Source organism: Streptomyces sp. NPDC029138 (genome assembly GCF_055564375.1).
Window position 1 is genome coordinate 1 of sequence record NZ_JBVHWM010000005.1, and the last position, 228,635, is coordinate 228,635.

The 228,635-nt window shown below is 72.0% G+C and carries 197 protein-coding genes, 3 tRNA genes, 3 pseudogenes and 1 riboswitch (1 of these 204 running past the window's edge); of the genes and pseudogenes, 87 read left to right on the forward strand and 116 right to left on the reverse strand.

What is annotated here, in order from left to right:
* Positions 1-553: 553 nt before the first annotated feature.
* On the reverse strand, positions 554-1,561 hold the full coding sequence (locus ACZ4WH_RS07035) for a stage II sporulation protein M (RefSeq protein WP_468177428.1): 1,008 nt from the start codon (positions 1,559-1,561) through the stop codon (positions 554-556).
* Positions 1,562-1,703: 142 nt separating this feature from the next.
* Here ACZ4WH_RS07035 and ACZ4WH_RS07040 point away from each other — a divergent pair, with 142 nt between their 5' ends.
* Complete coding sequence (locus ACZ4WH_RS07040; protein ID WP_468177430.1) at positions 1,704-2,681, forward strand: RDD family protein; 978 nt, start codon at positions 1,704-1,706, stop codon at positions 2,679-2,681.
* A 56-nt stretch (positions 2,682-2,737) separates the two neighbouring features.
* Here ACZ4WH_RS07040 and ACZ4WH_RS07045 read toward each other — a convergent pair whose 3' ends face one another.
* Complete coding sequence (locus tag ACZ4WH_RS07045) at positions 2,738-3,352, reverse strand: hypothetical protein (RefSeq protein ID WP_468177432.1); 615 nt, start codon at positions 3,350-3,352, stop codon at positions 2,738-2,740.
* A 172-nt stretch (positions 3,353-3,524) separates the two neighbouring features.
* Positions 3,525-4,982: an adenosylhomocysteinase gene (gene ahcY, locus ACZ4WH_RS07050; protein WP_468177435.1), complete on the reverse strand. Its 1,458-nt coding sequence runs from the start codon at positions 4,980-4,982 to the stop codon at positions 3,525-3,527.
* 539 nt (positions 4,983-5,521) lie between these two features.
* On the opposite strand from ahcY, the gene lepB reads away from it, so the two are divergent.
* Positions 5,522-6,079, forward strand: a complete 558-nt coding sequence (lepB, locus tag ACZ4WH_RS07055) for a signal peptidase I (RefSeq protein WP_468177856.1) — start codon at positions 5,522-5,524, stop codon at positions 6,077-6,079.
* 22 nt (positions 6,080-6,101) lie between these two features.
* Here lepB and ACZ4WH_RS07060 read toward each other — a convergent pair whose 3' ends face one another.
* From ACZ4WH_RS07060 to ACZ4WH_RS07085, 6 genes are all read right to left on the reverse strand, one after another.
* Positions 6,102-7,082, reverse strand: coding sequence for a cation diffusion facilitator family transporter (locus ACZ4WH_RS07060; protein WP_468177437.1), 981 nt, complete (start codon positions 7,080-7,082; stop codon positions 6,102-6,104).
* Between the two features lie 168 nt (positions 7,083-7,250).
* Entirely contained in the window at positions 7,251-8,402 is a 1,152-nt protein-coding gene (gene manA, locus ACZ4WH_RS07065; protein WP_468177439.1) for a mannose-6-phosphate isomerase, class I, read from the reverse strand.
* A gap of 101 nt (positions 8,403-8,503) precedes the next feature.
* Positions 8,504-9,631: an SIS domain-containing protein gene (locus ACZ4WH_RS07070; protein ID WP_468177441.1), complete on the reverse strand. Its 1,128-nt coding sequence runs from the start codon at positions 9,629-9,631 to the stop codon at positions 8,504-8,506.
* 54 nt (positions 9,632-9,685) lie between these two features.
* On the reverse strand, positions 9,686-9,856 hold the full coding sequence (locus ACZ4WH_RS07075; RefSeq protein ID WP_007382472.1) for a Trm112 family protein: 171 nt from the start codon (positions 9,854-9,856) through the stop codon (positions 9,686-9,688).
* A 73-nt stretch (positions 9,857-9,929) separates the two neighbouring features.
* Complete coding sequence (locus ACZ4WH_RS07080) at positions 9,930-11,294, reverse strand: phosphomannomutase/phosphoglucomutase (protein WP_468177444.1); 1,365 nt, start codon at positions 11,292-11,294, stop codon at positions 9,930-9,932.
* A 357-nt stretch (positions 11,295-11,651) separates the two neighbouring features.
* Complete coding sequence (locus ACZ4WH_RS07085; protein ID WP_468177446.1) at positions 11,652-12,074, reverse strand: DUF3499 domain-containing protein; 423 nt, start codon at positions 12,072-12,074, stop codon at positions 11,652-11,654.
* Positions 12,075-12,426: 352 nt separating this feature from the next.
* Between ACZ4WH_RS07085 and ACZ4WH_RS07090 the strand changes: the two genes are divergently transcribed.
* On the forward strand, positions 12,427-12,813 hold the full coding sequence (locus ACZ4WH_RS07090; protein WP_468177448.1) for a metallopeptidase family protein: 387 nt from the start codon (positions 12,427-12,429) through the stop codon (positions 12,811-12,813).
* A gap of 81 nt (positions 12,814-12,894) precedes the next feature.
* On the opposite strand, the gene ACZ4WH_RS07095 is transcribed toward ACZ4WH_RS07090, so the two are convergent.
* The 3 genes from ACZ4WH_RS07095 to ACZ4WH_RS07105 all read right to left on the reverse strand — a co-directional run bounded on the left by ACZ4WH_RS07095 (position 12,895) and on the right by ACZ4WH_RS07105 (position 18,636).
* Complete coding sequence (locus tag ACZ4WH_RS07095) at positions 12,895-14,430, reverse strand: DUF5719 family protein (RefSeq protein WP_468177450.1); 1,536 nt, start codon at positions 14,428-14,430, stop codon at positions 12,895-12,897.
* Positions 14,427-18,173, reverse strand: a complete 3,747-nt coding sequence (locus ACZ4WH_RS07100; RefSeq protein ID WP_468177452.1) for a glycosyltransferase family 2 protein — start codon at positions 18,171-18,173, stop codon at positions 14,427-14,429. Before ACZ4WH_RS07100 ends, ACZ4WH_RS07095 begins: the two co-directional genes overlap by 4 nt.
* A 199-nt stretch (positions 18,174-18,372) precedes the next feature.
* Entirely contained in the window at positions 18,373-18,636 is a 264-nt protein-coding gene (locus ACZ4WH_RS07105) for a WhiB family transcriptional regulator (protein WP_003975777.1), read from the reverse strand.
* Between the two features lie 688 nt (positions 18,637-19,324).
* On the opposite strand from ACZ4WH_RS07105, the gene ACZ4WH_RS07110 reads away from it, so the two are divergent.
* The 4 genes from ACZ4WH_RS07110 to ACZ4WH_RS07125 all read left to right on the forward strand — a co-directional run bounded on the left by ACZ4WH_RS07110 (position 19,325) and on the right by ACZ4WH_RS07125 (position 23,287).
* The gene (locus ACZ4WH_RS07110; protein WP_468177454.1) at positions 19,325-19,831 is read left to right on the forward strand and encodes a cysteine dioxygenase; all 507 of its coding nucleotides are present in this window, start codon (positions 19,325-19,327) and stop codon (positions 19,829-19,831) included.
* 34 nt (positions 19,832-19,865) lie between these two features.
* On the forward strand, positions 19,866-20,825 hold the full coding sequence (gene cofD, locus ACZ4WH_RS07115; RefSeq protein ID WP_468177456.1) for a 2-phospho-L-lactate transferase: 960 nt from the start codon (positions 19,866-19,868) through the stop codon (positions 20,823-20,825).
* Complete coding sequence (locus ACZ4WH_RS07120; protein WP_468177458.1) at positions 20,822-22,147, forward strand: coenzyme F420-0:L-glutamate ligase; 1,326 nt, start codon at positions 20,822-20,824, stop codon at positions 22,145-22,147. The genes cofD and ACZ4WH_RS07120 overlap by 4 nt, the downstream gene beginning before the upstream one ends.
* 108 nt (positions 22,148-22,255) lie before the next feature.
* A complete protein-coding gene (locus ACZ4WH_RS07125) occupies positions 22,256-23,287 on the forward strand; it encodes a DNA-3-methyladenine glycosylase family protein (protein ID WP_468177460.1) in 1,032 nt (343 codons plus the stop codon).
* A 538-nt stretch (positions 23,288-23,825) separates the two neighbouring features.
* Here ACZ4WH_RS07125 and manB read toward each other — a convergent pair.
* Together manB and ACZ4WH_RS07135 are read right to left on the reverse strand one after the other, a co-directional pair.
* A complete protein-coding gene (gene manB / locus ACZ4WH_RS07130; protein ID WP_468177462.1) occupies positions 23,826-24,908 on the reverse strand; it encodes a mannose-1-phosphate guanylyltransferase in 1,083 nt (360 codons plus the stop codon).
* A 251-nt stretch (positions 24,909-25,159) separates the two neighbouring features.
* Positions 25,160-26,545, reverse strand: a complete 1,386-nt coding sequence (locus ACZ4WH_RS07135) for a peptidoglycan recognition protein family protein (protein WP_468177858.1) — start codon at positions 26,543-26,545, stop codon at positions 25,160-25,162.
* Positions 26,546-26,655: 110 nt separating this feature from the next.
* Between ACZ4WH_RS07135 and ACZ4WH_RS07140 the strand changes: the two genes are divergently transcribed.
* From ACZ4WH_RS07140 to ACZ4WH_RS07155, 4 genes are all read left to right on the forward strand, one after another.
* Positions 26,656-27,411, forward strand: coding sequence for a TIGR03089 family protein (locus tag ACZ4WH_RS07140; protein ID WP_468177464.1), 756 nt, complete (start codon positions 26,656-26,658; stop codon positions 27,409-27,411).
* A 123-nt stretch (positions 27,412-27,534) separates the two neighbouring features.
* Positions 27,535-28,722 (forward strand): LCP family protein, encoded by a 1,188-nt coding sequence (locus tag ACZ4WH_RS07145; protein WP_468177466.1) that lies wholly within the window; start codon positions 27,535-27,537, stop codon positions 28,720-28,722.
* Between the two features lie 244 nt (positions 28,723-28,966).
* Positions 28,967-30,724, forward strand: a complete 1,758-nt coding sequence (locus ACZ4WH_RS07150; protein WP_468177468.1) for an LCP family protein — start codon at positions 28,967-28,969, stop codon at positions 30,722-30,724.
* Positions 30,725-30,854: 130 nt separating this feature from the next.
* Positions 30,855-32,483 carry an LCP family protein gene (locus tag ACZ4WH_RS07155; RefSeq protein ID WP_468177860.1) on the forward strand — a complete coding sequence of 543 codons (1,629 nt, stop codon included), beginning with the start codon at positions 30,855-30,857 and terminating at the stop codon, positions 32,481-32,483.
* A 78-nt stretch (positions 32,484-32,561) separates the two neighbouring features.
* Here the strand turns inward: ACZ4WH_RS07155 and ACZ4WH_RS07160 are convergent, their stop codons facing one another.
* Positions 32,562-33,593 carry a glycosyltransferase family 2 protein gene (locus ACZ4WH_RS07160; protein WP_468177470.1) on the reverse strand — a complete coding sequence of 344 codons (1,032 nt, stop codon included), beginning with the start codon at positions 33,591-33,593 and terminating at the stop codon, positions 32,562-32,564.
* A 128-nt stretch (positions 33,594-33,721) separates the two neighbouring features.
* Here ACZ4WH_RS07160 and ACZ4WH_RS07165 point away from each other — a divergent pair, with 128 nt between their 5' ends.
* The gene (locus ACZ4WH_RS07165; protein WP_468177472.1) at positions 33,722-35,212 is read left to right on the forward strand and encodes an LCP family protein; all 1,491 of its coding nucleotides are present in this window, start codon (positions 33,722-33,724) and stop codon (positions 35,210-35,212) included.
* Positions 35,213-35,230: 18 nt separating this feature from the next.
* Here ACZ4WH_RS07165 and ACZ4WH_RS07170 read toward each other — a convergent pair whose 3' ends face one another.
* A complete protein-coding gene (locus tag ACZ4WH_RS07170) occupies positions 35,231-35,791 on the reverse strand; it encodes an acyl-CoA thioesterase (protein ID WP_468177474.1) in 561 nt (186 codons plus the stop codon).
* Positions 35,792-35,910: 119 nt separating this feature from the next.
* Here ACZ4WH_RS07170 and ACZ4WH_RS07175 point away from each other — a divergent pair, with 119 nt between their 5' ends.
* Entirely contained in the window at positions 35,911-37,236 is a 1,326-nt protein-coding gene (locus tag ACZ4WH_RS07175; RefSeq protein WP_468177476.1) for an LCP family protein, read from the forward strand.
* Positions 37,237-37,297: 61 nt separating this feature from the next.
* Here the strand turns inward: ACZ4WH_RS07175 and ACZ4WH_RS07180 are convergent, their stop codons facing one another.
* Together ACZ4WH_RS07180 and ACZ4WH_RS07185 are read right to left on the reverse strand one after the other, a co-directional pair.
* On the reverse strand, positions 37,298-37,672 hold the full coding sequence (locus ACZ4WH_RS07180) for a four-helix bundle copper-binding protein (RefSeq protein ID WP_468177478.1): 375 nt from the start codon (positions 37,670-37,672) through the stop codon (positions 37,298-37,300).
* A gap of 86 nt (positions 37,673-37,758) precedes the next feature.
* Entirely contained in the window at positions 37,759-38,916 is a 1,158-nt protein-coding gene (locus tag ACZ4WH_RS07185) for an acyl-CoA dehydrogenase family protein (RefSeq protein WP_468177480.1), read from the reverse strand.
* Between the two features lie 191 nt (positions 38,917-39,107).
* Here ACZ4WH_RS07185 and ACZ4WH_RS07190 point away from each other — a divergent pair, with 191 nt between their 5' ends.
* Entirely contained in the window at positions 39,108-40,451 is a 1,344-nt protein-coding gene (locus ACZ4WH_RS07190; RefSeq protein WP_468177482.1) for a UDP-glucose dehydrogenase family protein, read from the forward strand.
* A gap of 120 nt (positions 40,452-40,571) precedes the next feature.
* On the opposite strand, the gene ACZ4WH_RS07195 is transcribed toward ACZ4WH_RS07190, so the two are convergent.
* A complete protein-coding gene (locus ACZ4WH_RS07195) occupies positions 40,572-41,078 on the reverse strand; it encodes a CGNR zinc finger domain-containing protein (protein ID WP_468177484.1) in 507 nt (168 codons plus the stop codon).
* 86 nt (positions 41,079-41,164) lie between these two features.
* On the opposite strand from ACZ4WH_RS07195, the gene ACZ4WH_RS07200 reads away from it, so the two are divergent.
* Positions 41,165-41,524, forward strand: a complete 360-nt coding sequence (locus ACZ4WH_RS07200) for a VOC family protein (RefSeq protein WP_468177486.1) — start codon at positions 41,165-41,167, stop codon at positions 41,522-41,524.
* A gap of 21 nt (positions 41,525-41,545) precedes the next feature.
* Positions 41,546-41,938 (forward strand): VOC family protein, encoded by a 393-nt coding sequence (locus tag ACZ4WH_RS07205; RefSeq protein WP_468177488.1) that lies wholly within the window; start codon positions 41,546-41,548, stop codon positions 41,936-41,938.
* Positions 41,939-41,942: 4 nt separating this feature from the next.
* Here the strand turns inward: ACZ4WH_RS07205 and ACZ4WH_RS07210 are convergent, their stop codons facing one another.
* The 4 genes from ACZ4WH_RS07210 to ACZ4WH_RS07225 all read right to left on the reverse strand — a co-directional run bounded on the left by ACZ4WH_RS07210 (position 41,943) and on the right by ACZ4WH_RS07225 (position 46,028).
* Positions 41,943-43,037, reverse strand: a complete 1,095-nt coding sequence (locus tag ACZ4WH_RS07210; protein ID WP_468177490.1) for a dipeptidase — start codon at positions 43,035-43,037, stop codon at positions 41,943-41,945.
* A gap of 131 nt (positions 43,038-43,168) precedes the next feature.
* Entirely contained in the window at positions 43,169-44,362 is a 1,194-nt protein-coding gene (locus tag ACZ4WH_RS07215) for a dipeptidase (protein ID WP_468177862.1), read from the reverse strand.
* A 5-nt stretch (positions 44,363-44,367) separates the two neighbouring features.
* On the reverse strand, positions 44,368-44,892 hold the full coding sequence (gene purE / locus ACZ4WH_RS07220) for a 5-(carboxyamino)imidazole ribonucleotide mutase (RefSeq protein ID WP_468177492.1): 525 nt from the start codon (positions 44,890-44,892) through the stop codon (positions 44,368-44,370).
* Positions 44,889-46,028, reverse strand: a complete 1,140-nt coding sequence (locus tag ACZ4WH_RS07225) for a 5-(carboxyamino)imidazole ribonucleotide synthase (protein ID WP_468177494.1) — start codon at positions 46,026-46,028, stop codon at positions 44,889-44,891. Before ACZ4WH_RS07225 ends, purE begins: the two co-directional genes overlap by 4 nt.
* Positions 46,029-46,210: 182 nt before the next feature.
* Between ACZ4WH_RS07225 and ACZ4WH_RS07230 the strand changes: the two genes are divergently transcribed.
* The gene (locus ACZ4WH_RS07230) at positions 46,211-46,714 is read left to right on the forward strand and encodes a GtrA family protein (RefSeq protein ID WP_468177496.1); all 504 of its coding nucleotides are present in this window, start codon (positions 46,211-46,213) and stop codon (positions 46,712-46,714) included.
* A gap of 11 nt (positions 46,715-46,725) precedes the next feature.
* Here the strand turns inward: ACZ4WH_RS07230 and ACZ4WH_RS07235 are convergent, their stop codons facing one another.
* Positions 46,726-47,997 (reverse strand): ATP-binding protein, encoded by a 1,272-nt coding sequence (locus tag ACZ4WH_RS07235; protein WP_468177498.1) that lies wholly within the window; start codon positions 47,995-47,997, stop codon positions 46,726-46,728.
* 35 nt (positions 47,998-48,032) lie between these two features.
* Positions 48,033-48,710, reverse strand: a complete 678-nt coding sequence (locus ACZ4WH_RS07240) for a response regulator transcription factor (RefSeq protein ID WP_100571005.1) — start codon at positions 48,708-48,710, stop codon at positions 48,033-48,035.
* A 493-nt stretch (positions 48,711-49,203) separates the two neighbouring features.
* Here ACZ4WH_RS07240 and ACZ4WH_RS07245 point away from each other — a divergent pair, with 493 nt between their 5' ends.
* Positions 49,204-50,709 (forward strand): peptide MFS transporter, encoded by a 1,506-nt coding sequence (locus ACZ4WH_RS07245; protein WP_468177500.1) that lies wholly within the window; start codon positions 49,204-49,206, stop codon positions 50,707-50,709.
* Between the two features lie 147 nt (positions 50,710-50,856).
* Here ACZ4WH_RS07245 and ACZ4WH_RS07250 read toward each other — a convergent pair whose 3' ends face one another.
* The 6 genes from ACZ4WH_RS07250 to ACZ4WH_RS07275 all read right to left on the reverse strand — a co-directional run bounded on the left by ACZ4WH_RS07250 (position 50,857) and on the right by ACZ4WH_RS07275 (position 57,041).
* Positions 50,857-52,134 carry a hypothetical protein gene (locus tag ACZ4WH_RS07250; protein WP_468177502.1) on the reverse strand — a complete coding sequence of 426 codons (1,278 nt, stop codon included), beginning with the start codon at positions 52,132-52,134 and terminating at the stop codon, positions 50,857-50,859.
* Entirely contained in the window at positions 52,131-53,231 is a 1,101-nt protein-coding gene (locus ACZ4WH_RS07255; RefSeq protein ID WP_468177505.1) for a hypothetical protein, read from the reverse strand. Before ACZ4WH_RS07255 ends, ACZ4WH_RS07250 begins: the two co-directional genes overlap by 4 nt.
* A 230-nt stretch (positions 53,232-53,461) precedes the next feature.
* Complete coding sequence (locus ACZ4WH_RS07260; protein ID WP_468177507.1) at positions 53,462-54,331, reverse strand: COG1470 family protein; 870 nt, start codon at positions 54,329-54,331, stop codon at positions 53,462-53,464.
* A gap of 310 nt (positions 54,332-54,641) precedes the next feature.
* Complete coding sequence (locus ACZ4WH_RS07265) at positions 54,642-55,361, reverse strand: LPXTG cell wall anchor domain-containing protein (RefSeq protein WP_468177509.1); 720 nt, start codon at positions 55,359-55,361, stop codon at positions 54,642-54,644.
* A 166-nt stretch (positions 55,362-55,527) separates the two neighbouring features.
* Entirely contained in the window at positions 55,528-56,106 is a 579-nt protein-coding gene (locus ACZ4WH_RS07270; RefSeq protein ID WP_468177511.1) for an ATP-binding protein, read from the reverse strand.
* A 557-nt stretch (positions 56,107-56,663) separates the two neighbouring features.
* On the reverse strand, positions 56,664-57,041 hold the full coding sequence (locus tag ACZ4WH_RS07275) for an STAS domain-containing protein (protein ID WP_356940728.1): 378 nt from the start codon (positions 57,039-57,041) through the stop codon (positions 56,664-56,666).
* Between the two features lie 246 nt (positions 57,042-57,287).
* Here ACZ4WH_RS07275 and ACZ4WH_RS07280 point away from each other — a divergent pair, with 246 nt between their 5' ends.
* Positions 57,288-58,184 carry an RNA polymerase sigma factor SigF gene (locus ACZ4WH_RS07280; RefSeq protein WP_468177513.1) on the forward strand — a complete coding sequence of 299 codons (897 nt, stop codon included), beginning with the start codon at positions 57,288-57,290 and terminating at the stop codon, positions 58,182-58,184.
* 233 nt (positions 58,185-58,417) lie between these two features.
* Positions 58,418-59,947, forward strand: coding sequence for a ricin-type beta-trefoil lectin domain protein (locus ACZ4WH_RS07285; protein WP_468177515.1), 1,530 nt, complete (start codon positions 58,418-58,420; stop codon positions 59,945-59,947).
* A gap of 12 nt (positions 59,948-59,959) precedes the next feature.
* Here ACZ4WH_RS07285 and hutI read toward each other — a convergent pair whose 3' ends face one another.
* The 4 genes from hutI to hutU all read right to left on the reverse strand — a co-directional run bounded on the left by hutI (position 59,960) and on the right by hutU (position 65,557).
* Positions 59,960-61,135 carry an imidazolonepropionase gene (gene hutI, locus ACZ4WH_RS07290; protein ID WP_468177517.1) on the reverse strand — a complete coding sequence of 392 codons (1,176 nt, stop codon included), beginning with the start codon at positions 61,133-61,135 and terminating at the stop codon, positions 59,960-59,962.
* Positions 61,136-61,164: 29 nt separating this feature from the next.
* Entirely contained in the window at positions 61,165-62,502 is a 1,338-nt protein-coding gene (locus ACZ4WH_RS07295; protein ID WP_468177519.1) for a formimidoylglutamate deiminase, read from the reverse strand.
* Positions 62,499-63,701 (reverse strand): allantoate amidohydrolase, encoded by a 1,203-nt coding sequence (locus ACZ4WH_RS07300; RefSeq protein ID WP_468177521.1) that lies wholly within the window; start codon positions 63,699-63,701, stop codon positions 62,499-62,501. The genes ACZ4WH_RS07295 and ACZ4WH_RS07300 overlap by 4 nt, the downstream gene beginning before the upstream one ends.
* A gap of 191 nt (positions 63,702-63,892) precedes the next feature.
* Positions 63,893-65,557 carry a urocanate hydratase gene (hutU, locus tag ACZ4WH_RS07305; RefSeq protein WP_468177523.1) on the reverse strand — a complete coding sequence of 555 codons (1,665 nt, stop codon included), beginning with the start codon at positions 65,555-65,557 and terminating at the stop codon, positions 63,893-63,895.
* Between the two features lie 190 nt (positions 65,558-65,747).
* Here hutU and ACZ4WH_RS07310 point away from each other — a divergent pair, with 190 nt between their 5' ends.
* The 5 genes from ACZ4WH_RS07310 to ACZ4WH_RS07330 all read left to right on the forward strand — a co-directional run bounded on the left by ACZ4WH_RS07310 (position 65,748) and on the right by ACZ4WH_RS07330 (position 69,461).
* On the forward strand, positions 65,748-67,097 hold the full coding sequence (locus tag ACZ4WH_RS07310) for a type III PLP-dependent enzyme domain-containing protein (protein WP_468177864.1): 1,350 nt from the start codon (positions 65,748-65,750) through the stop codon (positions 67,095-67,097).
* 152 nt (positions 67,098-67,249) lie between these two features.
* Complete coding sequence (locus ACZ4WH_RS07315; RefSeq protein WP_014673138.1) at positions 67,250-67,633, forward strand: hypothetical protein; 384 nt, start codon at positions 67,250-67,252, stop codon at positions 67,631-67,633.
* Positions 67,630-68,565 (forward strand): transcriptional regulator, encoded by a 936-nt coding sequence (locus tag ACZ4WH_RS07320; protein ID WP_468177525.1) that lies wholly within the window; start codon positions 67,630-67,632, stop codon positions 68,563-68,565. The genes ACZ4WH_RS07315 and ACZ4WH_RS07320 overlap by 4 nt, the downstream gene beginning before the upstream one ends.
* Positions 68,566-68,596: 31 nt before the next feature.
* Positions 68,597-69,076 (forward strand): roadblock/LC7 domain-containing protein, encoded by a 480-nt coding sequence (locus ACZ4WH_RS07325; RefSeq protein ID WP_468177527.1) that lies wholly within the window; start codon positions 68,597-68,599, stop codon positions 69,074-69,076.
* 10 nt (positions 69,077-69,086) lie between these two features.
* The gene (locus tag ACZ4WH_RS07330) at positions 69,087-69,461 is read left to right on the forward strand and encodes a roadblock/LC7 domain-containing protein (protein WP_468177529.1); all 375 of its coding nucleotides are present in this window, start codon (positions 69,087-69,089) and stop codon (positions 69,459-69,461) included.
* A gap of 7 nt (positions 69,462-69,468) precedes the next feature.
* Here the strand turns inward: ACZ4WH_RS07330 and ACZ4WH_RS07335 are convergent, their stop codons facing one another.
* Positions 69,469-70,053 (reverse strand): hypothetical protein, encoded by a 585-nt coding sequence (locus ACZ4WH_RS07335; protein ID WP_468177531.1) that lies wholly within the window; start codon positions 70,051-70,053, stop codon positions 69,469-69,471.
* Positions 70,054-70,147: 94 nt separating this feature from the next.
* Positions 70,148-70,996 carry a MurR/RpiR family transcriptional regulator gene (locus ACZ4WH_RS07340; protein ID WP_468177533.1) on the reverse strand — a complete coding sequence of 283 codons (849 nt, stop codon included), beginning with the start codon at positions 70,994-70,996 and terminating at the stop codon, positions 70,148-70,150.
* A gap of 129 nt (positions 70,997-71,125) precedes the next feature.
* Here ACZ4WH_RS07340 and ACZ4WH_RS07345 point away from each other — a divergent pair, with 129 nt between their 5' ends.
* Both ACZ4WH_RS07345 and ACZ4WH_RS07350 read left to right on the forward strand, forming a co-directional pair.
* Positions 71,126-72,538 (forward strand): purine-cytosine permease family protein, encoded by a 1,413-nt coding sequence (locus ACZ4WH_RS07345; RefSeq protein ID WP_468177535.1) that lies wholly within the window; start codon positions 71,126-71,128, stop codon positions 72,536-72,538.
* A gap of 10 nt (positions 72,539-72,548) precedes the next feature.
* Positions 72,549-72,998, forward strand: a complete 450-nt coding sequence (locus tag ACZ4WH_RS07350; protein WP_468177538.1) for a hypothetical protein — start codon at positions 72,549-72,551, stop codon at positions 72,996-72,998.
* A gap of 53 nt (positions 72,999-73,051) precedes the next feature.
* Here ACZ4WH_RS07350 and ACZ4WH_RS07355 read toward each other — a convergent pair whose 3' ends face one another.
* Complete coding sequence (locus ACZ4WH_RS07355) at positions 73,052-73,813, reverse strand: SDR family oxidoreductase (RefSeq protein ID WP_468177540.1); 762 nt, start codon at positions 73,811-73,813, stop codon at positions 73,052-73,054.
* Positions 73,814-73,991: 178 nt separating this feature from the next.
* Here ACZ4WH_RS07355 and ACZ4WH_RS07360 point away from each other — a divergent pair, with 178 nt between their 5' ends.
* On the forward strand, positions 73,992-74,846 hold the full coding sequence (locus tag ACZ4WH_RS07360; RefSeq protein ID WP_468177542.1) for a helix-turn-helix transcriptional regulator: 855 nt from the start codon (positions 73,992-73,994) through the stop codon (positions 74,844-74,846).
* Between the two features lie 341 nt (positions 74,847-75,187).
* On the opposite strand, the gene ACZ4WH_RS07365 is transcribed toward ACZ4WH_RS07360, so the two are convergent.
* Positions 75,188-76,579: a cystathionine beta-synthase gene (locus ACZ4WH_RS07365; protein WP_468177544.1), complete on the reverse strand. Its 1,392-nt coding sequence runs from the start codon at positions 76,577-76,579 to the stop codon at positions 75,188-75,190.
* 157 nt (positions 76,580-76,736) lie between these two features.
* On the opposite strand from ACZ4WH_RS07365, the gene ACZ4WH_RS07370 reads away from it, so the two are divergent.
* From ACZ4WH_RS07370 to ACZ4WH_RS07380, 3 genes are all read left to right on the forward strand, one after another.
* Positions 76,737-77,756, forward strand: a complete 1,020-nt coding sequence (locus tag ACZ4WH_RS07370; protein WP_468177546.1) for an SGNH/GDSL hydrolase family protein — start codon at positions 76,737-76,739, stop codon at positions 77,754-77,756.
* 134 nt (positions 77,757-77,890) lie between these two features.
* Entirely contained in the window at positions 77,891-79,111 is a 1,221-nt protein-coding gene (locus ACZ4WH_RS07375; protein WP_468177548.1) for an acetyl-CoA C-acetyltransferase, read from the forward strand.
* A gap of 291 nt (positions 79,112-79,402) precedes the next feature.
* Positions 79,403-80,185 (forward strand): hypothetical protein, encoded by a 783-nt coding sequence (locus ACZ4WH_RS07380; protein WP_468177866.1) that lies wholly within the window; start codon positions 79,403-79,405, stop codon positions 80,183-80,185.
* Between the two features lie 98 nt (positions 80,186-80,283).
* Here ACZ4WH_RS07380 and ACZ4WH_RS07385 read toward each other — a convergent pair whose 3' ends face one another.
* A complete protein-coding gene (locus tag ACZ4WH_RS07385; protein ID WP_468177550.1) occupies positions 80,284-80,595 on the reverse strand; it encodes a hypothetical protein in 312 nt (103 codons plus the stop codon).
* 99 nt (positions 80,596-80,694) lie between these two features.
* Between ACZ4WH_RS07385 and ACZ4WH_RS07390 the strand changes: the two genes are divergently transcribed.
* The gene (locus ACZ4WH_RS07390) at positions 80,695-80,925 is read left to right on the forward strand and encodes a DUF4287 domain-containing protein (protein WP_361471129.1); all 231 of its coding nucleotides are present in this window, start codon (positions 80,695-80,697) and stop codon (positions 80,923-80,925) included.
* Between the two features lie 64 nt (positions 80,926-80,989).
* Here ACZ4WH_RS07390 and ACZ4WH_RS07395 read toward each other — a convergent pair whose 3' ends face one another.
* The 4 genes from ACZ4WH_RS07395 to ACZ4WH_RS07410 all read right to left on the reverse strand — a co-directional run bounded on the left by ACZ4WH_RS07395 (position 80,990) and on the right by ACZ4WH_RS07410 (position 83,722).
* A complete protein-coding gene (locus ACZ4WH_RS07395) occupies positions 80,990-81,844 on the reverse strand; it encodes a Bax inhibitor-1/YccA family protein (protein WP_468177553.1) in 855 nt (284 codons plus the stop codon).
* A 178-nt stretch (positions 81,845-82,022) separates the two neighbouring features.
* Positions 82,023-83,198 (reverse strand): 4-hydroxybenzoate 3-monooxygenase, encoded by a 1,176-nt coding sequence (locus tag ACZ4WH_RS07400; RefSeq protein WP_468177555.1) that lies wholly within the window; start codon positions 83,196-83,198, stop codon positions 82,023-82,025.
* Positions 83,199-83,346: 148 nt separating this feature from the next.
* A complete protein-coding gene (locus ACZ4WH_RS07405; RefSeq protein WP_468177557.1) occupies positions 83,347-83,499 on the reverse strand; it encodes a hypothetical protein in 153 nt (50 codons plus the stop codon).
* 139 nt (positions 83,500-83,638) lie between these two features.
* A tRNA-Leu gene (locus ACZ4WH_RS07410) sits at positions 83,639-83,722 on the reverse strand.
* A gap of 416 nt (positions 83,723-84,138) precedes the next feature.
* Here ACZ4WH_RS07410 and ACZ4WH_RS07415 point away from each other — a divergent pair.
* Together ACZ4WH_RS07415 and ACZ4WH_RS07420 are read left to right on the forward strand one after the other, a co-directional pair.
* Positions 84,139-84,909, forward strand: coding sequence for an ABC transporter ATP-binding protein (locus ACZ4WH_RS07415; protein WP_468177559.1), 771 nt, complete (start codon positions 84,139-84,141; stop codon positions 84,907-84,909).
* Positions 84,909-87,437, forward strand: a complete 2,529-nt coding sequence (locus ACZ4WH_RS07420; protein WP_468177561.1) for an ABC transporter permease — start codon at positions 84,909-84,911, stop codon at positions 87,435-87,437. The genes ACZ4WH_RS07415 and ACZ4WH_RS07420 overlap by 1 nt, the downstream gene beginning before the upstream one ends.
* Positions 87,438-87,497: 60 nt before the next feature.
* Here ACZ4WH_RS07420 and ACZ4WH_RS07425 read toward each other — a convergent pair whose 3' ends face one another.
* The 14 genes from ACZ4WH_RS07425 to ACZ4WH_RS07490 all read right to left on the reverse strand — a co-directional run bounded on the left by ACZ4WH_RS07425 (position 87,498) and on the right by ACZ4WH_RS07490 (position 105,344).
* Positions 87,498-88,790, reverse strand: coding sequence for a class I SAM-dependent methyltransferase (locus ACZ4WH_RS07425; RefSeq protein WP_468177563.1), 1,293 nt, complete (start codon positions 88,788-88,790; stop codon positions 87,498-87,500).
* 223 nt (positions 88,791-89,013) lie between these two features.
* Positions 89,014-90,396 (reverse strand): NAD(P)/FAD-dependent oxidoreductase, encoded by a 1,383-nt coding sequence (locus ACZ4WH_RS07430; RefSeq protein WP_468177565.1) that lies wholly within the window; start codon positions 90,394-90,396, stop codon positions 89,014-89,016.
* Positions 90,397-90,853: 457 nt separating this feature from the next.
* Complete coding sequence (locus ACZ4WH_RS07435; RefSeq protein ID WP_468177567.1) at positions 90,854-91,795, reverse strand: Ppx/GppA phosphatase family protein; 942 nt, start codon at positions 91,793-91,795, stop codon at positions 90,854-90,856.
* The gene (locus ACZ4WH_RS07440) at positions 91,792-92,352 is read right to left on the reverse strand and encodes a DUF501 domain-containing protein (RefSeq protein ID WP_468177569.1); all 561 of its coding nucleotides are present in this window, start codon (positions 92,350-92,352) and stop codon (positions 91,792-91,794) included. Before ACZ4WH_RS07440 ends, ACZ4WH_RS07435 begins: the two co-directional genes overlap by 4 nt.
* Before the next feature lie 49 nt (positions 92,353-92,401).
* Positions 92,402-92,878, reverse strand: a complete 477-nt coding sequence (locus tag ACZ4WH_RS07445; RefSeq protein WP_468177571.1) for an FtsB family cell division protein — start codon at positions 92,876-92,878, stop codon at positions 92,402-92,404.
* A 110-nt stretch (positions 92,879-92,988) separates the two neighbouring features.
* A complete protein-coding gene (eno, locus tag ACZ4WH_RS07450; protein WP_468177573.1) occupies positions 92,989-94,275 on the reverse strand; it encodes a phosphopyruvate hydratase in 1,287 nt (428 codons plus the stop codon).
* A 299-nt stretch (positions 94,276-94,574) separates the two neighbouring features.
* The gene (locus ACZ4WH_RS07455) at positions 94,575-95,270 is read right to left on the reverse strand and encodes a transglycosylase family protein (RefSeq protein ID WP_468177575.1); all 696 of its coding nucleotides are present in this window, start codon (positions 95,268-95,270) and stop codon (positions 94,575-94,577) included.
* 4 nt (positions 95,271-95,274) lie between these two features.
* A riboswitch (cyclic di-AMP (ydaO/yuaA leader) is annotated at positions 95,275-95,447 on the reverse strand.
* A 183-nt stretch (positions 95,448-95,630) separates the two neighbouring features.
* On the reverse strand, positions 95,631-96,704 hold the full coding sequence (locus ACZ4WH_RS07460) for a transglycosylase family protein (protein ID WP_468177577.1): 1,074 nt from the start codon (positions 96,702-96,704) through the stop codon (positions 95,631-95,633).
* 215 nt (positions 96,705-96,919) lie between these two features.
* Positions 96,920-98,203 (reverse strand): cytochrome P450 family protein, encoded by a 1,284-nt coding sequence (locus ACZ4WH_RS07465; protein WP_468177579.1) that lies wholly within the window; start codon positions 98,201-98,203, stop codon positions 96,920-96,922.
* Between the two features lie 303 nt (positions 98,204-98,506).
* Positions 98,507-99,496 carry a nucleoside triphosphate pyrophosphohydrolase gene (locus ACZ4WH_RS07470; protein ID WP_468177581.1) on the reverse strand — a complete coding sequence of 330 codons (990 nt, stop codon included), beginning with the start codon at positions 99,494-99,496 and terminating at the stop codon, positions 98,507-98,509.
* 129 nt (positions 99,497-99,625) lie between these two features.
* Positions 99,626-100,276, reverse strand: coding sequence for a SurA N-terminal domain-containing protein (locus ACZ4WH_RS07475; RefSeq protein ID WP_468177583.1), 651 nt, complete (start codon positions 100,274-100,276; stop codon positions 99,626-99,628).
* Positions 100,277-100,500: 224 nt separating this feature from the next.
* On the reverse strand, positions 100,501-102,015 hold the full coding sequence (locus tag ACZ4WH_RS07480) for a protein kinase domain-containing protein (RefSeq protein ID WP_468177585.1): 1,515 nt from the start codon (positions 102,013-102,015) through the stop codon (positions 100,501-100,503).
* A 17-nt stretch (positions 102,016-102,032) separates the two neighbouring features.
* On the reverse strand, positions 102,033-102,695 hold the full coding sequence (locus tag ACZ4WH_RS07485; RefSeq protein WP_468177587.1) for a hypothetical protein: 663 nt from the start codon (positions 102,693-102,695) through the stop codon (positions 102,033-102,035).
* A gap of 216 nt (positions 102,696-102,911) precedes the next feature.
* Positions 102,912-105,344, reverse strand: a complete 2,433-nt coding sequence (locus ACZ4WH_RS07490; RefSeq protein ID WP_468177589.1) for an N-6 DNA methylase — start codon at positions 105,342-105,344, stop codon at positions 102,912-102,914.
* A gap of 187 nt (positions 105,345-105,531) precedes the next feature.
* Here ACZ4WH_RS07490 and ACZ4WH_RS07495 point away from each other — a divergent pair, with 187 nt between their 5' ends.
* Together ACZ4WH_RS07495 and ACZ4WH_RS07500 are read left to right on the forward strand one after the other, a co-directional pair.
* Complete coding sequence (locus ACZ4WH_RS07495; RefSeq protein WP_468177591.1) at positions 105,532-106,233, forward strand: hypothetical protein; 702 nt, start codon at positions 105,532-105,534, stop codon at positions 106,231-106,233.
* A gap of 117 nt (positions 106,234-106,350) precedes the next feature.
* The gene (locus ACZ4WH_RS07500) at positions 106,351-107,103 is read left to right on the forward strand and encodes a hypothetical protein (RefSeq protein WP_468177593.1); all 753 of its coding nucleotides are present in this window, start codon (positions 106,351-106,353) and stop codon (positions 107,101-107,103) included.
* A gap of 82 nt (positions 107,104-107,185) precedes the next feature.
* On the opposite strand, the gene ACZ4WH_RS07505 is transcribed toward ACZ4WH_RS07500, so the two are convergent.
* The 6 genes and pseudogenes from ACZ4WH_RS07505 to ACZ4WH_RS07530 all read right to left on the reverse strand — a co-directional run bounded on the left by ACZ4WH_RS07505 (position 107,186) and on the right by ACZ4WH_RS07530 (position 116,558).
* Positions 107,186-107,929, reverse strand: coding sequence for a GNAT family N-acetyltransferase (locus ACZ4WH_RS07505; RefSeq protein ID WP_468177595.1), 744 nt, complete (start codon positions 107,927-107,929; stop codon positions 107,186-107,188).
* 62 nt (positions 107,930-107,991) lie between these two features.
* Positions 107,992-108,714: an HNH endonuclease family protein gene (locus ACZ4WH_RS07510; protein WP_468177597.1), complete on the reverse strand. Its 723-nt coding sequence runs from the start codon at positions 108,712-108,714 to the stop codon at positions 107,992-107,994.
* 415 nt (positions 108,715-109,129) lie between these two features.
* A pseudogene (locus tag ACZ4WH_RS07515) lies at positions 109,130-109,324 on the reverse strand (MerR family transcriptional regulator); the annotation flags it as partial.
* Between the two features lie 98 nt (positions 109,325-109,422).
* Positions 109,423-112,953, reverse strand: a complete 3,531-nt coding sequence (mfd, locus tag ACZ4WH_RS07520; protein WP_468177599.1) for a transcription-repair coupling factor — start codon at positions 112,951-112,953, stop codon at positions 109,423-109,425.
* Between the two features lie 240 nt (positions 112,954-113,193).
* On the reverse strand, positions 113,194-115,773 hold the full coding sequence (locus tag ACZ4WH_RS07525; RefSeq protein WP_468177601.1) for an ABC transporter permease: 2,580 nt from the start codon (positions 115,771-115,773) through the stop codon (positions 113,194-113,196).
* Complete coding sequence (locus tag ACZ4WH_RS07530) at positions 115,770-116,558, reverse strand: ABC transporter ATP-binding protein (RefSeq protein WP_468177603.1); 789 nt, start codon at positions 116,556-116,558, stop codon at positions 115,770-115,772. Before ACZ4WH_RS07530 ends, ACZ4WH_RS07525 begins: the two co-directional genes overlap by 4 nt.
* 446 nt (positions 116,559-117,004) lie before the next feature.
* Between ACZ4WH_RS07530 and ACZ4WH_RS07535 the strand changes: the two genes are divergently transcribed.
* From ACZ4WH_RS07535 to ACZ4WH_RS07545, 3 genes are all read left to right on the forward strand, one after another.
* Positions 117,005-118,501, forward strand: a complete 1,497-nt coding sequence (locus ACZ4WH_RS07535; protein WP_468177605.1) for an MFS transporter — start codon at positions 117,005-117,007, stop codon at positions 118,499-118,501.
* 185 nt (positions 118,502-118,686) lie between these two features.
* Complete coding sequence (locus ACZ4WH_RS07540; RefSeq protein WP_468177607.1) at positions 118,687-119,247, forward strand: DUF485 domain-containing protein; 561 nt, start codon at positions 118,687-118,689, stop codon at positions 119,245-119,247.
* The gene (locus ACZ4WH_RS07545) at positions 119,244-120,878 is read left to right on the forward strand and encodes a sodium/solute symporter (RefSeq protein WP_468177609.1); all 1,635 of its coding nucleotides are present in this window, start codon (positions 119,244-119,246) and stop codon (positions 120,876-120,878) included. Before ACZ4WH_RS07540 ends, ACZ4WH_RS07545 begins: the two co-directional genes overlap by 4 nt.
* Positions 120,879-120,914: 36 nt before the next feature.
* Here the strand turns inward: ACZ4WH_RS07545 and ACZ4WH_RS07550 are convergent, their stop codons facing one another.
* The 3 genes from ACZ4WH_RS07550 to ACZ4WH_RS07560 form a co-directional block, all read right to left on the reverse strand.
* Positions 120,915-121,787 (reverse strand): cellulose-binding protein, encoded by an 873-nt coding sequence (locus ACZ4WH_RS07550; RefSeq protein WP_468177868.1) that lies wholly within the window; start codon positions 121,785-121,787, stop codon positions 120,915-120,917.
* Between the two features lie 221 nt (positions 121,788-122,008).
* Complete coding sequence (locus ACZ4WH_RS07555; RefSeq protein ID WP_468177611.1) at positions 122,009-125,476, reverse strand: SUKH-4 family immunity protein; 3,468 nt, start codon at positions 125,474-125,476, stop codon at positions 122,009-122,011.
* A 7-nt stretch (positions 125,477-125,483) separates the two neighbouring features.
* Entirely contained in the window at positions 125,484-126,524 is a 1,041-nt protein-coding gene (locus ACZ4WH_RS07560) for an SMI1/KNR4 family protein (protein ID WP_468177613.1), read from the reverse strand.
* A gap of 285 nt (positions 126,525-126,809) precedes the next feature.
* Between ACZ4WH_RS07560 and ACZ4WH_RS07565 the strand changes: the two genes are divergently transcribed.
* Both ACZ4WH_RS07565 and ACZ4WH_RS07570 read left to right on the forward strand, forming a co-directional pair.
* Positions 126,810-127,325: a YwqJ-related putative deaminase gene (locus ACZ4WH_RS07565; protein ID WP_468177615.1), complete on the forward strand. Its 516-nt coding sequence runs from the start codon at positions 126,810-126,812 to the stop codon at positions 127,323-127,325.
* 58 nt (positions 127,326-127,383) lie between these two features.
* Positions 127,384-127,878 carry an SUKH-3 domain-containing protein gene (locus tag ACZ4WH_RS07570; RefSeq protein ID WP_468177617.1) on the forward strand — a complete coding sequence of 165 codons (495 nt, stop codon included), beginning with the start codon at positions 127,384-127,386 and terminating at the stop codon, positions 127,876-127,878.
* Between the two features lie 394 nt (positions 127,879-128,272).
* Here ACZ4WH_RS07570 and ACZ4WH_RS07575 read toward each other — a convergent pair whose 3' ends face one another.
* Complete coding sequence (locus ACZ4WH_RS07575; RefSeq protein ID WP_468177619.1) at positions 128,273-129,106, reverse strand: TIGR04222 domain-containing membrane protein; 834 nt, start codon at positions 129,104-129,106, stop codon at positions 128,273-128,275.
* Between the two features lie 79 nt (positions 129,107-129,185).
* Positions 129,186-130,499: a sensor histidine kinase gene (locus ACZ4WH_RS07580; RefSeq protein ID WP_468177620.1), complete on the reverse strand. Its 1,314-nt coding sequence runs from the start codon at positions 130,497-130,499 to the stop codon at positions 129,186-129,188.
* Between the two features lie 167 nt (positions 130,500-130,666).
* On the opposite strand from ACZ4WH_RS07580, the gene ACZ4WH_RS07585 reads away from it, so the two are divergent.
* The 7 genes from ACZ4WH_RS07585 to ACZ4WH_RS07615 all read left to right on the forward strand — a co-directional run bounded on the left by ACZ4WH_RS07585 (position 130,667) and on the right by ACZ4WH_RS07615 (position 136,374).
* Positions 130,667-131,524, forward strand: a complete 858-nt coding sequence (locus ACZ4WH_RS07585; RefSeq protein WP_468177622.1) for a terminase gpP N-terminus-related DNA-binding protein — start codon at positions 130,667-130,669, stop codon at positions 131,522-131,524.
* A 29-nt stretch (positions 131,525-131,553) separates the two neighbouring features.
* Positions 131,554-131,625 (forward strand) — tRNA-Gln (locus tag ACZ4WH_RS07590).
* 115 nt (positions 131,626-131,740) lie between these two features.
* On the forward strand, positions 131,741-133,189 hold the full coding sequence (glmU, locus tag ACZ4WH_RS07595) for a bifunctional UDP-N-acetylglucosamine diphosphorylase/glucosamine-1-phosphate N-acetyltransferase GlmU (RefSeq protein WP_468177624.1): 1,449 nt from the start codon (positions 131,741-131,743) through the stop codon (positions 133,187-133,189).
* Between the two features lie 155 nt (positions 133,190-133,344).
* A complete protein-coding gene (locus ACZ4WH_RS07600) occupies positions 133,345-134,325 on the forward strand; it encodes a ribose-phosphate diphosphokinase (RefSeq protein WP_468177626.1) in 981 nt (326 codons plus the stop codon).
* Between the two features lie 218 nt (positions 134,326-134,543).
* Positions 134,544-135,137, forward strand: a complete 594-nt coding sequence (locus ACZ4WH_RS07605; protein WP_468177628.1) for a 50S ribosomal protein L25/general stress protein Ctc — start codon at positions 134,544-134,546, stop codon at positions 135,135-135,137.
* A 75-nt stretch (positions 135,138-135,212) separates the two neighbouring features.
* Complete coding sequence (gene pth, locus ACZ4WH_RS07610; RefSeq protein ID WP_468177630.1) at positions 135,213-135,815, forward strand: aminoacyl-tRNA hydrolase; 603 nt, start codon at positions 135,213-135,215, stop codon at positions 135,813-135,815.
* 52 nt (positions 135,816-135,867) lie between these two features.
* Positions 135,868-136,374 (forward strand): hypothetical protein, encoded by a 507-nt coding sequence (locus ACZ4WH_RS07615; RefSeq protein WP_468177632.1) that lies wholly within the window; start codon positions 135,868-135,870, stop codon positions 136,372-136,374.
* Positions 136,375-136,437: 63 nt separating this feature from the next.
* On the opposite strand, the gene ppc is transcribed toward ACZ4WH_RS07615, so the two are convergent.
* The gene (ppc, locus tag ACZ4WH_RS07620) at positions 136,438-139,170 is read right to left on the reverse strand and encodes a phosphoenolpyruvate carboxylase (protein ID WP_468177634.1); all 2,733 of its coding nucleotides are present in this window, start codon (positions 139,168-139,170) and stop codon (positions 136,438-136,440) included.
* A gap of 304 nt (positions 139,171-139,474) precedes the next feature.
* Between ppc and ACZ4WH_RS07625 the strand changes: the two genes are divergently transcribed.
* The 4 genes and pseudogenes from ACZ4WH_RS07625 to ACZ4WH_RS07640 all read left to right on the forward strand — a co-directional run bounded on the left by ACZ4WH_RS07625 (position 139,475) and on the right by ACZ4WH_RS07640 (position 141,716).
* Complete coding sequence (locus tag ACZ4WH_RS07625) at positions 139,475-140,482, forward strand: acyl-CoA desaturase (RefSeq protein WP_468177636.1); 1,008 nt, start codon at positions 139,475-139,477, stop codon at positions 140,480-140,482.
* Positions 140,479-141,156 carry a TetR family transcriptional regulator gene (locus tag ACZ4WH_RS07630; protein ID WP_468177638.1) on the forward strand — a complete coding sequence of 226 codons (678 nt, stop codon included), beginning with the start codon at positions 140,479-140,481 and terminating at the stop codon, positions 141,154-141,156. The genes ACZ4WH_RS07625 and ACZ4WH_RS07630 overlap by 4 nt, the downstream gene beginning before the upstream one ends.
* A 61-nt stretch (positions 141,157-141,217) precedes the next feature.
* Positions 141,218-141,471, forward strand: a pseudogene (locus ACZ4WH_RS07635) (type II toxin-antitoxin system Phd/YefM family antitoxin).
* The gene (locus tag ACZ4WH_RS07640; RefSeq protein WP_468177640.1) at positions 141,468-141,716 is read left to right on the forward strand and encodes a type II toxin-antitoxin system RelE family toxin; all 249 of its coding nucleotides are present in this window, start codon (positions 141,468-141,470) and stop codon (positions 141,714-141,716) included. The pseudogene ACZ4WH_RS07635 and the gene ACZ4WH_RS07640 overlap by 4 nt, the downstream one beginning before the upstream one ends.
* A 1-nt stretch (position 141,717) precedes the next feature.
* Here the strand turns inward: ACZ4WH_RS07640 and ACZ4WH_RS07645 are convergent, their stop codons facing one another.
* Positions 141,718-142,530, reverse strand: a complete 813-nt coding sequence (locus ACZ4WH_RS07645; RefSeq protein ID WP_468177642.1) for a trans-aconitate 2-methyltransferase — start codon at positions 142,528-142,530, stop codon at positions 141,718-141,720.
* A gap of 88 nt (positions 142,531-142,618) precedes the next feature.
* On the opposite strand from ACZ4WH_RS07645, the gene tamR reads away from it, so the two are divergent.
* The gene (gene tamR, locus ACZ4WH_RS07650; RefSeq protein WP_014673201.1) at positions 142,619-143,116 is read left to right on the forward strand and encodes a MarR family transcriptional regulator TamR; all 498 of its coding nucleotides are present in this window, start codon (positions 142,619-142,621) and stop codon (positions 143,114-143,116) included.
* On the opposite strand, the gene ACZ4WH_RS07655 is transcribed toward tamR, so the two are convergent.
* The gene (locus ACZ4WH_RS07655) at positions 143,075-143,842 is read right to left on the reverse strand and encodes a LuxR C-terminal-related transcriptional regulator (protein WP_468177644.1); all 768 of its coding nucleotides are present in this window, start codon (positions 143,840-143,842) and stop codon (positions 143,075-143,077) included. The genes tamR and ACZ4WH_RS07655 overlap by 42 nt on opposite strands.
* Positions 143,843-144,149: 307 nt before the next feature.
* Between ACZ4WH_RS07655 and ACZ4WH_RS07660 the strand changes: the two genes are divergently transcribed.
* Positions 144,150-144,605, forward strand: coding sequence for a GNAT family N-acetyltransferase (locus tag ACZ4WH_RS07660; protein ID WP_468177870.1), 456 nt, complete (start codon positions 144,150-144,152; stop codon positions 144,603-144,605).
* Positions 144,606-144,612: 7 nt separating this feature from the next.
* On the opposite strand, the gene galK is transcribed toward ACZ4WH_RS07660, so the two are convergent.
* Genes galK through galT form a run of 3 tightly spaced genes read right to left on the reverse strand, consistent with a single transcriptional unit; the run spans position 144,613 to position 147,787 of the window.
* Positions 144,613-145,767 (reverse strand): galactokinase, encoded by a 1,155-nt coding sequence (gene galK, locus ACZ4WH_RS07665; protein WP_468177646.1) that lies wholly within the window; start codon positions 145,765-145,767, stop codon positions 144,613-144,615.
* Entirely contained in the window at positions 145,767-146,729 is a 963-nt protein-coding gene (gene galE, locus ACZ4WH_RS07670) for a UDP-glucose 4-epimerase GalE (RefSeq protein ID WP_468177648.1), read from the reverse strand. Before galE ends, galK begins: the two co-directional genes overlap by 1 nt.
* Complete coding sequence (galT, locus tag ACZ4WH_RS07675; protein ID WP_468177650.1) at positions 146,726-147,787, reverse strand: galactose-1-phosphate uridylyltransferase; 1,062 nt, start codon at positions 147,785-147,787, stop codon at positions 146,726-146,728. Before galT ends, galE begins: the two co-directional genes overlap by 4 nt.
* Positions 147,788-147,981: 194 nt before the next feature.
* Between galT and ACZ4WH_RS07680 the strand changes: the two genes are divergently transcribed.
* Both ACZ4WH_RS07680 and ACZ4WH_RS07685 read left to right on the forward strand, forming a co-directional pair.
* Complete coding sequence (locus ACZ4WH_RS07680; RefSeq protein WP_468177652.1) at positions 147,982-149,673, forward strand: sodium:solute symporter family protein; 1,692 nt, start codon at positions 147,982-147,984, stop codon at positions 149,671-149,673.
* Between the two features lie 21 nt (positions 149,674-149,694).
* Complete coding sequence (locus tag ACZ4WH_RS07685; protein ID WP_468177654.1) at positions 149,695-150,042, forward strand: hypothetical protein; 348 nt, start codon at positions 149,695-149,697, stop codon at positions 150,040-150,042.
* 185 nt (positions 150,043-150,227) lie between these two features.
* Here ACZ4WH_RS07685 and ACZ4WH_RS07690 read toward each other — a convergent pair whose 3' ends face one another.
* The 4 genes from ACZ4WH_RS07690 to ACZ4WH_RS07705 all read right to left on the reverse strand — a co-directional run bounded on the left by ACZ4WH_RS07690 (position 150,228) and on the right by ACZ4WH_RS07705 (position 156,854).
* The gene (locus ACZ4WH_RS07690; RefSeq protein ID WP_468177656.1) at positions 150,228-150,914 is read right to left on the reverse strand and encodes a helix-turn-helix transcriptional regulator; all 687 of its coding nucleotides are present in this window, start codon (positions 150,912-150,914) and stop codon (positions 150,228-150,230) included.
* A 159-nt stretch (positions 150,915-151,073) separates the two neighbouring features.
* Entirely contained in the window at positions 151,074-152,879 is a 1,806-nt protein-coding gene (locus tag ACZ4WH_RS07695) for an outer membrane protein assembly factor BamB family protein (protein WP_468177658.1), read from the reverse strand.
* Between the two features lie 103 nt (positions 152,880-152,982).
* Positions 152,983-154,806, reverse strand: coding sequence for an outer membrane protein assembly factor BamB family protein (locus ACZ4WH_RS07700; RefSeq protein ID WP_468177660.1), 1,824 nt, complete (start codon positions 154,804-154,806; stop codon positions 152,983-152,985).
* Between the two features lie 239 nt (positions 154,807-155,045).
* On the reverse strand, positions 155,046-156,854 hold the full coding sequence (locus tag ACZ4WH_RS07705) for an ABC-F family ATP-binding cassette domain-containing protein (RefSeq protein WP_468177662.1): 1,809 nt from the start codon (positions 156,852-156,854) through the stop codon (positions 155,046-155,048).
* A gap of 181 nt (positions 156,855-157,035) precedes the next feature.
* On the opposite strand from ACZ4WH_RS07705, the gene ACZ4WH_RS07710 reads away from it, so the two are divergent.
* Positions 157,036-157,629, forward strand: coding sequence for a Uma2 family endonuclease (locus ACZ4WH_RS07710; protein ID WP_468177871.1), 594 nt, complete (start codon positions 157,036-157,038; stop codon positions 157,627-157,629).
* Between the two features lie 6 nt (positions 157,630-157,635).
* On the opposite strand, the gene ACZ4WH_RS07715 is transcribed toward ACZ4WH_RS07710, so the two are convergent.
* From ACZ4WH_RS07715 to rsmI, 6 genes are all read right to left on the reverse strand, one after another.
* Positions 157,636-158,529, reverse strand: a complete 894-nt coding sequence (locus ACZ4WH_RS07715; protein WP_468177664.1) for a 4-(cytidine 5'-diphospho)-2-C-methyl-D-erythritol kinase — start codon at positions 158,527-158,529, stop codon at positions 157,636-157,638.
* Positions 158,526-159,431, reverse strand: coding sequence for a 16S rRNA (adenine(1518)-N(6)/adenine(1519)-N(6))-dimethyltransferase RsmA (gene rsmA / locus ACZ4WH_RS07720; RefSeq protein ID WP_468177666.1), 906 nt, complete (start codon positions 159,429-159,431; stop codon positions 158,526-158,528). Before rsmA ends, ACZ4WH_RS07715 begins: the two co-directional genes overlap by 4 nt.
* A 165-nt stretch (positions 159,432-159,596) precedes the next feature.
* Complete coding sequence (locus ACZ4WH_RS07725) at positions 159,597-160,988, reverse strand: ubiquitin-like domain-containing protein (protein ID WP_468177668.1); 1,392 nt, start codon at positions 160,986-160,988, stop codon at positions 159,597-159,599.
* Between the two features lie 152 nt (positions 160,989-161,140).
* Positions 161,141-162,040, reverse strand: a complete 900-nt coding sequence (locus tag ACZ4WH_RS07730; protein ID WP_468177670.1) for a TatD family hydrolase — start codon at positions 162,038-162,040, stop codon at positions 161,141-161,143.
* Positions 162,041-162,087: 47 nt separating this feature from the next.
* Positions 162,088-162,510: a hypothetical protein gene (locus ACZ4WH_RS07735; RefSeq protein ID WP_468177672.1), complete on the reverse strand. Its 423-nt coding sequence runs from the start codon at positions 162,508-162,510 to the stop codon at positions 162,088-162,090.
* A gap of 238 nt (positions 162,511-162,748) precedes the next feature.
* A complete protein-coding gene (rsmI, locus tag ACZ4WH_RS07740; RefSeq protein ID WP_468177674.1) occupies positions 162,749-163,597 on the reverse strand; it encodes a 16S rRNA (cytidine(1402)-2'-O)-methyltransferase in 849 nt (282 codons plus the stop codon).
* 136 nt (positions 163,598-163,733) lie between these two features.
* On the opposite strand from rsmI, the gene ACZ4WH_RS07745 reads away from it, so the two are divergent.
* The 3 genes from ACZ4WH_RS07745 to ACZ4WH_RS07755 all read left to right on the forward strand — a co-directional run bounded on the left by ACZ4WH_RS07745 (position 163,734) and on the right by ACZ4WH_RS07755 (position 168,991).
* Positions 163,734-165,491, forward strand: coding sequence for a dolichyl-phosphate-mannose--protein mannosyltransferase (locus ACZ4WH_RS07745; RefSeq protein WP_468177676.1), 1,758 nt, complete (start codon positions 163,734-163,736; stop codon positions 165,489-165,491).
* 107 nt (positions 165,492-165,598) lie between these two features.
* Positions 165,599-167,233, forward strand: coding sequence for a penicillin-binding transpeptidase domain-containing protein (locus ACZ4WH_RS07750; RefSeq protein ID WP_468177678.1), 1,635 nt, complete (start codon positions 165,599-165,601; stop codon positions 167,231-167,233).
* 96 nt (positions 167,234-167,329) lie between these two features.
* Positions 167,330-168,991, forward strand: a complete 1,662-nt coding sequence (locus ACZ4WH_RS07755) for a penicillin-binding transpeptidase domain-containing protein (RefSeq protein WP_468177680.1) — start codon at positions 167,330-167,332, stop codon at positions 168,989-168,991.
* Between the two features lie 30 nt (positions 168,992-169,021).
* Here the strand turns inward: ACZ4WH_RS07755 and ACZ4WH_RS07760 are convergent, their stop codons facing one another.
* A complete protein-coding gene (locus ACZ4WH_RS07760) occupies positions 169,022-169,360 on the reverse strand; it encodes an SsgA family sporulation/cell division regulator (protein WP_468177682.1) in 339 nt (112 codons plus the stop codon).
* 149 nt (positions 169,361-169,509) lie between these two features.
* Between ACZ4WH_RS07760 and ACZ4WH_RS07765 the strand changes: the two genes are divergently transcribed.
* The 6 genes from ACZ4WH_RS07765 to ACZ4WH_RS07790 all read left to right on the forward strand — a co-directional run bounded on the left by ACZ4WH_RS07765 (position 169,510) and on the right by ACZ4WH_RS07790 (position 174,348).
* A complete protein-coding gene (locus tag ACZ4WH_RS07765) occupies positions 169,510-170,553 on the forward strand; it encodes an energy-coupling factor ABC transporter permease (protein WP_468177684.1) in 1,044 nt (347 codons plus the stop codon).
* A complete protein-coding gene (gene cbiQ / locus ACZ4WH_RS07770; protein WP_468177686.1) occupies positions 170,553-171,314 on the forward strand; it encodes a cobalt ECF transporter T component CbiQ in 762 nt (253 codons plus the stop codon). The genes ACZ4WH_RS07765 and cbiQ overlap by 1 nt, the downstream gene beginning before the upstream one ends.
* Positions 171,302-172,060 (forward strand): energy-coupling factor ABC transporter ATP-binding protein, encoded by a 759-nt coding sequence (locus ACZ4WH_RS07775; protein ID WP_468177688.1) that lies wholly within the window; start codon positions 171,302-171,304, stop codon positions 172,058-172,060. Before cbiQ ends, ACZ4WH_RS07775 begins: the two co-directional genes overlap by 13 nt.
* The gene (locus ACZ4WH_RS07780; protein ID WP_468177690.1) at positions 172,057-172,521 is read left to right on the forward strand and encodes a MarR family winged helix-turn-helix transcriptional regulator; all 465 of its coding nucleotides are present in this window, start codon (positions 172,057-172,059) and stop codon (positions 172,519-172,521) included. Before ACZ4WH_RS07775 ends, ACZ4WH_RS07780 begins: the two co-directional genes overlap by 4 nt.
* Before the next feature lie 139 nt (positions 172,522-172,660).
* A complete protein-coding gene (locus tag ACZ4WH_RS07785; RefSeq protein ID WP_468177692.1) occupies positions 172,661-173,107 on the forward strand; it encodes an organic hydroperoxide resistance protein in 447 nt (148 codons plus the stop codon).
* Positions 173,108-173,187: 80 nt separating this feature from the next.
* The gene (locus ACZ4WH_RS07790; protein WP_468177694.1) at positions 173,188-174,348 is read left to right on the forward strand and encodes a serine hydrolase domain-containing protein; all 1,161 of its coding nucleotides are present in this window, start codon (positions 173,188-173,190) and stop codon (positions 174,346-174,348) included.
* Positions 174,349-174,382: 34 nt separating this feature from the next.
* Here the strand turns inward: ACZ4WH_RS07790 and ACZ4WH_RS07795 are convergent, their stop codons facing one another.
* The 5 genes from ACZ4WH_RS07795 to ACZ4WH_RS07815 form a co-directional block, all read right to left on the reverse strand.
* Positions 174,383-174,658: a DUF1876 domain-containing protein gene (locus ACZ4WH_RS07795; protein ID WP_468177696.1), complete on the reverse strand. Its 276-nt coding sequence runs from the start codon at positions 174,656-174,658 to the stop codon at positions 174,383-174,385.
* Between the two features lie 78 nt (positions 174,659-174,736).
* Positions 174,737-175,582 (reverse strand): EamA family transporter, encoded by an 846-nt coding sequence (locus tag ACZ4WH_RS07800; protein WP_468177698.1) that lies wholly within the window; start codon positions 175,580-175,582, stop codon positions 174,737-174,739.
* The gene (locus ACZ4WH_RS07805; RefSeq protein ID WP_468177700.1) at positions 175,579-176,067 is read right to left on the reverse strand and encodes a YbaK/EbsC family protein; all 489 of its coding nucleotides are present in this window, start codon (positions 176,065-176,067) and stop codon (positions 175,579-175,581) included. Before ACZ4WH_RS07805 ends, ACZ4WH_RS07800 begins: the two co-directional genes overlap by 4 nt.
* 134 nt (positions 176,068-176,201) lie before the next feature.
* Entirely contained in the window at positions 176,202-178,406 is a 2,205-nt protein-coding gene (locus ACZ4WH_RS07810) for an MMPL family transporter (RefSeq protein WP_468177702.1), read from the reverse strand.
* A gap of 104 nt (positions 178,407-178,510) precedes the next feature.
* Positions 178,511-179,113, reverse strand: coding sequence for a TetR/AcrR family transcriptional regulator (locus tag ACZ4WH_RS07815; RefSeq protein ID WP_468177704.1), 603 nt, complete (start codon positions 179,111-179,113; stop codon positions 178,511-178,513).
* Between the two features lie 181 nt (positions 179,114-179,294).
* Between ACZ4WH_RS07815 and ACZ4WH_RS07820 the strand changes: the two genes are divergently transcribed.
* Positions 179,295-182,621: a S41 family peptidase gene (locus ACZ4WH_RS07820; protein WP_468177706.1), complete on the forward strand. Its 3,327-nt coding sequence runs from the start codon at positions 179,295-179,297 to the stop codon at positions 182,619-182,621.
* 182 nt (positions 182,622-182,803) lie between these two features.
* Here the strand turns inward: ACZ4WH_RS07820 and ACZ4WH_RS07825 are convergent, their stop codons facing one another.
* The 4 genes from ACZ4WH_RS07825 to ACZ4WH_RS07840 form a co-directional block, all read right to left on the reverse strand.
* Entirely contained in the window at positions 182,804-183,028 is a 225-nt protein-coding gene (locus tag ACZ4WH_RS07825) for a hypothetical protein (RefSeq protein ID WP_468177708.1), read from the reverse strand.
* Between the two features lie 88 nt (positions 183,029-183,116).
* On the reverse strand, positions 183,117-184,001 hold the full coding sequence (locus ACZ4WH_RS07830; RefSeq protein ID WP_468177710.1) for an SDR family oxidoreductase: 885 nt from the start codon (positions 183,999-184,001) through the stop codon (positions 183,117-183,119).
* A complete protein-coding gene (locus ACZ4WH_RS07835; RefSeq protein ID WP_468177712.1) occupies positions 183,998-184,951 on the reverse strand; it encodes an alpha/beta fold hydrolase in 954 nt (317 codons plus the stop codon). Before ACZ4WH_RS07835 ends, ACZ4WH_RS07830 begins: the two co-directional genes overlap by 4 nt.
* Entirely contained in the window at positions 184,948-186,477 is a 1,530-nt protein-coding gene (locus tag ACZ4WH_RS07840; protein WP_468177714.1) for a flavin-containing monooxygenase, read from the reverse strand. The genes ACZ4WH_RS07835 and ACZ4WH_RS07840 overlap by 4 nt, the downstream gene beginning before the upstream one ends.
* A 177-nt stretch (positions 186,478-186,654) precedes the next feature.
* Here ACZ4WH_RS07840 and ACZ4WH_RS07845 point away from each other — a divergent pair, with 177 nt between their 5' ends.
* Together ACZ4WH_RS07845 and ACZ4WH_RS07850 are read left to right on the forward strand one after the other, a co-directional pair.
* Positions 186,655-187,272, forward strand: coding sequence for a MerR family transcriptional regulator (locus ACZ4WH_RS07845; protein WP_468177873.1), 618 nt, complete (start codon positions 186,655-186,657; stop codon positions 187,270-187,272).
* Between the two features lie 143 nt (positions 187,273-187,415).
* Entirely contained in the window at positions 187,416-188,756 is a 1,341-nt protein-coding gene (locus ACZ4WH_RS07850) for a recombinase family protein (protein WP_468177716.1), read from the forward strand.
* Between the two features lie 62 nt (positions 188,757-188,818).
* On the opposite strand, the gene ACZ4WH_RS07855 is transcribed toward ACZ4WH_RS07850, so the two are convergent.
* The gene (locus tag ACZ4WH_RS07855; RefSeq protein WP_468177875.1) at positions 188,819-189,613 is read right to left on the reverse strand and encodes an exodeoxyribonuclease III; all 795 of its coding nucleotides are present in this window, start codon (positions 189,611-189,613) and stop codon (positions 188,819-188,821) included.
* Positions 189,614-189,702: 89 nt separating this feature from the next.
* On the opposite strand from ACZ4WH_RS07855, the gene ACZ4WH_RS07860 reads away from it, so the two are divergent.
* On the forward strand, positions 189,703-190,179 hold the full coding sequence (locus ACZ4WH_RS07860) for a GNAT family N-acetyltransferase (RefSeq protein WP_468177718.1): 477 nt from the start codon (positions 189,703-189,705) through the stop codon (positions 190,177-190,179).
* A 229-nt stretch (positions 190,180-190,408) separates the two neighbouring features.
* Positions 190,409-191,152 (forward strand): annotated as a pseudogene (locus tag ACZ4WH_RS07865) (DMT family transporter); the annotation flags it as partial.
* 421 nt (positions 191,153-191,573) lie between these two features.
* Here ACZ4WH_RS07865 and ACZ4WH_RS07870 read toward each other — a convergent pair.
* The 8 genes from ACZ4WH_RS07870 to galU all read right to left on the reverse strand — a co-directional run bounded on the left by ACZ4WH_RS07870 (position 191,574) and on the right by galU (position 198,109).
* Entirely contained in the window at positions 191,574-192,479 is a 906-nt protein-coding gene (locus tag ACZ4WH_RS07870; protein WP_468177720.1) for a LysR family transcriptional regulator, read from the reverse strand.
* 69 nt (positions 192,480-192,548) lie between these two features.
* Positions 192,549-192,622: transfer RNA gene (locus ACZ4WH_RS07875), tRNA-Ala, on the reverse strand.
* A 90-nt stretch (positions 192,623-192,712) separates the two neighbouring features.
* Positions 192,713-193,972, reverse strand: coding sequence for a divisome protein SepX/GlpR (sepX, locus tag ACZ4WH_RS07880; protein ID WP_468177721.1), 1,260 nt, complete (start codon positions 193,970-193,972; stop codon positions 192,713-192,715).
* Positions 193,973-194,149: 177 nt separating this feature from the next.
* A complete protein-coding gene (locus tag ACZ4WH_RS07885) occupies positions 194,150-194,788 on the reverse strand; it encodes a GNAT family N-acetyltransferase (RefSeq protein ID WP_468177877.1) in 639 nt (212 codons plus the stop codon).
* A complete protein-coding gene (locus ACZ4WH_RS07890) occupies positions 194,785-195,288 on the reverse strand; it encodes a MogA/MoaB family molybdenum cofactor biosynthesis protein (RefSeq protein WP_468177723.1) in 504 nt (167 codons plus the stop codon). The genes ACZ4WH_RS07885 and ACZ4WH_RS07890 overlap by 4 nt, the downstream gene beginning before the upstream one ends.
* The gene (moaC, locus tag ACZ4WH_RS07895) at positions 195,285-195,794 is read right to left on the reverse strand and encodes a cyclic pyranopterin monophosphate synthase MoaC (protein WP_468177725.1); all 510 of its coding nucleotides are present in this window, start codon (positions 195,792-195,794) and stop codon (positions 195,285-195,287) included. Before moaC ends, ACZ4WH_RS07890 begins: the two co-directional genes overlap by 4 nt.
* 84 nt (positions 195,795-195,878) lie before the next feature.
* The gene (gene glp / locus ACZ4WH_RS07900; RefSeq protein ID WP_468177727.1) at positions 195,879-197,201 is read right to left on the reverse strand and encodes a molybdotransferase-like divisome protein Glp; all 1,323 of its coding nucleotides are present in this window, start codon (positions 197,199-197,201) and stop codon (positions 195,879-195,881) included.
* On the reverse strand, positions 197,198-198,109 hold the full coding sequence (gene galU, locus ACZ4WH_RS07905; RefSeq protein WP_468177729.1) for a UTP--glucose-1-phosphate uridylyltransferase GalU: 912 nt from the start codon (positions 198,107-198,109) through the stop codon (positions 197,198-197,200). Before galU ends, glp begins: the two co-directional genes overlap by 4 nt.
* Positions 198,110-198,204: 95 nt before the next feature.
* Here galU and ACZ4WH_RS07910 point away from each other — a divergent pair, with 95 nt between their 5' ends.
* Entirely contained in the window at positions 198,205-198,825 is a 621-nt protein-coding gene (locus ACZ4WH_RS07910) for a 5-formyltetrahydrofolate cyclo-ligase (RefSeq protein ID WP_468177731.1), read from the forward strand.
* 85 nt (positions 198,826-198,910) lie between these two features.
* Here ACZ4WH_RS07910 and ACZ4WH_RS07915 read toward each other — a convergent pair whose 3' ends face one another.
* Positions 198,911-201,688, reverse strand: coding sequence for a penicillin acylase family protein (locus ACZ4WH_RS07915; RefSeq protein ID WP_468177733.1), 2,778 nt, complete (start codon positions 201,686-201,688; stop codon positions 198,911-198,913).
* A gap of 205 nt (positions 201,689-201,893) precedes the next feature.
* On the opposite strand from ACZ4WH_RS07915, the gene ACZ4WH_RS07920 reads away from it, so the two are divergent.
* The 7 genes from ACZ4WH_RS07920 (at position 201,894) to mscL (ending at position 208,045) form a co-directional block, all read left to right on the forward strand.
* Complete coding sequence (locus ACZ4WH_RS07920; protein ID WP_468177879.1) at positions 201,894-203,414, forward strand: potassium/proton antiporter; 1,521 nt, start codon at positions 201,894-201,896, stop codon at positions 203,412-203,414.
* Between the two features lie 242 nt (positions 203,415-203,656).
* A complete protein-coding gene (locus ACZ4WH_RS07925) occupies positions 203,657-204,949 on the forward strand; it encodes an MFS transporter (protein ID WP_468177735.1) in 1,293 nt (430 codons plus the stop codon).
* Positions 204,950-205,016: 67 nt separating this feature from the next.
* A complete protein-coding gene (locus ACZ4WH_RS07930) occupies positions 205,017-205,313 on the forward strand; it encodes an FmdB family zinc ribbon protein (protein WP_468177737.1) in 297 nt (98 codons plus the stop codon).
* A 99-nt stretch (positions 205,314-205,412) separates the two neighbouring features.
* Positions 205,413-206,246, forward strand: a complete 834-nt coding sequence (locus tag ACZ4WH_RS07935; RefSeq protein WP_468177739.1) for an S-methyl-5'-thioadenosine phosphorylase — start codon at positions 205,413-205,415, stop codon at positions 206,244-206,246.
* A gap of 484 nt (positions 206,247-206,730) precedes the next feature.
* Entirely contained in the window at positions 206,731-206,937 is a 207-nt protein-coding gene (locus ACZ4WH_RS07940) for a hypothetical protein (protein WP_468177896.1), read from the forward strand.
* Positions 206,909-207,421 (forward strand): hypothetical protein, encoded by a 513-nt coding sequence (locus tag ACZ4WH_RS07945; protein WP_468177881.1) that lies wholly within the window; start codon positions 206,909-206,911, stop codon positions 207,419-207,421. Before ACZ4WH_RS07940 ends, ACZ4WH_RS07945 begins: the two co-directional genes overlap by 29 nt.
* Positions 207,422-207,568: 147 nt before the next feature.
* A complete protein-coding gene (gene mscL, locus ACZ4WH_RS07950; protein WP_468177741.1) occupies positions 207,569-208,045 on the forward strand; it encodes a large conductance mechanosensitive channel protein MscL in 477 nt (158 codons plus the stop codon).
* Positions 208,046-208,065: 20 nt separating this feature from the next.
* Here the strand turns inward: mscL and ACZ4WH_RS07955 are convergent, their stop codons facing one another.
* Complete coding sequence (locus ACZ4WH_RS07955; protein WP_468177743.1) at positions 208,066-208,239, reverse strand: hypothetical protein; 174 nt, start codon at positions 208,237-208,239, stop codon at positions 208,066-208,068.
* A gap of 123 nt (positions 208,240-208,362) precedes the next feature.
* On the opposite strand from ACZ4WH_RS07955, the gene ACZ4WH_RS07960 reads away from it, so the two are divergent.
* The 4 genes from ACZ4WH_RS07960 (at position 208,363) to ACZ4WH_RS07975 (ending at position 212,942) form a co-directional block, all read left to right on the forward strand.
* The gene (locus ACZ4WH_RS07960) at positions 208,363-209,601 is read left to right on the forward strand and encodes a low temperature requirement protein A (protein WP_468177745.1); all 1,239 of its coding nucleotides are present in this window, start codon (positions 208,363-208,365) and stop codon (positions 209,599-209,601) included.
* A 41-nt stretch (positions 209,602-209,642) separates the two neighbouring features.
* Positions 209,643-210,668 carry a P1 family peptidase gene (locus ACZ4WH_RS07965; RefSeq protein WP_468177747.1) on the forward strand — a complete coding sequence of 342 codons (1,026 nt, stop codon included), beginning with the start codon at positions 209,643-209,645 and terminating at the stop codon, positions 210,666-210,668.
* A 149-nt stretch (positions 210,669-210,817) separates the two neighbouring features.
* A complete protein-coding gene (locus tag ACZ4WH_RS07970; RefSeq protein WP_468177749.1) occupies positions 210,818-212,038 on the forward strand; it encodes a L,D-transpeptidase in 1,221 nt (406 codons plus the stop codon).
* A 157-nt stretch (positions 212,039-212,195) separates the two neighbouring features.
* Positions 212,196-212,942 carry a DUF6227 family protein gene (locus ACZ4WH_RS07975; RefSeq protein ID WP_468177751.1) on the forward strand — a complete coding sequence of 249 codons (747 nt, stop codon included), beginning with the start codon at positions 212,196-212,198 and terminating at the stop codon, positions 212,940-212,942.
* A gap of 3 nt (positions 212,943-212,945) precedes the next feature.
* Here the strand turns inward: ACZ4WH_RS07975 and ACZ4WH_RS07980 are convergent, their stop codons facing one another.
* The 5 genes from ACZ4WH_RS07980 to ACZ4WH_RS08000 form a co-directional block, all read right to left on the reverse strand.
* On the reverse strand, positions 212,946-213,197 hold the full coding sequence (locus ACZ4WH_RS07980; protein WP_468177753.1) for a hypothetical protein: 252 nt from the start codon (positions 213,195-213,197) through the stop codon (positions 212,946-212,948).
* A 143-nt stretch (positions 213,198-213,340) separates the two neighbouring features.
* Positions 213,341-215,560: a PTS fructose transporter subunit IIABC gene (locus ACZ4WH_RS07985; protein WP_468177755.1), complete on the reverse strand. Its 2,220-nt coding sequence runs from the start codon at positions 215,558-215,560 to the stop codon at positions 213,341-213,343.
* 337 nt (positions 215,561-215,897) lie between these two features.
* Positions 215,898-216,845: a 1-phosphofructokinase gene (gene pfkB, locus ACZ4WH_RS07990; protein ID WP_468177756.1), complete on the reverse strand. Its 948-nt coding sequence runs from the start codon at positions 216,843-216,845 to the stop codon at positions 215,898-215,900.
* The gene (locus ACZ4WH_RS07995; RefSeq protein ID WP_014673267.1) at positions 216,842-217,603 is read right to left on the reverse strand and encodes a DeoR/GlpR family DNA-binding transcription regulator; all 762 of its coding nucleotides are present in this window, start codon (positions 217,601-217,603) and stop codon (positions 216,842-216,844) included. The genes pfkB and ACZ4WH_RS07995 overlap by 4 nt, the downstream gene beginning before the upstream one ends.
* A 298-nt stretch (positions 217,604-217,901) precedes the next feature.
* Entirely contained in the window at positions 217,902-219,431 is a 1,530-nt protein-coding gene (locus tag ACZ4WH_RS08000; protein ID WP_468177758.1) for an MFS transporter, read from the reverse strand.
* A 62-nt stretch (positions 219,432-219,493) separates the two neighbouring features.
* On the opposite strand from ACZ4WH_RS08000, the gene ACZ4WH_RS08005 reads away from it, so the two are divergent.
* Positions 219,494-220,471 carry a helix-turn-helix transcriptional regulator gene (locus ACZ4WH_RS08005; RefSeq protein WP_468177760.1) on the forward strand — a complete coding sequence of 326 codons (978 nt, stop codon included), beginning with the start codon at positions 219,494-219,496 and terminating at the stop codon, positions 220,469-220,471.
* A 231-nt stretch (positions 220,472-220,702) separates the two neighbouring features.
* Here the strand turns inward: ACZ4WH_RS08005 and ACZ4WH_RS08010 are convergent, their stop codons facing one another.
* Both ACZ4WH_RS08010 and ACZ4WH_RS08015 read right to left on the reverse strand, forming a co-directional pair.
* Positions 220,703-221,311, reverse strand: a complete 609-nt coding sequence (locus ACZ4WH_RS08010) for a TetR/AcrR family transcriptional regulator (protein ID WP_468177883.1) — start codon at positions 221,309-221,311, stop codon at positions 220,703-220,705.
* A 496-nt stretch (positions 221,312-221,807) separates the two neighbouring features.
* Complete coding sequence (locus tag ACZ4WH_RS08015) at positions 221,808-222,806, reverse strand: sigma-70 family RNA polymerase sigma factor (protein WP_468177762.1); 999 nt, start codon at positions 222,804-222,806, stop codon at positions 221,808-221,810.
* Between the two features lie 221 nt (positions 222,807-223,027).
* Here ACZ4WH_RS08015 and ACZ4WH_RS08020 point away from each other — a divergent pair, with 221 nt between their 5' ends.
* A complete protein-coding gene (locus ACZ4WH_RS08020; protein WP_468177764.1) occupies positions 223,028-223,588 on the forward strand; it encodes a GNAT family N-acetyltransferase in 561 nt (186 codons plus the stop codon).
* Positions 223,589-223,642: 54 nt separating this feature from the next.
* On the opposite strand, the gene ACZ4WH_RS08025 is transcribed toward ACZ4WH_RS08020, so the two are convergent.
* Entirely contained in the window at positions 223,643-224,434 is a 792-nt protein-coding gene (locus ACZ4WH_RS08025; protein WP_468177766.1) for a dioxygenase family protein, read from the reverse strand.
* Between the two features lie 105 nt (positions 224,435-224,539).
* On the opposite strand from ACZ4WH_RS08025, the gene ACZ4WH_RS08030 reads away from it, so the two are divergent.
* A complete protein-coding gene (locus tag ACZ4WH_RS08030) occupies positions 224,540-225,052 on the forward strand; it encodes a MarR family winged helix-turn-helix transcriptional regulator (RefSeq protein ID WP_468177768.1) in 513 nt (170 codons plus the stop codon).
* Between the two features lie 75 nt (positions 225,053-225,127).
* Here the strand turns inward: ACZ4WH_RS08030 and ACZ4WH_RS08035 are convergent, their stop codons facing one another.
* Together ACZ4WH_RS08035 and ACZ4WH_RS08040 are read right to left on the reverse strand one after the other, a co-directional pair.
* Complete coding sequence (locus ACZ4WH_RS08035) at positions 225,128-226,666, reverse strand: MFS transporter (protein ID WP_468177770.1); 1,539 nt, start codon at positions 226,664-226,666, stop codon at positions 225,128-225,130.
* Between the two features lie 236 nt (positions 226,667-226,902).
* A complete protein-coding gene (locus ACZ4WH_RS08040) occupies positions 226,903-227,550 on the reverse strand; it encodes a TetR/AcrR family transcriptional regulator (protein ID WP_468177772.1) in 648 nt (215 codons plus the stop codon).
* 448 nt (positions 227,551-227,998) lie between these two features.
* On the opposite strand from ACZ4WH_RS08040, the gene ACZ4WH_RS08045 reads away from it, so the two are divergent.
* On the forward strand, positions 227,999-228,635 hold the beginning of the coding sequence (locus tag ACZ4WH_RS08045) for a M6 family metalloprotease domain-containing protein (protein ID WP_468177774.1). Its footprint extends 674 nt past the window's final position; 637 of the gene's 1,311 nt are visible here — the first part of the coding sequence; its start codon is at positions 227,999-228,001; the stop codon falls past the right edge of the window.

A 228,635-nucleotide genomic window follows, 5' to 3' on the forward strand; every position in this document is an offset into this window, starting at 1 on the left:
TTCAACACCACGAGAGCGGAACAGTCAGGCGGAATAAGCCCGACCGTTCACAGCGTCCTCGCTGTGTTTTTTCAAAGGAACCTCGCCCTCTCGTATGAGAGAGACGGGGTATCAACATATCTGGCGTTGACTTTTGGCACGCTGTTGAGTTCTCAAGGAACGGTCGCTTCCTTCGTACTCACCCTCTCGGGCTTTCCTCCGGGCGCTTCCCTTCGGTCTTGCGTTTCCGACTCTATCAGATCTTTCTCGATCCGATTTCCTCGGTGCTTTCCAGGTTCCCGCTCTCGCGTTTCCCTTTCCGGCTTTTCCGACTTTATCAGAAGTTCTTGGCCGGTCTGACCGGCCGCTCATTTCTGAGTATTCGGAAGGTGCTTCCTGGAGTGCCGCTCACGGCTCTCGGTGAAGCAATTAGATTCTAACGCCTGCCCGCTGGATCTGTCCAGTTCCAGGCAACTGTTTGAATCTACCTCCCCACTCCCTCCGTGTCAACGGCTCTCGCGGGGCGAAGAGGAGATTAGCAGCTCACAGGGGTCGAGCGCACATCCGCCGGCTGTCAGGCGGCCGTGGGGACGGAGGCGCTGCGGTCCATCGCTTCGAGATCGCCCGTCTCGTCCGCGCGTGCCGCACGCCCTCCCAGCACGTAGACGTACGTCAGGAATGCCAGCTCGGCTGCGACTCCGATGCCGATGCGGGCCCAGGTGGGCAGGCCGGAGGGGGTGACGAAGCCTTCGATGGCGCCGGAGACGAACAGGACCAGGGCGAGGCCGATCGCCATGCCGACGGCGGCTCGTCCCTCCTCCGCGAGCGCCGCGCGCCGGGTGCGCGGGCCGGGGTCGATGAGGGTCCAGCCGAGGCGCAGGCCCGTACCGGCGGCGACGAAGACGGCGGTCAGTTCGAGCAGGCCGTGCGGGAGGATCAGGCCGAGGAAGGTGTCGAGGCGGCCGGCCGAGGACATGAGGCCGAGGCCGACGCCCAGGTTGAGCATGTTCTGGAAGAGGATCCAGAGCACGGGCAGTCCCAGGAAGATGCCCAGGACCAGGCACATCGCCGCCGCTTGGGCGTTGTTCGTCCACACCTGGGCCGCGAAGGCGGCTGCCGGATGGCTGGAGTAGTAGGTCTCGTACTCACCACCGGGCCGGGTCAGCTCGCGCAGCTGGCTGGGCGCCGCGATGGACGACTGCACCTCGGGGTGGGTGCCGATCCACCAGCCCAGAAGGACGGCGACGGCGGTGGAGACGAGCGCTGTGGGCACCCACCAGTGGCGGGCGCGGTAGACGGCGGCCGGGAAGCCCTGGCCCAGGAAGCGTGTGACGTCACGCCATGAGGCGCGGCGGGTGCCGGCGACGGCGCTACGCGCGCGTGCCACGAGTTGGCTGAGCCGCCCTGTCAGCTGCGGGTCCGGAGCACTGGACTGGATGAGGGAGAGGTGGGTGGCGGTGCGCTGGTAGAGGGCGACGAGTTCGTCTGCTTCGGCGCCGGTGAGCCGGCGCCGGCGGCGGAGCAGTGCATCGAGCCGGTCCCATTCGGCTCGGTGTACGGAGACGAAGACGTCCAGGTCCATCGGGTCTGCCTGCTCCTCGGCTGGTCGTCCACGGCTCGTCGTGGATGCTCGTACTTGCTGTCAGCTTGTCGTACCGCGGCGCGATGCGCCCACAGCTTGGCAGACTTGCGTTTCAGGGGCAGACCAGGGAAGGGCGGCGGGCGTGAGTGAGCTGGTGACCGGTGAGGCGGTGGCGCTCGAACTGCGGCCCGCGAAGCTGCCGAGCAGAGCGCTGGCCGTGTTGCTGGACCTGGTGGTGGCGATCGTCGCGTACATCGTCGTGATGATGGTGCTGGCCCTGTCGACGGCTTCGCTGGACGAGGCCGCGCAGCTGGCGCTGTCGATCGCGACGTTTCTGCTGGTGCTGGTCGGCGGGCCGATAGCCGTCGAGACGCTCAGTCACGGGCGTTCGCTGGGGAAGCTGGCGTTCGGGCTCCGGGTGGTGCGGGACGACGGTGGGCCCATCCGCTTCCGGCACGCGCTGGTGCGGGGCGCGATCGGGGTGGTCGAGATCCTGATGACGTTCGGGGTGGTGGCCTGTATCGCCTCGCTGGTGTCGGCGCGGGGGCGGAGGCTCGGGGACGTGTTCGCGGGCACCCTGGTCGTGCGGGAACGGATACCCACTGGGCGGACCGGCTTCGTTCCGCCTCCGCCGCCGTGGCTCGCGGGCCGGTTCGCCGAGCTGGACCTGTCGGCGGTCCCGGACGGGCTGTGGCTCGCCGTCCGGCAGTACCTGACCCGGATGCAGCAGCTCGATCCGCAGGTCTCGGCGGGTATGGCGCAGCGGCTGGCGGCCGACCTCGCGGAGCGTACCGGGGCGCCGGTGCCACGGGATCTGCCTCCGGCCGCTTTCCTGGCGGCCGTGGTGCATGAGCGGCAGTCCCGTGAGGCCCGGCAGGCGTTCGGGCGGGGCGGCGGCGTGACGTCCGGCGGCTTCGCGCCGCCGGTGGCACGGCCCGCAGCACCGCAGATGGCACAAGCCTCCCGGCCTCCGATGGCACAGCCCTCCGCTCCTCCGATGGCACAGCCACAGCAGGCCGCACCGCAGCCGCCGCAGGCCCCTCTTACTCCTTCGTCGGCTCCGCCGCGGGACGAGTCGCGGGCCGATCGGCCGGCCACCGGGTTCGCGCCCCCGGGGTAGTGCGGAGCGCGGTCAGGCCGCGCTGACGATGCCCGGGGCCGCCGGAGGTGCCGGGGTCAGTCGAATCTCGACGGCGGTGACTGAAGGTCTTCCAGCTCGATCCCGGGCGCTGCGAGGACGACGTCGCCGGCGATGTGGACGGTGTGCTGTTCGCCGGTGTCCAGGGCTGTGACCTGGTATTCGTCCACGGTCAGGGGGCCGTTGTCAGAGGCGTGTGCTTCGCTGTCCACCAGAGCCCAGGACTGGTCCACGGTGCGGGGGGCGAGCACGGGATCGGTGAAGGCCACGAGGCGTACGCGGGTCGCGGCGGACGAGGGGGTGAGGCGCAAGAGCCGGGCGGTGGCGACGAGGAACGCGGGGGACGTGCCGGTGAAGGCGTGGGCGCGCACATTGCCTTCGGTGGCATGGATGCCGGTGGGGTCGGTGCGGACCCAGGTGACGCCGTCGAGGGCGGCGCCGCGCACCTGCCAGCCACCCGCGTGGAGTTCGAGGCGGATGGGACGGCCGAGGTCGTCCAGGGCGAGGTCGACCGAGCCGCGGTGGTCCCCGGCGGGGCCGGTCAGCCGGGAGACATAGCGCCAGCCGGACGGGCCGGGGGCGCACTGGAAGTGTTCTTCTGCGAGGGGGGTGTGATCGTGCGGATCGTGGAGCGAATAACGGCCGCGGGGCATGGGGGTCCTGGGTCTTGACGGGCTGATCCGGCCGGAGGCCGCGGGTCGGGGGCCAAAGGGGCAGGCCCCCGGCACGGGGGTGCGGGGGCCTGCCTCGAAGGATCTCCTGCCGGGGAGGGTGCGTCGGTGCACCGGCGCACTCCCCCGGCTGGCGGACTACGGGATCACCGGATCAGTAGCGGTAGTGGTCCGGCTTGAAGGGGCCGTCGACGTCCACGCCGATGTACGCGGCCTGCTCCGGGCGGAGCTTGGTGAGCTTGACGCCGAGCGCGTCCAGGTGGAGGCGGGCGACCTTCTCGTCGAGGTGCTTGGGCAGCGTGTAGACGCCGATCGGGTACGCGTCGGGCTTGGTGAACAGCTCGATCTGGGCCAGGGTCTGGTCCGCGAAGGAGTTGGACATCACGAACGACGGGTGGCCGGTGGCGTTGCCCAGGTTCAGCAGGCGGCCCTCGGACAGCACGATGATCTTCTTGCCGTCCGGGAAGGTCCAGGTGTGGACCTGCGGCTTGACCTCGTCCTTGACGATGCCGGGCACCTTGGCGAGACCGGCCATGTCGATCTCGTTGTCGAAGTGACCGATGTTGCCCACGATCGCCTGGTGCTTCATCTTGGCCATGTCCGAGGCCATGATGATGTCCTTGTTGCCGGTCGTGGTGATGAAGATGTCGGCCTTGTCGATGACCTCGTCCAGGGTCGTGACCTGGTAGCCGTCCATCGCCGCCTGTAGGGCGCAGATCGGGTCGATCTCTGTGACGATCACGCGGGCGCCCTGGCCGCGCAGGGACTCGGCGCAGCCCTTGCCCACGTCGCCGTAGCCGCAGACGACGGCGGTCTTGCCGCCGATCAGGACGTCGGTGGCGCGGTTGATGCCGTCGATCAGGGAGTGGCGGCAGCCGTACTTGTTGTCGAACTTCGACTTGGTGACGGCGTCGTTGACGTTGATCGCCGGGAAGAGGAGGACGCCGTCGCGCTGCATCTCGTACAGGCGGTGGACACCGGTGGTCGTCTCCTCGGTGACGCCGCGGATCTCCGAGGCCAGCTGCGTCCACTTCTGGGGGTTCTCGCCCAGGGTGCGGTGCAGCAGCTGGAGGATGACGCGGTGCTCGTCGGACTCGGCAGTGTCCAGGGCGGGGACTTCACCGGCCTTCTCGTACTCGACGCCCTTGTGGACGAGGAGGGTGGCGTCGCCACCGTCGTCCAGGATCATGTTGGGGCCGCCGGTGGGGCTGTCCGGCCAGGTCAGCGCCTGCTCGGTGCACCACCAGTACTCCTCCAGGGTCTCGCCCTTCCAGGCGAAGACCGGGACGCCCTGCGGGTTGTCGGGCGTGCCGTTCGGGCCGACGGCGATGGCGGCGGCGGCGTGGTCCTGGGTGGAGAAGATGTTGCAGGAGGCCCAGCGGACCCGGGCGCCGAGGGCGACCAGGGTCTCGATGAGCACGGCGGTCTGCACAGTCATGTGCAGTGAGCCGGTGACGCGGGCGCCGGCGAGCGGCTGGGCCTCGGCGTACTCCTTGCGGATCGCCATCAGGCCGGGCATCTCGTGCTCGGCGAGGGTGATCTCCTTGCGACCGAACTCGGCCAGCGAGAGGTCGGCGACCTTGAAGTCCTGTCGGTTCTCGACAGTCGTCATTACGAGCTGCTCCTCGGGGTTGGGTCGAGGTGGGTACGGCTGGTCTGCGCGGCGGCGGACACAGGGGTGCCCGAGAAGAGGACACAGGCATGCCCACGTACGCGCAGCGCAGTCCGTCGGAGGCCCTCTCTCCCTCGGCCGGCCCGCACAGGACCGCCCGACCGCCATCAGCAGCGACGTCTGGCTCCGTCCCAAGCTACACCGGACGCCCCGGTCGGCCCCAGTCCGCCTGAGCATTCGTCGGGTCGTATTCGAGGCGTTTCGGCTGTGGTGCCGGTGCCGCCGGGGCGGGGACGGAGGCGGTGCGGGGTGCGGTGGGCCGGGCGTTCACGGCGGGCGAGGTGCACGGAGCGTTCACGGGGAGCCGCTACTCTCCGCGTCGCGGATGGGCCGCGCGGGGAGGACGGGACATGGCGGGCAGAGGGCGGGGACTGGGGATCGCGGCGGTCGTGGCGGGGCTGCTGGGGGTGGTGCTGACCGGGGGTGCCTTCGTGTACGGGCGCGACGCGTACGGCACCGGAACCCTGCCGAGTCAGAGCATGGACCCGACGTACCAGCGGGGTGACCGGATCGTCTGGGAGCGGGTGGACGGGAGCGAGGTGCGGCGCGGTGACGTCGTGGTGTTCTCGATGCCGGAGCGCTACCGGTCCGAGGGTGTCTTGATGCAGCGGGTGATCGGCGTGGGCGGTGACCGTGTGGCGTGCTGCACGACCGCGGGCTCCGAGGAGCGGGTCACCGTGAACGGCAAGCCGGTCAAGGAGCCGTATGTCTACGAGGGTGACGCGGACGGTGTGCACCGGCCGTACGACGTGAAGGTGCCGCAGGGGCGGCTGTTCCTGATGGGCGACCACCGGTCCGACTCGATGGACTCCCGTTTCTTCGCCGTGGATCACGGCGGGACCGTTCCGGTGGACGCCGTGCGGGGGCGGGTGACGGACGAGCGTACGGGCCCGGCTCTGCTGGGTGCGGCCCTGCTCGTCGGCGGTCTGCTGGTCCTCACCGGCATCGGGCTGGGGATCGCCGCCTTGGTGGTGCGGCGGCGGAAGGCGCCGACGGTGCCGCCGGCGCCCTGGCCCATGCAGCCGGCTCGGGGCTGAGGGTCGTACCGCGAAGCTTCCCTCAGTGACCCGCGGGGTGCGGGGTCGGGCCGCCCGGGGTCGCCTCCGGGTCCGGGCCCTTGGCGGCCTCGGCCTCGCTGTAGATGTCCGGTTCCAGGTAGATGACGCGGGCGATGGGGACGGCGGCGCGGATGCGGGACTCGGCGGCGTTGATGGCGCTCGCGACCTCGGTGGCCGTTTCGTCGTGCCGGACGGCGATCTTGGCGGCGATCAGCAGCTCCTCGGGGCCGAGGTGCAGGGTGCGCATGTGGATGATGCGGGGGACCGTGTCGCCGTCGACGATCGCGGCCTCGATCTTCTTGACGTCCTCCAGGCCGGCGGCCTCGCCGAGCAGCAGTGACTTGGTCTCGGCGGCCAGGACCAGGGCGATCAGGACGAGCAGGACACCGATGCAGAGGGTGCCGATGCCGTCCCAGACGCCGTCGCCGGTGAGCAGGGAGAGGCCGACGCCGCCGAGGGCGAGGAGCAGACCGATGAGCGCGCCGAAGTCCTCCAGGAGGACGACGGGCAGCTCGGGTGCCTTGGCGCGGCGGATGAACTCCTTCCAGGAGAGCGTGCCGCGCAGGTGGTTGGACTCCTTGATGGCCGTGCGGAAGGAGAAGCCCTCGGCGATGATCGCGAAGACGAGGACGCCGACCGGCCAGTACCAGTGCTCCAGGTCGTGCGGGTGGCGGACCTTCTCGTAGCCCTCGTAGATGGCGAACATGCCGCCGATGGAGAAGAGGACGATCGAGACGAGGAAGGCGTAGATGAACCGCTCGCGGCCGTAGCCGAAGGGGTGCTGCGGGCTCGCCTGGCGCTGTGCCTTCTTGCCGCCGACGAGCAGCAGGAACTGGTTGCCGGAGTCGGCGAGCGAGTGGACGCCCTCGGCGAGCATCGAGGAGGAGCCGCTGAACGCGAACGCCACGAACTTCGATGCCGCGATCGCGAGGTTGGCGCCGAGTGCCGCCACGATCGCCTTCGTACCGCCTGACGCGCTCATGTGTTCGCGTTGTCCCTTCGCCTCTGTCGCCCTCGTGCGTCCGTCCGGACGGGTGCCCGGCTTTGCCCGGCCTTTGCCGGTGGGCCATTCTTGCAGCCCGGCCGGGCAGCGGTGCGTCAGGTATCCACAACCCCGGTCATATGATCCACAGCCCGTCCACAGCCTCGGTCACACGATCACGGTGGCGCGGAAGACCGTGCCCGCGCCCGAGATCTCCGCCCGCTCGCCGGCCGGGACGAAGACCGACTGACCGGGACGCAGTTCGTGCTCGCCGGCCCGGACGGTGCCGGCCGTGCAGAGCAGGATCTGCGGGGTGTCCCGGGTGAGGTCGTGGGCGGCGCCGCCCTCGGGGAGGACGTACCGGGAGAGCCGGAACTCGTCGATCGGGGTCTCGTAGACCTCCTCGCCCTCCGGGGAGGCCTCCGGGCGCAGCACGCCCGGGTCGCTCGGCTCGAAGCGGACGATCCGCAGGAGTTCGGGGACGTCGACGTGCTTCGGGGTCAGGCCGCAGCGCAGGACGTTGTCGGAGTTGGCCATGATCTCGACGCCGAGGCCGCTGAGATAGGCGTGCGGGATGCCGGCGCCGAGGAACAGGGCCTCGCCGGGCTGGAGCCGGACGTGGTTGAGCAGCATGGCCGCGATGACGCCGGGGTCGCCCGGGTAGTGGTGGGCGATGTCGGCGTAAGGGGCGTAGGCGCCGCCGAGGCGGGTGCAGGCGGCGGTGGCCTCGGCGACCGTGTGGGCCATCTCCTCCGGGTCGGCGCTGAGGATCGCGGTGAGGACCTCGCGCAGGGCCGCGTCCTCGGGGTGGGCGTGCAGCAGGTCGACGTACGGCTTGAGGGAGTCGACGCCGAGCCCGTCGAGCAGGTCGGCGGCCTGGACCGGGTCCCGGAAGCCGCACAGGCCGTCGAACTCGGTGAGGGCGCAGATCAGTTCGGGCTTGTGGTTGGCGTCCTTGTAGTTGCGGTGCGGGGCGTCGACCGGGATGCCGCGCCGCTCCTCGTCGGCGTATCCCTCCTTGGCCTGCTCCAGGTCGGGGTGCACCTGGAGGGACAGGGGCGCGCCGGCGGCGAGGATCTTGAGCAGGAACGGCAGGTGCGGGCCGAACCTGGCGACCGCGCGGGCGCCTAGTTCCCGCTCCGGGTCGGCATCGATGACCTCGACGAGGGTCCCGCGCGCGGTGCGCGACGGGGCGCCCGGGTGCGCGCCCATCCACATCTCCGCCTGGGGTTCGCCGGTCGGCTCCACGCCGAGGAGGTGCGGGATGGCGGTGGCAGAACCCCAGGCGTAGGGGCGGATGGTGTTGTCGAGGCGGTCCATGTGTCTTCTCTGTCTCCGTACGTGCGCTGCTCGGTCGGCGCCGGCGGCTGTGCCGGTCGCGGCGCCGGGGGCGGGCTCGGGTCGTCCGGCCCGGAGCAAGATCAGGCCCTGGAAGCGAGCGCCAGGTAAACAGCGGCGAAATCCGTGACGGCGATCAGTTCCGCGAGGGTCTCCAGTTCGCCGCCCTCCTCCGGTTCGAGTTCGCTGATCGGCGTGTCGTGGCTGAGGGCGACGTCGCGGGCGGTGGGGGCGGCGGTGAGGCCGCTGATCGGGCGGTCGCGGAGTAGCACCACGCGCGCGTGCAGCGCGGGGGGCTCCTCGACGCGGTCGCGGAAGAAGTCGTCCGGGTCGGCGCTGGCGGCGAGCGGGCCGGCCAGCAGGGCGCTGTGCGCGGCGAGTGCCTCGGGCAGTTCGGCGACGAGGGCGGGGCGGCCGGCGAGTTCGGCGAGGGCGGCGGCGAAGCGGCGGCCCGCAGGGCCGGCCGAGGTGCCTTCCGTCCACACCATGGGGAGCGCGTCGGCGAGTTCGGCGGCGAGGGTCTTCGCCGGGTTGCTGTAGGTCGCGATGGCGGGGCCGCAGCGCTCCGCGATGTGGTCGAGGCGGTCGGCGACCTTCTCCAGGGCGTCCGGCGGGGCGGCGATCAGGCCGATCCGGCCCAGGAGCGCGAGCAGCGGCGTCAGCAGCGCCCAGAAGACGCCCGGGGAGGACGCGGCGAGCGGTTCCTCCTGGTCGTACGGCGCCGTGGCCATCGGTACGAACAGGCCGTGCGCGCCGGCGACGGCCTCGGCGAGCGGGGTCTGGGGCGGGGCCACGGCGACGACCGAGCAGCCACGGCGATAGGCCTGGTCGGCGAGGAGGGACAGGCTCGGTTCGGTGCCGTCCGGGGTGGCGATCAGCAGCAGGTCCACGGACCCGGCCCAGCCGGGGAGTTCCCAGCGCAGCGCGCCCGCGGCGGGGGCGACGCCGGCGGGGGCGAGCCGGACGACGGGGCTGCCGGGGCCGGCCAGCGTCCCCAGCAGATCTGCGGTGTGGGTGGCGGCGGCGCCGGGGCCCGCGATGAGGACCGCGCGGGGGCGGCCGTCGGGCTTCAGCTCGCCGATGCCGGCCTCGGCGGCGTGCCGGGCGGCGGTGCGGACGCGGGCGCCGGCCTCCGCCGCGCCGCGCAGCAGACCCCGGTGGTCGGCCTCGGCGAGGCCCTCCGGGGTGTCGAGCAGCGATTCGTCCAGCATGAGCGGCAGCCTCCGGTCGCGGGATCCTGGGGTGCTACGAGGTGACGGGCCTCGTCACGCGGGGCGGCGGGCCTCGTCGACCAGCAGGACCGGGATGCCGTCGCGGACCGGGTAGGCGAGGCCACAGTCCTGGCCCGTGCAGATCAGCTCGGTGTCCTGCTCCTTGAGGGGGGCATGGCAGGCCGGGCAGGCGAGGATCTCCAGAAGACCGGCTTCGAGCGGCATGGGCTGTCCCTTCAGAGGGCGTATGGGTGTCTGTGCATATGCCTGGTCAGCGTACCGCTCATGGACGGGCCGCTCAGCCCCTGATGATCGCCAGTGCCTCGTCGCGGATCTTCGTCATGGTGGCCTCGTCCTTGGCCTCGGCGTTCAGGCGCAGGAGCGGCTCCGTGTTGGACGGGCGGACGTTGAACCACCAGTCGGCCGCGGCGACCGTGAGGCCGTCGAGGTCGTCCAGGGTGACGTCGGCCCGGCCCTCGTACGCGGTGCGGATCGCGGCGAGGCGGGCGGACTGGTCGGCGACGGTGGAGTTGATCTCACCGGAGCCGGCGTACCGGTCGTACTGGGCGACCAGGGCGGACAGCGGGCCCTCCTGGCCGCCGAGGGCCGCGAGGACGTGCAGGGCGGCCAGCATGCCCGTGTCGGCGTTCCAGAAGTCCTTGAAGTAGTAGTGGGCGGAGTGCTCGCCGCCGAAGATCGCGCCGGTACGGGCCATCTCCGCCTTGATGAAGGAGTGGCCGACGCGGGTGCGGACAGGGGTGCCGCCGTTCTCCTTCACCACCTCCGGGACCGTGCGGGACGTGATCAGGTTGTGGATGACCGTGCCCTTGCCGCCCTTGCGGGACAGTTCGCGGGCGGCGACCAGCGCGGTGATCGCGGATGGGGACACCGGGTCGCCGTGCTCGTCCACGACGAAGCAGCGGTCGGCGTCGCCGTCGAAGGCGATGCCGAGGTCGGCGCCCTCCACCGGGACCCGCTTCTGGAGGTCCACGAGGTTGGCCGGGTCGAGCGGGTTGGCCTCGTGGTTCGGGAAGGTGCCGTCCAGTTCGAAGTACATCGGGACGAGGGTCAGGGGCAGGCCGGCGAAGACCGAGGGGACCGTGTGGCCGCCCATGCCGTTGCCGGCGTCGACCACGACCTTCAGGGGGCGGACGGAGGTGAGGTCGACCAGGGAACGCAGGTACGCCGCGTAATCCTCCAACGTCTCGCGCGCCGAGAGGGTTCCCGGCCGGGCCACGGGTTCCGGGGCGCCCTCCGCCAGCCAGCGCTCGACCAGTTCACGGATCTGCGCCAGGCCCGTGTCCTGGCCGACGGGGGCGGCGCCCGCGCGGCACAGTTTGATGCCGTTGTACTGGGCCGGGTTGTGGGAGGCCGTGAACATCGCGCCCGGCAGGTTCAGCGCGCCGGAGGCGTAGTACAGCTGGTCCGTGGAGCACAGGCCGATCTCGGTGACGTCCACACCGCGGTCCGCCGCGCCGCGCGCGAAGGCGCGGGAGAGGCCGGGGGACGAGGGCCGCATGTCGTGGCCGACGACGATGGCCGCCGCTTCCGTCACCTCCGCGAAGGCGGCGCCGAAGAGTCCGGCCAGTGCCTCGTCCCACTGGTCCGGGACCACTCCGCGTACGTCGTACGCCTTCACGATCTGCGACAGATCAGCAGTCACGGCCAACCCTCCTGAAGTCCTATGGGTGCCCACAAACTACCCGCCGGGAGTAAGGGCGCCGCGCGCGGACACCAGGTGCACGCTCGGTGGACCCCCTTCCGTAACGCCCGGCCGGGCCGGACCGTCACGCGTAACGGGGGTGGCGTGGGGTGGCGTTCAGCCATGGCGCACGGTTGGGCGCTCGGATGTGACGCTGAGGCGTGGTGTCGCCGTTGGCGGGCTCGGGGGTGGTGTCGCGGTTGGCGGGCTCGGGGGTGGTGTCGCGGTTGGCGGGCTCGGGGGTGGTGTCGCGGTTGGCGGGCTCGGGGGTGGTGTCGCGGTTGGCGGGCTCAGGCGCGATGCTCGCGGGTGGCGCGCTCAGTTGTCCGGGGAGCGCAGGACCCTCAGGTGGCCGCGACGGGCGACCTCCATGGGGTCGGCGGCACGGGAGCCGCCGCCCGCCCCGGCCGCGCGCTCCTGCGGGCGGGCCGCCTCGCGCACGGCGTTGGCAAGCGCTTCCAGATCGTCTCCGCTGGGCCGCGCGGGAGCGGAGCCGTCGAGGAGTCGTACGACCTCCCAGCCGCGCGGGGCGGTGAGGCGCTCGGAGTGCTCGGCGCACAGGTCGTAGCAGTGGGGTTCGGCGTAGGTGGCGAGCGGGCCGAGGACCGCGGTCGAGTCGGCGTAGACGTACGTCAGCGTCGCGACGGCGGGTCGGCCGCAGGCGGTGCGCGAACAGCGACGTACAGGGCTCACGACGTTGGACGGTACCGCACTCTTGAGCGGGCCGCGACGACTCTCCACCAGGTCACTCCCCCGTGTCGTGCTGTGAAACGCCCCACACACTCCTTCGAGCGGACCTCGTTGACCTGCATGGACGTATGCCCAGTGGGTGACCGGCGAGACCGCGTCCGGTCAGGAGTCCGTACAAACACCGTCAATTGCCTTGAGTTCGGTGGTCTAGGAGAGTTACGGAAACGAGCCAGACCTTGGCTGGAATGGTCATCCTGCGACACGCGGGGGCGGGGGGCCGGTTGCCACGTGGAACCGGACGTGCGGAGGGTGCGGGGACTACCCTTCACCAGTGATGGACAACCGTGTACCGCCCCGTGCCGCCGGCCCCGGGCCCCGTCGCCGTGATCGCCACGGGCGGGGCATGCGAGGGCCGATCGCGCCGCCGCAGGTGCCGCTGGCGGCCAGCCGTGCCGAGGTGTTCGCGGACCTGGTGCAGGACTCCGTGGAACGCCTTGAGCGGCGGTGGCCGCAGCTGGCCGACATCGACTTCCTGGTGCTGGAGGTGCCCCGGCTGGAGGGGCGGGGGGATCAGGTGACGTGGGGGGACGACGCCGTGCCGCTCGGCGGGATCGTCCCGTCGCGGGATGGGCGGCGGGCCCGGGTGGTCGTGTACCGGCGGCCGGTGGAGATCCGGACCAAGGGGCGGGACGAGCGGGCCGCGCTGGTGCATGAGGTGGTCGTGGAGCAGGTGGCCGAGCTGCTGGGACTGACGCCGGAGACTGTGGACCCCCGGTACGGGGAGGATTAGGGCACCTTTGCCGCCCCCGGCACCGGGGGCCGGGCGGGGGCGGGTCCGCTCACCGGCGACGGCGGGGTGCCGCCGCGTCCCCTATTTCTGTAGTACCGACAAGTCCTCCTTCGTGCTCGGTACCGCCACCATTCCGTGGTCGTTGGGGAGGGTCTGGATGGTGAAGGCGGGGATGCCTCCCTCGGTGGCCGCGAGCGTGCGGGAGGCGTAGACGGGGGCGCCGGAGACGGGTTCGACCGTGAGGGCGTACGTGCCCTTCAGGCCCGCCGGGGTGGGGACGTCGACGTCCTGGGTCGTGCCGGACTTGATCGTGTACGTCTTCGTCACCGGGGTCCCGCCCTCGCTGCCCGCCGACGCCGTGACCTTGACCGTGGCCGTGCCGGTAGGGGCCGTCAGGGCGAGCGTCGTGCCCTTCGCGCTGTTGTCGGCCGATGTCGCGCGCGTGCCGACGGCGGCGGTCGCCGGAATGTACGCCGTCTCCTTCCTGTCGCCCTTGCCTCGGACCACCTGGAGCGCCGCCACGACCGGGACCGCCTGGTCGCTGGGGGTGAGGACCAGCGAGCCGGCCTCGCCACGGGTGACGTCGCCGAGGTCGACCGCCGAGGTCATGCCGGACTTGACGTGCAGGGTCTCGTTCCCGGCCGGGGTGATCAGGCCGGCGGGCGAGGCCAGGCGGATCTTCAGGTCGGCGTCGTCGTCACCGGGGGTGAAGGCGATCAGGCGGACGTCGGTGGCGTCCTTCGGGATGCCGGGCAGGACCTGGCTGCCGGCCGGGTCGGCGGCAGCGGCCAGCCAGTCGCCGCCCGCCTTGTCGTCCAGGGCCTGCACGGCCGCGCCGACCCGGCCGCTGCGCACGCTGACGTGCACGGTCAGGTCGGCCTGCCGCTCGTCGGAGAGCGTGGAGAGCAGGATGGGCTCGCTCGCGTGCGGCTTGACCGTCAGGTTCTCGCCCAGCGGGGACTTGATCGCGCCGTCCTTGCCGTACAGCTCGATGTCGACCACGGCGGCCGAGTCGTCGGGGTTGGTCAGGTGGACGTAGTCGGTGCGGCCGGTGGTCGTGCTGGCGCCCGGGAACCAGAACTCGGTGTCCGCGCCGGTGCAGTTGACGCCCAGCAGGCCCCGGCCGGTGCCGGCCGCGACCTCGGTGGTCTCCTGCACGGTCCAGCCGGACGCGAACCTGCCGTCCGCGGTGCCGATGAGCGCGGGCGCCTCACCGCCGGAGGTCTCTCCGGTGGCCGGCGTGCCCGGTGCCTTGGGGGTGAGCACCGGCTGCTCGGCCTTCTTCCCGGCGCCCTTGCCGTCCTTGCCGTCCTTGCCGTCCTTGCTCTTCCGGCCGCCGTCCGTGTCGTCGGCCGACTGCCCGGTGGCCGCCTGGAGTTGGGCCTTGCCGCTGCTCGTGGTGCCCTTGGTGACCGGCGTGAACGACGTGTACGCCGTGTCGGCGATGTCCGACATGCTCGGCGCCGGGCACAGCAGGCTGGTGCGCTCCACGGGCAGTCGGGCCGCCGCCTGGGGGGCGGCGGCGCCGGACGCGGACGGGGAGTCGAGCGCGGCGAACGCGGTGACGGCGGCCAGCGCGGCCGTGCCGGCGATCAGGGACAGGGTGGTGCGGTTCACTGCTGGCTCCCGTCGGGGCGCTGGCTGCCGGTGCCGTGGGGATGCTCGGCCGGGTCATAGCCCTGCTCGGCCGGGTCATAGCCCTGCTGGGCCGGGTCGTAACCCTGCTGGGCGGCGTCGTACGCCGGGTCGTAGCCCTGCTGGTAGGCCGCCGGGTCGTACGGCATCTGGTCGGGGGTGCCGTTGTAGGCGTACGGGTCGTACGGGGCCGTCTGGTAGGGGTCGGGCTGCTGGTACGACTGCTGGTCGTAGCCGGTCGTGGTCTGGTACGGGTCCGTGCCGTACCCGGAGTATCCGGCGTTCCCGTAGTCGGCCGGGTCCCTGTCCCAGTCCCCGCTCGGCTCGACCGGGGGCACCCCCACGTCGTACGACTGCTGGTGCGGTACGGCGGCCGGGGGCTGCTCGGGCTGGGGAGGCGTGCCGGGCTGTTCCTCGGCGGCGGTTTCCTCCGCCTGGGCGCGCAGGCGGCGGGCGCGGCGGCCCTCGCCGGCGGTGGCCTGGGCGGGCAGGGGCTGCTCCTCGGGCAGGTCGTCGTCGACGTCGCGGCGGCGGCCGGGCAGGGCGAGGACGACCAGCACGACGGCGAGGGCGCCCTGCGCCCAGAGCCAGGCGGTGTGGGCGATCGGGGCGTCGTAGGTGACGTCCAGCCTGCCTCCGGTGGAGGGCAGTTGGAAGCCCTGGGCCCAGCCGTCGACCGTGGTCCGGGTGAGCGGCTTGCCGTCGAGGGTCGCCGTCCAGCCGTCGGCGGCGCTGTCGGCGAGGCGCAGGACACGGCCTCCGGAGCCGGAGGGGATCGTCGTGTGGATCTCCACCGGTCCCGCGGTGACCGGCCGGGCCTTGCCGGAGCCGGAGGCGGGCACGATGGCCGCGCGGGCGACCTGCTGGTCGACGCGCCAGAGCGCGCCGCCGTTCTGCTGGCTGAGCCGGCTCAGGCCGGGGGTGGCGTCGAGGACGCGGGTGATGTCGCGCGGCGCGCCCTTGTGGACGAGGACGTAGCGCACGGCGAAGCCGCCGAGTTCGTCGGCCTGGTCGGCGCCGGAGCCGGCGACGAGGTTGGCGACGGTCTTGTCCAGGCGGGCGTTGTCGCCGTCGGCGGCGGTGAGTTCGGCGTCGCCCATGCGGGCGCCGGAGCCACGGACCAGGGTGTAGCGCACGCGCGCGGTGGAGTCGCTGTCGAGGACCAGGGTGCGGGCCTGGTCGCCGCCGCTGGAGTCCTCGGCGACGAACGCGGGCACCTGGGCCGGGTCGCGGCGCTCCAGCGGGCCGTCGGCGCCGCGGATGATCCAGCCGGCGGCGACGAGCAGCGGGCCGGCGGCCGAGGCGAAGGCGATCAGGGCGGCGACGGGCTGGCGCCAGCCGAAGCTCTGCTCGGCCACGCGCGCGCGTGCGCCGTCGGCGCCGAGGGCGGCGGCGGCCAGCAGGGCGATGCCGTAGACGAGGGTGGCCGGCCCGGCCCAGGCGGACTTGTTGGACAGGACCGCGAAGACGAGGCCGACCAGGGCGACGGCCCAGGCGGTGCGGATGCCGAGCTGCCGCTCGGAGCGGAGCAGGGCGGCGAGCGCGGCGAGCACGATGCCGATGAGCATCAGGCCGTGCACGGTGCCGGGGCCGCCGGGGGCGGCGCCGAGCAGGTCGAGCGCGGAGGCGGCCGAGGGGCCGTACTCCAGGCCGGCCTCCTGGAAGAAGCCGGTCGGCAGGAGGGTCAGCGACCAGGGGGCGAGGAGCAGCAGCGGCGTGCCGAGCTGGGCCAGGAAGCGCAGGCCGTGGGCGAGGAGGTCGCCGCGGCGGAGCACCAGTACGCCGAGGCCGAGCAGCAGGGCGATGGGCCAGACGATCGGGGTGAAGGCGGTGGTGACCGTCAGCAGCAGCGCGTACGCCCAGGTGGCGCGCCAGCTGCCGCGCGCGCCGGTGCGGCTGGCCAGGCCGCTCGCGGCGATGCCCGCGCGCGCGATGAGCGGCAGGAGCACGGCGAGGACGGCGGTGCCGATGCGGCCGCCGGCCAGGGCGCCGGTGGTGGCGGGCAGGAAGGCGTAGCCGATGGCCGCCCAGGCGCGCAGCAGCCGGGAGGTGACGAGCGGCCGGGAGGCGAAGTAGGCGGTGAATCCGGCGAGCGGCACCGAGCAGACGAGCAGGACGGTGACGGTGAGTCCGGTGGAACCGAACAGGATCGAGGCGAGGGTCGCGACGATCGCCAGATAAGGGGGCGCGGACGGGGTGCCGCCGACGCCGAGCGGGTGCCAGGCGTCCAGGTAGCGGGACCACAGGTCGCCGGCGCCGGCCGGGGCGGGCAGCAGGGCGCCGCCGGCGAGGGCGCCGCCACCGAGCAGGGCGCGGCAGGCGGCGAGGGAGATGAGCAGCAGCGCGAGGAAGAGCACCGGGCCGGGTCTGCGGGCGATCCGCTTGAGCCGGGCGAACTGCTCGACCTCCAGGAACTCGGCGTCGTCGCCGCCGGGTCCGGACTCCACGGCGCCGCCGTGCCGGCCGGCCGAGGCGGTGTCGCTGTCGGTGCCGCTGGTGAAGTTGCCCGCGATCTGCTCCACGGTGGCCCGGATGGTGGCGCCGGGCGGCGGGAGCAGCTGGCGCAGCTCGCCCTTGTCGATCTGGGCGGGGCCGCGGCGGCGCCGGGCGGCGATGATCCGCTCGGGCCGCAGCAGGGTGCTCAGCAGGCCGCGGATCTCGTCGACGGCCTGGCCGGGGACCTTGCCGACGAGGTAGGCGAGGGTGCGCAGGACGGTGCCGAGGACGAGCCGCAGCAGGACCCAGGGCAGCGCGGCCGTACGGGTGTTGACGAGCAGGGTGTAGACGGCGCCCGCCTTGTCGACCTTGTGCGGGGAGGCGGTGGTGCGGCCCGCGCAGTCGACCGCGCGGCGTTCGCGGGAGGCGGCCTCGGCGTGCCGGACGACGGCGTCGGGGGCGACCAGGACGCGGTGGCCGGCGGTGTGGGCGCGCCAGCACAGGTCGACGTCGTCGCGCATGAGGGGCAGTCGGCGGTCGAAGCCGCCGAGCTGTTCGAAGACGTCGCGGCGGATGAGCATGCCGGCGGTGGAGACGGACAGCACGGTGCGGACGTGGTCGTGCTGGCCCTGGTCCTGTTCGCGGCGGTCGAGGCCGGTCCAGCGGCGGCCGGAGTTGGCGATGGAGACGCCGACCTCCAGCAGCTGGCGGCGGTCGTACCAGCCGCGCAGCTTGGGGCCGACGACCGCGACGTCGTCGCGGCCGAGTTCGAGTTCGTTGTCGACGACCCGCAGCAGCTGGGCGAGGGCGTCGGGTTCGGGGGCGCAGTCGTCGTGCAGCAGCCACAGCCACTGGATTGGCTCGCCGTGCGGCAGGTCGGGCAGGTCGTAGGCGTCGTCGCGCCAGGTGCGCGTGACGGGGTCCCAGCCGCTGGGGCGCTTGAGGTACGGCAGGTCCTCCGGGGTGAGGACGGGCGCGGTGCGGCTCGCCTCCTCCACGGCCTGGCCGAAGCCGGTACGGCGGGCCAGGTGCAGCACATTGGCGTCGCCGAGGGCGTCGGTGAGCAGCTGGGCGGAGTCGTCCGCGCTGCCGGTGTCGGCGGCCACCGCGTACTGGACGGGGCGCTCCTGGCCGAGCAGCCCGGCGAGCGCGTCGGGCAGCCAGCGGGCGCCGTCGTGGGAGACGAGGACCGCGGTCACCACATGACGCGGGAACTCAGGCGGGCGGGCTGGGTCGAACGCTGCTGTGGCGGTGCCGCTTCGGGCCGCCGTATGGCTGTGCACGGACATCGAGGTACGGGCCCCGGTTCGATGGACTGCGGTGGACGCCTGTGTCTCCCCGTGCGTCGAGCGGATCGAGTGCGTCGAGGGGACAGCGGGGCGTCTCGGACGAGCGACCACACTATCGGCTGGCCATGACGACGGCCCGCCGCCTGTGGATAACCCACTGGCGGCGGGCCGTTCGCGACGTTGGCGGCCCTCCCTACGGTCACACGGCGGCCTTCTTCAGCCGGCGGCGTTCCCGCTCGGACAGGCCGCCCCAGATGCCGAAGCGCTCGTCGTTGGCGAGGGCGTATTCGAGGCACTCGGAGCGGACCTCGCAGGCGAGGCAGACCTTCTTGGCCTCTCTGGTGGAGCCGCCCTTCTCGGGGAAGAAGGACTCGGGGTCGGTCTGGGCGCACAGCGCGCGCTCCTGCCAGCCGAGTTCCTCGTCCGCGTCGTCGACCAGCAGTTGCTGCACCAGCTCGGTCATGTGCGCCCCTCGTCTGTCTTTCGCGTCCCCGTGCGTAGCCGTTACCGATTTCGGCTGAACGACACGAGTGAAATTACAAGTGTGCTGCTCCGGGCGAGTCAAGCCGAGATCTGCTATTGGGTCCGTTATTCACTCTGCGGAACCAAGGCCGTGCGGAAAGTGTTCAAATCGCCATAAACCTTGGCACGCAGCCGGACCCACGGGGTGGCCGCAACCCCGTACAGATCTCTGTACGGAGAAAGACGCCTCCGTGTTCGATCCCGTTCCGCGAGACTCAAGCGCTCGGATGTGCCCCATGTGTCCCGACCTCCTCGTGAGCAAACCTTTCACCTTTCAGATGAACCGGATGAGGTGAAACATGTCCCACATACCGGGCGTCGAGTTGACAGTGCGGGTGTGAACCGATGTCCTAGTGGGCATGTTCGCGAACTTGGCACCCACCTCGACCCGCACCGCCGGGTCCTTCGGTGCCGCCCGCGCGCGCTGTAGCTGTTGTTGCTGTTCCAGCTGTTGAGCCAAGCCGCTCCGGCTGTTCCCGAGTCCATCCCGGCTCGGCCGCGTCCGCACGCACCGTGATCCCTCATCCAGGGCACCCCGCCCGCCCGTGACCCGGGCGGACCGTACGCGTCACCCAGCTCCACACCCCGGCTCAAGCCCCCGACTCTTCACCGAGGACCACCGAACCCCGATGAACAGCGACAACGACCTCCAGATCGCCGGCGACATCCTCGAAGTCCCGCACCTGCTCCAGCCGCCGCGCGAGCACCCGGCCACCGTCGCCGAGTTCGTGGGGCTCGCCCGCTCGATCGCCGCCGACCGCGCCCAGTGGGCGCCCCTCGTCCGCTACGACGCCACCACCCGCTGGTACCACCGGCTGCGCACCGGCCCCGGCTACGAGGTGTGGCTGCTGTCCTGGGTGCCCGGGCAGGGCAGCGGGCGGCACGACCACGGGCGCTCGTCCGGTGTCCTCACCGTCCTGGAGGGCACCCTCACCGAGCGCACCGGGCGCGGCACGCGCGCGCTGGCGGCGGGCGCGCAGCGGGTGTTCGCTCCGGGGTACGTCCACGAGGTCGTCAACGACGCGCTGGAGCCGGCGGTCAGCCTGCACGTGTACTACCCGGGCCTGACCGCGATGCCGATGCACACGTCCCCGCACTGCGAGGCACGCGGCGAGGCCCGCCCGGTGACTGCCTGACGCGTTGTCGGACCCACCTGCAAGACTTGGCCGCATGCGCATTGTGGTTCTGGCAGGCGGCATCGGCGGTGCCCGTTTCCTGCGCGGTCTGAAGCGGGCCGTGCCGGACGCGGACGTCACGGTCATCGGCAACACCGGCGACGACATCCACCTCTTCGGGCTGAAGGTCTGCCCGGACCTGGACACGGTGATGTACACGCTGGGCGGCGGCATCAACGAGGAGCAGGGCTGGGGGCGGACGGACGAGACCTTCCACCTCAAGGAGGAGCTGGCGGCCTACGGCGTCGGCCCGGACTGGTTCGGGCTCGGCGACCGGGACTTCGCCACGCACATAGTGCGGACGCAGATGCTGAGCGCCGGCTATCCGCTGAGCGCGGTCACCGAGGCGCTGTGCGACCGCTGGAAGCCGGGCGTGCGGCTGATCCCGATGACCGACGACCGCGTCGAGACGCATGTGGCCGTCGAGCTGGACGGTGAGCGCAAGGCGATCCACTTCCAGGAGTACTGGGTGCGGCTGCGGGCCTCCGTCCCGGCCGAGGCGGTCGTCCCGGTCGGCGCCGAGCAGGCCAAGCCGGCCCCGGGCGTGCTGGAGGCCATCGCCGAGGCGGACGTGATCCTCTTCCCGCCGTCCAACCCGGTCGTGTCCATCGGCACGATCCTCGCCGTGCCCGGCATCCGCGAGGCCATCGCCGAGGCCGGCGTGCCCGTGGTCGGCCTGTCCCCGATCGTCGGGGACGCGCCCGTGCGCGGCATGGCCGACAAGGTGCTGGCCGCGGTCGGCGTGGAGTCCACGGCCGCCGCGGTCGCCGAGCACTACGGCTCCGGGCTGCTGGACGGCTGGCTCGTCGACACCGTGGACGCGGGCGCGGTCGAGCGGGTCGAGGCGGACGGCATCCGCTGCCGGGCCGTACCGCTGATGATGACTGACGTGGACGCGGCGGCGCAGATGGCGCGGGAGGCGCTGGCACTGGCCGAGGAGGTGCGGGGGGCGTGAGCGACACGGCGTCCGCCGGGACCGAGCGGCCCGGGTACCGGGTCTGGGCCCTGTCCGGCATCCCCGAGGTGCAGCCGGGCGACGACCTCGCCAAGCTGATCGCCGCGGCCGAGCCGGGACTGGCCGACGGGGATGTGCTGATCGTCACGTCCAAGATCGTCTCCAAGGCCGAGGGCCGGGTCGTGCGGGCGGCCGACCGGGAGGCCGCGATCGACGCCGAGACGGTCCGGGTCGTGGCCCGGCGCGGCCCGCTGCGCATCGTGGAGAACCGGCAGGGCCTGGTCATGGCCGCCGCCGGGGTCGACGCCTCCAACACCCCCGCCGGGACCGTGCTCCTGCTGCCCGAGGACCCGGACACGTCCGCGCGCGCGATCCGCGACGGCCTGCGCGCCGCCCTCGGCGTCGACGTCGGCGTCGTCGTCAGTGACACGTTCGGGCGACCCTGGCGCACGGGGCTCACCGATGTCGCGATCGGCGCCGCCGGAGTACGCGTGCTGGACGACCTGCGCGGGGGCGCGGACGCGCACGGCAACCCGCTCAGCGCGACCGTCGTCGCCACGGCGGACGAGCTGGCCGCCGCCGGTGACCTGGTCAAGGGCAAGGCGGCGGGCCTGCCGGTGGCCGTGGTGCGCGGGCTGCCCCACGCCGTGGCCGACGAACACAGTGAGGGGGCCCGGGCCCTGGTGCGTACCGCGCGGGACGACATGTTCCGGCTCGGCACCTCCGAGGCCGTGCGGGAGGCCGTGACCCAGCGCCGCACCGTGCGGGCCTTCACCGACGAGCCCGTGGACCCCGGCGCGGTCCGGCGCGCGGTGGCCGCCGCCGTCACCGCGCCCGCCCCGCACCACACCACGCCGTGGCGGTTCGTGCTGCTGGAGTCGGAGGAGTCGCGGGTACGGCTGCTGGACGCGATGCGGGACGCCTGGATCGAGGACCTGCGCCGGGACGGCAAGAGCGAGGAGTCCATCGCGAAGCGGGTCCGGCGCGGTGACGTGCTGCGCAACGCGCCCTACCTGGTCGTGCCGTGCCTCGTCATGGACGGCTCGCACACCTACGGCGACGCCCGGCGGGACGGCGCCGAACGGGAGATGTTCGTCGTCGCGATGGGCGCGGGCGTGCAGAACCTGCTGGTCGCGCTGGCCGGGGAGCGGCTGGGCTCGGCGTGGGTGTCGTCCACGATGTTCTGCCGGGACGTCGTGCGCGAGGTCCTTCGGCTGCCGGCGGACTGGGATCCGATGGGCGCGGTGGCGGTCGGTCACCCGGCGGAGGAGCCGAGACCGCGGCCGGAGCGGGACGCGGGGGCGTTCGTGGAGGTGCGGTGAGTCCCGCGCGGGGTCCGGTCCGCTCCGGGTCGGTCCCGTAGGCGCGGCGAACGCCTAGTCTCATAGACGGCACGGCACCGGCACCCCCAGGACTCACAGGACTCATTCGTGGCAGGACGTTTCCCCCAGCGGCCCACGCGGCCCACGCGTACGACCGTGCGCGGCGGGCATGTCGCCGTGCCCCCGGGGGCCGCCGCCGGGATACCGCGGCAGGCGGCGGCGCCCGCGCGGGTACGGCGGTGGGTGCCGGACGGGCCGCTGGACCTCGGGCTGACCCTCGGGCCGCTCCGGCGCGGGCCCGCCGACCCGACGTTCCGGGCCACGGCGGACGGGTCCGTGTGGCGGACCTGCCGTACGCCCGCCGGGCCGGGGACGCTGCGGGTGCGGGCGTACGGCGGTGAGGTACGGGGCGAGGCGTGGGGGCCCGGTGCCCAGTGGCTGCTGGAGCAGTTGCCGGAACTGCTCGGTGCCGGTGACGATCCCGAGGCGTTCGTGCCACGGCACCGGGTGGTGGCGCTGGCGCGGCACCGGCGGCCGGGGCTGCGGCTGACCCGGACCGGGCTGGTGCTGGAGTCGTTGATCCCGTCCGTGCTGGAGCAGAAGGTCACCACCGACGAGGCGTACCGGGCGTGGCGGCTGCTCGTCCGGAGGTTCGGGGAGGCGGCGCCGGGCCCCGCGGGGGTGGGCGAGCGGCCGATGTGGGTGATGCCGACGCCGCGGACCTGGGCGCTGATCCCGTCCTGGGAATGGCATCGGGCCGGGGTCGACGACAAGCGGGCGTCCACGATTCTGCGGGCCGTGCGGGTCGCCGCGCGGCTGGAGCAGGCGGTGGGGATGCCGGCGGGTGAGGCCCGGGCGCGGCTGGAGGTCGTGCCGGGGGTGGGGCCGTGGACGTCGGCGGAAGTGGTGCAGCGCAGTCATGGGGCGGCGGACGCGGTGACGGTCGGGGACCTGCATCTGCCGGGGATCGTGGGGTGGGCGCTCGCGGGGGATCGGGACGCCGACGACGCGGAGATGCTGCGCCTGCTTGAGCCGTATGCCGGGCAGCGGCATCGGGCGGCACGGTTGATCCTGCTGAGCGGGCGTGTGCCGGCGCGGCGGACGCCGAAGATGCGGCGGGTGGACATCGGGTTGCTGTGAGCTGCGGGGCGCTGCGCTGGGCGTGGGGCCGCGTTACCGGCGCGGGCTGCTATCGCTGGCGACGGGTGGGTCCACTCACCGGCGCTGGCCGGGTGCACGGCGCTACCGCTGAACTACGGGTGGGACGCTCACCGGCGCTGGCCGGGTGCCGCTGCGCCCACCCGTGCCGCCCCAGCGGCACGACTGCCCGCAGCTACGCGCGTGTGACCGCCGCTGCCGGGTGGGCGCCGCGCCGGCACTACGACTGCCCGCAGCTAAGCAGGTACGACGGCCCCTGCCGGGTGGGCGCCGCCCCAGCGGCACGACTGCCCGCAGCTAAGCAGGTACGACGGCCCCTGCCGGGTGGGCGCCGCCCCAGCGGCACGACTGCCCGCAGCTACGTCGGCCCGGCTGGTCCCGGCGCCGGTGGCGCTGTGTAGCCGGCGGTGGGGCAGTTCCTCAGGGGCGCGGGGAACTGCGCGGGTGACCCACCGCGGGCCGCGGACGGCATCCGACCGTGGGACCCCTGACCGCCGGGGCCCTGGGGCGGCGCGCCCTGCTACTGGTCTGACGAGAAGCGCAGTGCCCCCGCTGGGATGCGGGCGTCGCACCACACCCGTACGCCCTCGCGGAGTTCGTTGTCGGCGCCCACGATCGCGCCGTCGCCGATGACCGTGCCGGTGAGGACGGAGCGTTCGCCGACGCGGGCGCGGGTGCCGATGAGGGAGTCGGTGATGACGGCGCCCGGCTCGATGACGGCGCCCGGCAAGATCGTGGAGCCGAAGATCCGCGCGCCCTTCGCCACGAACGCGCCCTCGCCCACCACCGTGCCGCCCGTCAGCTTGGCGTCGGGCGCCACCGTGGCCGTCGGCAGCACGAGCCGGTCGCCGCAGCGGCCGGGGACCGCCGGGGACGGGGCCCGGCCCAGGACCAGGTCGGCCGAGCCGCGCACGAAGGCGGCCGGGGTGCCGAGGTCCAGCCAGTAGGTGGAGTCGACCATGCCCTGAAGATGGGCGCCGGCCGCCAGGAGGCCGGGGAAGGTTTCGCGTTCCACGGACACCGGGCGGCCCGCCGGGATCGTGTCGATGACCGAGCGGCGGAAGACGTACGCCCCCGCGTTGATCTGGTCGGTGACGATCTCCTCCGGCGTCTGCGGCTTCTCCAGGAAGGCCAGGACGCGGCCGGTCTCGTCCGTGGGCACGAGACCGTAGGCACGCGGGTCCGTCACCTGCGTGAGGTGGAGCGAGACATCGGCGCCCGTCGACTCGTGGGTGCCCACCAGGGCCCTGATGTCCAGCCCGGTCAGGATGTCGCCGTTGAAGATCAGCACCGGGTCGTCGGGGCCGGAGTGCAGACGGGCGGCGACGTTGCGGATGGCTCCGCCCGTGCCGAGCGGCTCCTCCTCCGTGACGTACTCGATGTGCAGGCCCAGCGCGGAGCCGTCCCCGAAGTACGGCTCGAAGACCTCGGCCAGATAGCTGGTGGCGAGGACGATGTGCTCGACACCCGCCGCCCGCGCCCGCGCCAGCTGGTGGGTGAGGAACGGCACCCCGGCGGCCGGGACCATCGGCTTGGGTGTGTGCACCGTGAGCGGTCGCAGCCGGGTGCCTTTGCCGCCGACCAGGAGGATCGCTTCTGTCACCTGTCGTCTCTGCTTCCTGCCGGGACCGGCCGAACTACTCATCACACTCGTTTCGGCCGGTCAGTGTATGCAGACCGTGCGACGACGCCTTCGATGGCCGCGCGGTGTCCCGCGAGATCGGCGTGCGGTTTCCCCCGACCGCCCCCGCCCCCGGCCCCCCGAGCCCCCTCACCCGTCCCCCGACGGCGACGTACGCGCGCCCCGTCCTCAGCACCCCCGTCCTCAGCGCCCCCGTCTCAGCGCCCCCGGCCTCAGCGCCCCTGGTAGCTCGCCGCGCTGGAGCGGGTCGTGCCGAGCTTGGCGTAGAGCCGCTTGCCGGGGCACTCGGTGGCGAACCCGTCCCGGTGGCCGGAGATCACGTTCAGTCGTACGTTCTTCCCCTTGGGGTAGAGATTGCCACCGCCCGACGTGAGGTATGTCTTTCCGCTCGGATCGACCGCGTAGAGCCCGAGCTTCCACGCGGTGAGCCGGGCGATGGCCTTCACCGCGGCGCTCGACGGCTGGGTCGCGCTGTACGTGCCGATCGCGGCGACGCCCATGCTGTCGGTGTTGAACCCGAGGGTGTGCGCGCCGAGCACCGCCTTGGCAACACCCCCGGCCCGGCCCTCGTAGAGGGTTCCGCACTTGTCGACGAGGAAGTTGTAGCCGATGTCCCGCCAGCCCATGCTCTTCACGTGGTAGCGGTAGATACTGCGGATGACGGACGGGGCCTGGGCGCAGGTGTATGCGTTGCCCGAGGCCGTGTGGTGGACGAAGGCCGCCTTGATCTTCTTCGTGTAGACGAACCCGCGCTCGCGCAGTGACTCGTCCGCGCCCCAGCCCCGGCGCGTGACGATCCGCGGGCGCGCCCCGATGTACGGCTTCCCCCGCCCCGGGCCCTGGAGGCGGGTCAGCTCCTGCTCGGTGGCCCACTGGCCCAGTTCCGGGATCGCGGTGGCGCCGAAGTCGGTGATGTCCGCGTTGGCGGCCGAGGCGGCCAACGCGGCCTCCGTGTCGAGGGCGGTACGGGGTGGGTCGCCGGCCGGCGGGTTCCCGTCCCCGGGATCGACCAGCTCCAGCCGCAGCCCCGACGGCAGCCGCGCCCCCGGCCGGCCGGCCCGCTTCCCGGAAGCGGGCCCCGTGCCGCCCCCGCTCCGCGCGCCCTCCGCCCGCACCCGCAGGTCGACACCGTCCGAGTCCCCCACCCACAGCGGCGCCGTCGCCCCGCGCACCCGCCGGGAGGAGCCTTCTGCCGTGCCCGGGTCGGCGCCGTGGTCGGCGTTGTGCGTCTCCACGTCCTGCCAGCCCGACCACTCCCCCGTCGCGGCGGACCGGGTGCGCACCTGTACCCGGCCGCGCAGCTCGGTGTCCGGGTGGTCCCAGACCACGCCGACCAGCGAGAACCGGTCGAGGCCGGTGCGGTACAGCCCCTGTTCCGGGGCCCCGCCGAGGACGCGCTGCCCGGAGAGCGGGACGAGCGGCAGCGAGCGGGTGCTGCCCGGGACCGCGGCCTGGACCGGAACGGTCGCGGCGGTCGCGGCCGGGGCCGGGGCGAGTGCGAAGGCGGTGGCGAGGGTGAGGCCGATCGAAAAGGCGGCGAGCGGGGAGACGCCAGGACAAGAAGTGAGGAGTCCGCGCATGTGCATGATCTTGGACATAGTCATACACATCTGTCCATCATGAACTGACGGCCTGTCGGGAAACGTTCCGCCGAACCGGTGGCCCCACCGCCCGCCGCGCGGGCCCGCCCGCGCGTACCCTGTCCCGGGTGAACGCCACCGATCGCACCCCTGCCGACCTGCTGACTTCCGCGCTCGCCGCGGACCCCGGCCGCCCGCTGGTGACCTTCTACGACGACGCCACGGGCGAACGCGTCGAACTGTCCGTGGCCACCTTCGCCAACTGGGTGGCCAAGACCGCCAACCTCCTCCAGGGCGACCTCTCCGCCGGGCCCGGCGACCGGGTCGCGCTGCTGCTGCCCGCGCACTGGCAGACGGCGGTGTGGCTACTGGCCTGTTCCTCGGTGGGTGCGCTCGCGGACGTCGCCGGGAATCCGGCGGCGGCCGACGTCGTCGTGAGCGGGCCGGACACGCTCGACGCCGCGCGGGCCTGCGCCGGTGAGCGAGTGGCGCTGGCGCTGCGGCCGTTGGGCGGACGCTTCCCGCAGACCCCGGCCGGGTTCATCGACTACGCCGTGGAAGTCCCGGGGCAGGGCGACCGGTTCGTCCCGTTCGCGCCGGTGGACCCGGAGGACCCGGCGCTCATCGTCGCCGGGCGGGAGTTCAGCGGGGCCGAAGTCGTCGAGCGGGCCGCTTCCGAAGCGGGGGCGCTGGGGCTCACGGGGCCTGGGTCCCGGTTGCTGTCGGGGCTGGCGTACGACACCTGGGAGGGGCTGAGTGCGGGACTGTTCTCCCCGTTGGCCGTCGGGGGGTCCGTGGTGCTGTGCCGGAATCTGGAGCGGTTGGACGAGGAGGCGCTCGCCAAGCGGGTGGAGAGCGAGAGGGTGACCGCGGTGCGGCGATAGGCCGGCTTCCGGGCGGCCGCCGTCACCCGGACGGAGCAGCAAAGGGCGCTGCCCCGCCCCCTCCCCGCCATCGTCGTAAGTGCAGGACACGACGCTCGTACGCCATGAGGGGATGGCCCCACCGTGACCGACACCGCAGGCAAGCCCGTCGGTCCCGGTCCCGGAGCGGGAGCCTCCGCGACCGGGGACGGGCTGATACGGCGCCGGCGGCGGCGGTGGGGGCGGAACTCCGCGCTGGGGGCGGCCGTACTCCTCGTCGCGGCCGCCGGTGGCGGGTGGGCCGTCTACGCCCGGCTCACTGCCAACATCACCGCCGACGAGGCCGCCGCCGCCGAGCTGGCGCGGTTCGAGCGGGAGCGGCCCACCGCGCTGGTGCGGGACGCGCAGAACATCCTGCTGATCGGCTCGGACACACGCGCCGGGGACGGCAACGGCAAGTACGGGAAGGACGTCGGCACCGAGCGGTCGGACACGACGATCCTGCTGCACCTGGCCGCCGACCGGCACAGCGCCACCGCCGTCTCGCTGCCCCGGGACCTGATGGTGGACATCCCGAGCTGCGGCCAGAAGGACGGCAGACGCGGCGACCCGGTGTTCGCGATGTTCAACCACGCCTTCCAGGTGGGCGGTTCGGCGTGCACGATCCGGACCGTCGAGAAGCTGACCGGTATCCGCATCGACCACCACATGGTCCTGGACTTCAGCGGGTTCAAGGAGATGGTGGACGCCGTCGACGGCGTGGAGGTGTGCCTGAAGGAGCCCGTGGACGACAAGGCGGCGAAGCTGAAGCTGCCCGCGGGGAAGGTCACGCTCGACGGGGAGCAGGCGCTCGGGTTCGTGCGGGCCCGCAAGTCGCTCGGGAACGGCAGCGACACCGAACGGATGGAGCGGCAGCAGCGGTTCCTCGGCGCGCTCGTCAACAAGGTGCAGAGCAATGACGTCCTGCTGAACCCGGTGAAGCTGTATCCGGTGCTGGACGCGGCGACCTCCTCGCTGACCACCGACCCGGAACTGGCGAGTCTGCATGGTTTGTACCAGTTGGTGCGCGGGCTGCGCGAGATCCCCATCGACCACGTGCAGTTCCTGACGGTGCCGAGGGAGTCGTATGTCTACGACGCCAACCGTGATCAACTCGTGGAGCCGGAGGCCGAGAAGCTGTTCGCGCGGCTGCGGGCCGATCAGCCGGTGGTGGTGACCCAGGAGAATTCACAGAAGGTTCCGGGGGAGGACACAGGGCCCAGCGGGGCGGACGACCCCTCGCCCGCCCCGACGTTCCGGGGGAACACCGCCGCCGAACAGACCTGTGAGTGAGCCGCGCACCGGGCCGGAGAACTGCCGTTCAGAAAATCCTTTCAGAAAATGAGGGGGATTGCCCGGTTGTAGGCACGTCGAATTTGTCACCGGCGTCGCTCGACGCTGAACTGGGCGGATAGTGTGAGCGATCCGGTGCACCTGGCCGCGAGGTCCGTCCTGGGGTCGTGCACTGTTTCACCGAGACCCGAGCGCCTTGGAGGGGGAAGGCGCCGCGTGGCCCCGACGGAGGATTCGGACAACCGTGGACGCGCAAGGCCGTGGGCGGGCGGACAACATCGACCCCGCAGACCAGTGGGTACTCAATCCGAACACCGGCGAATACGAACTGCGACTGAGCCCTTCCGCAGCGCAGTCGCCGGTTCCCGGACCGCGCAGACCGTCCCCCCGGGACGGCGGTGGCGCGGCGGGCGACCGTACGCGGCAGGCCGGCGGTCAGACCCGGCAGACGCCCCGGGCGCGCGGCACCGATGTGCCGGCGCCCCGCTCGGCCCGGCGCCGGGGCGGTGAGCCGGAGGCGCCCCAGGGCAGGCGCGCGTCCCGGCGGCCGGTGAAGAAGAAGTCGACGGCGAAGAAGGCGCTGCTGTGGACCGGCGGTTCCATGGCCTTCGTGCTGGTCGCCGTGTCGGCCGCCGGCTACCTCTACATCAAGCACCTGAACGACAACATCACGTCCGTGTCCGACGACGGCGCCAGCACCGGCGGCTTCCGCAAGGACGAGGCGATCAACATCCTGCTGATCGGCACGGACAAGCGCACCGGCAAGGGCAACGACGGCTACGGCGACTCGGGCAGCGTCGGGCACGCGGACACCACGATCCTGCTGCACGTCTCCAAGGACCGCTCCAACGCCACCGCGCTGAGCATCCCGCGCGACCTGATCGTGGACGTCCCGGACTGCCCGACCCAGCAGGAGGACGGCACCAAGAAGGTCATCCCGGGCTCGGACGGCGTCCGCTTCAACACGAGCCTCGGGCAGGACGACCGTACGCCGAGCTGCACCATGCGCACGGTGACCGAGCTGACCGGGATCAAGCCGGACGACTTCATGGTCGCCGACTTCAACGCGGTCAAGACGCTGACCGAGGCCGTCGGCGGGGTCGAGGTCTGTCTGGCCAAGGACATCGACGACCCGAAGTCGCATCTGAAGCTGTCCGAGGGCACCCACAACATCTCCGGTGAGCAGGCGCTGGCGTTCGTGCGCACCCGGCACTCCGTCGGCTTCGGCGGCGACCTGAGCCGGATCGGGCTCCAGCAGCAGTTCCTCAGCGCGCTGATGCGCAAACTGAAGGGGAACGACACGCTCACCAGCCCGACGAAGATGGTGAAGCTGGCGGAGGCGGGCACCAAGGCGCTGACCGTCGACGACAAGCTGGACAACATCGGCAAGCTGAAGGACCTGGGCCTTGAGCTGGGCAAGCTCAACCCGAAGAACCTGACCTTCACCACGGTGCCGGTCGTGGACAACCCGGCGGAGAAGGTCCACGCCACCGTGGTGCTCAATGGGGCGAAGGCGCCGGCGGTCTTCGACGCCATCAGGAACGACGTCTCCTTCACCGAGGTGAAGAAGAAGCAGAAGGCGGCGAAGGACGCCCAGGCCGCCCGGCTCAAGGGCACCAAGGCGCCCGCCTCCGAGGTGCGGGTGCGCATCCTCAACGGCGGGGCCCAGGCCGGCAGCGCCCAGGCGGTGCTCAACTGGCTCCAGAACGACGAGGGCGTGACCAAGTCGGAGAACGCCGGCAACGCGCCCGCCGGACTGAGCAGGACCACGCTGGAGTACGCGCCGGACCAGGCGGCCCAGGCCCGCCGGCTGGCCGAGATCATGGGCCTGTCCGGGGCCGCGCTGAAACCGGGCGAGAGCGTGACCAACTCCCAGGGGCTGCCGGCGATGACGCTGACCCTGGGCAAGGACTTCAAGGGAGCGGGGGTCTCCCTCACGACGCCGACGAAGGCGCCGGACGTCGACAAGTCCACGGCGGACAAGGTGAAGTGCGCCTCGTAGGTAACCCAATGGGCCCGTCGTGCGTCTAACCGGTCGCGGGACGGGCCCGTTGCTTGGCGCAAGGGTGGGGAGGGCAGGGAGTTTGGCGCAGAGCGAGGTGCGCGGGGAGGCTCCGGCGGTCGAGGACACGATGTCGCTCGCGTCGAAGACCTCGGACGCGCCGGCGCGTTCCGGCCGGCGCGGTGGCGGGCACGGCGGCCGGCGTGGCGGCGGACGGCGGACGGGTGGTCCGACGACCGACCGGAGGCGGCGCAGACGGCGCGCGCTGCGCTGGTCGGCGACCGTGCTGGCGGTGGTGATACTCGGCACCGCTGGTGCCGGATATCTCTACTACCAGCATCTCAACAGCAACATCCAGAAGGGCAAGCGGGCCAACGGCGACGACTCCAAGGCGCACAGGACCCGGCCGAACGCGGCCGGCCAGACCCCGCTGAACATCCTGCTGATCGGCTCCGACAGCCGGAACTCCAAGGAGAACCTGAAGCTCGGCGGCAGCAGGGACCACGTCGGCGACCCGCCGCTCGGGGACGTGCAGATGCTCATCCACCTCTCGGCGGACCGCAAGAGCGCCGCCATGGTCAGCATCCCGCGGGACACCCGGGTACACATCCCCGAGTGCAAGGACCCCGAGACCGGCAAGGTCTATCCGCCGACGGACGACATCATCAACGTCACCCTGGCCCGGGGAGGGGCCGGCTGCACCCTGCTCACCTGGGAGGACCTCACCGGGGTCTACATCGACCACTGGATGACGATCGACTTCGCGGGCGTGGTGCGGATGGCGGACGCGATCGGGGGTGTCGAGGTGTGTGTGAAGCAGAACGTCTGGGACCACTCGACACCCAGTCAGCGCGGCGGCTCCGGCCTGAAGCTGACGGAGGGACCGCACAAGGTGAAGGGCGAGCAGGCCTTGCAGTGGCTGCGCACCCGGCACGCCTGGGGCAGCGACCTGATGCGGGCCCGCGCCCAGCACATGTACCTGAACTCGATGGTCCGCACGCTGAAGCAGCAGAACGTGTTCACCGACACGGGCCGCCTGATGGACCTGGCCGAGGCCGCCACCAAGTCCCTGAAGGTCTCCGAGGAGATCGGCACGGTCAAGAAGCTGTACGACCTGGGCATGGAGATGAAGTCGGTGCCGACCGACCGCCTCACCAGCGTGACGATGCCCAACGTCCCGGACCCGAACAACCCCGACAACCACGTCGTACCGAACAAGGACCAGGCCGCCAAGCTGTGGCGGATGCTCCAGGACGACGTGCCGTTCGACAAGAACGGCGGGAAGTCCGGGTCGAAGAAGGACGCGGGCAAGGACAAGCCGACCAAGACGCCCTCGCTCGACGCGAGCCGGCTCGGGGTGCTGGTGCAGAACGCCACCCGGACCGACACCGAGGCCGCGGTGCAGCAGCGGGCGTCGGCGATCGGCCAGGTACTCGTGGGGAAGGGCTACGCGCGGGCGCAGGCCGACGCCTCGGGGAGCCTGGCCGAGGACAAGACGGTCGTGCGGTATCCGAGCGCGGACCTGGAGGGTGACGCCCAGGCGGTGGCCAAGGCGCTGGGCATCCCGATGAGTTCGGTGCAGAAGTCGACCGACGTGTCGGGGGTCACCGTCGTCGTCGGCGCGGACTGGCGCTCGGGCAGCAGCTATCCCCGGCAGTCCGAGCCGAAGGCGGGCGACCTGCCCGAGGGCGCCGACGCCGTCAACGCCTCGGACAAGGGCGACTGCATGGACGTGTACAAGCCCTACCAGTGGCACTGACGGACCGGACACACGAAGCGGACCGGACACACGAAGGGGCCCCTCCTCGGACAGGAGGGGCCCCTTCGTGTGTGTCCGTCAGGCGGCGGCGTCCAGGACCGCCGGCCGCCGGGAGGCGATGACCTTCTTCGCCAGGGACTTCGGGCTGGTCAGGAAGCCCCAGCCCCACGACATGTGCATGGTGGCGAGGGCCACCGGGATCTGGAGCCGGGCCTTCAGCGACAGCCCCTTGCCGGCCGGGAGGGAGCCCGCGACGATCGCGGCCAGGTAGCCGCCGGGGATCACGAGGCCCCACGGGGTCAGCGCCGCGCCGACGACCAGGCCCGCGGCTATCGCGCACACCGCCGTCGGCGGGGCCAGGTAGCGCAGGTTGATCGAGCCGGAGTGGTAGCGGGCGACGACGTGCCGCCAGCGGCCGTAGTCCTTGTACTGCTTGGCCAGCGCCCGCACCGACGGCCGCGGCCGGTACGACACCTTCAGCTCGGGCGAGAACCAGATGAGCCCGCCCGCCTCACGGATGCGGAAGTTCAGCTCCCAGTCCTGGGCGCGGATGAACTCCTCGTTGTAGCCGCCCTGCTGCTCCAGCGCCTCGCGGCGGAAGACGCCGAGGTAGACCGTCTCGGCGGGGCCGGCCTGGCCGCCGGTGTGGAAGGCCGCGTTGCCGACACCGATCTTCGAGGTCATCGCGGCGGCCACCGCGTGCTCCCAGTCGTTCTCGCCCTCGGCGTGCATGATGCCGCCGACGTTCTGCGCGCCGGTCTCCTCCAGGAGCCGCACGGCGGTCGCGATGTAGTTCGGCGAGAGCATGCCGTGGCCGTCGACGCGGACCACGATCGGATGCCGGGACGCCTTGATCGCCGCGTTCAGCGCGGCCGGGGTGCGGCCCGTGGGGTTGGGGACGGTGTGCACGCGCGGGTCTTCGGCGACCAGCTCGGCGGCGATCTCGTCCGTGCGGTCCGTGGACGGACCGAGGGCGATCACGACCTCCATCTCGCCGGCGTACTCCTGCGCGAGGATCGCTTGGACGGCCCCGCGCAGATGCCGCTCCTCGTTGAGGACGGGCATGATCACGGACACTGCGGGGAGCCGCACGTCGGGCTTGGCGTTCATAGGGGCCTCACGTTACCGCGAACGGGGGATACGGATGCGCGCCGCCGGGCCTGCGGCGCGGGCTGGAGATCGTATCGGCCTACTGTGCTCACGGATCCCACGTACGGCCTCGTCCGGAGGTGTCCCCCTTGCCCAGCCCGCCCCGGTCCCCGGCGCGTCCGCAGCGCCGCCCGCAGCCGCCCCGCCGTGTGCCGCGCCCGCCCGAGCGGCATGTGCGGCCCGTCCGGCCGCCCCGGCGGCCCCGCTGGGCCATGCGGGCGGTCACCACGCTGTCGGTCGTGGTGCTCGCCTCGGCCGGGATCGGGCACGCGGTGGTCGCCAGCCTGGACGCGGGCATCGCCCGGATCGACGCCTTCAAGGACATGAAGAACCGGCCCCGGGCCGGGCACGGCATGAACGTCCTGCTGGTCGGCACCGACGGCCGCGACAAGCTCAGCGAGCAGGACCGGCGCGCCTACCGGCTGGGCGGGGAGCCCTGTCACTGCACCGACACCATGATGATCGTGCACATCGCGGAGGACCGGGAGCGGGCCACCGTGGTGAGCCTGCCGCGCGACTCCTACGCCGAGATGCCCGCGCACGTCGACCAGAACACCGGGCAGCGGCACGGCCCGCACCCGGTCAAGCTCAACGCGGCCTACGCCGAGGGCGGGCCCCAGCTGACCATCCGCACGGTCGAGAACATGACCCATGTGAAGATCGACCACTATCTGGAGGTCGACTTCACCAGCTTCATGAAGACCGTGGACGTGCTCGGCGGGGTCAGGGTGTGCACGCCGACGCCGCTGAAGGACGGGTACACCGGGCTCGACCTCGCGCCCGGCACGTACACCCTCCGGGGCGGGCAGGCGCTCCAGTACGTACGGGCCCGGCACGTCGACGGGGCCAGCGACCTGGGCCGGATGAAGCGGCAGCAGCGGTTCCTGGCCGCGCTGCTGGAGAAGGCGACCTCCTCCGGGGTGCTGCTGAACCCGATGCGGTTCCGGGACGTGACCCGGGCGGTGCTGGGCTCGGTCCGCGCCGACGCGGGCTTCGGCACCGACGAGCTGCTCGACCTCGGCCGCGCGATGCGGAACTTCTCGCCGTCCTCGTCGGAGTTCACCACCGTCCCCGTCGGACAGATGGACTACCAGCTCAAGGGCATCGGCTCGACCCTGAAGTGGGACCCGGCCAGGGCGGACCGGCTGTTCCGGGCGCTGCGGGACGACAAGCCGCTCGCCGTGGACCAGCCGCGCCGTGACCCGGCGCAGGCCCCGGTGCCGGTGGAGGTGGCCCCGGACACGATCCGGGTGCAGGTGGCGAACGGCAGCGGCACGGTCGGGCTGGCCAAGCGGGTCGACGCGGCGCTCGCGGCGACCGGCTTCGCCACCACCCGCCGGCCGGTGACCGCCCCCGCCCACGTGGCACGCACGGTCATCTCCTACGACCCCCGCTGGGACCGCTCCGCCCGCTCCCTGGCCGCGGCCCTGCCGGGCAGCGAGCTGCGGGCCGTGCCGGGCCAGGGACCGCTGCTGAAGGTGACGGCCGGCGCGGAATTCAAGAACGTGCGGAAGGTACGGTTCGACGACCCGGCTCAGCCGGAGCAGAGCGTCGTACGGGGCAACGAGGTGACGTGCTGAGGCCGGACGGCCGTCTTCTCAGTCCTCGAAACCTTCCGCCGCCCGCTGCTCCCGCAGTTCCCGGATGGCCCGGCGGCGGGCCAGGCGGTGGGTGCGGCGGATCTGCGCCTCCTGATAGCGGCGGCGGTCGCGGTCGGTCTCCGGCATCACCGGCGGCACCCGGCGCGGCTTGCCGTCGGCGTCCACGGCCGCGAAGACCAGGTAGGCCGAGCCCACCTGGGTGGCCGGGTTCGACTCGTTCCAGCGCTCGGCGAGGACCCGGACACCGATCTCCATGGAGGTCCGGCCGGTCCAGTTCACCTGCGCCTTGACATGAACCAGGTCACCGACGCGGACCGGCTCAAGGAACACCATCTCGTCCATGGAGGCGGTGACGGCGGGACCGCCGGAGTGCCGGCCGGCCACGGCGCCCGCCGCGTCGTCGACGAGCTTCATGATCACGCCACCGTGCACGGTCCCCAGCAGGTTGGTGTCGTTGTGGGTCATGATGTGGCTGAGGGTGGTGCGCGAGGCGGACGTGGGCTTGCCCGGGATGTCCGGTTCCATCGCCGGATCCGTGTCCGTGACCTGGTCTGTCATGCACCCCACCTTATGCCGAAGCCTCATTCGCGGAATTTGTGTCGGGTTCGCAACAGCACCGCCCTGATTTTCCGACATCCCTTGTCGAGCACGTAGCGGTGCCCTGCACACTGGGGCGCATGAATGACTGGCCCGAGGGATGGTCCGACGACAACCGCGGCCCGCGCTACGGACGCGGCAGTGCCGGCGCGCAGCCGGAGGGTGCCCGTGTGATGCGTCAGGTGCAGCGCGGCCCGGCGGTACCGCCCGGACCGCGCTCGGCGTACGGCGACCCCGGCCCGGCGGCGCCGCCGTACGGTGCCGGTGTGCCGCGGCAGCCGTCGTACGTCGACGGCCAGGGGCACGAGGAAGGCGCCGGCTACGACGACTACGACAGCGGCTACAACACCGGCCAGGTCTACGGCGGCTCCGGCGGCCGGGGCCCGGGCGGTACGGCGGGTGCGCCCACCCGGGCGCCGCGTCCCGCGCCGAACTGGCGGCGCCGGATCAAGTGGACGGCGATCACGCTGGCGACCGTGCTGGTCGTCACCTCGATCGCGACCTACTTCTGGGCCGACTCCAAGCTGCGCCGCGAGGTGGACCTGTCGAAGGTCATCGACCGGCCGGAGGGCGGCGACGGCACGAACTACCTGATCGTCGGCTCGGACAGCCGCGAGGGCCTGTCCAAGGAGGACGAGAAGAAGCTGCACACCGGCGGCGCCGAGGGCAAGCGCACGGACTCGATGATGATCCTGCACGTCGGCGACAACGGCGACACGCTGATCTCGCTGCCGCGTGACTCGGACGTGGTGGTCCCGTCGTACCAGGGCTCGACGTCCGGGAAGACCTACCCGGCGCGGGGCCGGCACGCGAAGCTGAACGCGACCTACGCCGAGGACGGGCCGACGCTGCTGGTCCGCACGATCGAGGCGAACACCGGTCTGCGCATCGACCACTACGTGGAGATCGGCTTCCAGGGCTTCGCGAGCATCGTGGACGCGGTGGGCGGCGTCGAGATCAATATCGACAAGGGCTTCAAGGACAAGTGGTCGGGCGCCGACTTCAAGGCCGGCAAGCAGACCCTGAACGGCCAGCAGGCGCTCGCCTTCGTCCGTACCCGGCACGCGTTCGCCGCGTCCGACCTCCAGCGCACCAAGAACCAGCAGAAGTTCCTGGCGGCCCTGGCCCACCAGGTGGCCACCCCGTCGACGATCCTCAACCCGTTCAAGTTCTACCCGACCATGGGCGCGGGCCTGGACTCCCTGATCGTCGACAAGGACATGTCGCTGTGGGACCTGGCCTCGATGTTCTGGGCGATGAAGGGCGTCAGCGGCGGTGACGGCACCTCGATGAACATGCCGATCTCCGGCTCCGTGGGCGGCAACCTCGTCTGGGACAAGGCCAAGGTGAAGACCCTGGTGGACGAGCTGAACAACGACGAGAAGGTCACCGTCTCCGGCAACTGACGTCGTCACGCACCGGTCCGAGGGCACCCCGCGGGGTGCCCTCGGCCGTGCCGGGGTGGGCTCACATGCTGGCGCCCGCCATCGCCCGACAGGTCTCCGCGCAGCGGCGACACGCCTCGGCGCAGCGCATCATCTGCTGGTCGTCGGGCATGGACATACACGCCTCGGCGCACATGTCACAGGCCTGCGCGCAGACGGCGCACATCTCGCCGGCCATGGGCGAGCGCCGCATCATCATGTCGGCGCACAGGCGGGTCGTCTCGGAGCAGTCCATGAGCGCGCGCATGATCTGCATCTGCGCCTGGCCGCCCTGCTGCATGCAGGAGCTCATGGTCTCCTCGCACATGTTGTGGCAGTTCATGCAGGCGTCGATGCAGTCCTGCATCTGCTGTGTGAGGGCGGGCATCATTCCGGGCCGGGACTGGGACTGGGTCATGGCTCCTCCTGGGAAGGCCGGCGGGACCCGGGGCGGGTCCCGTGTGCTTCCGTCCTACGCCGAGGAGCGATGTCCCGCATGTCGGGTTACGGCAGGTTGCGGGCCATGACGATCCGCTGGACCTGATTCGTACCCTCATAAATCTGGGTGATCTTGGCGTCGCGCATCATGCGCTCCACCGGGTAGTCGCGGGTGTAGCCGTAGCCGCCGAGGAGCTGGACGGCGTCGGTGGTGACCTCCATGGCGACGTCCGAGGCGAAGCACTTGGCGGCGGCGCCCAGGTAGGTGAGGTCGGCGTCGCCGCGCTCGGAGGCGGCGGCGGCCTGGTAGGTGAGGGCACGGGCCGCCGAGATCTTCATCGACATGTCGGCGAGCATGAACTGGATGCCCTGGAAGTCCGCGATCGGCTTGCCGAACTGCTTGCGCTCCTGGACATAGCCCTTGGCGTAGTCGAAGGCGCCCTGCGCGACACCGAGGGCCTGGGCGGCGATGGTGATGCGGGTGTGGTCCAGGGTCTTCATGGCCGTCATGAAGCCGGTGCCCTCCTCGCCGATCATGCGGTCGGCGGGGATGCGGACGTTGTCGAAGTAGACCTCGCGGGTCGGGGAGCCCTTGATGCCGAGCTTCTTCTCCGGGGCGCCGAAGGAGACGCCCTCGTCCGACTTCTCCACGACGAAGGCGGAGATGCCCTTCGAGCGCTTCGAGGGGTCCGTGACCGCCATGACCGTGTAGTACTCGGAGACGCCCGCGTTGGTGATCCAGCGCTTCACGCCGTTGAGGACCCAGTGGTCGCCGTCGCGGACCGCCTTGGTCTTCATGCCGGCCGCGTCGGAGCCCGCCTCCGGCTCGGAGAGGCAGTACGAGAACATCGCGTCGCCCTTGGCGAGCGGGGTCAGGTACTTCTTCTTCAGCTCCGCACCGCCGGAGAGGATCACCGGGAGGGAGCCGAGCTTGTTCACCGCGGGGATGAGGGAGGAGGAGACGCAGGCGCGGGCCACCTCCTCGATCACGATGACCGTGGCGAGCGCGTCGGCGCCGGCGCCGCCGTACTCCTCGGGGACGTGCACGGCGTGCAGGTCGCCTGCGACGAGGGCGTCGAGGGCCTCCTGCGGGAAGCGGGCCTCCTCGTCCACCGCCGCGGCGTACGGCGCGATCTTCGCCTCGACCAGGGAACGAACGGCGTCCCGGAGCATGTCGTGCTCCTCGGACGGGCGGTACAGGTCGAAGTCAGCCGATCCGGCCACGGTCTCTCACGCTCCAAAGACGCAGTGATACTGACGCTAATTACCGTTAAGTAACTGAATTTTAGAGGTCCCGCGTGAACACGCCTACGTGAGCTTGGTGACAGCGGGAAACCTGCCCGCTGAGCGGCCCGACTATGCTCAGGCACCGCATGACCGAGCAGGACCGACGGACCGGAGCTGGAGCGCACCTCATGAGCCTGAAGATCACCGTGATCGGCACCGGCTACCTCGGCGCCACACACGCCGCGGCCATGGCCGAGCTGGGCTTCGAGGTGCTGGGGCTGGACGTCGTACCGGAGAAGATCGCCATGCTGGAGCGCGGCGAGACCCCGATGTACGAGCCGGGACTCGAAGAGCTGCTGCGCCGGCATGTGGCCGGGATCGAGGGATCCACCGGGCGGCTGCGGTTCACCACGGACTGGGCGGAGGTCGGCGCGTTCGGCGATGTCCACTTCGTGTGCGTGAACACTCCGCAGAAGCACGGCGAGTACGCCTGCGACATGTCGTACGTCGACTCCGCCATCGCCTCGCTCGCCCCGCATCTGCACGGCCCGGCCCTGGTCGTCGGCAAGTCGACCGTGCCGGTGGGTTCCGCCGACCGGCTGGCCGCCTACCTCGCCGAGCACGCCCCGGCGGGCGGCGACGCCGAGCTGGCCTGGAACCCGGAGTTCCTGCGCGAGGGCTTCGCCGTGCAGGACACCCTGCACCCGGACCGGATCGTCGTCGGTGTGCGCAGCGAGCGCGCCGAGAAGCTGCTGCGCGACGTGTACGCCGGCCCGGTCGGCGAGGGCACCCCGTTCGTCGTCACCGACTTCCCGACCGCGGAGCTGGTGAAGACGGCCGCGAACTCCTTCCTCGCGACCAAGATCTCCTTCATCAACGCGATGGCGGAGGTGTGCGAGGCCGCCGGCGGTGACGTGGCCCAGCTCGCGGAGGCCATCGGCCACGACGACCGGATCGGCCGCAAGTTCCTGCGCGCCGGCATCGGCTTCGGCGGCGGCTGCCTGCCCAAGGACATCCGGGCGTTCATGGCCCGCGCGGGCGAGCTGGGCGCCGACCAGGCGCTGACCTTCCTGCGCGAGATCGACTCCATCAACATGCGCCGGCGCGGGCAGATGGTCGAGATGACCCGGGAGGCACTCGGCGGCGGCTCCTTCCTCGGCAAGCGGGTCGCGGTGCTCGGTGCCACCTTCAAGCCGGACTCGGACGACGTGCGTGACTCGCCCGCGCTGAACGTGGCCGGCCAGATCCACCTCCAGGGCGGCCAGGTGACGGTGTACGACCCGAAGGGCATGGACAACGCCCGCAAGGTCTTCCCGACCCTTGGCTACGCCGACTCCGCGCTGGGGGCCGCCCGGGGGGCCGACATCGTGCTGCACCTGACCGAGTGGCGGGAGTTCCGCGAGCTGGACCCGGCCGCGCTCGGCGAGGCGGCGGCGGCCCGGGTGATCCTCGACGGCCGCAACACCCTCGACCCGGAGCTGTGGCGCCGGGCGGGCTGGACCTACCGCGCGATGGGCCGCCCCAAGGCGTAGACGCGCTCCAAGGCGTAGGCGCGCTCCAGGGCGTAGCGCCCCGTATGGCGACGCCGGTTCGGCCGAGGCTCAGTCGGCCGAACCGGCGTCTGTCCGCATTGTGCACCAAGCCGTCGTGGCTCACGCACCCTTCGCCCGGTACCGGCGCATCTTCGCGCGGGCCCCGCACACCTGCATCGAGCACCAGCGCCCGCGCCCGGCGGGGCTGCGGTCGTAGTACGCCCAGTGGCAGGTGTCGGCCTCGCACGCCTTGAGCCGGGTCCAGGTGCCCGCGACGAGCGCCTCGGCGACGGCGGCGGCGACCCGGGACAGCAGCGGGTCCGCGTCGGCCGGGGCGAGTCGGGCCGAGCCGTCGCGGTCGTCGACGGCGACGTGCAGCGGGGCCCGCGCCAGCAGGGTGCCCAGCGGGGTCACCGCGCGGTGCGGCGGATGCCCGGCGTGCGCGAGCAGCGCGGCCCGCAGCGACTCGCGCAGCTCCCGGGCGTCGGCCAGCCCCTCGTCCGTGACGCCGAGGCGAGCGCGGCCCTCCGGCGTGTCCAGCCGGTCCGTGCCCGACTCGATGTCCAGGGTGTTGACCAGGGACTCGATCAGGGCCAGGCCGCCGGGAGCAGCCGATCTCTCGCTCATGCTTGCGACGTTACCCCCAATGCGGGAGCATGCAGTAACCGTTACCGGTTACCCGTCTCCACAGGTAACGCTACGAGGAGGTAGTCATGGCTCTCGCCAAGCTCGGTGTCGTGGTCCTGGACTGTCCCGACCCCCGCGCGCTGGCCGGTTTCTACGCCGATGTGGTGGGCGGCACGGTGGAAGGCGACGACGAGTGGGTGGACCTGAAGGTGCCCGGCGGGACGGCGCTGGCCTTCCAGCGGGCGCCGGGGTTCGTGCCGCCGGAGTGGCCCGCGGCGGACCGTTCGCAGCAGTTCCATCTGGACCTGGTGGTGGAGGACCTGGACGCGGCGGAGAAGGGCGTGCTGGAGCTGGGCGCCAAGCCGCTGGACGCGCAGGACCGCGAGCGGACCTTCCGTGTCTACGCCGACCCGGCGGGGCACCCGTTCTGCCTCTGCGCCTGCTGACCCGTCCCGGAGGAGGACACCATGGCGTCCGTGGCCCGTTTCCGTAACGTCGTGCTCGACTGCCCCGATCCGCACGCGCTGGCCGCCTTCTACGCGGCGGTGGCCGGCGGGACTCCGCAGCCGGAGGACGACGACTGGGTCGTCCTCCAGGTGCCGGACGGGCCACGGCTCGCCTTCCAGCGGGCCGAGGGACACACCCCGCCGGAGTGGCCGCGCGCCGACCACAACGGCCAGCAGCTCCACCTCGACTTCGACGCGGGCTCGACCTGGGCGGACATCGACGCGGCGCACGAGCGGGTGCTGGCGCTCGGCGCCCGCCCGCTGGACCTGGAGGACCGCGACACGAAGGACTTCCAGGTGTACGCCGACCCGGCCGGGCATCCGTTCTGCCTGTGCCGGATCGAGCGCTCGTGACGCTCTAGGGGCGTGGCGCTCCAGGGGCGTCCAGCTCGGTGATCCTCGCGTGCGACGCCTTCGGCCGGTGCTGCGCGGCCCGGGCCGTGGAGTCCGCGCTGCGCAGCACCCGCTGCGCGTTGCCCCAGGTCAGCAGGGCCAGCTCGGTCTCGGACCAGCCGCGCCGGAGCAGCTCGGCGATCAGACGGGGGTAGCGGGAGGCGTCGGCGAGGTCACGTGGGTGCGCGGCCCCGGAGTCGTAGGTGCCGGACAGGCCGACGCACTCGGGGCCGGCCACGTCGCGGACGTGGTCGAGGTGGTCGGCGACGTCCGCGACGGTGGGGCCGGTCTGCTCGGCGGTCAGCGGCACCATGCACAGCCCTTTCGCCTCGCCCAGGGCGGCGAGCAGGTCGTCGGGCAGGTTGGCCGCGTGCGGGCGCAGGGCGCCGGCGGCCGAGCGGCTGCACAGCACCGGTGTCCTGGACAGGGCGACGGCCTGCCCGACGGTGGCCGGGGAGGCGCCGGAGACGTCGGCGAGCACCCCGAGCCGGTTCATCTCGCGCACGACCTCCTCGCCGAACCGGGTCAGCCCCGACTCGCCCGCCCAGGCGGTGCCCGCGAGGGTGAGCACGCGCAGCCCGAGGGCGCGCAGCATGCGCAGGACGGCCAGGGAGTCGTCCAGCGCGGCGCCGTGCGCGGGGCCCGGCACGACGGCGATCCGGCCGCAGTTGCGGGCGTCGATGATCTCCCCGGCGGTGCGCACCAGCCGCAGCCCCTCCGGGTGGGCCTCGACGGCCGTGCGCACCAGGTCCAGCTGCTCCAGGGTCGCCGTCAGCGCACGCCCGCCGCTCGGCGCCTCGGGCAGGTGCAGCGACCAGAACAGCGCGCCGACGTGCCCCTCGCGCAGCCGGGGCACGTCCGTGCCGACGCCGGCCTCGCCCACCTCGCGCAGGACCCACGGCAGACCGCTGTGGCCGTCGGCGACCGGGTGGCCGGCGAGCAGGCCGTGCGCCCGCTCCAGCAGCTCGCCGGACGGCTCCCGCACGAAGGGCTCGTCCGGCAGGACGTCGTCCTGGCCGACCTCGGTCATGGTGGGCATGTCGTCCTGGAGGTCGGCCATGGCGGGCTCCGTGCGTCGTCGTGGGCTACGTCGGTCGTGAGCTACGGCGGGGGCTGTGGCCGGCGTACCGACACGGTCGCACGGAGCGGAGGCAACCTTCCTGGCGAGTGGGGCGTTCGGGGGTACTCCGGTCAGTTGCCGCCGTGCGCGCCGTCCAGCGACTCGATCGTGGCGAGGGACGGGGCGCGGGTGGCCTGGAGGTCCCGGGCGACGTCCTCCGCCGCGCCCAGCACGCGTACCGCGTTCTGCCAGGTCAGCTTGGCCAGGTCGGCCTTGGACCAGCCGCGGTCCAGCAGCTCGGCGACCAGGTTCGGGTAGCCGGAGACGTCGTTCAGGCCGTCCGGGGTGAACGCGGTGCCGTCGTAGTCGCCGCCGATGCCCAGGTGGTCGATGCCGGCGACCTCGCGCATGTGGTCCAGGTGGTCGGCGACGGTGGACACCGTGGCGACCGGGCGCGGGTTGCGCTCCTCGAAGGCCCGGTGGATCTTCATCGCCTCGGGGCTGGTGTCCAGGGAGTTCAGACCGTGGGCGCGCAGGTTCTCGCCGGCCGCGGCCGTCCAGTCGACGGCCGCCTGGAGCACGAACTTGGGCACGAACGTCACCATCGCCACGCCGCCGTTGGCGGGCAGGCGTTCCAGGACGTCGTCGGGGATGTTGCGGGGGTGGTCGCAGACCGCGCGGGAGGAGGAGTGCGAGAAGATCACCGGCGCCGAGGTGGCGTCCAGCGCGTCCCGCATCGTCGTCGCCGCCACATGGGAGAGGTCGACGAGCATGCCCAGGCGGTTCATCTCCGCCACGACCTCGCGGCCGAAGGCGGACAGGCCGCCCACGCGCGGCTCGTCGGTCGCGGAGTCCGCCCAGTCCACGTTGTCGTTGTGGGTGAGCGTCATGTACCGCACGCCGAGCGCGTGCAGGCCGCGCAGCGTGCCCAGCGAGTTGGCGATCGAGTGGCCGCCCTCGGCGCCCATGAGCGAGGCGATACGGCCCTCCCGGCGCGCCTCCTCCATGTCGGCGGCGGTCATCGCGGGCGCCAGCTCCGCCGGGTAGCGGGCGAGCAGCTGCCGGACGCAGTCGATCTGCTCCAGCGTCGCCGCGACCGCATCCGGCTGCTCGCAGGGCACGTACACCGACCAGTACTGGGCGCCGACCCCGCCCGCGCGCAGCCGCGGCAGGTCGGTGTGCAGCTGCTCGTGCCGGTCACCGGCGATGTCCAGGGCGTCCAGGTCGTACCCGGCCTGCTCGCGCAGCGCCCAGGGCAGGTCGTTGTGCCCGTCGACCACGGGGAACTCGCGCAGCAGCGCGCGTGCTTCGTCCAGGGCGGCCACGGCGGTCACTTCCCGAAGCCGAAGCCGCTGCCCGCGCCCTCGACCTTGGCGCGCAGCCGTTTGCCCTTCTCGGTGGCCTGGTCGTTCAGGTCCTGCTGGAAGTCGCGCATCCGGTGCAGCAGGTCCTCGTCGTGCGCGGCGAGGATGCGGGCCGCGAGGAGACCGGCGTTGCGGGCACCGGCGACGGAGACCGTGGCGACCGGGACACCGGCCGGCATCTGCACGATGGACAGCAGGGAGTCCATGCCGTCCAGGTGCTTCAGCGGCACGGGCACGCCGATGACCGGCAGCGGGGTGACGGAGGCGAGCATGCCGGGCAGGTGGGCGGCGCCGCCCGCACCCGCGATGATCACCTTCAGGCCGCGGTCGGCGGCCTGCTCGCCGTACGTGACCATCTCGCGGGGCATGCGGTGCGCGGAGACGACGTCGACCTCGTAGGCGATCTCGAACTCGTCCAGGGCCTTGGCGGCGGCTTCCATGACGGGCCAGTCGGAGTCCGACCCCATGACGATGCCAACAACGGGGCTCATTCGGTGATGGTGCCTCTCAGGTAGCCGGCTGCGTGACGGGCGCGCTCCAGCACGTCGTCCAGGTCGTCGCCGTAGGTGTTGACGTGTCCGACCTTGCGGCCGGGCTTCACGTCCTTGCCATACATGTGGATCTTGAGCTTGGGGTCGCGGGCCATGCAGTGCAAGTAGGCGGAGTACATGTCCGGGTAGTCACCACCCAGGACGTTGACCATCACGGTCCACTTGGCGCGCGGGCGCGGGTCGCCCAGCGGCAGGTCCAGGACCGCGCGGACGTGGTTGGCGAACTGCGAGGTGATCGCGCCGTCCATGCTCCAGTGGCCGGAGTTGTGCGGGCGCATCGCCAGCTCGTTGACGAGAACGCGGCCGTCGCGGGTCTGGAACAGCTCGACGGCGAGGTGCCCGACGACGCCCAGCTCCTTGGCGATGGTCAGCGCCATCTGCTCGGCGTGCAGCGCCAGGTCCTCGTCGAGGTCGGGCGCGGGGGCTATGACCGTGTCGCAGACGCCGTTGACCTGCTGCGACTCCACCACCGGGTAGGCGACGGCCTGGCCGTGCGGGGAGCGTACGACGTTGGCGGCCAGCTCGCGGACGTAGTCGACCTTCTCCTCGGCGAGGACGGGGACGCCGGCGCGGAACGGCTCGGCCGCCTCCTCGGCGTTCTCGACGACCCACACGCCCTTGCCGTCGTAGCCGCCGCGGACCGTCTTGAGGACGACGGGGAAGCCGTCGCCCTCCTCCGCGAACCTGACCACGTCGTCCGGGTCGCTCACGATCCGGTGCCGCGGGCACGGGATGCCGATCGCGTCGAGCTTCGCACGCATCACCCCCTTGTCCTGGGCGTGCACCAACGCCTCCGGCCCGGGGCGCACGGGGATGCCGTCCGCCTCCAGGGCACGCAGGTGCTCGGTGGGCACGTGCTCGTGGTCGAAGGTGATCACGTCACAGCCGCGCGCGAAGGCGCGGAGCGTGTCGAGGTCGCGATAGTCGCCGATGACGACATCGCTCACGACCTGCGCCGCGGAATCCTGAGGAGTGTCACTGAGAAGCTTGAACCTGATGCCCAACGGGATGCCCGCCTCGTGCGTCATACGCGCGAGCTGCCCCCCGCCGACCATGCCGACTACCGGGAACGTCACACCCCTAGCGTATCGGCCACGGCGGGGCGGCCGGATCGCGTCCCTCTCACGGACTCTTACCCGGTGCTTCCCCGGTTCTTTCCGACCTGTTTCCACAGCGTGGCCTTGTCCACGGGCACCGGCGGGCCCGCCCGGCTAGCATGGCGGAGTTGAGGAAACCTACCGACGGGAGCTGCACAGCCATGGAACCTCGTTCCTCGGGGCTGCAACGGCTCGTACGCGAGGTGGCCAAGTTCGGGGCCGTCGGCGGTGCCGGTGTCCTCGTCAATCTCGGCGTGTTCAACCTGGTCCGGCACGTCTCGGACCTGCCGGTGGTGCGGGCCAGCATCATCGCGACCGTGGTGGCCATCGTCTTCAACTACGTCGGCTTCCGTTACTGGACGTACCGGGACCGCGACAAGAGCGGTCGCACCAAGGAACTCACGCTGTTCCTGCTGTTCAGCGCGATCGGTCTGGTGATCGAAAACGGCGTACTGTACCTGGCGACCTACGGCTTCGGCTGGGACAGCCCGCTACAGAGCAACGTCTTCAAGTTCGTGGGCATCGGCGTCGCGACCCTGTTCCGGTTCTGGTCGTACCGCACCTGGGTGTTCCGGGCGCTGCCCGCGCGGGATGCCGTGGCGAGCGCGGAATCGATTCTGGAGCAGGAGTCGAACGAGCGGGCGCCCAAGCAGCGCGTGCCGTAGGCGCGGACCGGCTAGCGGACCGTCGGGCGCTCTTCGTCCGGTGTGCGCGCCGGGGGCGTGCGCGAGAGGAACAGGCCGAAGACCGGGGGCTGCGCCTGGAGCAGCTCCAGCCGTCCGCCGTCGGCCTCCGCGAGGTCCCGGGCGACGGCCAGGCCGATCCCCGTCGAGTTCCGCCCGCTGATCGTGCGCTCGAAGATCCGCGCGCCGAGATCGGCCGGCACGCCCGGCCCCTCGTCGGTGACCTCGATCACGGCCTGGTTGCCGGTGACCCGGGTGCGCAGCGCGACGGTGCCGCCGCCGTGCATGAGCGAGTTCTCGATCAGCGCGGCCAGCACCTGGGCGACCGCGCCCGGCGTGCCCACGGCCTGGAGGTGCCGCTTGCCGGAGCTGACGATGGCCCGGCCGGCGCTGCGGTAGGCGGGCCGCCACTCGGCGAGCTGCTGCTGGATGACCTCGTCCAGGTCGAAGGTGACGGCGGAGCCGGTCCGCGGGTCCCGGGAGTTCGTCAGCAGCCGCTGCACGACGTCCGTCAGCCGCTCGACCTGCGCGAGCGCGATGGTCGCCTCCTCCTTCACCGTGTCCGGGTCGTCGGTGAGGGTGATCTCCTCCAGGCGCATCGACAGCGCGGTCAGCGGCGTACGGAGCTGGTGGGAGGCGTCGGCCGCGAGGCGCCGCTCGGCCGTCAGCATGCGCCCGATCCGCTCGGCGGAGGCGTCCAGCACATCGGCGACCCGGTCCAGCTCGGGAACGCCGTACCGCTTGTGCCGAGGGCGCGGGTCGCCGGAGCCGAGGCGTTCGGCGGTCTCGGCGAGGTCGGTCAGCGGGGAGGCGAGCCGGTTGGCCTGCCGTACGGCGAGCAGCACCGCCGCCACCACCGCGAGCAGCGCGACCAGCCCGATGATCAGCAGGGTCCGGCCGACCTCGCGGGTCACCGCGGAGCGGGGCTCCTGCACGGTGACCGACTCGCCCTCCTCGCCGCGCTGCGTGAAGTGGATGGTGTCGCCCTCGGGCTTGGTGCCGATCTCGATGGGCGCCTTGCCGGGCATGCGGATGACCGCGTACTGGTCCTTGCTCACCGGGTTGCGCAGCACGTCCGCGTTGACGTTCTCCGCGGCGAGGATCCGGCTGTCCACGATGCTGGCCAGCCGCACCGCCTCGGACTCCACCCGCTCCTGGGCGCTGTTGCTGATCGTCCGCGTCTCGACGATCACCAGGGAGACGCCGAAGACCGCGATCACCACGAGGACGACGGCGAGGGTGGACTGGATGAGACGTCGACGCATGGTCCGTTACCTAGGGTGATCGCTGGGGCCCAGACTCAACTCTTCTCGAACCGGAAGCCCACGCCACGCACCGTCGCGATGTACCGGGGGTTCGCCGCGTCGTCGCCCAGCTTCTTGCGCAGCCAGGAGATGTGCATGTCCAGAGTCTTCGTGGACGACCACCACGTGGTGTCCCAGACCTCGCGCATCAGCTGGTCCCGGGTCACCACCCGGCCCGCGTCCCGCACCAGCACCCGCAGCAGGTCGAACTCCTTGGCGGTGAGCTGGAGTTCCTCGTCGCCCATCCAGGCGCGGTGCGACTCGACGTCGATCCGTACCCCGTGCGTGGCCGGCGGCTGCTGCGGTTCGGCGGCGCCGCGCCGGAGCAGGGCCCGTACCCGGGCGAGCAGTTCGGCGAGCCGGAACGGCTTGGTGACGTAGTCGTCGGCGCCCGCGTCCAGGCCGACGACGGTGTCCACCTCGTCGGCCCGGGCGGTCAGGATGAGGATCGGCACGGTGTGACCGTCGGAGCGCAGCCGGCGGGCGACCTCCAGGCCGTCCATGCCGGGCAGGCCAAGGTCCAGCACGACCAGATCGACGCCGCCCTGCATTCCGGCGTCGAGCGCGGCGGGTCCGTCCTCGCGCACCTCGACCTCGTAACCTTCCCGGCGCAGGGCGCGGGCCAGCGGCTCCGAGATGGACGCGTCGTCCTCGGCGAGCAGTACACGGGTCATGAGGTGATGGTAGACCGCCCGCGTGTGGTGCCGGGGTGTGATCGGCGCCCGGGCTTCTTACCTTCGTATGCTGCTGGTACGAACCATTGACCTGGGGATGCGATCGTAGGAGAGACCTTCGAATCCGGTCCTGCGGTTCCCGCGACACCTGTGATCCGTGTCTCAAGTCCTTCCATATCCGGCAGTGTCCTGCCGTATGGTGACCTGAACGCCTGTAGTACACCGGTGACCTTTGGCGGGCATGTGACGCTGAGGGTCTTCTTTGTGTGCGGGCTGGCCCAGACCAGCCTTGAAAGGAACGACCTCTGGCCGGGCTCCGGACGCGGTGACGCGTCACGGGGCGTGGATCCCGGTGGTCGCCGTCCGCCGCTCCGCGATCCGGGGCGGACTCCCCCTGGGCGTGGGGGTGGACGACCGACCCCGCCGGTGCCGGCCGACACCCCCACCGGGCGCGCAACGCTCCACCGCGCGTCCCGACCAGCAAGGAACGACCATGGCGTCCAGCCTGACGAAGGACTCGGTCCGACCGGGCACCCCCGGTTCCGAGAAGACCTTCTTCGGCCACCCCCGCGGACTGGCCACTCTCTTCATGACGGAGATGTGGGAGCGTTTCTCCTACTACGGCATGAGGGCCCTTCTCCCGCTGTACCTGGTGGCCCCGGGTGGCCTGCACCTGAACGCGGGCACGGCGACGGCGATCTACGCCGTGTACCTGTCGCTCGTGTACCTGCTCGCCCTGCCCGGCGGCTGGTTCGCCGACCGTGTCCTCGGCCCCCGCAAGACGGTCGCCGTCGCGGGTCTGGTCATCATGCTCGGCCACCTGTGCCTCGCGCTGCCCGCCGCCGCGAGCTTCTTCGTCGGCCTGGGTCTCGTCGCCATCGGCTCCGGTCTGCTGAAGGCCAACATCTCCACGATGGTCGGCCACCTCTACGACGGCCCGGAGGACCCGCGCCGGGACGGCGGCTTCACGCTCTTCTACATCGGCATCAACCTCGGTGCCTTCGTCGCCCCGCTGGTCATCGGCACCGTCGGTGAGAACGTCAACTGGCACCTGGGCTTCGCGCTGGCCGCGCTCGGCATGGCGCTGGGTCTCGCCCAGTACCTGCTCGGCGGCCGTCACCTGAGCGCCAGGAGCAGCGAGGTCCCGACCCCGCTGACGCCCGTCGAGAAGGCGGCCACCCTGCGCAAGGGCCTGATCTGGCTGGCCGTCGCCGTGGTCTTCTACGGCATCGTCGGCGGCACCGGCCACTTCACCCTGAACTGGGCGCTGATCCCGCTCACGCTCATCGGCCTGATCGTGCCGATCCTGGTCATCTCCCGCATACTGCGCGACAAGGACCTGGAGCCGGCCGAGCGCTCCAAGGTGTCGGCGTACATCTGGTTCTTCGTGGCCGCCGCCGTCTTCTGGATGATCTACGACCAGGGCGGCTCGACCCTGTCGCTGTTCGCCGAGAAGAGCGCCGACAACACCATCTTCGGCTGGGAGTTCCCGGTCTCCTGGTACCAGTCGGTCAACCCCGTCATGATCATGGCCCTCGCGCCCGTCTTCGCCTGGCTGTGGCTGTGGCTGAACAAGCGCGGCAAGGAGCCGAGCACGATCGTGAAGTTCGCCTCCGGTCTGGTGCTGGTCGGTGCGTCCTTCTTCGTCTTCCTCGCCCCGCTGTCGATCGCCGAGGGCGGTCACAAGGCCGCGGCGCTGTGGCTGGTCGCGATCTACTTCGCGCAGACCATCGGTGAGCTGACGCTGTCGCCGGTGGGTCTGTCGGTGACGACGAAGATGGCGCCGAAGAAGTACGCCTCGCAGATGATGGGCGTCTGGTTCCTCGCGGTGACCGCGGGCGACTCCGTCACCGCCCTGCTGTCCAACCCGGCCATCGCCGGCGTCAACCTCGACAGGATGGGCTTCGTCGCCCTGGAGGCCGTGCTCGCCGTGGTCGCGGGTGTCGCGGTGTGGATGTACCGCGGCAAGGTGAAGAAGCTGATGGGCAACGTCAACTAGTCGTTGGGGCCTGGCCGACGGAGGGTCACCGCATCCCTGGGGTGTGGTGGCCCTCCGCTCGTGCGGGGCGCCGTCGGGGTTGTCGCGCGTTGGCGGCCGACGCGTATTGGTGGCCGAGCGCGCAGTTCCCCGCGCCCCTGAGGTCGGCTATCGCGTCCCGCGCCTTGGTAGCACCGTGAACACCGCCACCCCCAGCAGGATCGCCGTGCCTGCCACCAGGCCCAGGGCCTTCAGGGCGCCGTGGTCGCTCGCGCCGGTCTCGGCGAGGCCGCCGTCGCCGCCCTCGGTCGTGGCGGAACCAGAGGAACCGCCCGACGTCGACGTGCCGCCCGACGCGCCGCCCGGCTGCTCCGTCGTGTCCAGGCTGAGCGAGACCTCCGTCTTCATCGGCGTGCACGTCGTGGTCGTACCGAGCGCCTTGACCGTCAGCACGCCCGGGGACAGCGTCGAGGTGCCGCTCCCGCCGGGCTTGTAGGTGCCGGTGAGGTCGGGGATCGCGATCGGGTCGCCGGACTTGATGGGATGCGCGTTCGTCGGCCCCTCCACATGCACCGTGCCCTTGTCGGCGCCGCCGAGCACCACCTCCATGGACGGCTTCACGGAGTCCTTCGGGATGTCGGCGGGGCTGTCCATCACCGACTTCTTGAACTGCACGGTGAGGGCGTAACTCCCGCCGCTCTTCTTCGCGTCGATCCGCACCGGCGAGGTCGCGTTCTTGTCGCCGATCGGGGTCTTGCAGGCGTACGGGATCCGTACTTCCTTGCCGGTGAAGTCGGTCTGCCCGGTGCCGCCGGTCGCCGTGGGGGTGGCGGACCCGGTGGGGGTCGCCGACTTGGTCGGCGTCGCGGACCCGGTGGGTGTCGAACTGGACGTGCCGCCGCCCGCCGTCACCTGGATCGTCGCCGCCTTCTGCACGGCCTCCTTCGGCGCGCACTTGGTGTCGGTCGACATCGCGTTGACGGTGTAGGCGTCCGGCGTCAGCGTCACCTCGCCGGCCGTCGTCAGCTTCAGGCTGCCCTTCATGTCGGACAGCACCATGTCCCCGCCCTTGGGGATCGCCGGGTTCTCCCGCGGCCCCCGCATCGCGACGTCGGCGGTCTGCGCGCCGGCCGCCTTCAGGACGCCGGACGGCTGGACCGAGTTCGCGGGCAGGTCGATGATGTCCGGGTTCTTCGAGGCGGCCTGGACGAACTTCCACACGATGTCCACCGTGTCGCCCACCTTGGCCGTGGCCGGCGCGGTGATCTCGACCTCGGTGGTGCCGTCGACGGGGTCGATGCCCGCGGGCGGCACGCAGTGGGTGGCGTACGACACCTCGGCCGCGTGCGCGGGGACCACCGCGGCGCCCAGCAGGACGCCCGCCGCACCGAGCACCAGCAGGACGCCCGTGCGCCCGGCCGCTGTGCCTCTCCTTCGCTTGCTCACGTGGGTCCCTTCGTGGTGGGGGTGGTGTGAGTCGTAGGACTCGTCGGGCTGTCGTCGTGCGGTGCGGAGGTCTGGCCGACCGGGCCGCCCGGGGCGAACCACGGCAGGGTCGGAGTGGGGGTGGCCGGGTCGGCCGGGGGCTCGGCGGGACGGGAGCGCGGGAGGGGCAGGCGCAGGAGGGAGCGGGGGCTCCGGGCGGATCGGTGCGGGTGACGCCGGCGGCGGGCGGCACCAGGGCGGCGGGGCCTGACCCGGTCCACCACGGCCATGCCGGCGCGGAACAGGGCGGCCGGGACGACCAGGCAGAGCAGGATCCAGAACAGCGTCACGCCCCAAGGCCGGCCCACGCCCCACGGCTGCTCGGCGAGCACCCGGCCGCCGTACTTCAGCGTGACGGTGTAGTCGCCGTGCGCCCCCGCCGACAGCTCGACCGGCAGCTTGATCCGCGCCTTCTTCCCGGGCGCCAGGGTGCCGTGCCACTGCCGCTCGTCCCACTCGGGGGCGAAGACGCCGTGCGCGGTGCCGACCTGGAACACCGGGTTCTCGATCGGGCTGGTGCCGGTGTTGCCGACGGTGAGGACGAGGGTGCGGCTGGGCGGTGCCCCGAACCAGGTCAGCACTCCGCCGGAGCCGGTCAGCCGGGTGTCGGACAGCACCGCCAGCCGGCCGGCGGAGCGCTCGGCGGGGAGCGGGGCCACGGGGTGTCCGGCGACCTCCAGGACGGCGTCCGCCTCGGCCTCGGCCCCGGTCACGGTGGCCACGTGCACCACGCAGGGGCAGGGTACGGGGGGTTCGGCGACCGGCAGTTTCCGGCTGAAGGTGCCGTCGGCGTCGGTGGTCACGGCCCGGCCGTCGCCGTTCGCGCAGGAGTTGGTGCCGCCGACGACCCCGCGCGCCGGGGTGGCCCGCCCGCACACCAGCACCATGAGCAAGGTACGGGGCCGCCAGCCCGTACCCCTGACGGTGACCGAGCCACCGGCACCGCCCTGACCCGCCGACAACTCCACACCGGGCCCGGCATCGGCCCGCCCCGGCCCGACGGGCCCGCCGAGAACCAGCAACAGCGCACCGACCACCGGGAGGACGACCCGTCTCACGACGCCCTGCCGGGTCGGGGCCGGGGCCGGCGCGGCCCGCCTCGCGGCGCCACTCCCGGCCGCCCGCCGACCGCAGGCCGCCGCCCAGGCCGATACGACCCACCTGACGACAGCACCCCGGCCGGCTCGCCGACCGGAGACCGACGTCCGAGCCGATCCCACACGCCGTACAACAGCACCCACGCCGACCGCAGGGCGCCGGTGCGGTGTCCGCGCCGACACCACCCGCCTCACGACACCGCTCCCGTCGGCTCCACCGCGCCGGGTCGGGGTTCGGGGGGTGCGTGGCGGCGTCGGTGTCGGGTCCTCAGGAGTGCGGCCGTACCCGCCGCCGCGGCCGCTCCCGCCCCGCCGGCCATCGCACCCCACGGCACGTACGCCGCCGTGGTGCCCGCCGTGTCGTACGCGCCGCCCGCCGCCGTCACCGTCAGCCGTACGCGCACCTCGTCCAGCACCGGCCGGCCGGGCCACGGCTCGCTGAGCGTGCGCCGGGCGCCCGGGGCCAGTCGGACCGGCAGGGTGCGCGGGGCGCGGTCCAGGACCCGGCCGAAGAGTCCGTCGGCGCGCACCGCGAGCTTCGGCACGAGGACCGTCGTACCGCGATTGACCAGCTCGTACGTGATCCGGTCGGCGTGCACGGCGAGGTGCTCGACGGTTAGCGCGGCAAGCGAGGGGCCGCCGACGCGCAGCCGTACCGGCACGGTCGCGGTACGGCCGTGCGCGTCCCGCACGACGATCGCGCCGGTGCGGTCGCCGGGCGCGGCACCCTGCGGCACGGTCACCGTGAAGGGCACCTCGGCACGGGTACGCGCCGGAACCCGCAGGCCGCTCCGGGCGAACACCGTCGGCACACCGGTGCCGCGCAGCCGGACCGTGACCGGCGCCCGGCCCCGGTTGGTCACCGACACGGTGTCCCGCAGGACCGTCCCGGGGGCGCCCTCGGCGTAGAACGCGGGGCGCCCACCGCCCAGGGGCGCGACCGACCAGTCCCCGGCCCGCGCGACGGCGGGCGGTGCCGCGGTCAGCAGCGTGAGCGGCAGGAGCAGGGTGACGAGCGCGAGCGGGGTGACGAGCGGGAGCCGGGTGCGCGGCTCGGGCAAGGTGCGCGGCTTGGGCAAGATGCGCGGCGAGTGGGGCGGGCCTGGCTCGCGGGCGGCGGGCGGCATGGGCGGCTCCAGCAGGGTGGCCGGACGGTTCGGCGGTGGCCGGACGGTCAGGCGGTTGCCTGACGGTTCGGCGGCGGCAGCCGGACGGTTCAGCGGGGGCGGCCGGACGGTTGAGCGGGGGCGGCCGGACGGTTGAGCGGGGGCGGCCGGACGGTTGAGCGGGGGCGGCCGGACGGTTGAGCGGGCCGGGGTGGCGGTGTGCGGTCTGGCCGGCCAGACGGCGTCTGCGGTCTGGGCCGGTCCCTCAGCGCCGAGCGGTCTGCCCCCGTCGGGTCAGCCACAGCGCGCCCGCCGCGCCCGCGAGCAGGACCGTGCCGCCGAGTGTGCCGAGGGCGACCGCGGAGTCCTCGGGGCCGGTCTGCGGAAGCTGCCCGGCGGAGGAGGTGCCACCCGAGGAGGAGCCACCGGATGACGAGGACGAGGACGAGGAGGACGAGGAGGACGACGAGCCACCGGCCGCTGTCACGTCCAGGGTCAGCGACGGCCCGGGACCGTTCGTCGGCGTGCAGGTCGTCGTCGTACCCAGCGCCTTGATCGTGAGCGTGCCCGCCGTGAAGGTGACCTTCCCGCTCTTCCTCGGCGTGTAGGTGCCGCTCAAGTCGCTGATCTTGATCGGCGTGTCGGCCGGGACGGCCGCGTCGTTGGCGGGCCCGCTGACCGCGAGGGTGCCGCTCTCGGCGCCGCCCAGCTTGATCGTGGCGCTCGGGCTCATCGCCCCCTTGCCCAGCTCGACCGGGCTGGAGGAGACGCCCTTCTGCCAGGACATGGTGATCTTGTAGCCGCTGCCGCTCCTGACGCCCTTGATGTCGATCGGCGAGACGGCGGTCTTGACCCCGATCGGCGTCTGGCAGCGGTAGTTGACATCGACGACCTCGGCGTGGGCCGCCGGCGCGGCCAGCAGCACCGCGGAGCCCGCCAGGGCCGTGGCGGACGCGAGCGCGGCGGTTCGTTTCGGGTACGACACGGTCGGTCCACCCCATTCATTCCTGACGGCACATCAGATTCGGCCGTCAAGGTACGCCCGGGGTCGTGAGGAAGGAAGACACGTCACACGCCGGAGTTGTGCTGATCCGGCGTGCGCGACGCGGTGTCGGAGTGGAGGCGGGGACTCGGGTGGCCTCCGCCGGCACTCAGGCGGGGGCGCCCAGCTCCGCCCAGACCGTCTTGCCCGGCGTACCGGGGGCACGGACCACGCCCCAGTCCAGGCACAGCCGCTGCACGATGAACATGCCGTGCCCGCCGGGCCGGCCGGCGCGGTGCGGGGTGCGCGGGGCCGGCTGGCCGGTGCCCCGGTCGGAGACCTCCAGCCGGATCACCTTGTTGTCGCAGGCGAGGAGCAGTTCGTCGGGGCCCTCGGCGTGCAGGCAGGCGTTGGTGACCAGTTCGGAGACGACGAGCAGCACATCCTCGGCGGCGGCCCGCTGGTCGGCGGTGGCGGCGGGCAGCCAGCCCCACGCGTACAGCGCCTGGCGGGTGAAGTCGCGGGCGAGCGGGACCACCCCGCTCTCGCCTTCCAGGCGCAGCCTGCGGATCTGCCGGCCGCGGGTCCGCGGGGTGCCGTCGGCCGGGCCCGGCGGCCCGGACGACACGGACGGCGCGGCTGCCCCCGTGGCTGCGCCGACGGCCGACGCATCCCCCTCGGACGCCCCGGAAGCGCCGCTGGGCTCCGGGCCGCGGTCGCCCGGCGAGTAAGGCCGGGTGGTGCTCATCAGCGCTTCACCTCACCGATTCACCAGTTCACGATTCAAAAGTCCGGTCAATGGTCCGGCCGGCGGTCTCCGCCCGGACCGTACTGTCGAAGGCAAGCGCCGTCGGCACCATAGGCGCCGTCCGGTCGGCACGTCGTCCACGCGTCGTCCGTTGGCCGCCGGCACGCCGTTCGTACGTCGTCCGCGCACCGTCCGGACGCCGTCCGAACACCGCCCGGCGATCGTCCGTCCGCCGCCCGGCCAGGAACCCATACCCGCCCGTCCGCCGAACGCACGCCCTGTCCCGGTCGTCCGCCGCCCCCTGGAGATCCGGAGATCCGGAAACCTGGAGACCGACGACCTGAGACCGACGACCGACGGCCGGAGACCGACGATCGACGACCGGAGATCGACGACCGAGGAACGAGGACCGACAGCCGGCAGCCCGCGGGACGCCTCCCGCCTTCTTCTGCCCTCTCCTGCCCGACCGATCCGACGGAACACCCCCGTTCTGGGCGTGATGCATGTAACGCCCACGGGAAGCCGTGCCGGGCCGGGTCGGACACCGGGGCGGCGGATCAGTCGGCACCGTCGGCCAGGGCCGCCTCCACGGAGTCGTGGACGGTGAAGACCGCCTCGGCCCCGGTGATTTCGAATACGCGGGCGACCACTGGCAGCATCCCGGCCAGATGGACCCCGCCACCGGCCGCCTCCGCCTTCAGGCGGGCGCCGAGCAGGACGTTCAGCCCCGTGGAGTCACAGAACTCCAGGCGTGAGCAGTCCACAACGAGCCGCGAGAAGCCCTTGTCCAAGAGGTCGTCGAGGGGCTCACGCAAAAGATCGGCGGTGTGGTGATCGAGCTCACCCGCCGGTGTCACAACGGCGCTGGAGCCCTCTTCCCGCACCTCCACCAGAAGCCGGCCCGACTGTGCGCTGCCGACCGTCCCGTGGTCCATGCCGTCTCTCTCCCGAGGTCGTGGCTGCTGATGCCCTCGAACATTACGCCTTCCAAGCACACTCCGACACCCGAACATCCGCACAGAAACGGACATATAGCGACAGAACGCACTTGCGACTCGCTCGGTGCAGCGGGTAGGGCTAGTAAGGACACACACCCCTACACGCCGGCTTCGGAGGCGCCGCACACCGCAGTGCACGTACTGGCTTCGGCAGCCTTATGCCGAGAACGATGGAGGACACCCATGTCACCCCGGCTCGACGCATCGCATACCCCCCTGGCGACGTCGACACCCCCACCGGAACAACTGGATCATCCCATCGACCCCCTCGACCTCGTCGAGGGACTCCCGGAGATCCCCCCGTACGACGAGATCGGCCCGGTCGACGCGCGGGCCCTGTCCAAGACCCTCTTCGAGCGCCTGGAGGCGCTGGAGGAAGGGACGCACGAGTACGCGTACGTCCGCAACACCCTCGTCGAGCTCAACCTCGCGCTCGTCAAGTTCGCCGCCTCCCGGTTCCGCTCCCGCAGCGAGCCGATGGAGGACATCATCCAGGTCGGCACCATCGGCCTGATCAAGGCGATCGACCGCTTCGAACTCTCCCGTGGCGTCGAGTTCCCCACCTTCGCGATGCCGACCATCATCGGCGAGATCAAGCGGTTCTTCCGTGACACCTCGTGGTCCGTGCGCGTCCCGCGCCGGCTCCAGGAGCTGCGGCTCGACCTCGCCAAGGCGGGCGACGAGCTGGCGCAGCAGCTGGACCGCGCCCCCACGGTCGCGGAACTGGCCGAGCGTCTCGGCATCTCCAACGACGAGGTCGTCGAGGGCATGGCCGCCTCGAACGCCTACACCGCCGCCTCGCTGGACGCCCAGCCGGAGGAGGACGAGTCCGAGGGCGCGCTCGCGGACCGCATCGGATACGAGGACCACGGGCTCGAAGGCATCGAGTACATCGAGTCGCTCAAGCCTCTGATCGCCGAACTACCGCCCCGGGACCGGAAGATCCTCTCCCTGCGTTTCGTGGCGAACATGACGCAGTCGGAGATCGGCGAGGAACTCGGCATCTCCCAGATGCACGTGTCCCGGCTGCTGTCGCGCACGCTGGTACGGCTGCGCAAGGGGCTGACGCTGGAGGAGTGACCGTCCGCGCGGTACTGACGCGCGTGCTCCGCGCACTGCGGTGAGCGGCCCGGCACGGATGCCGGGCCGCTCCGCCGTCCCCGGGACCCAGCCCACCGGCTCACGGGTGCCCGACGCCCCAACTGTTATGCGGTTCCTCACAGAAACCTCTTTCCGCGACCGGCGCCGTCCACCACTATGGGTGCCCAAACTGGCTGGTATGTCAGCGGCCTTCTCGGGACGGAGGGTGTTGCATGGCTGAGGGGGACCACGCCACGGCGGGGGACCACGCGGACGCGCCGGACACACGGCTGACCGAACTGCTGCGCTCCCCCACGCCCACGGCCTACCCGGCGTTGCAGGAGCTGCGCCGCCGGCACCACCCGGCGGTCCTCACCTACGCCCGGCTGTGCGCGACGAGCGAGTCCGCGGCCCGTCGGCTGGCGGCGGAGACGTTCACCACGGCGGCCCGCGAGACGGCCCGGGGAGTCGAACCGCCCGTCCCCCTGCGCCACCGGCTCCTGCTGCTCACCGCGCGGCTGGCGGCGGACTGGGCGCGCGACGAACGCTCCGCGGGCGTCGACCCGGGCCTGCTGCTGGTGCTGACCACGGCCGGCCGCCCCGAGGGCCCGACCCCGCCCCTGCTCCCGGCCTACACGTCACTGCCGTCCCGCGCCCAGGGACTGCTCTGGTACGGCGTCCTCGACGCGGAACCCGAGGAACGCACCGCCGCCTTCCTCGGCCTCAGCCGCGCGGACGTCTCCTACGACACCCCGCGTGCCCTCGCGGCCCTGGCCCAGGCGTGTCTGCGGCACCGGCTGGCCGCCTCCGACGACCCGCGCTGCGCGGACTTCCGGCGGCTGATCGAGGAGGCGGTACGGCCGGACGCCCCGCGCCGCAGCGCCGACCTGGACACCCACATGGCGCGCTGCCCGCACTGCACGGCCGCCTTCGAGGAGTTGCGGGCGCTGCGGGACGCGCCCCGGCAGACCCTGGCCGAGGGACTGCTGCCGTGGCGGGGAACGGCGTACCTGCGCCGGGACGAGCACCCCGGACCCGACGCCGTAACCACGACGGTGGGCGCACCGGGCCGGCCGCCCCGAAGCCGCGTCCTGCTCGGCTCGGCGGCCCTGGGCGTGGCCCTGACCCCGCTCCTGGTCTTCCTCTTCAGCCCCGCGCACTCCACCGACCGCCGGCCGGCGGCGGCGACCCCGGCGCCCTCCTCCGTGACGGTCACGGCAACGGTCTCGGTCCCCCCGTCCCACTCCCCCTCCCCGTCCCCCACGTCCAAGTCCCCGTCCCCCACCCCGACCTCACACCGTCCGACGCCCACCCCGCCCCGCCGGGAGACGCCCAGCCCGACGCCCCCGCCCGCGCCGCCGGGCGCCGCCTACGCCCAGGTGGTCAACCTCGCCACGGGCCGCTGCCTGGACATCCGCGACGGCGACCTGTCCCAGGGCAACGACGTCGTCACGGCCCCCTGCGACTCCTCCGCGACCCAGCGCTGGCGCGTCGACACCTACCTGGGCGTGCTCCGCTCGGCGGCCGACGACGACTTCTGCCTGGACAGCCGGGGCGCGGTCGACCGAGGGGTGGGCATCTGGGAGTGCGACTCGGTCCACGGCCGCAACGGCGAGAACCTCCGCTTCACCGTCGACCCCGACGGCACGATCCGCCCGGCCATCGCCATCGAGACGGCGGTGACCCCGGACGACGGCAACGGCCTGTCCCTGCGTCCCCTGTCCGACAGCAGCGGCCAACGGTGGCGGGCCGGGGCGAGATGAGCGTCCCCCGGCTCACACCACCCGGACCCCGCGGCGCCACACGCCGCTGACCAGGGGGACGCCCGGGCGGTAGGCCAGGTGGACGTGGCTGGGGGCGTCCAGGAGGGTCAGGTCGGCGTAGCTGCCGGGGGTGAGGCGGCCGATGTCCGTGCGGCGCAGGGCCGCCGCGCCGCCCGCCGTGGCCGACCAGACCGCCTCGTCGGGGGTCATCCGCATGTCGCGGACGGCCAGGGCGATGCAGAAGGGGAGGGAGGAGGTGAAGGACGAGCCGGGGTTGCAGTCGGTGGAGAGGGCGACCGTCGCGCCCGCGTCCAGCAGGCGGCGGGCGTCCGGCCACTCGGCGCGGGTGGAGAACTCGGCGCCGGGGAGCAGGGTGGCGACGGTCGCGCTGTTGGCCAGGGCGTCCACGTCCGCGTCCGTGAGGTGGGTGCAGTGGTCGGCGCTGGCCGCGTCCAGTTCGACGGCCAGCTGGACGCCGGGGCCGTAGGAGAGCTGGTTGGCGTGGATGCGCGGGTGCAGGCCTTTCGCCTTGCCGGCCGTGAGGATCGCGCGGGCCTGGTCGCCGTCGAAGGCGCCCTTCTCGCAGAAGACGTCGATCCAGCGGGCGTGCGGCGCGCAGGCGTCCAGCATCTCGCCGGTGACCAGGGCGACGTAGGCCGCCGGGTCGTCGGCGTAGTCCGGGGAGACGATGTGCGCCCCCAGGTACGTCACCTCGTCGGTGTGCTTCGCCGCGAGGCGCAGGGCGCGGGACTCGTCCTCGACGGTGAGGCCGTAGCCCGACTTGGTCTCGAAGGTGGTCGTGCCCTGGCGGAGGGCCTCGTCGAGGTAACGGGTGAGGTTCGCCTCCAGTTCCGCGTCGCTCGCCGCCCGGGTGGCGGCGACCGTGGTGCGGATGCCGCCCGCCGTGTAGGAGCGGCCGGACATCCGGGCGTTGAACTCCTGCGTCCGGTCGCCCGCGAAGACCAGGTGGGAGTGGGAGTCCACGAAGCCCGGCAGCACCGCCCGGCCGCCCGCGTCGACCCGGTTGTCAGTGGCGGGTGCTTTGCTTGACTCACCGGTCCACACGACACGGTCGCCGTCGATGACGACGGCCGCGTCCTGGACCAGACCGAGGGGGGAGTTGTCACCGAGGGAGGGGTCGTTGGTGACCAGCGTGGCGATGTTGGTGATGACGGTGCTGCTGCTCATGGTGTCGTCCTCGTGGGGGTCGGCGTTGCTCAGCCGCGCAGGGCTTCGACGGCGGCGGCCAGCGCCCGCGGCACATCCGGTACGAGCGTGTGCGCGCCGTCGCGTACGACGTGCCGGCCGCCCACGACCGTATGCCGTACGTCCGCCGCGCCCGCCGCGAATACGGCCGTCTCGGCGCCCAGCCGGGGCAGTGTCCCGGCCGTCCTGACCGAGTCCAGGGCGATCGTCGTCAGGTCGGCGAGCGCGCCGGGCTCGATGGCGCCGGCGTCGTCCCAGCCGAGGGCGGCGTGGCCGTCGGCGGTGGCGGCCCGCAGCAGGGCGGCGGCCGTCCAGTGGCCCCGGGTGCGGGTGCGCAGCCGCTCGTTCAGCTCCATGGCGCGCGCCTCTTCGAGCAGGTCGATGACGGCGTGGCTGTCGGAGCCGAGGGAGAGCGGGGAGCCGGCCCGCTGGAGGGCGACGGCCGGGCCGATGCCGTCGGCCAGGTCCCGCTCGGTCGTCGGGCACATGCAGGTGCCGGTGCCCGAGCCGCCGAGCAGGGCGATGTCCTCGTCGGTGAGGTGGGTGTTGTGCACCCCGGTGGTGCGCGGCCCGAGGACGCCGTGGTCGGCGAGCAGCCGGGTGGGCGTGCGGCCGTGCGCGGCGAGGCAGGCGTCGTTCTCGGCGGTCTGCTCCGACAGGTGCACATGCAGCGGGGCCCGCCGCTCCTCGGCCCAGCGTGCCACGGTCGCCAACTGCCCCGCGGGCACGGCCCGTACGGAGTGAATCGCCGCCCCGATCCGCGCGTGATCCCGCTCCTTGAGAACTGCACAGCGTTCGGCCCAGGCCTCCGCGCTGCCGTCGGAGAACCGCAGCTGGTGCGCGTTGGGCGGCTCCCCGAAGCCCGAGGAGAGATAGCAGGTGTCCAGGAGGGTGATCCGGATGCCGGCCTCGGCGGCGGCGGCGATCAGCGCCTCCCCCATGGCGTTGGGGTCGGCGTAGGGGGTGCCGCCGTGGGCGTGGTGCACGTAGTGGAACTCGCCGACACAGGTGATGCCGGCGAGGGCCATCTCGGCGTACACCGCGCGGGCCAGGGTGTGGTAGGTCTCCGGGGTCAGATGGTCGGCGACGGAGTACATCACCTCGCGCCAGGTCCAGAAGGTGCCGGAGCCGACCTGGACGGTGCCGCGCAGCGCCCGGTGGAAGGCGTGGCTGTGGGCGTTGGCGAGCCCAGGCAGGGTGAGCCCGCGCAGCACCTCGGCGCCGGGCGGCGGCGTGGGCGTCCCGGTGCGGACGGCGCCGATCCGCCCGTCCGCCACCTCCACCGTGACCCCCGGCTCGACATAGGTGCCGAGCCAGGCGTGCTCCAACCAGTAGGTCCCCTTGGTCACCTGCGGGCCAGCCCTTCCAGTACGTCGGCGAGTGCGCGCACCCCGGCCACACAGTCGTCCTCGGCGGCGAACTCGGCCGGGGAGTGCGAGACACCGGTGGGGTTGCGCACGAACAGCATGGCGGTCGGGACGCTCCCGGAGAGGATTCCGGCGTCGTGTCCGGCGCCGGTCCCGAGCACGGGCACCTTCAGTTCGGTGTCCTTGCCCAGGATGCGGCCGAGTTCGTCCCGCAGGGCGTGGTCGAACTCCACGACCGGGGTGAAGGACTCCCGGACGACGCCGAGGTCGATGCCGTGCGCGGCGGCGTACTCGCGCGCGGCCTTCTCCACGCCCCCGACGACCGTGTCCAGGGTCTCCTGGTCGGCGGCACGGGAGTCGAGCCACCCGCGCACGAGGGACGGAATCGCGTTCACCCCGTTGGGCTCGACGATGATCTTCCCGAAGGTGGCGACGGCACCGGCGAGTTCGGCCTCGCGGCGGGCGGCGAGCACGGTCTCGGCGTACGACAGCATCGGGTCCCGGCGGTCCACCAGCCGGGTGGTGCCGGCGTGGTTGGCCTCGCCCCGGAAGTCGAACCGCCACCGGCCGTGCGGCCAGATGGCACTGGCGACGCCGACCCGGTCGCCGGACAGGTCCAGCGCGCGGCCCTGTTCGACGTGCAGCTCCACGAAGGCGCCGATCCGGGCCAGCCGCTCGGGGTCGGGCCCGATGGCGTCGGGGTCGTACCCGGCCGCCTCCATGGCCCGGGGCAGACTGATCCCGTCCCCGTCGGTGAGCCGGTGGGCCTGCTCGACGGTCAGTTGCCCGGCGGTGAGCCGGGAGCCGACACAGGCGAGCCCGAACCGGGCCCCCTCCTCGTCCCCGAAGTTGACGATGGCGAGGGGCCTGGCGAACTCCACGCCCCGGCCGCGCAGTTCGTCCAGCGCGGCGAAGGAGGACACGACCCCGAGGGGCCCGTCGAAGGCCCCGCCGTCCGGCACGGAATCCAGATGCGACCCGGTGACGACGGCGTCCCCGGCGGCCGGATCCCCCAGCCAGGCCCACTGATTCCCGTTCCGGTCGACCTCGTACGAGAGCCCACGGCCCTCGGCCTGCTGCCGGAACCAGTCCCGGCACTCGGCGTCCGCCCCGGTCCAGGCGTAGCGCCGGTACCCACCGGATTCGGAGTGCCGCCCGATGGGAAGCAGCTCGCGCCACATCTCATGGAAGGAGACACCGCGTACAGCCTGTGACCCACCCGAACCCGCAGACCGCACAGGCCGTACAGGCTGTGGCGCATCCGAACCCGCAGGCCGTACAGGCCGTACAGGCTGTGGCACAGCCGAACCCGAGGACGGCGACGAGACCTCAGCCCCCACCGGAGAGTCGCCGTGCCCGCCCTTGCCGACGGTCACGCCTCGCCACCCTCACGCATAGGCACCCGAACCCCCCGCTCGCCCGCGACGGACTCCGCGATGTCGTACCCGGCGTCCACGTGCCGAATGACACCCATCCCGGGGTCATTGGTCAGCACCCGGCGAATCTTCTCGGCAGAGAGCTTCGTACCGTCGGCCACCGTCACCTGCCCCGCGTGGATGGACCGCCCCATCCCCACGCCGCCACCGTGGTGGATGGACACCCAGGAGGCGCCCGAGGCCACGTTGACCATCGCGTTCAGCAGCGGCCAGTCGGCGATCGCGTCGGACCCGTCGAGCATGGCCTCGGTCTCCCGGTACGGCGAGGCGACGGACCCGCAGTCGAGGTGGTCGCGGCCGATGGCCAGCGGCGCGGCCAGCTCACCGCTCGCCACCATGTCGTTGAAGCGCTCACCGGCCTTGTCCCTCTCGCCGTAGCCGAGCCAGCAGATGCGCGCGGGCAGGCCCTGGAAGTGGACCCTCTCACCGGCCAACTTGATCCACCGGGCGAGGGACTCGTTCTCGGGGAACAGCTCCAGGATCGCCTTGTCGGTCTTGGCGATGTCGGCCGGGTCGCCGGACAGGGCCGCCCAGCGGAAGGGGCCCTTTCCCTCGCAGAACAGCGGGCGGATGTAGGCGGGGACGAAGCCGGGGAAGGCGAACGCCCGGTCGTAGCCGGCGAGCTGGGCCTCGCCCCGGATGGAGTTGCCGTAGTCGAAGACCTCGGCGCCGGCGTCCATGAAGCCGACCATGGCCTCCACGTGCTTGGCCATGGACTCGCGCGCGCGGGTGGTGAAGCCGGCCGGGTCCTTCGCCGCCTCGGAGGCCATGTCCTCGAAGGGCACACCCACCGGGAGGTAGGACAGCGGGTCGTGGGCGGAGGTCTGGTCGGTGACGATGTCGATGGGGGCGTTCATGGCGAGGAGCTGCGGAACCAGCTCGGCCGCGTTGCCGAGGACGCCGATGGACAGCGGACGGCGCGCGTCACGGGCCTCCACGGCCAGCTGGAGCGCGTGGTCCAGGGAGTCGGCCCTGACGTCGAGGTACCGGTGCTCGATGCGGCGCTCGATGGCGCGCGGGTCGCAGTCGACGCAGATCGCGACACCGTCGTTCATGGTCACGGCGAGCGGCTGGGCGCCGCCCATGCCGCCGAGGCCGGCGGTCAGGGTGATGGTGCCGGCCAGGGTGCCGCCGAACTTCTTCGCGGCGACGGCGGCGAAGGTCTCGTAGGTGCCCTGGAGGATGCCCTGGGTGCCGATGTAGATCCAGGAGCCGGCGGTCATCTGGCCGTACATGGTCAGGCCGAGGGCCTCCAGGCGGCGGAACTCCTCCCAGTTGGCCCAGTCGCCGACCAGGTTGGAGTTGGCGATGAGGACACGCGGGGCCCACTCGTGGGTCTGCATCACGCCGACCGGGCGGCCGGACTGGACCAGCATGGTCTCGTCCTGCTTGAGGGTCTTCAGGGTGCGGACCATGGCGTCGAAGGAGCGCCAGTCCCGGGCGGCCTTGCCGGTGCCGCCGTAGACGACGAGCTTGTCGGGGTGCTCGGCGACCTCGGGGTCGAGGTTGTTCTGCAACATGCGCAGAGCGGCTTCCTGCTGCCATCCCAGGGCGCTCAGTTCCGTGCCGCGCGGTGCTCGTACGGGGCGGGGTCCCGACATCGTCTGCCTCCTCCTGTGCCTACGTCTATTCACATCCTGTAGGTCTGAATAGAGCTAGTCAATACACCGGGACGGCCCCGTCCGCGCGCGGCGGGTGTTTGGCTGGAAGCACTGGTGGCCGAGACAGGACGGAGAAGCCGTGGCGGAGATCGAGACGGTCGAGGACATCGGGAGCGAGGCGCGGGGACGGATGGCCCGCCGCGACCGGGCCGTGCGGGCGGCCGTAGAGCGGAGGCTGCTGGGCCCGGACGCGGCCGTGGTGGGGCTGCTGGACGTCATCGGCATCCGGGAGTCGGCGGCGGCGCTGCGGGCGGCGTTCGACGCGGTCACGGCGCCCGGCACACCCGTGCTGCACGCCTTCGCGGTGAAGGCGACCCCGCTGGTGCCGGTGGTGCGGCTGCTGCACGAGGCGGGCATCGGCGCGGAGGTCGCGAGCCCCGGCGAGCTGGCGCTGGCCCGGGCGGCCGGGGTGCCGCCCGCCCGCACGGTGCTGGACTCGCCGGCGAAGACCCCGGCGGAGCTGCGGGAGGCGCTGGCCCTGGGCGTCGCGGTGAACGCGGACAACCCGCAGGAGCTGGACCGGCTCGACACCCTCGTGCGCGCCACGCCCACCCGGTCCCCGCTCGGGCTCCGGGTCAACCCGCAGATCGGCGGCGGCACCATCGGGGCGACCTCCACGGCCACGCGGACCTCGAAGTTCGGGGTGGCGCTGCGGGACGAGGGGGCGCGCGACTGGGTCGTACGGGCGTACGCGGACCGGCCGTGGCTGACCCGGCTGCACGCGCACACCGGCTCGCAGGGCATCCCGCTGCCGCTGCTGGCGCGGGGCGCGGCGGAGGTGTACGCGCTCGCGGAGGAGATCAACGCGGTCGCCGGGCGACGGCAGGTCGACACGATCGACATCGGCGGCGGGCTGCCGGTGAACCTCGCGTCGGAGGAGACGACGCCGTCGTACGCCGCCTACGCGCGGCTGCTGGCCGAGCAGGTGCCGGGGCTGTTCGACGGGCGGTACGGGCTGGTGACCGAGTTCGGGCGGTCGCTGCTGGCCAGGTACGGGACGGTGGTGGCCCGGGTGGAGTACACCAAGAGCGCGGGCGGGCGGCGGATCGCGGTGACGCACGCGGGCGTGCAGGTGGCGACGCGGACGGTGTACGTGCCGGGGGCGTGGCCGCTGCGGATCGCCGCGTACGACGCCGGGGGGCGGCCGAAGGCGGGAGCGGAGGTGGTGCAGGACGTGGCCGGGCCGGCCTGCTTCTCGGGTGACCTGCTCGCCGAGGGGCGCGCGCTGCCGCTGCTGGAGCAGGGCGACTACGCGGCGGCGCTGGACACGGGCGCGTACTACTTCGCCCACCACTACGCCTACAACTCCCTCGCCCGGCCGGGCATCTACGGCTACGCGCCGGACGGCGAGGGGGGCGTCGCCTTCGCGACCGTACGGGAGCCGCAGACCGTCGCCGAGGTGGTGGCGGAGTCCGGCGGGGCGCACACGTCCGCGCTGACCGGCCTCCCGGGCGCGACCGACGCGCACCCCTCGCCGTGATGATCAACTCTCGTGTCACACAGGTCAGTTGACCCACACTAGTACGCCCGGCGCATGTTCCAACGGAAAATGCCAAAGGCCTCACCTCCCGCACACACGTTGCGTAGTGTCGGCGTCACTCAGCCGGATTCCCAGGCGGGAGGGGAGCCACGGTGCCCGGAATCGACGAGTGCTTGCTGGAAGCGATGCGGTTACCCGGTGCCCGGGGAGCCGCGCTGGTGGACTGGACGAGCGGACTGGCCCTCGGCGCGGTCGGGGAGGCGCCCGGCGGTGACCACGAGACGACCGCCGCCGAGGCCGCCGAACTGGCCCGGATGGCAGCCGAGCACGGCACCTTCGCGGCGGGCGGCGACGACCTGCCCCCCGTGGAGGACGTGATCATCAGCAACGGGGACAGCTACCACCTGCTGCGCTTCGTGGACACGTCCTTCGACAGCAGCGTGTTCCTGCACCTGTGGCTCGGCCGCGAGGAGGGCAACCTCGCGCTCGCCCGCATCCGGCTCGGCGAGATGGCCGCCCGGCTGGTGCTGGGATGACCGTGGTCAGCACCCCGCCGCCGGCCCTCCCGGTCCGGGACAAGGGGGCCGGACGCGCCCTGTCCCCGATGCTGACCCGGCTCGCCGAGGAGCGGGCCACCGGCATCCTGGTCCGCGAACACGGCGTCCTGCACCTCGCCGAGGGCCGGGTGGTGCACGCCGAGAGTCCCCTCGCCCCCGGCCTCGACGTGCTCCTCACGGCCCACGGCACCCTCGCGAGCGCCGCCTGGCAGCAGGCGGCGGCACGGACCACCGGCCCCCTGCACGCGGCCGAACTCCTGCTGCGGTCCGGGGTGTTGCCCACGGGCGCGCTGGAGCTGTGCCATCTGGACGCGCTGTACGACGCCGGGTACTTCGCGCTGGCGCCGAGCAGCACGCCGGGACGGTTCCGGTACGACTCCACGCCCCGGCTCGGCCCCTTGCCCTCGGTCCCGGTCGTCGCGCTGGAACGCGAGACGCTGCGCCGCCGGCTGCTGCTGCACCGGCTGTGGCCCGACCCGGCCGCCGACACCGCCCCACTGATCCGCGCCGACCCGGCCACCGGCCGCGCCCCGGCGAACCCTGCGGACCCGGCCACCGGCCGCGCCGCGGCCAACCCTGCGGACCCGGCGAACCCGGCCGCGGCCACCACGCCGGCCACCCGGGCCGGGGCAGCCACCTCTGCGGCCCACGCGCCCCCGGTCACGCCCCGGCAGCGGGCCGTCCTGGACCGCGTGGACGGCGTCCGCACGGCCGCCGACATCGCCCGGAACCTGGGCCGGCAGGCGTTCCACACGCTGGTCGACGTGCGCCGGCTCACGGCGGCCGGGCAGATCGCACCCCTGCCCACGGCACCACCCGCCCCGCCGCCCCCACCCCCGCTCGCCCAGGTCACCACCGACCCCGACATCGCGCTGCTGAAGAGGCTCAGGGATGCGCTGGAGGCGCTTTGAACGGCACCGCCCCGCCGAGAGGAGACACCTGATGGTGGCCGAAGAGGACCTGCGGACCGTCCTGGAGGAGCTGCTCCGGCTGCGCACCCGGGTACCGCAGCTCACCGGCGCCCTCGCGGCCGGCGTCGACGGCCTCGTCGTCGCCCACGACACCCCCGGGGTCGACCCGGAAGGCCTGGCCGCGCTCACCGCCGCCGCGCTCGGCGTCGCCGTGCGGGTCACCGACGCCACCGGGCACGGCGGCTTCCGGGAGCTGCTGGTGCGCGGCGAACGCGGCTACATCGCCACCTACGCGGCCGGCCGCACCGCCGTCCTGACCCTGCTCGCCCAGGACCGGGTCAACGTGGGCCGGCTGCACCTGGAGGGCCGCCGGGCCGGCGCCCGCATCGGGGAGCTGCTGGACGCCGCCGAGGCCGCACGCCCGCTCCCCCGGACCACCCCCGCACGAACCCGTACGCCCCGCGCGCCCCGCACCACGGCCGCCGAGGCACGCACCGCAACCGACAGTTGAAAGGACCACCATGGCCAACACCGAGACCGCGCTGAAGGAAGCCCTCACCTCCATAGAGGGCGCCACCGGTGTCGCGCTCGTCGACTACACCAGCGGAATGGCGCTGGGCACGATGGGCGGCGGCAAGAGCTTCGACCTGAACGTGGCCGCCGCCGGCAACACCGACGTGATCCGCGCCAAGATGCGCACGATGGAACACCTGGGCCTCAAGGCCGAGATCGAGGACATCCTGATCACCCTCACGGACCAGTACCACCTGATCCGTCTCCTCAAGGGCCGGGGCGGCAACGGCCTGTTCCTCTACCTGGTGCTCGACTCGGGCCGGGCCAACCTGGCGATGGCCCGGCACCAGCTGAAGCGGATCGAGGAGGACCTGGAGGTCTGACGGCGGCTCAGACCAGCGCGGCGGTACGGCGGCGGGCCCCGCCCGGGGCCGCGTCGCCGGCCGCGACGCCCGTACCGCGCAGGCCCTTCACGGCCTTGCCCACCGGGCGCCCGCCACGCCGGTCGAGCCAGTCGACGCGCACCCACAGCAGCGTCTCCCGCGCCCGCTCCAGCCGCCCGAGCCAGGCCGCCTTCAGCCGCAGCCCGGTGCCGAGCCCGGCCAGCAGCATGCCGCCGGCCGCCGGCACGGCGAAGGCGGAGCCGAGCGCGACCGCCCAGCCCAGCAGCAGCCACCAGCGGTGGCCCCGGCGCCAGGCGCGCACGGTCACCGCCCGGTCCTGAAGGACGTCGTACTTGCCCGCGCGGGCCGCCCCGCGGGCGAGGGCGGTGTACCGGCCCCGCCGGACGAGTGCCACGACGGCCGCGCCGACCAGGAACAGCGCCGCCCCGGCCGACACGCCGATCCGGCGCCCGGTCACTCCCTCCGGCACGGCCCCGATCCCCGCCGCGACCACCCCGAGCCACCACAGCGGTGCGGCCCCCGCCCGTACGACGACGGCCACCCGAGCCAGCCCCTGTCCTCCGCGCGCCACGTCAGCCTCCCGTGTCACGTGTCCCCAAGCGTGTATGTCTCGTAGGGAAGCTAATAGCAGAACGTGAGACGAATCTGAGAGCGGCGGGTCCCCGTCATTCGACGAACAGGCCGCGGGCCGCCGCCTTCGCGTCGAACTCCTCCAGGCGGGCCTGGGCGTCCGGCAGGTCGTCGCAGAGCGCCTCCAGCAGCACCCGGCCGAGCAGCATCGGCGCGCACGCGGTGTCGAAGGCGAGCCCGGTGCCGACGGCGGCGGGAAGCAGCAGGTCGGAGTACTTGGCGACGGGCGCGAACGCGGAGTCGGCGACGGTGACCACGGTCAGGCCGGCGTCCTTGGCGTAGGCGAGGGTGTCCACGACCTCGCGCGGGTGCCGGGGCAGCGCGAAGCACAGTAGGGCGGTGGCGCCCGCGCGGACGGCGGCGTCGATGCGGTCGTGGATCATCGTGCCGCCCTCGTTGAGGAGCCGGACGTCCGGGTGCACCTTGGCGGCGAAGTAGGCGAAGCCGTACGCCTGGGAGGCGGCGGCGCGCAGGCCGAGCACCGGCAGCGGGCGGGAGGCGGCGAGGATCCGGCCGGCCCGCTGCACCGGGCGCGGGTCGGCGAGCAGTTCGGCGAGGTGCCTCAGGTTCTCGATCTCGGCCTCGACGGCCTGCTGGTACTCGTTGTAGGCGGCGGCCCCGCCCCCGGCGGCCGGTTCGGCCGGGACGACCTCGCGCAGGTGCTTGCGCAGGGCGGGGTAGCCGTCGAAGCCGAGGGCGACCGCGAACCGGGTCACCGACGGCTGGCTGACCCCGGCCAGTTCGGCCAGCTCCACGCTGGACAGGAAGGGCACGTCGGCGGCCCGGCGCACCATGCTGTGCGCGATGCGGCGCTGGGTCGGCGTGAGCCGGTGGCCCTCGAAGAGCGCCTGCAATCGGTTGGCAGGGCTGTCGGTCCCGCTCATCACGTACTCCCCCTCCGGATTCCTCGACGCCCCGGGAGAGTACAGCGCCGAGGCATTGACAAACACGGGCCGTCTATTCAGACAGTGTGTCGCTGCATACCGTTATACAGCCCAGTGTGGGGAGAACGCATGGCTCAGCTCGTGGAAGTGCGCTCCATCGACGTCGTCCCGGACGAGGAACGGCACGGCACGGCCTTCAGTCAGTTCACGCTCTGGCTCGGCGCCAACCTCCAGATCACGGCCGTCGTCACGGGCGCCCTGGCGGTCGTCTTCGGCGGGGACGTGGTCTGGTCGGTCGTCGGCCTGCTGCTCGGCAACCTGCTCGGCGGCGCGGTGATGGCCCTGCACTCCGCCCAGGGCCCGAAGCTCGGCCTGCCCCAGATGATCCAGTCACGGGCGCAGTTCGGGGTGCGCGGGGCGGTCGTACCGCTGCTGCTGGTGATCGTGATGTACGTCGGCTTCTTCGCGTCCGGCAGCGTCCTCGCCGGGCAGGCGGTGGGCGAGCTGACCCACACGAACGACACCACCGGGATCGTCGTCTTCGCGGCCGTCACAGCGGTCACGGCGACCGTCGGCTACCGGGTCATCCACGCCCTCGGCCGGGTCGCCGGCATCATCTGCGCGCTCGCCTTCGTCTACCTCGCCGTACGCCTCCTGGACCGCGCCGACACCTCCGCGCTGCTGCACGACGCCCACTTCTCGCTGCCGATGTTCCTGCTGGCGATGTCCCTGTCGGCGTCCTGGCAGCTGGCGTTCGGCCCGTACGTGGCGGACTACTCGCGCTATCTGCCGCGCACGACGTCCACGAAGGCCACCTTCTGGTGGACGCTGTCCGGCTCCGCGCTCGGCAGTCAGTGGTCGATGACCTTCGGGGTGCTGGTCGCGGCCACGGCCGGCGAGAAGTTCCTGGCGAGCCAGGTCGGCTATGTCGTCGCCCTCGGCGGCACCGGGCTGGCCGCGTCCTTCTTCTACTTCGTGATCGCGCTCGGCAAGCTCACCGTCAACGTCCTCAACACCTACGGCGGCTTCATGTCGATGGTGACGGGCGTGAGCGGCTTCCGCGGGCAGCGGCAGCTGTCCCGGGCGGGCCGGGCGGCGTACATCGGGCTGGTGATGGTCGCCGGAACCGCGGTGGCCCTGCTGGGCAAGGACAGCTTCCTGTCCTCCTTCAAGGACTTCCTGCTGTTCCTGCTGACCTTCTTCACGCCCTGGTCGGCGATCAACCTGGTCGACTACTACCTGATCTCCAAGGAGCGCTACGACCTCCCGGCCCTCGCCGACCCGCACGGCCGCTACGGCGCCTGGCGCTGGGACGCCCTCGCCGTGTACGCGGCCGGACTTCTCGCCCAGCTGCCGTTCCTCGCCACGAGCTTCTACACCGGCCCGCTGGTGGACCCGCTGGGCGGTGCGGACATCTCCTGGATCGTCGGCCTGGCCGTACCGGCACTGCTGTACTGGCTGGTCGCGCGCCGGAACACGGTGGCCGGCCCGAACCCGGACCGGGGGGCTAGCCCCAGTGCCGTCGAGCCGACCGCTCCCTAGGCTGACCGGCATGAGCACACTCGATCCACGGGACGCCGACCTCAGGAAGGACCCGAACCTCAGGAAGGACCTCGACGCGACCGTGCGCGCCCGCAGGGAACTGGGCGACGACTACGACTCCGCGCTGGTGGAGTCCTTCCTGGAGAAGGTCGAGCAGCGGATCGACGACGCGGTCGACCGCCGGGTGCGGCGGCAGCTGGCCGAGCGGCAGATGGTGACGGCACGCGAGACGCGGCGGCCGAAGCCGGCCGACTCCTGGGGCGAGCGCTACGGCTTCGCCCTGATCACGCTGGTCCTGGCGATCCCGCTGTCCGCCATCGCGGGTGCCCTCGCCGGGCTGTCCGGGATGGTGGTCACCTGGCTCGGCATCGTCGGCGTCAACGCGGTGCAGGCCGTACGGCTCAACCCGGACCTCTTCGCCGGCCGGCGCGACCACGACGGCCCGGCGCGGGGCGAGTGACCGGCGGGGCGGCGGCGCCCCCGGTGCGGGGCGAGTGACCGGCCCCGTTGGGGTCACGCCTGCCGGGTCGGCAGCACCATGATCTGGCGCAGGTTGACGTGCCGGGGGCGGCTGGTGGCGTAGGCGACGACGTCGGCCACCTCCGCCGCGGAGAGCCCCCCGATCGCCCCGAACATCTCGTCCAGCTGCCCGGACAGCTCCGCGCTGCCGACGTGCGACGCCAGCTCGGTCTCCGTCAGTCCCGGCTCGATGTTGGTGACCCGGACGTCCCGCGGCCCCAGCTCGCCGCGCAGGCTCTGCGACAGGTAGGTGACGGCCGCCTTGGTCGCCCCGTACACCCCGTAGTTCGGGAAGGTCACGTGGGCGCCGATGGAGGAGATGTTCACCAGGTCGGCGGTGCGCCCCTCGGCCGCGGCGGCCAGCAGGTCGGCGGTGAAGGCGCGGATGATCCGCAGCACGCCGGTGACGTTGGTGTCGAGCATCCGCTGCCACTCGTCGAGCCGGCCCTCCTCGACGGGGTTCGGCAACATGACTCCGGCGTTGTTGACGACGAGGTCGACGGCGCCGAACGCCTCGTGGACCCGGTCCCGGGCGGCCTCGACGGACGCGTCGTCGGTGACGTCGGCGGCCACGGCGAGCGCCTGGCCGCCCTCCGCCCGGATCTTCTCCACCAGCGCGTCCAGCCGGTCCGCGCGCCGGGCGAGCAGCGCCACCCGGGCGCCCTCGGCGGCCAGATGCAGGGCGACGGCCTCGCCGATGCCGCTGGCGGCTCCGGTGATCACGGCGGTACGGCCGGACAGGTTCTCGTACGACATGGGTGCTCCCTCGTGGGTCACTGGGCGGTGGGGGTACCTCCCAGGCGTCAAGCCCCGGGGAAGGCTCCCCGGCGGCTGACACCACTCTCACCGCGTCCGGCAGCCGTACCCAGGGATGCGCTTTTCCTGGGTCTGCCAGTACCAGGACGGACGGGCACCGCTCGCCTACGATCTGCGTATGGACGGGGACTGGACCGAAGCAGAGGTGGGCGACTTCCTGCGCTCGCGCCGCGCCCGCATCCGGCCGGAGGAGGTCGGGCTGCCCACGCACGGGCGGCGCCGGGTGCCGGGGCTGCGCCGCGAGGAGGTGGCCCAGCTCGCGGGCGTGAGCGTCGACTACTACATCCGGCTGGAGCAGGGCCGGGGGACGAGCGTCAGCGACGCCGTGCTGGACGCGGTCGCGCGGGTGCTGCGGCTGGACGAGACGGAACACGCGTACCTGCGCACGGTGGCGCGCCCCCGCCGGCAGCGGCGGAAACCGGCCGGTGCGCCCCGCGTGCGCCCCGGCGTGCAGATCCTCCTCGACGGCATGGAGCACAGCCCGGCGTTCGTGCTGGGCCGCCGCATGGACGTGCTCGCCTGGAACGCGCTCGGCGACGCGGTCAACGGCTTCAGCCGCCTGGCACCGGCCGAGCGGAACGTCCCCCGGCTGGTCTTCCTCGACCCGGCCTCCCGGGAGCTGTACCCGGAGTGGGTGGCGGTCGCCGCGCAGACGGTGGCCCAGCTGCGGCTGCTGGCGGGCCGGTACGCCGACGATCCCGGCCTGTGCGCGCTGGTCGGCGAACTGACCCTGAAGAGCGAGGACTTCCGCCGGCTGTGGACGGACCACGAGGTCCGCGAGTGCGCGTACGGCGTGAAGAAGGTACGGCACCCGGTCGCGGGCCTGCTGACCCTGCCGTACGAGACCCTGACGATCCCGGCGGACCCGGAACAGACGATCGTGGTGTACACGCCGGAGCCGGGTTCGGAGACGGCGGAACGGCTCGCCCTGCTGGGGAGTTGGAAGGCGACGACTACCGCAGACATCAACTGAGGAGTCACGACGGCGAGCAGCCACCTCCGCGAGAGCGGCGGCGGTTCAGCCGCGAAGGGGGGTGCGCGGGGACCGCCGCACCCCCGTTTCCGGGGGGCGGGACGACGGCGGTCCCCGCGAGGGACGCGGGCCGGGTCAGGACCGGGCTTGCGCGTCCGTGGCGTCCATGGAGGTCCGGGAGCCGCTCCGGAGGTCCTTGGCGCCGTTCTGTGCCGGCCGGGACGGGGAGCCGCTCCCGCCCGCCGACATCCACCAATGTGCCGGACGCGTGTTAAGCGGGTGCTGCGCGCACGTGACACGCTCGTACCACTTCCGCGAACCCCGGCCCTCGTCCAAGTCGGCTACTTGGTGCCGCCCTTGGCCAGGAAGGCCAGAAGGTCCTGCCGGCTGACCACACCGGTCGGCTTGCCCTCGACCAGCACGATCGCGGCGTCCGCCGATCCCAGCACCTGCATCAGGTCGCCGACCGGCTCGCCGGAGCCGACCTGGGGCAGCGGGGCGCACATGTGCTTCTCCAGCGGGTCCTCCAGCGAGGCCCGCTTGCTGAACAGGGCGTCGAGCAGCTCCCGTTCCACGACCGAGCCGACGACCTCGGCGGCCATCACGTCCGGGTGACCGGCGCCCGGCTTGACTACGGGCATCTGCGAGACGCCGTACTCGCGCAGCACCTCGATGGCCTGGCCGACGGTCTCCTCCGGGTGCATGTGCACCAGCGACGGGATGGAGGCGCCCGCCTTGTGGCTCAGGACGTCGCCGACGCGGGCGCTGGGGCCCTCGTCCTCCAGGAAGCCGTAGTCGGCCATCCACTCGTCGTTGAAGATCTTGCTGAGGTAGCCACGGCCGCTGTCGGGCAGCAGCACGACCACGACGTCGTCCGGGCCGAGCCGCTCGGCGACCTTCAGCGCGGCGACGACGGCCATGCCGCAGGAGCCGCCCACCAGCAGGCCCTCCTCCTTGGCCAGCCGGCGGGTCATCTGGAAGGAGTCCTTGTCGGAGACGGCGACGATCTCGTCCGCGACGGTGCGGTCGTAGGCGGTCGGCCAGAAGTCCTCACCGACGCCCTCGACCAGGTACGGCCGTCCGGAGCCGCCCGAGTACACGGAGCCCTCGGGGTCGGCGCCGATGACCTTGACCTTGCCCTGGCTGGCCTCCTTCAGGTAGCGGCCGGTGCCGGAGATGGTGCCGCCGGTGCCGACGCCCGCCACGAAGTGGGTGACCTTCCCCTCGGTCTGCTCCCACAGCTCGGGGCCGGTCGAGTGATAGTGCGAGAGCGGGTTGTTGGGGTTGGAGTACTGGTCGGGCTTCCAGGCGCCGGGCGTCTCGCGCACCAGCCGGTCGGAGACGTTGTAGTACGAGTCCGGGTGCTCCGGGGCCACGGCGGTCGGGCACACGACCACCTCGGCGCCGTACGCCCGCAGCACGTTGATCTTGTCGGTGCTCACCTTGTCCGGGCACACGAAGATGCACTTGTAGCCCTTCTGCTGGGCCACGATGGCGAGTCCCACGCCGGTGTTGCCACTGGTCGGCTCGACGATCGTGCCGCCCGGCTTCAGCTCCCCGCTCTGCTCGGCCGCCTCGATCATGCGCAGGGCGATGCGGTCCTTCACGGAACCGCCCGGGTTGAAGTACTCCACCTTGGCCAGGACGGTCGCCTGGATGCCCTTGGTCACGCTGTTGAGCCGCACCAGCGGGGTGTTGCCGACGAGGCTGATCATCGAGTCGTGGTATCGCACCGTTGTCTCCGGTCGCTGCAAAAGAACTGTTCGTAGTGGTGTCGCCAGCCTAAGGCCAGCTGTGTGGCGGGGACGGTCGTTCACTCCCCGTTGAGATTGGCGCACGGTCTGTACGGGGCAAGGAGTGGATACGGCTACGAGGAGGTGGCGGCGACGCATGACGAGGATGTCGAGGGCGCGAGTGGCCCGGCGCATCGCGGCCGGGGCGGCGTACGGCGGGGGCGGGGTCGGGCTCATCGGCGCGGCCGTCGTCGGTCTGGTGCTGGCGGAGGTGCGACTGGCGCGGCGCCATGTGGGCAACGGCAGCGGCGGGCGGGTACCGGCGGCCGACGGCGTGTACGGGCACACGTACGACATCCCCGGCGAACCGCCGCTCCGCCTGACCATGCTCGGCGACTCCACGGCGGCGGGACAGGGCGTGCACCGGGCGGGCCAGACCCCGGGGGCGCTGCTGGCGTCCGGGCTGGCGGCGGTGGCCGAACGCCCGGTGGAGCTGCGGAACGTGGCGGTGCCGGGCGCCCGGTCCGACGACCTGGACCGCCAGGTGGCGCTGGTGCTGTCCTCGCCCTCCCCGGTCCCGGACATCTGCGTGATCATGATCGGCGCGAACGACGTGACCCACCGGATGCCGCCGACGCGCTCGGTACGGCACCTGGCGACGGCGGTACGACGGCTGCGCACGGCCGGCGCCGAGGTGGTGGTCGGCACCTGTCCCGACCTCGGCACGATCGAGCCGGTGCAGCAGCCGCTGCGCTGGCTGGCCCGGCGGGCGTCCCGGCAGCTGGCGGCGGCCCAGACGATCGGGGTGGTGGAGCAGGGCGGGCGCACGGTGTCGCTGGGCGACCTGCTCGGCCCCGAGTTCGAGGCGAACCCGCGGGAGCTGTTCGGGCCGGACAACTACCACCCGTCGGCGGAGGGCTACGCGACCGCGGCCATGGCCGTCCTGCCCACGGTGTGCGCGGCGCTGGGCCTGTGGCCGGCGCAGGAGGAACGGCCGGACGTGTCGCGCCGCGAGGGTTTCCTGCCGGTGGCGCGCGCGGCGGCCGAGGCCGCGTCGGAGGCCGGCACCGAGGTGACGGCGGCCATGCCGACGGGTCCGCGGGGGCCGTGGGCGTTGCTCAAGCGGAGGCGCCGGCGCCGGGTACCGGAGGCCGAGCCGGCGACCCCGTCGCTCTGACAACTCCCCGCGCGCAGCCAAGCAAGCGCTTAGACAATTGCGGTCAGTGTCACACCGCAACACCGGTGACCTGGCCCATACGTACGGGTAACTTCCCACCTGCCCTGCCAAAAAAATCCGCCACTGGAGCCGTGATGCCCGAAGCCGTCATCGTCTCGACCGCCCGCTCCCCCATCGGCCGCGCGAACAAGGGCTCCCTGAAGGACCTGCGCCCCGACGACCTCACCGCCACGATCATCCAGGCCGCACTCGCCAAGATCCCCGAGCTGGACCCCAAGGACATCGACGACCTGATGCTCGGCTGCGGCCTCCCCGGCGGCGAGCAGGGCCACAACCTCGGCCGGATCGTCGCCGTACAGATGGGCATGGACCACCTGCCGGGCTGCACGATCACCCGCTACTGCTCCTCGTCCCTCCAGACCTCCCGCATGGCGCTGCACGCCATCAAGGCCGGCGAGGGCGACGTCTTCATCTCGGCCGGTGTCGAGATGGTCTCCCGCTACGTCAAGGGCAGCTCCGACGGCCTGCCGGACACGCACAACCCGCTGTTCGCCGAGGCCGAGGCCCGCACCGAGTCCGTCGCCCAGCAGGAGGGCACGACCTGGCATGACCCGCGCGAGGACGGCCTGCTGCCCGACCCCTACATCGCGATGGGCCAGACCGCCGAGAACCTGGCCCGCTGGAAGGGCGTCACCCGCCAGGAGATGGACGAGTTCGGCGTCCGCTCGCAGAACCTCGCCGAGGAGGCCATCAAGAACGGCTTCTGGGAGCGCGAGATCACCCCGGTGACCCTCCCCGACGGCACGGTGGTCAGCAAGGACGACGGCCCGCGCGCCGGCGTCACCCTGGAGGCCGTGCAGGGCCTGAAGCCGGTCTTCCGCCCGGACGGACTCGTCACGGCCGGCAACTGCTGCCCGCTGAACGACGGCGCCGCCGCGCTCGTCATCATGTCCGACACCAAGGCCCGCGACCTGGGTCTGACCCCGCTCGCCCGGATCGTGTCCACCGGTGTCTCCGGCCTGTCCCCGGAGATCATGGGCCTCGGCCCGGTCGAGGCGAGCAAGCAGGCCCTCCAGCGCGCCGGCCTGACCATCGGCGACATCGACCTGGTCGAGATCAACGAGGCCTTCGCCGCCCAGGTGATCCCCTCGTACCAGGAGCTGGGCATCGACCTCGACAAGCTGAACGTCAACGGCGGCGCCATCGCCGTCGGCCACCCCTTCGGCATGACGGGTGCCCGTATCACCGGCACGCTCATCAACTCGTTGCAGTGGCACGACAAGCAGTTCGGCCTGGAGACGATGTGCGTCGGCGGCGGGCAGGGCATGGCGATGGTCATCGAGCGCCTCAGCTGACCCACCGTCCGTAGCGGGCCACGCACGTTACGTCGCAGAAGGGCCCAGAACCCAGGAAACAGCACGGTTCTGGGCCTTTCTGTGATCCAATCTCCCCCAGGATGTGACCTATCTCGCTCGCCAGGCACATCGGCGCAGGTCAGCGCGGGGCAGCATGGCGCACGACGAAACCACGAACCCAAAGTCCTGTCCGTTTCGTGACGTTACGCACTGACAGCTGGTTAGTCCGCCCTTCAAGCTGATGTAGGAAGTCGGGGGTCGACCTGAACCAGGAGTATGTCAGTGAGCGCCATGCCGATCGCCCTGCTGCTCACCACGGCAGCCACCGGCGCCGTGGGCGTCGCCGTCCTGCGCACCGTGCTGAAGCTGCGCCGTCAGCTCACCGAGCTACAGCGGCAGCTCGCCGACGGCCAGGCGGCCACGACCCGCGCCCTCCTGCCGAACGCCCGCACCGCCGCCGACGCCGACCAGATACGCGCGGCCGTGGCCGAGGCGCTCGCCGAGGAGCGGGAGCGCGAGCTGGCCGAGGCGCGCGCCTTCTGGGCGGCGCAGGAGGCCCGTGACGCCTCCGACACGCCGTCGCTGTACGGCCTGCCGGAGGCCGACGTGTTCCTGCCCCGCCAGGCGGACTTCGTGGGCCTGGAGCCGCTGGAGCCGGTCGCCGAGCCGGGCGCCGACGCCGACGAGTTCGCCGGGGAGTCCCCGGAGCTGGCCGCGGCCCGCCGCCGGCACCCCTCGCATCCCGACTTCGTCCCGGTGCAGTCACCGGCCGTGAACGACCACGAGCGCACCGTCACCACGCTGGAAGAGCTGGCCGCCGAGCGCGTCGAACTCTCCGACGTGCGCCCCGGCCCGCTCGGCACGCTCGACGTCTACGTCTTCGCCGACGGCACCACCCTGTGCATGACCCCGGGCCACCGCGAGACGGCGGAACGCCTGGCGAGGGCCCTGGAGTCCGGGGAGAGCCCGTACCTCCTGGGCGGCTCGGGCATCTCCGGCGCGTACACCCTGACGTTCGCGTGCGGCGAGGAGACGGTCTACATCCTGGCGGATCGCGTCATAGCGTCCCTGTAGCGCGGCGCCCCGAAAGGGGCGCGGGCTGTGTCCGACATGCGGCTCCGCCGCGTGGGCGCGAGCAACCCCTCACGTGCCCGCGCGCCCGCGAACGGACCTCACACGCCCGCCCTCTTCCGCGCCTCCTCCACCCACCGCACGGCCTCGGCGACCTGCTCGTCACTGCGCAACACGACCGCGAGGTCATGCGCGGCCACCAGAATCTGATCCGCCGCGGCGAACATTCCCGCGTCCGGCATCTCCCGAGGCTCACATCCCGGCTCCTCCATCAGCTGGGCCCGCCGGGAAAGCTCCCGGGCCAGGGCCAAGGCCTCAGCGGCAGCGCCTCGTTGGAGCCGGCTCTGCGGTGCCGCCCGCAACCGGTCGGCGAAGTGATCCACTGCTTGGGTCAAGGGCGTCGTATCAACCACCCGCCGAGCGTAACGCCCCGCACTGTTGCCAATACGCGAACGCTCAGGCACGGTGACGTGAAGGACCGGCTTACATCCCCTTTGCGTTCGGAGGCGCCGATGTCCCACGTCTTCTCGGAGGAGACCCACCGCAATCTGCTCGCCCGCATCCCGCACTGCACCGGTCGTGAAGTCTCCGACTGGCTGCGCACCGTCGAAGAAGGCCCCTCTCTGTTCCGCTTCGAGGAGAAGGTCAGCTGGCTCCGGCACGAGTACGACCTCGCGTACGGCCACGCGAAGGCGATCGTGCACGAGTACGACCTGAGGAGGGCAGCGCGCAAGCTGCTCTGAACGGCACAGGGCCCCGGGCGGATCGCCCGGGGCCCTGCCGCTCTGCCGCTGACCGGCGTCGGCGCTAGTCGTTGCTGCTGAAGATCGCCACCAGCCGCAGCATCTCCACGTAGATCCACACCAGGGTCAGGGTGAGTCCGAACGCGGCGAGCCAGGCCTCCTTGCGCGGGGCGCCGTAGGCGATGCCGTCCTCGATCTGCTTGAAGTCGAGGGTCAGGAAGAACGCGCCGAGCACGATCGCGATGATGCCGACCAGCGCGCCGAGCGGGCCGAAGCTGCGCAGTCCGCCGTCCTCGGCGACACCGAAGGCGACCAGCAGCAGGTTGACCGCCATGACCACCAGGAAGGCCATCGCGATGGCGATGCCGATGCGGGCGTAGCGGGCGGTGACGCGGATCCAGCCGGCCTTGTAGATGAGCAGGGTGGCACCCGATACGGCCATGGTGCCGAGCACGGCCTGGAAGGGCGCGCCGCTCCAGCGGCTGTTGTACATCTCGCTGATGACGCCGAGGAAGACGCCCTCGAAGGCGGCGTACCCGAGGATCAGCGCGGGCGACGGGTTGCGCTTGAAGCTCTGGACCATCGCCAGGACGAAGGCGATCAGCGCGGAGCCGATGGCGAGGCCGTAGCTGGTGCCCGAGACGGGCAGCAGGGCCCAGGCGAGGGCGGCGCCGACGGCGACCGTGCCGAGCGTGATGGCCGAGCGGACGACGACGTCGTCCATGGTCATCCGGTCGGTGGTGGCCGGGGCCTGGGGCGGGGCGCCGACGCCCTGCTGTGCGTACGGGTTCTGCGCGTAGGGGTTCTGCGCGTACGGGTTGCCCTGTGCGTACCCGGCCTGCGGTGCGGTGTTGAAGCCGGCGTAGCCGTTGTCGCGGCTGAACCCCCGTCGCGAGAAGACCGGGTTACTGCTCCTCATTTCACTCCTCCATGGCTGCCGAGCGCAGCCTTGGCTCAAGAGTAATGGATTGGCAAAGGATCGACCATGATACTTGAGGAGGATCCGCCCCCTACGGATCTTCCCCTGCCGATCTTTCCCCCTGCTGTGCTGCCCAACACGCTACGCGGGCGTCTGATTCCCGGCCATGGACAGTCGGCTAACCGAGCGGAAACCCTGTGTACGCCTCGGCCAGATCGGTCTCGGCCGCGCGGGAGGAGGCGATCCGCTCCAGCCGGGCCAGCTGGAGGCGGGCGTCGAAGGCGGTGGCGTCCGGGGCGCGGTGCAGCAGGGTCGTCATGTCGTAGGAGAACCGCTCGGCCTGCCAGACGCGGCGCAGGCAGGTCGCGGAGTAGGCGTCGAGGAGGTCCGGGGAGCCGGTCTCCTTCTCGTGGGCGAGGGCCCGGGCCAGCGTGACGACGTCACCGACGGCGAGGTTCAGCCCTTTGGCGCCGGTCGGCGGCACGATGTGGGCGGCGTCGCCGGCGAGGAAGAGCCGGCCGTGCCGCATCGGCTCGTGCACGAAGGAGCGCATGGGGGTGACCGACTTCTGGGTGACGGCCCCGCGCTCCAGCCGCCAGCCGTCGTCCGTCTCGAACCGCCGCTCCAACTCGTCCCAGATCGCCTCGTCGCTCCACTGCGCGGCCTGCGTTCCGGCGGGCACCTGGAGGTAGAGCCGCGAGACGGCCGGCGACCGCATGGACAGCAGGGCGAAGCCGCGCTCGTGGCGGGCGTAGACGAGTTCGTCGTGCGAGGGCGCGACGTCGGCGAGGATGCCGAGCCAGGCGTAGGGGTACGACCGCTCGAACACCCGGGAGATCCCCGCCGGGAAGGCCTGGCGCGCGACCCCCCAGAACCCGTCGCAGCCGACGACGTAGTCGCACTCCAGCACGTCCTCGCGCCCCTGGTGCCGGAAGGGAATCCGCGGCCGGTCGCTCTCCGCCCCCTCCACGGCCAGCGCCTCGGCCTCGAACAGCAACGGCCCGCCTTCCTTCAGCTGGAGCGCGATGAGGTCCTTGCAGACCTCGGTCTGGGCGTAGACGGTCACGGACCGCCCGCCGGTCAGCGCGGGGAAGTCGACGCGGTGCCGGTGCCGGTCGAACCGCAGCTCGATCCCGTCGTGCCGCAGCCCCTCCCGGTCCATCCGCTCCCCGGCCCCGGCGGCGCGCAGCACGTCGACCGTCCCCTGCTCCAGAATCCCGGCCCGCTGCCGCCGCTCGACGTAGGCCCGGTCCCGACTCTCCAGAACGACCGCCTCGATCCCGCCCCGCCACAGCAACCGCGCGAGCAACAACCCGGCGGGCCCCGCCCCGATGATCCCCACGGTGGTACTCATCGACCGTCCCCTTCCTCACCGCCGGCTCTCCAGCGTTCGCATGGTGAAGTTTCCTTCACTTCTGCGGCGAGTCTCCGACCGCAGGGTGCGGCTGTCAACGGTGGTGCAGCGCCTGCGAACCGATGGCGACGTCCACGAGGATCACCCCTCAGCCCGGGTCAAAGTGCGTGCGGCGGGCCTCCCCGGGGTGCCGGTAGCAGGTCGGCCGCGGCGGGCGCTCGTGCGGCCGGGCGAGCATGTAGCTGATCCGGTCCCCGGCGAAGCGTCCGCCGGCGGTGCCGTCGTCGACTACCAGGTCCACCCCCGCAGTCCTGGGATGCGTCTCGTCCTCGAAGCTCGGTGTCTCCCATCCATGGGAGGACGCACCCTTTTACGAGTGAGGCGGAGGAGCCCGGCGCTGGAGCAGCCGTCCCGCGCCTCAGACGTCGTACAGGAGAAGGTGCCCGGAGCCGGACTTGAACCGGCACGCCCGCGAAGGGGCAGCGAGGTTTAAGCTCGCCGTGTCTGCATTCCACCATCCGGGCAGGCCATGGGCTCCGCTTGCGCGGTTCGAGCCTATCGGGACCCATCCCCCGAACAGCGGAAGGGTGGACCGATGTTGTCTTATTTTATTGACGTCTGAGGGTGCATCAGCCCATGGAACGCGCCATCCGCACTTGCCAATAGCCTGACGTGGCAGCTGTACGCGCGTACGTGAAATGACGGAATTTCACCGTCCGAACGAGGGTGTTCCACCTGTTCTCGACGCGGTTCCGGACGCGGTTCCCGACACGGCGGGCGTCAGGGTCACCCGTCCTCCCCAGGTATGACACCGGGCCGCTCCGTCCGACCCGAGTCGCCCTCCGGAACCGGAACAGCGACTGACTACACGCGCGCTCCGTGCCGGGACGATGGACCGGTCCCCAACGAACAGACGTCGTACCGACAGGAGCGCCCTCCCGTGACCACCACACCCACCGCCGGCCGGACCACCGCCGTGGCCGCACGCGCCACGGAGCTGTCGAAGATCTACGGGCAGGGTGAGACCCGGGTGGTCGCCCTGGACCGGGTCTCCGTCGACTTCCGGGCCGCCGAGTTCACCGCGATCATGGGCCCGTCCGGCTCCGGCAAGTCCACGCTGATGCACTGCGTGGCCGGGCTGGACACCTTCTCCTCCGGGTCCGTCCGGATCGGCGACACCGAGCTGGGCTCCCTGAAGGACAAGCAGCTGACCAAGTTGCGCCGGGACAAGATCGGCTTCATCTTCCAGGCGTTCAACCTGCTGCCGACGCTGACCGCCCTGGAGAACATCACCCTCCCGATGGACATCGCCGGGCGGAAGCCGGACAAGGCGTGGCTGGACCGGGTCATCCAGATGGTCGGGCTGTCCGACCGGCTCAGCCACCGGCCCTCCCAGCTGTCGGGCGGTCAGCAGCAGCGCGTCGCCGTCGCCCGCGCCCTCGCCTCCCGGCCCGAGATCATCTTCGGTGACGAGCCGACCGGAAACCTCGACTCGCGCTCCGGCGCCGAAGTCCTCGGCTTCCTGCGCAACTCCGTGCGCGAGCTGGGCCAGACCGTCGTCATGGTCACCCACGACCCGGTGGCCGCCGCCTACGCCGACCGCGTCATCTTCCTGGCCGACGGGCGGATCGTCGACGAGATGTACGGCCCGACCGCCGAGTCCGTCCTCGACTTGATGAAGCAGTTCGACGCGAAGGGCCGTACCAGCTGATGTTCCGCACCGCCCTGCGCAACGTCCTCGCGCACAAGGCCAGGCTCCTGATGACCGTGCTCGCCGTCATGCTCGGCGTGGCGTTCGTCTCCGGGACGCTGGTCTTCACCAACACCATCTCCGACGCCTACCAGAAGAGTTCCGCCAAGGGCTTCGACCGGGTCGACGTCGCCGTACGGCCCGAGTACCAGGACTCCAAGGGCAACGAGGTCGGCAGGACGCCGGAGCTGACCCGCGCCCTGCTCGACAAGGCCGCCAAGGTCCCGGGGGCCGCCTCCGCCACCGGTGTCGTCACCGGCTTCACCGCCCTCGCCGACAAGGACGGCAAGCTCGTCGGCGGCGACTGGCAGTCCGCCGGCGGCAACTACTGGGGCACCAAGGACCCCCGCTACCCGCTGGTCAGCGGTCACGCCCCGCGCGGCAAGGGCGAGGTGCTGATCGACTCGGCGACCGCCAAGCGGGCCGGTTACCAGGTCGGCGACACCGTGCGCCTCTCCGTCGACGGCCCGGTCCTCACCCCCACCGTCAGCGGCATCTTCACCACCGACGACGGCAACGTGGCCGCGGGCGGCAGCCTCACCCTGTTCGACACGCCGACCGCGCAGGCCCTGTTCGGCAAGAAGGGCACGTACGACGAGATCGACGTGCAGGCCGCGGCCGGCACCAGCCAGACGGCGCTCAAGGCCGAGCTGGACAAGGCCCTGCCCGCGAAGCTGGTGGAGACCACCACCGGCAAGCGGCTCGCCGACGACCAGGCCCGGGCGATCTCCTCGTCCATGAGCAGCCTGAAGCAGGGCCTGCTGGTGTTCGCCGGCATCGCCCTGTTCGTCGGCACGTTCATCATCGCCAACACCTTCACCATGCTGGTCGCCCAGCGCACCCGGGAGCTGGCCCTGCTGCGGGCGGTCGGCGCCTCCCGCCGCCAGGTCACCCGCTCGGTGCTCATCGAGGCGTTCGCCGTCGGCGCGGTCGCCGGTGTGGCCGGTCTGGCCGCCGGTGTCTGCATCGGCGCGGGCCTGCGCTCCCTGCTCGGCTCGTTCGGCGCGAGCATGCCCGACGGTCCGCTGGTGATCAGCCCCGGCACGGTGGTCACGGCCCTCGCGGTCGGCATCCTCATCACCATGCTGGCCGCCTGGCTGCCCGGCCGCCGGGCCGCGAAGATCCCGCCGGTGGCGGCGATGAGCGCCGTGCACACCAAGGCGACCACCAAGTCCCTGGTGCTGCGCAACACGTTGGGCTCGCTGTTCGCGGCGGCCGGTGTCGCGGTGGTCCTCGCGGGCACGCGGATGGACGCCGACACCGGCCAGGGCGCGATGGGCATCGGCGCGGTCCTGCTCATCATCGGCGTGTTCGTACTGACCCCGCTGCTGTCCCGCCCGCTGATCGCCGCCGCCGCGCCGGTGCTGCGCGCCTTCGGGGTGTCGGGCAAGCTGGCCCGGCAGAACTCGCTGCGCAACCCGCGCCGTACCGCGGCCACCGCCTCCGCGCTGATGATCGGTCTGACCCTGATCACCGGTATGACGGTGATGGCGGGCAGCCTTCAGAAGTCCATCGACAAGATGGCCAGCTCGGCGATCCGCGCCGACTACGTCGTCTCGATGGCCAACCGCGGCCCGCTCTCCCCCGAGGTGGAGAAGAAGCTCGCCGCCGCCGACGGGGTCACCGCGAGCAGCCCGCTGCGGAACGGCGAGTCCCGCATCGACGGCGGCACCGAGTACCTGACCGGCGTCGACGGCGCGGCCATCGGCGAGCTGACCGATCTGAAGGTGACCGACGGCTCCTTCACCGTGGGCGGCACACGGGTCGTCGTGGACGAGGACCGCGCCAAGGACTTCGGCTGGAAGGCCGGTTCGCGGTTCACCGCGCACTTCGAGGACGGCAAGGCCCGGCAGCTGACCGTCGCGGGGGTCTACGAGGGCAACGACATGCTCAACGGGATCATCCTCGACAACAAGGTCCTCACTCCGCACCTGTCCGACCCGGCCGACATGCAGGTCATGGTCAAGACGGCGGACGGCGCGTCCGGCGCGGCCAAGGACGGACTGGAGAAGGCCCTCGGCTCCAACCCGGCGATCAAGGTCCAGGACAAGCAGGACATCTCCGACGAGATCGCGCAGATGTTCACGCTGATGCTGAACATGGTCTACGGCCTGCTCGGCATGGCGGTGATCGTCGCGGTGCTAGGCGTCATCAACACGCTGGCCATGTCCGTCTTCGAGCGGGCGCAGGAGATCGGGATGCTCCGCGCGATCGGCCTGGACCGCAGGGCCGTCAAGCGGATGGTCCGCCTGGAGTCCCTGGTGATCTCCCTGTTCGGCGGGGTGCTGGGCATCGGCCTGGGCGTGTTCTTCGGCTGGGCGGCCGGGGAGCTGCTGGGCACGAAGATGCCGACGTACGAACTGGTGCTGCCGTGGGGCCGGATGACGGTGTTCCTACTGCTGGCGGGCGTGGTCGGTGTCCTGGCCGCGCTGTGGCCGGCCCGCCGGGCGGCCCGGCTGAACATGCTGACGGCCATCAAGGCCGAGTAGCCGGTCGTACGACGGTGAAGGGGGCCCCGCGGGAAAGGGCCCCCTTTTGCCGTACCGCTGTCAGCCGTGCCAGGTGCGGGCCCGCAAGGGAAGTCCGGAGGCGCCGGACTCGGGGGTGCGGATCGCGAGGACCTGGTTGACGCCGATGCGGTTTCCTTCGAAGGCGAGCGCGGAGGCGGCCATGTACAGCCGCCAGACGCGGGCGCGGCCCGGGCTGGTGAGCCGGACCGCACGGTCCCAGTCGGCCTCCAGGTTGGCGACCCACCGGCGCAGCGTGCGGGCGTAGTGCTCGCGGATGGACTCCACGTCCCGGACCTCGAATCCGGCCCGCTCCAGCTGGGTGACGGTGGTGCCGATGGGGGCGAGTTCGCCGTCGGGGAAGACGTAGGAGTCGATGAACTCGTCCACCTCGTACGTCGACTCGTCCCGCTGCGGGCGGCGGGCGATCTGGTGGTTGAGCAGCCGGCCGCCGGGCTTGAGCAGGGCGTACAGCTGGCGGGCGTACTCCAGGTACCTCTCTGCGCCCACGTGTTCGGCCATGCCGATGGAGGAGATCGCGTCGAAGGGGCCGTCCACGACGTCCCGGTAGTCCTGGACCCTGATCTCCACCCGGTCGGTCAGCCCCGCGTCGGCGACGCGCTTACGGGCGTACGCCGCCTGCTCCTGGGAGAGCGTGACGCCGACGACGCTCACGCCGTGCTCGCGGGCCGCGTGGATGGCCATGGAGCCCCAGCCGCAGCCGACGTCCAGCAGCCGCTGACCCTCCTTCAGGCCCAACTTGGCGCAGACCAGTTCGAGCTTGTCGCGCTGGGCGGACTCCAGGCTGCCGGCGTCCTCCCAGTATGCGCAGGAGTACACCATGGAAGGACCGAGGACGATCTCGTAGAAGTCGTTCCCGACGTCGTAGTGGTGGCTGATGGCCCGCTTGTCGGTACGGCGGGTGTGCAGACGCCGGCGGGGTCTGCGGATCTCCTCGCGCGGCGGGGCGGGCGGGATCGGCGGGCCGGCCAGTGTGAGCAGCTCGCGGGCGGCGGCCCGGACGCCGGGGTCACGGACGGCCTGGGCGAGGGTGCGGGCGTCCTCTCCGCGCTCCCAGACGAGGCCCGCCATCGCATCGAGCGCGGCGTACAGGTCGCCCTCGATCTCCAGGTCACCGGAGACCCAGGCGCGGGCGAGGCCCAGTTCGCCCGGTTTGAACAGCATGCGGCGCAGGGCGCGCCGGTTGCGCACGACGAGCGTCGGCGCGTCCGGCGGGCCGGCCTGCGAACCGTCCCAGGCCTTCAGACGTACCGGGAGCGGGACTCCCAGCATCTGCTCGGCAAGACTCCTCAGCCGCGACGCGGCGTCGGCCATGGCGCACACCTCCAAGACGACGATCCCGGATGCCGGATACCACGTAAACACCACGAGGGCCTCGGCGCAGTCCCGCAAAGGAGTTACGACTGGGCAAAACGGTTGTAGAAACCATGCAGATGGAGGTGTCCGGGAACGCCGAAAGACCTCCCGCACCACGGATGGCAGGAGGTCCTTCGGATGGTTCACCGGCCGGAGGCCGGAAGGGTGTTGCCCGGTGAGGTCAGGAGGCCTTGGCCTTCTCCTCGGCCTTGCTCGCGGCGGCGACCGGCGCCGGCTTGGCGGCCTCGTAGAACTCCTCGCGCGGGTTCTCCATGGCGCCGAGGGAGACGACCTCGCGCTTGAGGAACATGCCGAGCGTCCAGTCGGCGAAGACGCGGATCTTGCGGTTCCAGGTCGGCATCGCCAGACCGTGGTAGCCACGGTGCATGTACCAGGCGAGGCGGCCCTTGACCTTGATCTTCATCTTGCCCATGACGATCATCGCCACGCCCTTGTGCAGGCCGAGACCGGCGACCGCGCCCTTGTTGGCGTGCTCGTACTCCTTCTGCGGGAAGCCCCGCATACCGGAGACCACGTTGTCGCCGAGGACCTTGGCCTGGCGCAGCGCGTGCTGGGCGTTCGGCGGGCACCAGGCGTTCTCCACGCCGGCCTTGCGGGCGGCGACGTCCGGGACCTGGGCGTTGTCGCCGGCGGCCCAGATGTAGTCCGTGCCCTTGACCTGGAGCGTGGGCTCGCAGTCGACGTGACCGCGCGGGCCGAGCGGCAGACCGAAGCGGGCGAGGGCCGGGTTCGGCTTGACGCCGGCCGTCCACACGATGGTGTTGGCGTCGACCTCGAGGCCGTTCTTGAGCACCACGTGACCGTCGACGCAGGAGTCCATCGAGGTGGAGAGGTAGATCTCCACGCCCCGGCTCTCCAGGTGCTCCCTGCCGTAGGCGCCCAGCTTGGGGCCGACCTCGGGCAGGATCTTGTCGGCGGCGTCGACGAGGATGAAGCGCATGTCCTCGCGGGACACGTTCTTGTAGTACTTGGCAGCGTCCCGGGCCATGTCCTCGACCTCACCGATGGTCTCCGCGCCCGCGAAGCCACCGCCGATGAAGACGAAGGTGAGCGCCTTGCGGCGGATCTCCTCGTCGGTCGTGGAGTCGGCCTTGTCCAGCTGCTCCAGGACGTGGTTGCGCAGGCCGATGGACTCCTCGATGCCCTTCATGCCGATGCCCTGCTCGGCGAGGCCGGGGATCGGGAAGGTGCGGGAGACCGCGCCCATGGCGATGACCAGGTAGTCGAAGGGCAGCTCGTACGCCTCGCCCACCAGGGGGGCGATCGTGGCGACCTTGCGGTCCTGGTCGATGGTGGTGACCCGACCGGTGAGGACCTCCGCCTTCGGCAGCACGCGTCGCAGCGGGACGACGACGTGGCGAGGGGAGATGCTGCCGGCGGCGGCTTCGGGGAGGAAGGGCTGGTAGGTCATGTACGACCGGGGGTCGACGACCGTGACGGTCGCCTCGCCGTAGCGCATCTTCTTGAGGATGCGCCGAGCTGCGTACAGGCCTACGTACCCACCGCCTACTACGAGGATCCTGGGACGCTCCGTGGTGCTCATGGCATCGAGTATCCACCCGCCTCAGGGGGGTCGCTCGTGCGCCCCTTCACAAGGTCTGACAGGGCCTGTGTTAAACTCCGCGGCTCACGTGACGCGGGCCAAGCGGGCGAGAGGGAACCGCGGGGCGCTTCGCCCCGTTGTCAAGGGCGCGTGAGCTGCCTCTCCGGCTTCGCGGGGTGGCCGTGAGGGCACCGTGACACCCTCGGAACACCCCACTCCGACCCCCTCCCGCACCCACCGTCTGAACATGTTCAAACAGCCCTTGACCCCCCGGCAGGGCCAATGGGCCCCCTCCCGGGGCCCGACGGGAGGGAATTCCTTGTGAAGAACTTCACGAAGGTTCCGGCGCGGGTATGACCAAGGGCCCCTCAAGGGGGCCCCGGACACCGCTCAAACGTTATCCAACCTGCTCAGCAGACGGCTACCGTTCAGTAACAAAAGAGAGCCACGCCACGCCTCACGCCACCGACCACGCGATGCCGTCCAGGATGTCGTGCTCGCTCACCACGACCTCCTCGGCGCCGATCCGCTCCATGATCGCGAGCAGCACCAGGGCGCCCGCGCCGATGACGTCGACCCGCCCCGGGTGCAGGGACGGGATCGCGGCGCGCTCGGCGTGCGTGGAGCGCAGCAGCCGCTCGGTGATCTCGCGCACCCGGTCCCGGGAGACCCGGGAGTGGTGGATGCGGGTGGAGTCGTACGCGGGCAGCTCCTGGGCGATGGCGGACACCGTGGTGACGGACCCGGCCAGGCCCACCAGGGTGTGCGCCTCGCGCAGCGGGACCGACCTCTCGGCGAGGTCCAGGGCGGCCTCGATGTCGGCCCGCATGGCGGCGATCTCCTCCTCGGTGGGCGGGTCGCTCACCTCGCCGCCGTGCACCAGGTGCCGCTCGGTCATCCGCACACAGCCGACGTCCACCGACCGGGCGGCGCGCACGTGGTCGTCGCCGACGACGAACTCGGTGGAGCCGCCGCCGATGTCCACGACGAGGTAGGGCCGGGTGAGGTCGCTGCGGCCGGTGAGTTCCTTCGTGGCGCCCGTGAAGGAGAACTCGGCCTCCTGGTCACCGGTGATGACCTCCGGCTCGACCCCGAGGATGTCCAGCACGCCCCGCACGAAGTCGTCGCGGTTCTCGGCGTCGCGGGAGGCGGAGGTGGCGACGAAGCGCAGGCGCTCGACGCCGTGCTCCTTGACGACCTCGGCGTACTCGCGGCAGGCGGCGAAGGTGCGCTCCAGCGCCTCGGGGGCGAGCCGGCCGGTGCGGTCGACGCCCTGGCCGAGCCGCACGATCGTCATCCGGCGGTCCAGGTCGGTCAGTTCGCCCGTCGCCGGGTCGGCGTCGGCGACCAGCAGACGGATGGAGTTGGTACCGCAGTCGATGGCGGCCACGCGGGTCACTTCTCGTCCCCCTCGCTGTCGTCGGACGCGTCCTTCCCGGTGCTGTCGAGCGTCACGCACGCGCCCTTGCGCCACCACTCCGGCAGCATCGCCAGGGCCTCGTCGCCGAGCGGGTTCACGCCCGGCCCGGCGGCCAGCGAGTGGGCGACGAGCACATGCAGGCACTTCACGCGGTCCGGCATGCCGCCCGCGCTCGGGAAGCCCTGAAGGACCTCGATCTCGTCCCGGCGCCGGATGTAGTCCTCGTGCGCGGCCCGGTAGGCGGCGGCCAGCTCGGGGTCGCGCCCCAGCCGCTCGGTCATCTCCTTCATCACGCCGTTCGCCTCCAGCGTGCCGATGGCGGAGGACGCCTTCGGGCACGTCAGGTAGTACAGCGTCGGGAAGGGCGTGCCGTCGGGCAGGCGCGGTGCCGTCTCGACGACGTCCGGCTGACCGCACGGGCAGCGGTGCGCGATGGCCCTCAGGCCCCGCGGCGGGCGGCCCAGCTGCTGCTTGAAGGCCTCTACGTCCGCGTCGGTGGGCTCGGTGCGCGGAGTGGGCGGCGGAGGGGTTTCCATGACTGCTTTCAGGGTGGCTTTCTGTCGGGTGTCGCGACCGGCGGGCCGGTCACTGGTCGGAGGCGTCGGACTTGTCGACGCCGTCCCAGACGTTCGCGTACCAGGGCCGGTGGGCGGCCCCGAGGTCGGTGCGGGACTGCCTGGCCGCGCCCGGGTCGACGACCACGTACCCGGTCTCGCCGGGCATCACATAGTGCAGCCGGCGGCGGATCTGCTGCTCGGCGTAGGCGTCGTCCTGCCAGCGCGCCTTCAGGTCGCGCAGCTGCTCGACGCGCCGGCGGGCCTCCTCCCGCTGCCGCTGGAGGTCGGCGATCTCCGCGCGCTGGGAGACGTACTGCCGCATCGGATACGCCAGGGCGACGATCATCGTGCACAGCACCAGCGCGAGCAGGGCCGCGCGGCCGGTGAGCCGGGAGCGGCGGGCCTGCCGCTTGGTCTGGGAGCGGTAGACACGGGCCGCTGTCTGCTCGCCGAGCAGCCGCAGCCTGGTCGCGGTGGAGAAACGGTCCCGGTCCTTCACGGCCATCTGGCTCTCCGCCTCCCCTTTCACACGTGCGTACGTCCCCGGACACGGTACGGGACCGAGTACGGGGACGTACGTACGACTGGCTAGGACTTAGCCCAGGAAGGCTCAGCTCAGCCCTTGAAGCGCGGGAACGCGCTGCGGCCGGCGTACACCGCCGCGTCGTCGAGGATCTCCTCGATGCGCAGCAGCTGGTTGTACTTGGCGACGCGCTCGGAGCGGGCCGGGGCGCCGGTCTTGATCTGGCCGCAGTTGGTGGCGACGGCCAGGTCGGCGATGGTGACGTCCTCGGTCTCGCCGGAGCGGTGCGACATCATGCACTTGAAGCCGTTGCGCTGGGCCAGCTCGACGGCGTCCAGGGTCTCGGTCAGCGAGCCGATCTGGTTGACCTTGACCAGCAGGGCGTTGGCCGCGCCCTCCTCGATGCCACGGGCGAGGCGCTCGGGGTTGGTGACGAACAGGTCGTCACCGACGATCTGGACCTTGTCGCCGAGGCGGTCGGTGAGGACCTTCCAGCCCGCCCAGTCGTCCTCGAACAGCGGGTCCTCGATGGAGACGAGCGGGTAGGCCGCCACGAGCTCCTCGTAGTACTCCGTCATCTCGGCGGCGGAGCGCTCCTTGCCCTCGAAGAGGTACTTGCCGTCCTTGTAGAACTCGGAGGCGGCCACGTCGAGCGCGAGGGCGATCTGCTGGCCGGGGGCGTAGCCGGCCTCCTTGATGGCCTCCAGGATGAGGTCGAGGGCCTCACGGTTGGAGCCGAGGTTCGGGGCGAAGCCGCCCTCGTCGCCGAGGCCGGTGGACAGGCCCTTGCTCTTCAGGACCTTCTTCAGGGTGTGGTAGACCTCGGTGCCCCAGCGCAGCGCCTCGGAGAAGGACTCCGCGCCGATCGGGGCGATCATGAACTCCTGGATGTCCACGTTGGAGTCGGCGTGCGAGCCGCCGTTCAGGATGTTCATCATCGGCACCGGCAGCAGGTGCGCGTTCGGGCCGCCCAGGTAGCGGAAGAGGGGGAGGTCGCTGGCCTCGGAGGCGGCGTGGGCGACGGCGAGCGAGACGCCGAGGATGGCGTTGGCGCCGAGGGAGCCCTTGTTGTCGGTGGCGTCCAGGTCGAACATGGCCTGGTCGATCAGGCGCTGCTCGGTGGCGTCGTAGCCGACCAGCTCCGGGCCGATCTGCTCGATGACGGCGAGGACGGCCTTCTCGACACCCTTGCCCTGGTAGCGGTTCGGGTCACCGTCGCGCAGCTCGATGGCCTCGAAGGCGCCCGTCGAGGCGCCGGACGGGACGGCGGCACGACCCGTGCTGCCGTCGTCGAGGCCGACCTCGACCTCGACCGTGGGGTTGCCTCGGGAGTCCAGGATTTCCCGGGCTACGACGACGTCGATGGACGGCACGAGCATCTCCTTCTTGGATGTGACGCTGGAAGTGCGGGGCTGGTGTGCCTTGCGACTAGAGCCTAACCGTCCCAGGGGCGTCGGCCACCGACCGACCGTCCCGTGGACAAGCCGACGGTACCTTTTGTTTCTCGCCGAAACAAAGGGTGCGGGGGCGGTGGACACGAAAAAGCCCCGCCCCGGTGCGTACGGGGGAACACGCACCGGGGCGGGGAGCCCGTGGGGACGGGGGGACGGCCCGCACAGGGGCCTTCAGCGTGGCCCGCGAGGATGCGCGGGCCTCTGCTCCGGCTCGGAGCCGGATGTCACTTCAGGTGCAGCTGCTGACCCGGGTAGATCAGGTTGGCATCCTCGACGATGTCCTTGTTCAGCTCGAACAGCTTCTGCCAGCCGCCCTGCACGTGGTGCTTCTCGGCGATGGAGCTGAGGGTGTCACCGGTGACGACCTTGTACTCGCCGTCGCCCTTCTTGACCTTCTTGCCGGTCGGGGTGGTGACGGTCCTGCTCTGGCTCTTGCTCGGGCTCGCGGCCGGACGCTCGGCGGAGCGGGAGGCGGCCTGCTCGCCGGTGGAGCGTGTGGTGGAGCCGCCCGAGTTCGTGGAGGTGCTCGGGGCGGAGCCGTTGTACGGGGTGCTGGACAGGCCCGTGCCGCAGACCGGCCAGGCGCCCTTGCCCTGAGCGGCGAGGACCTTCTCGGCGACGGCTATCTGCTGCGCCTTGCTCGCCTTGTCGGCGGTGGCGGCGTACTGCGTGCCGCCGTACGCGGCCCAGGTGGAGGCGGAGAACTGGAGACCGCCGTAGTAGCCGTTGCCGGTGTTGATGGACCAGTTGCCGCCGGACTCGCACTGGGCGACCGTGTCCCACTGGGAGGCGGTGGCGGCGGAGGCGTTGCCGGCCGCCATCAGCGGGGCGGCGACGGCGGCACCGGTGACACCGGCGAGCGTGATGGCGCGGACGGCCTTGGACGGACGACGGTGCTTGCCCTTGCTGGAGAACAGCATGGATCGATCCCCTCACCGACGCCTGCGAGGTGAGCTGTCGGGTTCGGGCCGGTTGAGTTGCCCGGCCGCACTCCGCTTGCGCGGGATGCGGCTTCACCCCCAGCCGGTTCCGGCATCAACTGCCGGGCCCGGCACTTACCTTGGGTCCCCCGCTCCTGCCTACGGCGCTTGACGCGACGACTGTTCCCGGGCAACCGCTGGCAGGATTCGGCGTTGCGGCTGCCGGGGCTCGTGGTGACGAGCGGTCCTGACCGTAGACACGCGATCCGCGGAATTTCAAAGACGATCAGGGCTTCTGAGACTCATCCCACACTTTCGCCAAACCGGACATTAGGGCGTTAAGTGGGGCGTCAACTCCCGCTACCTCGCGCCCGTTTCGCCCCCGATTTCCAGGGTCTGACCGGCACTGATGTCGTTCGGGTCGGTTCCGATGGCCGTCTTGTTGTCGGCGTAGAGCGCGCGCCACCCGCCGTCGACGTCAAGGGAGTCGGCGATGGAGACGAGGGAGTCGCCCTGGCGGACGGTGTACGTGTCCGTTTCGCGGGAGGCATGACGGCCGGAAGATGCGGCCTTCTGACCGTTTGTCACGCTTTCGTCCGCACCGGTCTCGTCCGCGCTCGCGCCGCGGTGGCGTCCGCCGCTGAGGGACCCGGTGTCGACCAGGCTCCAAGAACCGGCGGCCTGCTGCGGGTTGTCCTGGATGCCGGCGTCCGGGGTGGCCGTGGGCGAACTGTCGGTTCCCTGTGAGCTTCCGGCGCTCGGCGCGGTGGACTTGTCGGACTTGGGGGTTTTGGTCCCCGTCGAACCGGTGGCCTCACCGGCGTCCTTGCCCGGCTTGACGCTCGGAGTGCCGGTGTCGTCCGAGGAGGAACCCGTCTTCGAGCCGGAGTTGGCGTCCGAGCCGGCACCGGTGGAGGGCGACGAACCCGGCAGACCGGACGAGTCGGAGCCACCGGACGAACCGGATGTACCGGAGTTGCCGGCCGATCCGGACGAGTCACCCGAACCGCCGCTGCCACCGGAGCCGCCGACACCCGTGTCGACGTGCGTCGAGCCCGAGTCCTCGGTCAGACCGGACAGCAGGGCGCAGGTGGCCCAGGGGGTGGTGCCCCTGTCGGCGAGGATCTTCTCGGCGACGGCGATCTGCTGGTTGCGGCTGGCCTGGTCGGGGCTGGCCGCGAACCGGCCGCCGCCGTACGCGTTCCAGTCCTCCTGCGAGATCTGGAGGCCGCCGTAGTACCCGTTGCCAGGGTCCGCGCTCCAGGAGCCGCCGCTCTCGCACTCGGCCACCTTGTCCCAGGTGGTGCCGTCCGCCGCGTTGGCGCTCGCCGCGCCGAGGAGCGGGATGGCGATGGCGGAGCCGGTCACTCCGGCCGCGACGAGGAGAGCCGGGGCCTGACGGGGGCGACGGTGTCGGCCGTTCCCGGAGAGCATGCAGAAGCCTTTCGAGCGACAGCAGGACCGGCGCGGCGGATGAAGCCGGTCGCCGCGCTGATGGGTGAACGTATCGGCAGACGATCACTTGTCACAAGTTCATGCCGCGCAGATCACGTGAAGATCACAGAGTTGAACGTCTGTCATCTTCCCTTGAAGGACCTGTGCCGAGGCCCCGGCGGGCCGCGTCCAGGCGGTGCGATCAGGCGGTGCGATCAGGCCCTGTGGCCGTCGGTGGGCGTGAACTCCACCGGCAGCGTGCGCAGGCCGCGCATGATGAGCCCGCCGCGCCAGCGCAGCTCGGCCGGGTCCGCGGCGAGCCGCAGATCGGGCAGCCGGGTGAGCAGCGTGGCGAGCGCGGTCTGACCCTCCAGGCGGGCGAGCGGCGCGCCGAGGCAGTAGTGGATGCCGTGGCCGTAACCGAGGTGCTGGTTGTCGCGGCGGGCGAGGTCCAGCACGTCCGGGTCGGCGAACCGCTCCGGGTCCCGGTCGGCGGCGGCGAGGACGACGAGCACCGGGTCGCCCGGCGCGATGCTCTGCCCGCCGATGGTGAGCGGCTCGGTGGCGAACCGCCAGGTGGCCAGCTCCACCGGGCCGTCGTAGCGCAGCAGTTCCTCCACGCCGGTCGCCAGCAGCTCCGTCTCCTGGCGCGCGAGGGACTCCTCGAGCCGCCGGCGCTGCTCGGGGTGCGTGAGCAGGGCGTAGGTGCCGTTGCCGATGAGATTGACGGTCGTCTCGAAGCCGGCGAAGAGGAGGATGAAGGCCATGGCCGCGGCCTCGTTCTCGGTGAGGTGCTCGCCGTGGTCCGAGGCACGGATGAGGCCGGAGATCAGGTCCTCGCCGGGCGCCGGCTCGGCCGGCAGAGCCTCGCGCTTCTTGTGGATCAGCTCGGCGAGATAGCCGCGCATCTTCTTCACCGACCGGGCGACCCCGCCCCGGGGGCCTCCGCCGTGCCGGATCATCATGCCCGCCCAGTCCCGGAAGTCGTCCTGGTCCTCGCGCGGGACGCCGAGCAGGTCGCAGATGGCGTAGATGGGCAGCGGGAAGGCGAACTCGTGGATGAGGTCGGCGGAGCCGCGCCGCGCGAACTGGTCGATGAGGTGATCGGTCAGCTCCTGCACCCGGGGCGCGAACTCGGCGACGCGGCGGGGTGTGAAGGCCTTGCTGACCAGGCGGCGCAGCCGGGTGTGGTCCGGCGGGTCGATGTTCAGCAGATGCGTCATCAGCTCGGCCTTGCGCTCGCCTGGGATGCCGGTCTTGCCCTTGGCGTGCGCGGGTTCGTCGTGATGCGCCGGGTTCTTGCTCAGCCGTTGGTCGGCCAGGGCCTGCCGGGCATCGGCGTACCGGGTGACCAGCCAGGCCTCGACCCCGCTCGGCAACCGCGTCCGGTGCACGGGGGCGTGCTCGCGCAGCCAGGCGTAAGCCGGGTAGGGGTCGGCGGCGAACTCCCAGGTGAAGAGGGCGGGAGCGGGCTGGTCGAGGTGGGGCTGGTCGGTCACTCCTCGACCGTATCCCGCCGGCCGAGCAGTGCCGGGCGGGGTGGGGCTGACCCCCGGGGGGCGCGGGAGAGGCGGGGTGTCCTACGGAGCCCGCAGACCCGGGGGCGGGGCAGCGGCGGGGGTTGTACTGCGGAGCCCGCAGACCCCGAGGGCGCGGGAGCCGCGGGGGGGCTGCCCTGCGGAGCCCGCAGACCCCAGGAGCGCCGGACCGGCGGGGGTTGTCCTGTGGAGCCGTTCCTCCGGCACCGGGGAAGCGGGCTGAGCGTAGGGCTGGAATCCGTGCGGCGTCCTCGGGCCGCGGGGCTAAGCGGGCAGGCCCTCGGCCGTCCGTATCGCGTCCCGGTACGCCCGGGCCGCCGCCCGCAGCGCCGCCTCCGGGTCGACGCCGGAGGCCTCGGCGCGGACCGCCAGCGCCAGCAGCTCGTAGCCGATGCCCTCGCCCTGCGGCAGGGGTACCGCCAGGCCCGCCGTGCGGGTGCGGGAGGCGAGCTTGGCGGCGAGGGCCAGGCCGGGCTGGCCGAGCGGGACGCCGTCCGTGACCGAGTCGCGCCGCTTCTCCTCCGCCTTGGTGCGCAGCCAGTGCTCCTTGACGTCCTCCGGGGTCTCGGCCTCCTCGTCGCCGAAGACGTGCGGGTGCCGGTGGATGAGCTTGGCGACGATGCCGCCGGCGACGTCGTCGACGGAGAACGGCGCGTCCGGGTCCTCCTCGGCGATGCGGGAGTGGAAGACGACCTGGAGGAGGACGTCGCCCAGCTCTTCGCGCAGCTCCGCGCGGTCGCCGGCCTCGATCGCCTCGACCAGTTCGTACGCCTCCTCGATGCCGTACTTCGCCAGGCCCTCGTGGGTCTGCCGGGAGGACCACGGGCACTCGGCGCGGATGCGGTCCATCACCTGCACGAGGTCCAGCAGGCGGGCGCCGGGCAGGTCGTAGGAGGCGGGGAGCAGCTCCAGCTCCGGCATGGCGACCCGGCCGGAGCCGGCCAGGCGGGCCAGGCCGTCGGTGAGGGCGGGCTCTCCCTCACCCGTGGCGACGACCACCACCGTCCGGCCTCCGGCGCAGGCGTCGACCAGCTCCTGGGCGGTGGGGGACGCCTCCGCCACCGCGATCCCGGCCTCGCGCAGATACGGCAGCTGCGGATGGGCGCCGTCCGCGCACAGCACGGCGTCGGCGGTGCGCAGGGCCTGCCAGGCGGGCCAGGACAGCAGACCGGGGGCGACGCGGTGGCTGGTGGTGAGCAGGACGATGCGGCCGGGGGCGGCTTCCCCACGGGCTTCGGGGCTGGTTTCGTTCACGATCCGAACGTAACCCACGGGGCGAGGGAGAGGATTCGGTTGTCCACAGGCCCGACGGGGTCGTGTGATCGTATGACCGGTGGCACCGCCACGTGACCGGTGGCACCGCCCCGCCGGGCAGCGGCCCGCCTACGCCGTCACCGGCTCCCCGCCCGCCGTCGTGACCTCCCGCACCCACGGCGTCTCCGCGTCCACCCTGCTGCTCTTCTGGACGTCCCAGGAGCCGTAGCGCGGGTTGAGGTCGACGTGGAGTTCCTCGGAGGCCTTGGACAGGGCCTTCCAGAAGGCGGGCTGGCTGGTGTCGGTGCCGAGCCGCGCGGCGAGCTTCTGGGCCTCCAGTTGCAGGCGCAGGTTGTCGTCGAGGCGGGCCGGGGCGATGCCGTACTTCTGCAACCAGGCCGCCTCCAGGCCCTTGCCGCCGCCGGCCTGCCGCTCCAGCTCGCCGCGCATCTGCTGGACCTCCTTGCGGGTCACCGTGATGCCCGCGTCCCGCGCGGCACGGTGCAGCACCCGGTCGAGGACCATGTTGTGCAGGGTGTCGCGGGTGAGGGTGCCGGTGGAGGAGACGACCTGCTGGTACTGCGTCTCGTCCGGCACCGCGGCCCGCTGTGCCCGGCGGACCTCGTTGACCCGGCTCTCCAGCTGGGCGACGCTGATCCGCTGCCCGCCGACGACGGCCGCGGCGCCCGGGTGCGCGTCGCTTCCGCAGGCGGTCAGCAGGGGTGCCGCGGCGGCGATCGCGGCGGTGAGGACGAGCGCGGTGCGACGGCGGCGGTGCAAGGAGACCTCCAAGGGAGATTGTGCGACGGTGCACAAAGTCTTGCGGTGATCGATGGTAGGCAGTGAGCAGGCTGCGGCCAACCCATTCGACCAACGATTCGCGCGCGCTTCGGGCACCGCCGCGCCGCTCCGGGAGGGGGCCGCCGGGTCGGCCGACGCTGGCCACCGGCGCGTCCCGGGCGTCCAGGGCGACGCTCAGCGTGACGCCGCCGTGCGCCTCCTTGCTACCCGCGTACCTGCCCGAGCCACTGGAGCGTCCGGCGGACCTCCACGGCCAGCGGATGGCCGGGGCCGTGCAGCCGCTCGACGTCCAGGACGAGGCGCGCGAGCGTGTCGTGGGCGGCCGGCCGGTCGCCGAGGGCGAGCAGCAGATGGCCGATGCGGCGGCGCACCTCGTGGGCGAGCTGTGGGTCCCCGGAGACGTACTGGTTCTCGTAGTACGGCAGCAGCGCGCGGTACTCGGCGAGCGCCGCCGCCGGTTCGCCGAGTTGCTCCAGGCACTGCGCGGCCTCGTAGCGGTAGCGCAGCGACTGCGGGTCGGCCTGGCCGGCCTCGGCGGCGCGTTCGTCCGCGAGCCGGCGCAGTTCGGGCAACGCGCGCCGGTACTGGCCGTCGTCCATGAGGGTCGCCGCGTACTGCTTGCGCAGGGTGCGGACGACCGGGGAGTGCTCGCCGTGCTGCTCGGCGGCGGCCGGCAGGATCGCGCCCAGGATGTCGACGGCCTGCGTGATACGGCCCTCGCCCAGCAGGCGCTTGACCTCGTCCACGGCGGCGGCGACATCGGGCTTCTCGGCCACCGGCGGCGCCGGAGCGACGGGCGCGGGCTGGGGCGCGGGGGTCCGCGCCCGGTCCGGCCAGGGGGCGTGCGGGCGCAGGAAGGGGCGGGTGGGGTCCAGGGGCGCCCCGGTGGGCGTCCCGCGCGCGGGCAGGAGCAGCGCCAGGTCCTCGTACACCTCCTGCGCGGACGCCGGCCGGTGCTGCGGGTCCTTGGCGAGCAGCCGCAGCACCAGGGTCTCCAGCGCCTCGGGGACCTCGGGCCGGATCCGGCGCACGGGCAGCGGGGGCTCGTACAGGTGCCGGTGCAGCACGCCCAGCGCCGTGGAGCCGGCGAACGGCACCTCGCCGCTGAGCAGTTCGTGCATCAGCACGCCGAGCGCGTACAGGTCGGTGTACGGGCCGACCGCGCCGCCCATCGCCTGTTCCGGCGCCATGTAGGCGGGCGAGCCGATCGGGGAGCCGGTGTGGGTCAGGCGCGTGGTGTCGGTGTCCATCACGGAGGCCACACCCAGGTCGAGGACGGTGACCGTGCCGTCCTGTTTCACCATCACATTGCGCGGCTTGAGGTCGCGGTGCACGATCGGCACGGCGTGCACGGCGCTCAGTACGGCGCACAGTTGCGCGGCCACCGCGACCGCCCACTGCCACGGGTACGGGTCGTGCTCGGCGAGGTGGTCGGAGAGGTCGGCGCCGTCGACGTACTGCATGACGAGGAACAGCTCCTCGCCCTCGCTGCCCGCGTCGTGGACCGTCACCAGACCGGGGTGGTCCACCTGAGCGGTCACCCGGCACTCGCGCACGAACCGGCGGCGCAGCTCGTCCGCCTCCTGGCCCGCCACCTTGTCCGGGCGCAGCAGCTTCACCGCCACGCGCCGGTCGAGCCTGCGGTCGTACGCCGTCCAGACCTGGCCCATGCCGCCCTGCCCGATGAGCGTGGACAGCTCGTATCGGTCGGCGACCATGCGCCCTGTCGTCACGGTCACCGTCCGCCCTCGCCGTGGCCCTCGTGTCCTTCGTGCCGGCGCAGATAGTCGCTGAGTTCGTCCAGTTCGGCGCGTACCTGGTCGATGCGGGCGGGGGCGGGGCGCTGCGGCGGCTCGGCCCGCGGCACGGGCGCCGGGGGCACGGCCCCGGTGTGCGGCGGCCCGGGTATCCGGGGGTGCGGCTGGGGTATCGGCGTGGGGTGCGCGGGCGGCACCGGGGGCTGCGGGGCCGGTACGGGCGTCGTGTACGGCGGCGCCGCGTGCCCGAAGCCGTAGGGTCCGGGCGCGGTCGGGGCGTGGGGAGCGGCGTGCGTGTGGGCGAACCCGGCGAACCGCTGCTGGTGGTGCAGCCGGATGTCCACCACCAGGTAGTAGACCGCGGACGCCACGCCGAGGAGCAGGAGCAGGCTCAGCGCGAGGTCGCTGCGCCAGTCCTCCTCCGGCAGTTCACCCACCACCACGAACCCGGTGATGGACAGCGGCAGGCTCAGCCAGGCGGTCAACCAGTCGGACCAGCGGCCCCGCACGAAGGCCACCCGGAACAACGGCAGACAGGACAGCAGTCCGCAGCTGAGTGCCCCGGCCGCCGCGAACATCACGCGCAGGGAGATGACCTTTCCCGCGCTGCGGGGAGGCGGCACCGCGCCGTGGCCGTACATGACTGCTCCTGGACCGAGTGGGACCGATGGGGACGGACGCCGACGGGACGGTGTCCCGGTCGGAGTCCGAGCGTATAGGCCGACAAGGACAACCGGTCACGGGTTGTACCGAACCGTTGTCTCCCTGATCACTTCACGCCGTTCGGTCACTTCACGCGGTTCGCTGGGACCGTTCGGTAAGCCGGGTTCAGTCGGGTTCAGTTGGTTCAGTCGGGCTCAGTCGGGTGCGACCGTGCCGTCCGTCAGTCCGTCGTACATGCCGCGCACGAGTTGCTCCCCGAGCCGGCTCGCGTGCCTGAGCGCGCGCTCGAACTCGTCCAGCGCGCGGAACCGGTCGCCGTAGCGCCGCTGTTCCTCCAGCGGGAGCCGGGGCAGGTGCAGCCGGCGCACGTCCAGGCGGGTCGCCGTGGAGGCATAGCTGCTGGCCTGCCGGTTGTTGGCCGTACCCCGGAGGAACCCGGCGAGGAACCACGGGTCGAGCGCCGTCCGGTCGGGGCGCAGCAGCACGAGGTTGCGCCCCAGGACCGCGCCCCCGGTCGCCTCGTCGATGACGCGCGCCACCGATCCCCCGCCGAGCACCGGTACGACGACATCGCCCGGCTCGGTCAGTACGGCCTCCTCCTCGCTCTCCGGAAGCGTGCCCGAAGGCGCCGTTCCGGCGAGGACGTCGTGGTCGGTGAGCACCGGCACGCGCGCGTGGCCGCCGTTTCCGCCGGTGCGCATCACCAGCGCGCCCCCGCGCGCGAGTTCACCGATCGTGGTGAGCGGCCAGCGCGCGGCCGGCGACGGGTCGGCCGGGGGCGGGGTGAGGTCGGCGGTCAGGCGCAGGGTCGCGCCCAGGCGCTCGCGCACCCGCGTGAGCTGCTCGGCGCCGTCGGCCTCCGCGGCCGGCGGCAGATGGCGGGCGGGAGCCAGGTCCACGTCGTCGTCCAGGAGATCGATGACCGGCACCGAACGGGCGATCCCCGGCCGCTCCGTGAGCCGCCCCGCGCGCGTGAAGGCGCCCCAGGCGTCCGTCACGGCCTCCCGTACCGCCTCCCAGTCCGGGCCGCCCCGCCCCTCCCCGGCGAACCTCCCGGTGTCCACGAGCAGCACCTCGGGCGCCGCCGGCGTCCGGTCGGGCCGACGCAGCACCCACAGGTGCAGCGGGATGTTGTACGGCGGTGCCGCCCCGACCGGCAGCGCGACCACGGCCCGCAGCGCGCCCCGGCGCAGCAGATCGGCGCGGATCCGGCGCCCGGAACGGCGGGAGGCGGCGGCGGGCGGCATGAGCAGCACGGCGGTGCCGCCGTCGGTCAGCCGGGCCAGCGCGTGCTGCACCCAGGCCAGTTCGGACTCGGTGCGGGCCGGGAAACCGTACTCCCAGCGGGGGTCGTAGGCGAGTTCGTCATGGCCCCAGTTGCGCTCGTTGAACGGCGGATGGCACAGGACCGCGTCGGCGCGCAGCCCGGGGTGCGCGTCGGCGCGCAGGGTGTCGCCGGCGGCGGCGCGCACGGTGGCCCGGCTGTGCAGCGCGAGCCGCAGCGCGCTGATCGCGGCGAGTTCGGGGGCGCTGTCCTGGGCGTACAGCTCCTGGTCGGGGCGGGTGGCGACGGCGCGCAGCAGGGCGCCGGTGCCGCAGGCCGGGTCCAGGACGGTGCGGGCCGGGCCGGCGAGGTCGGCCATGAGACCGGCGAGTTCGGCCGGGGTGAGCGTGTACTGGCGGGGGTTGGCGTCCAGGTGCCGGCCCACCAGGAACTCGAACGCCTGCCGCGCCCCCACCTCGGCGGCCAGTTCGGCGGCGCCGCGGAGGAGGGGGGCGGAGAGGGTGAGTTGGGGGCCGGTGGGGGTGTGAACGGCCTGCGCGCTGTGAATAGTTGGGGGCGCGTTCACGGGTGGCGGCGTCTGCGAGGAGTTCACAGCGGGAGGTGTGAGAGGGCGGTTCACAGCGGCGGCGTCGACACTGGCGTTCACAGCGGCGGCATCAGCACCGGGGTTCACACCGACGGCGGCGACAGCGGGGTTCACACGCGCCGAGCCAACGCCGGCGTTCACACGGGCGGCGTCGCCACGCGCGTTCACACGAGCGCCGCCAGCGCCGGTGTTCACATGAGCGCCGTCGCCACCGCTGTTCACACCACCGGCGCCAGCACCCGCCTTCACACCACCGGCGCCAGCGCCCGCGTTCACATCCCCGGCGTCGGCCGCCCCGTTCACACCACCGGCCTTGGCCGACGGCTTCACGCCCGCCCCCCGCCCCGCACGTCCCGCCGGCCCACCAAGCCGCGGGATCAGTACCTGATCCAGCGCCCCCGACAGGATCGCGGCCAGCCGTGCGTCGGAGCCCGCGCTCGCGTCGAGCCAGACGGTGGGCCGCTCATGGATCAGCAGCAGCACACAGCCGGTGTGCACCAGGGCCGTCAGCGGTCCTTCCGGGTGCCCGGCGAGCTGCTGCCAGACGCGTTCGCGCAGCGGGACCTCGGCGAGTTTGCCCTGCTTGCGCAGCCAGGCCTCTACCTCGGCGAGCGCGAAGGAGGGGCTGGTCTCGGTACCGCCCACCGGCTTCGGGAAGTCGGCGTGCCGGCGGCGCCAGTTGCTGACGGCGGCCCGGCCCACTCCGGCGAGCCGCGCGATACCGGCTGCGGTCACCTCTGTCGCGTTGTCCTGCACCGGCTTCGCTCCCCTCGTCCCGTGTGAGCACTGAGCATACCGACGTACACAAGATCCCCTGATTCACGACCGTGTACCCCCGTCGACCTGTGAACCGTGTTGACTCGGTTCACAAGCTCTGATCTTATTGACCCAGCGAACAGCGGCCACCGAGGGGGAGGCCGCAGCATTTGGGGAGGGGTTCGCCATGGGCATGAAGGCCAAGGTCGCACTCGGTGCCGTCGTCGGGATCGTCGTCATCGGTGCCGTGTCCGCCAACGCCGGCAACGACGGCAAGGACGGCGGTTCCGGCGGCGGTGACAAGGGGTCCTCCGCGTCGGCCGAGCACAAGTCCGGCGGCAACGAGGACTCGGGGGGCACCAAGAAGGCCGAGGCGAAGTCCGAGGAGAAGAAGGCCGCCTTCGGGGGCGACGGCGAGTACCAGATCGGCACCGACGTGAAGCCGGGGACGTACCGCACGACCGGCAACGACGACGACATGTGCTACTGGGAGCGCGCCAAGGACGCCTCGGGCGAGCTGGACTCCATGCTCGCCAACGACAATGTCAGCGGCACGAGTTACGTGACCATCAAGCCCACCGACAAGCTGTTCAAGTCCGCCGGCTGTGAGGACTGGGAGGCGGTGGGCCCGAAGACGAAGGGCACGCCCGCCTCCTCGATGGACGGCGACGGGGGCATGTTCAAGGTCGGTACGGACATCGCGCCGGGCACTTACAGGTCGACCGGCAACGCGGACGACTCCTGCTACTGGGAGCGTACGAAGGACGCCGACCACGGGCTGGACTCGATCATCGCCAACAACAACGTCACCGGCACGGCCGTCGTCACCATCAGCGCGTCGGACGCCTACTTCAAGACGAACGACTGCGGCACCTGGAAGAAGGCCTGACCCCTCCGCTCATCCCGGCGCGGGGTACGACACCCCGCGCCGGTCCCGCACCACCACCCCCCACGGAGCCGTACGGCTCCCCGCTCACCCACCCACTTCTCTCAGCAAGGAACTGCCATGCGTCGTACCGTCCTCGCCGCCCTCTGTCTCGCCGCCGCGGCCACAGCGGGGCTCACCACCGGCTGCCTGCCGGGGCAGGACTCGGCGGACAGCAAGCCGAAGGGCCCGTTCGCCGGGATGAGCGGCGGCGAGATCGCCGACCGCGCGCTGAAGGCCACCACGGGCGCCTCGTCCGTGCGGCTGAAGGGCCGGGTCACCGACGACGAGAGCAAGGGCGTCATCGACATCGACATGGCGGTCAACCACAAGGGCGAGTGCGCCGGCACGATGAACATGGACGGCCAGGGCAAGGCTCAGCTGATCAAAACGGGCAGCACCGTCTACATGAAGTACGACGCGGCGTTCCTGCGCGCCCAGAGCGAGGGCGAGTCCAAGGAGGACACGGAGGCGGCCGTGGACATGCTGGCCGGTAAGTGGACCAAGATGGCCGTGAAGGGCCAGGACGCCAAGGACATCGCGAGCTTCTGCGACCTGGACTCGGTCCTCGGTGACATGAGCGACGGCGGCACGGCGGGCACCACCCGTGGGAAGACCACGCGGATCGACGGCACGCCCGCGATCGCCCTGGCCGAGAAGGACGGCAAGGAGCGCTACACGGCGTATGTGGCGACCGAGGGCAAGCCGTACCTGCTCCGCGTCGACAGCGCGTCCGGCGGGAAGGAGCCGGAGCACCTGTCGTTCGTCGACTACGGCAAGCCAGTGCCCGCGCAGAAGCCCACGGGCGAGATCATCGACCTGGACGCGCTGTAACGGCCGATAGGCCGTAACGGCTGATGCGCTGTAACGGCGGATGCGCCGTAACGGCCGATGCCGGGCGGGGCCCGGCGCGGGGTCACAGCGGGTGCCGCATCCAGACGTTGGGTTCGACGTAGACGGCGTACCCGTGCTCCGGTTCGCAGCGGACCGGGACCAGCGCGCCGGGCACCTCGACGTCGCCCGCCGTGTCGAAGGGCAGCCCGGTCCAGCGGCGCCACTCCTCCAGCGAGCCGGTCACCGTCATGGAGGCCGGCGCGATGGAGTCGACGGTGGCGCCGGCCCGGGCGTGCACGCGCAGCCACGGGTCCTCGGGCAGCCCGTCGGGGCGGACCCGGTGGGCGTACTCGGCGATCGGGGTGTGCGGCTCGCGGTGCTTGGCGTTCGGGCGGACGGGGGCGACGACCTCGCGGAAGCCGCGGGCACGGGCGTTGTCGCGCATCGCCGAGAGCATGACGGACGACAGGCCGTGGCCCTGGGCGTGCGGGGCGATGGTGACCGCGATGGCGCTGACGGTGTCCGGGCGGGTGCCGCGGCGCAGGTCGGCGAAGGCCCACGCCAGGACCTGGTCCCAGCCCCGGGCCGGCAGGGCGCGCCGGCCGTCCAGGTCGAGGGCGAACGGCACGCTGTAGGCGTGGGCGACGACCTGGCCGTCCTCGTCCTCGGCGAACAGCGCGTACTCCGGCAGTTCGGTGGGGATGCGGCCGTAGTGGGCGTTGCCCACGAGGTCGTGGGTGACGAACTCGGGCCAGGTGTCGGTCATGCCGAGCACCGCCGGGAGCCGGTCGGGCCGCTCGGCGAGGCTGCTCACCTTGAAGTCCATGACGGTCACGGTAGGCGGTACGCCCCCGGGCGGGACAGCGATTTGGCCGGCGGCCGGGCGGATCACCGGGCCCGGAAACGCTCGGGTGCTTTGGTCGGGTTGCCGCCGGTGGGGAGTTTCTGGTCCGGGCAGCCGGAGAGGACCTTCTTCATGGCGGTCCGCTCGGCGGCGGTGACCCACAGGCCGTACTTCTTCTTGACCGCGACCTGGGCGGCGACATAGGCGCACCGGTAGCCCTTGTCGGGCGGCAGCCAGGTGGCCGCGTCGCCGTCGCCCTTGCCACGGTTGGTGCTCGCGTCGACCGCGAGGAGGTTCAGGGGGTCGTTGGCCAGCGCTATGCGCTTGCTGGGGTCCCAGTACTTGGCGCCCTTCTGCCAGGCGTCGGAGAGGGCGACGACGTGGTCGATGTCGACCTGGCTGCGGCCGCGCCGGTAGGTGATGTCCTTGCCGGAGTACGGGTCGGGGTCCAGCAGACCGTAGGAGACCTTGCAGCCGCCGCCGGTGAACCGCACCTTCTTCAGGTCGCGTTTGAGGATGTCGTCGCGGGTGTCGCAGGAGTTGGAGTCGGTGTCCGCCCAGGCGGTGCCGAACCTTTCCCGGGAGTAACCGGTCTTCGGCGCGCGCCCCTTGACGGTCAGTGAGTCGGCGGCGGCCAGGGCCGCGCCGCCGCCCCCGCCTCCGTTTTTCGGGGGTCCGGAGGCCCCCTCGGTCTGCTCGGCCGTGCAGCCGGTCACGGCGACCAGCACGGCCACGGCGATGGCCGCTCCGCCCCTCGGACGCGTCACAGTGCGTCTCCCTCGCTCACCCTGGCCCGCCCCGCAGGCGCGGGCGGATCGTTCCGCTCACCACCGTAACTTCCCGCTGTCGCCCATCAGATGCGAGCGCAAAGGGGTGATCGGGAAGCAAATCGGGCGCCGGTCGAGGAATGTGACGGGCTGTTGCCGTCCGCGCGCCCCCGGCCGGAGTTGACGTTGTCACTGGCGTCAGGGTCCGACGATCCCGCATGAGCGAGATGAGCGAGAACAGCCACTTCCAGGGACCCCGTACCGTTCTCGTGACCGGCGCCGGCACCGGCACCGGCCGCGCCACCGCGCGCGTTCGCCGCCGAGGGCGCCCGGGTCGTGGCCGTCGGCCGCCGCGCCGCGCCCCTGGCCGAGACCGCCGGGGGTCGCCCCGGGCTCAAGCCCCTTCAGGGGTCCGGAACGCCCGTACGCCGTCCAGGGTGAGGCCCTCCTCCAGCAGCCGGCGGATGTCGCGGACCCGGACGGCCGTACCGGTGTCGTACGCGCGGTAGCCGTTGGCCGCGCGCACGGACGTGATCAGGCCCTGCCGCTCGTAGTGGCGCAGGGCGCGCGGTGTCGCCCCGGTCCCCTCGGCCAGCTCACCGATCCGCACGCGGGTGCCGACCCCGCCAGCTCACCGATCCGCACGCGCGCCCCGACCCCGTCGCCACACCCGCGCCCGCCCCCGTCGCCGCTCCCGTGCATCGCCCGCTAGCCCAGGATCGAGGTGAGGAACTCGCCGACCCAGGCCAGCAGTTCGCGGCCGACCAGCGGCTTGCCGCCGACCTTGGCGGTCTTCGGGCGCGGGACCAGCACCTGGTGCGCGGCGGGCTTGATGACCGTGCCCGGGTAGAGCCGCTTGAGCCGCAGCTCCTGCGACTCGCGCAGTTCCACCGGCGCGAAGCGGATGTTGGTGCCTTGCAGGACGATCTCGCCGACCCCGCAGGCGCGCGCGAGCATCCGCAGCCCGGCCACCAGCAGCAGGTTCTCCACCGGCTCGGGCAGCTTGCCGTAGCGGTCGGTGAGTTCCTCGCGGACGGCCTTGATGTCCTCCTCCGAGTTGGCGGAGGCGATGGCCCGGTACGCCTGGAGGCGCAGGCGCTCGCCGGGCGCGTAGTCGTGCGGGACGTGCGCGTCGACCGGCAGCTCGATCTTGACTTCCAGCGGCAGCTCCTCCTCGATCCCGCCGGTCTCCAGCTGGCGCCGGTAGTCCGCGACGGCCTCGCCGACCATGCGGACGTACAGGTCGAAGCCGACGCCCGCGATGTGCCCGGACTGCTCGCCGCCGAGCAGGTTGCCGGCGCCGCGGATCTCCAGGTCCTTCATCGCCACGTACATGCCGGCGCCCATCTCGGTGTGCTGGGCGATCGTCGCGAGGCGCTCGTGCGCGGTCTCCGTCAGCGGCTTCTCCGGCGGGTACAGGAAGTACGCGTAACCGCGCTCCCGGCCACGGCCGACCCGGCCGCGCAACTGGTGCAGCTGGGACAGGCCGAAGGTGTCGCCGCGCTCCACGATCAGCGTGTTGGCGTTGGAGATGTCGATGCCGGACTCCACGATCGTGGTCGACACCAGCACGTCGAACTTCTTCTCCCAGAAGTCGACCACGACCTGCTCCAGCGCGGACTCCGACATCTGGCCGTGGGCCGTAGCGATGCGCGCCTCGGGGACGATCTCGCGGAGCCTGGCCGCCGCGCGGTCGATGGACTCGACGCGGTTGTGGATGTAGAAGACCTGGCCCTCGCGGAGCAGTTCGCGGCGGATGGCCGCGCCGATCTGCCTCTCCTCGTACGGCCCGACGAAGGTGAGCACCGGGTGCCGCTCCTCCGGGGGCGTGGTGATCGTGGACATCTCGCGGATGCCGGTGACCGCCATCTCCAGGGTGCGCGGGATCGGGGTCGCGGACATCGTCAGCACGTCGACGTTGGCGCGGAGCTTCTTCAGCTGCTCCTTGTGCTCGACGCCGAAGCGCTGCTCCTCGTCCACGATGACCAGGCCCAGGTCCTTGAATCTGGTCTCCGAGGAGAACAGGCGGTGGGTGCCGATGACGACGTCCACCGAGCCCTCCTTCAGCCCCTCCAGGACGGCCTTGGCCTCGGTGTCGGTCTGGAAGCGGGAGAGCGCCCGCACGTTCACCGGGAACTGTCCGTACCGCTCGGAGAACGTGCCGAAGTGCTGCTGCACCAGCAGGGTCGTGGGGACGAGTACGGCGACCTGCTTGCCGTCCTGTACGGCCTTGAAGGCGGCCCGTACGGCGATCTCGGTCTTGCCGTAGCCGACGTCGCCGCACACCAGGCGGTCCATGGGGACCGACTTCTCCATGTCCTCCTTGACCTCGGCGATGGTGGTGAGCTGGTCCGGGGTCTCCGCGTACGGGAAGGCGTCCTCCAGCTCGCGCTGCCAGGGGGTGTCGGCGCCGAAGGCGTGGCCGGGGGCGGCCATGCGCGCGCTGTAGAGCTTGATCAGGTCGGCGGCGATCTCCTTGACGGCCTTCTTCGCGCGGGCCTTGGTCTTCGTCCAGTCGGCGCCGCCGAGGCGGTGCAGGGTGGGTGCCTCGCCGCCGACGTACTTGGTGATCTGCTCCAGCTGGTCGGTCGGGATGTAGAGCCGGTCGCCGGGCTGGCCGCGCTTGGCGGGCGCGTACTCCACGACCAGGTACTCGCGGGTGGCGCCCTGGACGGTGCGCTGCACCATCTCGATGTAGCGGCCGACGCCGTGCTGTTCGTGGACGATGTAGTCGCCCGGCTCCAGGGTGAGCGGGTCGATGGTCTTGCGGCGGCGGGCCGGCATCCGGGCGCCGTCGCGCGTGGCGGTGCGCTGCCCGGACAGGTCGGTCTCGGTGAGCACGGCGAGTCTGAGCGCCGGGTCCACGAAGCCGTACTCGATCGAGCCGCAGGAGACGTGCACCACCGACGGGCTCAGCTCGCCGAGGTCGGCGTCGAGGCGGGCGGCGATGCCCTCGCCGCCGAGGACCTCCACCGTGCGCGCGGCCGGGCCGTGGCCCTCGGTGACGAAGACGGCGCGCCAGCCGTCGGCGAGCCAGCCCTTGGTGTCGGCGAGGGCCCGCGCGGTGTCGCCGCGGTAGGTCTCGGGGGCGTGCATGCCGAGCTTGAGGGTGTCCGCCTCCAGTTCGAGGTCGGCCGCGAACGGGGACACGGACCACCACATCATGCCCAGCTCGCGCGCGCGGTCGCGGACGTCGGCGATGGACCACAGGGAGGCCGCGCCGACGTCGATCGGCGCCTCGCCGCCGCCGGCGGTGGCCGCCCAGGAGGCCTGGAGGAACTCCTGCGAGGTGGCGACGAGGTCGGCGGCGCGGGTGCGGACCCGCTCCGGGTCGCAGACGACGGCCATCGCGCCCTGGGGCAGCACGTCGAGCAGCAGCTCCATGTCGTCGACGAGGACGGGGGCCAGGGACTCCATGCCCTCGACCGCGATGCCCTCGGCGATCTTGTTCAGGAGTTCGCCCAGCTCCGGGTGCTCCTCGGCGAGGGCACGCGCGCGTGCGCGGACGTCGTCGGTGAGCAGCAGCTCGCGGCACGGGGGCGCCCACAGACCGTGCTCGGCGACTTCGAGGGAGCGCTGGTCGGCGACCTTGAAGTAGCGGATCTCCTCGACGTCGTCGCCCCAGAACTCGATGCGCAGGGGGTGTTCCTCGGTGGGCGGGAAGACGTCCAGGATGCCGCCGCGTACGGCGAACTCGCCGCGCTTCTCGACCAGCTCCACGCGCGCGTAGGCGGCGGCTGCGAGGGCTTCGACGACGTCGTCGAGGTCGGCGGTCCGGCCGGTCCTCAGGGCCACCGGTTCCAGGTCGCCGAGGCCCTTGACCTGCGGCTGGAGCACGGAGCGCACGGGGGCCACGACGACGGAGACCGGGCCGGTCTCGGGGTCGTCGGGGCTGGGGTGGGCGAGGCGGCGCAGGACGGCGAGGCGGCGGCCGACGGTGTCGCTGCGCGGGCTGAGCCGCTCGTGCGGGAGGGTCTCCCAGGAGGGGTACTCCACGACGCCCTCTTCGGGCAGCAGGGAGCGCAGGGCGGCGGCCAGGTCCTCGGCCTCGCGGCCGGTCGCGGTGACCGCCAGCACCGGGCGGCCGGCCTCGCGGGCCAGGGCGGCGATCGCGAAGGGGCGGGCGGCAGGGGGGCCGACGAGGTCGACGTGCGGGCGGTTGCCGTCCGCCGCCGCCGCGATCGCTTCCGCGAGGGCGGGGTCCTTGACTACGGCGTCGAGCAGACCGTGCAGGCTCATGGGGGGCTTTTTCCGTCCATGGGTGGGCAACGCAAGTGCCCGGCGCGTGTGGCGACCGGGGCTGTCCAGCCTACGACGCTGTCGACGTTGCCGTTGGGCCTGTGGACAACCAAGTGGCTCCGCCCCCTGGACCCCCCGTTTCCCAGAAGAACCCGGTGCCGGGAAGTCCCCCAGGACTTCCCGGCACCGGTCCTCCTCCGCAACCCCCGTATGCGGTGGCCGTCGGCCCGGCCTGCGCGGCTACTCCGTCGCGATGGCGTTCAGGACGTTCATGCGGCCCGCGCGGAACGCCGGGATCAGCGCGGCGAACAGGCCCACGAAGGCCGAGCCGATGAAGACACCGGTGATCGTCGGCCAGGGGATCTCCAGGACGTTCAGGCCCTCCAGGGCGAGGAGCTTCTGGGCGGTAGCGCCCCAGCCCATGCCGAGCCCCAGGCCGAGCAGTGCACCGAAGACGGCGATCACCACGGACTCCAGGCGGATCATGCGGCGCAGCTGGCGGCGGGAGAGGCCGATGGCCCGCATGAGGCCGATCTCCCGGGTCCGCTCGACCACCGACAGGGCCAGGGTGTTCACCACGCCCAGGACCGCGACGATGATCGCGAGCGCCAGCAGGCCGTAGATCATGTTCAGGAGCTGGCCGATCTGGTCCTTCAGTGCCTGCTTGTAGTCGGTCTGGTCGCGCACGGTGTACTGCGGGAACTCGTGCAGGGCCGACTTCAGCGCCGCGTAGGCGGTCTTCTCCTGGCCGTCCTTCGCCGTGGCGAAGAGCAGATCGTCCAGCGGCATGTCGGCGGCGGGGATGTACTTCGCGGCCGTGGCGATGGAGGCGTACATCGCGCCCTTGTCGATGACGGCCTCGTCGCTGGTGATCGCGCGGACGGTCAGCTTCGCCGTGCGGCCGTCCTTGAAGTGGACGGCGACCGTGGAGCCGAGCTTGATGCCGTGGTCCTCGGCGAAGCCCTCGAAGACGGACATCGAGTCGGGCTTGTAGGCGTCGGCGAGGGTGCCGGCCACGGTCTCGGTGCGCACGTCCCGCGCGTACGTCGGGTCGGCCGCGTTGATTGTCTCGTTCTTGGTGGTGCGGCCGTCCGGCGTGGTCAGGGAGGCGTCCAGGACCTTGTACTCGGTGACCCGCGCGAGGCCCGGCGTGTCCTTGACGGCCTTGACCGCCTGCGGGGTGATGACCTGGCCGTTGTCCTCCTGGATGATGAAGTCCGTGCCCACGGTCTTGTCCAGTTGGTCGGTGGCGGAGGCCACCATGGAGGAGCCGACCACCGACAGGCAGGCCACCAGGGCGAGGCCGATCATCAGGGCGGCGCCGGTGGCGCCGGTGCGGCGCGGGTTGCGCAGCGCGTTGCGCTCGGCCATCCGGCCCACGGGCCCGAAGATCCGCAGGATGACCGCGCCGAGGACGCGGACCAGTCCGGCGGCGAGCAGCGGGCCGATGACGACGAAGCCGATGAGCGTGGCCACCACGCCCAGGCCCAGCCAGCCCGAGCCGGTCTTGGCCTGGTCGGCGGTGGCGGCGACGTACAGGCACCAGCCGCCGGCGGCGGTCAGCAGCAGGCCGATCACGGCCCGGACGGCGCCGGCCTTGGCGTCGGCCGGGGCGCCCGCGTCGCGCAGGGCGGCCATCGGGGAGACCTTGCCGGCGCGCCGGGCGGGCAGGTAGGCGGCGAGGACGGTGACGACCACGCCGAGGAGCAGGCCGATCGCGGGGGTGGTCCAGGCGACGGTGAGGTCATCGGTGGACAGGTTCATGCCCATCCGGCCCATGAGCTTCATCAGCCCGATCGCGATGCCGACGCCCGCGCCGACGCCGAGCACCGAGCCGAGCACGCCGAGCAGCAGCGCCTCGACCAGCACGGACCGGTTGACCTGCTTGCGGGAGGAGCCGATGGCGCGCAGCAGGCCGATCTCCCGGGTGCGCTGGGCGACCAGCATGGAGAAGGTGTTGATGATCAGGAAGATGCCGACGAGGAAGGCGATCCCGGCGAAGCCGAGCATCGCGTACTTCATGACGTTCAGGAAGCTCTGGACGTCCTTCTGGTTGGCGTCGGCGACCTCCTTGGCGGTCTGCACCTTGTAGTCGTGCCCGAGGACGGCGGTGACGTTCTTCTTCAGCTGCGCGTCGGTCACGCCCTTGGCGGCCATGACGTTGACGTTGGTGTAGACGCCGGTCCGGCCGACGAGGGTCCGCTGGGCGGTCTTCGTGTCCAGGTAGAAGATCGCCGCGCCCGGGTTGGTGACCTTGAAGGCGGCGATGCCGGACACGCGCGCGTGGTGCGTGCCGACGGCCGTGATCACGCCGATCTCGTCGCCGAGCTTGAGGTGGTGCTTGTCGGCGGTGTCGGCGTCGATCATCACCTGGTCCGGGCCCTTGGGGGCCGTACCGGAGGTGATCTCCATGGTGCGGGCGTCGTTGCCGTTCCAGCTGCCGACGATGGTGGGAGCGCCGCTGCTGGGCGACAGCTTGTCCTTGTCGGCGTCGATGACGGTCACCGAGGTGGAGAACACGGTGCCCTCGGCCGACCGCACGCCCTGGGCCTTGCGGATCTCACCGACCACGGAGGCGGGCAGCACCGGCGGCCGGCCGGTGCGGGAGGTGGTCTCCCCGGTGTCGGAGGAGCCCTTGGCGCTGACCTGGACGTCCGACGACGTGGCCTGGAACAGCTTGTCGAAGGTGGTGTTCATCGTGTCGGTGAACACGAGCGTGCCGCACACGAACGCCACCGACAGCAGGACCGCGATCGCCGACAGCGCCATGCGGCCCTTGTGCGCGAAGAAGTTGCGCATCGAGGTCTTCAGGACGGTCATGACGTGCGCCCCCGGGCGTCGAAGTCCTTCATGCGGTCCAGGACCTGATCGGCCGTCGGCTGGTACATCTCGTCGACGATCCGGCCGTCGGCGAGGTAGAGCACGCGGTCGGCGTAGGAGGCGGCCACCGGATCGTGGGTGACCATGACGATGGTCTGGCCGAGTTCGTCCACCGAGCGGCGCAGGAAGCCCAGCACCTCCGCTCCCGCCCGCGAGTCGAGGTTTCCGGTCGGCTCGTCCCCGAAGATGATCTCCGGGCGGGCGGCGAGCGCGCGGGCCACGGCGACGCGCTGCTGCTGGCCGCCGGAGAGCTGGGTGGGGCGGTGCTTGAGGCGCCCGGCGAGCCCGACGGTCTCCACCACGCGGTCCAGCCAGGCCCGGTCGGGTTTGCGGCCGGCGATGTCCATGGGCAGCGTGATGTTCTCGATCGCGTTCAGCGTCGGCAGCAGGTTGAACGCCTGGAAGATGAAGCCGATCCGGTCCCGGCGCAGCTGGGTGAGCTTCTTGTCCTTCAGGCCGGTGATCTCGGTCTCGTCCAGGTGGATCTGACCGCTCGTCACCGTGTCGAGGCCGGCGAGGCAGTGCATCAGGGTGGACTTGCCGGACCCGGAGGGGCCCATGATCGCGGTGAACTGGCCACGGGCGATGTCCACGTCGACGTGGTCGAGGGCGACGACACGGGTCTCGCCGGACCCGTACGCCTTCACGACCTGCCGCGCCCGCGCGGCAACGGCCGTACGCCCTCCAGTGCCCCCATGCCTGGGAATGCTTACAGCCGATGTCACGGTATGTCTCCTATGTCGGTTTGCATGTCGGTGCGGAGCGCCCGGTCTCCCGGGACGTCGTCTTGGGTACGTCGATGAGTCTCGCGGTCGGCGGGGGCGTCACGCGCTGGTGCGAAGCCCCGTCTTTCCCGGGGGAAATCCCCACCCCCGCCGGTGCGGTCCGCCGCCCCCCAGTGGCGTAAAGCCAGGTTAAGGAACGCCCCCGGCCGGTCTCGTCCTCCGCCGGGACGAACCCTCCCCGAGCCGTAGTACGGAGGAACCCCTAGGGGTGCTCCACCGCCGGGTGGAGCCGTTCTCGGGGTCGCCTCCACCCTTCGGTGCGGAAAGCCTCCACCCTTCCGCCGCGTCAGGATCAAGCCCCGCCGGGCGTGGGAAGCTGTCGTCCCGGACATGGATGCAGGGGGCATCGAAGCGGCTTCCGGAGGGAAGCACGGGAGGGGTGTGCGGTGGGGAGTACGACACCGGCGATACGCGGCGGAGCCGGCCGGCGGCAGGACACCCGGCGGCGGGGCGCGGTGGTCGCCGCGCTCATGCTGGCCATGGCACTGGCCGCGCTCGACTCCACCGTCGTCTCCACCGCCGTACCGCAGATCGTCGGCGACCTCGGCGGGTTCTCCGTCTTCTCCTGGCTGTTCTCCGGCTATCTGCTCGCCGTCACCGTCACGCTCCCCGTGTACGGCAAGCTGTCCGACACCTTCGGCCGCAAGCCGGTGCTGGTGGTGGGCGCCGCCGTGTTCCTGCTGGGGTCCCTGCTGTGCGCGGTGGCCTGGAACATGGGGGCGCTGATCGCGTTCCGGATCGTGCAGGGCCTGGGCGGCGGGGCGTTGCAGGGCACGGTGCAGACGCTGGCCGCCGATCTGTACCCGCTGGCGGAGCGCCCGAAGATCCAGTCCAAGCTGTCCACGGTGTGGGCGGTCTCCGCGGTGGCCGGTCCCGGGCTCGGCGGAGTGCTCGCCGCCTACGCCGACTGGCGCTGGATCTTCCTGGTCAACCTGCCGATAGGCGCCGCCGCCCTGTGGCTGATCGTCCGTCATCTGCACGAGCCCGGGCGGGAGAAAGCCCGCCACGCGCGCGTGGACTGGGGCGGCGCGCTCGCGGTGTTCGCGTGCGGCGGGGTGCTGCTGACCGCTCTGGTGCAGGGCGGGGTGGCGTGGCCGTGGCTGTCGGCGCCGTCGCTGGCCCTGTTCGGCACGGGCCTGGCGCTGGCCGCCGTGGTGGTGTGGGTGGAGCGGCGGGCCGCGGAGCCGATCATCCCGGGCTGGGTGTGGCGGCGCCGGACGATCGCGGCCGTCAATCTGGCGCTGGGCGCGCTGGGGCTGCTGATGGTGGCGCCGAGCGTGTTCCTGCCGACGTACGCGCAGTCGGTGCTCGGACTCGCCCCGGTGGCCGCCGGGTTCGTGCTGTCGGTGTGGACGCTGAGCTGGCCGGTGTCCGCCGCGCTCAGCCAGCACGTCTACCGGCGGATCGGCTTCCGGGACACCGCGCTGCTCGGCATCGGCCTGGGTGCGCTGATCCTGTGCGCGTTCCCGTTCCTGCCGTATCCCGGGTCGTGGTGGCAGCCGACGCTGCTGATGCTGCTGCTGGGCGGGGCGCTGGGGCTGTTCCAGCTGCCGCTGATCGTCGGGGTGCAGTCGACCGTGGGCTGGTCGGAGCGGGGCACCACGACCGCGTCGGTCCTGTTCTGCCGGCAGACCGGCCAGACCCTCGGCGCGTCCCTGTTCGGCGCCGTCGCCAACGGGGTGCTGGCCGCGCGGCTGGGCGGGGCGGGCGACCTGGACTCCGTCACGCGCGCGCTGGACGCCGGTACGGCCCCGGAGGCGACCCGGCGGGCCATCGCCGGCGCGGTCCACGCGGTCTACCTCGGCGCGGCGGGCGCGGCGGCCCTGGCCTTCGTGGTGCTGCTGCTGGTGGCGCCCCGGCGGTTCCCGGTGCTCCCGGAGTGAACCCGGCGGGTTAACGCGGGTAACACCCCAGGTGGGACCCGTTTCCCCGGGGAAAGCGCATACCGACCGGCCAGTTCGGTGAAAACGTCGCGCGTCCCGCGACGCGCGAGTAGCGTGCGTGGCTCAGCTCCCCCACCTCCCTGCGGTCCGCCGCCACGGACCCGAGCCACGCAAGGAGCCCCGGGATGTCCTACGACCCGCCGCACCCGTCGTACTCCCCGCATCCGTCGTACTCCCCGAACCCGTCGTACCCCCCGCACTCACCGCACCCGTCGAACTCACCGCAACCGCCGGACTCACCGCAGCCGTCCGCCTCACCGCACCGCTCGTCCTCCCCGCAGTCGCCGTACCCCTCCTCCCCGGCGCAGCCGACCTACCCCTGGCAGCCGCCCGCGCCGCCCGAACCGGTGCCCCCGGTGCGCCGGGCGCCGCGCGAACCCCTCGGCCAGCACAGCGATCTGCGCGTACTGCGCAGCGCCTACCGCTGGCAGCGGCGCACCGCCACGCTCACCGCGCTGGGCTACTTCACGCTGTTCCTCGCCCTGTCCGCGTACGCGCCCGGCGTCATGACGCGCACGGTCGCCGACGGCATCCCCGCCGGGCTGCTGCTCGCCCTCGTCCAACTGCCCGTCACCTGGCTGGCGATCGCCCTGTACGAGCACACCGCGCGCCGGCACGTCGATCCGCTCGCCGACCGCATCCGCAGGCACGCCGAGCTGGACGCGCGGCGCGGAGCGACCCGATGACCGGCGCCGCCGGTGCGGCATCCACCGGCTTCAGCGACTCCGCGCAGACCATGTCCCTGGTCGCCTTCTCCACCGCCGCCACCGTGACGCTGCTGCTGTGCGTGATGACCGGCCCCGACCGGGACGACCTGGACGAGTTCTACACCGGCTACGGCTCCCTGTCCCCGCTGCGCAACGGCCTCGCCATCGCCGGCGACTACATCTCCGCCGCCACCGTCCTCGGCACCGGCGGAGTGATCGCCCTGTGCGGCTACGACGGTGTCGTCCTCGCCCTCAGCACGGCCCTGTCGCTGATGCTGCTGATGTTCCTGCTGGCCGAACCGCTGCGCAACGCGGGCCGGTTCACCATGGGCGACGCCCTCGCCCGCCGGCTGCCGGGCCGCTGCGTACGCATCACCGCCTGCGCGGTCACCATCGCCGCGCTGCTGCCGCTGATGCTCGTCCAACTGGCCGGAACCGGGCAGCTGATGGCCTTCATCCTCGGCTTCACCAACGAGTCCCTGAAGACCGGATGCGTCGTGGGACTCGGCCTTCTCATGATCGCCTACGCAGCGATCGGCGGCATGAAGGGCACCGCGCTCATCCAGATCCTGAAGATCGTGCTGCTGGTCGGCTCGGGCGCCGCGGTCGCCCTCCTGGTCCTGCGCCGCTTCGACTGGGACCCGGGCGCCCTGTTCACCGCCGCCGCGCGGCAGAGCGGCGCCGGGACGGCCTTCCTGCGCTCCGGGCTGGAGTTCGGCACCACGCCCAAGGGCCGAGTCGACATGATCGCCTCACAGCTGACCGTCGTCCTCGGCGGCGCCTGCCTGCCGCACATCACCATGCGCATGTACACCGCCTCCAGCGCCCGCCAGGTGCGCCGCTCGATGTCCTGGGCGGTGTCGCTGGTCGCCCTGTTCGTCCTCGTCATCACCGTGGTGGGGTTCGGCGCCACCGCCCTGCTCGGGCGTACGGCGATCTCCACGGCCGACCCGCAGGGCAACACGGCCTATCTGCTGGGCTCACGCGCGGTGTTCGGCACCGACGTGTCGACGGCGGAGACCTTCCTGTTCACCCTGGTCACCACCGCGCTCTTCCTGACCCTGCTCGCCTCGGTGGCCGGGATGATCCTCGCGTGCGCCAACTCCCTCGCGCACGACGTGTTCGCCGCCCGGGTACAGGAGATGCCGGCCCGCCGCGAGATGACCCTCGCCCGCGTCTCGGCACTCGCCATAGGCGTGCCGACGATCCTGCTGGCCACCCTGGTGCAGCACCACAGCCTGCAACCCCTGGTCACGCTCTCCTTCTGCCTGGGCGCCTCCGCCCTCGCCCCCGCCCTGGTCTACGGCCTCTTCTGGCGCCGCTACACCCGCAGCGGGCTGATGGGCACGCTGATCGGGGGCTCGCTGACCGTGCTGCTGCTCATGCCGGGCACCAACCTCGTCTCCGGGTCGCCCGTGTCCGCGTTCCCGGGCGCCGACCTCAACTGGTTCCCGTTCACCACCACCGGCATCGTCTCCATCCCGGCCGGCTTCTTCTTCGGCTGGCTCGGCACGGTGCTGTCGGGCCGCGCGAAGGCGGAGCGGCAGCGGCGCCAGTACGAGGCGGTGGAGGGGTGGATCCTGGCGGGGGCGGTGCGGAAGGGGAGTTGACGGGAGGACCGGGCACACCTTCGCCGGGCCGTACGGCTACTCCAGGACCACCCTGCCGGTCAGCGAGATGAGGGTGTCGCGCACGGAGTCCATGTGCGCCTGCATGTCGTCCCACAGCTCGCCGTGCTCACGCAGCACCTGTTCCGTCTCCTGGGCGATGCGCTCCTCCTCCGCGCGCGCCTCGGCGATGATCTCGGCGGCACGCGCGCGTGCCTCCTCCGGGGAGCGGCGCTCGTACTCCTCCGCCTCCGCGAGGGCCCGCTCGGCGTCCGCCAGCGCGGCCTCGGCCCGGCTCGCCCGTTCGGCGTGCCCGGCGTCCAGCTCCGCCATCCGCTCGGCCTCCTCCCGCTCGGCCCGGGCCCAGCGCGCGGCGTGCTCCCGGGACCGCTCGGCGAGCATGCCGTCGGTGCGCCGGCGGGCCTCGCGCAACTCCGCGAGCGCCTCCATCCGCTCGGACTTCACCGCGCGCCGGGCGCCCACGCGGATGCCCTCGGCCTCGGCCTGCACGCCGAGGAGCCACTGACGGGCGCGTTCATCGGCCTCCGTGCGGACCGCGTCCGCCGCCTCCTGCGCCTCCTGGAGCACGCGCGCGGCGTCCGCCTCGGCCCGCGCGACCTCCTCCTCGGCCTCGCGCCGAGTACGTTCCAGCAGGTCCGCCGCCTCGTCGAGCACGGCCTGGTACAGCTGCCGGGCGCCTTCCCCGAGCGTCTCGTACGTCTGCGGCGGGAGCTCGGCGACGATCTCGCGCAACAGCGCGGCCTCCGCCCCCATGTCCTTGGCGAGCACGGTCAGCCGGGCGGCGCGCTCCCAGGCGGCGTCCCGGTCCTCGGACAGCGCCTCCAGGTACGCCTCGACCTGGTCGGGGCGGTAGCCACGCCCCCGGACGGTCACGAAGCCGTGCGGGGGCATCGATGCGCTGCTCACCCTGGGGACCCCTCTCCACCGGACCTGCACGACAGGATGATTTCGCGCATATCTTGATGGATCGGAAGTAAGGGTTCATAACGCGACACTCCGCAGACACGTCACGGCGCTGCTCCGAACGGCCCCCTCCCGGACAACGCGTCGGGCCCCGCACGCGCGCGTGCGGGGCCCGAATGCTCACACCCGGCGGCCGGGCGGCGACTGCGCTACAACAGCCCGTCCCACATCTGCTCCAGCAGCACCGACCACCAGCTCTCCGGCGAACCGAGCGCCGCCGGGTCCAGGGCGGCCAGCTGCGCCTGGAAGTCGACGGTCCAGCGGCCCGCCTGCTCCTGGTTCAGCCCGTACCGCAGCCGCCACATCCGGCCCAGCAGCGCCAGGCACCGGGTGAACTCCGGCAGCCCGGTGTTCACGAACTGCGGCGGCACCGGCGCACCGCCCGGGCCCGCCTCCACCGGCACGGCCACGATGTTCGCCGTCCCGTACTGCACACAGATCGCCTTGCCGAAGTCGGTGCCCATGACGAGGTACGACCCCGCGTCCGCCGCCGGCTGCACCCCGCGCTCCGCCGCCAGCTCCGCCAGCGTCGGCACCGGGCGGCCCGGCTGCGCCTGCGCCCAGAAGAACGGGCCCATGTCCAGCGGCAGCCCCGCCACGACCAGGGTGTGCGCCACGATCGGCGGCACGCCCTGCCGGGACACCGCCTGCTGCTCGAACCGGAAGATCCCCGGCCCGAACGCCCCGGCCAGCTCCTGCGCGATCCCCTCCGGGGGCACCGGCGGCGCGGCCTGCACCGGCGGCAGCGGCGCCCGCACCGGCGCGGGCCGTGCGGGACCGTCCGCCACCTGGTGCAACTCGCCCTGGTGCGCCAGCAACTGCCGCATGCCCTGCTGCCGGCTCGCGTGGTCCGTGCCGTACGGGGCGATGCTCGCGATCCGCGCCTGCGGCCACTGCTCCCGGATCATCCGCGCGCAGTACGCCCCCGGCAGCTCGCACGACTCCAACTCGGTGTGCAGCTCCAGCACCTGGTCCGGCGGCACGTTCATGGCCCGCAGCTCGTGGAAGATCTGCCACTCCGGGTGCGGCGTCCCCGGCGCGGAACGCCGGATCAACTGCTGCTCGGACCCGTCCTGCGCGCGATACCGCAGAACGGCCTGATAACCGGGACCGACGGTCGGCTGCCCCTGCTGCGGATACCCGTACGCCGAGCCCTGTCCCGGCATGGGCGCACCTGGCGGCACGGACGGCTGACCGCTTGGAGCACTGGGGGGCATGGGAACGCCGGAGGTGCCGGGGGGCGGGAGCGGCTGGGCGCCGGGAACGCCGGGAGGCATGCCGGGGCCCGACGGCATGGGCGGCTGACCGCCCGGAGCGCCGGGGGGCATGCCGGAGGCACCGGGCGCCATCGAGGGCTGACCGCCCGGAGCGCCGGGGGCACCGGAGGGCGTGGGCGACTGACCGCCGGGAACGCCTGGGGGCATGCCGGCCATGCCGGGAGGTGTGGGCGGCTGGGTGCTCGGAGCGCCGGGAGGCATGCCGGGGGCACCGGGTGACATCGGGGGCTGACCGCCCGGAGCGCCGTGAGCGCCGGGAGGCATGGCGGAGGCGCCCGGCGCGGGGGGCATACCTGGGGCGCCTGGAGCCGAAGGGGCGCCGGGCTGGTTCGGCATGCCCGGGGCGCCCGGCGCGGGAGGCATGCCTGCGCCGGACATGCCGGGGGCGGGCGGCGGGGGCGCGCCCGGCCCGGCCACCGGCGGAGCGGACAGCACGGTCTCGGCGTGATGCATGGCACCGCGTGCAGAGGGGGTGCCGGGGGCGGGCGCGCCGGGGGTTCCCGGAGCGCTCGGAGGTTGCGGGGCGTTGGGGGCGCCAGGGCCACCGGGGGCGGCCGGCGGCTGGGGCGCGCCGGGCCGACCCGGGGTCCCAGAGGCGCCGGATGCTCCCGGCACGTTCGGTGCGCCGGGGCTGCTGGGCATGCCGGGGGCGCCCGGAGGCTGCGGTGCCCCCGGCACCGGAGGCATACCCGAAGCGCCCTGACCGCCCTGCGCACCCGGAGCAGCGGCGGCGCCGGGTCGATTCGGGGCGCCCGCGGCGCCCTGCCCACCCGGAACACCCGGAGCCCCCGGCGCCGGAGGCATGCCCGGGGCGCCCGGAGCCGCAGAGGTGCCGGGCGGGGTCGGCATGCCCGGGGCGCTCGGAGGCTGGGGGGCACTCCCGCCCAGTTGGCTCGGGTCGGCCAGGAGCGTGGCCGCGTGGTGTACGCCGCCCGGGGGTGTACCGCCCGGAGCTGCCCCAGGCGTGCCCGGCGGCTGCGTTCCGTCCGCGTTCCCCGGGCCGGTCTGTCCCTCAGGGCCCTCCGGCCCGAGCGACGACACGAGCTGCGTCGGCACATACCCGCCCGCCGGCGCGGGCGGCGTCGCCGCGCTCCCCGGGCGCGCGCCCGGCGTGCCCGGGGCGCCCGGCGGCGGAGGCGGCGCACCCACGCCACCGCGCCCCCTCTTCGGCGGCGCCGCCTTGCTCGTCGCGGCGTCCGCGATGTCCCCGGCGTTCGGCGCGAGCCGCCGCGCGGGCGCGCCCCGGCCCGCCGGAGGCTGCGGCGCCTGCGGGTAGCCGTACCCCGGAGCACCGGGACCCTGCGGGTAGCCGTACCCCGGGGCGCCCGGCGCACCGGCGGGCGCGGGGGGCGGGGGCGGAGTGCCCTGCGCCGGCGGGTAAGGCGGTACGCCCGCCGGCGGCGTGCCCGGGGTCGGCGGAACGTGCGGATGGCCGTACGCCGGCGTGCCCGGCGGCGGTGGGGGCGTGCCGCCCTGGCCGACGCCCGGCGCGCCCGGAGGAACAGGCGCCCCCGGCGCACCACTCTGCGCGCCCGGCAGATCGAGCGCCGGCGCGACCGCCGTCGGCGGCAGCTGGCTACCGCCCGACATCAGCGCCGTCGGCGCGTCCGGCGCGACCGCCGGCGGACGCGGCGCCTGGTCCGCGTCGCTCAACGGCGGCGCGAACACCGTCGCGGGCAGCGGCACGGAACGGTCGTCCTCACCGGACCCGGCGTTCGTGTCGGTACCGGCCCACGGCGTCGCCCCCACAGGCACATCCGCCCCCGCAGGCACCCCGGCCTGCGTCTCGGCCGGCCCGCTCCCGCCGGAGGACGCCACACCATGGGAGGACGCCGCACCCGACGCCGTTCCACCGGCCGAACCCCCGTCAGAGACCGAGCCGGCGGAAGAAACCGAACTTCGGTCAGCAGCCGAACCCGCACCCGAAGCCGGCGAACCCGCACCCTCTGTTCGCCGCTCCCCCAGCCCCAGCTTGTCCGCCGCCTCCTGCAACCACTCCGGAGGAGTCAGCAGGAACGACGTCTGGTTCAGGTCCAACCGCGCGGCGGCAGGCGCCGGCACCGCGTCCCGGGGCTCGTCCGCGCGGCCGTACTCCTCCTCGTACCGGCGGATCACCTCACCCACCGGCAGCGCGGGCCACAGCGTCGCCTCCCCGCTGTCCCGGGCGATGACCAGCCGCTGGCCGCCCGCGTCCGAACGCGGCCCCTCCGCCCGGTCCTCGCCCCACACGACGAACCCCAGCTCGAACTCCCGCACCCGCACCTCACGGTGCTGGTACGCGGGCACGTCGCCGTTGATCCACTCCTCGGCGCGCTCCTGCGCCTGCGCGTACGTCACCATCGCCAGCTCACTCCCCCACCGGGCCGGAAGACACCGAGCCGGAAGACACCGGGACGACACGGGCGAAACCGCCGTCCACCATCAGATGGGCCACCGTCTCCAACTCCGGCGGGCTACCGGCCAGCCGGGACAGAAACGCGTCGAAATCGTCGCCGCACGGCAGCAGCAGACGCTCCACCCGCTCCGCCGGCGACCACGACGGATCGACGTCCCGCACATCGTCGTACGCGCAGAACCACACCGAACCGACCCGCTCGCCCTTCACCTTCACCGCGAGCAGCCCGCCCTGCACGAAGGTCACACCGAGGTAGTCCTTCGTCAGATGGTCACGCAGGCACTTGTTCACATACACCAGGTCATTGACCGCGGCCTCGTCCCGCACCGTGAAGAACGGCTGGTCCAGCAGCAGCCCCAACTCGGCGTCCAGCGCCGTACCGACCGGCGCGCAGCCACCCGCCGCCTTCAGGAACGAGCGATAGGCGCCCGGCAGCCGGTAGCCGAGATCCTCCTCGACCCCCTGCACCTGCGCCTCCGTCACCGCCACACCCGACTTCGGCAGCCCGAAATGCGCCGGCCGCGACTCCTGCAACGGCCGCGTACCGCGCTTGCCGTGGTCCACCGGCGCCGTCGCCACCCCGCCGTGATGCCGCAGCAGCGCCTTCACCTCGACCGGCACCAGCTCCAGCCGCCGCGTGCCCGCCACGTGATGCCACGTCCAGCCGTGCGGCGTCGCCACATCCGGCACCGTGTCCCACAACTCGTGCTCCGCCGCCGCCAGCGCCGCGTTCGCCGACACATAGTCCGTCAGCCGCAGTTCGTCGACCCCGAAACCCTCCGGCGGCTCGGCGATCTCCACCGCCACGCGCGCGTACGGCGAGAAATCCGGGTAACCCCGCTCATCGACCCGTACCCCTCTCGGGTGACGTGCCGCCCGGACCGGATCCGGAAAGTGCACGACCTGCCCGGCGTAGGCCGCGTTCGGCGGCGCGGCCTGTCCCCCGGCCTGGCCGCTGGGCGGTGCACCCAGCCCGAGCCGACCTGTCGTCATGGCGGTTGCCCCCTGCGGCGTTCTCTCTGGCCTGAACGGCGGTGTCGATCGCGGACGGCGACAGCCTATGCGGTACGCCAACCCCGGTCACCGGCCCACCGCTCCCCCGCCCCGGCACCCGTCAACCCTGCCGACACCCCCGCCGCCCGCCACCGTGACCAGCCGTCACCCCACCGTCACAGCCCGCCCGGACACGGGCGTGTCGCACCGCCCCAGCTTCCCCACCAGCCACGGCATTTGGCACCCTGTGTCCTTCGGGGGACGCCCGGGGAGGGAAGAACGATCATGAACACGCTGGAGACCGGAGGTACCGACGTGCGGGCCGGCGACCCTCGCATCGGCTGGAGCGGCACCGACACACCCCCCGCCCCCACCCTCCGACACCGCCGCGACGGCATCCTGCCCACCGTCGCCGCCGCCCTGTCCGTCCGCGGCGCCACCCTCACCGGCACCGCCGCCCGCAGCGACCAGCCACCGGCCCTGCACCCCCTCGTCCAGGACTTCCTCGACACCCTCACCAGCGCCCAGCGCGACCGCTTCACCGGCCGCTGCGCCGAGACCATCCTCATCTCCCGGCACATCGCCGCCGCCGACGCCGCCCGCAGCAAACGCGCCGCCCGCAGACCCATGACCAACGGCGAAGCCCGCAAAGCCCTCAAGCACGCCAAACTCACCGCCCGCCGCATACGCGAGGACGGCGACCCCCTCCACGGCAGCTTCGCCGCCCCCTGCCGCGCCTGCACCGCCCTCAGCGCCCACTTCGGCGTCCGCATCGTCGACCCCGCCGCCACCGACGACTGACCCCCGGCGACCGCCGGCACCACCGGAACCACCAGCACGCACGACGATCGAAGGGCAGATGCACCCCGACCGCACCTCCACCACGCGCTTTGCCGTACCCGTCGACGCCGCCCTGCGCGCCGCCGGCTGGCAACCCGGACGCTGGGACATAAAGCAGGCCGAGATCTGGGCCGACACCCTGCGCGAACACGCCTCACCCGCCGGACACCGGCACACCGTGTTCCCCGCCGCCGTCGAGGCCTGGGCCGAATTCGGCGGCCTGCGCATCGCCCCCACCGGCCCCGGCCGCCAGGTCGCCCCCGCCGGCCTCCACCTCGACCCCCTCCACGGCCTCCACCACGCCCGCACCCTCGGCGACCTCGGCCGCGCCCTCGGCACCGAACTCAGCCCCCTCGGCGAGGAGACCGACACCGCCGCCCTCCTCGCCATCGACGCCGAAGGCCGCGTCTACACGATCGACCACACCGGCGACTGGTACCTCGGCCCCGACATCGACCACGCCCTGTCCACCCTCATCACCGGCATCCAACCGGCCCGCCTCACAGCCGGCTGACACCCCGCTACACGCCCCACCACCGACCGACAGCCCCATCCGCCTGACCACCAACTACCCACCCCGGTCCGCGTCCCCGCCGGCCGACCACCCCGGGTACGCGTCCCCGCCGGCCGACCACCCGGTACGCGTCACCACCGGCTGACCACCCCGGTACGCGTCACCACCGGCCGACCACCCCGGTACGCCACACCACCGGCCCGCCCACCCCGGTACGCGTCCCCGCCGACCGACCCCCCGATACGCGTCACCACCGGCCGACCACCCCGGTACGCCACACCACCGGCCGACCACCCCGGTACGCGTCCCCGCCGCCCCCCCCAATACGCGTCACCACCGACCGACCCCCCGATACGCCACACCACCGGCCCGCCACCCCCGCGCACCAGCGCCCCTACAACCCGCCCAGCCCCGGCGGATCGTCGAAGCCCGGATCGGTGGGCCCCGACGGAGGCCACCTCGTCGCGTCCCGCAGGCGCCCCAGTTCGTCGTACATCCAGCCCCGAGCGGCCTTCCCCAGACGTACGGCCGCCTCCCCGCGCAGTCCGTCGTTCCCCTCCGGCGCCCACACCCCACTGGGCAACCGGGCCTCGTGCGCGGCGAGCGCCGCACGCCCCGCCTCCGTGACCCGTCCGCACGACACGCTCTCATGGCGATGAGCGCGCACACCGGCGGCCAGCGCCACCACCACGACCGCCAGCACGACCCACACCGGCCCGCCCTGCGCCCACGCGACAGCGACCGCCGCCACCCCCAGCGCCCCCGACACCCACAGAGCCATCCACCACAGCAGGTCGGCCGCGTCGAACACCCGCCCACGCGACGGACTCCCGTCGATCAGCCCCCGCTCCGCCAGCCCATCCCCGATCGCGTCGATCGCCGGACGCCGCACCAACCGGTCCATCCGCCGCCACACCCGACGCCGGGGCCGCGGACCGAGCACCCCGATCACAGCCCCCTCCACCGCGTCCCGCGGCACCGCATCGGCGATCGTGACCACCTCGTCCCGCACGGACAACCGCCCACCCAGCAGCATCGACGCCATCGCCGTCAAAGCGACGTACTCACCCCCACCGGAGAGAAACGCCACCTCGTACAGACCCAGCGCCGCACCCTCCCCGCACGCACCCACCGGCGCGTCGACACAGCGCCGGTACGCCCAGCGGAAGAACCAGGCGGCGACCCCCGTCACCGCACAGCAGACACCGAGCAGAACCCCCCACGCCACGGCTCCCCCCTCGGCCCCGGCCACGGAAACCCGGCGACCTGACCCGTGCATGCCCCCACCAGAACAAGGTCACCCACCCCTACGCCGCCGGAATCACCGCCGACACCCGGAAGCCCCCCGCATCCGTCGGACCCGACACGAACACCCCGCCCAGCGCCAGGACCCGCTCCCGCATCCCCACCAAGCCGTTCCCGCCCGACGGCAACCCCGCCGCCGACGCCGACGCCGGCTCCGGCGGCGGCTCGTTCTCCACCTGCATCGCGATCTCCGACCCCCGATGCGCCAACCGCACATGCGTCTTCGCACCCGCCGCGTGCTTGTGGACGTTCGTCAACGCCTCCTGCACCACCCGGTACGCCGTCTGCTCGATCTCCGCCGCATACGACCGCACCTCCCCCTCGACCGACAGATCCACCACCATCCCCGCGGCGGCCGACTGCCCGATCAACTCATCCAGCTCCGACAGACACGGCCCCTCCGCCGACCCCTCCGCCTCAGCCACCCGGGAAGCCGCCGCGGCCGCCGCCTCCCCCACCGCCGCCAACGGCGACGGCACCGCACGCCGGCCCGCGCCCTCCCCCGCCCGCAGCACCCCCAGCATCTCCCGCAACTCGGTCAACGCCTGCCGCCCCATGTCCCCCACCAGCACGGCATTCCGCACCGCCTTCTCTGGGTCCTTGCGGGCCACCGCCTGAAGCGCGGCAGCATGCACCACCATCAGACTCACCCGATGCGCGACCACGTCATGCATCTCCCGCGCGATCCGCGTCCGCTCCTCGTTACGCGCCCACTCAGCCCGCTCCTCCGCCCGCTCCGCGAGCAACTGAAGCTCCCGCTCCAGACTGTCCGCCCGCTCCCGCAAGCTCTCCATCAACCGGCGCCGCGCCCCCACGTACAGACCCAGCAACACCGGCGGAGCCGTCAGCCCCAACGCCGTCGTCACCGCCGCGAACGGCACGAACCAGTCACCCAGCGTCAGATCCCCGCGCGACATGTCCTGCCGCACCCGCACGAACGTCACCACCGCAGTGCCCAGCAGCGACATCCCCGCCAACGCGCCGATGATCCGCCGCGGCAGCTCCGCCGCCGCCAGCGTGTACAGACCGACCACGCCCATCAGGAAGCCCATCTGGGCGGGCGTGATCGCGATCGCCACCAGCACCACCGCGATCGGCCACTTCCGGCGCACCAACAGCACCGAACCGGCGATCAGACCGAACACGATCCCCACGGACGCCGGGATGCCCGCGTCCCGCGCGAACGGAATCCCCTCCGCCGCGCACTCCATGGCGGACACCAGCGCGAGACTTCCGTCGAACACCGCACTGCGCCGCCTCACCCACCACCAAGGGCCGGTCAGTGCCCTCTCGTGGTCTTCCCCCGTCGTGGTCATGCCTCCCAGCCTACGGGCGAGGGGTGCGGCATTTCCGGTGACTTTCGCCTACCACCACACGCCACTCTCGGTAACCGAACGACCTCGAAACCACCCGCTATCCCTCGAACTGGTGAACCTCCCCCGTTCAACCCCGGAACCCAACATTCCGTCCGGACGGTATGCGTATGGCACATTCACCGGGCAAGTACGCCGACTTCGAGCGGCTGCGCGACCAGGCTGTGACCCTCCGCCGGTCCGGCCACAGCCTCCGCCAGATCCGCGACGAGCTGAAGATCTACAACAACGACGTCCTCAACCAACTGGTGAAGGGCGAACCGCCACCGGAGTGGACGAGGCGCCCGAGGGCGAAGGACGACCTCCGGGAGAGGGCACGAGAGCTACGACTCCAGGGCTGGACGTACGACCAGATCGAGGCGGAACTGGGGTGCTCGCGCAGTTCGGTGTCGCTGTGGGTACGGGATCTGCCGAGGCCGGAGCGGCGACGAACCCCCGAGGAAGCGGCGGCCATCGCCCGCAAGGGCTGGGAGGAGAAGATGCGCATCCGGGACGAGGAGCGGCGGCGGACGAAGGAAGAGGCCAAGCGGTCGATCGGCGGACTGTCGAGGCGCGAGCTGTTCCTGGTGGGCGTGGGCCTCTACTGGGCCGAGGGCGGCAAGGACAAGCCGTACGACCGCCGGGAGAACGTCGCCTTCGTGAACAGCGACCCTGGAATGATCAGGGTCTTCCTGGCGTGGCTCGACCTCCTTCAAGTGGAGCGGGAGCGCCTGCGGTTCACCGTGATGATCCACGAGAACGCCGACGTGGACGGCGCGGAGCGCTACTGGGCCGACCTGGTCGGCGCCGACGCCTCGATGTTCAACAAGACGACGCTCAAGAAGCACAACCCGAAGACGGTGCGCAAGAACACCGGCGACGACTACCGCGGCTGCCTCGTGATCAAAGTCCTGAAGGGCGCCGACTTGTACCGTCGCATCGAAGGCTGGTGGTGCGGCATAGTAGGTGCCGCGGCCTCAACGGGCTGACCAAATGTCCGTTTAGGACGCTTGTACACTCCCCTGTGGTGTAATTGGCAACACGGGTCACTTTGGATGATTTGTTCCAGGTTCGAGTCCTGGCAGGGGAGCTGCGCACCACCGGGCCCTGACACCACCGTCAGGGCCCGCACTCATACCCCCCACAACCCGCCCCGGTATCCTGCGGCTGTCACCCCCACCCATCCAGAGCCGAAGGGCAACCCCGTGAGCGCCATTCGCCCGGCCGCCGTCGTCGTTCTCGCAGCGGGTGAGGGCACCCGTATGAAGTCGGCCACACCGAAGGTCCTGCACGACATCTGCGGCCGTTCCCTGGTCGGACATGTGCTGGCCGCCGCCCGTGAGTTGGACCCGCAGAACCTGGTCGTCGTGGTGGGCCACGCCCGTGAGCAGGTCAGCGCGCACCTCGCCGAGATCGACCCGGCCACCAGGACCGCCGTGCAGGCGGAGCAGAACGGCACCGGGCACGCCGTGCGGATGGGGCTGGAGGAGCTGGGCGGGTCCGTGGACGGGACCGTCGTGGTCGTGTGCGGGGACACGCCGCTGCTCACCGCCGACACGCTGAAGCGGCTCGCGGAGACGCACAGCGCCGACGGCAACGCCGTGACCGTGCTGACGGCCGAGGTCCCGGACGCGACCGGTTACGGCCGGATCGTGCGGGACGAGGCGACGGGTGCCGTCACCGCGATCGTGGAGCACAAGGACGCGACCGAGGTCCAGCGGGAGATCCGGGAGATCAACAGCGGTGTGTTCGCGTTCGACGGGCAGCTGTTGGCGGACGCGCTGAAGAAGGTGCGGACGGACAACAGTCAGGGTGAGGAGTACCTCACGGACGTGCTCGGGATTCTGCGGGAGGCCGGGCATCGGGTGGGGGCCTCGGTGGCCGCCGACCATCGTGAGATCGCCGGGATCAACAACCGGGTGCAGCTCGCCGAGGCGCGGCGGATTCTGAACGACCGGCTGCTGGAGCGGGCCATGCTGGGCGGGGTCACGATCGTGGACCCGGCGACCACGTGGGTCGATGTGACCGTGACGTTCGAGCGGGACGCGGTGGTGCATCCGGGGACGCAGCTCATGGGGTCGACGCAGCTGGGCGAGGGCGCCCAGGTGGGGCCCAACAGCCGGCTGAAGGACACCAAGGTGGGTCCGGGGGCGCGGGTGGACAACACGGTGTCCGACGGCGCCGTGGTGGGGCCGCAGGCGTCCGTGGGGCCGTACGCGTATCTGCGGCCGGGGACCCGGCTGGGTGCGAAGGGCAAGATCGGTACGTACGTCGAGACGAAGAACGCGTCCATCGGGGAGGGCACCAAGGTGCCGCACCTGTCGTATGTGGGGGACGCGAGGATCGGTGAGTACACGAACATCGGCGCGGCGAGTGTGTTCGTGAACTACGACGGTCAGGACAAGCACCACACCACGGTGGGGTCGCACTGCCGGACCGGTGCGGACAACATGTTTGTGGCTCCTGTCACGGTGGGGGACGGTGCCTACACCGCCGCCGGGTCGGTGATCACGAAGGATGTGCCGCCCGGTTCGCTGGCCGTGGCCCGCGGTCAGCAGCGGAATATCGAGGGTTGGGTGGCCCGGAAGCGGCCGGGGAGCGCGGCGGCGAAGGCGGCCGAGGCGACGTCCCGGCAGGGTGAGAACGAGGACTGACCGGAAACGGGTGCGCCAAACACGGCGTACCGTGATAAGTGCACATCCGCATGTGTGCACCCCGCACCCTTACCAGCTGGTTTGGCCTCTCACGCCCAGCCGAGAGGTCGCCGTAGCAGCCGGCTGGCTGAGACAACCTCTGAGGAGACTGTGCTGTGACCGGGATCAAGACGACCGGCGAGAAGAAGTTGATGTTCTTCTCCGGCCGCGCCCACCCCGAGCTTGCCGAGGAGGTCGCCCAGCAGCTGGGTGTCGGGGTCGTCCCGACGAAGGCCTTCGACTTCGCGAACGGTGAGATCTACGTCCGTTACCAGGAGTCGGCGCGTGGTGCGGACTGCTTCCTGATTCAGAGCCACACGGCTCCGATCAACAAGTGGATCATGGAGCAGCTGATCATGATCGATGCGCTGAAGCGTGCTTCGGCGCGGTCGATCACTGTGATCGTGCCGTTCTACGGTTACGCGCGGCAGGACAAGAAGCACCGTGGTCGTGAACCGATTTCGGCGCGTCTGATCGCGGATCTGATGAAGACGGCGGGCGCGGACCGCATTCTGACCGTGGATCTGCACACCGATCAGATCCAGGGTTTCTTCGACGGTCCGGTGGACCACCTGTTCGCGCTGCCGCTGCTGGCGGACTACGTGGGCAAGAAGGTGGACCGGGACAAGCTGACGGTGGTGTCGCCGGACGCGGGCCGGGTGCGGGTGGCGGACCGGTGGTGCGACCGGCTCGGTGCGCCGCTGGCGATCGTGCACAAGCGGCGTGACAAGGATGTGGCGAACCAGGTGACCGTCCACGAGGTCGTGGGTGAGGTCAAGGGTCGTGTGTGTGTCCTGGTGGACGACATGATCGACACGGGTGGCACGATCTGCGCGGCGGCTGACGCGCTGTTCGCGCACGGTGCGGAGGATGTCATCGTGACGGCCACGCACGGTGTGCTGTCGGGTCCGGCGGCCGATCGGCTGAAGAACTCGCAGGTGAGTGAGTTCGTGTTCACGAACACGCTGCCGACGCCGGGTGAGCTGGCGGCGGATCTGGACAAGATCAAGGTGCTGTCGATCGCTCCGACGATCGCGAGTGCGGTGCGTGAGGTGTTCGAGGACGGCTCGGTGACCAGCCTCTTCGACGAGCAGTGAGGTTTCTGCACCTCCTTCCGCACCGCGTGCTGAACCCCCCGTTGTGATCGTTTTGGGTACGGCCTCCCCCTCCGAGTAAACTGGCGCAGTTGCTCGGCGAGGGAGGCCGTACTCGCGTGATGCGAATACGGCGGTCCGTTATCGACGCGCTCTTCGTAGCAGGCCGTTCGTGGCCGGGTGACCACGTCCGTTCCGAGTTACTACGAGGAGTGATCCATATGTCCGAGGTGAAGCTCAGCGCCGAGACCCGCACCGAGTTCGGCAAGGGTGCGGCCCGCCGCATCCGCCGTGACAACAAGGTGCCGGTCGTTCTGTACGGCCACGGCTCCGACCCGCTGCACCTGACCCTGCCGGGCCACGACCTGCTGCTGGCGCTGCGTACGCCGAACGTCCTGATCTCCCTGGACATCGACGGCAAGGCCAACGAGCTGGCGATCCCGAAGGCCGTGCAGCGCGACCCGCTGAAGGGCTTCCTGGAGCACGTCGACCTCCAGCTGGTCAAGCGTGGCGAGAAGGTCACGGTCGAGATCCCGGTCCACGCCGAGGGCGAGCTGGCCCCGGGCGGCAACCTGCTGGAGCACGTCCTGGACGCGCTGCCGGTGGAGACCGAGGCCACGCACATCCCCGAGTCGGTCACCGTCTCCGTCGAGGGCCTGGAGGCCGGCGCCTCCATCCTGGCCAAGGACATCGCCCTCCCGTCCGGCACCACGCTGGCCGTCGAGGAGGACACGGTCGTCATCCAGGTCCTGGCCGCGCAGGCCGAGGAGACCGAGGGCGAGGCCGCCGAGGGCGAGGAGGCGGCGGAGGCCTGATCCTCCCCGTCGTCATCATCGGTTCAGCCGCCGCCTCCCTCGCCGGGGGCGGCGGCTGGCGCGTATCAAGGAGACATGGACGTGACCACCCCCGCCAGTGATCCCTGGCTCATCGTCGGGCTCGGCAATCCCGGGCCGGAGTACGCCATGAACCGGCACAACATCGGTTTCATGGTGGCGGACCTGCTCGCGGAGCGGATCGGGGGGAAGTTCAAGCGGGCGGGCAAGGCGCAGGCGCAGGTGCTGGAGGGGCGGATCGGTCCGGCGGGGCCGGGGAGCCGTCGGGTGGTGCTGGCGAAGCCGATGTCGTACATGAACGTGTCCGGCGGTCCGGTGAACGCGCTGAAGGACTTCTACAAGGTTCCGGTGGGGAACATCGTCGCGGTCCATGACGAGCTGGACATCGACTACGGGACGCTGCGGCTGAAGCTGGGCGGCGGTGACAACGGGCACAACGGTCTGAAGTCGATGACGAAGGCGATGGGGCCGGACTACCACCGGGTGCGGTGCGGGATCGGCCGGCCGCCGGGGCGGATGCAGGTGGCGGACTTCGTGCTGAAGGACTTCTCCTCGGCGGAGCGCAAGGAGTTGGACTGGTTCGTGGACCGTGCGGCGGACGCGGTGGAGTGTCTGGTGACGGAGGGTCTGGAGCGGGCGCAGAGCGCGTACAACTCCTGACTTGTCCGGGCTTGGCCCTGCGGGGAGTTGACCGGTCGTAGGGATATGGCCAATGATCCCGGCCATGCCTGCCACAGCCAGTACCGCCCGTCAGGCGTCCGTGTCCGCGTTGCGGTTCGGGCGGGTCGCGGCGATGGGTGCGCTCGCCGCGCTGATTCTGTTCGCCGGTGTGCGGGGGTCCTGGGGGACCGCCCAGCACGTGATGCTGGCGAAGGGGCGTGAGTCCGGCACGGTCAGGGTGACGCGGTGTGCCGGGGACACCTGTACGGGGCCCTTCACTCCGACGTCGGCGGGGGCGCGGGCACGCGCGCGCGTGGAGATCGAGAAGTCGGTGGCGGTGCGTACGGGGACGACGTACGCCGTGGTGCTGAAGCCCGGTACGGGGGACGCGGTGCGGTCCGGCCCGGCGGGCATCCTGTACGCCTGGGTGCCGCTGGGCGGGGCGCTGCTGCTGGCCTCGGTGGTGGTGGCGGGCGGGATGCGGCTGGTCCGGGCGGCGTGGGTGCTGGGGCTGTCCGGGGCGGTGCTGCTGACGGCGGCGTTCGTGGCGTTGCAGTGACGTGGAGAAAAGGGTGCCCCCGGGGTCGTACGACCTCGGGGGCACCCTTTGTCGTGCGGCGGGTCAGCCGGTGTTGCGCAGGCCCGCCGCCACGCCGTTGACGGTGAGGAGCAGGGCGCGGGAGAGCAGCGGGTCGGCGTTGACGCCGGCCGCGGCGGCGTCGCGCTGCCGCTTGAGCAGGGCGACCTGGAGGTAGGAGATGGGGTCCAGGTAGGCGTCGCGGATGGCGAAGGTCTGCTTCAGGACCGGCTGGGCGTCCAGCAGTTCCTGCTCGCCGGTGACCCGCAGGACCTCGCGGACGGTCAGCTCGTGTTCGGCCTTGATGGTGTCGAAGACGTGCTTGAGCTGGTCGGGGACGAGGGTGTCGACGTAGTGCTGGGCGATCCGCAGGTCCGTCTTGGCGAGGGTCATCTCGACGTTGGAGATGAAGTTGCGGAAGAAGTGCCACTGCTGGTGCATCTCGTCGAGCACGGTGTCCAGGCCGGCCTCACGCAGGGCCTTGAGGCCGGAGCCGACGCCGAACCAGCCGGGGACGATCTGGCGGGACTGGGTCCAGCCGAACACCCACGGGATGGCGCGCAGACCGTCGAGGCCGGCGCCGCTGTCGGGCCTGCGGGAGGGCCGGGAGCCCAGGTGCAGGTCGGCGAGCTGGTCGACGGGGGTGGAGGCGAAGAAGTACGCCGGGAGGTCGGGGTCCTCGACCAGCCTCCGGTAGGCGGCGTGGGCGGCGTCGGAGACGACGTCCATGGCCGCGTCCCAGCGGGCGAGGGCCTCGTCGGACTGGCGGGGCGCGGTGTGCAGGGCGGAGGCCTGTAGCGTCGCGGCCACCGTCAGCTCCAGGTTCTCCCGGGCCAGCGAGGGGATGAGGTACTTGTCGGAGATGACCTCGCCCTGCTCGGTGACCTTGATCTCGCCCTCCAGGGTGCCCCAGGGCTGGGCGAGGATGGCGTCGTGCGAGGGGCCGCCGCCGCGGCCGACGGTGCCGCCGCGGCCGTGGAAGAGGCGCAGCCGCACGCCGTAGCGGTGGGCGACGTCGCGCAGCCGGCGCTGGGCGCGGTGGATCTCCCACTGGCTGGTGGTGATGCCGCCGAACTTGGAGGAGTCGGAGTAGCCGAGCATGACCTCCTGGACGTCGCCGCGCAGCGCGACCAGGCGCCGGTAGGACGGGTCGGAGAGCATGTCCTCCAGGATGGTGTCGGCGGCCTTCAGCTCGTCGGTGGTCTCCAGGAGGGGGACGATGCCGATCTTGGCCCAGCCGGCGTGCAGGTCCAGCAGTCCGGCCTCGCGGGCGAGGACGGCGGCGGCGAAGACGTCGTCGGCGCCCTGGCACATGGAGATGATGTAGGACTCGATGACCTCGGGGCCGAAGACCTCCAGGGCCTTCTTGACGGTCTGGAAGACGCCGAGGGTCTTCTGCCCGGCGGCGTCGACGGGCGCCGGGGTGGGGGCGAGCGGCCTTCTGGAGCGCAGTTCCTTGGCGAGGAGCTTGGCCCGGTACTCGCGGGGCATGTCGGCGTAGCGCCAGGACTCCTCGCCGAGCCGGTCGAAGAGCTGGCCGAGGGCGTGGTGGTGGGCGTCGGCGTGTTCGCGGACGTCCATGGTGGCGAGCTGGAGGCCGAAGGCGGCGAGCGTGCGGATGGTGCGGGCGAGGCGGCCGTCGGCGAACAGGCCGCCGCGGTGCTCGCGCAGGGAGGCCTGGATGATCCGCAGGTCCTTCAGCAGCTCGCTGGTGCCGAGGTAGTCGCGGCCTTCCTCGTGCGGGGTGCCCTTGGCGAGGCGCTGCTTGGTGTTCTCCAGCTTCTGCCGGATGCAGGTGGCCTTGAGCCGGTAGGGCTCCTCGGCGTTGAGGCGCTTGTAGCGGGGGCTGATCTCGGGGAGCAGTTCCAGGTCGGTCTTGAGGGAGTCGAGCAGCTCTTCGGTGGCGCCGGTGTAGCGGATGGAGTTGGAGAGCAGGCCGCGCAGCTCGTCGATCGTCTCCAGGGCGTCGTTGATGCCGTGCTCGTGCTGGAGGATGAGGACGTCCCAGGTGACCTGGGGGGTGACGTTGGGGTTGCCGTCGCGGTCGCCGCCGATCCAGGTGCCGAAGGTGACGGGGCGGGTGTCGTCGGGCAGCTTGACGCCGACGCGCTCCAGCTCGGCGGTCAGGTCCTCCAGGACGTCGCCGACGGCGCCGGCGTGCAGCTCGTCCAGGTAGTAGATCGCGTTGCGGGCCTCGTCCGCCGGTTCGGGGCGTACGACGCGCAGCTCGTCGGTCTGCCAGACGAGGTCGATGTTCTCGGCGAGGCGGACGTCGTGGCGGCGGCGGTCGGAGTCGAGGACGGGGGTGTCCAGGAGCGCGGCGATACGCCGGAGCTTGTTGAGGACGGACCGGCGCGCGGCCTCGGTGGGGTGCGCGGTGAAGACCGGGCGGACGTTGAGGTGCTGGACGGTCTGCCGCAGGTGCTCGGGGTCGGCGTCCTTGAGCCGGTCGGCCGTGCGGGCGAGGAGACCGCCCTCGGCGGCGCGCCGGGCGCGCAGCTCGCGCCCGCGGTGCACCTGTTCGGTGATGTTGGCAAGGTGGAAGTAGGTGGAGAAGGCGCGGACCAGCTTGGCCGCGGTCTCCAGCTCGGTGCCGCGCAGCAGCTCGGCGGCGGCATCGCCGTCCTCGCGGGTGAGGCGGCGGACCTTCTCGACCAGTTCGAGGAGTTCCGGGCCTTCCTGCCGGACGAGGGTCTCCCCCAGGAGATCACCCAGCCGGCGGATGTCGGCGCGCAGCTCACTGCTGGTCGTGGTGGTCTGGTCGTCGGCACTGCTCACAGGTGCGGCTCCTTGCAGTGTTGAAGCTCGTCTGGGAGGGAACCCGGCCGGCTGCCACACGCGGCGAGTGCCGCATACGGGCCGGAGCGTCCGGGAAGGAAACTTCAGCGGACCGCGCTGTCCGACCGAGTCCAAGGATAGGTGGCCATGTGGACGCGCAGGCTCTGGGGCTCTTGCCGCCGCACGACACGCTGCCATACTTACGACGCCGTAGGTTACGGAACCGTAGGGAAGCACCGTCGAGTCCCGTACGGTCCCGGCGGCCCGGCATCTGTCTCGACCATCGACCCCACAGGGGACGCGCATGACCTCAAGTTCCGATGTGATCGAAGAAGCCCGTAAGGCCACCGACACACCCCCTACCTCCGCCACGCTGGGCGGCGAGCAGAAGCGTTCGATCGAGCAGATCACGCTGCTCCTGTTCATCACCGTGCCGTTCCTGGCACTGGTGGCGGCCGTGCCGCTGGCCTGGGGCTGGGGGGTGAGCTGGCTCGATCTGGGCCTGCTGGTCTTCTTCTACTTCCTGGGGTGCCACGGCATCACGATCGGTTTCCACCGGTACTTCACCCACGGTTCGTTCAAGGCGAAGCGGCCGTTGCGGATCGCGCTGGCGATCATGGGTTCGCTGGCGGTCGAGGGCCCGCTGGTGCGCTGGGTGGCCGATCACCGCAAGCATCACAAGTTCTCCGACGCGGAGGGCGATCCGCACTCCCCGTGGCGGTTCGGCGAGACGGTTCCGGCACTGATCAAGGGCCTGTGGTGGGCCCACATCGGCTGGATGTTCGACGAGGAGCAGACCCCGCAGGACAAGTACGCGCCGGATCTGATCAAGGACCCGGCGATGCGGGCGATCTCGCGCCAGTTCGTCCTGTGGACGGCCGTGTCCCTGGGGTTGCCGCCGCTGATCGGCGGTCTGGCGACGATGTCCTGGTGGGGCGCGTTCACCGCGTTCTTCTGGGGTTCACTCGTGCGGGTGGCGCTGCTGCACCATGTGACGTGGTCGATCAACTCGATCTGTCACGCGGTCGGCAAGCGGCCGTTCAAGTCGCGCGACCGCTCGGGCAACGTGTGGTGGCTGGCGGTGCTGTCGTGCGGTGAGTCCTGGCACAACCTGCACCACGCCGACCCGACCTCGGCGCGGCACGGTGTGATGCGCGGCCAGATCGACTCCTCGGCGCGGTTCATCCGCGTTTTCGAGCTGCTCGGCTGGGCGTACGACGTGCGCTGGCCGTCACGCTCGCGTATCGATTCCCGCCGGAACACGGGCGAGGACGACTCCCGGCGCCGGAAGGAGACCGCGAAGGCGGCATGATTGACGCCGTGGCGACCGACTCCAGCAGCACCTCCAGCAACGACAAACCTCGGCGAGCCCGCCGGACCCGTATGACCGGTGCCGAGCGCCGCCAGCAGCTGCTGGAGATCGGTCGCACCCTCTTCGCGGCGAAGGGTTTCGAGGGCACCTCGGTGGAGGAGATCGCGGCGAAGGCCGGGGTGTCCAAGCCGGTGGTGTACGAGCACTTCGGCGGCAAGGAGGGCCTGTACGCGGTGGTCGTGGACCGTGAGATGCGGCGCCTGCTGGACATGGTCACCAGCTCGCTGACGGCCGGCCACCCGCGTGAGCTGTGCGAACAGGCCGCGTTCGCCCTCCTGGACTACATCGAGGAGTACACGGACGGTTTCCGCATCCTGGTCCGCGACTCCCCGATCCCGCAGTCCACGGGTTCCTTCGCCTCCCTCATCTCGGACATCGCCACCCAGGTGGAGGACATCCTGGGCCGCGAGTTCAAGTCCCGCGGCTTCGACCCCAAGCTCGCCCCTCTCTACGCCCAGGCGCTGGTCGGCATGGTCGCGCTGACCGGCCAGTGGTGGCTGGACGTACGCCGCCCGAAGAAGGCGGAGGTGGCGGCCCATCTGGTGAACCTGGCGTGGCACGGCCTGGACGGCCTGGAGCAGAAGCCGCGCCTGATAGGACACCGAAAGAGCTGAGGTCACCGGAAAAGGTGACACTAGTGGGCAGTTATGTGCACCTTGTGGAAACCATGGGCACATGACTCAGATCGCGATCAGCGCAGCCCGTTCCCAGCTCGGCGACTTGGTCCGGCGCGCGGCGCACGGACGCGAGACCATCGCGCTCACCGATCACGGCCACGTGGCCGCGCTCCTCGTCTCGCCGCAGGTGATAGAGGATCTCGAGGACGCCTGGCCGTCTCCGACTACCTGCGGCGCAAGGCCGAGGGAACCCTGGACGAAGGCATCCCCATGGCGGAGGTGCGCAGGCGACTGGGGCTTGGGAAGCCGTGACCTACGAAATCATCTTCGAACCGCACGCCCTCAACGCCGCAGCACGGTTCCTTGAGGAAGATCCAGCCGGACTCGCCAAGGTCCTGGACGCCATCGACGAGCTGGCTCACGATCCGCGGCCGACGGGGTCGATGGCGTACGGCCCGGACATCCGCCGCCTTCGTGTCGACGAGTACCGGGTCGTGTACGTCATCGACAACGCGATCATCCGCGTCCTCGTGACCCACCCGGGCCGGACGGCCTGACTCATCCCCCCTTCACGGCCACCGCGAACAGCCGGCGGAACGGCAGGACCGTGCCGTACGGCGCGCTCGGGTAGGCCTCGCGCAGGAGGTCCCGGTATTCGGTGAGGAACGCGTCCCGTGCCTCGGGGTCGTCGGCGAGGGCGGTCAGGGCGGGCCGCAGGCCGGTGCCTTTCACCCAGTCGAGGACGGGGTCCTCGCCCTGAAGGACGTGGAAGTACGTGGTCTGCCACACGTCGGCCGCGCAGCCGAGGCGGGTGAGGCGGTCCAGGTAGGTGCCGGGCGTGGGCACGGAGTCCGGGCGGCGCAGGACGTCGGCGAGCCGGTCCCGCCAGCGCGGCGTGCCGGCGAGGTCGCGCATCAGGGCGTGCAGCGGGGCGTCGATGTTGTCGGGGACCTGGAAGGCGAGGGTGCCGCCGGGTTCGAGGGCGGCGATCCAGTCGGCGAACCGCTCGGTGTGGCCCGGCACCCACTGGAGGGTGGCGTTGGAGACGATCAGGTCGTACGGCTCCGTGGGCGCCCAGGTCCGCACGTCGGCGTGGGCGAAGTCGAGCCGGCCTCCCCCTGCCGTGGGTCCCTCGTGGTCGACGTGGGCCTTGTCGAGCATCTCGGACGAGTTGTCGTAGCCGGTGATGCGGGCGGTGGGCCAACGCTCGGCGAGCAGGGCGGTGACGTTGCCGGGGCCGCAGCCGAGGTCGGCGATGCGGGGTGCGTCACCGGGCAGGCGCGGGATCCGGGCGAGGAGGTCGGTGAAGGGGCGGGCCCGGTGACCCGCGTGGCGGAGGTACTGGGCGGGGTCCCAGCTGGGCGTCGTCATGCCACCACTGTCCCCGCCGATTTCTCTCGATGTCAAGACACTCGACATCAAGAGACTTCACATCGACACAACCACTACACTGATCTCCATGGAGGACGAGGTCGATCGGCTGGTCGCAGCGTGGCGCCGGGAGCGTCCGGACCTCGACGTGGAGCCGCTGGAAGTGCTCAGCCGGGTGAGCCGACTCGCCCGGCACCTGGACCGCGCCCGCCGGCTCGCCTTCGCCGAGCACCAGCTGGAGCCCTGGGAGTTCGACGTGCTCACCGCGCTCCGGCGCGCGGGAACGCCGTACCAGCTCTCCCCCGGCCAGCTGCTCACACAGACACTGGTCACCTCGGGCACGATGACCAACCGGATCGACCGGCTGGCGAAGAAGGGTCTGGTCGAGCGGCTGCCCGACCCCAGCGACCGGCGGGGCGTGCTGGTCCGGCTGACCGACGAGGGCCGCGACCGCGCGGACCAGGCGCTGGCGGGCCTGCTGGAGCAGGAGCGGGCGATCCTCGCCGAGCTGTCCCGCGCCCAGCGCGCGGAACTGGCCGGCCTGCTACGCCAACTGACCGCCCCGTTCGACAACATCCCCGGTTAGGTCCACCGGCCCCACCCCGGCCCGCCGGGCCAGAGCGACGGCGGCCAGCGTGGAGTGGACGCCCAGCTTGCCGAGGACGTTCTGCATATGGGTGCGGACGGTGTGCGGGGAGAGGAACAGCCGCTCGGCGACCGCCTTGCGGCCGAGCCCGGCGACCATGCAGCGCAGCACCTCCCGCTCGCGCGGGGTGAGGGACTCCACCAACTGCTCACTCTCGGTGCGGTGCTTGCGCGCCGCCGTCAGCTCCTTCAGCACGCCGGTGAGCAGCGCGGGCGGCAGATGGGTCTCGTCGCGCAGTACGCCCCGGATCACCGTCAGCAGCCGGGACAGCGAGCAGTCCTTGGCGACCCAGCCGGACGCCCCGGCCTGGAGCGCGAGGGCCGCGCGGCGCGGGTCGTCCTTCTCGGCGAGGACCACGATCCGTACGGCGGGGTGGGTGGCCCGGACCCCGGTGACGAGCGAGATCCCGTCGACCAGGCCCTCCTCGTCGCCCTCCTGCACCGGCACGGCCGGGCGGGCGCCGGGCAGCCGGCCGCCCAGGTCGGCGTCGACCAGGAGGACGTCGTAGCGACGGCCCTCGCCGGCCGCGCGCTCCAGGCAGCGCAGTGCGGCCGGGCCGCTGCCGGCGGCGGAGACGTCGACGTCGGGCTCGGCGGCCAGGGCGGCGGCGAGCGACTCGGCGAAGATGCGGTGGTCGTCCACGACCAGGACTCGGATGCGAACCACGTAACCCCCTTCCCCAGGCTCCGCGTGGAGCAGGGGATACCCAAGGTCCGGAAAGCTCCGGAATTGGCTGGTCCGGAAAGGCCCGGAAAAGATCCGGAGAACGACGACCGGCGCGGGCACGACACCCGCGGAGAGGGGACGCGCCGCACGGCCGCCGCCGTTGCGGACACTGCTACCCCACCGTGGGCGCCGTACCCGTCTGTCTCGCCCCCTGAGCGGCACCGGCCCCCACCGGTGCTGCTCCACAGAGTACGGATGGGAGCACGCAGCGGAAGGAGATTTGCAGAACTGGCCGCCCGACGCGTTTATGGTGTGCCGCATGTTTCGTATTGAGGCGGAAGTCGACAAAGAGCGACGTGATCTGCTCCGCGCGCGGCTGAGGGAGACCAACACGGCGGCGTCCCCGGTCCTCGCCGCGCTGCGCGGCACGCCCGGCGAACGCGAGACCCCCCTCCACGTCTGGGCGCTGGACCCCGCCGGCGGCCTGGCGGGCGGCCTGGTCGGCCACACCTGGACGACCTGGCTGCACGTCACCTACCTGTGGGTGGACACCGCGCACCGAGGCGCGGGCCTGGGCAGCCGTCTGCTGGCGGAGGCGGAACGCATCGCCGCGACCGCCCGCGGCTGCACGGCGTCCCGCCTGGAGACCTGGGACTTCCAGGCCCCGGAGTTCTACCGGAAACAGGGCTACGAGGTGGTGTGCGTGATCCCCGACTACCCGCCGGGGATCACGGAGTACACACTGACGAAGCGACTGGGCTGACGGGGGGTCAGACGAGTCGCCGGGCCCCCGCCGACGGGACCGCCTCGAAGACCCGCGGGGCCTTGAAGTCCGCTGCCGCGAAGGCCTCTTCGACCGCCTTGGTCAGGGTGTCGACGTCCGCCGCCTCCGCCAGGACGATCGCCGAGCCGCCGAAGCCGCCGCCCGTCATGCGGGCGCCCAGGGCGCCGGTGGCGAGGGCCGTGTCGACGACCAGGTCCAGCTCCGGGCAGGAGATGCGGAAGTCGTCGCGGAGGGAGGCGTGACCCTCGGTCAGGACCGGGCCGATGGCGCGGGTGTCGCCGGCACGGAGGAGGGCGACCGTGCGTTCGACCCGTTCGTCCTCCGTGACCACGTGGCGGACCAGGCGGATGACCTCCTCCTCGTCGCCGAGACGGGCGAGGGCCGCGTTCAGGTCGGCGTAGGGGATGTCCCGCAGGGCGTCGACGCCGAGCAGGGCCGCGCCCTTCTCGCAGCCGGCCCGGCGCTTGCCGTACTCGCCGCCGCTGTGGGCGTGCTTGACCTGGGTGTCCACCACCAGCAGGCGCAGGCCCTCGGCCGCGAGGTCGAACGGGATCTGCTGCTGGGACAGGTCACGGGTGTCCAGGAACAGCGCGTGGCCCTGCTCGCAGCAGGCCGACGCCGTCTGGTCCATGATCCCGGTCGGCGCGCCGACGTAGACGTTCTCGGCGCGCTGGCACAGGCGGGCCAGCCGCCAGCGCTGGAGGCCCAGGTCGTACAGGTCGTTCAGCGCCAGGGCGATCACGACCTCCAGCGCGGCCGACGAGGACAGGCCGGCGCCCGTCGGGACCGTGGAGGACAGGTGGATGTCGGCGCCGGTCACCTCGTGGCCCGCCTCGCGCAGGGCCCAGACCACGCCCGCCGGGTACGCCGTCCACTCCCGGTCGGTCTCCGGGGCGAGGGCGTCCAGCCGAAGCTCCACGACCCCGCCGTCGATGTCCGCCGAGTGCAGGCGCAGCACGCCGTCGTCGCGGCGGGAGACCGCCGCGACCGCCTGGTGCGGCAGCGCGAACGGCATCACGAAGCCGTCGTTGTAGTCGGTGTGCTCGCCGATCAGGTTGACCCGGCCGGGCGCCGCCCACACGCCCTCCGGCTCGGCTCCGTACAGCTCGGCGAAGCGCTCCGCGACCTGCTGTGCCCCCACTAGTGCTCCCTTGTGATGCTCTGCGCGAACTCCCACGCGTCCGCGACGATGCCCGCGAGATCCGCGCGGGTCGGGTTCCAGCCCAGTTTCTCGCGGGCGGTGTCCGCGGAGGCGACCAGGACCGCCGGGTCACCGCCCCGGCGGGGGGCCACCACCTCGGGGATCGGGTGGCCGGTGACCTCGCGGACGGTCTCGATGACCTGACGGACGGAGAAGCCGTTGCCGTTGCCGAGGTTGCAGATCAGGTGCTCGCCCGGCGCGGCGGCCCGGACGGCCAGCAGGTGGGCCTCGGCCAGGTCGGCGACGTGGATGTAGTCGCGGACGCAGGTGCCGTCGGCGGTCGGGTAGTCGTCGCCGTAGACCGAGATCGCGTCGCGGCGGCCCTGGGCGACCTGGAGGACCAGCGGGATCAGGTGCGACTCGGGGTCGTGCCGCTCGCCGTACGCGCCGTACGCGCCCGCCACGTTGAAGTAGCGCAGGGAGACCGCCGCCAGGCCGTGCGCGTGCGCCTCGCCGGTGATCATGTGGTCGACGGCGAGCTTGGAGGCGCCGTAGGGGCTGGTGGGACGCGTCGGGGCGGTCTCCGGGATCGGGGTCTGCTCCGGCTCGCCGTAGGTGGCGGCGGTGGAGGAGAAGACCAGCTTGCGGACGCCGGCCTCGCGCATCGCGGTGAGCAGGGCCATGGTGCCGCCGACGTTGTTGTCCCAGTACTTCTCCGGCTTCACCACCGACTCGCCGACCTGCGAGAACGCGGCGAAGTGCAGCACGCCGTCGAAGGAGGGGTCGAGCCACTTGGCGGCGTCGCGGATGTCGCCCTCGATGAAGGCCGCGCCGGCCGGGACGCCCGCGCGGAAGCCGGTGGAGAGGTTGTCGAGGACGGTGACCTCGTGGCCGGCCTCCAGCAGATGCTGGGCCACGACACTGCCGACGTATCCCGCGCCACCCGTCACCAGGTACTTCATGAACTCGCTACCTCTCGCAGTCGCTCGGCCGCGCGCTCCGGCGGCACATCGTTGATGAACACGCTCATGCCGGACTCGGAACCCGCGAGAAACTTCAGCTTGCCGGAAGTGCGGCGAATGGTGAAAAGCTCGAGGTGGAGCGCGAAGTCGTCGCGCGTCACACCGTCGAACTCCTCCAGCGCGCCGAACGGGGCCTGGTGCCAGCCCGCGATGTACGGCGTCGGGGGCTCACCCTGGCCGAAGATCCGGTCGAAGCGCCTCAAGAGTTCCAGATAGACCTGGGGGAATTCTGTGCGGGCCGCCTCGTCCAGCGCGAGCAGATCGGGCACGCGGCGCTTCGGGTACAGGTGGACCTCGTACGGCCAGTGCGCCGCGTACGGCACGAAGGCCGCCCAGTGCTCACCCTCAAGGACGACCCGCTCACCGGCGAGTTCCCGTTCCAGGACGGCGTCGAACAGGTTCTCCCCGCCGGTGGCCTCCTTGTGGGCGGCGAGCGAGCGGAGCATCAGCGCGGTGCGCGGGGTGGTGAAGGGGTAGGCGTAGATCTGTCCGTGCGGGTGGCCGAGGGTCACACCGATCTCGGCACCGCGGTTCTCGAAACAGAACACCTGCTCGACGGAGGGCAGATGCGACAGCTCCGACGTGCGGTCCGTCCACGCGTCCAGCACCAGCCGCGCCTGCTCGACGCTCAGGTCCGCGAAGGAGGCGTCGTGGTCGGAGGTGAAGCAGACCACCTCGCAGCGGCCGGAGTCGCCGGCGAGGGAGGGGAACCGGTTCTCGAAGACGACGACGTCGTAGGAGGAGTCCGGGATCTCGCTGAGCCGGTCGCCGCGGGTGGGGCACAGGGGGCACTCGTCGGCCGGCGGGTGGTAGGTGCGGCCCTGGCGGTGCGAGGCCACGGCGACCGAGTCGCCGAGCAGCGGGTCGCGGCGGACCTCGGACGTGGTGACCGTACGGTCCAGCGGGCGCCGGTCGACCGCGTCGCGCACGGTGTCGTCCCGCAGGTCGTAGTAGATCAGCTCACGACCGTCGGCCAGCCGGGTCGAGGTCTTCTTCACGCCGGACTCCTTGTTCGGGCCCTACGGGTGTGTCCGCACCCAATCACTCAACACAAACAAACATAACAGACCACAACTCCACAACACCTCGGTCGATCACAATCAAACAAAGAACACCAGCTGGAGTGTTCAAATATCGAACACGGCGGCGTAGGTTCCGCTCTGGATCAGTTCGCGCAACGAAGCGAGTTCTCATGCAAACCCCCACATACGCCCCCACCTATCTGGCGGCGGAGCTACGACTCCCCACCAACTGGCTGGACTACGCGATCCTGGCGATCTACTTCGTCGTCGTCCTGGGCATCGGCTTCGCGGCCCGGCGCTCGGTCAAGACGAGCCTCGACTTCTTCCTCTCCGGACGCTCGCTGCCCGCCTGGATCACCGGCCTCGCCTTCATCTCGGCGAACCTGGCGGCCACCGAGATCCTCGGCATGGCCGCGAACAGCGCCCAGTACGGCGCCTACACCGTCCACTGGTACTGGATCGGCGCCATCCCCGCCATGGTCTTCCTCGGCCTGGTGATGATGCCCTTCTACTACGGCAGCAAGGTCCGCTCGGTCCCCGAGTTCCTGCTGCTGCGCTTCGACCGGGGCGCCCACCTGCTCAGCTCGATCCTGTTCGCGTTCGCCGCCATCCTGATCGCGGGCGTCAACCTGTACGCCCTCGCGATCGTCGTCGAGGCCCTGCTCGGCTGGCCGCAGTGGGTCGCCATCGTCGTCGCCGGCGCGTTCGTCCTCGCGTACATCACCCTGGGCGGTCTGTCCTCGGCGATCTACAACGAGGTCCTCCAGTTCTTCGTGATCCTCGCCGCCCTCATCCCGATCACGATCCTCGGCCTGAAGAAGGTCGGCGGCTGGGGCGGCCTGACCGACAAGCTCACCGCGACCCACGGCGCCGACTTCACCACCGCCTGGGGCGGCACCGGCATCGGGCACGCCAACCCCCTCGGCGCCAACTGGCTGACCATCGTCCTCGGCCTCGGCTTCGTCCTCTCCTTCGGCTACTGGACCACCAACTTCGCCGAGGTGCAGCGCGCCCTGTCCGCGAAGAACCTCTCCGCCGGCCAGCGCACCCCGCTGATCGCCGCCTACCCGAAGATCTTCATCGTCTTCCTGGTGATGATCCCGGGCCTGGTCGCCGCCGCGGTCGTCCCGAAGTTCGGCACCACCGGCTCCGGCTACCAGTACAACGACGCCATCCCCTTCCTGATGCAGGAACTGCTGCCCAACGGCGTGCTCGGCATCGCCGTCACCGGTCTGCTGGCGGCCTTCATGGCGGGCATGGCGGCGAACGTGTCGTCGTTCAACACGGTGTTCACCAACGACATCTGGGCGAAGTACGTGGTGCGGGACCGTGAGGACGGCTACTACGTCCGCTTCGGCCGGCTGATCACCGCGATCGGCGTCTGCGCCTCCGTCGGCACGGCGTTCCTGGCGTCCTCGTTCTCGAACATCATGAGCTACCTCCAGACGCTGTTCTCCTTCTTCAACGTGCCGATGTTCGTCGTCTTCATCGTCGGCATGTTCTGGAAGCGGGCGTCCGCGAAGTCCGGCTTCTGGGGCCTGCTCGCCGGCACCGTGACCGCGATGGTCAACTACTTCGTCCTCTACAAGAAGGACATCATCTCCATCCCCTCCGACCAGGGCGCCAACTTCGTCTCCGCGATCGCGGGCTTCGTCGCCGGCGCGGTCGTGATGGTCGCGGTGTCCCTGTTCACCAAGCCGAAGCCGGCGGAGGAGTTGCAGGGCCTGGTCTACGGCACCCGCTCCCCCGGCATGTCCGAACCGCCCGCCGCGGGCGACGACGCGTGGTACCGCAAGCCGGCCCTGCTGGGCTGGGGTGCGGTCGTGCTGGCCGCCGCCTGCTACATCCCGTTCTCGTTCTGACGCGGGAGGATCGAGGAAACCATGACCGAGCATCCTGAACACCCCGAGCAGGGTCGTCGTCCGCTGCACTACACCGAGCAGGACGTCCTGCGGGAGGTCTCCGAGCTGGAGACCAAGTCGGCGACCGCGGCGCGCATCTTCGACCTGCGGCGCATCATCGGCGGACTCTTCGTGGTCTACGGCGTCATCGTCACGATCACCGGGATCACCGACTCGCAGGCCGCGATCGACAAGGCCGAGGGCGTGAACATCAATCTCTGGACCGGGATCGGCATGCTGCTCCTGGGCATCTTCTTCCTGGCCTGGCTGAAGCTGCGGCCCACTCCTCCGCCGCTTCCTCCGGAGGGGCTGCCGGAGGAGAAGGAGTAGGTCCGGGGCCGACGGGTCGTGTCCCGACTGCGGGCGCGCGGGGGCTGATCGCGCAGTTCCCCGCGGAGTAACTGTCGGCCGGGGGCGGTACCGCCGTAGAGGTGCGGGCCGTCCCCCGGCCGCGGGCACGTCGTGGCTGATCGCGCAGTTCCCCGCGCTCCTTCGGGGCGCACCAGCACCGGTGTCTAGTCAGCGGCCGTGTCCCGCAGGGGACCCGCGCGGTCCAGCAAGCCTGTTCGTGCTGCCAGGGCCGCCGCCTCCAACCTGGACCCCACGCCCAGTTTCATCAGCACCCGTTGGACATGCGTACGTGCCGTGCTCGGTGCGATGCCCATGCCCGCCGCGATCCGCCGCGTGTCCTCCCCGTCGGCCACCCGCACCAGCACCTCGACCTCACGCGGCGTCAGCATCTCCAGCAGCCGCTGCGCCTCGTCGTCGGGCTGCGCGGCGGGGTTCAGCAGCTCGCTGAAGGCCCCCTGGAGCAGCTGCGGAGCCACCGCCGCCTCCCCGGCCCGGGCCTTCATGATGGCCCGCTCGACCCCCTCGATCCGCTCGTCGTGCCGCACGTACCCGGACGCCCCGGCCGCGAAGGCCGCCGCGATCCCGCGCGGCGACGGCACCGGGCCCAGCACCAGGACCGCCACCTGCGGACGCTCCCGCTTGATCTTCACCACCGGGTCGAAGATCCCCGGCTCGGCCGGTGCCGCCGTACCCAGCAGGCACACCTCGGGCGCCCGCGCGATGACGAGGTCCGCCGCGCCCGCAGCCGGCGCCGCCGCGGCGACCACCCGGTGCCCGCGCAGCTTGAGCGCGGACGCCAGCGCCTCCGCGAGCAGCCGATGGTCGTCCACGACCATGAGCCGCACTCCCATACAGCAACCCCCCAGTCCCCCAGGCACCCCCGCCCTTCATGCCCCCGGAAGCTACACGCTTGTTCGACGTCGCGCTGCCCCTCTTCATGAGAAGTGCCCCGGATCGATGAAATCCGGGGCACTTCTCGGCAAGTCACTCATTCGGGTGAGGCCGGCGGGTCAGCCGTCCGTGCCGAACGCCATCACCAGGTACTCCTTGCTGTACGACGACATGTCCCGCTCCTTGGCGAACACGGCCGACATGTACAACCGGCCCTTGCCGAAGCGGAGTTCCGCGTACTCCGGCAGCAGGTTGACCTCGGAGTCCCGCACGCTCTTGGTGGAGGGGTTCTCCAGCAGCTTGGTCACCTTGAAGGAGCCGCCGTCGATGCTGAGGACCTGGCCGCCCTTGTTGTACGGCGGCGCGTTGTAGGCGAGCAGATTGCCGCCGTCCTTGCGCAGCGGGGAGAGGGTGTAGCCGTCGCCGGCCTCGGCGCGCTGACCGGTCGGCTTGCCGGTCTTCAGGTCGAAGGCGACGATCTCGTTGGTCCTGGTGTACTCGCCCTTGCCGTCGTGCGCCTCGGTCATCAGGTACAGCCTGCCGTTGCCGGCCACGACCTGCCGGCAGTCCTCGATGCGGGTGGTGCCGTCGCAGCGGCCCCCGTAGGTGTCGCCGGGCGCGGGGATGCGGGCGAGCAGCTTGCCGGTCTTGTCGTCGATGGAGAAGTAGTCCGAGACACCGCTGCCGTCGCCCGCGCTCTGGCCGACGTCGGCGGCGGCCACCAGCGGGTCGGTGGAGACGACGGACGCGTACGCGACGCCGTCCGGCATCTTGTACTCGGAGATCACCTTGCCGCTGACCGGGTCGATGGTCTGGATGTTCAGCTGCGGGTCGTCGTACTCGCCGCACTTGCGCACCGCGACCAGCCTGGTACCGCCGCCGTACCCCTCGTCGTAGCAGGTGTCGTCCGGCTTCGGCTGCCACAGCGTCTTGCCGGACTCGATGTCGAACGCGGCACCGCCGTCGGAGCCGCCGACGGCGACGGTGTGCTGAGCGACCGTCACATTGGAGAACGTGATCGGGTAGTCACCGGACTTGATCGACTTCGTCCACAGCTTCTTCCCCGCGGTGAGGTCGATCCCGGCGATCTGACTGCACCCCGCGGAGGAGCCCTTCTCCGGCATCCTCGGCTGGAAGGCGATCGCCGTCCGGCCGTCCTCGTCGACATGCTTGCTGGCCGCGCAGACCGGGCCGGGCAGCTTGACCGTCCACAGCTCGGTGCCCTTCACCGGGTCGTAGCCGACGATCCGCGCGATGCCGCTCTTGGCGTACACCGTGTCCGTCAGCCATGAGCCCGCGATGCTGACCGTGTCGTCCGCCTTGGGCAGCGGCACCCCGAACAGCAGCCGGGAGGCCGGGTCGGCCGGCGGCTTCTCCTTGCCGCCACCGCCGCTCGTGCCCCCGGAGCCCTTGTCGTCGGAGCCGCCGGTGCCGCCGCTGGAGGACGCGGTGTCGTGCTGCTTGCCGTCGTCCCCGGAGGACTTGGCGTACCAGATGCCGCCGCCGACGATCAGCGCGATGGCGACGACCGCCGCGACGACGATGAACAGCACGGTGTTGTTCCGCCCGCCGCCCGACCCGGGCTGGGGCGCCATCGGCACGGTCGGCGGCTGCCCCTGGCCCGGATAGCCGTATCCCGGCTGCATGCCCTGCATGGGCTGCGTGGGCTGGGGCTGGGCGTAGGGGTTCTGCGGCTGGGCGCCGTGGCCGAGGGGCTGCGGGGCGGTGGGGGCCGGGGGCTGCTGGGCGTACGGGTTCGGCTGCGCGCCGGGGTAGCCGTAGCCGGGCTGCGGCGGCTGCGGGGGCGGGACCGGCGGATAGCCGTAGCCCGGTTGCGGCTGCTGCGGAGGCTGCGGGGGCTGAGCCGGTGGCTGCGGGGGCTGGTTCGGCGGCTGGTTCGGTGGCGGCGGGGGCGGCTGGGTCATGGCGCGGGTACCTCGGTGACGCTCGGAAGGCCGTACGGCGGAGGGGACTCGGGAAGGACGGGCTGCGGCCGGCCCGGGGGCCGGCCGGGGCGGTGCGCCGGGCTCAGTTGCCGAAGGCCATCATGAGCTTCTCCTTCGAGTCGTCGTCGCCGGACAGCCGGCCCGAGGAGATGAAGAACCGCCCGCCGGTCCAGTCGACGACCCCGTCGTAGAAGGTGTCCTCGACCTCGGCGGCGCCCTGCGGGTTCTGGAGGAGCCTGGTCGTCTTGTGGGAGGAGCCGGCGACCGGCACCGACACCACCTGGCCGCCCGCGTCGTACGACGGCTGCACATACGCGATGAGCTTGCCGCCCTCGACCTTCACCGGCGCCATCGGCTGGTCCACCGGGGACTTGACCCGCCACTTCGCCTTGCCGTCGGAGAGGCTGATCGCGACGATCTCGTTGGCGCTGATGGTGGAGTCGGTGGGCAGATAGAGCATGTCGGCGTCGACCGCGACGCCCTGGCAGCCCTGCAACTCGCGTTCGAGGACGGCCCAGCCGCAGCGGGGGGCGAACTTCTCGTTCACCTTCACCTCCGAGCGGAACTTGCCGTCCTTGGTGAACGTGGAGATGTTCCAGGTCTTCTTGTCCCGGTTGGTCAGGTAGACCACGAGCGGGTCGACCGAGTACGTCCGGGTGACCTCCCAGCCCTTCTTGACCGTCTGGGTCCAGCGCACCTTGCCGGTGGCCGGGTCGAGTTCCTGGATCTCCTCGTGCTCCTTGGCGGTGCCGGCGCCGCAGGAGGCCACCTGGACCAGCCGGCCGGTGCCACCGGCGAAGGCGGCCGGGAAGCAGGCCGCGCCGTACTTCTTCTTGTCGTACAGCTTCTTGCCGCTGTCGATGTCGTACGCCGTGCCCGACTGCGAACGGCCCACCATCAACGTCTTGCCGCTCACCGTCAGTTCGACGGTGAGCGCGCTGTCGAACAGGCCGCCGTCGGCGACCTCGGTGCTCCAGCCCTTCTCGCCGGTGCGCAGGTCGAGCTGCTGGAGCTGGTTGCACTTGGCGCGGTCGCCGCCGCCGTTCATGTACGCCACGACGACCTTGTCGTCGGCCGACTTCTGCGGGGTGACCGCGCAGATCTTCTGCGGGAGGGCGAGCGGCCCCCAGGCGGTGCCGCCGTCGCCGGTGCGGAAGGCGAAGACCTGCTTGTACGCCGCCTTCACCGCCGTGTCGCCGGTGATCCACATGCCGGGCGCGTCGGCGCCGGAGGCCGGGGCGTCCGGCGCCGGCTTGTACCAGAGCACCTTCGCCTCGCCGGGCTGACGGCCCTTGTTGAGGTTCTCCGGGTCCTCACCGCCGCCGGACGTCGTCGGCGGGGCGGTGGCGGAGTTCTTGGGGTCGTCGCTCTGCTGGGCGACCGGCTTCTTCCTGCCGCCGTCGCTGTCGCCGCCGGTGACCGCGAACACCGTGCCGCCGATGACGAGCAGCGCGGCCACCGCGGCGCCGATGATCAGCGCCGTCTTCTTCCGGGAGGCCGGCTTGCCGTCGAAGGACCCGCCGGGCGCGGCGCCGGGCATGCCCGGGTACGGCGGCTGCTGCGGGTGGCCGTAGCCGGGCTGCGGGGCGCCGTACGGACCGGGCTGCTGCGGGTAGCCGTAGGGACCGGGGGCGGAGCCGTACGGGCCCGGCTGCGGTGGCTGCTGCGGATAGCCGTAACCCGGCGGGGGCTGCGGGGGCTGCTGCGGAGGCCCGGCGGGCGGCTGGGGCGCACCGAAACCGCCCTGGGCCGGCGGGTTCTGGGGAGCGGCACCGAAACCGCCCTGGGCCGGTGGCGTCTGCGGGGCCGGGCCGAAACCGCCCGCCTGCGGAGGCTGGGCCCCCGACGGCTGGTCCTGCGGCGGTCCGAATCCGCCCTGCGGCGGCTGGTTGGGCGGCTGAGTCATCAGCGCTCTTCCCCCTCGTTCACTGATTTTTAGCCACGCCCTGAGGTTCGTGACGGACTCAAGGTCGTTCGTTCTCAGACAGTTCTCAGACGGCTCTTTCTATCACCCGGTACAGACAGAACACGGGGCCGTGCCCTCCCCTGTTCCCAAGGGACGACCGGCCCGTGATGCCGCCGTTACGCGCCTTCACTCCCCCTTCACGCGGCGCACGCGCCCCCTCCGTGAGCGGGCGTGAGCGATCAGGCGTCCTCCGCCAGTTCCAGCCAGCGCAGCTCCAGTTCCTCGCGCTCCCCGGCGAGATCCCGCAACTGGGCGTCGAGTTCGGCGACCTTCCCGAAGTCGGTGGCGTTGTCGGCGATCTGGGCGTGCAGCTTGGACTCCTTCTCGGAGATCCTGTCCAACTGGCGCTCGATCTTCTGGAGTTCCTTCTTCGCGGCACGCTGGTCGGCCGCGCTCCGCTCCTGCGTGACCGGCTTGGGCGCCGCGGCGGCGACCTGCGCGGCCACCGCCTCCTCCATCCGCTGCCGCCGCTCCAGGTACTCGTCGATGCCGCGCGGCAGCATCCGCAGCGTGCCGTCGCCGAGAAGGGCGAAGACCCGGTCCGTCGTCCGCTCCACGAAGAACCGGTCGTGGGAGATGACGATCATCGAGCCGGGCCAGCCGTCGAGGACGTCCTCCAGCTGGGTGAGGGTCTCGATGTCGAGGTCGTTGGTGGGCTCGTCCAGGAAGAGGACGTTGGGCTCGTCCATGAGGAGCCGCAGCAGCTGGAGCCGCCGCCGCTCACCACCGGAGAGATCCCCGACCGGCGTCCACTGCTTCTCCTTGGTGAAGCCGAACGTCTCGCACAGCTGCCCGGCCGTCATCTCGCGCCCCTTGCCGAGGTCGACGCGCTCCCGGACCCGCTGCACGGCCTCCAGCACCCGCCAGGTCGGGTCGAGTTCGGCGACCTCCTGGGAGAGATAGGCGAGCTTGACGGTCCGGCCGACGGCGATCCGGCCGCCCGCCGGCTGCTCCTCGCCCCCGCTGCGGGCAGCGGCCGCCATGGCGCGCAGCAGCGAGGTCTTCCCGGCGCCGTTGACCCCGACCAGACCGATCCGGTCGCCCGGGCCGAGCTGCCAGGTGACGTGCTTGAGCAGCACCTTCGGCCCGGCCTGCACGGTGACGTCCTCCAGGTCGAAGACGGTCCTGCCGAGCCGGGAGGAGGCGAACTTCATCAGCTCGCTGCTGTCCCGGGGCGGCGGCACGTCCGCGATCAGCTCGTTGGCGGCCTCCACGCGGAAGCGCGGCTTGGAGGTACGCGCGGGGGCGCCCCGCCGCAGCCACGCCAGCTCCTTCCTGATGAGGTTCTGCCGCTTGGCCTCCTCGGTCGCGGCGATCCGCTCGCGCTCGGCACGGGCGAAGACGTAGTCGGAGTAGCCGCCCTCGTACTCGTACACGTCACCGCGCTGCACGTCCCACATGCGCGTGCACACCTGGTCCAGGAACCACCGGTCGTGCGTCACGCACACCAGCGCCGAGCGCCGGTTCCGCAGGTGCTCCGCGAGCCAGGCGATGCCCTCGACGTCCAGGTGGTTGGTGGGCTCGTCCAGGACGAGCAGGTCCTGCTCCTCGATGAGCAGCTTGGCGAGCGCGATCCGGCGCCGCTCGCCACCGGACAGCGGGCCGATGACGGTGTCCAGCCCCTTCGGGAAGCCCGGCAGGTCCAGCCCGCCGAACAGCCCGGTCAGTACGTCCCTGACCTTGGCGTTCCCGGCCCACTCGTGGTCGGCCATGTCGCCGATGACCTCGTGACGCACGGTGGCCTCGGGGTCGAGGGAGTCGTGCTGCGTGAGCACGCCGATCCGCAGCCCGCCGGAGTGCGTCACCCGTCCGGTGTCCGCCTCCTCCAGCTTGGCGAGCATGCGGATGAGGGTGGTCTTGCCGTCGCCGTTGCGTCCGACGACCCCGATCCGGTCCCCTTCCGACACGCCGAGCGAGACGCCGTCCAGCAGGGCACGGGTGCCGTACACCTTGCTGACGTTCTCGACATTGACCAGGTTGACGGCCATTTCACTCCTGTGCGCGCGGCTGTTTCGACGTGCGGCTCCGCCGCGGGGGTCAGCCTTCTAGCGTAGGGCCTCGGGGTGGGGGGCGGAGCGCGAGGGGCTTGTCACTCTTTGTGATGACGTGATCGGGAACGGGCCGCTACCGTGGAGGGCAGGCAGCAGGATCCCGTCCATGGGAGGAACCATGACCGCCGAGTCCGTAAAGCACCGAGTCCAGTGGCCGGTGCCACCGCAGGACGGCTACACCGTGGACGACCTGCTCACGCTGCCGGATCTCCCGCCGCACACCGAGCTGATCGACGGGAGCCTGGTTTTCGTGAGTCCGCAGCGCCACTTCCACTACGCCGCGATCCATCTGCTGGCGAACGGACTGCGCAGCACCGTGCCGTCCGGCTTGAAGGTCGCGTGTGAGATGACGGTGGTACTGGACCGGCGTAACGGTCCGGGGCCGGACATCTCCGTGGTCCGCAAAGAAGCCTTCACCGGTCAGCGTCAGACCCGTTTCGAGGTGGCCGATGTGCTGTTGGCCGTCGAGGTTGTGTCGCCGGACTCCGAGGCCCGCGACCGTGAGTACAAGCCGCACAAGTACGCCGTAGCAGGCATCCCCCACTTCTGGCTGGTCGAGATGGCGGGCCAGGACGACCACCCTGTGGTCCAGGTGTACGAACGCGGCGACGCCACCGGCACCTATGCGCTGACCGGCATCTACCACGACCACGTCAAGGTCGGCGTGCCCTTCGACATCGACATCGACCTGACCGCCATCGACCAGTACTGACCCCCCTCAGAGAACCGTCGCCCCCGCCACCGGCCCCGCCGCCACCCGCACCGCCCTGCACGTCCCCGACGCCCTCAGCGCCTCGGCCACCTTCTCCGCCGACTCGGCATCCCGCGCGAGGAACGCCGTCGTAGGGCCGGAACCGGAGACCAGCGCGGCGAGCGCACCCGCCCCGCGCCCCGCTTCCAGCGTGTCCGCCAGCTCGGGGAACAGGGACAGCGCCGCGGGCTGAAGATCGTTCGAGACCGCCGCCGCCAGCCCCTCCACGTCCCCCTTCGCCAGCGCCTCCAGCAGCTCCGCCGACGCCACCGGCTCCGGGATCTCCCGCCCCTCGGCCAGCCGGTCGAACTCGCGGAACACCGCCGGTGTCGACAGGCCCCGCTCGGCCATCGCGAACACCCAGTGGAAGGTGCCGCCGACCTCCAGGACGGTCAGCCGCTCGCCCCGCCCGACCCCGAGCGCCGCCCCGCCGACCAGGCTGAACGGCACGTCACTGCCCAGTTCGGCGCAGATGGCGAGGAGTTCCGCCCGCGACGCACCCGTACCCCACAGCCTGTCGCAGGCGAGCAGCGCGCCCGCGCCGTCCGCGCTGCCGCCCGCCATGCCGCCGGCAACCGGGATGTCCTTGGCGATGTGGAGGTGGACGTGCGGGTCGATGCCCCGGCGCGCGGCGAGGGCGAGGGCCGCGCGCGCGGCGAGGTTGGTGCGGTCCAGGGGGACCTGGCCGGCGTCCGGGCCCTCGCAGGTGACGCGCAGCTCGTCGGCCGGCGTGACGGTGACCTCGTCGTACAGCCCGACGGCGAGGAAGACGTTGGCCAGGTCGTGGAACCCGTCGGGGCGGGCGGCGCCCACCGCGAGCTGGACGTTGACCTTGGCGGGGACCCGGACCGTGACGCTCACTCGCCGCTCTCCTCGTTCGGGGGTGCGGGGGTCGCCCCCAGCGGTGACGCGGCCTCCGCGATCCGCGCGAACTCCTCGACGGTCAGCGACTCGCCGCGCGCCTGCGGCGAGACCCCGGCCGCGACCAGGGCCGCCTCGGCCGCCGCCGCGGACCCGGCCCAGCCGGCGAGCGCCGCCCGCAGGGTCTTGCGACGCTGGGCGAAGGCCGCGTCGATCACCGCGAAGACCTCGTTCTTGGTGGCGGTGGTCTTGATCGGCTCGGTCCGCCGGACGAGCGAGACGAGGCCGCTGTCGACGTTGGGCGCGGGCCAGAAGACGTTGCGGCCGATGGCCCCGGCCCGCTTCACGTCGGCGTACCAGTTGGCCTTCACGGACGGTACGCCGTAGACCTTGTTGCCGGGCGCGGCGGCGAGCCGGTCGGCGACCTCGGACTGCACCATGACCAGCGTCCGCTCGATGCTGGGGAAGGTGTCGAGCATGTGCAGCAGCACGGGGACGGCGACGTTGTACGGCAGGTTCGCCACCAGGGCCGTCGGCGCGGGGCCGGGCAGCTCGGTGACGTGCATCGCGTCGGAGTGGACCAGCGCGAAGCGGTCGGCGCGGTCCGGCATGCGCGCGGCGATGGTGGCCGGGAGGGCGGCGGCGAGGACGTCGTCGATCTCCACGGCGGTGACGCGGTCGGCGGTCTCCAGCAGCGCGAGGGTGAGCGAGCCGAGCCCCGGGCCGACCTCGACGACCACGTCCTCGGGGCGGACCTCGGCGGTACGGACGATACGGCGGACCGTGTTGGCGTCGATCACGAAGTTCTGGCCGCGCTGTTTGGTGGGGCGGACACCGAGCGCTGCCGCGAGTTCGCGGATGTCGGCGGGGCCGAGGAGGGAGTCGGGGGTGGGGCTGCTCACGGGACAAGGGTACGGGGCCGTACTGGCCCGGGTTGCCAGGTGCCCCGCGCCGCGGCCGGCCGGGCGGGGTTCCCGCCGGCGCCCCGAAGGGGCGCGGGGAACTGCGCGATCAGCCAGGACGCGCCCGCACCCGAAGACTCAGCCCCGCTGCCCCGCCCCCACCGGCTACCCCCGCAACCTGGCCCCGCAATGCGGCCAGGGACTCGCCCCCCGCCGGATGTACAGCTTCTTCGCCCGGTACGTCTGTTCCTCCGCCGAGGCGTCCTGGGGGCGGCCCTTGCCGCCGAGGCTGTGCCAGGTGCGGGCGTCGAACTGGTACAGCCCGCCGTACGTCCCCGAGGGGTCGACCGCGTGGGGCCGGCCGCCGGACTCGCAGACGGCGAGCGCTTGCCAGTTCAGACGGTCGGCGTCCCGTACGGAGGGCGGCCGGGGCTTGGTGCCCACCTTGATCACCTGTGCGCGCGGGGTGCGTACGACCTCCGACGTCTCGGGGCGCGGCTTCTGCCGTACCCCGTTGACGGTGCGCACGTAGTAGGTGGTCCTGCGCAGCCCGGGCTGCCCGGGCCGCGCGATGACCTCGGTGCCCTGGAAGAGCGTGGGGTCGGCGGTCCGCTCGACCGCGAACGGGATCTGCTCCTCGTGGATCTCCCGGGTGCTGCTCACCCGCAGCACGGTCACCGTCTGCCCGTCGCGCGGGAAGCTGTCCGGCGGCACGGACGTGGTGTCCTGGCCGCGCAGCGTGATCCCGGCCTCCTCGACCGCTTCTCGGACGGTGGCCGCGTTGGTGCGGATGGTGCGGGTCCGGCCGTCCGCCAGGACGGTGACCGCGCGTTCGGTGCGCACGTCGAGCGCGAGCCCGGCGCGTCCGATGCGCTGGGAGCGCGAGGTCGACAGATAGGCGCCCTCGGCGCGCACCCCCAGCTCGTCCAGCGCGCCCTCCACCGTGCGCGCCGTCGTCCACACCTCGCGCCGCCGGCCGTCCAGCGTGAGCCGCACGGGGCGCCCGTACCGCACCGCGACCGCGTCGCCGCTGGCGAGCGCCGTGCCGGGGGCGGGCGCGATCATGTCGTGCGTCCCCACGCGCACGCCCTCCTCGACGAGCAGTTCGCTCACGTCGTCGGCGAACGTGTGCAGGCTGCGCTGCCTGCCGTCGACGCTCAGCTCGACCGCCTTGTCGTTGGCGACGAAGGCGGTGGTGCCGCCGGCCAGGAAGGCCACGACCAGCGCCTGCGGCAGCAGGCGGCGCACGGCGGAGTCCGGGCGCTCGCCGTAGCGGGCCCTGCGCCGGCGCACGGCCCGCCCGTCGGCCTCCTCGGACGCCTCGGCCTCGAGAACCAGCGTCTCCTGAGCCGGCGTCTCTTGACCCTGCGTTCCGGGAGCGGGCGCGCTCGTCGTCTGCCGGGGCAGCGGCGGTGCCGACTCGGTGACGAAGTACGCCTCGGCCTCGTAGGCGGGCCGGTAGGTGTCCTCACGGATGCCGTACGGCAGCGTCTCCGCGGTGTGGACGGAGGCGTCATGGCCGTAGGGGTCGTACGTCTCGTACTGCGACGTGCTCACGCCGACACGCTCCAGGGGCCTGAGGGGTCCGGATCGGGCCCCCAGAACCTAGCGGAGCGTTGGTCACTCTCCAAAGCGACTCGACTACGGACTGTCGCGTCTCGAACGGGCGGTCGGCGCCCGCACGGATGGTCAGCAGTCCGAACGGGCCGTCAGTAGCCGAAGGCACGGGCCGTGTTCGCGGCGAGAGCCGTCGCCAGCGCGTCCTCGTCGATCCCGCGCACGGCGGCCATCGCGCGGACCGTGACCGGAACGAGATAGGGGGCGTTGGGCCGTCCGCGGTACGGCGCCGGGGTGAGGAACGGCGCGTCGGTCTCCACGAGGACCAGCTCCAGCGGGGCGACGGCGAGGGCGTCCCGCAGGTTCTGGGCGTTCTTGAAGGTGACGTTGCCGGCGAAGGACATGAAGTAGCCCTCGCGGGCGCAGATCTCGGCCATCCCGGCGTCGCCGGAGTAGCAGTGGAAGACGGTGCGCTCGGGGGCGCCCTCCTCCTTCAGGACCCGCAGGACGTCGGCGTGGGCGTCGCGGTCGTGGATGACGAGCGCCTTGCCGTGCCGCTTGGCGATCTCGATGTGGGCGCGGAAGGACCGCTCCTGGGCGGCCTTGCCCTCGGGGCCGGTGCGGAAGTGGTCCAGGCCCGTCTCGCCGACGCCCTTCACCTGCGGCAGCCCGGCCAGCCGGTCGATCTCGGCGAGGGCCTCGTCCAGCGCCGCGTCGCCGCCGGGCTCCCGGGCGCCCTGCCTCGACCACCCGTCCGGGTCGCCGTGGACGATGCGCGGCGCCTCGTTGGGGTGGAGGGCGACGGTGGCGTGGACGTTCTCGTACGCCGCCGCGGTCTCGGCGGCCCACCGCGAGCCCTTGAGGTCGCAGCCGACCTGGACGACCGTCGTGACGCCCACCGACGCGGCCTTCGCCAGGCCCTCCTCGACCGTGCCGGACTGCATGTCGAGGTGGGTGTGGGAGTCGGCGACGGGCACCGCCAAGGGCTGGGGCAGCGGCGGTGCCGCGTTCTTGTCGGCGTCCTTGGGGCTGTGACCGGCGTTCGAAGGCATGCTCCGATCCTACGGAAGGGGCATGCCCCCGGCGGCCGGCGATCCGCTCAGCTGGCCTTGCGCTGGAACGGGTGCAGGAGATCGGACAGGTGCCAGTGGTGCGGCGCCCTGGCCGGTACGGCCTGTGCGGCCTGCGCGGGCACCTGCGGTGTCTCGACCGGGCCCGCCTGCGGCACGCGGTGGTGCTGCCGCTCGGCCGGGCCGCGCACCGCGGAGACCTGGCCCGCGCGCATGATCCGCACGACATGGCCGTCGCAGTTCTGGCAGTACGGCCGGCTCAGCGGCGACGGCACGACCCGGCCGTCGGCCACGTACAGCACGAACTCCTCCCCCTGGGCGTTCATGTGGTGCTCTATCTCGTACGACTGCTCCCAGCCGTGCCCGCAGCGCATGCAGGCGAACGAGTACGACTCGTGAACGACGGCTGTGGCTGTGGCACGGAGGCCGGTCCGCCCTGCTATGTCACTCATGCCAGCTCCCTGTCGGACGGGTGCGTCCCTCTGGACGGGTGCGTCCCTTCGACCAGTGGACGCCTCCACCGGCGCGAATGCAGCCGGCCTGTCGAGTGTTGGAGGCGATTTGGACATCGCTTGCCAAACGGTCGCGAATGAGGCGGCTGTGCTTTGCCATCGACGCCAGCCTTTTGCCCCCTCATGGGGCGCACGGAGGCGCCCGGAGGGGGCGCGAGGAGCTGCGCGACAACCCGCCTCACCCAGCGGAGCGCTTCGCCGCCACCACCGCGTCGAACACGACCCTCTTCGGCAGTCCCGCCTCCGCCGCCACCGCCGCGATGGCCTCCTTGCGGCGCTCGCCGGCCTCCTCCCGGACCCGGACCCGGCGCACCAGCTCCTCGGCGTCGAGTTCCTCGGGCCCGGTCTCGGGCGCGCCCTCGACCACGACGGTGATCTCGCCGCGCACGCCCTCCGCGGCCCACCGCGCCAGCTCGGCCAGCGGACCGCGCCGGACCTCCTCGTACGTCTTGGTCAGCTCCCGGCAGACGGCGGCCCGCCGGTCCGCGCCGAAGACCTCGGCCATGGCGGCGAGGGTGTCGTCGAGCCGGTGCGGGGCCTCGAAGTAGACGAGGGTGCGCCGCTCACCGGCGACCTCGCGCAGCCGGGACAGCCGTTCGCCGGCCTTGCGGGGCAGGAAGCCCTCGAAGCAGAAGCGGTCGACGGGCAGCCCGGACAGGGCGAGCGCGGTGAGCACGGCGGACGGGCCCGGCACGGCGGTCACCCGGATGTCCTGCTCCACGGCGGCGGCGACCAGCCGGTAGCCGGGGTCGGACACGGAGGGCATGCCGGCGTCGGTCACCAGCAGCACGCGCGCGCCGCCGAGCAGCTCCTGGACCAGTTCCGGGGTCCGGGCGGACTCGTTGCCCTCGAAGTACGACACCACGCGGCCCTTGGGGGTGACGCCCAGCGCCTGGGTGAGCCGGCGCAGCCGCCGGGTGTCCTCGGCGGCGACCACGTCGGCGCCGGCCAGCTCCTCGGCGAGCCGGGGCGGCGCGTCCGCGATGTCGCCGATGGGGGTACCTGCCAGGACAAGGGTTCCAGTCACACCCCCATCCTCCCAGGAGATCCGGGGCCTCCTCCCCGGAGAACCGGGCACCCGTGAGCGGGACGAAACCGACCGTGTCCCGACCGGTACCGCACATGCACGGGACTCCCACAGGACGTTTCCCTACGATGGCGCGGTGACCAGTACCGCGTCCTCCATGGACCTCCGGCAGGACCAGGCACCGCACGACCGCCGGCCGTCGTGGCAGCGGCGGCTGCGCCGATTCGGGTACGCGCCGGCCACGGACGCGCCCGCGGGCGACGTACGCGACCGGCTGGTGCCGCCGTACGCCGAGCCGAGCCCCCGGCTGTGGCGGGCGCTCGGCGTGCCGCCGGTGCTCGCCGAGCGGCTCACGCGCTGGTCGGGCTGGGGCGGGCCGCTGCTGGTGACGCTGATGGCGGGCGTCATGCGGTTCTGGAACCTGGGCAGCCCCCGCGCGGTGATATTCGACGAGACGTACTACGCGAAGGACGCGTGGGCACTCGTCCACCGCGGCTTCGAGGTCAGCTGGGACCGGTACGGCAAGAACGCCAACGACATGGTCCTCCAGCAGAACGGGCATCTGACGATCCCGACGGACCCCGCGTACGTGGTGCACCCGCCGGTCGGCAAGTACGTCATCGGCCTGGGCGAGCTGGTCTTCGGGTTCGACCCGTTCGGCTGGCGGTTCATGACGGCGCTGCTGGGCACGCTCTCCGTCCTGCTGCTGTGCCGGATCGGCCGCCGGATGTTCCGCTCGACGTTCCTGGGCTGTCTGGCGGGCGCGCTGATGGCGGTGGACGGCCTGCACTTCGTGATGAGCCGGACCTCGCTGCTCGACGGCGTGCTGATGTTCTTCGTGGTGGCCGCGTTCGGCTGTCTGGTCGTCGACCGGGACCGGGCCAGGGAGAGACTGGCCGCCGCGCTGCCGGCCGGGCCGGACGGGCGGGTACGGCCGGACGAGCGGGTCGCCGACGCCTTCCGCTTCGGGTGGCGGCCGTGGCGCTGGGGGGCCGGGGTGATGCTGGGCCTGGCCGTGGGCACGAAGTGGAACGGGCTGTACGTCCTGGCCGCGTTCTGCGTGATGACGGTCCTGTGGGACGTCGGCACCCGCAAGGTGGCGGGCGCCCGTCACCCGTACCTCGCCGTCCTCAAGTACGACACCGGTGCCGCCTTCGTGGCGACGATCCCGGTGGCGCTGGTGGTCTACCTGGCCTCCTGGACCGGGTGGATCCTCTCCCCGGCCGACGGCACGGGCGGCTACTACCGCAACTGGGCGGCCACCGACGGCAAGGGCGGCACCTGGTCCTTCCTGCCGGACTGGCTGCGCAGCCTGTGGCACTACGAGCACGAGGTGTACAACTTCCACGTCCACCTCGACCAGCCGCACACGTACCAGTCCAACCCGTGGAGCTGGATCGTGCTGGGCCGCCCGGTGTCGTACTTCTACGAGTCGCCCTCCCCCGGCGCCGACGGCTGCCCGGTGGACGCGGGCCAGAAGTGCGCCCGGGAGGTCCTGGCGCTCGGCACGCCGCTGCTGTGGTGGGCGGCCTGCTTCGCGATCCTCTACGTGCTGTGGCGCTGGGCGTTCCGCCGCGACTGGCGGGCCGGCGCCATCGCCTGCGGCATCGCGGCGGGGTACCTGCCCTGGTTCCACTACCAGGAGCGGACGATCTTCCTCTTCTACGCGGTCGTCTTCCTGCCGTTCCTGTGTCTGGCGGTGGCGATGATGATCGGCGCGATCGTCGGCCCCCGGGGCTCCACCGACACCCGCCGCGTGATCGGCGCGACGGCGGCGGGCGTCCTGGTCCTCCTGATCACCTGGAACTTCATCTACTTCTGGCCCCTGTACACCGGCCAGGCCATCCCGATCGACTCGTGGCGGTCGCGGATGTGGCTGGACACCTGGGTCTGAGTCACGGTTTCGGCAACTCCCGTCACAGCGGCGGCGCAACCGCTTACAGTGCTCCCGAGACCTGTTTTGAACGCGTTCAACAGGCTGAACGGGAGGGGATGCGCGCCATGCGCAACGGGGTCAAGGCGGCCGTCGTCGGCGGCGTGTGTGTCACGCTGCTCGGCGGTGCCGGGTACGGGCTCTACAACGTCGCGTCCGCGCTGAACGGCGACGACGGCCCGGGGGGCTCGGCGGCCGTGCGGACCGGTCCGCCCAGCGGCTCCGAGGTGAAGGAGACGACCGGCGCCTTCTTCACCGCCTGGGAGAAGGGCGACGCGGCGACCGCGGCATCGTACACGAACTACCCGGAGGCGGCCCAGGAGTTGCTGTCGGCCTACGGCGGCACCGCGCACATCGGCAAGGTGCGCATCACGCCCGGCCGCGCCACCGGCGACACGGTGCCGTTCACGGTGAAGGCGACGGTGTCGTACGCCGGCGTGTCCCGGCCGCTCGCGTACCGCAGCGAGCTGACCGTCGTACGCGGCGAGACCTCCCACCGCGCGCTGGTCGACTGGCAGCCCACCGTCGTCCACCCGCGCCTGCGCAAGGGGGACACCCTCACCACCGGCGATGCGGCGGCCCCCGAGATCGAGGCCGTGGACCGCGACGGCAAGGTGCTCACCCGGGTGACGTACCCGTCCCTCGGTCCGATCCTGGACGAGCTGCGCAGACGGTACGGCGACAAGACCGGCGGCCGGGCCGGGGTGGAACTCGTGATCCGTCATCAGGCGGCGGCGGACGGCAGCCAGGCCGCGGACACCCCGCTGCTCACCCTGGCCAAGGGCAAGCCCGGCAAGCTCCCCACCACGCTCAGCGCGAGCGCCCAGGCTGCGGCCGAGAAGGCCGTGCAGAAGTACCCCGACTCCTCCGTCGTGGCCGTCAAGCCGAGCACCGGCGAGATACTCGCCGTCGCCAACAACCGCAACGACGGCTTCGACGCGGCCCTCCTCGGCGAACGCGCCCCCGGCTCCACCATGAAGATCATCAGCGCGGCGACCCTCATCGACAACGGGCTGACCTCGGCCGGCGGACCGGCGCCCTGCCCGCCGTCGGCCGTCTGGCAGAGCCAGACCTTCCAGAACCTCAAGGGGCTGGCGCCCGACGAGCACGCCACCCTCGCCGACAGCTTCGCCCGCTCCTGCAACACGGCGTTCGTGAAGTTCGCGGACGAGGTGAAGGTCGACTCCCTCACCCGGGAGGCGGAGGAGCGGTTCGGGCTCGGACGGAACAACTGGCAGGTCGGCGTGCCCACGTTCGACGGCAGGGTCCCCGCCTCCGGCGGCCCGGACACCGCGGCCAACCTGATCGGCCAGGGCCAGGTCCAGATGAGCCCGCTGAACATGGCGTCCGTGACGGCCACCGCGAAGACCGGCACCTTCCGCCAGCCCCTGATCGTGCCGCTGAAGCTGGACGACCGCGAACCGGCACGCGCGCGCGGGCTGTCGTCGGGCACGGTCCAGCAGCTGCGCGCCATGATGAACCGCACCGCGCGCAGCGGCACCGCGGCCGGTGTGATGGCCGGGATGAGCGGGGACATCGGCGCGAAGACCGGCTCGGCGGAGGTCGACGGGGCAGCCAGGTCGGACAGCTGGTTCGCCGGTTACCGCGACGACGTCGCCGCAGCGGCCATGGTCCAGGACGGCGGGCACGGCATCGACGCCGCCGGACCGATTGTCGCAAGCGTGCTACGGAACGCGGGCTGACGTCACCCGGGCAGACGGGGACTTTAAGGTGATTGCCGTCGTTGGGGAATGTGAGGGCTGCGGGGACCCTGGGAAAGGTGCGGAGGAACTGAGGCTGTGGGCAAGAGAAGGCGCGTCGCCGAGCGACGGAAGACCCGACCCGCCGTGCTCGGCGGGATGATCGCCGTGGTGGTCGGCGGTGCCGGGTTCGGCGTCTACGCGCTGTACGGCGGGGCCGCGGCCGACGAGCGGTCCGCCACGGCCGGCAACAGCACCGTCAAGACGGGCCCGCTCACCGCGACCGAGATCCGCACGGCCTCCACCCGTTTCCTGACCGCCTGGCAGCAGGGCAGGACCGACCGGGCGGCGGACGCCACCGACGACCCGGCCGCCGCCGGGAAACTGCTCACCGGCTACACCAAGGACGCCCACCTGAAGGACGTCACGCTCACGCCGGGGACGGCGAAGGGCGCCGAGGTGCCGTTCTCCGTGAAGGCCACGGTGGCCTACCGGGGCCTCAGCAAGCCGCTGACGTACCGCAGTTCGCTCACCGTCGTACGCCGGGCCGGCGACGGCAAGCCGCTGGTCGACTGGCACTCCGCCGTGGTCCACCCGGAGCTGCGCGACGGCGACACGCTCGTGACCGGCGAGTCCGGCACCCCGCCGGTGAAGGCGCTGGACCGCGACGGCGGCGAGATCACGGCCGCCAGGTACCCGTCCCTCGGCACGGTGCTGGACGGGCTGCGGGAGAAGTACGGCAAGGAGGCGGGCGGCACGGCGGGCGTCGAGCTGCGCGTGGTGCGCGGCAAGGCGGCCAAGGCGGCCAAGCTCTCCGACAGGACGCTGGTGGAACTGAGCAAGGGCACTCCGGGCACCGTGCGGACGACGCTCAGCCCCAGCCTCCAGGCCGCCGCCGAGCAGCAGGTCGCGGGGCGCGCGCGTGCCTCGGTGGTCGCGCTGCGGCCCTCGACCGGTGAGATCCTCGCGGTCGCCAACAGCGGGCACGGCTTCAACACCGCCTTCCAGGGCTCCCTCGCGCCCGGCTCCACGATGAAGGTCATCACGTCGTCGCTGCTGCTCGACAAGGGCCTGGCGTCGGTGGACAAGCCGCACCCCTGCCCGAAGACGTTCACCTACGGCGGCTGGAAGTTCCACAACGACGACGACTTCGAGATCAAGGGCGGCACGTTCAAGGCGAGCTTCGCCCGGTCCTGCAACACCGCCTTCATCAGCCAGGCGAAGAAGCTGAAGAACGACGACCTGACCAAGCAGGCCCAGCAGGTCTTCGGGCTGTCCATGAACAACTGGGCGATCGGCGTGCCCACCTTCGACGGCTCGGTGCCGGTGCAGTCGGCGGCGCAGATGGCGGCCTCGCTGATCGGGCAGGGCGGGGTGCGCATGAACCCGCTGAACATGGCCTCCGTGGCGGCGACCGTGAAGTCGGGCACCTTCCACCAGCCGTACCTGGTCTCGCCGTCCGTGGACCACCGCACGCTGGCCACCGCCTCCCGCACCCTGTCGTCCAAGACGCTGTCCCAGCTGCGCGAGCTGATGCGGTACACGGCCGCGTACGGCACCGCCGCCGAGGCGATGTCGGGGCTCGGCCCGGACTACGGCGCGAAGACCGGCTCGGCGGAGGTCGACGGGCAGAAGAAGCCGAACGGCTGGTTCACCGCCTACCGGGGCGACCTCGCCGCGGCCGGCGTGGTCCAGGCGGGCGGGCACGGCGGTGACACGGCCGGCCCGATCGTGGCGAAGCTGCTGAAGCTCGGGAGCTGACCGGCTCCCCGGGGCCCGGCGTCGTACGGCTCAGCTCCGTACGGGCTCGACGGTGTACGTCCGCCGCAGGAACCGCACCAGCGTCTTCGACTCGAACTGCACCACCTCGACCCCGTCGTCGGTGTGGAACTCGACCACCGCCTGGACGCGCCCGCAGGGCCACACCCGGACGTCGCCGCTCTCGGCCGGCGTCCGCAGTCCCCGTTCGAGGAGCGCGCGGGAGAAGGTCCACTCGTGCGGTCCGGGAAGCCCGACGCGGACCGAGCGGGGATCGGCGTCGGGGTCGTACCGCAGCACGACGGGTACGGCCCCGGGGTCCTCCTCGTCCGTGACGATATGAGCGCGCGCGTACTGTTCGACTACAGACATCGGACCGCCCTCTCACGCACCGTGACCTATGCGAAAGCCGTGCATCCGCTTTCCCTCCAGAGTCGCACATTTTCCGGTACGCGCCTCGGCGGGAGACGAGACTTCGTCTCTCTTGCAAAGCGTTCGCAACAAGGGCCTAAAATCGTACGGTGCATGTACCTGACGGATTCATCGACGCCCCGACCTCCGCGGTCACCGGAGTGGTCGCCGCCGGCGCCCTCGCGGTGAGCCTGCGCGGCGCCCGACGCGAGCTCGACGAGCGGATGGCCCCGCTGGCCGGACTGGTGGCGGCGTTCATCTTCGCCGTGCAGATGCTCAACTTCCCGGTCGCCGCCGGGACCAGCGGTCACCTCCTGGGCGGAGCCCTGGCCGCGATACTCGTCGGCCCGTACACAGCCGTCCTGTGCGTATCGGTCGTGCTGCTCATGCAGGGCGTGCTGTTCGCCGACGGCGGGCTGACCGCGCTCGGCGTGAACATCACCGACATGGCGATCGTCACGACGGTCGTCTCCTACGCCGTCTTCCGCGGCCTGCTCGCCGTGCTGCCCCGCAAGCGGCGCTCGGTGACCGTGGCCTCCTTCGTCGCCGCGCTGGTGTCCGTGCCGGCCGCCGCGGTCGCCTTCACACTGATCTACGCGGTCGGCGGCACCACCGACGTCTCCATCGGCAAGGTCGCGACCGCCATGATCGGCGTCCATGTGCTGATCGGCGTCGGCGAGGCGGTCATCACCGCGCTGACGGTCGGCGCGGTCATCGCCGTACGCCCGGACCTGGTGTACGGCGCGCGCGGCCTGCGGCAGCGGCTCCAGTTGCGCGTGAACGGCGCGCTGGTGGACGCTCCCGCCCCCACCGCGCCCGTGGCGGCGCGCACCTCGCGCCGCACGCTGTGGGTGACCGGCCTCGTCACCTCCCTGGTCCTCGCCGGCTTCGTCAGCTTCTACGCCTCCGCGAACCCCGACGGCCTGGAGAAGATCGCGCACGACAAGGGGATCGACAAGAAGGCGAAGGAGCACGCCACGGCCGACTCGCCGCTCGCCGACTACGGCGTCAAGGACGTCTCCGACGCCCGGCTGTCCGGCGGCCTCGCGGGCGTGATCGGCGTCGGCGTCACGGTCGTCGCGGGCAGCACGGTGTTCTGGGCGCTGCGCAGGCGACGCGCCGACGACGTCTCTCCCGTGAACACCGGCGTCTGATGGGGGCGGGACACGCGCACCGGCTCTACCGGCACGGGCACTCGCCCGTGCACGGTCTGCCGCCGCACACCAAGCTTGCCGCCGCGTTCCTGTTCGTGGTGGTCGTCGTGTCGACCCCGCGCGAGGCGATGTGGGCGTTCGCGGTGTACGCCGGGCTGCTCGCGGCCGTCGCGTACCACGCGCGCGTGCCCGCCCGTTTCCTGCTCGGGCGACTGCTGATCGAGGTGCCGTTCGTCGCGTTCGCCGTGCTCATGCCGTTCGTGGCGGAGGGCGAGCGGGTGCACGTGCTGGGACTCTCGCTCAGCGTGAACGGGCTGTGGGGCGCCTGGAACGTCCTCGCCAAGGGCACCGTCGGCGTCGCCGCCTCCGTGCTGCTGGCCGCCACCACCGAGCTGCGCGAACTCCTGCTCGGGCTGCAACGGCTGAAGCTGCCGCCGCTGCTCGTGCAGATCGCCTCCTTCATGATCCGCTACGGCGACGTCATCACCGACGAGATGCGCCGGATGCGGATCGCCCGTGAGTCGCGCGGCTTCGAGGCGAAGGGCGTACGGCACTGGGGTGTGCTCGCCAAGTCCGCCGGCGCGCTGTTCATCCGCTCCTACGAGCGCGGGGAGCGCGTGCATCTCGCCATGGTGAGCCGGGGGTACGCCGGTTCCATGCCGGTCATCGACAAGGTGACCGCGTCCGGTGCCCAGTGGCGGCACGCCCTGGCACTCCCCTGCGCCGCCCTCGTCGTCTGTCTGCTGGGATGGTTCCTGTGACTGCTTCTCTGGAGGTCTCCGGCCTCGCCTTCGCCTACCCCGACGGACACCAGGCCCTGTTCGGCGTGGACTTCTCGATCGCGCGCGGCGAGCGGGTCGCCCTGCTCGGCCCGAACGGCGCCGGCAAGACGACCCTGGTGCTGCACCTCAACGGCATCCTGGGCGGCGGCACCGGCACGGTGACCGTGGCCGGGCTGCCGGTCGGCAGGCAGCACATGGCCGCGATCCGGCAGAAGGTCGGCATCGTCTTCCAGGACCCGGACGACCAGCTGTTCATGCCGACCGTCCGGGAGGACGTGGCGTTCGGGCCGGCCGCCGCCGGGATCAAGGGGGCCGCGCTGGAGGAGCGGGTGCACACCGCGCTGGAGCGGGTGGGGATGCGGGAGTTCGCCGACCGGCCGCCGCACCACCTGTCCTTCGGGCAGCGCCGCCGGGTCGCGGTGGCCACCGTGCTCGCCATGGAGCCGGAGATCCTGGTCCTGGACGAACCGTCCTCGAATCTGGACCCGGCCTCGCGCCGCGAACTCGCCGACATCCTGCGCTCCCTGGACGTCACGGTCCTCATGGTCACCCACGACCTGCCGTACGCCCTGGAGCTTTGCCCGCGCTCGCTGATCCTGAGCGACGGGGTGATCGCGGCGGACGGCCCGACGGCCGCGCTGCTGTCCGACGAGGAGCTGATGCGGGCGCACCGGCTGGAGCTGCCGTTCGGCTTCGACCCGAAGTCCGTGACAATGGGCGCGTGACGAACGAGGACCCGGCCGTCGACGGCTCGCTGCTGCTGGACGACCAGCTGTGCTTCGCGCTGTACGCCGCCCAGCGGGCCGTGACCGCCGCGTACCGCCCGCTGCTGGACGACCTCGGGCTCACCTACCCGCAGTATCTGGTGCTGCTGGTGCTGTGGGAACGCGGGGAGACCAGCGTCAAGGAGCTGGGGCGGGCCCTGCGGCTGGACTACGGCACCGTCTCGCCGTTGCTGAAGCGGCTGGAGGGGGCGGGTCTGGTGCGCAGGGAGCGGGCGACGGACGACGAGCGCTCGGTGCTGGTCGCGTGCACCGGGCGCGGCGAGGAACTCAGGGAGCGCGCGGCGCGCGTGCCCGGCGCGCTGCTCACGACCACGGGGCTGGGCGCGCGGGAGATCGCGCGGTTGCGCGAGGAGTTGTGGAGGCTCACCGAGCGCGCCGACGCGGCGGCGGACCGGTACTGATCCGGTACTCAACGCGCGTTTCCGGTACTCAACGCGCGTTACCCGCGGTTGCGCACCCCCTGCCGGTCCACCCTGCCCTACTGGCCAGTACCTTGTGCACGATGCACTTGCGCGCCACTTGTTCCGGGGGAGGCCGGCCATGACCGAGGGCACCGCTGCCGACACGCGTCCGATGAAGATCATGTACGTCGCCGAGGCCACCGCCCACGGCGGCCGGGACGGCTATGTCACCAGCCATGACGGCCGGATCAAGCTGAAGGTGGCGATGCCTCCGGAGCTGGGCGGCGACGGCGACGGCACCAACCCGGAGCAGCTGTTCGCGGCCGGCTACAGCTCCTGCTTCCACAACGCGCTGATCCTCGTCGGCAACCGCGAGGGCTACGACCTGACCGGCTCCACCGTGGCCGCCAAGGTCGGCATCGGCCCGAACAAGCACCGCGGCTACGGCCTCGCGGTCGCCCTCAGCGTCTCCCTGCCGGTGCTGGACGCGGAGGTGGCGGCCCGGCTGGTGGACGCGGCGCACGACGTGTGCCCGTACTCGAACGCGACGCGCGGCAACATCGACGTAACGATTCTGTTGGGCTGATCCCACCGAGGAATCGCAGGCGCGCACCCCACGTTGCACCCACCGTCGCAGGAAACAGAAGAGCGGAAGGGGCGGCGGACGTGGACGTGAACGGCACTGTGGCCGAGGGCTTCGAGCCGGTCAGGGAGGCGTTCGCCGCGAACTTCGCGCTGCTCGGCGAGCGCGGGGCGGCCGTCGCCGTGTACCGGGACGGACACCGGGTCGTGGACCTGTGGGCCGGCACCAGGGACGTGGACGGAACGGCCCCCTGGGAGCCCGGGACCGCGCAGATCGTGCGCTCCGCCACCAAGGGCGTCGCCGCCGCCGCGCTGCTGCTCCTGCACCAGCGCGGCGAACTGGACCTGGACGCCCCGGTCGGCGCGTACTGGCCCGAGTACAAGGCGGCCGGCAAGGAGCACACGCGCGTACGGGACCTGCTCGCGCACCGCGCGGGCGTGCCCGTGCTGGACCGCCCGCTGACCCCGGCCGAGGCCGCCGACCCCGACCTGGGCGCCGCCGCCGTCGCCGCTCAGGCGCCGGTGTGGGAGCCGGGCACGGACCACGGCTACCACGCCCAGACCTACAGCTGGCTCACCGGCGAACTGCTCCGCCGGATCACCGGCCGCCCGGTCGGCGACTGGATCGCGGACGAGATCGCCGGGCCGGTCGGCGCGGACCTGTGGCTCGGCCTGCCGGAATCGGAGCAGGCGCGCGTGGGCCGCGTCGGGCCGGTGGACGCGCCCGAGACCGCGGGCGGCCTGAAGACCCGCCCCAAGCGGGCGGTGGCCGAGGCCTACGCCGACCCGGACTCCCTGACCCGCCGCGCGTTCGCCGCGATCACCCCGCTCCCCGACGAGAACGACCCCGGCTACCGCGCCGCCGCTCTGCCCGCCTCCAACGGCATCGCCACGGCCGACGGACTGGCCCGCTTCTACGCCTCGCTCATCGGCGAAGTCGACGGCGGCATCCGGCTGTTCACCCCGGAGACCACGGAACTGGCCCGCACGGAGCGGTCCGCCGGACCGGACCGGGTCCTGGTGGTGGGCACCCGCTTCGGCCTCGGCCACATGCTGCACGGCGCCGCGTCCCCGCTGCTCTCCCCCGGTTCCTTCGGCCATCCCGGACGCGGCGGCGCGCTCGGTTTCGCCGACCCGGAGACCGGCATCGCCTTCGGCTATGTCACCAACGGCTTCCGGCAGAGCGTGACGGCGGACCCGAGGGCGCAGGCGCTGGTACGAGCGGTCCGCACGGCGCTCGCCTGAGCCGCGCGCGCCCTCGGCGCACGCCGGGCGCGTGTCATACGTGGATCGGGTGCGAGGTCCGCCCGGACGCCTGGTCGATCTCCTCGTGGGCCTTGGTCAGCAGTTGCATGGCCAGTTCGTTGAGGGCACGGGCACCGGCGATCTCCTCGCCGACCCGGGGCTGGTTCGCGTCGACGTTGTGCCGGCTGGCCCGCCCGTGGGCCCGCACCTCGGAGCCGTCGGGCAAGCGCACCAGGGCCACCGCGCGCGTGTGCTGATCGTCCTCCATGAACTCCAGCTCGACGTGCCATCCCACAGGGGTGTGCATCATGACGACCACCTCCGAAAATCGCTGCTTCCAGGGTGCGCCACGGCACCCCGGCCCGTCATGTCGGCGCCGTGCGCCGCGCTAACCGGCCCGCAGCATCAACCCGATCCCCACGACCACCAGGCCCGCCGCCACGATCCGGGGCGCCCCGAAGCGCTCCTTGAAGAACAGGGCGCCGATGGCCGCGCCGACGATGATGGACGACTCGCGCAGGGCGGCGATGGGGGCGAGCGCGGCCCGGGTCTGGGCCCACAGCACCAGGGCGTACGCGGCGACGGACAGCGCGGCGCCGAGGAAGCCGAGGGCGGCGTACGGCCGGAGGAGCCGTACCGTGTCGGCACGCGCGCGTGCGTACAGGAACGCGGGCAGCACCGCCCCCTGGACGGCCATGAGCCAGGCGATGTACCCGAGGGAGGTGCCCGAGGCCCGCACGCCCAGGCCGTCGATGACCGTGTACGCGGCGATGGTCACCCCCGTCCCGAGGGCCGCGCCGATCGCGGCCCAGTCGGGCCGCTTCCCCCGCAGCCCCCACAGCCCGACCCCGCTGAGCCCCAGGCAGGACACGGCGATGCCGGCGCTCGCCCAGGCGCCGGGCACCTCGTGCGCGAAGACGGCGGCGAGGACGGTGACGACGAGCGGGGCGCTGCCGCGCGCGATGGGGTACGCCTGCCCGAAGTCGCCCAGCCGGAACGAGGTCATCAGCAGCGCGTAGTAGGCGATGTGCACGGCGGCCGAGGCGAACAGGTACGGCCAGGCGGGCCCCGCCGGGAACGCCGTGAACGGGGTCGCCGCGAGCCCGATCAGCAGCCCGCCGCCGGAGATCAGGGCGAAGCCGACGAGCTTGTCGGTGATGCGGTGCGCGATGGCGTTCCAGCTGGCGTGGGTGACGGCGGCGAGCAGGACGGCCGTCGCGACCAGCGGTGTCACGCGCGCTGCTCGCGCACGTCCACCAGTGTCGCGCCCGCGTGGGTGACGAGTTCCTTCGGCTCGATCGGGAAGACGGTGTACGGCGTGCCGGCCGCCGCCCACACCACATCGTGGGCGAGCAGCGAACGGTCGGCGAGGACACGCGTGCGCGTGCGGTGCCCGAAGGGCGGCACCCCGCCGATGGCGTACCCGGTGGTCTCGCGCACGAGCCCGGCATCGGCCCGGGTGACCTTCCCGGCCCCCAGTTCCCGCCGCACCCGCTCGACATCCACCCGCGAGGCCCCGTCCATGAGCACCAGCACGGGCACCCCGTCGGCCGCGAAGACCAGCGACTTGCAGATCTGGCTCAGCTCGCACCCGATGGCGGCGGCGGCCTCGGCGGCGGTCCGGGTCGCCTCGGGGAAGCTCCGGACCCGGGGCAGCAACTCCCCCAGCCCCGACTCCTCCACGGCGGCGGCGAAACGAGGATGAGCAGTCGTCGTCATACGCGCACGCTAGCGGGTCACCGTGGGACGGACGAAACGTATTCCGGGCGGGCGGTGACGGCAGAAAGCCGGTGAGGGTGCAGCCCCGTCCCCACGGGCACCCTCACCGGCCGCTCTGTGTCAGGAGCGGTACGTCAGGCGCGTACCAGCTCCTTCTCCTCCTCGCGCTCGGCGTGGGCGCGCAGGCCCTCGCCCTCCACGTCCACGTTCGGCAGCGCGCGGTCCAGCCACTTCGGCAGCCACCAGGCCCGCTTGCCGAGCAGGGCGAGGACCGCCGGGACGATGGCCATGCGGACGATGAAGGCGTCGAAGAAGACGGCGATGGCGAGGCCGAAGCCGATCATCTTGACCATCGACTCGCTGGAGCCGATGAAGCCGGAGAAGACGGCCATCATGATGACGGCGGCGGCGGTCACGACCCGCGCGCCGTGCTTGAAGCCCGTCACCACCGCCTGACTGGGCTTCTCGCCGTGGACGTACGCCTCCCGCATGCGGGTCACGAGGAACACCTCGTAGTCCATCGCGAGGCCGAAGACGACGCCCACCATGAAGATCGGCATCATCGACATGACCGGGCCGGTCTCCTCGACGTTCATCAGGCCCGACAGCCAGCCCCACTGGAAGACCGCGACCACGGCGCCGAGGGCCGCCATCACGCTGAGCAGGAAGCCGAGGGCCGCCTTCAGCGGGACGAGGATCGAGCGGAAGACCACGATCAGCAGGAGGAAGGCCAGGCCGACCACCAGCGCCAGGTACGGCAGGAGCGCGTCGTTCAGCTTCTGCGAGACGTCGATGTTCATCGCCGTCGAGCCGGTGACCAGGACCTCGGAGTCGGTCTCCCGGGCGATGTCCGCGCCCTTGTCGCGGATGGCGTGCACCAGGTCCTCGGTGGTGGTCGAGGACGGCTTGGAGTCGGGGACGACCGTGATCGTCGCGGTGTCGCCGGCCTTGTTGGGTGCGGCGGGGGTGACGGTGACGACGTCCTTGAGGCCCTTGATCTCGTCGCCGACCTTGGTGAACGCGGCCTTGGGGTCGGCGCTGCCCTTGGCGTCGACGACGACCATCAGCGGGCCGTTGAAGCCGGGCCCGAAGCCCTCGGAGAGGAGGTCGTAGGCGCGGCGCTGGGTGGTGGAGGTCGGCTGGGAGCCGTCGTCGGGCAGGCCCAGTTCCAGGGAGGCGGCGGGGATCGCCGCCGCGCCGAGGCCGATCACGCCGAGCAGCAGCACGGCGACCGGGCGGCGGACGACGAAGCTCGCCCAGCGGGTGCCCATGTTGGGGCGGCCCGGCTTCTTCGGCGTACGGCCGCCGCCGAGCAGCCTGCTCTTCTGGCCGGCCGGCTTGATCCTGCGGCCCGCGTAGCCGAGCAGCGCCGGGATCATGGTCAGGGCGATGAGGACGGCGATGGCGACCGTGCCCGCCGCCGCGATGCCCATCTTCGTCAGCATCGGGATGTTGACGACGGACAGGCCGACGAGGGCGATGACGACGGTGAGGCCGGCGAAGACGACCGCCGAGCCCGCCGTACCGACGGCCCGTCCGGCCGCGTCCTCGCGCTCGCGGCCCTCGGCCAGTTCGGCGCGGTAGCGGGAGACGATGAAGAGGGCGTAGTCGATGCCGACGGCGAGGCCGATCATCGATGCCAGGGTGGAGGTGGTGGAGCCCAGGTCCAGGGCGCTGGCGAGCGCGGTGATCGTGGAGACGCCGATGCCGACCCCGACGATGGCGGTGAGCAGCGGGAATCCGGCCGCGAGCAGCGAGCCGAAGGTGATGACCAGGACGACCGCGGCGACCGCGATGCCGATGATCTCGCTGGACCCGGTCTCGGGGGTGGCGCTCAGCGCGTCACCGCCGATCTCGACGGTGAGGCCCGCGTCCCGCGCGTCCTGCGCGGCCTCCTTCAGGGCGTCCTTGGAGGAGTCCTCCAGCTCCATGCCGGAGACCTTGTACTTCACCGAGGCGTAGGCGACGGTGCCGTTCTTGCTGACGGCGTGCCCGGTGTAGGGGTCGGCGACGGAGGCGACCTCGGAGCCGCTTCCCAGCTCCTTGACGGTCTTCTTGACGGTCGCCTTGTTGACGGCGTCCGTCATCTTCTCGCCCTTCGGGGCCTTGAAGACGACCCGGGCGGTGGCGCCGTCGGCGCTCATCCCGGGGAAGCGCTGTTCCAGCAGGTCGAAGGCCTTCTGGGCCTCGGTACCGGGGATGGAGAAGGACGTGTTGCCGGCGGCCGGCGCGGACGCCGCGCCCACTCCGGCGAGGGTCAGCAGCGCGACCCATATGAGGGCGGCGAAGTGCCGTCGCCGGAAGGCGAGGCGGCCGAGTTTGTAGAGGAACGTGGCCACGGAGGCGTACTCCCGGTCAGGTCGTTGGGTTCAGCTGGGCAGGGGTGATCAGCCCGACGACGTGAGCGGTGACGTCAGGTGGTGGGCTTGCTGGGGAAGAGCGTTCAGCTCGCGGGAACGCCGAGGGCGGGGAGGACCACGGCGTCGATGTACGAAAGGAGGAAGTCCTGCGTCGGCGGCTGCTCGTCGATCATGGTGCGGGCGGCGAACCCGCCGATCATCATGTGCATCACGAACCCGATCGCGGGGTTGTCCGCACGGACCTCGCCCCGGTCGATCGCCCGTCGCAGCACGCGGTGGAACTCCGCCATCTCCGGCTCGATGAGATGCTCCCGGAACGCCTTGAGCAGATCCGGGTTGCCGTGCACCGCCATGGCCAGGCCCCGCATCAGCGCGGAGCTCTGTTCCATCTCGCAGTCGTCCGCGCGCATGGTGAGCGCGTGCAGATCGCCCTTGAGCGAGCCGGTGTCGACGTCCCCGGCCCGGCCCGGCTTGTTGTGCCGCACGGCCTTGGCGACCAGTTCGGCCTTGCCGCCCCACTGGCGGTAGAGCGTGGCCTTGCTGGACCGGGTGCGGGCGGCCACGGCGTCCATGGTGAGGGCGTCGTAGCCGACCTCTCGGAGCAGGTCGAGCACGGCCTCGTACAGCTCGGCCTCGCGCTCGGGTGTGATCCGGCTACGACGTGCCGCCACAACAGCTTCGGTCATGCCCGTCACCTTCCCACTCCGGAGCCTTCTTCTTCGTACATCCATGAAGATACCCCGAGCATCAGCGAAACGAAACAGTTTCGTACGTGTGCTGGGTCACGAAGGTGAAGGGCCTGTAAGGAACGGGACAGCGCGGGCCCCACAAGTTGCTCGCGCCCTTTGACCGGAAAAGCATGGGGACGTGAGCTATCTGCGCCTTCCCCACCTCAGCGGCGACCTGCTGTGCTTCGTCGCGGAGGACGACCTCTGGCTGGCCCCCCTCGACGCCCCGGGCCGCGCCTGGCGGCTCACCGCGGACCGCACCAAGGCCGGCCACCCGCGCTTCTCGCCCGACGGCCGCCGGATCGCCTACACGACCTGGCGCAGCCTCGTCCCCGAGATCCACCTCGTCGACGTCGACGGCGGCCCCGCACGCCAGTTGACGTACTGGGGCAGCGCCGACACCCAGGTGTGCGGCTGGACCCCGGAGAGCGACATCCTGGCGGTGGCCTCCCACGGCCAGCCCTTCTCCCACTTCACCTGGGCCTACAAGGTCCCCGCCGACGGAGACCCGGGCGGGCGGCTGCCCTGGGGCCCGGTCGCCGACATCCAGGTCGCCGACATCGCCGGCGAGTGCAGGACGCTGCTGCTGACCGGCACCCCGCCGCACGAACCGGCTTCCTGGAAGCGGTACCGCGGCGGCGCCATGGGCCGCCTGTGGCTGCACGGGCGGCGCCTGCTGCCGGACCTCGACGGCCATCTGGCCTGCCCCGTGTTCGTCGCCGGCCGGATCGCCTTCCTCTCCGACCACGAGGGCGTCGGCAACCTCTACTCCTGCGCCTACGACGGCACCGACCTGCGCCGCCACACCGACCACGACGCCTTCTACGCCCGGCACGCCTCAAGCGACGGCGACCGGGTGGTCTACCAGTGCGCGGGCGACCTGTGGCTGGTGGACGACTTCTCCCCGGGCGGGGTGCCGCGCAAGCTCGACATCCGGCTCGCCGGACCGCGCACCGGCCGCCGCCGCTACCAGGTGCCGGCCGCCCAGAACATCGACGGCATCTCCGCGGACGAGACCGGCCGGGCCAGCGCGGTCGTCGTCCGCGGCAGCCTGTACTGGCTCACCCACCGCGACGGCCCGGCCCGTACGATCACCGACACGCCCGGCGTCCGGGTCCGGCTGCCGGAGATGCTGGGCTCCACCGGGCAGGTCGCCTACGTGACCGACGCCGAGGGCGAGGACGCCGTCGAGATCGCCCGCCTGCCCCGCGCCACCGGCGCCCGCGCGCCCCGACGGCTGGCCTCCGGCGCGCTGGGCCGGGTCCTGGAGATGGCCTGCGACCCCCAGGGCGAACGCCTGGCCGTGGCCTCGCACGACGGACGGCTGCTGCTGATCGACGTGCCGGAGGAAGGGGAGACGGAGCCGGAGGAGGGGGCGACGCAGCCGGAGGAAGGGGAGTCGGGGCCGGAGGAAGGGGCGACGGAGCCGGGCGGCGCGGAGGCGGGGGCCGGGATCACCGAGCTGATCCGGTCCATCAACGGCCCGGTCCGCGACCTCGCCTTCTCCCCCGACGGCTCCTGGATCACCTGGTCGCACCCGGGCATCGGCCGCTCCCTGCGCAAGATCAAGCTGGCCCGGATCAAGGACCGGCTGATCGTGGACGTGACGAACGGCCGCTTCGAGGACGAGAACCCGGTCTTCACCCGCGACGGCCGCTACCTCGCCTTCCTCTCCTGGCGCGGCTTCGACCCGGTCTACGACGTGCACACCGGCGACCTGTCCTTCCCGCTCGGCTGCCGCCCGTACCTCGTCCCGCTCTCCTCGGCGACCCCGTCCCCGTTCGCCCTCAACCCCGAGGGCCGCCCGGCCGCCGGCGGGCTCGATCCGCTGGAGGACGAGGAGACCGGCGAGGCCGGCGCCGTGATGGTCGAGGTCGAGGGGCTGGCGAACCGGGTCACGCCGTTCCCGGTGATCGCCTCCAAGTACTCCGGGCTGTACCCGGTCGCGGGCGGCGGCCTGGTCTGGCTGCGCTGGCCGATCTCCGGCGCGCTCGGCGAGACCTTCGTCAATCCTGCCGACATCAGCGGACGCCCGACCCTGGAGTACTTCAACATCACCAAGGCGAAGAAGTCCGAACTGGTCGACCACCTGGACTGGTTCACGGTGAGCGGCGACGGCACCCGGCTGGTCGTCGTGGACGAGGGCGACCTGCGGGCGGTGCCCTCGACCGAGGTCGGCGACGCCGACTCGACCGTCTGGATCGACGTACGCCGCATCCTGCACCAGGCCGACCCGCCCGCCGAGTGGCGCCAGGCCTACGACGAGGCGGGCCGCCTGATCCGCGCCTACTTCTGGGAACCGGGCATGTGCGGCATCGACTGGGACGCGGTGCTCGACCAGTACCGTCCGCTGGTCGAACGGGTCGCGTCCCCCGACGAGTTCGCCGACCTGCTCCGCGAGGTCCTCGGCGAGCTGGGCACCTCGCACGCCTACGTCACCGCCGCCCGCCGCAACGAGGGCCCCCCGCACTACCAGCGCTGGCAGGGCCTCCTCGGCGCCAACTTCGTCCGCCGGGACGGGCGCTGGGTGGTCAAGCGCATCCTGGCCGGCGACTCCTCCGACTCCAAGGCCCGCTCGCCGCTGGCCGGCACGGGCATCCGCGAGGGCGCCGTCCTGACCCACGTCGACGGCCGTCCGGTCGACCCGGTGGCGGGCCCGTACCCGCTGCTGGCCGGCTCGGGCGGTACGACGGTGGAGCTGACGTTCACACCGTCCGAGGACGAGACGGGGCACGCCCGCCGGGTCGCCGTCGTCCCGCTCATCGAGGAGCGTCCGCTGCGCTACCAGGACTGGGTGGCCAAACGCCGCGAGGTCGTGCGCGAGTTGAGCGGCGGCAGGTGCGGCTACCTGCACATCCCCGACCTGGGCGGCTCCGGCTGGGCCCAGTTCAACCGCGATGTGCGCATGGAGGTGTCCCGGCCCGCGCTGATCGTGGACGTGCGCGGCAACGCGGGCGGGCACATCAGCGAACTCGTCATCGAGAAGCTGACCCGGACGATCCTGGGCTGGGACCTGACCCGGGACGCGCAACCGGTGTCGTACACCTCGAACGCCCCGCGCGGCCCGGTGGTCGCCCTGGCCGACGAGGCGACGTCCTCCGACGGCGACATGATCACCGCCGCCTTCAAGCTGCTGAAGCTCGGCCCGGTCGTCGGCCAGCGCACCTGGGGCGGAGTGGTCGGCATGACCGGCCGGCACCGCCTCGGCGACGGCACGGTCATCACCGTCCCGATGAACGCGGCCTGGTTCGACGCCTACGGCTGGTCCGTCGAGAACCACGGTGTCGCCCCCGACCTGGAGATCCTGCGCACACCCCTGGACTGGGCCGAGGGCCGCCACGCCCAACTGGCCGACGCGGTGGAACTGGCCCTGGAACTCCTGGAGTCCAACCCGGCGGCGATCCCCCCGACCTACAGCGACGTCCCGAACAGGTCCCGCCCGAAGCTGCCCCCGAGGGCTACGTGACATGCTGCCCCCAAGGGCAACGTGACACCAAGGGATGCGCTTCCGGGGGCGCGGGGAACTGCGCGGCAAGCCACCACGCACCGGCCCCCGAGGAGACCACCGAACCACCCCCGGAACCAACGCAGGGTGCCCTCCTGGAAGAAGGGCACCCCACGTCAACCGGCCAAAGCCGAGCGCAGCGGTCAGGCGTCGTAGTCCCGGTCGAGCCGGTCCTCCATCTGCTGCTCCGTGTCCTCGATGTCACGGTAGTTCTGGCCGCCCCGCTCCGGCGGCTGCTGGCCCTGACGGCCCTGCTGCTGACCCTGGCGGCCCTGCTGCTGACCGCGCTGGCCGGTCTTCTCGCGGCCCTGGTCCATCTTCTCCTTGGCCTGGCGCGACTTGTCCTGGAACTGGTCCTTCATACCCATGTGGGTTCACTCCCGTGATGAGTGGGGGTCCGGCCCCTCGGTGGGGCCTCGACCAGATTCACACGGGCGAACACAGCCTGCATGTCGATCAGTTACTGTGCGTAGCGCGGGCCGCCTCATCGGCCGCCCCACCTGCGCCGACGAGCCCCGAGCGCATGCCCTGGAGACGGGGCGCGAACCGCTTCATCTCGCGCTGCCCGACCGTCCCGATGAGCGCCGGCAGATATCCGCGCACGCCCTGCATGCCCCGCAGCCACCACTGCCCGTACACGTGCGCCGAGCGCCGCTCGATCCCGGCGACGAGCCGGTCCACCGCCGGACCCAGCGGGTAGGTCTTGTTGGACGGCCACGGCAGCCGCTGCCGCAGCTCCCGCATGACGTCGTCCTGGTCGGCGCCGCGCACCATGTCGGTGTCGGTCCAGGACAGATACGCGACGCCGACGCGGACGCCCTGGTAGCCGACCTCGGCGCGCAGGCTGTGCGCGTACGCCTCCACGCCCGCCTTGGACGCGCAGTACGCCGTCATCATCGGCGCGGGCGTGATCGCGGCGAGCGAGGCGACCTGGAGCAGATAGCCGCGGCTCTCCACGAGCACCGGCAGGAACGCCCGCGCGGTCACCGCCGAACCGATCAGATTGACCTCGATCACCCGCCGCCACGCCTGCGGATCGGAGTCGGCGAACGGACCGCCCGTCGCCACACCGGCGTTGGCGACCACGATGTCGACCTTCCCGAACCGCGCCTTCACCTCCTCGGCGACCCGGCTCATCGTCGCGTGGTCGGTGACGTCCGCGTACCAGTGGGCGCTGTCGCTGTGCAGACGCCCGCAGACCTCCTTGAGCGCCTCCTCCTCCAGCCCGACCAGCGCCACCTTCGCGCCGCGCGCGGACAGTTTGCGCGCCAGCAGCTCACCGACGCCGCGCGCCGCTCCCGTGACGACCGCGACCTGCCCTTCGAGGCTGACCCTGCTCATGCGCCCTCCTTGATCTGCGCGGGGGTGGAACCGTGCTCGGGGACGGCCCCCGTGACATATGTGCCGACGAGGTCCCGGATGCGGGCGGTCACCAGCTCCGGCGCCTCGATCGGGGTCATGTGGCCGACGCCGGGCAGCTCGGTGAGGCCGACGCAGTGCGGCAGCGCGGCGACCAGCGCGCGGGCGTGCACTGGAGGCGTGAGCCGGTCGGACGCGCCGTGCAGCACGGCGGTGGGCGCGCTCAACTGCCGTATGCCGTGGTCGAGATCGAGCGCCGCGAGGACGGCCGACCACGCGTGGCGCGCGGCGCGCGGGCAGGCGTGCACGATCCGCGCGCACGCCTCCACCATGTGCGGGGCGGAACCGGCGCCCATCGTGGCGTACTTGAGGATGCTCCGCGCGACCGGCGTGACCGGCCCGAGGGGCGCGCGGGAACCGAGGACGCGCCCGGTGATCCAGGTGCGCACGCGCCCGGCGCGCAACGGCACCACGCGCGACTCCGCGACCAGCCGTGAACTCCCCGTGCTGCACAGCAGGACGGCGGCGGCGTGTTCCCGGAAGCGGGGGCGCTCGGCCGCGGCCATGACCGTCATGCCGCCCATGGAGTGGCCGACGACGAGCGCCTTCTCCCCGCGCGTGAGGGTCTGCGCGAGCACCGCTTCCAGATCGTCCGCCAGCGCCTGGGTGGTGCAGGCGGGGCTCGCGGGACTGCGCCCGTGCCCCCTCTGGTCGTAGGCGATCACCCGGTGGTCGGTGGCCAGGTCCCGTATCTGGGCCGCCCAGAACGCCGTCGAGCAGGTCCAGCCGTGGGAGAGGACGACCGGCGGCGCGTCCTCGGGGCCGTGCACCTCGACGTGCAGCCGCGCGCCGTCGGCGGAGACGGCGGTGAGAGTACGGGCCGGGGCCGGCGGGGCGTAGGGGCCGGAAGTGACGTGGGGGCTCCGGCTCACGCGGCGGCCCCGCTCTTGCGGCCGGCCGGGCCGGCGCCAGGGCCGGACACCCGCGCGGGCTTCCGCAGGACCTCGTACTCCGCGAGGTCCACCCGCCGGGTGGCGCGCCGGAACTCGGTCGTCGTACCGGGCCAGATGGTGGTGTTGCGGCCGCTCGCGTCCAGGTACCAGCTGGTGCAGCCGCCGGTGTCCCACACGGTCCGCTTCATGCGCTCCTGCACCCTGTGGTTCCAGGCCTCGACGGCGGCGGGCCGGGCGTCGAGAGCGGTACGGCCGCCCAGGACGTCGAGCTGGCGCAGATAGTCGGCCATGTAGTTCAGCTGGGACTCGATCATGAGGATCATGGAGGAGTTCCCGAGGCCGGTGTTGGGCCCGATGATCGTCATCCAGTTCGGGAACCCGGCCGCCGAGGCGCCGCGCAGCGCCCGCATGCCGTTCTTCCAGGACTCCGCGAGCGTGCTGCCCTCCGCGCCGACCACCCGCTCGGCGATGGGCATGTCCGTGACGTGGAAGCCGGTACCGAAGATGATCGCGTCGGCCTCGGCCTCGGTGCCGTCCGCGGCGACGAGCGTCGACCCGCGGATCTCGCTCAGCCCGCTGGCGACGACGTCCACGTTCGGCTTGGCGAGCGCCGGGTAGTACTCGCTGGACAGCAGGATCCGCTTGCAGCCGATGCGGTAGTCCGGGGTGAGCTTGGCGCGCAGGGCCGGGTCCTTGATCGCGCGGGCCATGTTCCGCTTGGCGAGCTGTTCGACCAGGCCGAGTTCGTCCGGGCGCTTGGTGAACGCCTGCACCTGGAGTTCCCGGATGCCCCACAGCAGTCCGCGCCGGACCTGGGCGGTGACGGGCAGCCGCCGGTGCAGCCAGCGCTCGGCGCCGCTGATGGCGCGGTCCACGCGGGGCAGCACCCAGGGCGGGGTCCGCTGGAAGAGGGTGAGCCGGCCGACCTGCGGCTGGACGGCGGGGACGATCTGGATGGCGGAGGCGCCGGTGCCGACCATGGCGACCCGCTTGCCGCGCAGGTCGTAGTCGTGGTCCCAGCGGGCGGAGTGGAACACCTTGCCCGGGAAGGACGCGAGGCCGGGGATCTCGGGGATCTTCGGGTCGGACAGCGGCCCGGTGGCGGAGACGACGACGTCGGCGGTCAGCGCGCCACGGGTGGTCTCGATGTTCCACCGCAGGTGCTCGTCGTCCCAGGTCATCAGCGTGACCTCGGAGTCGAAGCGGAGGTGCGGGCGCAGTCCGAAGAGGTCGGTGACGTGCTCCAGGTAGGCGCGGATGTGCCGTTGCCCGGAGAAGGTGCGCGGCCAGTCGGGGTTGGGCGCGAAGGAGAAGGAGTAGAGGTGCGAGGGCACGTCACAGGCGCACCCGGGATAACTGTTGTCCCGCCAGGTGCCGCCGACGCTGTCGGCCCGCTCCAGGACGACGAAGTCGGTGATTCCCTCGCGGCGCAGCCGCACGGCGGCCCCCAGCCCGCCGAACCCGGACCCGATCACCGCCACCCGTACATGCTCGTGCTCGGCCATCCCGAAGCCTCCACGCATCGCCTAGGACTCTGCCAGTGAACACTGGCGCAATGGGACTGTAGAGCAGTCGCCTACTGGGCGGTAGGGGGCGGACGAAGGAAAGTTACCGGCGGTACGCCATAGGCTGCGGTCGTGGCAGAGGACGCAGAACACCCCGCGATCAGGCGCGAGTACCGCATGGAGGAGCTGGCCCGACTCGCGGGCATCACCGTGCGCACCCTGCGCTTCTACCGCGAACGCAAGCTGATCGCGCCGCCCCGCCGCGAGGGCCGTATCGCCTGGTACGACGACCACCATCTGGCCCGGCTGCGCACCATCGCGGCGCTGCTGGAGCGCGGCCACACCCTGAACGGCATCGCGGAACTCGCGGACGCCCTCGACCAGGGCCGCGATGTCGCCGACCTGCTCGGCGTCGGCGCCCCCACCGAGGAGGAGCCCGTCCGCCTCACCCCCGAGGAACTCGCCGCCCGCTTCGAGGGCGAGGTCACCCCCGAGAACCTCGCCGCCGCGCTGGAACTGGGCTACCTCGGCACCGACGGCGACGAGATCGTCCACATCAGCCGGCGCCTGCTGGACGTCTCCTCCGCGCTGGTCCGTGAGGGCATCCCGCTCGCCGAGGTGCTGGCGGCCGGCGCCCGCGTACGCGAACACGCCGACGCCCTGGCCGAACTCTTCGCCGACCTGATCCTGCGGCACGCCCCCGAGGAGGACCTGCCACGGCTGCGCCCGCTGGCCCGCAGCGTCGTGGAGGCGGAACTCTCACTGGCGCTGGACCGCCGGCTGAACAAAGGCTGAGACCTGATCATTCACTCCATCGGAGGAGCTTTCCGGCAAGCACGTACGCATGTCGACTCGATCTCCGACAGTGAGATCGAAAAGGCCCCGGCGGCTGTGCCAGCAGCCCCGGGGTACGGCCGACTCTGTCAAGGAGTGTCGACATGTCCCACCCTAGCCCGCACTCGGCTCCGCCCAACGGCGCCGAGCTGCTCCCCGCCGGACGTCCCCGGGCGTTGGCCGCTCTGCGTCTGAGTTGCGCGACCAGCGTGACGACGTCACCGGGTCGCCAGCGTTCCGCTGTCCAGCGCTGCGCGGACCACCTCGGCTTCCAGTTGGTCGCCGAAGTCTCGGACCTCGGCGTCTCGGCTCGTACGACGTCTCCGTTCGAGAGGCCGGCGCTCTCCCCCTGGTTGGAGCGGCCCCATGCGTACGAGGCGGTCATCTGGTCGCACGTGGACCGTGCTGTGCGCTCCGTGGAGCACATGACCGAGTTGATGGCCTGGGCTCGCCGACACGGCAGGACCCTCGCCTTCGGAATGCCCGAGGACGACGTCCCGCTCGTGGTGACGCCACTGGCAGGCGGCTCCGTCATCCGGCGCTGCATGGAGCTGGCCCGCGATGCCCAGCGGGAGGCCGAGACCATCTCCGCGCGCCTCACCAGTGCCCACGCCACCCTGCGCGAGGCGGGCCGCTACGGCGGCGGACTGGTGCCGTTCGGCTACCGGAAGGCACCCCACCCCTCGGGCAGCGGGTGGTGTCTGGCCCCAGATCCCGAGACCGTCTCCCTCGTACGGTCGCTGGTGAGCGAGGTGCGATCCGGGCGCTCGCTGATCGCCCTCGCACGCGAACTCAACGACCAGGGCGTGCCGGTCCCGCGAGACCGCCACGCCCAACTCCAGGGGCGCCGAACGGGGGGCCGCCGCCACGGACGCGACTTCGACCACTTCCGGTGGACGTCCGGCACTCTGTCCAAGGTGCTGCGCAGCCCGTCGCTCAAGGGCCACCGCACACATGGCGGCCAGACGGTCCGTGACGAAGCGGGTGCACCCGTGCTCATCGGGCAGCCCCTGCTGTCCGAGGCCGAGTTCGACGCACTGCAGGCCGCCCTCCAGGTCCGGTCGAACGGCACCCGCCGCCCCAGGCGCTCCACGTCTGCGCTGCTCATCGGTGTCGTGCACTGCCGGGGATGCGGCGGGCGCATGTACTTCGCCGCGCGCAAGGGCTACCCACACGGCGACTACGTGTGCCGAGCGACCGCTCGCGGTGACGTCTGCCCGGCACCGGCCGGTGTGCGCTCCGACTGGCTCGAGCAGTACACACTCGACTGCTGCCGCCGAGCGACAGGGAAGGAGGCCCCTGTGACCCGCGAGGACCTCCTCCACGACGGAGTCCGCGTCACCGTCGGCAAGGGCCGCCGTGGCGGAGGACCCGAACGGAACAGGGGACCGGAGGCGTCACGCCTGACCTTCACGATCGAGGGACGGGCCCCGCAGACCGGCTGAGACGACCGCTCTGGACCGCACGGGGGCCACGCCTGCCGGCAGGGTCTCGCGTGCGGCCGGCCTCACATCTCGAAGACCACCGTCACCGGCGCGTGGTCCGACCAGCGCTCCTCGTGGCTGGCCGCTCGCTCCACCACCGCCTTGACCGCACGTCGGGCGAGCCCGGGCGTCGCCACGGCAAGATCGATGCGCCAACCTGAATCGTTGTCGAAGGCCCGCCCCCGGTACGACCACCAGGTGTACGGACCTTCCGCGTCCGGGTGCAGGGCGCGGACGACGTCGACGTAGCCGCCCTCCTCGGCCGCGAACACCCGGCCGAGCCAGTCCCGCTCCTCGGGCAGGAAGCCGGAGTTCTTGGTGTTGCCGCGCCAGTTCTTGAGGTCGGCCTGCCGGTGGGCGATGTTCCAGTCGCCGCAGACGAGGACCTCGCGCCCGTCGGCGGCGGCCCGCTCGCGCAGCTCCTTCAGATGGGCCAGGAACTCGCCCATGAAGCGGACCTTCTCGTCCTGCCGCTCGGTGCCGACCTCGCCGGAGGGCAGATAGAGGGAGGCGACGGTGACGCCGGGCAGCTCGGCCTCGACGTACCGCCCGCTGCCGTCGAACTCGGCGGAGCCGAAGCCGATCCGGACCCGGTCGGGCTCGCGCCGGGTGTAGAGGGAGACGCCCGCGCGGCCCTTGGCGGCGGCCGGGGCGTGCACGACGTGCCAGCCCTCGGGCTGGCGGACCTCCTCGGGCAGCTGGTGCGGCTCGGCGCGCACCTCCTGGAGGCAGACGACGTCCGCCTCCGTCCCGGCGAGCCACTCCACGAAGCCCTTCTTCGCGGCGGCCCGCAGCCCGTTCACGTTCACCGAGGTCACAGTCAGCACCCGGGCACGATACCGGCACACTGGTCCGGGTCCACAAAATCCGGGACCCCCGCCGACTGCATAGAAGTACGATGCCCAGCATGATTATCCGCCGCGTTCGTTTCGATCACCCCGACGCCGTGAAGCTCAACGACGAGGTCCAGGCCGAATACCACCAGCGCTACGGCGACGGGGGCGACGCCACGGTCCTGGACGCCGCCGACTTCACCCCGCCCCGGGGCGTGTACCTGATCGCGTACGACGAGCGCGACCGCCCCGTGGCCACCGGCGGCTGGCGCAGCCAGGACCGCAACGAGGAGGGCAACGAGGACGGCGACGCGGAACTGAAGCGGATGTACGTCGTCGCGGAGATGCGCGGCCGGGGCCTGGCCCGGCGCGTGCTCGCGGCCCTGGAGGAGGACGCCCGCGCGGCAGGCCGGGTCCGCATGGTCCTGGAGACCGGTACCAAGCAGCCGGAGGCCATCGCCCTGTACACCTCCAGCGGCTACGAGCCGTGCGCCAAGTTCGGCTACTACCGCCACCACGAGGACAGCCTCTGCTACGCCAAGCGGCTCTGACTCCGGGTCCGCGAAGTCGCTGCTCAGGCGGCCCATCGACGGCTTCGATGGGGCCATCGGTCTCGTTGCCCAGCAGGCCGTGGACCGGGCCCGGCACCGGCCCGTAGCTTCGTGCGGCGCCGGCCGCACGCGGTGGCCGGCGGGACGGGGCTCCCGGGAGGGTGGCATGGGCACATCGGACAGGTCCGCGCGGCAGGAGACGCGCGGTGCGGTCGAACTGTCGGCGGCGATGCTGCTGTCCGGCACCATCGGCGTCTTCGTCGTGGAGTCCGGCGCCTCGCCGTTCACCGTGGTCTTCCACCGGTGCGTGTTCGGCGCCCTGTTCCTCGGTCTTTACTGCCTCGTGCGCGGCTTCTTCAGGAACCACGGGTTCACCCTGCGCAAGCTGGCCCTGGCCGCGCTCGGCGGCGTGTTCATCGTGTTCAACTGGGCGTTCCTGTTCGAGGCGTACGGCAGGACGTCCATCTCGGTGGCCACGGTCGTCTACCACACCCAGCCGTTCTTCGTGGTCCTGCTCGGCGCCCTGTTCTTCAAGGAGCGCGTCACGCGGCGGAAGGCGGGCTGGCTGCTCGTCGCCTTCCTCGGGCTCGTCCTCGTCGCCGGCGTCTCCGCCTCCGACCTCTCCGGTGACGGCGCCTACCTCGTGGGCCTCGGATACGCGCTGCTGGCCGCCCTCTTCTACGGCCTGTCCACGATCATCACCAAGCGCGTGACCGGCGTACGGCCCCATCTGATCGCCCTGGTGCAGGTCCTGCTCGGCATCCCGCTGCTGCTCCCCTTCACCCGGCTCGGCGAGAGCGCGCACCTCGGCACCGGCTGGGCCTGGCTCGCCGGCCTCGGCTTCCTCCACACCGGCGTCATGTACGTCCTGATGTACTCCTCGTACGGGAAGCTGCCCACCTCGAAGATCGCCGTCCTGGCCTTCGTCTACCCGGCCGCCGCGCTGATCTGCGACTGGGCCGTCTACGGCCACCACGTCAGCCTGCTCCAGGCCCTGGGCATCCCGCTGATCGTCGCCGCGTCCCTCGGCACGAACCTGGGCGGGCGCCGCGGAAAGCCGGCCGCACCTCTCGGCACCGCGTCGGGCCGACGCGAGCAGCCGGCCGCGCCCCTCGGCACCACCGCGGACGGAAGCGATGAGCCGTCCGTGTCCGTGCGGCCGGTCCGCGGGGCCGGTGAGGCTGTCCGACCGGGCGTCTCCGGGCGGCCGGTCTGCGGAGCCGGTGAGGCCGTCCGACCGGGCGTCTCCGGGCGGCCGGTCTGCGGAGCCGGTGAGGCCGTCCGACCGGGCGTCTCCAGGCGGCCGGTCTGCGGAGCCGGTGAGGCTGTCCGACCGGGCGTCTCCGGGCGGCCGGTCTGCGGAGCCGGTGAGGCTGTCCGACCGGGCGTCCGGTTCAGCCCGGGGTGCCCGGCGGGACGTCCTCCCGCATCAGCCGCGTCGCCTGCTCGACGAACAGCTTCAGTTCCCGGGACAGGCGCCGCCCGCCGCGCCAGGCCAGCTGCGTGTACACGGCGACCGGGGCGTCCCACGGCAGCGCCGTCATCTCGCCCTTCTCCAGTTCCGCGGCGACGGTGACCGTGGGAAGCAGCGAGACCCCCAGACCGGACGCGACCCCCTTCTTGATCGCCTCGATGGTGCCGAACTCCAGGAACGGCGCGGTGTACTCCGCGCCCCGCAGCTCCGCCTCGAACAGGTCGCGGTAGGCGCACCCGGCCTCGGTCGCCAGGACGGACACCGACCGCAGGTCGGCCGGCGACAGCTCCCGGCGTCGCGCCAGCGGATGGCCGGGGGCCGCGACGAGGGTCAGCGGCTCCTCGGCCAGCACCACCGTCTCCAGACCCGGATGCCGCGTCTCCTCCTCCAGCAGGAAGCCGATGTCGAAGGTGCCCTGGCGCAGCGCCTGCCGGGTGTCGGCGCACAGGCTCGGCCGCAGGGAGAGCCGAACCTTCGGATAGCGGTGGTGGAAGAACTCCAGCAGTGGGGGCATGCGGTAGGAGGTGATGCTCTCCATCGTGCCGATCACCAGCGTCCCCGACGGGCCGTCCCCGCCGGCCACATCGGCGCGCGCCTCCTCGACGAGCGCCAGGATCTGCTCGGCGTACTCCAGCAGCTTGTCCCCGGCGGGCGTGAGCCGGATGCGTCCGCCGAGCCGGTCGAAGAGGTCCGCCCCCAGCGAGGTCTCCAGCGCGCGGATCTGGGTCGTCACACTCGACTGGGCATAGCTGAGTTCCTCCGCGGCGCGCGTGAAGCTCAGCAGCGTCGCGACCTTCTGGAACGTCACCAGGTGGCGTATCTCCACGGTTGTCCCCCTCCCGGAAACGACGAAGATCCCGGCGGTCATGATGACCGACGGGATCTCGTCGTGCAGTGGACCTGAGGGGATTTGAACCCCTGGCCCCCTCGATGCGAACGAGGTGCGCTACCGGACTGCGCCACAGGCCCTTGCAACGAGTGAAACTTTAGCATCCCGATCGGGGTGCTTGGAAATCCGCTCCCTGACTGGTCAGGGTGGGGGTTCCGGGGTGACCCGGGTCACTCGTTGGCCGCGCGCGGGCGGTCGCCGTCCTCGTACTGGTCGAAGAGGGGCGTGCGTCCGCGTTCCCGTGCCCGGCGGGCGGCGGCCGCGGTGGAGGCCCCGCCGCGCGAGCGGGTCCGGGCGTGCGGGCGTCCGTCGCCGCGGCCGTCCGCCGCCTTGTCGCCCTTGTCCCCGGGGACCGGCTCCGGCTCGCGCGCCTCGGCCTGCGGCGCGTGACCCGCCTCCTGCTCCGGCACGACCGCGCTGGACCGCGCCGAGCTCCAGGTGTCGGGCGCCCCGAGATCCACGTCGGAGGTGGCGCGCGGAGCGACGGGCGCGGTCACGTAGGTCGGCAGCGGCACCGGGACCGGGTCCCAGCTGTCCCCGTGGCCGGGCCGCCGCTGCCGCTCGCGCTGCTGGTCGACCCACTCGGCGTGGTCGGTCTGCTCGACGAGGGCGCGTCGGTCGGCGGCGAGTGTGGACAGGCCGGTGCCGGTCTCGGTGGCCTGGCCCTCCTCCGGTTCCTCGGCGCCCGGCCCCGCCTCGAGTGGCGCGCGCCGGCGCGGCTGGCGCTCGCGCAGGCGCTGGGCGGCGGCCTCGGCACGGCGCCGGTCCATCTGGTAGGCGAACCGGCGGCGCTCCTGCGCCCGCAGGTAGGCGATGTACGCGCTGAGCAGCACGGCGGGCACGCCGGGCACCCAGAGGAAGGCGAGGCCGCCGACGGCGGCGACGATCGCGCCGAGCGTGAAGGCGAGGAAGAGCATCACGGTGGTGCGCCGACGGCGCGCGAGTACCTTCGAGCGCTGGGCGCGCGCCGCGGCCGTCTGCGCCGAGGGCACGCGTCGTGCTGCCGGTTCACGCTGCTGGGCCGGTGTGGACCCGGACGCGTGCACGGGTGCGGGGGCGGGCTGGGGCGCCGGCGCGGGGGCGGGGGCGTGGTCGCCTGCCGCTTCCGTCCCGCCGGGCGCCTCGGGCTCGGCCTCCTCGGCCGCCTGACGGCGGGTCGGAGGCACGGCGAAGGCCCGGACGTCCACCGAGTCGGTGACGGCGTCCGGATCGACGGCGTCCGGCTCCCCCTCCTGGGCGGAGCGCGCCCGCAGGTCCCTGGCGTACCGACGCTCCATACCCGCCCGTCCGGACAGCAGCCGGATGGCGGTGCTGAAGCGTTCCGTCGGACGGGCCTCGTTCAGCTCGTCCTGCCTACGGAGCCACATCGGCACCAAGTAGGCGGCCCAGGCCCCGACAATGACTGCGTAGATGAGGCCGCTGCTGCTCACGCTCACACCGTAGAGGGGTTTGCGTGAGGCCATCCGCCAATTGGGCCGGTGTGTCGCACGATCTGGCTCATATTTCCAGCATTTTTTGCGACCCTTGCGATCAGAGCACCACCGCAGCCGCGAAATTCAGCGCCCTGAGACGGTCACCAGCCGATCAATTTCGAACATATTTTCAATTCACTGGCTCTCGGTGCGCTGACTCCCCCGGGAGCGCGCCCGCCTCCACCGCGTCAGCAACCCGTCGGGCACCTCTTCCGCCGTGAGCGCGAAGACGAGGTGGTCGCGCCAGGCGCCGTCGATGTGCAGATAACGCGGCCGGAGACCCTCCTCGCGGAATCCGAGTTTCTCCACGACCCGCCGGCTCGGCCGGTTCTCGGGGCGAATGCAGACCTCGACGCGATGCAGGCCGACGGTGCGAAAACAGTGGTCCACCGCGAGCGCGACGGCCGTCGGCATCACCCCGCGCCCGGCCACCGCCTCGTCCACCCAGTAACCGACGTGCCCCGAACACATCGACCCCCAGGTGATCCCGGCGACGGTCAACTGCCCGACCAGCCGCCCCTCGTACTCGATGACGAACGGCAGCATCCGGCCGGCGTTCGCCTCGGAGCGCAGATGCCGGACCATCTGGCGGTAGGTCGGCCGGTGCGCGATCGGTCCGCTCGGCGTGGGCGGCGGGATGGTCGCCTCCCAGGGGCGCAGCCAGTCGCGGTTGCGCCGGTTCACCTCGCGCCAGGCCCGCTGGTCGCGCAGCTTTATCGGCCGGAGGACGACATCGCCGTCCGCCAGTACGACGGGCCAGGAAGGGCTGTTCAGCTCGCACCCCCCGTACTGCCGGGTCTCGGGTGGTCACCGCCGCGGATCTGGTCGACCGCGTGGGTCAGCAGGGGCTCCAGCACGGCGAGGCCGTCGCGCACCCCGCCGGTCGACCCGGGCAGGTTGACGATCAGCGTGCGCCCGGCCACTCCGGCCAGGCCCCGGGACAGCGCGGCGGTCGGCACCTTCTCCCGGCCGTACGCGCGGACGGCCTCCGCGATGCCCGGCACCTCGTGGTCGATCACCGCGCGGGTCGCCTCGGGGGTGCGGTCGGTGGGCGACAGGCCGGTGCCGCCGGTGGTGACGACGACGTCGTACCCGGACGCGACGCCCGCGCGCAGGGCCGCTTCCACCGGGTCGCCGTCGGGGACGACCTGAGGGCCGTCGACGTCGAACCCGAGGCTCCTGAGGCCGTCGGCGACCAGCGGACCGCCCTTGTCCGCGTAGACACCCGCGGCCGCCCGGTTGGACGCGGTGATCACCAGAGCGCGGTAGGTCATACCCGGCTCCAGTCGCCCGACTTGCCGCCCGTCTTCTCCTCCACCCGTACGTCCGTGATGACCGCCCCCTTGTCGACCGCCTTGACCATGTCGATCACGGTGAGCGCGGCGACCGTCACCGCGGTGAGGGCCTCCATCTCGACGCCCGTGCGGTCCGTGGTCTTCACGGTGGCCCGGATCTCCACGGCGTCGTCCGCGACCGACAGGTCCAGTGTCACACCGGACACCGACAACGGGTGGCACAGCGGGATCAGATCCGGGGTGCGCTTGGCGCCCATGATCCCGGCGATCCGCGCGGTGGCGAGGGCGTCTCCCTTCGGTACGCCCTCACCGCGCAGCAACTCGACCACGCGTGGTGCGACGAGGACGCGGCCGCTGGCGCGGGCGGTGCGCGCGGTCACGTCCTTCCCGGACACGTCGACCATGCGGGCCGCGCCCGCCTCGTCGATGTGCGTCAGTCGGTCCTGCACGGGTCCGGGGGTCTCCCCCCGGGAAGGCTGGCTCATGGCTGTGGCGCTCCTGGTCCGGGCCCGGCGCGGTGCGGCGCGCGGGCCTGCTGTGCGCGACACGGTACCGCCAACCAGCGGGGCTCAGCCGAGCAGGACCACCTCGACCTCGCTGCCGGGCTCGACGGACTCCACGTCCTCGGGCACGACGATCAGCGCGTCCGCCTGCGCCAGCGCGGCGATCAGGTGGGATCCGGCACCGCCCACGGGGGTCACCTCGCCGTCGGCGTACATGCCGCGCAGGAACTGGCGGCGCCCCTTGGGCGAGCGGAGCGCGGCGTCCGCCGCGAGGGCGGCCCGCGCGCGGGGCCGGTGGAGGTCCGTGAGGCCCATCAGCGCGCGGATGGCGGGCCGGACGAACAGCTCGAAGGAGACGTACGACGACACCGGGTTGCCGGGCAGCGCCAGCAGCGGGGTGTGGTCGGGGCCGATCGAGCCGAAGCCCTGGGGCTTGCCGGGCTGCATGGCGAGCTTGCGGAACTCGACGCCGCTGCCCGCCTCGTCCGCGTCCCCGGCGTACGACAGCGCCTCCTTCACGACGTCGTACGCCCCGACGCTCACCCCGCCCGTGGTCACCAGCAGGTCCGCGCGGATGAGCTGGTCCTCGATGGTGGACCGGAGGGTCTCGGCGTCGTCGGCGACGGCGCCCACCCGGTAGGCGATGGCGCCCGCGTCCCGCGCGGCGGCGGTGAGGGCGAAGCTGTTGGAGTCGTAGATCTGCCCGGTGGCCAGTTGCTCGCCGGGCTGGACGAGTTCGCTGCCGGTGGACAGCACGACCACGCGCGGGCGGGGGCGCACCCGGACCGTGCCGCGGCCGATCGCGGCGAGCAGCGCGATCTGCGGCGGGCCGAGGACCGTCCCGGCCTCCAGGGCGAGGTCCCCGGCCTTCACGTCGCTGCCCTTGGCCCGCACGTGCGCGCGTGCCTCGGCGGGGCGGTACACGTGCACGTGCCCCTCGGCGCCCTCGGGGGCCAGGCTGCGCGCCCGCATGCCGGTCACGGGGCCCTCGCCGAGCCCGCCGTCGGTCCACTCGACGGGGACGACGGCCTCGGCGCCGGGCGGCAGCGGGGCGCCGGTCATGATGCGCGCGGCCTGCCCGGGGCCGACCCGCACCAGGTCGGCCGCGCCGGCCGCGACGTCCCCGACGACCTCCAGGACGGCCGGGAACTCCTCCCCGGCGCCCACCACGTCCGCGACCCGCACCGCGTACCCGTCCATTGAGCTGTTGTCGAACGGTGGCAGGGACACCGGCACCGTGACGTCCTCGACCAGGACGCAGCCCTGGGCGTCGAGCAGTTGCAGCTCGATGGGTTCGAGGGGGCGGACGGTCGAGAGGATGTCCTCCAGATGCTCGTCCACCGACCACAGGTCGTCCGGGCCGGCGGGGCGGGTCGCGGCGCTGCTCAAGATTGCTGCATCTCCTCGGCTACGTAACTGCGAAGCCAGGTCCGGAAGTCCGGGCCCAGGTCTTCACGTTCGCACGCGAGTCTGACAATGGCACGCAGGTAGTCGCCGCGGTCCCCGGTGTCATAGCGGCGGCCCTTGAAGACGACGCCGTGCACCGGGCCGCCGACCTTCTCGTCCTGCGCGAGCTGCTGGAGGGCGTCGGTCAGCTGGATCTCGCCGCCGCGGCCGGGCTCGGTCTTGCGCAGTATGTCGAAGATGTGCGGGTCGAGGACGTAGCGGCCGATGATCGCGTAGTTCGACGGGGCGTCCACCGGGTCCGGCTTCTCGACCAGTCCCGTCACCTTCACCACGTCACCGTCGGCGGTGGCCTCGACGGCCGCGCAGCCGTAGAGGTGGATCTGCTCGGGCGCGACCTCCATGAGGGCGACGACGCTGCCGCCGTGCCGCTCCTGGACCTCGATCATGCGCGCGAGCAGCGGGTCCCGGGGGTCGATCAGGTCGTCACCGAGGAGGACGGCGAAAGGCTCGTGGCCGACGTGCGGAGCGGCGCACAGCACGGCGTGCCCGAGACCCCTGGGGTCGCCCTGGCGCACGTAGTGCATGGTGGCCAGGTCGCTGGACTCCTGGACCTTCGCGAGCCGGTTGGCGTCGCCCTTCTTCTGGAGCGCCGACTCCAGCTCGTAGTTGCGGTCGAAGTGGTCCTCGAGGGGACGCTTGTTGCGTCCGGTGATCATGAGCACGTCGTCGAGCCCCGCCGACACGGCCTCTTCGACCACGTACTGGATCGCGGGCTTGTCGACGACCGGCAGCATCTCCTTGGGAGTGGCTTTGGTAGCCGGCAGGAACCGGGTGCCGAGGCCGGCCGCGGGAATGACAGCCTTGCTGATCCTGGGGTGGGACTGAGTCATGCCCGCAACCATATCCGGTGCCTTTGTGGGGAATCTGTGGCTCCGGTTGCTTGACCCTTATATGACCTGCATTAAGAAGGGCGCGAGGACGACCAGTGGAACACGACGGACGTACGGGCGAGCCTGACAAGCGCGTGTTGCGGCGAGAGTTCCTCGCGGTGAGGAACAGGTTGACGGCGGATGACGTCCGCGTGGCGGGCCGCGCGCTGGCGGAGCGCGCCCTGGAGCTGCCCGAGCTGGCGCGTGGGCGCACGGTGGCGGCGTACGTCTCCGTAGGAAGCGAACCAGGCACGCTCGCGCTGCTGGACGCGCTGCGCGCGCGAGGCGTGCGTGTCCTGCTGCCCGCGCTCCTGCCCGACAACGATCTGGACTGGGGCGAGTACGCCGGCCCGGACTCCCTCGCGCGGGTGCAACACGGCGGCAGGATGGCGCTTTTCGAGCCCTCCGGTCCGCGTCTCGGCCCGGACGCCGTGACGGCCGCGGACGTCGTCCTGCTGCCAGGGCTCGCGGTGGACGCGCGCGGGATGCGTCTGGGGCGCGGCGGAGGGTCGTACGACCGGGTGCTGGCCCGGCTGGAGCGCGCGGGCGCGCGCCCCCGGCTCGTGGTGCTGCTGTACGACACGGAGGTCGTCGCGCACGTCCCGGCGGAGGCGCACGACAAGCCGGTGCACGCGGTGGTCACGCCGTCGGGGGTGCGGCGCTTCCCGCGCGGCTGACCCCCGCACCCGTCCCGCCCCTCTCCGACGCGAAACGGCCCTCCACGCGCGCGTGGAGGGCCGTTTCAGTGCTCTGTGCCGATGGTCAGGGCTTGAGGACGAGGGTGTCGCTCGTGGTCTTGTCCACCGCCGTGCCCGAGAACGACCAGGGCAGCAGCTCGCCCCTGGCCCACTTGCTCGTCTGGTCCGTGTAGTGCGCGCTGAAGGCGTGCCCGGAGGCGCCGCTCAGGTTGATCCACTTGGACTTGTCGAGGTCGGCGAGGTTGACGACCATCCGCATGGACGGCACCCACACGACGTTGTAGCCGCCGGCGGCGTTCCAGCCGGTCGCGTTCACCGTCGCCTCGCCGCCGCTGAGCTTCCAGGGGCCGCGGTTCAGGAGGTACTGCACCGCCTTGGGGCCCTCGGTGCCGAGCGTCTGGTTCTTCAGGAACAGCCGGTGCAGACGGCCCCAGCTCCAGGTGTCGATGTCCTTGCCGAGCTTGGCGGTCAGCTCCCAGCGGGCGTCGATCATGGCGCGGGCGAACAGCTGGTCGCGGTTCTCGGCGGCGGGGCGGGTGCCCGACTTGGGCGTCTTCCACCAGTCGCTGTCCGGCTTGTCCATCAGGGTGCGCACGACCTCGAACCAGCGGTCGCCGCCGTCCGGCTGCGCCTGGTCGGCGTCGCGCTGGCCGCACTCGCGCACCTTGGTGTCGTCGTCCACCGGGCCGGTGCTGTCGATCTTGTCGACCCACAGGCACTGCCCCTTGACGCGCAGCTCCTTGGGCAGCTTGTTGCCGAAGGCGAGCTTGAGGATGTTGCGCCAGACGGCGTTGAAGTACGCGGCCGCCGCCGAGTCGGCGTCCTGGGTGTAGTCCCAGCCCTCCAGCAGCTTCTGCGCCTCGCGGACGTCCGGGTCGTCCAGGTTGATCTTCAGCAGCTTGGGCACCAGGAGCTTGGCGATCTCACTGCTGTTGTCCAGCTGCATCTGCCGCATGTCGTCGGTGGAGATCTTGCCGCCGTCCTTGATCTTGGACTCGATCAGGTCGGTGATGCGCTGGCTGCGGGCGCCGTAGCCCCAGTCGGTGGTCAGCGTGTACGGGTACTTGTCGGGGTCGACCACTGCCTGGTTGGCGGTGACGATGTAGCCGCGCTTGGGGTCGTACTCGTAGGGCAGCTCGTCCTGCTTGACGAAGCCCTTCCAGCGGTACTTCGAGTCCCAGCCCGGCACCGGGATGGCGCCGGCGTCCTTGGCGGAGCGGGTGGGGATCTTTCCGGGCAGCGTGTAGCCGATGTGGTTGTCCGTGCCGGCGTAGATCAGGTTCTGCGAGGGCACGTCGAACAGGGCAGCCGCCGAGCGGAAGTCGCTCCAGTCCCCGGCCTTGTCGAGGGCGAACACGGCGTCCATGGAGGTGCCCGGGTCGAGCGCGGTCCACCGCAGGGCGATGCCGTAGCCGTCGCCCCGGTCGGGCGCGGCGGTGTTCACGGCGGCCTTCTTGCCGACCTGGACGAGTTCGTCGTCACGGTCGGACAGCAGCGGCATCCCGTCCTGGGTCTGCCGGACGACGATCGTCTTGGCCTTGCCCCCGGCGACCTCGATGGTCTCCTCGCGGGTCTTGAACGGCCGCACCTTGCCGTCGTACAGGTAGCCGTTCGCGCTCACCTTCTCCAGGTAGAGGTCGGTGACGTCGACGCCGGAGTTGGTCATGCCCCAGGCGATCTTCGCGTTGTGGCCGATGATCACACCGGGCATGCCGGCGAACGTGTAGCCGGTGACGTCGTACTGGCACTTGCTGGAGACGGTCCGGCAGTGCAGGCCCATCTGGTACCAGACGGACGGCAGGGACGCCGACAGGTGCGGGTCGTTGGCGAGCAGCGGCTTGCCGGTGATGGTGTACTTCCCGGCGACCACCCAGGAGTTGGAGCCGATGCCCTGGCCGTTCACGCCGACGGCCGTGGGCAGGTCGTCCAGGACGTTGTAGAGGCCGCCCAGCTGGCTCGTGAGGGCCGAACCCGTCCCGGTCGAGGTGGAGGAGCCGGATGTGCCCGCCGTGCCCGCAGCGGAGCCCGTGGCGCCGCTCTGCTGGAAGGCCTGGGTCAGCTCGTCGTACTGGCCCTCCTGGACGATCGGCTTGTTGCGGCCGTAGGGGTACGCCGGGTACAGGTCCTGGATCTGCTGCGGGCCGAGGCGGCTGGTCATCAGGGCGCGGTCGATCTCGTCCTGCATGTTGCCGCGCAGGTCCCAGGCCATCGCCTTCAGCCACGAGACGGAGTCGACCGGGGTCCACTTCTGCGGCTTGTAGTCGTTGGTGAAGCCCAGGGCCGCGTACTCCAGGGAGATGTCCTTGCCGTCCTTGCCCTGGAGGTAGGCGTTGACCCCCTTGGCGTAGGCCTGGAGGTACTTCTTGGTGGAGGCCGACAGCTTGGTGTCGTACTCCTGCTGCGCGATCCGGTCCCAGCCGAGGGTGCGCAGGAACTCGTCGTTCTTGACCTGGCCCTTGCCGAACATCTCCGACAGGCGCCCGGAGGTCATGTGCCGGCGCACGTCCATCTCGTAGAACCGGTCCTGCGCCTGGACGTACCCCTGGGCCATGAACAGGTCCTCGTCGGAGGACGCGTAGATCTGCGGAATGCCGTAGCCGTCCCGCTTCACGTCGACCGGCCCGGACAGGCCGTCGAGCTTGATCGAACCGGTGGTCTGCGGGAAGGAGGCGCGGACGGTGCTGATCGACCAGTACGCCCCGTAGGCGACGCCTCCGATGATGGCCAGGACCAGCACCAGCACGATGAGTCGGGCTTTGCGCCCCTTCTTCCTGCCGGACTTGACGGACGTGGCACCCGTTGTGGCGGTGTCACCCGTGGTGGCGGTGGTGTTGGGGGGCATCGCTGTCCTTGCTGTCCTAACGCGAGCGGCAGGTCGGGCTGTGACTTTGAATGAGCGCTGGAGCAACCATAGGCGCAGGGCCCTGTCCCGCTTGACGCGGAGTCGGGAACCAGCGCGCACGAGCGTTCGATCTTGCCTCGCCGAACGTCAAGAAATCGTCAAGAGTTAGGTAAGGTAACGAAGTAAACCGGAGATCCGTGGCCAGATCTCGGAGGAGGAACACCCCCTGACCGTCCACCACCTGAACCAGCTCCTGCTCGTCTGCTCCGTCGTCCTGCTCGTCGCCGTCGCGGCCGTCCGGATCTCGTCCCGCAGCGGGCTCCCCAGCCTGCTCGTGTACCTGGGGATCGGCGTCCTCATGGGCCAGGACGGCATCGGTGACATCCACTTCAACAGCGCCGAAGTGACCCAGGTCATGGGATACGCGGCCCTGGTCGTGATCCTCGCCGAGGGCGGCCTGGGCACGAAGTGGAAGGAGATCCGGCCGGTCCTGCCGTCCGCCTCCGTCCTGGCGACGGCGGGAGTCGCGATCAGCGTGGGCGTCACCGCGGCGGGCGCGCACTATCTGGTCGGGCTGGAGTGGCGGCAGGCGCTCATCATCGGGGCGGTGGTGTCGTCGACGGACGCGGCGGCGGTCTTCTCGGTCCTGCGGAAAATTCCCCTCCCCGCGCGCGTGACGGGCACCCTGGAAGCGGAGTCCGGCTTCAACGACGCCCCGGTGGTCATCCTGGTCGTCGCCTTCTCCACGGCCGGCCCGGTCGAGCACTGGTACCTGCTTCTCGGCGAGATAGCCCTGGAGCTGGCCATCGGCGCGGCCCTGGGCCTCGCGGTGGGCTGGTTCGGCTCCTGGGGGCTCAAGCATGTCGCCCTGCCCGCCTCCGGCCTCTACCCGATCGCCGTGATGGCCATCGCCGTCACGGCGTACGCCGCCGGCGCCCTGGCGCACGGCAGCGGCTTCCTGGCCGTCTACCTGGCCTCGGTGATCCTCGGCAACGCCCGGCTTCCCCACTGGCCCGCCACCCGCGGCTTCGCCGAGGGGCTCGGCTGGATCGCCCAGATCGGCATGTTCGTCGTGCTCGGCCTGCTGGTCACCCCGCACGAGCTGGGCGACGACATCGTGCCCGCGCTGGTCATCGGGCTGGTGCTGACCATGGTGGCCCGCCCGCTGAGCGTGGTGGGCAGCCTGGCGCCGTTCCGGGTGCCGCGGGCGGAGCAGATCCTGATGTCGTGGGCCGGGCTGCGCGGCGCCGTGCCCATCATCCTGGCGACCATCCCCATGGTGAACGGCGTCGACGGCAGCCGCCGCATCTTCAACATCGTCTTCGTCCTGGTCGTCGTCTACACCCTGGTCCAGGGGCCGACCCTGCCCTGGCTGGCGCGCACGCTCCGGCTGGGCGAGAAGGGCGAGGCCGCCGACCTCGGCATCGAGTCGGCGCCCCTGGAGCGGCTCCAGGGACACCTGCTGTCCGTCACCGTCCCCGAGGGCTCGCGGATGCACGGCGTCGAGGTCAGCGAGCTGCGGCTGCCGCGCGGCGCGGCCGTCACCCTCGTCGTGCGCGAGGAGAAGTCGTTCGTGCCGCTGCCCTCGACCGTGCTGCGGCGCGGCGACGAACTGCTGGTCGTCGCCACCGACCCGGTCCGCGACGCGGCGGAACGGCGGCTGCGCGCGGTCGCCCACGGCGGCAAGCTGGCGGGATGGCTGGGCATGGACGGCAATAACAGCTGAGCATGGCCGGCAATCACAGGTGAGCCCTGCGACGGTGCTCACTTTCACAGGGGCACAAGCCATGATCCCTGTAGTATGAAGGCACCTGATCGAACCAACTCTGCCTGATGCAGAGCTGGCGCGACCGTATGGCGGCCGGAACGCCCTTGGCAGTGGCACCGGTATCTACCGCAGTTCCGCGCAAGAGGACAGCTCTCGGCGCCCCCGCACGGGCGCTACCAGGCGGAAGAAAGGCACGGGCCGTGGAGTCCACGGTCACCACCGAGCCGGCGGAGAACCCGTCGTCGCCCCGCCCCGGATACGGCCGGCTGCTGCGCACCCGCGGCGCCTGGACGTTTCTGCTCCCCGGCTTCGCCGCGCGCCAGCCGTTCGCGATGCTCACCCTCTCGATCGTGCTGCTCGTCCAGCACACCACCGGCTCGTACGGCGCCGCGGGCGCCGCCGCGGCCGCCACCGGCGTCTCCATGGCGCTGTTCGCGCCGTACAGCGGCCGGCTCGCCGACCGCTACGGCCAGCGGGCCGTGCTGATCCCCGGCGTCCTGGTGCACACGCTCTCCGGTCTGTCCCTGACGGCGCTCGCGCTGGCGCACGCGCCCCTGTGGGCGCTGTTCCTGGCGGCCGTCCCGACCGGCGCCTCGGTGCCGCAGGTCGGCCCGATGGTGCGGGCGCGCTGGGGTGTGAAGCTCCAGGGCTCGCCCCTGATGACCACGGCGGCGGCGTTCGAGTCGGTCACGGACGAGCTGACCTTCGTCGTCGGCCCCCTGCTGGCGACCGCGCTGTGCACGGCCGTGACACCGGCCGCCGGCCTGGTCACCGAGGCCGGGCTGACCCTCGTCGGCGGTCTGCTGTTCGCCGCGCGGAAGAGCACGCAGCCGCCGGTGTCCCGGGAGAGCGGGCACGCGCGCGTGAAGCACGCCTCCGCCCTGCGCGTCCCGGGCGTGCGCGTGCTGGTCGTGACCTTCCTGGGCATCGGCTCGGTCTTCGGCGGCATGCAGGTGTCGCTCGCGGCCTTCACCGAGTCGATCGGCGAGCCCGGCCTCAACGGCGTCCTGTACGGCGTCTTCGCCGCCGGGAACATGCTGTCCGGCATCGTCTGCGGCGCGATCGCCTGGAAGACGGCTCCGCACCAGCGCCTCGTGATCGGTTACGCGGCGCTCGCGCTGGCGGCGTCCGCCCTGTGGACGGCGCACTCGGTGCTGCTGCTCGCCGCGCTCGGCCTGCTGGTCGGCATGTGCATCGCCCCGGCGCTGATCACCGGCTACACGCTGGTCGACAGCCTGGTCCCGGCCGGTGCCCGGACCGAGGCCTTCACCTGGCTGACCGGCGCCGTCGCACTCGGTCAGGCCGCCGCCGTCACGGTCGCGGGACAGCTGGAGGACCGGCTGTGGGACGGCGCCGGATTCCTGGTGCCGATGGGCGGCACCGTGCTCGCCCTGGTGACCCTGGTGACGCTGCGGTCGCGGCTGGCCGCGCGGCACGGGAACCGTACGGTCGCGCGTGGCGTCGGTCACCGCGTGCCGGTCACGGTGGACTGATCCCCGGGAATACGTCACTATGGACCGTCGTTAGCACTCATTGAGTGAGAGTGCCAGGAGGAAGACAGTGCCGACCTACCAGTACCAGTGCACCGAGTGCGGCGAGGGCCTTGAGGCGGTGCAGAAGTTCACCGACGACGCCCTGACCGAGTGCCCCAACTGCCAGGGCCGCCTGAAGAAGGTGTTCTCCGCCGTCGGCATCGTCTTCAAGGGCTCGGGGTTCTACCGCAACGACTCCCGTGGCTCCACGTCGAGCAGCACCCCGGCGTCGAAGCCGGCCGGCTCGTCGTCCGACGCCAAGGCGTCCACCTCGACGTCCTCGTCCTCTTCGAGCTCCGGCTCCGCCAGCAGCTCCGCAGCCTGATACCTCTCACCCGGACCCTGCCGTCGCACGACGGCAGGGTCTTCGGCCTTCCCGGGCACCGGCTCCCCCACGCCATCGCGGCCCGCTAGTGTGCTGGTCATGGCCAATGCAGAGATCGGCGTAATCGGCGGTTCGGGTTTCTACTCCTTCCTGGACGACGTGACCGAGATTCAGGTGGACACCCCCTACGGGTCGCCCAGCGACTCGCTCTTCCTCGGGGAGATCGCCGGCCGGAGGGTCGCCTTCCTGCCCCGGCACGGCCGTGGCCACCATCTGCCCCCGCACCGCATCAACTACCGCGCCAACCTGTGGGCCCTGCGCTCGGTCGGAGTACGGCAGGTGCTCGGTCCGTGCGCGGTGGGCGGACTGCGCCCCGAGTACGGCCCGGGCACCCTGCTCGTCCCCGACCAGTTCGTGGACCGCACGAAGTCCCGGGCACAGACGTACTTCGACGGGCTGCCGCTGCCCGACGGCACCGTGCCGAACGTCGTGCACGTGTCCATGGCCGACCCCTACTGCCCCACCGGGCGGGCCGCCGCGCTGAAGGCCGCCCACGGCCGGGACTGGGAGCCGGTGGACGGCGGCACGCTGGTCGTGGTCGAGGGCCCGCGCTTCTCGACGCGTGCCGAATCGGTGTGGCACCAGGCCCAGGGCTGGTCGGTGGTGGGCATGACCGGCCACCCCGAGGCGGCGCTCGCCCGGGAACTGGAGCTGTGCTACACCTCGCTGACCCTGGTCACCGACCTGGACGCGGGCGCCGAGACCGGCGAGGGCGTCTCGCACGAGGAGGTGCTGCGGGTGTTCGCGGCCAACGTGGACCGGCTGCGCGGCGTGCTGTTCGACGCGGTGGCGGCACTGCCGGAGACCGGCGAGCGGGACTGCCTGTGCGTGAACGCGCTGGGCGGGATGGATCCGGGGTTCCCGCTGCCGTAAGTGCGGGTGGGGTGAGGGTGCCGTTGAGCTGCGCGGGGGGCAGGGCGAGCGGGGCTGAGGGGAGGGTGAGCGGGCCTGAGGGGACAGGGTGAGCGGGGCTGGGGAGACCTGGTGAGCGGGGCTGAGGGGACAGGGTGAGCGGGGCTGAGCGGGGCGGCTGGCGCGGAGGGCAAGCCACGCGGCTGCGCAGAGGCTGAGCTGGGGGTTCGTCGGTGCTGAGCGGCGCGACTGCGGAGGCTGAACGGGAGGCCGGTCGGCGCTGAGCGGCGCGGCTGCCGGGCGCTGCTGCTGGCGTGGCTACGCGGCGTGGCGTGGCGTGGCGTGGCTGCGTGGCCTGGCGTGGCGTGGCTGCGTGGCCTGGCGTGGCGCGGCTGCGTGGCCTGGCGTGGCGCGGCTGCGCGGAACTCCTCGTTCGGGTGGGCGAGTTATCCACAATCCGTCCGTGATCCACCGGCCCCGGCGGGATTCGGCGCGAGGCGTCATCGTGGCATCGCAAGCCGAACTCCTCGCCGCAGGCGGTGACTCCCATGCCCTCGCTCTCCCCCTCATCCTCATCTTCGCCCTCGCCCTCATCCTTGCCCTCGTCCTCCCTCTCCCCGACTCCGCCCCCGCGCTCTCCCGCCCGCTCCTCCTTCCCGCCCCCGCTGCGGCCTCCGCGCCCGCTGGGCACGGAGGCCCCGGCGACCCGTGAGGTGCCCCCGTTCGATCCGGTGCGGGTGCGTGGCGGGCGATATCGGGTGCAGCGGCTCCTACGGCACCGCGGGCGGGCCGTCGCGGCCGGGCTCGCGGTGACGGCGGCGGCGCTCGTGGCCGCGGGGCCCCGGACCGGGGCCGAACCGCACGGCGCGCAGCGGGCCCAAGGTCATCGGGTCGCAGAACCGGTACGGCCGCACCCGGCGGTCGAGGAGGTGACGGCGCCGGTGCGGATCGCCGACGCCGCCACGGTGGGCCTGCTTCACACCGGTGACCGCGTCGACGTGATCGCCGCGGAGGACCCGTCGGCCGGAGGCGGCGTCCGGGTGCTCGCACGCGGTGTGCGGGTGACGAAGGTGCCGGAGCCGCCGGCCGGAGCCGCCGAGAGCGGTGCGCTGGTCGTGCTGTCGGTGCCGCGGCCCACGGCGGCCCGGCTGGTCGGCGCGAGCGCCACCACGCGCCTGGCGGTGACGCTGTGCTGAACCAACTCGTCCGCGTTCTCCGTGCCGTGGCCCACGCGTGGTCGAGGGCCTCGATCCGGTTACGGAAGTGGACACGACGGCCGCACGGTGCCGTAGGTTGCGGAGCGTTTCGTTCCACACCCCGTGTACGCGAGGAGAGTCCCCTAGGTGAGCGCGAAGAAGGAACCGAGCGTCTGGCAGGGCTTCAAGGCCTTCCTGATGCGCGGCAACGTCGTCGATCTGGCAGTCGCGGTGGTCATCGGCGCGGCCTTCACGAACATCGTCAACTCGGTGGTGAAGGGGATCATCAACCCGCTGGTCGGCGCGATCGGCACGCAGAACCTCGACAGCTACAGCTCCTGCCTGAAGGACCCGTGCCGGGTGGGCGCGGACGGCACGGTCAAGAGCGGGGTGCCGATCATGTGGGGCTCCGTACTCGGGTCCACGCTCAGCTTCGTGATCACCGCGGCGGTGGTGTACTTCCTGATGGTCCTGCCGATGTCGAAGTACCTGGCCCGGCAGGCGGCCAGGAAGGCGGCCCGGGAGGGCACGAAGGAACTGGTCGAGGTGACCGAGCTGGAGGTGCTCAAGGAGATCCGCGACGCGCTGGTCGCGCAGCGCGAGGCCGGGCACGACGAGCGCTGACCGCGCCTCCCGCGGACCGCTCAGAGGTGGTGGGGCGGCTTCTCGTCCAGGAAGCGCTTCAGGTCGGCGGCGCTGTCGCCGGCCGGGCGCTCGCCCCACCCGCGGTCGGTGTCGTCCGAGGACTGCTGGTCGAGCGGGTCGTCGAAGACCAGCGCGGGCTTCGGGTCGCGCGGCTCGGGTTCGCGGGTGCTCATGCCTCCAGGGTACGGCTCCCGCCGGGGCCCCCGGCCTGGGCTTTTCGCCGGACCTGCGAACCCCCGCAGGCTTGTGAAAACCTTCACAAGATTTCACCCCGGTTTTCTGCTGTGCTGGGAACCATGACGTCGAGTTCCGCTCCCGCGCCCGCGCCCTCCGGCGCCCCGCAGCCCTCCCGCCCCGTGCGACGGCTCACCGCCCGTGGACGCGACGAGGCGCACCGCGTCGCCTCCTCGCTGGAGCTCTTCTTCGATCTGTGCTTCGTCGTGGCGGTCGCGCAGGCGGGCGTGCAACTGGTGCACGCCGTGGCGCAGGGCCACGCGGGCGAGGGCATCCTCAACTACGCGATGGTGTTCTTCTCCATCTGGTGGGCGTGGATGAACTTCAGCTGGTTCGCCTCGGCGTACGACAACGACGACGCGCTCTACCGGGTCGTCACCCTGGTGCAGATCGCCGGCGTCCTGGTGCTGGCCGCCGGCATCTCCCGGGCCACCACGCAGCACGACTTCCTCTTCGTCTGGCTCGGCTATGTGATCATGCGGCTGGCGATGGCCTGGCAGTGGCTGAGAGTCGCGAGATCGGCGCCTGCCGCGGAGCGGACCACGGCCCTGCGGTACGCGTGCGGTGTGCTGCTGTGCCAGATCGGCTGGATCGGGCTGGTGGTGCTGCCGGAGCCGGCCCGGCCCTGGGTGTTCCTGGTCATGGTGATCGCGGAACTGTGCGTGCCGCTGTACGCCGAGAAGGCCCAGGAGACCTCCTGGCATCCGCATCACATCGCCGAGCGGTACGGCCTGTTCACGATCATCGTGCTCGGCGAGACGATCGCCGCGGCCACGGTGGCGGTGAAGTCGGCCGCGGACGAGCACCACGTACTGGGCGAGTTGCTGCCCATCGCCGCCGGCGGACTGCTGATCGTCTTCTCCGCGTGGTGGATCTACTTCGTGGTGCCCATCCACGGCCACCTCCGCTCCAGCCGGCGGGCGTTCGTCTGGGGCTACGGCCACTATCTGGTGTTCGCCTCGGCGGCGGCGATCGGCGCGGGCCTGGAGGTCGCGGTGGAACAGGCGGTCGGCAAGGCGCACATCTCCACCCTGTCCGCCTCGGCCGCCGTCACCCTGCCGACGGCGCTGTACCTGCTGACCGTGTGGGCGCTGCACTCCCGGCACTTCAAGGTGGGCCTCACCCAGCAACTGGTGCTGCCGGTCACGGCTCTGCTGGTGATCTGCTGCACCTTCCTGGGCGACTGGGCGGTGCTCGCGGCGGGACTGGTGTCCGCGGCCTCGGTGGCGGCCGGGGTGGTCCTGACGGCGCGCGCGGCCGGCCGGGAGCGCGCGGCGAGCGCCACCGCCTCGGCCGGCTGAACCTTCCGGGCAGCGCGCCGGGCTGGGCCAGACTGGCGTCCATGACAGCTGACGCATTGACGGACGTCGCCGGGCTCCGGGTCGGGCACGCCACCCGCACCGGGGACGGTTGGCTCACCGGCACCACGGTCGTCCTCGCACCCCTGGGCGGCGCGGTCGCCGCCGTGGACGTGCGCGGCGGCGGCCCCGGCACCAAGGAGACCGACGCGCTCGACCCGCGCAACGTGGTGCGGAAGGTCGACGCCATCGTGCTGACCGGAGGCAGCGCGTACGGGCTCGACGCGGCCTCCGGGGTGATGGCCTGGCTGGAGGAGCGGGAGCGGGGCGTGCGGGTGGGGACGGATCCGGCGCATGTCGTGCCGGTGGTGCCCGCCGCGTGCGTCTTCGACCTGGGGCGGGGCGGGGACTTCCGGGCCCGTCCGCACGCGGGGACGGGACGCGCGGCGGTGGAGGCCGCGGCGGCCGGTGTGCCGGGGGCCCGGGTGGCGCAGGGGTGCGTCGGCGCGGGCACGGGTGCCGTCGCCGGGCGGCTCAAGGGCGGGGTGGGCACCGCGAGCACGGTGCTGGACTCGGGGATCACGGTGGCGGCGCTGGTGGTGGCGAACGCAGCGGGGTCGGTGCTGGATCCGGAAACGGGGGTGCTGTACGGGGAGTTCTTCCAGGGGCGGGTGGAGTATCCGGCGGAGGGGGTGCACGAGGCCGCGTGCCGGCGCCTGGACGAGGCCGCCGCCGGAAACGGGCCGGCGCCGCTCAACACGACGCTGGCGGTGGTCGCGACGGACGCGGACCTCTCCAAGGCGCAGGCGCAGAAGCTGGCGGGCACGGCGCACGACGGGATCGCGCGGGCCGTGCGGCCGGTGCATCTCCTGCACGACGGGGACACGGTGTTCGCGCTGGCGACCGGCACGCACGCGCTGGACGCGCACCCCTTGGCGCTCAACGACATCCTCGCCGCCGGCGCGGACGTGGTGACACGCGCGATCGTCCGGGCCGTGCGCGCCGCGGAGTCGGTCGACGGGCCGGGCGGAGTGTGGCCGTCCTACGGGGAGTTGTACGGGAAGGGGTAGCGATAGGGCCCCAGGGACGGGGTGGATTGTCGCGGTTCTGTCACGTGATGGCGTTCACGGGAGTCGGAGGGAACCTTCCTCGGCGTCGGCGCCCTCTTTCTTCACGCACTGGAACGGACCACGCACATCACGCGAACTGGGAGCAGCCCGTGACAACGCCGGACATTGCAGCGCGGCGCGTACTCGGGGCCTGTGCCGCCCTGATGGTCGGCGCCCTCACCCTGACCGCCTGCGGTGGCAGCGCCAAGGCGGACAACGACGACGGCAAGGGGGGCAAGGACTCCCCGAAGACGTCGACGGCGAAGATAGCGATCTCGGCCAAGGACGGTTCGACCGGGGCGTCCATCAACGCGACCGGGGTGAAGGTCAGCGACGGCAGGCTGACCGATGTGAAGATGACCGTGGCGGGGTCGGGGCAGACCGTGCCGGGGGCGATATCGACGGACGGCCACAGCTGGAAGCCGAAGGAGCAGCTGGAGCGCGGGACGAAGTACCAGATATCCGCGACCGCGAAGGACGGCGAGGGGCGCACGGCGGCGGCCAACTCCATCTTCACCACCGTCACCTCGGCGAACAGCTTCATCGGTACCTACACCCCGGACAACGGCGCGACGGTCGGGGTGGGCATGCCGGTGTCGTTCACCTTCGACAAGTCGATCAGCGACAAGAAGGCCGTGCAGTCGCACATCACGGTCAACTCCACCAGCGGCCAGCAGGTGGTCGGGCACTGGTTCGGGGACCGGCGGCTCGACTTCCGCCCGCAGGAGTACTGGAAGGCCGGGTCCAAGGTCACGATGAAGATCGACCTGGACGGGGTCCAGGGCGCCCAGGGTGTCTACGGGGTGCAGAAGAAGACCGTCTCCTTCACGGTCGGCCGGTCGCAGGTCTCCACGGTCGACGCCCACACGCAGACCATGACGGTCGTCCGGGACGGCCAGACCGTCAAGACGGTGCCGATCTCGGCGGGCAGCCCGCAGCACACCACGTACAACGGGCAGATGGTGATCTCCGAGAAGTTCGTGCAGACCCGCATGAACGGCTCGACGGTCGGCTTCGGCGGGGAGTACGACATACCGGACGTGCCGCACGCGATGCGGCTGACGTCGTCGGGGACGTTCATCCACGGGAACTACTGGTACAACAAGGGCAACCCGCCGTTCGGCCGGGAGGGCACCAGCCACGGCTGCGTCGGCCTCGCGGACGTGCAGGGCGCGCAGGGCGCCACGTCGGCCAAGTGGTTCTACGACAACTCGCTCGTCGGGGACGTCGTGATCGTGAAGAACTCCCCCGACACGACGGTCGCCCCGGACAACGGCCTCAACGGCTGGAACATGTCGTGGAGCGCCTGGACCGCGGGAAGTGCCACCTGAGCGGCGGGTTTTGACAGGACGACGGGCCGCGCGGGAATTTTTCGCGCGGCCCGCGCGTTTTCCCGGCGTACGTTTTCTCGGTTCCCGGACATGATGTCCGACCGAGGGGCTACGGTATGCACCCACAAGGTGACATGCAGCAACGCCGGGAGATGCCTTGAGCGTTCCGTACGAGACCGCAGCGTACGAACCAGCCGAGTCGCCCGAGTCTCCTGAGGAGCATCTCGCGCGGCTCCTCGGCCGTGCCCTGAACTCCTTCGAGCTGCCCGACGAGGTGATAAGGCGGCTCGACTGCGCGCTGGCGCACGACAGTTCGCTGCACTCCGCGTACCACAGCGCGGGACTGCACCGGGAGACGTACCGGCACACCTGGCTGCTCGCCGACGGCTCGGCGGTCACGCTGTGGGAGCTGGTGCACAACCCCACCCCGGGCAGCGCCCCGGAGCACGAGGTGTACGTCGACGAGGAGGAGGTGCAGACCGCCACGGCACGGCTCGGGCTGCCCCCGGAGACACGGGACTTCGAGCTGCCCGCGCTGATGCGGCTGTGGGCCATCCCCGAGCCCCGGCACATGTTCGCCTCCGAGGACTCGGCGGACCACGCGCGCCGGCTGCTGCGCCGTGCGGAGAACCCCGACCGGCCCGACGCGCAGACGGCGGCCCTGCTGGCGACGGCGACCGCGCACGAGATCACACAGGCCTTCGGCCGGCCCGGGCGGGCCGGACGCACGGGGCTGAGCTACGCGCTGTACGAGCACGCCTTCCTGCTGCCGGACGGCACCGAGATCTCCCTGTGGGAGGTCGAGCACACGGCGACGCCCGACGGACGGCACATGTGCGAGGTCTACATGTCGCAGGACGCGGCCCGGGACGCGATGGAGCGGCGCGCGGCGCGGCAGGGCTGAGGATCAGCCGTTGGCGAGGTGCCGTACCAGGCCCGCGAACGCGTCCTGTTCGGCCGGGGTCAGCTCGACGGACTCCCGGGAGGGACCGACTCGCGTCTGGCTCGGCAGCGCCGGGAGCGGTGCGGTGGAGCGCCGGGCGACGGTCCGGCGGCCGGCGCGGCGCAGCAGACGCAGCAGAACGACGACCCAGACGACGGCCGCCGCCGCGAGGACGGCCATGCCGATCAGCTGGAGAGTCGGGGCGTGCTCAGGCATGTACCCCAGTACACACCACGGTCCGGGACTTCAGTCCCGGACCGTGACGTATCTCGCAGGTGCCGTGAACAACTCACAGCGAACTAAAGGGACAAGGGCGGGAGGGGTAAGGGGGCGAGACGCCGTGGGCGGGGGTGCGCCGGTCAGGCCGCTATCGGCTGCTTGGCCTCCTTCGGCGCGGTGGCCGCCGGTGCGGTGGGGTCGGTGGCCGCGGACCCGGGGGCCGGCTTGCGCATCCCCTTCAGGAGGACCACCAGGGCCGTGGTGACGCAGACGCCGGCCGCGATGGCCACCAGGTACAGGAACGGGTTGCCGATCAGCGGTACCACGAAGATGCCGCCGTGCGGGGCGCGCAGGGTGGCGCCGAAGACCATCGACAGGGCGCCGGTGAGGGCGCCGCCGACCATCGAGGACGGGATGACCCGCAGCGGGTCGGCCGCCGCGAAGGGGATCGCGCCCTCGGAGATGAAGGACGCGCCCAGGACCCAGGCGGCCTTGCCGTTCTCCCGCTCGGTCTGCGTGAACAGCCTGCCGCGCACGGTGGTGGCCAGGGCCATCGCCAGCGGCGGGACCATGCCGGCCGCCATCACCGCGGCCATGATCTTCATGGCGGAGCCGCTGGGATCGGCGACGGCGATGCCGGCGGTGGCGAAGGTGTAGGCGACCTTGTTGACCGGACCGCCGAGGTCGAAACACATCATCAGGCCGAGCAGGGCGCCCAGCAGGACGGCGTTGGTGCCGGTGAGGCCGTTCAGCCAGTCGGTCAGGCCCTTCTGCGCGGAGGCGATGGGTTTGCCGATCACGACGAACATGAGGAACCCGACGATCGCCGAGGAGATCAGCGGGATCACCACCACCGGCATGATGCCGCGCAAGGACGCCGGGATGTTCACCTTCTGGATCGCCATCACCACGCCACCGGCGATCAGACCGGCCGCCAGACCGCCGAGGAAGCCCGCGTTGATGGTCAGGGAGATCGCGCCGCCGACGAAGCCGGGGACCAGGCCTGGCCGGTCCGCCATGCCGTAGGCGATGTAGCCGGCCAGGACCGGGACCAGGAAGCCGAAGGCCACGCCGCCGATCTGGAACAGCAGGGCGCCCCAGCTGTCGGCCTGGGTCCACAGGAAGTGGTCCATCACCGACGGCGCCTTGTTGATCTTGTAGCCGCCGATCGCGAAGCCCAGGGCGATGAGGAGACCGCCGGCGGCGACGAACGGGACCATGTAGCTGACGCCGGACATCAGCCACTTGCGCAGCTTGGTGCCGTAGCCCTCGGTGGAGTCGCCCGCGCGCTCGACCGGCGTACCGGCCGACGCGTGCGCCGGGGCGCTCGCCTCGCCGCGCGCCGCCTTCTCGCGGACCTCCGCGAGGAGTTCGGCGGGGCGGTTGATGCCCGCCTTCACGCCGACGTCCACGGTTGGCTTGCCCGCGAAACGGTCCTTGTCGCGTACGGGGACGTCGTGCGCGAAGATCACGCCGTCCGCCGCCGCGATCACCGCCGGGTCCAGCCGGACGAAGCCGGCCGAGCCCTGCGTCTCGACGACCACCTCGACGCCCGCCTCACGGCCGGCGTTCTCCAGGGACTCCGCCGCCATGTAGGTGTGGGCGATACCGGTCGGGCAGGAGGTGACGGCGACGACGCGGAAGGGGCGCTCGCCGGAGTCGGTGCCGGTGCCGGTGGGCTCTGCGGCGGCCGGTGCGGTGGCCGCCGTGGGGGCGTGCGCCGGGGCGCTCGCGGTCGCGGCGGGCGCGCCTTCCCCGCTCGCACCTTCCGCGCTCGCACCTTCCGCGCTCGCACTCTCGGCGCTCGCGTCCGCGACCGACGTGTGCGCCGTCTTGCCCGCTGCGGCGCCGGTGGAGGCCGCCACCGGAGCCGCAGCGGTGTCTTCGGAGACGCCCTCGGCGCCCTTCGCCGACGGTTCCTCGTCGCCCCGGATCAGCGCCGCCGCCGTCTCCGGGTCGCCCGCCGCCCGCAGCGCGGCGGTGAACTCGGCGTTCATCAGCTGGCGGGCGAGGGAGGACAGGATGGTGAGGTGGGCGTCGTCGGCGCCGGCGGGTGCCGCGATCAGGAAGATCAGGTCGGCCGGTCCGTCCGCGGCGCCGAAGTCGATGCCGGCGGCACTGCGGCCGAACGCGAGGGTCGGTTCGGTGACATGGGCGCTACGGCAGTGCGGGATGCCGATACCGCCGTCCAGGCCGGTCGGCATCTGGGCCTCACGGGCGGCCACGTCGGCGAGGAAGCCCTCCAGGTCGGTCACCCGGCCCTGGGCCACCATGCGCTCGGCGAGGGCACGCGCCGCCGCTTCCTTGGTGTCGGCGGACAGGTCGAGATCGACCAGGTCCGCGGTGATCATGTCGCTCATCGCGGGCTCCTATGCACGCGTATCGCCCGGGGAGAGGAGTGGGCGTAGGTGGGGACGGGGGTTGTGTGGGGGGCGGTGGGGCGGACGGGGACCGACGGAGCTCCGCGACGGGGGATGCGGGGTGGAGCCGTCGTATCGGGGGCGGGGGTCGGGTGGGGAACGGTGGAGCGGTACGCGGCCGGCGGGCTGAACGGAGCGGACGTACCGCGAGCGGTCGGTCCATGGGCCCGAGCGCTCACACCGCGAACCACCGGAGCGGTCGCGGCGCACGCCCGCGCTGCATGTACGGCCGGAGCGAACGGCACGTCGGCCGGAGCGGTCGTACCCCATGCGGATGTCATGGCGCCGGCTCCCTCAGTTCGCGGTCCAAGGGGATGTCGGTGGTGACGGTCACCGCCGCCGGGTTCAGGTCGGCCGGGGTCGGCATCACACTGCCGGGAAGCTGGACGGCGGCGGCGCCGTGGGCGACGGCGGAGGCGAGGGCCTCGGGGCCGGTGCCGCCGGCGATGAGGAAGCCTGCCAGGGAGGCGTCACCGGCGCCGACGTTGCTGCGGACGGCGGACACGCGCGCGCTGCCGAACCACGCGCCGGCGTCCGACACCAGCAGCTGGCCGTCGGCGCCCAGGCTCGCCAGCACCGCTCGGGCGCCCATCGCGCGCACCTCCTCCGCCGCCTTGAGCGCGTCGCCCACGGTCGTCAGGGGGCGCCCGACGGCTTCCGCCAGCTCTTCGGCGTTCGGCTTCACCACGTCGGGCCGCGCGCGCAGCGCCTCCAGAAGCGCACGCCCCGAGGTGTCCAGCGCGATCCGCGCGCCTGCGGCGTGCGCCCGCGTGACGACATCGGCGTACCAGGAGGGCGCGAGCCGGCGGGGCAGGCTGCCGCAGCAGGCGATCCAGTCGGCGTCGCGGGACTGCGAGCGGACGGTGTCCAGGAGGAGTTCCTGCTCGGACTCCGACAGTGCCGGACCCGGGGCGTTGATCTTGGTGAGGACCCCGTCGGCCTCCGCGAGCGCGATGTTGGAGCGGGTGGCTCCGACGATCGGGACCGGCGCGACCTCGATGCCCTGCGCGTGGAGCAGGTCGGCGACGAGCGCCCCCGGCGCACCACCCAGGGGCAGAACCGCGACCGTGCGCCGACCGGCGGCGGCGACCGCGCGCGAGACGTTCACGCCCTTGCCGCCGGGGTCCATGCGCTCGGTCTCGGCGCGGATGACCTCGCCGCGCTTGAGGGCCTGGACCTCGTAGGTGCGGTCGAGGGACGGGTTGGGGGTGACGGTGAGGATCATGCGCGCACTACTTCCGTGCCGCCGCGCTCGATGGCGGCGGTGTCTTCGGGGCTCAGCCCGCTGTCGGTGATCAGCAGGTCCACGTCGCTCAGGTCGCCGAAGCGGGCGAAGTGCTCCTGGCCGTGCTTGGAGGAGTCGGCCAGCAGCACCACGCGCCGGGCGGCGGCGACGGCGGCCCGCTTGACCGCGGCCTCGGCGAGGTCGGGGGTCGTCAGACCGTGTTCGGCGGAGAAGCCGTTGGCGGCGACGAACAGCACGTCGGCGCGGATCTCGCCGTACGCGCGGAGCGCCCACGCGTCCACGGCGGCGCGCGTACGGTGCCGTACGCGCCCCCCGATCAGATGGAGCTGGATGCCCGGGTGGTCGGCGAGGCGGGCCGCGATCGGCAGGGAGTGCGTGACGACGGTGAGCCGCGCCTCCAGCGGGATGGCGGCGGCGACGCGCGCCACCGTCGTACCGGCGTCGAGGATCATCGTGCCCTCGGCCGGCAGCTCGGAGAGGGCGGCCTTGGCGATGCGGTCCTTCTCGTCGGCGGCGGTGGTCTCCCGCTCGGCGAGGTCCGGCTCGAAGTCGAGGCGGCCGGCCGGGATGGCACCGCCGTGCACCCGGCGGAGCAGACCGGCGCGGTCGAGGGCCTTCAGGTCGCGGCGGATCGTCTCCGCCGTGACCTGGAACTCCTCGGCCAGCGACAGCACGTCCACCCGGCCGCCGTCACGGGCGAGCCGGAGGATCTCCTGCTGCCGTTCCGGTGCGTACATGTCCGTTCGCCTCCGCCTCAATGTCCGGCTGATGTCCGACGCCGATACCCGATACCCGACGCCGATACCCGGTGCCGATGCCCGATGCCGATGTCCGACCGTCTCCGGGTCATGCCCGAACGTGTGGTTTCAGCGGCAGGCTACGCCCGGATTTCCGGAAAGTAAACAGATTCGGGCCCGGGCTGGGCATGAACGGACTTCCGGTGGCTTCCGGATGTCTTCCGGCGGGCCTCCGGCGCTGTCCGGGCAGCGGAAAGGCCCGGTGCCGAACCGGCACCGGGCCCCTCGTCCTGCCTGGTCAGTGCACCAGCGCGGGCTCCTTCTCCACCGCCGGCGCCTCCTGAGCCCCGCCTTCCACATGCTGTGCCGGACGCTTCGGCAGCGCGGACATCAGCAGGAAGATCGCGCCCATGATCCCGGCCACCCACCACAGCGCGTGCTGGAATGCGTGCACGAAGGCCGGGCCGACCTGGGCCAGGGTCAGCCGGTCGCCGATCTGCCCGTAGAAGACCACCGACACCAGCCCCAGCCCGAGCGCGTTCCCCATCTGCTGCACGGTGTTGATCAGCCCGGACGCCGAACCGGCGTGCTCGCGCGGCACCTCCGAGAGCACCGCGTCGGTCAGCGGGGCGACGATCAGCCCCATGCCGGCACCCATCACGACCAGCGGCAGGGCCATCTGCCAGGAGGCGATGGCGAGGCCGTAGTGGCGGGCCTCCCACAGGTAGAGCAGCACGCCCGCGCCCATCACCAGCGCGCCCGCCTGGAGCACCTTCCGCCCGAACCGGGGGACCAGCTGCTGCACGGACAGCCCGGCCGCCGTGGACACGGCGATCGAGAACGGCACTCCGGTCAGCCCGGCCCGCAGCGGGCTCCAGCCCAGGCCGATCTGCATGTACAGCGTCCAGACCAGGAAGAAGATGCCGAGCGCGACCCCGAAGACGGTCTGTACGGCGATGCCCGCGGCGAAGCTCTTCACCCGGAAGAGGGACAGCTCGATGAGCGGGGAACCGTCCCTGGCGCCCTTCCGTTTTTCGTACGACACCAGCGCGGCGAAGACGGCGAGCGCGCCGGCCATGCAGACGTACCCCCACAGCGGCCAGCCCAGCTCGCGCCCGCGGGTGAGCGGATAGAGCAGCATCAGCAGGCCCAGCGTGACCAGGGCTACGCCGACGAGATCCAGCTTCAGCGCCTTGGGGGCCTTCGACTCGGAGATGAAACGGCGGCCCAGCACCCAGGCCAGGACGCCGACAGGGAGGTTGATGAGGAAGATGGGCCGCCATTCGAGGCCGAACAGGTTCCACTCCGTCAGGAGCGCGCCGAGCAGCGGGCCGGAGACCGCGCCGAGGCCGACGATCGCGCCGAACAGGCCGAAGACCTTGCCGCGTTCGTGGGCCGGGAAGGTGGCGTGCACGATCGACAGCACCTGCGGCACCATCAGCGCGGCCATGCCGCCCTGGAGGATGCGGGAGGCGACCAGCATGTCGGGGTTCACGGCGAAGCCGCACAAAGCCGAGGCGAGCGTGAAGCCGCCGATACCGATGAGGAACAGCCGCTTGCGGCCGTGGATGTCGCCGAGCCGGCCACCGGTGATCAGACCCGCGGCGAAGGCGAGGGCGTAGCCGGCGGTTATCCACTGGATCTGGCTGACCGAAGCGCCCGCGCTTCGCTGGATGGACGGGATGGCGATGTTGACGATCGTCACGTCCACCAGGTCCATGAAGGCCGCGGTCATGACGATGGCCAGGGCGAGCCAGCGGGCGCGGTCGGCGGTCGGTGCGCGCAGTTCCCCGCGCCCCTGTGCGGTGTTGCTGTCGTTCGGGGTCATGGAGAGACCGTAGGACCGCATTAGGTCGGATCGTGTCCTACTTCTGCGGCATGCTCGGCTGCATGACGACCGACACTCCAGCCCGGCTGCTTCAGCTCCTCTCCCTCCTCCAGACGCCCCGTGAGTGGCCCGGTGGTGAGCTGGCCGAGCGGCTCGGGGTGTCGCGGCGGACCGTGCGGCGGGACGTCGACCGGCTGCGGGGGCTGGGTTATCCGGTGCAGGCGACGAAGGGCGCGGACGGCGGGTACCGGCTGGTCGCGGGCAAGGCGATGCCGCCGCTGGTGCTGGACGACGAGGAGGCGGTCGCCATCGCGGTGGGGCTGCGGGCCGGCGCCGGACACGCCGTGGAGGGGGTGGACGAGGCGTCCGTACGGGCCCTGGCCAAGCTGGAGCAGGTGCTGCCCTCCCGGCTGCGCCACCGGGTGTCCACGCTCCAGGAGGCGACCACGCCGCTGACCAGCGGGGACGGGCCGAGCATCGCGCCGGAGACGCTGACCGTGATGGCGTCGACGGTGGCGGGGCGGGAGCGGCTGCGGTTCGCCTACCGCGACAAGGACGGCAGCGCCTCCCGGCGGCTGACCGAGCCCCACCGGCTGGTGTCGACGGGCCGCCGCTGGTACCTGGTGGCGTACGACCTCGACCGGGCGGACTGGCGCACCTTCCGGGTCGACCGGGTGAGCGAGCCGTTCGCGACCGGAGTCCGGTTCGCGCCCCGGGAGTTGCCGACGGGGAGCGCCGCCGAGTTTCTGCGGCAGTCGATCCACCGGCGGCAGGAGACGTACGCGTTCGAGGTGCGGTTCGCCGCCCGGACGGAGCGGGTGTCCGGGCGCCTGCCGAAGTGGCTCGGGGTGCCCGAGGACGACGGCACGGGCGGTTGCGTCCTGCGGGGCACCACCGGCGATCCCATGGAGTGGCTGGCGGTGCGGCTGGCGATGGCCGACTGCGAGTTCACGGTGCGCGGACCGGCGGAACTGGTGGAGTGCGTACGGGAGTTGGGGGGCCGGTTGGCCAGAGCGGCCGATGCCGACGGGAGGGCGTAGGGCCTCTCACCGGCCCCCGGACCACCGCATCGCCCCCTGCGCCACGTCACCGTTACCCGTCCCCGGGCCGCGTCACCGTTCCCCGCCGCCTGCGCCACGTCACCGTTACCCGCCGCCTGCGCCACGTCACCGTTACCCGTCCCCGCGCCGCGTCACCGTTCCCCGCCCCCGGGCCGCGTCACCGTTCCCCGCCGCCTGCGCCACGTCACCGTTACCCGTCCCCGCGCCGCCTCACCGTTTCCCACCCGGGATCTCGGGCTCGCTCCACTCGAAGTCCCGCAGCGCGCGCAGGTTGTGCAGGGCCAGGGCCGCCGGACCGTCCGGGCCGGTGGACGGGGTCGTCGTGGCGGCCCAGGACTCCACGGCCACGCGCACGGCGGCACCGGCCACGGCCGCGGCGAAGCGGAGGTGCGGAGTCAGCAAAGCGTCTCGCCCCGCCGACTCCGCTCGCTCCACCAGGATCGCCCCCAGCGCTCCCTCCGACGTCTGGCACACCTCTGCCCACACCTTGCGCAGGGCCGGGCTGGTGTCGGCGAGGCGGATCAGGGTGCGGAGCCACTCCCAGGACGCGGCCGAGACGCCGAGGCCGGGGGTGAGGGTGTGGTGGACGGCGTGCTCCAGGGCCTCGGGGAGGGTCAGCCGGGCCGGGGCCGTACGGACCGCCTCGATCCAGCGCTGGGCGCCGGCCGCGTAGAGGGGGGCCACCGCCTCTTCCTTGGTGGCGAAATATCGGTAGAACGTGCGCGGTGCGATGCCCGCGGCCTGGGCGATGTCCTCGGCGCGGGTGGCCCGCAGTCCTTGCTGGACGAAGAGGGCTGCCGCCGCCCGGGCGATCTCCATCCGGGTCTCGGCCTTCCGGCGTTCGGTGAGGGACACCGGTGCGGAGGCGGAAAACGGCTGGTGGGCGGCGCTGGGGGTGGTGCTCATCCCGGCAGGCTATGCCCGTGTGGCAGAATCTGCCATCCGGCGGTCCACCCCGGGGTTCAGGTACGGGGTGGGCCGCCTTTCCAGCACGTCAGCGCCTGTTCCCACCAAAAGCGCGGCAGAGGCCGGGCAAGAAAAAAGCCGGACTCCGGCGCCCGGGGGGGGATAGGCGCCGAAGCCCGGCTCGGAAGGTCCCGGCGCCGGGGGGGGATTGCGTCGGGACGTGGTTCACGTGGGCCGGCCGTGTGGGGTCGGCCGGGGGTGTGCGGTGTGGGTGGGGAGTGCGGTTCCCGGGGCCCGCTCCGTGGGCCCGGAAGGGTTGTTCCCTCGGGCCCAGCGGTTGAAGCGATGGGACCACGCCATGTTTGCGCCGTCTTTCGCCACCGGGCGTACGCCCCGTACACCCCCTGCGTCACGCCGCCGCGTCGAAGCCGGTCTGGTGGGCCAGCTTCTTCAGCTCCAGCAGGGCGTGCTTCTCGATCTGCCGGATGCGCTCACGGGTGAGCCCGTGCTCCTTGCCGACCTCCGTCAGGGTGCGCTCGCGGCCGTCCTCGATGCCGTACCGCATCTTGATGATGGAGGCCGTGCGCTGGTCCAGGCGGCCGATCAGGTCGTCCAGCTCCTCGCTGCGCAGCAGGGTCAGGACGGACTGCTCGGGCGAGACCGCCGAGGTGTCCTCCAGCAGGTCGCCGAACTGGGTCTCGCCCTCGTCGTCCACCGACATGTTCAGCGAGACCGGGTCGCGGGACCAGTCCAGGACGTCCGTGACACGCTCCGGCGTCGAGCCCAGCTCCGCGGCGATCTCGGCCGGCTCCGGCTCGCGGCCGTGCTCACGGTTGAACTCGCGCTGCACACGGCGGATGCGGCCCAGCTCCTCCACCAGGTGGACGGGGAGCCGGATGGTGCGGGACTGGTCGGCGATGGAGCGGGTGATGGCCTGGCGGATCCACCAGGTGGCGTACGTCGAGAACTTGAAGCCCTTGCGGTAGTCGAACTTCTCGACGGCGCGCACCAGGCCGGCGTTGCCCTCCTGGATCAGGTCGAGCAGGGGCAGACCGCTGCGCGGGTAGCGCCGGGCGACCGCGACGACCAGGCGGAGGTTGGAGCGGATGAAGACGTCCTTGGCGCGCTCACCGGCGGCTACCAGGGCCTCCAGCTCCTCGCGGGTGGCGTCCGTCTTGGACTCCTCCTCGCCGTCGAGAACCTGCTGCGCGAACACACCCGCCTCGATGGTCTGGGACAGCTCGACCTCCTTGGCGGCGTCGAGCAGCGGCGTACGCGCGATCTCGTCGAGGTACATGCCGACCAGGTCGCGGTCTGCGATCTCGCCGCCATGAGCGCGAACACTGCTTGCCGAGTCGGCCGTCTCGCCGGTGGCGGACTGACGACGGGCGACGGCACGGGTTGCCATGCGTGCTCCCTTGCGATGGTGGGCTGGCGGGTGGTCCTGGTGAACGCTCGGCACTGAAGGGGGCAGTCTCTGGGACTGGCTCACTCGCTCACTCGCTCCGAGACTCTCTCCGAGTGCCCTGCATCCGTGGGAAACAACGACTGGAATCCGGACAGAATTCCCAACCCGCCCCCCAATTTTTCTGATCATGCAGTACCCTGTCCGCCACCCGGGGAGGCGAGATGCCGTCGGAACGCACGGAAGCGCAGGTCAGGCCGGGGGCCGAGGCGGACCTCGAAGCCCTCACGGCGATCTACAACCACTACGTGCGTGAGACGGCCATCACATTCGATACCGCCATCTTCACTCCGGAAGAGCGCCGCCCTTGGCTGCTCTCCCACCCGGAAGACGGCCCGCACCGGCTGATGGTTGCCACGGACGCGGAGTCACAGGAGATTCTGGGGTACGCCACATCCAGCCCTTACCGGCCGAAGCCGGCGTACGTGACGTCCGTGGAGACCTCGGTGTACGTCGCCCCGCATGCCGGCCGACGCGGGATCGGCACGCTGCTCTACGGCGCCCTCTTCGACGCCCTGGCCGGGGAGGACGTGCACCGCGCCTACGCGGGCATCGCCCAGCCCAACGAGCCCTCCACCCGGCTCCACGAGCGCTTCGGCTTCGGGTACGTCGGCACGTACCACGAGGTCGGCCGCAAGTTCGGCCGCTACTGGGACGTGGCCTGGTACGAGAAACCCCTCCAGCCGAGCCGAACCGTCACAGCCGAGCCGAACCGTCACAGCTGAGCCGAACCGTCGTAACTCAGCCGAACCGTCGCGGCTCGGCCGAACTCCTCACCCTCATCCGAACTGCACCGACCGCTTCGCCATTCCCATCCAGAAGCCGTCGATCACCGACTTCTGCGCGTCCAGCTCACCGCCCGCCTCCGCCGCGCCCATGGTCACGAAGAGCGGGGCGAAGTGCTCGGTGCGCGGGTGGGCGTAGCGGCCGGCCGGGGCCTTGTCCAGGAAGTCGAGCAGGGCGTCCCAGTCGCGGGCCTCCAGGGCCCGCCGCCCCCAGTCGTCGAACTCGGACGACCAGCTCGGCACGCCCCGGTCGGCGTACCGCAGGGCGGCGAGGTTGTGGGTGAAGAAGCCGGAGCCGACGATCAGCACGCCCTCGTCGCGCAAGGGGGCGAGCTTGCGGCCGATGTCCATCAGGCGCACCGGGTCGAGGGTGGGCAGGGAGATCTGGAGGACGGGGATGTCGGCGGCCGGGAACATCTCGACGAGGGGGACGTAGGCGCCGTGGTCGAGACCCCGGTCGGGAATGTCCTGGACGGGGATGCCGGGGGCGCGCAGCAGCTTGCGGACGGACTCGGCGAGCGCGGGGGCGCCGGGGGCGGCGTACTGGACCCGGTAGTAGTGCTCCGGGAAGCCCCAGAAGTCGTAGACGAGCGGGACGGTCTCCACCGCGCCGAGGGCGAGCGGGGCCTCCTCCCAGTGCGCGGAGACCATGAGGATCGCCTTGGGCCGGGGCAGGCCGGCGGACCAGGCGGCGAGCTGGCCGGGCCAGACGGGGTCGTCGGCGAGCGGCGGGGCGCCATGACTGAGGTACAGGGCGGGCATGCGCTCCTGGGCGGTGGCGGACATCGCGGCGGCTCCCAGTGATCCGGATACTTTAACTCTCAAGCTCTCACGGAAACTCTACGCGCGACTTGTTCAAGTTTCAAGGAGCTGGCTCGTACAGTGGGAGATATGAACACGGCACCGGACTCCGCCGCCGCACGGCACCGCTGGCTCACCGACGAGGAACAGCGCATCTGGCGCGCCTATCTGCACGCCACCACCCTGCTGGAGGACCACCTCGACCGGCAGTTGCAGCGCGACGCCGGCATGCCGCACATCTACTACGGCCTCCTCGTCGGCCTCGCCGAGGCGCCGCGCCGCCGGCTGCGGATGACCGAGCTGGCGATGAAGGCCAAGATCACCCGCTCCCGGCTCTCGCACGCGATCGCCCGGCTGGAGAAGAACGGCTGGGTACGCCGTGAGGACTGTCCCTCCGACAAGCGCGGCCAGTTCGCCGTCCTCACCGACGAGGGCTACGAGGTGCTGCGGCGCACCGCGCCCGGCCATGTGACCGCCGTACGACAGGCGCTGTTCGACCGGCTGAGCCCGGAACAGCAGAAGGCCCTCGGCGAGATCATGGAGATCGTCGCCGAGGGCCTCCAGCCCAACGAAGCGGGTGCGGACCTGCCCTGGCTCCGCTAGATCAGCGCGGGGCCGGTCTGGATCAGCGCAGGGCCGGTCCAGATCAGCGCAGGGCTGGTCGGACCGTACGGCCGGTCAGTGGGCCACCACCGGGACCGGCAGCTCGTCCTCGGCACCCTCGCCGGAGGCCACCGGGGTGGAACCGGGACGGCCCGCGTTGACGAAGGTGAACGCGATCAGGGCGGCGACCGCCAGAATGCCGACGGCGAACCAGATCGCGGTGCTGTAGCCGTGCACCTGCCCCTGGAGCTTCACCAGCTCCTGCTGCGGCTTGGCGGCGGCACCGGCGATGTGGTCCTTGATGTACGAGGTCGTCGCCGAGGCGGCGATGGTGTTCAGCAGGGCGGTGCCGATCGCGCCGCCGACCTGCTGCGAGGTGTTGACCATCGCGGAGGCGACACCGGCGTCCCGGGGCTCGACACCCTGGGTGGCCAGGGACATCGCCGGCATGAACGCCGTACCCATGCCGAGGCCGAGCAGCACCATCGCGGGCAGCAGCAGGGCGGCGTAGGAGGAGTCGATCTCCAGCTGGGTCAGCAGCAGCATGCCGAGAGCGGCGACGAAGAAGCCGGGGCCCATCAGCAGGCGGGCCGGGACGCGGGTCATCAGCCGGGTGCCGATCTGGGTCGAGCCGGTGATCATGCCGGCCACCATCGGCAGGAAGGCGAAGCCGGTCTTGACCGGCGAGTAGCCCTTCACGACCTGGAGGTAGTAGGTCAGGAAGAGGAACAGGCCGAACATGCCGATGATCGCGAGGCCGAGCGAGAGGTAGATGCCGCCGCGGTTGCGGTCGGTCACCACGCGCAGCGGCAGCAGCGGGGCCTTGACCTTCGCCTCGACGACCGCGAACGCGACCAGCAGCACCACGGACGCGACGAACATCGACACGGTCACCGCGTCGCCCCAGCCGTCGGACTCGGCGCGGGTGAAGCCGTAGACGAGCGCGACCAGGCCGAGGGTGGACAGCAGGACGCCCGGGATGTCGAGCGGGTTGCGGTTCCGGCCGCCCTCCGGCTCACGGATGACGAAGTAGGCGCCGGCCGCGGCGACCACGGCGAACGGGACGTTCACGAAGAAGGTCCAGCGCCAGTCCAGGTACTCGGTGAGGAAGCCGCCGAGGATCAGGCCGACGGCACCGCCGCCGCCCGCGATGGCGCCGTAGATGCCGAACGCCTTGGCGCGCTCCTTGGCGTCGGTGAACATCACCGCGAGCAGGGACAGCGCGGCGGGGGCGAGCAGCGCGCCGAAGACGCCCTGGAGGGCGCGGGCGCCGAACATCATCGTGCCGGTGGTGGCGGCACCGCCGAGCGCGGAGGCGGCGGCGAAGCCGGCGAGGCCGAGCACGAAGGCGCGCTTGCGGCCCCACAGGTCGGCGATCCGGCCGCCGAAGAGCAGCAGACCACCGAAGGCGAGGGCGTAGGCCGTGACGACCCACTGCCGGTTGCCGTCGGATATGCCCAGGTCGGTCTGGGCGGAGGGAAGGGCGATGTTCACGATGGTGGCGTCGAGGACGACCATCAGCTGGGCGAGCGCGATGAACACGAGCGCTTTCCAGCGGTTGGCGTCACCGCTCGGAGCGGCGGCGCCGGGAGCCTTGAGGGCTGCTTCGGACATGGAGATACCCACTTCGGGACTTCGTGACGGAGAAGTTTTCAGGACTTCGGTTGCAGGACTTCGTGTCGCAGGACTTCGTGTTTCAGGACTTCGTGTTTCAGGACTTCGTGAAGGAAAAGGTGACGAAAGAGGTGACGGAAAAATGACGAGAAAACGGAGTACGGCGGAAAGATGAAGAGGCCGTGCTTCGGAGGGTGGACTGGGTGCGGAGGCCGAACTGATCGGTCAGTCGTCGGTCAGGAGTCGCGCAGCTCCTTGATGCTCACGGCCCGGCCCGGCAAGGGGGAGCGGGCCGGGGCCCGCAGACCGTCGAGGAACAGCTGTAGATGACGGTGGACGAAGCGGTCGCCGCGCATGCAGTCCGTGCCGGCCGGGGGCCGGCTCAGCTGGGACACGACGATCATCAGATCGCCGACGCCGACGTCCGGCCGGAGCTGCCCGGCCGCCTTGGCCCGGCCCATGACCTCCTCGACGAGCTGCTCGACGCGCTCGCGGGAGGCCTCCAGGTCGGGGTGGTGCTGGTCGAAGGTGCTGGACACCATGGGGCACATCGCGCTGATCCGCTCGTCGGCGGCGGTGTGCACGAAGCGCTCCAGGGCGGCGAAGGCGTCCCCGGTCTCCGCGAGGGCCAGTTCGGCCGCCTCGGCCGTGCGGTCCATGACGGAGCAGACGACCTCGCGGACGAGGGCGTCGCGGTCGGGGAAGTTGCGGTACACCGTGGCGTTGCCGACGCCGGCCCGGCGGGCGATCTCGTCCAGCGGCACGTCCGGGCCGTGCTCGACGAACATCTCCCGGGCGGCGGTGACGATCCGCTCCCGGTTGCGCAGGGCGTCGGCGCGCGGCCGGGGCGCCTTGCGCACGGAGGGGGCGGTCGTGGCGGACACGGTGACTCCTTGGGTCGTTGGGGTGGTGCGCGGTGGTGCACAGCGGTGCGTGCGTTGGTGCACATCGGTGCTGGTGCACAGGTGCGTTGGTGCCCAGCGGTGCATCGGTGCTCGCGGTGCTTGTAGTGCATTTGGTGCCTGCTGTCCGGCGACTCGGTGACGAGCACTCGACGGTGAGCGGTCGCTGCCGGGCCGCGATCCGGGGAACCGGTCCCCGTTTCGGTCGGACACAGGGCTAAACGGGGAAACCATCCCCGGTTATTTCCCGCCCGCCGAAAGAATCCGTGTGACCTGAGACACAATCACCACCCGCCGGGATTCACCCCGCTGCGGCCCCGCTTTCCCACGGTCGGTCTCCTCCAGCGCGCGCCCACCGCCCCGCCGACACAGGGTGAGCGCAAGGGTGCAGCCGGAGACCGGCGGCTGCCGTGGCGCGAAAGGTCCCTGCATGCAGCCGCAGCCGCAGCCCCGCTCCCGCCGCCGCATACGCCCGCGCCGGGTTGCCGCCCTGTCGATGGTGACCGCACTGACCCTCACGGTCAGCACCTCGGCCGGGAACGGCAACCTGACGGCGCCCGCCTCCGCCGCCGGGCCCATCAACCTGGCCCGCTCCTCCGCGCTCGTACCCTGCATGATCCGTGGCGGCCTGGACGTGCAGATGACCGAGGGCCTGCCCACCCCGTCCGGCTACTCCCGCTCCACTGGCACCGTCCACGCCCTGACGCTGATGGTGGACTTCCCCGACGCGCCCGGGCCGGGCAGCGCGATGGACCGCTTCCACGAGTTCTTCCCGCAGACCCAGGAGTGGTTCCGCACCGCGTCGTACGGCCGTCTCGACTACCGCCCCGAGACCCCGGTCACCAACTGGCTGCGCATGCCGAAACGTTTCCAGGCCTACGGCATAGAGCGCGGCGCGCCCTTCGACCCCGGCTACCGGAACCTGGTGCAGGACATCGTGGCCGCCGCCGACCCGACGGTGGACTTCCGCGACTACGACCTGCTGAACGTGCTCATCACCCCGAACGCCGGCCCCTCCGCCCTGGACACCGTGCTGTCCGTGACCTTCGCCGGCAACGACGAGGCCC

Excerpts from the sequence above, each read along its gene's own strand:
- ACZ4WH_RS07035 (WP_468177428.1), bottom strand. The coding sequence starts at position 1,561 with ATGGACCTGGACGTCTTCGTCTCCGTACACCGAGCCGAATGGGACCGG.
- ACZ4WH_RS07045 (WP_468177432.1), bottom strand. The coding sequence starts at position 3,352 with ATGCCCCGCGGCCGTTATTCGCTCCACGATCCGCACGATCACACCCCC.
- ahcY (WP_468177435.1), bottom strand. The coding sequence starts at position 4,982 with ATGACGACTGTCGAGAACCGACAGGACTTCAAGGTCGCCGACCTCTCG.
- lepB (WP_468177856.1), top strand. The coding sequence starts at position 5,522 with ATGGACCCGACGTACCAGCGGGGTGACCGGATCGTCTGGGAGCGGGTG.
- ACZ4WH_RS07060 (WP_468177437.1), bottom strand. The coding sequence starts at position 7,082 with ATGAGCGCGTCAGGCGGTACGAAGGCGATCGTGGCGGCACTCGGCGCC.
- manA (WP_468177439.1), bottom strand. The coding sequence starts at position 8,402 with ATGGACCGCCTCGACAACACCATCCGCCCCTACGCCTGGGGTTCTGCC.
- ACZ4WH_RS07070 (WP_468177441.1), bottom strand. The coding sequence starts at position 9,631 with ATGCTGGACGAATCGCTGCTCGACACCCCGGAGGGCCTCGCCGAGGCC.
- ACZ4WH_RS07075 (WP_007382472.1), bottom strand. The coding sequence starts at position 9,856 with ATGCCGCTCGAAGCCGGTCTTCTGGAGATCCTCGCCTGCCCGGCCTGC.
- ACZ4WH_RS07090 (WP_468177448.1), top strand. The coding sequence starts at position 12,427 with ATGCGAGGGCCGATCGCGCCGCCGCAGGTGCCGCTGGCGGCCAGCCGT.
- ACZ4WH_RS07100 (WP_468177452.1), bottom strand. The coding sequence starts at position 18,173 with ATGTCCGTGCACAGCCATACGGCGGCCCGAAGCGGCACCGCCACAGCA.
- ACZ4WH_RS07105 (WP_003975777.1), bottom strand. The coding sequence starts at position 18,636 with ATGACCGAGCTGGTGCAGCAACTGCTGGTCGACGACGCGGACGAGGAA.
- ACZ4WH_RS07110 (WP_468177454.1), top strand. The coding sequence starts at position 19,325 with ATGAACAGCGACAACGACCTCCAGATCGCCGGCGACATCCTCGAAGTC.
- cofD (WP_468177456.1), top strand. The coding sequence starts at position 19,866 with ATGCGCATTGTGGTTCTGGCAGGCGGCATCGGCGGTGCCCGTTTCCTG.
- ACZ4WH_RS07135 (WP_468177858.1), bottom strand. The coding sequence starts at position 26,545 with ATGTCCAAGATCATGCACATGCGCGGACTCCTCACTTCTTGTCCTGGC.
- ACZ4WH_RS07155 (WP_468177860.1), top strand. The coding sequence starts at position 30,855 with ATGTCGCTCGCGTCGAAGACCTCGGACGCGCCGGCGCGTTCCGGCCGG.
- ACZ4WH_RS07160 (WP_468177470.1), bottom strand. The coding sequence starts at position 33,593 with ATGAACGCCAAGCCCGACGTGCGGCTCCCCGCAGTGTCCGTGATCATG.
- ACZ4WH_RS07170 (WP_468177474.1), bottom strand. The coding sequence starts at position 35,791 with ATGACAGACCAGGTCACGGACACGGATCCGGCGATGGAACCGGACATC.
- ACZ4WH_RS07175 (WP_468177476.1), top strand. The coding sequence starts at position 35,911 with ATGAATGACTGGCCCGAGGGATGGTCCGACGACAACCGCGGCCCGCGC.
- ACZ4WH_RS07180 (WP_468177478.1), bottom strand. The coding sequence starts at position 37,672 with ATGACCCAGTCCCAGTCCCGGCCCGGAATGATGCCCGCCCTCACACAG.
- ACZ4WH_RS07190 (WP_468177482.1), top strand. The coding sequence starts at position 39,108 with ATGAGCCTGAAGATCACCGTGATCGGCACCGGCTACCTCGGCGCCACA.
- ACZ4WH_RS07195 (WP_468177484.1), bottom strand. The coding sequence starts at position 41,078 with ATGAGCGAGAGATCGGCTGCTCCCGGCGGCCTGGCCCTGATCGAGTCC.
- ACZ4WH_RS07200 (WP_468177486.1), top strand. The coding sequence starts at position 41,165 with ATGGCTCTCGCCAAGCTCGGTGTCGTGGTCCTGGACTGTCCCGACCCC.
- ACZ4WH_RS07205 (WP_468177488.1), top strand. The coding sequence starts at position 41,546 with ATGGCGTCCGTGGCCCGTTTCCGTAACGTCGTGCTCGACTGCCCCGAT.
- ACZ4WH_RS07210 (WP_468177490.1), bottom strand. The coding sequence starts at position 43,037 with ATGGCCGACCTCCAGGACGACATGCCCACCATGACCGAGGTCGGCCAG.
- purE (WP_468177492.1), bottom strand. The coding sequence starts at position 44,892 with ATGAGCCCCGTTGTTGGCATCGTCATGGGGTCGGACTCCGACTGGCCC.
- ACZ4WH_RS07230 (WP_468177496.1), top strand. The coding sequence starts at position 46,211 with ATGGAACCTCGTTCCTCGGGGCTGCAACGGCTCGTACGCGAGGTGGCC.
- ACZ4WH_RS07235 (WP_468177498.1), bottom strand. The coding sequence starts at position 47,997 with ATGCGTCGACGTCTCATCCAGTCCACCCTCGCCGTCGTCCTCGTGGTG.
- ACZ4WH_RS07240 (WP_100571005.1), bottom strand. The coding sequence starts at position 48,710 with ATGACCCGTGTACTGCTCGCCGAGGACGACGCGTCCATCTCGGAGCCG.
- ACZ4WH_RS07245 (WP_468177500.1), top strand. The coding sequence starts at position 49,204 with ATGGCGTCCAGCCTGACGAAGGACTCGGTCCGACCGGGCACCCCCGGT.
- ACZ4WH_RS07270 (WP_468177511.1), bottom strand. The coding sequence starts at position 56,106 with ATGAGCACCACCCGGCCTTACTCGCCGGGCGACCGCGGCCCGGAGCCC.
- ACZ4WH_RS07275 (WP_356940728.1), bottom strand. The coding sequence starts at position 57,041 with ATGGACCACGGGACGGTCGGCAGCGCACAGTCGGGCCGGCTTCTGGTG.
- ACZ4WH_RS07280 (WP_468177513.1), top strand. The coding sequence starts at position 57,288 with ATGTCACCCCGGCTCGACGCATCGCATACCCCCCTGGCGACGTCGACA.
- ACZ4WH_RS07285 (WP_468177515.1), top strand. The coding sequence starts at position 58,418 with ATGGCTGAGGGGGACCACGCCACGGCGGGGGACCACGCGGACGCGCCG.
- hutI (WP_468177517.1), bottom strand. The coding sequence starts at position 61,135 with ATGAGCAGCAGCACCGTCATCACCAACATCGCCACGCTGGTCACCAAC.
- ACZ4WH_RS07300 (WP_468177521.1), bottom strand. The coding sequence starts at position 63,701 with ATGTGGCGCGAGCTGCTTCCCATCGGGCGGCACTCCGAATCCGGTGGG.
- hutU (WP_468177523.1), bottom strand. The coding sequence starts at position 65,557 with ATGTCGGGACCCCGCCCCGTACGAGCACCGCGCGGCACGGAACTGAGC.
- ACZ4WH_RS07310 (WP_468177864.1), top strand. The coding sequence starts at position 65,748 with ATGGCCCGCCGCGACCGGGCCGTGCGGGCGGCCGTAGAGCGGAGGCTG.
- ACZ4WH_RS07320 (WP_468177525.1), top strand. The coding sequence starts at position 67,630 with ATGACCGTGGTCAGCACCCCGCCGCCGGCCCTCCCGGTCCGGGACAAG.
- ACZ4WH_RS07325 (WP_468177527.1), top strand. The coding sequence starts at position 68,597 with ATGGTGGCCGAAGAGGACCTGCGGACCGTCCTGGAGGAGCTGCTCCGG.
- ACZ4WH_RS07330 (WP_468177529.1), top strand. The coding sequence starts at position 69,087 with ATGGCCAACACCGAGACCGCGCTGAAGGAAGCCCTCACCTCCATAGAG.
- ACZ4WH_RS07340 (WP_468177533.1), bottom strand. The coding sequence starts at position 70,996 with ATGAGCGGGACCGACAGCCCTGCCAACCGATTGCAGGCGCTCTTCGAG.
- ACZ4WH_RS07345 (WP_468177535.1), top strand. The coding sequence starts at position 71,126 with ATGGCTCAGCTCGTGGAAGTGCGCTCCATCGACGTCGTCCCGGACGAG.
- ACZ4WH_RS07350 (WP_468177538.1), top strand. The coding sequence starts at position 72,549 with ATGAGCACACTCGATCCACGGGACGCCGACCTCAGGAAGGACCCGAAC.
- ACZ4WH_RS07355 (WP_468177540.1), bottom strand. The coding sequence starts at position 73,813 with ATGTCGTACGAGAACCTGTCCGGCCGTACCGCCGTGATCACCGGAGCC.
- ACZ4WH_RS07360 (WP_468177542.1), top strand. The coding sequence starts at position 73,992 with ATGGACGGGGACTGGACCGAAGCAGAGGTGGGCGACTTCCTGCGCTCG.
- ACZ4WH_RS07370 (WP_468177546.1), top strand. The coding sequence starts at position 76,737 with ATGACGAGGATGTCGAGGGCGCGAGTGGCCCGGCGCATCGCGGCCGGG.
- ACZ4WH_RS07375 (WP_468177548.1), top strand. The coding sequence starts at position 77,891 with ATGCCCGAAGCCGTCATCGTCTCGACCGCCCGCTCCCCCATCGGCCGC.
- ACZ4WH_RS07380 (WP_468177866.1), top strand. The coding sequence starts at position 79,403 with ATGCCGATCGCCCTGCTGCTCACCACGGCAGCCACCGGCGCCGTGGGC.
- ACZ4WH_RS07390 (WP_361471129.1), top strand. The coding sequence starts at position 80,695 with ATGTCCCACGTCTTCTCGGAGGAGACCCACCGCAATCTGCTCGCCCGC.
- ACZ4WH_RS07395 (WP_468177553.1), bottom strand. The coding sequence starts at position 81,844 with ATGAGGAGCAGTAACCCGGTCTTCTCGCGACGGGGGTTCAGCCGCGAC.
- ACZ4WH_RS07400 (WP_468177555.1), bottom strand. The coding sequence starts at position 83,198 with ATGAGTACCACCGTGGGGATCATCGGGGCGGGGCCCGCCGGGTTGTTG.
- ACZ4WH_RS07420 (WP_468177561.1), top strand. The coding sequence starts at position 84,909 with ATGTTCCGCACCGCCCTGCGCAACGTCCTCGCGCACAAGGCCAGGCTC.
- ACZ4WH_RS07425 (WP_468177563.1), bottom strand. The coding sequence starts at position 88,790 with ATGGCCGACGCCGCGTCGCGGCTGAGGAGTCTTGCCGAGCAGATGCTG.
- ACZ4WH_RS07430 (WP_468177565.1), bottom strand. The coding sequence starts at position 90,396 with ATGAGCACCACGGAGCGTCCCAGGATCCTCGTAGTAGGCGGTGGGTAC.
- ACZ4WH_RS07440 (WP_468177569.1), bottom strand. The coding sequence starts at position 92,352 with ATGGAAACCCCTCCGCCGCCCACTCCGCGCACCGAGCCCACCGACGCG.
- ACZ4WH_RS07445 (WP_468177571.1), bottom strand. The coding sequence starts at position 92,878 with ATGGCCGTGAAGGACCGGGACCGTTTCTCCACCGCGACCAGGCTGCGG.
- eno (WP_468177573.1), bottom strand. The coding sequence starts at position 94,275 with ATGCTCGTGCCGTCCATCGACGTCGTCGTAGCCCGGGAAATCCTGGAC.
- ACZ4WH_RS07455 (WP_468177575.1), bottom strand. The coding sequence starts at position 95,270 with ATGCTGTTCTCCAGCAAGGGCAAGCACCGTCGTCCGTCCAAGGCCGTC.
- ACZ4WH_RS07460 (WP_468177577.1), bottom strand. The coding sequence starts at position 96,704 with ATGCTCTCCGGGAACGGCCGACACCGTCGCCCCCGTCAGGCCCCGGCT.
- ACZ4WH_RS07480 (WP_468177585.1), bottom strand. The coding sequence starts at position 102,015 with ATGGTCGCCGACCGATACGAGCTGTCCACGCTCATCGGGCAGGGCGGC.
- ACZ4WH_RS07485 (WP_468177587.1), bottom strand. The coding sequence starts at position 102,695 with ATGTACGGCCACGGCGCGGTGCCGCCTCCCCGCAGCGCGGGAAAGGTC.
- ACZ4WH_RS07495 (WP_468177591.1), top strand. The coding sequence starts at position 105,532 with ATGGGCATGAAGGCCAAGGTCGCACTCGGTGCCGTCGTCGGGATCGTC.
- ACZ4WH_RS07500 (WP_468177593.1), top strand. The coding sequence starts at position 106,351 with ATGCGTCGTACCGTCCTCGCCGCCCTCTGTCTCGCCGCCGCGGCCACA.
- ACZ4WH_RS07505 (WP_468177595.1), bottom strand. The coding sequence starts at position 107,929 with ATGGACTTCAAGGTGAGCAGCCTCGCCGAGCGGCCCGACCGGCTCCCG.
- mfd (WP_468177599.1), bottom strand. The coding sequence starts at position 112,953 with ATGAGCCTGCACGGTCTGCTCGACGCCGTAGTCAAGGACCCCGCCCTC.
- ACZ4WH_RS07525 (WP_468177601.1), bottom strand. The coding sequence starts at position 115,773 with ATGACCGTCCTGAAGACCTCGATGCGCAACTTCTTCGCGCACAAGGGC.
- ACZ4WH_RS07540 (WP_468177607.1), top strand. The coding sequence starts at position 118,687 with ATGTCCTACGACCCGCCGCACCCGTCGTACTCCCCGCATCCGTCGTAC.
- ACZ4WH_RS07545 (WP_468177609.1), top strand. The coding sequence starts at position 119,244 with ATGACCGGCGCCGCCGGTGCGGCATCCACCGGCTTCAGCGACTCCGCG.
- ACZ4WH_RS07550 (WP_468177868.1), bottom strand. The coding sequence starts at position 121,787 with ATGCCCCCGCACGGCTTCGTGACCGTCCGGGGGCGTGGCTACCGCCCC.
- ACZ4WH_RS07555 (WP_468177611.1), bottom strand. The coding sequence starts at position 125,476 with ATGGTGACGTACGCGCAGGCGCAGGAGCGCGCCGAGGAGTGGATCAAC.
- ACZ4WH_RS07560 (WP_468177613.1), bottom strand. The coding sequence starts at position 126,524 with ATGACGACAGGTCGGCTCGGGCTGGGTGCACCGCCCAGCGGCCAGGCC.
- ACZ4WH_RS07565 (WP_468177615.1), top strand. The coding sequence starts at position 126,810 with ATGAACACGCTGGAGACCGGAGGTACCGACGTGCGGGCCGGCGACCCT.
- ACZ4WH_RS07570 (WP_468177617.1), top strand. The coding sequence starts at position 127,384 with ATGCACCCCGACCGCACCTCCACCACGCGCTTTGCCGTACCCGTCGAC.
- ACZ4WH_RS07580 (WP_468177620.1), bottom strand. The coding sequence starts at position 130,499 with ATGACCACGACGGGGGAAGACCACGAGAGGGCACTGACCGGCCCTTGG.
- ACZ4WH_RS07585 (WP_468177622.1), top strand. The coding sequence starts at position 130,667 with ATGGCACATTCACCGGGCAAGTACGCCGACTTCGAGCGGCTGCGCGAC.
- ACZ4WH_RS07605 (WP_468177628.1), top strand. The coding sequence starts at position 134,544 with ATGTCCGAGGTGAAGCTCAGCGCCGAGACCCGCACCGAGTTCGGCAAG.
- pth (WP_468177630.1), top strand. The coding sequence starts at position 135,213 with ATGGACGTGACCACCCCCGCCAGTGATCCCTGGCTCATCGTCGGGCTC.
- ACZ4WH_RS07615 (WP_468177632.1), top strand. The coding sequence starts at position 135,868 with ATGATCCCGGCCATGCCTGCCACAGCCAGTACCGCCCGTCAGGCGTCC.
- ACZ4WH_RS07625 (WP_468177636.1), top strand. The coding sequence starts at position 139,475 with ATGACCTCAAGTTCCGATGTGATCGAAGAAGCCCGTAAGGCCACCGAC.
- ACZ4WH_RS07630 (WP_468177638.1), top strand. The coding sequence starts at position 140,479 with ATGATTGACGCCGTGGCGACCGACTCCAGCAGCACCTCCAGCAACGAC.
- ACZ4WH_RS07645 (WP_468177642.1), bottom strand. The coding sequence starts at position 142,530 with ATGACGACGCCCAGCTGGGACCCCGCCCAGTACCTCCGCCACGCGGGT.
- tamR (WP_014673201.1), top strand. The coding sequence starts at position 142,619 with ATGGAGGACGAGGTCGATCGGCTGGTCGCAGCGTGGCGCCGGGAGCGT.
- ACZ4WH_RS07660 (WP_468177870.1), top strand. The coding sequence starts at position 144,150 with ATGGTGTGCCGCATGTTTCGTATTGAGGCGGAAGTCGACAAAGAGCGA.
- galE (WP_468177648.1), bottom strand. The coding sequence starts at position 146,729 with ATGAAGTACCTGGTGACGGGTGGCGCGGGATACGTCGGCAGTGTCGTG.
- ACZ4WH_RS07680 (WP_468177652.1), top strand. The coding sequence starts at position 147,982 with ATGCAAACCCCCACATACGCCCCCACCTATCTGGCGGCGGAGCTACGA.
- ACZ4WH_RS07685 (WP_468177654.1), top strand. The coding sequence starts at position 149,695 with ATGACCGAGCATCCTGAACACCCCGAGCAGGGTCGTCGTCCGCTGCAC.
- ACZ4WH_RS07690 (WP_468177656.1), bottom strand. The coding sequence starts at position 150,914 with ATGGGAGTGCGGCTCATGGTCGTGGACGACCATCGGCTGCTCGCGGAG.
- ACZ4WH_RS07695 (WP_468177658.1), bottom strand. The coding sequence starts at position 152,879 with ATGACCCAGCCGCCCCCGCCGCCACCGAACCAGCCGCCGAACCAGCCC.
- ACZ4WH_RS07700 (WP_468177660.1), bottom strand. The coding sequence starts at position 154,806 with ATGACTCAGCCGCCCAACCAGCCGCCGCAGGGCGGATTCGGACCGCCG.
- ACZ4WH_RS07705 (WP_468177662.1), bottom strand. The coding sequence starts at position 156,854 with ATGGCCGTCAACCTGGTCAATGTCGAGAACGTCAGCAAGGTGTACGGC.
- ACZ4WH_RS07710 (WP_468177871.1), top strand. The coding sequence starts at position 157,036 with ATGACCGCCGAGTCCGTAAAGCACCGAGTCCAGTGGCCGGTGCCACCG.
- ACZ4WH_RS07730 (WP_468177670.1), bottom strand. The coding sequence starts at position 162,040 with ATGCCTTCGAACGCCGGTCACAGCCCCAAGGACGCCGACAAGAACGCG.
- ACZ4WH_RS07735 (WP_468177672.1), bottom strand. The coding sequence starts at position 162,510 with ATGAGTGACATAGCAGGGCGGACCGGCCTCCGTGCCACAGCCACAGCC.
- ACZ4WH_RS07750 (WP_468177678.1), top strand. The coding sequence starts at position 165,599 with ATGCGCAACGGGGTCAAGGCGGCCGTCGTCGGCGGCGTGTGTGTCACG.
- ACZ4WH_RS07760 (WP_468177682.1), bottom strand. The coding sequence starts at position 169,360 with ATGTCTGTAGTCGAACAGTACGCGCGCGCTCATATCGTCACGGACGAG.
- cbiQ (WP_468177686.1), top strand. The coding sequence starts at position 170,553 with ATGGGGGCGGGACACGCGCACCGGCTCTACCGGCACGGGCACTCGCCC.
- ACZ4WH_RS07775 (WP_468177688.1), top strand. The coding sequence starts at position 171,302 with ATGGTTCCTGTGACTGCTTCTCTGGAGGTCTCCGGCCTCGCCTTCGCC.
- ACZ4WH_RS07785 (WP_468177692.1), top strand. The coding sequence starts at position 172,661 with ATGACCGAGGGCACCGCTGCCGACACGCGTCCGATGAAGATCATGTAC.
- ACZ4WH_RS07795 (WP_468177696.1), bottom strand. The coding sequence starts at position 174,658 with ATGATGCACACCCCTGTGGGATGGCACGTCGAGCTGGAGTTCATGGAG.
- ACZ4WH_RS07805 (WP_468177700.1), bottom strand. The coding sequence starts at position 176,067 with ATGACGACGACTGCTCATCCTCGTTTCGCCGCCGCCGTGGAGGAGTCG.
- ACZ4WH_RS07815 (WP_468177704.1), bottom strand. The coding sequence starts at position 179,113 with ATGACCGAAGCTGTTGTGGCGGCACGTCGTAGCCGGATCACACCCGAG.
- ACZ4WH_RS07825 (WP_468177708.1), bottom strand. The coding sequence starts at position 183,028 with ATGGGTATGAAGGACCAGTTCCAGGACAAGTCGCGCCAGGCCAAGGAG.
- ACZ4WH_RS07830 (WP_468177710.1), bottom strand. The coding sequence starts at position 184,001 with ATGAGCAGGGTCAGCCTCGAAGGGCAGGTCGCGGTCGTCACGGGAGCG.
- ACZ4WH_RS07840 (WP_468177714.1), bottom strand. The coding sequence starts at position 186,477 with ATGGCCGAGCACGAGCATGTACGGGTGGCGGTGATCGGGTCCGGGTTC.
- ACZ4WH_RS07845 (WP_468177873.1), top strand. The coding sequence starts at position 186,655 with ATGGAGGAGCTGGCCCGACTCGCGGGCATCACCGTGCGCACCCTGCGC.
- ACZ4WH_RS07850 (WP_468177716.1), top strand. The coding sequence starts at position 187,416 with ATGTCCCACCCTAGCCCGCACTCGGCTCCGCCCAACGGCGCCGAGCTG.
- ACZ4WH_RS07860 (WP_468177718.1), top strand. The coding sequence starts at position 189,703 with ATGATTATCCGCCGCGTTCGTTTCGATCACCCCGACGCCGTGAAGCTC.
- ACZ4WH_RS07890 (WP_468177723.1), bottom strand. The coding sequence starts at position 195,288 with ATGACCTACCGCGCTCTGGTGATCACCGCGTCCAACCGGGCGGCCGCG.
- moaC (WP_468177725.1), bottom strand. The coding sequence starts at position 195,794 with ATGAGCCAGCCTTCCCGGGGGGAGACCCCCGGACCCGTGCAGGACCGA.
- galU (WP_468177729.1), bottom strand. The coding sequence starts at position 198,109 with ATGACTCAGTCCCACCCCAGGATCAGCAAGGCTGTCATTCCCGCGGCC.
- ACZ4WH_RS07915 (WP_468177733.1), bottom strand. The coding sequence starts at position 201,688 with ATGCCCCCCAACACCACCGCCACCACGGGTGACACCGCCACAACGGGT.
- ACZ4WH_RS07935 (WP_468177739.1), top strand. The coding sequence starts at position 205,413 with ATGGCCAATGCAGAGATCGGCGTAATCGGCGGTTCGGGTTTCTACTCC.
- ACZ4WH_RS07955 (WP_468177743.1), bottom strand. The coding sequence starts at position 208,239 with ATGAGCACCCGCGAACCCGAGCCGCGCGACCCGAAGCCCGCGCTGGTC.
- ACZ4WH_RS07960 (WP_468177745.1), top strand. The coding sequence starts at position 208,363 with ATGACGTCGAGTTCCGCTCCCGCGCCCGCGCCCTCCGGCGCCCCGCAG.
- ACZ4WH_RS07965 (WP_468177747.1), top strand. The coding sequence starts at position 209,643 with ATGACAGCTGACGCATTGACGGACGTCGCCGGGCTCCGGGTCGGGCAC.
- ACZ4WH_RS07980 (WP_468177753.1), bottom strand. The coding sequence starts at position 213,197 with ATGCCTGAGCACGCCCCGACTCTCCAGCTGATCGGCATGGCCGTCCTC.
- ACZ4WH_RS07985 (WP_468177755.1), bottom strand. The coding sequence starts at position 215,560 with ATGAGCGACATGATCACCGCGGACCTGGTCGATCTCGACCTGTCCGCC.
- pfkB (WP_468177756.1), bottom strand. The coding sequence starts at position 216,845 with ATGATCCTCACCGTCACCCCCAACCCGTCCCTCGACCGCACCTACGAG.
- ACZ4WH_RS07995 (WP_014673267.1), bottom strand. The coding sequence starts at position 217,603 with ATGTACGCACCGGAACGGCAGCAGGAGATCCTCCGGCTCGCCCGTGAC.
- ACZ4WH_RS08000 (WP_468177758.1), bottom strand. The coding sequence starts at position 219,431 with ATGACCCCGAACGACAGCAACACCGCACAGGGGCGCGGGGAACTGCGC.
- ACZ4WH_RS08005 (WP_468177760.1), top strand. The coding sequence starts at position 219,494 with ATGACGACCGACACTCCAGCCCGGCTGCTTCAGCTCCTCTCCCTCCTC.
- ACZ4WH_RS08010 (WP_468177883.1), bottom strand. The coding sequence starts at position 221,311 with ATGGAGATCGCCCGGGCGGCGGCAGCCCTCTTCGTCCAGCAAGGACTG.
- ACZ4WH_RS08015 (WP_468177762.1), bottom strand. The coding sequence starts at position 222,806 with ATGGCAACCCGTGCCGTCGCCCGTCGTCAGTCCGCCACCGGCGAGACG.
- ACZ4WH_RS08020 (WP_468177764.1), top strand. The coding sequence starts at position 223,028 with ATGCCGTCGGAACGCACGGAAGCGCAGGTCAGGCCGGGGGCCGAGGCG.
- ACZ4WH_RS08025 (WP_468177766.1), bottom strand. The coding sequence starts at position 224,434 with ATGTCCGCCACCGCCCAGGAGCGCATGCCCGCCCTGTACCTCAGTCAT.
- ACZ4WH_RS08030 (WP_468177768.1), top strand. The coding sequence starts at position 224,540 with ATGAACACGGCACCGGACTCCGCCGCCGCACGGCACCGCTGGCTCACC.
- ACZ4WH_RS08035 (WP_468177770.1), bottom strand. The coding sequence starts at position 226,666 with ATGTCCGAAGCAGCCCTCAAGGCTCCCGGCGCCGCCGCTCCGAGCGGT.